The organism is Pseudomonas sp. CFBP 13719, assembly GCF_014842095.1.
In the GTDB taxonomy this organism is placed as follows: domain Bacteria; phylum Pseudomonadota; class Gammaproteobacteria; order Pseudomonadales; family Pseudomonadaceae; genus Aquipseudomonas.
In genome coordinates, this window is the sequence record NZ_JACYVB010000002.1 from 336053 (window position 1) to 562425 (window position 226373).

At 53.5% G+C, this 226373-nt stretch carries 243 protein-coding genes (2 of these 243 running past the window's edge); 144 read left to right on the top strand and 99 right to left on the bottom strand.

Annotated features, from left to right (window positions below; genetic code table 11):
* Positions 1–179 carry the beginning of an AAA family ATPase gene (locus IFT57_RS06960; RefSeq protein WP_122531190.1) on the bottom strand. It extends 1441 nt beyond the left edge of the window, so the window shows 179 of its 1620 coding nt (coding positions 1–179); the start codon lies at positions 177–179; its stop codon lies beyond the left edge, outside the window.
* 257 nt (positions 180–436) lie between these two features.
* Between IFT57_RS06960 and IFT57_RS06965 the strand changes: the two genes are divergently transcribed.
* Entirely contained in the window at positions 437–1210 is a 774-nt protein-coding gene (locus tag IFT57_RS06965; RefSeq protein ID WP_122531189.1) for an ATPase, T2SS/T4P/T4SS family, read from the top strand.
* A gap of 46 nt (positions 1211–1256) precedes the next feature.
* Here the strand turns inward: IFT57_RS06965 and IFT57_RS06970 are convergent, their stop codons facing one another.
* A complete protein-coding gene (locus IFT57_RS06970) occupies positions 1257–1538 on the bottom strand; it encodes a hypothetical protein (RefSeq protein ID WP_163020489.1) in 282 nt (93 codons plus the stop codon).
* Positions 1539–1605: 67 nt separating this feature from the next.
* Between IFT57_RS06970 and IFT57_RS06975 the strand changes: the two genes are divergently transcribed.
* From IFT57_RS06975 to IFT57_RS07015, 9 genes are all read left to right on the top strand, one after another.
* Positions 1606–2385, top strand: a complete 780-nt coding sequence (locus IFT57_RS06975) for a hypothetical protein (RefSeq protein WP_122531187.1) — start codon at positions 1606–1608, stop codon at positions 2383–2385.
* 257 nt (positions 2386–2642) lie between these two features.
* A complete protein-coding gene (locus IFT57_RS06980; RefSeq protein WP_122531186.1) occupies positions 2643–4010 on the top strand; it encodes a hypothetical protein in 1368 nt (455 codons plus the stop codon).
* Positions 4007–5050: a hypothetical protein gene (locus tag IFT57_RS06985; RefSeq protein WP_122531185.1), complete on the top strand. Its 1044-nt coding sequence runs from the start codon at positions 4007–4009 to the stop codon at positions 5048–5050. Before IFT57_RS06980 ends, IFT57_RS06985 begins: the two co-directional genes overlap by 4 nt.
* On the top strand, positions 5047–6249 hold the full coding sequence (locus IFT57_RS06990; protein WP_122531184.1) for a type I-F CRISPR-associated protein Cas7f/Csy3: 1203 nt from the start codon (positions 5047–5049) through the stop codon (positions 6247–6249). The genes IFT57_RS06985 and IFT57_RS06990 overlap by 4 nt, the downstream gene beginning before the upstream one ends.
* On the top strand, positions 6246–6839 hold the full coding sequence (gene cas6f / locus IFT57_RS06995; protein ID WP_122531183.1) for a type I-F CRISPR-associated endoribonuclease Cas6/Csy4: 594 nt from the start codon (positions 6246–6248) through the stop codon (positions 6837–6839). The genes IFT57_RS06990 and cas6f overlap by 4 nt, the downstream gene beginning before the upstream one ends.
* A 74-nt stretch (positions 6840–6913) precedes the next feature.
* Positions 6914–10291: a CRISPR-associated protein Cas3 gene (locus IFT57_RS07000; RefSeq protein ID WP_192151017.1), complete on the top strand. Its 3378-nt coding sequence runs from the start codon at positions 6914–6916 to the stop codon at positions 10289–10291.
* 92 nt (positions 10292–10383) lie between these two features.
* Positions 10384–11127, top strand: a complete 744-nt coding sequence (locus IFT57_RS07005) for a DUF262 domain-containing protein (protein WP_122531181.1) — start codon at positions 10384–10386, stop codon at positions 11125–11127.
* 9 nt (positions 11128–11136) lie between these two features.
* On the top strand, positions 11137–11874 hold the full coding sequence (locus IFT57_RS07010) for a hypothetical protein (RefSeq protein WP_122531180.1): 738 nt from the start codon (positions 11137–11139) through the stop codon (positions 11872–11874).
* 128 nt (positions 11875–12002) lie between these two features.
* A complete protein-coding gene (locus IFT57_RS07015) occupies positions 12003–12476 on the top strand; it encodes a hypothetical protein (protein WP_192092561.1) in 474 nt (157 codons plus the stop codon).
* A gap of 158 nt (positions 12477–12634) precedes the next feature.
* Here IFT57_RS07015 and IFT57_RS07020 read toward each other — a convergent pair whose 3' ends face one another.
* A complete protein-coding gene (locus tag IFT57_RS07020) occupies positions 12635–13501 on the bottom strand; it encodes an NYN domain-containing protein (protein ID WP_122531179.1) in 867 nt (288 codons plus the stop codon).
* A gap of 250 nt (positions 13502–13751) precedes the next feature.
* Entirely contained in the window at positions 13752–14543 is a 792-nt protein-coding gene (locus IFT57_RS07025; protein ID WP_122531178.1) for a hypothetical protein, read from the bottom strand.
* 157 nt (positions 14544–14700) lie between these two features.
* Between IFT57_RS07025 and IFT57_RS07030 the strand changes: the two genes are divergently transcribed.
* From IFT57_RS07030 to dcd, 12 genes are all read left to right on the top strand, one after another.
* Positions 14701–15570, top strand: a complete 870-nt coding sequence (locus tag IFT57_RS07030) for a hypothetical protein (protein ID WP_122531177.1) — start codon at positions 14701–14703, stop codon at positions 15568–15570.
* Between the two features lie 13 nt (positions 15571–15583).
* Positions 15584–16651 carry a cysteine protease StiP domain-containing protein gene (locus IFT57_RS07035; RefSeq protein WP_122531176.1) on the top strand — a complete coding sequence of 356 codons (1068 nt, stop codon included), beginning with the start codon at positions 15584–15586 and terminating at the stop codon, positions 16649–16651.
* A 59-nt stretch (positions 16652–16710) separates the two neighbouring features.
* Positions 16711–17460 carry a metallophosphoesterase gene (locus IFT57_RS07040; RefSeq protein ID WP_122531702.1) on the top strand — a complete coding sequence of 250 codons (750 nt, stop codon included), beginning with the start codon at positions 16711–16713 and terminating at the stop codon, positions 17458–17460.
* A gap of 11 nt (positions 17461–17471) precedes the next feature.
* Positions 17472–17978 carry a hypothetical protein gene (locus IFT57_RS07045; protein WP_122531175.1) on the top strand — a complete coding sequence of 169 codons (507 nt, stop codon included), beginning with the start codon at positions 17472–17474 and terminating at the stop codon, positions 17976–17978.
* Between the two features lie 57 nt (positions 17979–18035).
* Positions 18036–18788, top strand: coding sequence for a peptidyl-tRNA hydrolase (locus IFT57_RS07050; protein WP_192092559.1), 753 nt, complete (start codon positions 18036–18038; stop codon positions 18786–18788).
* A gap of 169 nt (positions 18789–18957) precedes the next feature.
* Complete coding sequence (locus IFT57_RS07055; protein ID WP_241032700.1) at positions 18958–20142, top strand: hypothetical protein; 1185 nt, start codon at positions 18958–18960, stop codon at positions 20140–20142.
* 60 nt (positions 20143–20202) lie between these two features.
* Positions 20203–21681, top strand: a complete 1479-nt coding sequence (locus IFT57_RS07060) for a DUF6384 family protein (protein WP_122531172.1) — start codon at positions 20203–20205, stop codon at positions 21679–21681.
* A gap of 2 nt (positions 21682–21683) precedes the next feature.
* The gene (locus IFT57_RS07065; RefSeq protein ID WP_197982706.1) at positions 21684–23084 is read left to right on the top strand and encodes a hypothetical protein; all 1401 of its coding nucleotides are present in this window, start codon (positions 21684–21686) and stop codon (positions 23082–23084) included.
* Positions 23085–23148: 64 nt separating this feature from the next.
* Positions 23149–23811: a hypothetical protein gene (locus tag IFT57_RS07070; protein ID WP_122531171.1), complete on the top strand. Its 663-nt coding sequence runs from the start codon at positions 23149–23151 to the stop codon at positions 23809–23811.
* A complete protein-coding gene (locus IFT57_RS07075) occupies positions 23808–24185 on the top strand; it encodes a hypothetical protein (RefSeq protein ID WP_122531170.1) in 378 nt (125 codons plus the stop codon). The genes IFT57_RS07070 and IFT57_RS07075 overlap by 4 nt, the downstream gene beginning before the upstream one ends.
* A 167-nt stretch (positions 24186–24352) precedes the next feature.
* The gene (locus IFT57_RS07080) at positions 24353–26017 is read left to right on the top strand and encodes a hypothetical protein (RefSeq protein ID WP_122531169.1); all 1665 of its coding nucleotides are present in this window, start codon (positions 24353–24355) and stop codon (positions 26015–26017) included.
* Positions 26018–26106: 89 nt separating this feature from the next.
* On the top strand, positions 26107–26667 hold the full coding sequence (gene dcd, locus IFT57_RS07085; RefSeq protein WP_122531168.1) for a dCTP deaminase: 561 nt from the start codon (positions 26107–26109) through the stop codon (positions 26665–26667).
* A gap of 59 nt (positions 26668–26726) precedes the next feature.
* On the opposite strand, the gene IFT57_RS07090 is transcribed toward dcd, so the two are convergent.
* Both IFT57_RS07090 and IFT57_RS07095 read right to left on the bottom strand, forming a co-directional pair.
* The gene (locus IFT57_RS07090; protein ID WP_122531167.1) at positions 26727–28280 is read right to left on the bottom strand and encodes a hypothetical protein; all 1554 of its coding nucleotides are present in this window, start codon (positions 28278–28280) and stop codon (positions 26727–26729) included.
* A gap of 138 nt (positions 28281–28418) precedes the next feature.
* The gene (locus IFT57_RS07095; RefSeq protein ID WP_122531166.1) at positions 28419–29975 is read right to left on the bottom strand and encodes a hypothetical protein; all 1557 of its coding nucleotides are present in this window, start codon (positions 29973–29975) and stop codon (positions 28419–28421) included.
* 148 nt (positions 29976–30123) lie between these two features.
* Between IFT57_RS07095 and IFT57_RS07100 the strand changes: the two genes are divergently transcribed.
* The 3 genes from IFT57_RS07100 (at position 30124) to IFT57_RS07110 (ending at position 32814) form a co-directional block, all read left to right on the top strand.
* A complete protein-coding gene (locus IFT57_RS07100; protein ID WP_192092555.1) occupies positions 30124–31032 on the top strand; it encodes a hypothetical protein in 909 nt (302 codons plus the stop codon).
* Between the two features lie 2 nt (positions 31033–31034).
* Positions 31035–32243, top strand: coding sequence for a hypothetical protein (locus tag IFT57_RS07105; RefSeq protein WP_163020488.1), 1209 nt, complete (start codon positions 31035–31037; stop codon positions 32241–32243).
* A 91-nt stretch (positions 32244–32334) separates the two neighbouring features.
* Positions 32335–32814 carry a hypothetical protein gene (locus IFT57_RS07110; protein ID WP_122531163.1) on the top strand — a complete coding sequence of 160 codons (480 nt, stop codon included), beginning with the start codon at positions 32335–32337 and terminating at the stop codon, positions 32812–32814.
* Between the two features lie 46 nt (positions 32815–32860).
* On the opposite strand, the gene IFT57_RS07115 is transcribed toward IFT57_RS07110, so the two are convergent.
* The 4 genes from IFT57_RS07115 to IFT57_RS07130 form a co-directional block, all read right to left on the bottom strand.
* Positions 32861–33400 (bottom strand): hypothetical protein, encoded by a 540-nt coding sequence (locus IFT57_RS07115; RefSeq protein WP_122531162.1) that lies wholly within the window; start codon positions 33398–33400, stop codon positions 32861–32863.
* Between the two features lie 543 nt (positions 33401–33943).
* The gene (locus tag IFT57_RS07120; RefSeq protein WP_244657266.1) at positions 33944–34975 is read right to left on the bottom strand and encodes an RNA ligase family protein; all 1032 of its coding nucleotides are present in this window, start codon (positions 34973–34975) and stop codon (positions 33944–33946) included.
* Positions 34976–35213: 238 nt separating this feature from the next.
* Entirely contained in the window at positions 35214–35480 is a 267-nt protein-coding gene (locus IFT57_RS07125) for a hypothetical protein (protein WP_163020487.1), read from the bottom strand.
* A complete protein-coding gene (locus tag IFT57_RS07130; protein WP_122531160.1) occupies positions 35477–35833 on the bottom strand; it encodes a hypothetical protein in 357 nt (118 codons plus the stop codon). Before IFT57_RS07130 ends, IFT57_RS07125 begins: the two co-directional genes overlap by 4 nt.
* A gap of 47 nt (positions 35834–35880) precedes the next feature.
* On the opposite strand from IFT57_RS07130, the gene IFT57_RS07135 reads away from it, so the two are divergent.
* From IFT57_RS07135 to IFT57_RS07215, 17 genes are all read left to right on the top strand, one after another.
* On the top strand, positions 35881–36537 hold the full coding sequence (locus IFT57_RS07135; protein ID WP_122531159.1) for a hypothetical protein: 657 nt from the start codon (positions 35881–35883) through the stop codon (positions 36535–36537).
* Positions 36538–36610: 73 nt separating this feature from the next.
* On the top strand, positions 36611–37741 hold the full coding sequence (locus tag IFT57_RS07140; RefSeq protein ID WP_122531158.1) for a hypothetical protein: 1131 nt from the start codon (positions 36611–36613) through the stop codon (positions 37739–37741).
* A 3-nt stretch (positions 37742–37744) separates the two neighbouring features.
* Positions 37745–39379 carry a hypothetical protein gene (locus IFT57_RS07145; protein ID WP_244657267.1) on the top strand — a complete coding sequence of 545 codons (1635 nt, stop codon included), beginning with the start codon at positions 37745–37747 and terminating at the stop codon, positions 39377–39379.
* A 2-nt stretch (positions 39380–39381) separates the two neighbouring features.
* Positions 39382–40455 (top strand): hypothetical protein, encoded by a 1074-nt coding sequence (locus tag IFT57_RS07150; protein WP_342030334.1) that lies wholly within the window; start codon positions 39382–39384, stop codon positions 40453–40455.
* A 2-nt stretch (positions 40456–40457) separates the two neighbouring features.
* Positions 40458–41807 (top strand): hypothetical protein, encoded by a 1350-nt coding sequence (locus IFT57_RS07155; protein WP_122531156.1) that lies wholly within the window; start codon positions 40458–40460, stop codon positions 41805–41807.
* A 40-nt stretch (positions 41808–41847) separates the two neighbouring features.
* Positions 41848–42669 carry a hypothetical protein gene (locus IFT57_RS07160; protein WP_122531155.1) on the top strand — a complete coding sequence of 274 codons (822 nt, stop codon included), beginning with the start codon at positions 41848–41850 and terminating at the stop codon, positions 42667–42669.
* 2 nt (positions 42670–42671) lie between these two features.
* On the top strand, positions 42672–43814 hold the full coding sequence (locus IFT57_RS07165; protein WP_192092551.1) for a hypothetical protein: 1143 nt from the start codon (positions 42672–42674) through the stop codon (positions 43812–43814).
* Positions 43815–43967: 153 nt separating this feature from the next.
* Positions 43968–45227, top strand: coding sequence for a hypothetical protein (locus tag IFT57_RS07170; protein WP_192092549.1), 1260 nt, complete (start codon positions 43968–43970; stop codon positions 45225–45227).
* Positions 45228–45231: 4 nt separating this feature from the next.
* Positions 45232–46113, top strand: a complete 882-nt coding sequence (locus tag IFT57_RS07175) for a radical SAM protein (RefSeq protein ID WP_192092547.1) — start codon at positions 45232–45234, stop codon at positions 46111–46113.
* A complete protein-coding gene (locus tag IFT57_RS07180) occupies positions 46110–47216 on the top strand; it encodes a hypothetical protein (RefSeq protein ID WP_192092545.1) in 1107 nt (368 codons plus the stop codon). Before IFT57_RS07175 ends, IFT57_RS07180 begins: the two co-directional genes overlap by 4 nt.
* 52 nt (positions 47217–47268) lie before the next feature.
* Positions 47269–48351: a hypothetical protein gene (locus tag IFT57_RS07185; protein ID WP_192092543.1), complete on the top strand. Its 1083-nt coding sequence runs from the start codon at positions 47269–47271 to the stop codon at positions 48349–48351.
* A complete protein-coding gene (locus tag IFT57_RS07190; protein WP_192092541.1) occupies positions 48348–49547 on the top strand; it encodes a hypothetical protein in 1200 nt (399 codons plus the stop codon). The genes IFT57_RS07185 and IFT57_RS07190 overlap by 4 nt, the downstream gene beginning before the upstream one ends.
* Positions 49548–49549: 2 nt before the next feature.
* Positions 49550–50662 carry a hypothetical protein gene (locus IFT57_RS07195; RefSeq protein WP_192092539.1) on the top strand — a complete coding sequence of 371 codons (1113 nt, stop codon included), beginning with the start codon at positions 49550–49552 and terminating at the stop codon, positions 50660–50662.
* 83 nt (positions 50663–50745) lie between these two features.
* Entirely contained in the window at positions 50746–51477 is a 732-nt protein-coding gene (locus IFT57_RS07200; protein WP_244656711.1) for a fibrinogen-like YCDxxxxGGGW domain-containing protein, read from the top strand.
* 82 nt (positions 51478–51559) lie between these two features.
* Positions 51560–52570, top strand: a complete 1011-nt coding sequence (locus IFT57_RS07205) for a hypothetical protein (RefSeq protein WP_192092537.1) — start codon at positions 51560–51562, stop codon at positions 52568–52570.
* On the top strand, positions 52567–52818 hold the full coding sequence (locus IFT57_RS07210; protein ID WP_192092535.1) for a hypothetical protein: 252 nt from the start codon (positions 52567–52569) through the stop codon (positions 52816–52818). Before IFT57_RS07205 ends, IFT57_RS07210 begins: the two co-directional genes overlap by 4 nt.
* Before the next feature lie 77 nt (positions 52819–52895).
* Positions 52896–53411 carry a DUF4262 domain-containing protein gene (locus tag IFT57_RS07215; protein ID WP_192092533.1) on the top strand — a complete coding sequence of 172 codons (516 nt, stop codon included), beginning with the start codon at positions 52896–52898 and terminating at the stop codon, positions 53409–53411.
* 33 nt (positions 53412–53444) lie between these two features.
* Here IFT57_RS07215 and IFT57_RS07220 read toward each other — a convergent pair whose 3' ends face one another.
* The 4 genes from IFT57_RS07220 to IFT57_RS07235 form a co-directional block, all read right to left on the bottom strand.
* A complete protein-coding gene (locus tag IFT57_RS07220; protein WP_192092532.1) occupies positions 53445–54686 on the bottom strand; it encodes a hypothetical protein in 1242 nt (413 codons plus the stop codon).
* 88 nt (positions 54687–54774) lie between these two features.
* On the bottom strand, positions 54775–55215 hold the full coding sequence (locus IFT57_RS07225; protein ID WP_122531143.1) for a hypothetical protein: 441 nt from the start codon (positions 55213–55215) through the stop codon (positions 54775–54777).
* A 92-nt stretch (positions 55216–55307) separates the two neighbouring features.
* Entirely contained in the window at positions 55308–55721 is a 414-nt protein-coding gene (locus IFT57_RS07230) for a hypothetical protein (RefSeq protein WP_192092530.1), read from the bottom strand.
* Positions 55722–55919: 198 nt separating this feature from the next.
* A complete protein-coding gene (locus IFT57_RS07235) occupies positions 55920–56333 on the bottom strand; it encodes a hypothetical protein (RefSeq protein ID WP_192151019.1) in 414 nt (137 codons plus the stop codon).
* Between the two features lie 86 nt (positions 56334–56419).
* Here IFT57_RS07235 and IFT57_RS07240 point away from each other — a divergent pair, with 86 nt between their 5' ends.
* The 4 genes from IFT57_RS07240 to IFT57_RS07255 all read left to right on the top strand — a co-directional run bounded on the left by IFT57_RS07240 (position 56420) and on the right by IFT57_RS07255 (position 60315).
* Positions 56420–57952: a hypothetical protein gene (locus IFT57_RS07240; RefSeq protein ID WP_244656710.1), complete on the top strand. Its 1533-nt coding sequence runs from the start codon at positions 56420–56422 to the stop codon at positions 57950–57952.
* On the top strand, positions 57949–59310 hold the full coding sequence (locus IFT57_RS07245) for a hypothetical protein (RefSeq protein ID WP_192092526.1): 1362 nt from the start codon (positions 57949–57951) through the stop codon (positions 59308–59310). The genes IFT57_RS07240 and IFT57_RS07245 overlap by 4 nt, the downstream gene beginning before the upstream one ends.
* A gap of 88 nt (positions 59311–59398) precedes the next feature.
* Positions 59399–60070, top strand: a complete 672-nt coding sequence (locus tag IFT57_RS07250; RefSeq protein WP_192092524.1) for a hypothetical protein — start codon at positions 59399–59401, stop codon at positions 60068–60070.
* Positions 60067–60315 carry a hypothetical protein gene (locus IFT57_RS07255; RefSeq protein WP_192092522.1) on the top strand — a complete coding sequence of 83 codons (249 nt, stop codon included), beginning with the start codon at positions 60067–60069 and terminating at the stop codon, positions 60313–60315. The genes IFT57_RS07250 and IFT57_RS07255 overlap by 4 nt, the downstream gene beginning before the upstream one ends.
* Here the strand turns inward: IFT57_RS07255 and IFT57_RS07260 are convergent.
* A complete protein-coding gene (locus tag IFT57_RS07260; protein WP_192092520.1) occupies positions 60312–60614 on the bottom strand; it encodes a hypothetical protein in 303 nt (100 codons plus the stop codon). The genes IFT57_RS07255 and IFT57_RS07260 overlap by 4 nt on opposite strands.
* 632 nt (positions 60615–61246) lie before the next feature.
* Between IFT57_RS07260 and IFT57_RS07265 the strand changes: the two genes are divergently transcribed.
* The 3 genes from IFT57_RS07265 to IFT57_RS07275 all read left to right on the top strand — a co-directional run bounded on the left by IFT57_RS07265 (position 61247) and on the right by IFT57_RS07275 (position 64687).
* Positions 61247–62020 (top strand): hypothetical protein, encoded by a 774-nt coding sequence (locus IFT57_RS07265; RefSeq protein WP_192092518.1) that lies wholly within the window; start codon positions 61247–61249, stop codon positions 62018–62020.
* An 8-nt stretch (positions 62021–62028) separates the two neighbouring features.
* A complete protein-coding gene (locus IFT57_RS07270) occupies positions 62029–63027 on the top strand; it encodes a hypothetical protein (RefSeq protein ID WP_192092516.1) in 999 nt (332 codons plus the stop codon).
* A 394-nt stretch (positions 63028–63421) separates the two neighbouring features.
* The gene (locus IFT57_RS07275; RefSeq protein WP_192092514.1) at positions 63422–64687 is read left to right on the top strand and encodes a hypothetical protein; all 1266 of its coding nucleotides are present in this window, start codon (positions 63422–63424) and stop codon (positions 64685–64687) included.
* A 656-nt stretch (positions 64688–65343) separates the two neighbouring features.
* Here the strand turns inward: IFT57_RS07275 and IFT57_RS27095 are convergent.
* The 3 genes from IFT57_RS27095 to IFT57_RS07295 all read right to left on the bottom strand — a co-directional run bounded on the left by IFT57_RS27095 (position 65344) and on the right by IFT57_RS07295 (position 68876).
* Positions 65344–68016 carry a two-partner secretion domain-containing protein gene (locus IFT57_RS27095; RefSeq protein WP_274605028.1) on the bottom strand — a complete coding sequence of 891 codons (2673 nt, stop codon included), beginning with the start codon at positions 68014–68016 and terminating at the stop codon, positions 65344–65346.
* Between the two features lie 151 nt (positions 68017–68167).
* Positions 68168–68578 (bottom strand): hypothetical protein, encoded by a 411-nt coding sequence (locus tag IFT57_RS07290; protein ID WP_122531131.1) that lies wholly within the window; start codon positions 68576–68578, stop codon positions 68168–68170.
* Entirely contained in the window at positions 68553–68876 is a 324-nt protein-coding gene (locus IFT57_RS07295; RefSeq protein ID WP_163020484.1) for a hypothetical protein, read from the bottom strand. The genes IFT57_RS07290 and IFT57_RS07295 overlap by 26 nt, the downstream gene beginning before the upstream one ends.
* 140 nt (positions 68877–69016) lie before the next feature.
* On the opposite strand from IFT57_RS07295, the gene IFT57_RS07300 reads away from it, so the two are divergent.
* Together IFT57_RS07300 and IFT57_RS07305 are read left to right on the top strand one after the other, a co-directional pair.
* On the top strand, positions 69017–69763 hold the full coding sequence (locus tag IFT57_RS07300) for a prepilin peptidase (protein ID WP_241032693.1): 747 nt from the start codon (positions 69017–69019) through the stop codon (positions 69761–69763).
* A gap of 20 nt (positions 69764–69783) precedes the next feature.
* Positions 69784–70455, top strand: a complete 672-nt coding sequence (locus IFT57_RS07305; protein ID WP_122531128.1) for a hypothetical protein — start codon at positions 69784–69786, stop codon at positions 70453–70455.
* Positions 70456–70483: 28 nt separating this feature from the next.
* On the opposite strand, the gene IFT57_RS07310 is transcribed toward IFT57_RS07305, so the two are convergent.
* Entirely contained in the window at positions 70484–72013 is a 1530-nt protein-coding gene (locus tag IFT57_RS07310) for a hypothetical protein (RefSeq protein WP_122531127.1), read from the bottom strand.
* A 148-nt stretch (positions 72014–72161) separates the two neighbouring features.
* Between IFT57_RS07310 and IFT57_RS07315 the strand changes: the two genes are divergently transcribed.
* The 11 genes from IFT57_RS07315 to IFT57_RS07365 all read left to right on the top strand — a co-directional run bounded on the left by IFT57_RS07315 (position 72162) and on the right by IFT57_RS07365 (position 79408).
* On the top strand, positions 72162–72572 hold the full coding sequence (locus IFT57_RS07315) for a type IV pilin protein (RefSeq protein ID WP_192092510.1): 411 nt from the start codon (positions 72162–72164) through the stop codon (positions 72570–72572).
* Positions 72569–73039 carry a pilus assembly FimT family protein gene (locus tag IFT57_RS27100; RefSeq protein ID WP_274605027.1) on the top strand — a complete coding sequence of 157 codons (471 nt, stop codon included), beginning with the start codon at positions 72569–72571 and terminating at the stop codon, positions 73037–73039. Before IFT57_RS07315 ends, IFT57_RS27100 begins: the two co-directional genes overlap by 4 nt.
* Before the next feature lie 19 nt (positions 73040–73058).
* Positions 73059–73412 carry a hypothetical protein gene (locus IFT57_RS07325; protein WP_122531124.1) on the top strand — a complete coding sequence of 118 codons (354 nt, stop codon included), beginning with the start codon at positions 73059–73061 and terminating at the stop codon, positions 73410–73412.
* Positions 73409–74050 (top strand): PilW family protein, encoded by a 642-nt coding sequence (locus IFT57_RS07330; protein ID WP_192092508.1) that lies wholly within the window; start codon positions 73409–73411, stop codon positions 74048–74050. Before IFT57_RS07325 ends, IFT57_RS07330 begins: the two co-directional genes overlap by 4 nt.
* 8 nt (positions 74051–74058) lie before the next feature.
* Positions 74059–76041: a hypothetical protein gene (locus IFT57_RS07335; protein ID WP_192151021.1), complete on the top strand. Its 1983-nt coding sequence runs from the start codon at positions 74059–74061 to the stop codon at positions 76039–76041.
* A 50-nt stretch (positions 76042–76091) separates the two neighbouring features.
* Positions 76092–76400, top strand: a complete 309-nt coding sequence (locus IFT57_RS07340) for a hypothetical protein (protein ID WP_163020481.1) — start codon at positions 76092–76094, stop codon at positions 76398–76400.
* The gene (locus IFT57_RS07345; protein ID WP_163020480.1) at positions 76397–76786 is read left to right on the top strand and encodes a DoxX-like family protein; all 390 of its coding nucleotides are present in this window, start codon (positions 76397–76399) and stop codon (positions 76784–76786) included. The genes IFT57_RS07340 and IFT57_RS07345 overlap by 4 nt, the downstream gene beginning before the upstream one ends.
* Positions 76783–77250, top strand: a complete 468-nt coding sequence (locus tag IFT57_RS07350; RefSeq protein ID WP_192092504.1) for a DUF2269 family protein — start codon at positions 76783–76785, stop codon at positions 77248–77250. Before IFT57_RS07345 ends, IFT57_RS07350 begins: the two co-directional genes overlap by 4 nt.
* A 206-nt stretch (positions 77251–77456) precedes the next feature.
* A complete protein-coding gene (locus tag IFT57_RS07355) occupies positions 77457–78449 on the top strand; it encodes a hypothetical protein (RefSeq protein ID WP_192092502.1) in 993 nt (330 codons plus the stop codon).
* A 177-nt stretch (positions 78450–78626) separates the two neighbouring features.
* On the top strand, positions 78627–79103 hold the full coding sequence (locus IFT57_RS07360; RefSeq protein ID WP_122531118.1) for a hypothetical protein: 477 nt from the start codon (positions 78627–78629) through the stop codon (positions 79101–79103).
* Positions 79100–79408 (top strand): hypothetical protein, encoded by a 309-nt coding sequence (locus tag IFT57_RS07365; protein ID WP_122531117.1) that lies wholly within the window; start codon positions 79100–79102, stop codon positions 79406–79408. The genes IFT57_RS07360 and IFT57_RS07365 overlap by 4 nt, the downstream gene beginning before the upstream one ends.
* Here the strand turns inward: IFT57_RS07365 and IFT57_RS07370 are convergent.
* Together IFT57_RS07370 and IFT57_RS07375 are read right to left on the bottom strand one after the other, a co-directional pair.
* Complete coding sequence (locus tag IFT57_RS07370; RefSeq protein WP_192092500.1) at positions 79405–81003, bottom strand: hypothetical protein; 1599 nt, start codon at positions 81001–81003, stop codon at positions 79405–79407. The genes IFT57_RS07365 and IFT57_RS07370 overlap by 4 nt on opposite strands.
* A complete protein-coding gene (locus IFT57_RS07375; protein ID WP_122531115.1) occupies positions 81000–82535 on the bottom strand; it encodes a hypothetical protein in 1536 nt (511 codons plus the stop codon). Before IFT57_RS07375 ends, IFT57_RS07370 begins: the two co-directional genes overlap by 4 nt.
* A gap of 136 nt (positions 82536–82671) precedes the next feature.
* On the opposite strand from IFT57_RS07375, the gene IFT57_RS07380 reads away from it, so the two are divergent.
* Positions 82672–83922: a hypothetical protein gene (locus IFT57_RS07380; protein ID WP_122531114.1), complete on the top strand. Its 1251-nt coding sequence runs from the start codon at positions 82672–82674 to the stop codon at positions 83920–83922.
* Positions 83923–84032: 110 nt separating this feature from the next.
* Positions 84033–85289, top strand: coding sequence for a hypothetical protein (locus IFT57_RS07385; RefSeq protein WP_122531113.1), 1257 nt, complete (start codon positions 84033–84035; stop codon positions 85287–85289).
* Positions 85290–85340: 51 nt separating this feature from the next.
* On the opposite strand, the gene IFT57_RS07390 is transcribed toward IFT57_RS07385, so the two are convergent.
* Positions 85341–86831, bottom strand: coding sequence for a hypothetical protein (locus IFT57_RS07390; protein ID WP_241032691.1), 1491 nt, complete (start codon positions 86829–86831; stop codon positions 85341–85343).
* Between the two features lie 92 nt (positions 86832–86923).
* On the opposite strand from IFT57_RS07390, the gene IFT57_RS07395 reads away from it, so the two are divergent.
* The 3 genes from IFT57_RS07395 (at position 86924) to IFT57_RS07405 (ending at position 88695) form a co-directional block, all read left to right on the top strand.
* Complete coding sequence (locus IFT57_RS07395; protein ID WP_122531112.1) at positions 86924–87484, top strand: hypothetical protein; 561 nt, start codon at positions 86924–86926, stop codon at positions 87482–87484.
* 8 nt (positions 87485–87492) lie between these two features.
* Positions 87493–88134 carry a hypothetical protein gene (locus IFT57_RS07400; protein ID WP_122531111.1) on the top strand — a complete coding sequence of 214 codons (642 nt, stop codon included), beginning with the start codon at positions 87493–87495 and terminating at the stop codon, positions 88132–88134.
* Between the two features lie 99 nt (positions 88135–88233).
* On the top strand, positions 88234–88695 hold the full coding sequence (locus tag IFT57_RS07405) for a hypothetical protein (protein ID WP_122531110.1): 462 nt from the start codon (positions 88234–88236) through the stop codon (positions 88693–88695).
* A gap of 199 nt (positions 88696–88894) precedes the next feature.
* Here the strand turns inward: IFT57_RS07405 and IFT57_RS07410 are convergent, their stop codons facing one another.
* Both IFT57_RS07410 and IFT57_RS07415 read right to left on the bottom strand, forming a co-directional pair.
* On the bottom strand, positions 88895–89350 hold the full coding sequence (locus IFT57_RS07410; RefSeq protein WP_192092496.1) for a hypothetical protein: 456 nt from the start codon (positions 89348–89350) through the stop codon (positions 88895–88897).
* Positions 89351–89483: 133 nt separating this feature from the next.
* A complete protein-coding gene (locus IFT57_RS07415) occupies positions 89484–89855 on the bottom strand; it encodes a hypothetical protein (protein ID WP_192092493.1) in 372 nt (123 codons plus the stop codon).
* A 171-nt stretch (positions 89856–90026) separates the two neighbouring features.
* Here IFT57_RS07415 and IFT57_RS07420 point away from each other — a divergent pair, with 171 nt between their 5' ends.
* The 3 genes from IFT57_RS07420 (at position 90027) to IFT57_RS07430 (ending at position 93529) form a co-directional block, all read left to right on the top strand.
* Positions 90027–91283: a mechanosensitive ion channel family protein gene (locus tag IFT57_RS07420; RefSeq protein WP_122531107.1), complete on the top strand. Its 1257-nt coding sequence runs from the start codon at positions 90027–90029 to the stop codon at positions 91281–91283.
* A gap of 65 nt (positions 91284–91348) precedes the next feature.
* Positions 91349–92245, top strand: a complete 897-nt coding sequence (locus tag IFT57_RS07425; RefSeq protein WP_192092491.1) for a hypothetical protein — start codon at positions 91349–91351, stop codon at positions 92243–92245.
* A gap of 189 nt (positions 92246–92434) precedes the next feature.
* A complete protein-coding gene (locus IFT57_RS07430; RefSeq protein ID WP_192151023.1) occupies positions 92435–93529 on the top strand; it encodes an RNA-guided endonuclease InsQ/TnpB family protein in 1095 nt (364 codons plus the stop codon).
* Here IFT57_RS07430 and IFT57_RS07435 read toward each other — a convergent pair.
* The 7 genes from IFT57_RS07435 to IFT57_RS07465 form a co-directional block, all read right to left on the bottom strand.
* Positions 93526–94074 (bottom strand): hypothetical protein, encoded by a 549-nt coding sequence (locus tag IFT57_RS07435; RefSeq protein ID WP_241032689.1) that lies wholly within the window; start codon positions 94072–94074, stop codon positions 93526–93528. The genes IFT57_RS07430 and IFT57_RS07435 overlap by 4 nt on opposite strands.
* Before the next feature lie 104 nt (positions 94075–94178).
* Positions 94179–94436 (bottom strand): hypothetical protein, encoded by a 258-nt coding sequence (locus IFT57_RS07440; RefSeq protein ID WP_197982704.1) that lies wholly within the window; start codon positions 94434–94436, stop codon positions 94179–94181.
* Between the two features lie 57 nt (positions 94437–94493).
* On the bottom strand, positions 94494–94892 hold the full coding sequence (locus tag IFT57_RS07445) for a hypothetical protein (RefSeq protein WP_192092487.1): 399 nt from the start codon (positions 94890–94892) through the stop codon (positions 94494–94496).
* Between the two features lie 23 nt (positions 94893–94915).
* Complete coding sequence (locus IFT57_RS07450; RefSeq protein ID WP_192092485.1) at positions 94916–95350, bottom strand: hypothetical protein; 435 nt, start codon at positions 95348–95350, stop codon at positions 94916–94918.
* A gap of 31 nt (positions 95351–95381) precedes the next feature.
* Complete coding sequence (locus tag IFT57_RS07455; protein WP_122531102.1) at positions 95382–95996, bottom strand: hypothetical protein; 615 nt, start codon at positions 95994–95996, stop codon at positions 95382–95384.
* 3 nt (positions 95997–95999) lie between these two features.
* On the bottom strand, positions 96000–96374 hold the full coding sequence (locus IFT57_RS07460; RefSeq protein WP_122531101.1) for a ProQ/FINO family protein: 375 nt from the start codon (positions 96372–96374) through the stop codon (positions 96000–96002).
* Between the two features lie 67 nt (positions 96375–96441).
* On the bottom strand, positions 96442–98232 hold the full coding sequence (locus tag IFT57_RS07465; protein WP_192092483.1) for an ATP-binding protein: 1791 nt from the start codon (positions 98230–98232) through the stop codon (positions 96442–96444).
* A gap of 152 nt (positions 98233–98384) precedes the next feature.
* Between IFT57_RS07465 and IFT57_RS07470 the strand changes: the two genes are divergently transcribed.
* Together IFT57_RS07470 and IFT57_RS07475 are read left to right on the top strand one after the other, a co-directional pair.
* Positions 98385–99455: a hypothetical protein gene (locus tag IFT57_RS07470; RefSeq protein ID WP_122531099.1), complete on the top strand. Its 1071-nt coding sequence runs from the start codon at positions 98385–98387 to the stop codon at positions 99453–99455.
* Positions 99456–99630: 175 nt separating this feature from the next.
* Positions 99631–100404 carry an OfxX fusion product gene (locus IFT57_RS07475; protein WP_122531098.1) on the top strand — a complete coding sequence of 258 codons (774 nt, stop codon included), beginning with the start codon at positions 99631–99633 and terminating at the stop codon, positions 100402–100404.
* Positions 100405–100471: 67 nt separating this feature from the next.
* Here IFT57_RS07475 and IFT57_RS07480 read toward each other — a convergent pair whose 3' ends face one another.
* The 6 genes from IFT57_RS07480 to IFT57_RS07505 all read right to left on the bottom strand — a co-directional run bounded on the left by IFT57_RS07480 (position 100472) and on the right by IFT57_RS07505 (position 106015).
* Positions 100472–100936 (bottom strand): hypothetical protein, encoded by a 465-nt coding sequence (locus tag IFT57_RS07480; RefSeq protein WP_241032688.1) that lies wholly within the window; start codon positions 100934–100936, stop codon positions 100472–100474.
* 152 nt (positions 100937–101088) lie between these two features.
* Positions 101089–103266 (bottom strand): hypothetical protein, encoded by a 2178-nt coding sequence (locus IFT57_RS07485; protein WP_122531096.1) that lies wholly within the window; start codon positions 103264–103266, stop codon positions 101089–101091.
* A 154-nt stretch (positions 103267–103420) separates the two neighbouring features.
* Positions 103421–103984 (bottom strand): hypothetical protein, encoded by a 564-nt coding sequence (locus IFT57_RS07490; RefSeq protein WP_241032687.1) that lies wholly within the window; start codon positions 103982–103984, stop codon positions 103421–103423.
* Positions 103985–104095: 111 nt separating this feature from the next.
* Entirely contained in the window at positions 104096–104914 is an 819-nt protein-coding gene (locus tag IFT57_RS07495) for a hypothetical protein (RefSeq protein ID WP_122531095.1), read from the bottom strand.
* A 64-nt stretch (positions 104915–104978) separates the two neighbouring features.
* The gene (locus IFT57_RS07500) at positions 104979–105749 is read right to left on the bottom strand and encodes a molybdopterin-dependent oxidoreductase (RefSeq protein WP_241032686.1); all 771 of its coding nucleotides are present in this window, start codon (positions 105747–105749) and stop codon (positions 104979–104981) included.
* Positions 105749–106015 carry a hypothetical protein gene (locus IFT57_RS07505; protein ID WP_122531094.1) on the bottom strand — a complete coding sequence of 89 codons (267 nt, stop codon included), beginning with the start codon at positions 106013–106015 and terminating at the stop codon, positions 105749–105751. Before IFT57_RS07505 ends, IFT57_RS07500 begins: the two co-directional genes overlap by 1 nt.
* A 137-nt stretch (positions 106016–106152) precedes the next feature.
* On the opposite strand from IFT57_RS07505, the gene IFT57_RS07510 reads away from it, so the two are divergent.
* Entirely contained in the window at positions 106153–106506 is a 354-nt protein-coding gene (locus IFT57_RS07510; protein WP_192092481.1) for a DUF4031 domain-containing protein, read from the top strand.
* 300 nt (positions 106507–106806) lie between these two features.
* Here the strand turns inward: IFT57_RS07510 and IFT57_RS07515 are convergent, their stop codons facing one another.
* Positions 106807–107379 carry a non-canonical purine NTP pyrophosphatase gene (locus IFT57_RS07515; protein ID WP_122531092.1) on the bottom strand — a complete coding sequence of 191 codons (573 nt, stop codon included), beginning with the start codon at positions 107377–107379 and terminating at the stop codon, positions 106807–106809.
* A 180-nt stretch (positions 107380–107559) separates the two neighbouring features.
* On the opposite strand from IFT57_RS07515, the gene IFT57_RS07520 reads away from it, so the two are divergent.
* Both IFT57_RS07520 and IFT57_RS07525 read left to right on the top strand, forming a co-directional pair.
* Positions 107560–107820, top strand: a complete 261-nt coding sequence (locus IFT57_RS07520) for a hypothetical protein (RefSeq protein WP_122531091.1) — start codon at positions 107560–107562, stop codon at positions 107818–107820.
* Between the two features lie 21 nt (positions 107821–107841).
* A complete protein-coding gene (locus IFT57_RS07525; protein WP_122531090.1) occupies positions 107842–108039 on the top strand; it encodes a hypothetical protein in 198 nt (65 codons plus the stop codon).
* A gap of 20 nt (positions 108040–108059) precedes the next feature.
* Here IFT57_RS07525 and IFT57_RS07530 read toward each other — a convergent pair whose 3' ends face one another.
* Positions 108060–109346 (bottom strand): hypothetical protein, encoded by a 1287-nt coding sequence (locus tag IFT57_RS07530; RefSeq protein WP_122531089.1) that lies wholly within the window; start codon positions 109344–109346, stop codon positions 108060–108062.
* Positions 109347–109550: 204 nt separating this feature from the next.
* On the opposite strand from IFT57_RS07530, the gene IFT57_RS07535 reads away from it, so the two are divergent.
* On the top strand, positions 109551–109988 hold the full coding sequence (locus IFT57_RS07535) for a KfrB domain-containing protein (protein WP_122531088.1): 438 nt from the start codon (positions 109551–109553) through the stop codon (positions 109986–109988).
* Here the strand turns inward: IFT57_RS07535 and IFT57_RS07540 are convergent.
* The 7 genes from IFT57_RS07540 to IFT57_RS07570 form a co-directional block, all read right to left on the bottom strand.
* Positions 109977–110279: a hypothetical protein gene (locus IFT57_RS07540; protein WP_192092479.1), complete on the bottom strand. Its 303-nt coding sequence runs from the start codon at positions 110277–110279 to the stop codon at positions 109977–109979. The genes IFT57_RS07535 and IFT57_RS07540 overlap by 12 nt on opposite strands.
* Before the next feature lie 11 nt (positions 110280–110290).
* Positions 110291–110524, bottom strand: a complete 234-nt coding sequence (locus IFT57_RS07545; protein WP_122531087.1) for a hypothetical protein — start codon at positions 110522–110524, stop codon at positions 110291–110293.
* A gap of 121 nt (positions 110525–110645) precedes the next feature.
* On the bottom strand, positions 110646–110990 hold the full coding sequence (locus tag IFT57_RS07550; RefSeq protein WP_163020479.1) for an MgtC/SapB family protein: 345 nt from the start codon (positions 110988–110990) through the stop codon (positions 110646–110648).
* Positions 110991–111013: 23 nt separating this feature from the next.
* Positions 111014–111556 carry a hypothetical protein gene (locus IFT57_RS07555; RefSeq protein ID WP_122531085.1) on the bottom strand — a complete coding sequence of 181 codons (543 nt, stop codon included), beginning with the start codon at positions 111554–111556 and terminating at the stop codon, positions 111014–111016.
* A gap of 55 nt (positions 111557–111611) precedes the next feature.
* Positions 111612–112181, bottom strand: a complete 570-nt coding sequence (locus tag IFT57_RS07560; RefSeq protein ID WP_122531084.1) for a PH domain-containing protein — start codon at positions 112179–112181, stop codon at positions 111612–111614.
* A gap of 97 nt (positions 112182–112278) precedes the next feature.
* A complete protein-coding gene (locus tag IFT57_RS07565) occupies positions 112279–112737 on the bottom strand; it encodes a DUF3828 domain-containing protein (RefSeq protein WP_122531083.1) in 459 nt (152 codons plus the stop codon).
* Positions 112738–112740: 3 nt separating this feature from the next.
* Complete coding sequence (locus IFT57_RS07570; RefSeq protein WP_192092477.1) at positions 112741–113496, bottom strand: hypothetical protein; 756 nt, start codon at positions 113494–113496, stop codon at positions 112741–112743.
* 303 nt (positions 113497–113799) lie between these two features.
* Between IFT57_RS07570 and IFT57_RS07575 the strand changes: the two genes are divergently transcribed.
* The 5 genes from IFT57_RS07575 (at position 113800) to IFT57_RS07595 (ending at position 122522) form a co-directional block, all read left to right on the top strand.
* Complete coding sequence (locus tag IFT57_RS07575; protein ID WP_122531081.1) at positions 113800–114798, top strand: efflux RND transporter periplasmic adaptor subunit; 999 nt, start codon at positions 113800–113802, stop codon at positions 114796–114798.
* 6 nt (positions 114799–114804) lie between these two features.
* A complete protein-coding gene (locus tag IFT57_RS07580; protein ID WP_192151025.1) occupies positions 114805–117906 on the top strand; it encodes an efflux RND transporter permease subunit in 3102 nt (1033 codons plus the stop codon).
* A gap of 156 nt (positions 117907–118062) precedes the next feature.
* Positions 118063–119136: a hypothetical protein gene (locus tag IFT57_RS07585; RefSeq protein ID WP_122531079.1), complete on the top strand. Its 1074-nt coding sequence runs from the start codon at positions 118063–118065 to the stop codon at positions 119134–119136.
* A gap of 262 nt (positions 119137–119398) precedes the next feature.
* Positions 119399–120808 carry a hypothetical protein gene (locus IFT57_RS07590; RefSeq protein ID WP_122531078.1) on the top strand — a complete coding sequence of 470 codons (1410 nt, stop codon included), beginning with the start codon at positions 119399–119401 and terminating at the stop codon, positions 120806–120808.
* A 190-nt stretch (positions 120809–120998) separates the two neighbouring features.
* Complete coding sequence (locus IFT57_RS07595; RefSeq protein WP_122531077.1) at positions 120999–122522, top strand: hypothetical protein; 1524 nt, start codon at positions 120999–121001, stop codon at positions 122520–122522.
* 437 nt (positions 122523–122959) lie between these two features.
* On the opposite strand, the gene IFT57_RS07600 is transcribed toward IFT57_RS07595, so the two are convergent.
* A complete protein-coding gene (locus IFT57_RS07600) occupies positions 122960–123502 on the bottom strand; it encodes a hypothetical protein (protein WP_122531076.1) in 543 nt (180 codons plus the stop codon).
* A gap of 106 nt (positions 123503–123608) precedes the next feature.
* Here IFT57_RS07600 and IFT57_RS07605 point away from each other — a divergent pair, with 106 nt between their 5' ends.
* From IFT57_RS07605 to IFT57_RS07620, 4 genes are all read left to right on the top strand, one after another.
* Entirely contained in the window at positions 123609–124154 is a 546-nt protein-coding gene (locus tag IFT57_RS07605) for a hypothetical protein (protein WP_244657268.1), read from the top strand.
* Between the two features lie 138 nt (positions 124155–124292).
* Positions 124293–125231: an SPFH domain-containing protein gene (locus IFT57_RS07610; RefSeq protein WP_192151027.1), complete on the top strand. Its 939-nt coding sequence runs from the start codon at positions 124293–124295 to the stop codon at positions 125229–125231.
* A 554-nt stretch (positions 125232–125785) separates the two neighbouring features.
* A complete protein-coding gene (locus tag IFT57_RS07615) occupies positions 125786–126880 on the top strand; it encodes an RNA-guided endonuclease InsQ/TnpB family protein (protein WP_192151029.1) in 1095 nt (364 codons plus the stop codon).
* A gap of 256 nt (positions 126881–127136) precedes the next feature.
* A complete protein-coding gene (locus IFT57_RS07620; protein WP_122531072.1) occupies positions 127137–127409 on the top strand; it encodes a hypothetical protein in 273 nt (90 codons plus the stop codon).
* A gap of 5 nt (positions 127410–127414) precedes the next feature.
* Here IFT57_RS07620 and IFT57_RS07625 read toward each other — a convergent pair whose 3' ends face one another.
* Positions 127415–127789 carry a hypothetical protein gene (locus tag IFT57_RS07625; protein ID WP_122531071.1) on the bottom strand — a complete coding sequence of 125 codons (375 nt, stop codon included), beginning with the start codon at positions 127787–127789 and terminating at the stop codon, positions 127415–127417.
* Between the two features lie 232 nt (positions 127790–128021).
* Between IFT57_RS07625 and IFT57_RS07630 the strand changes: the two genes are divergently transcribed.
* On the top strand, positions 128022–128312 hold the full coding sequence (locus tag IFT57_RS07630) for a hypothetical protein (RefSeq protein ID WP_122531070.1): 291 nt from the start codon (positions 128022–128024) through the stop codon (positions 128310–128312).
* A 454-nt stretch (positions 128313–128766) separates the two neighbouring features.
* Positions 128767–130290, top strand: coding sequence for a hypothetical protein (locus IFT57_RS07635; RefSeq protein ID WP_192151031.1), 1524 nt, complete (start codon positions 128767–128769; stop codon positions 130288–130290).
* Between the two features lie 55 nt (positions 130291–130345).
* On the opposite strand, the gene IFT57_RS07640 is transcribed toward IFT57_RS07635, so the two are convergent.
* Positions 130346–130831 (bottom strand): hypothetical protein, encoded by a 486-nt coding sequence (locus IFT57_RS07640; RefSeq protein WP_192151033.1) that lies wholly within the window; start codon positions 130829–130831, stop codon positions 130346–130348.
* 57 nt (positions 130832–130888) lie between these two features.
* Here IFT57_RS07640 and IFT57_RS07645 point away from each other — a divergent pair, with 57 nt between their 5' ends.
* Both IFT57_RS07645 and IFT57_RS07650 read left to right on the top strand, forming a co-directional pair.
* A complete protein-coding gene (locus tag IFT57_RS07645; RefSeq protein ID WP_192151035.1) occupies positions 130889–131434 on the top strand; it encodes a hypothetical protein in 546 nt (181 codons plus the stop codon).
* A gap of 123 nt (positions 131435–131557) precedes the next feature.
* A complete protein-coding gene (locus IFT57_RS07650; RefSeq protein WP_192092448.1) occupies positions 131558–131881 on the top strand; it encodes a hypothetical protein in 324 nt (107 codons plus the stop codon).
* 54 nt (positions 131882–131935) lie between these two features.
* Here IFT57_RS07650 and IFT57_RS07655 read toward each other — a convergent pair whose 3' ends face one another.
* Both IFT57_RS07655 and IFT57_RS07660 read right to left on the bottom strand, forming a co-directional pair.
* Positions 131936–135997 carry a DUF4165 domain-containing protein gene (locus IFT57_RS07655; RefSeq protein WP_244657269.1) on the bottom strand — a complete coding sequence of 1354 codons (4062 nt, stop codon included), beginning with the start codon at positions 135995–135997 and terminating at the stop codon, positions 131936–131938.
* A gap of 323 nt (positions 135998–136320) precedes the next feature.
* Positions 136321–136659, bottom strand: a complete 339-nt coding sequence (locus IFT57_RS07660; protein WP_122531064.1) for a hypothetical protein — start codon at positions 136657–136659, stop codon at positions 136321–136323.
* A gap of 295 nt (positions 136660–136954) precedes the next feature.
* Here IFT57_RS07660 and IFT57_RS07665 point away from each other — a divergent pair, with 295 nt between their 5' ends.
* From IFT57_RS07665 to IFT57_RS07675, 3 genes are all read left to right on the top strand, one after another.
* Positions 136955–138325: a tryptophan--tRNA ligase gene (locus tag IFT57_RS07665; protein WP_192151037.1), complete on the top strand. Its 1371-nt coding sequence runs from the start codon at positions 136955–136957 to the stop codon at positions 138323–138325.
* A 57-nt stretch (positions 138326–138382) separates the two neighbouring features.
* The gene (locus IFT57_RS07670) at positions 138383–138832 is read left to right on the top strand and encodes a hypothetical protein (protein ID WP_192151039.1); all 450 of its coding nucleotides are present in this window, start codon (positions 138383–138385) and stop codon (positions 138830–138832) included.
* Between the two features lie 61 nt (positions 138833–138893).
* Positions 138894–139328 carry a hypothetical protein gene (locus tag IFT57_RS07675; protein ID WP_192151041.1) on the top strand — a complete coding sequence of 145 codons (435 nt, stop codon included), beginning with the start codon at positions 138894–138896 and terminating at the stop codon, positions 139326–139328.
* Positions 139329–139337: 9 nt separating this feature from the next.
* Here the strand turns inward: IFT57_RS07675 and IFT57_RS07680 are convergent, their stop codons facing one another.
* Together IFT57_RS07680 and IFT57_RS07685 are read right to left on the bottom strand one after the other, a co-directional pair.
* Positions 139338–140339, bottom strand: a complete 1002-nt coding sequence (locus IFT57_RS07680; RefSeq protein WP_192151043.1) for a helix-turn-helix domain-containing protein — start codon at positions 140337–140339, stop codon at positions 139338–139340.
* A gap of 149 nt (positions 140340–140488) precedes the next feature.
* Positions 140489–140794 (bottom strand): hypothetical protein, encoded by a 306-nt coding sequence (locus tag IFT57_RS07685; RefSeq protein ID WP_122531059.1) that lies wholly within the window; start codon positions 140792–140794, stop codon positions 140489–140491.
* A 329-nt stretch (positions 140795–141123) separates the two neighbouring features.
* Between IFT57_RS07685 and IFT57_RS07690 the strand changes: the two genes are divergently transcribed.
* Together IFT57_RS07690 and IFT57_RS07695 are read left to right on the top strand one after the other, a co-directional pair.
* The gene (locus IFT57_RS07690; RefSeq protein WP_192151045.1) at positions 141124–141669 is read left to right on the top strand and encodes a hypothetical protein; all 546 of its coding nucleotides are present in this window, start codon (positions 141124–141126) and stop codon (positions 141667–141669) included.
* Between the two features lie 38 nt (positions 141670–141707).
* Entirely contained in the window at positions 141708–141917 is a 210-nt protein-coding gene (locus IFT57_RS07695) for a hypothetical protein (protein WP_192092436.1), read from the top strand.
* 44 nt (positions 141918–141961) lie between these two features.
* Here the strand turns inward: IFT57_RS07695 and IFT57_RS07700 are convergent, their stop codons facing one another.
* Positions 141962–142189, bottom strand: coding sequence for a hypothetical protein (locus IFT57_RS07700; protein ID WP_192151047.1), 228 nt, complete (start codon positions 142187–142189; stop codon positions 141962–141964).
* Positions 142190–142241: 52 nt separating this feature from the next.
* Here IFT57_RS07700 and IFT57_RS07705 point away from each other — a divergent pair, with 52 nt between their 5' ends.
* On the top strand, positions 142242–142442 hold the full coding sequence (locus IFT57_RS07705; RefSeq protein WP_192151049.1) for a hypothetical protein: 201 nt from the start codon (positions 142242–142244) through the stop codon (positions 142440–142442).
* Between the two features lie 90 nt (positions 142443–142532).
* Here IFT57_RS07705 and IFT57_RS07710 read toward each other — a convergent pair whose 3' ends face one another.
* Positions 142533–142820, bottom strand: a complete 288-nt coding sequence (locus IFT57_RS07710) for a type II toxin-antitoxin system RelB/DinJ family antitoxin (RefSeq protein ID WP_192151051.1) — start codon at positions 142818–142820, stop codon at positions 142533–142535.
* Positions 142821–143036: 216 nt separating this feature from the next.
* Here IFT57_RS07710 and IFT57_RS07715 point away from each other — a divergent pair, with 216 nt between their 5' ends.
* Entirely contained in the window at positions 143037–144632 is a 1596-nt protein-coding gene (locus IFT57_RS07715; RefSeq protein ID WP_192151053.1) for an FMN-binding glutamate synthase family protein, read from the top strand.
* 15 nt (positions 144633–144647) lie between these two features.
* On the opposite strand, the gene IFT57_RS07720 is transcribed toward IFT57_RS07715, so the two are convergent.
* Entirely contained in the window at positions 144648–145355 is a 708-nt protein-coding gene (locus tag IFT57_RS07720) for a hypothetical protein (RefSeq protein WP_192151055.1), read from the bottom strand.
* Positions 145356–145475: 120 nt separating this feature from the next.
* Positions 145476–145955: a regulatory protein RecX gene (locus tag IFT57_RS07725; protein ID WP_192151057.1), complete on the bottom strand. Its 480-nt coding sequence runs from the start codon at positions 145953–145955 to the stop codon at positions 145476–145478.
* Positions 145956–146090: 135 nt separating this feature from the next.
* On the opposite strand from IFT57_RS07725, the gene IFT57_RS07730 reads away from it, so the two are divergent.
* Both IFT57_RS07730 and IFT57_RS07735 read left to right on the top strand, forming a co-directional pair.
* On the top strand, positions 146091–147551 hold the full coding sequence (locus IFT57_RS07730) for a hypothetical protein (protein WP_192151059.1): 1461 nt from the start codon (positions 146091–146093) through the stop codon (positions 147549–147551).
* Positions 147552–147678: 127 nt separating this feature from the next.
* Complete coding sequence (locus IFT57_RS07735) at positions 147679–149064, top strand: hypothetical protein (RefSeq protein ID WP_192151061.1); 1386 nt, start codon at positions 147679–147681, stop codon at positions 149062–149064.
* Positions 149065–149527: 463 nt separating this feature from the next.
* On the opposite strand, the gene IFT57_RS07740 is transcribed toward IFT57_RS07735, so the two are convergent.
* Complete coding sequence (locus IFT57_RS07740; RefSeq protein WP_192151063.1) at positions 149528–150781, bottom strand: hypothetical protein; 1254 nt, start codon at positions 150779–150781, stop codon at positions 149528–149530.
* Positions 150782–150997: 216 nt separating this feature from the next.
* Between IFT57_RS07740 and IFT57_RS07745 the strand changes: the two genes are divergently transcribed.
* The 9 genes from IFT57_RS07745 to IFT57_RS07785 all read left to right on the top strand — a co-directional run bounded on the left by IFT57_RS07745 (position 150998) and on the right by IFT57_RS07785 (position 157759).
* Positions 150998–152353, top strand: a complete 1356-nt coding sequence (locus IFT57_RS07745) for a hypothetical protein (protein WP_342030335.1) — start codon at positions 150998–151000, stop codon at positions 152351–152353.
* A gap of 75 nt (positions 152354–152428) precedes the next feature.
* Positions 152429–153025 (top strand): hypothetical protein, encoded by a 597-nt coding sequence (locus IFT57_RS07750; RefSeq protein ID WP_192151065.1) that lies wholly within the window; start codon positions 152429–152431, stop codon positions 153023–153025.
* A gap of 99 nt (positions 153026–153124) precedes the next feature.
* Positions 153125–153721: a hypothetical protein gene (locus tag IFT57_RS07755; RefSeq protein WP_192151067.1), complete on the top strand. Its 597-nt coding sequence runs from the start codon at positions 153125–153127 to the stop codon at positions 153719–153721.
* Between the two features lie 92 nt (positions 153722–153813).
* Entirely contained in the window at positions 153814–154416 is a 603-nt protein-coding gene (locus IFT57_RS07760; protein ID WP_192151069.1) for a hypothetical protein, read from the top strand.
* A complete protein-coding gene (locus tag IFT57_RS07765) occupies positions 154413–155084 on the top strand; it encodes a hypothetical protein (RefSeq protein WP_192151071.1) in 672 nt (223 codons plus the stop codon). Before IFT57_RS07760 ends, IFT57_RS07765 begins: the two co-directional genes overlap by 4 nt.
* The gene (locus IFT57_RS07770) at positions 155084–155752 is read left to right on the top strand and encodes a hypothetical protein (protein ID WP_192151073.1); all 669 of its coding nucleotides are present in this window, start codon (positions 155084–155086) and stop codon (positions 155750–155752) included. The genes IFT57_RS07765 and IFT57_RS07770 overlap by 1 nt, the downstream gene beginning before the upstream one ends.
* Positions 155749–156417, top strand: coding sequence for a hypothetical protein (locus IFT57_RS07775; RefSeq protein WP_192151075.1), 669 nt, complete (start codon positions 155749–155751; stop codon positions 156415–156417). Before IFT57_RS07770 ends, IFT57_RS07775 begins: the two co-directional genes overlap by 4 nt.
* A 3-nt stretch (positions 156418–156420) precedes the next feature.
* Positions 156421–157086, top strand: a complete 666-nt coding sequence (locus IFT57_RS07780) for a hypothetical protein (RefSeq protein WP_192151077.1) — start codon at positions 156421–156423, stop codon at positions 157084–157086.
* 1 nt (position 157087) lies between these two features.
* On the top strand, positions 157088–157759 hold the full coding sequence (locus tag IFT57_RS07785) for a hypothetical protein (protein ID WP_192151079.1): 672 nt from the start codon (positions 157088–157090) through the stop codon (positions 157757–157759).
* A gap of 119 nt (positions 157760–157878) precedes the next feature.
* Here the strand turns inward: IFT57_RS07785 and IFT57_RS07790 are convergent, their stop codons facing one another.
* Together IFT57_RS07790 and IFT57_RS07795 are read right to left on the bottom strand one after the other, a co-directional pair.
* Positions 157879–158595: a fibrinogen-like YCDxxxxGGGW domain-containing protein gene (locus IFT57_RS07790; protein WP_192151081.1), complete on the bottom strand. Its 717-nt coding sequence runs from the start codon at positions 158593–158595 to the stop codon at positions 157879–157881.
* Between the two features lie 30 nt (positions 158596–158625).
* On the bottom strand, positions 158626–159387 hold the full coding sequence (locus IFT57_RS07795; protein WP_192151083.1) for a hypothetical protein: 762 nt from the start codon (positions 159385–159387) through the stop codon (positions 158626–158628).
* A gap of 133 nt (positions 159388–159520) precedes the next feature.
* Here IFT57_RS07795 and IFT57_RS07800 point away from each other — a divergent pair, with 133 nt between their 5' ends.
* The 5 genes from IFT57_RS07800 to IFT57_RS07820 all read left to right on the top strand — a co-directional run bounded on the left by IFT57_RS07800 (position 159521) and on the right by IFT57_RS07820 (position 164550).
* Entirely contained in the window at positions 159521–159853 is a 333-nt protein-coding gene (locus tag IFT57_RS07800; protein WP_244657270.1) for a hypothetical protein, read from the top strand.
* Between the two features lie 49 nt (positions 159854–159902).
* The gene (locus IFT57_RS07805) at positions 159903–160601 is read left to right on the top strand and encodes a hypothetical protein (RefSeq protein ID WP_192151085.1); all 699 of its coding nucleotides are present in this window, start codon (positions 159903–159905) and stop codon (positions 160599–160601) included.
* Positions 160602–160773: 172 nt separating this feature from the next.
* The gene (locus tag IFT57_RS07810; protein WP_192151087.1) at positions 160774–162042 is read left to right on the top strand and encodes a hypothetical protein; all 1269 of its coding nucleotides are present in this window, start codon (positions 160774–160776) and stop codon (positions 162040–162042) included.
* A 1-nt stretch (position 162043) separates the two neighbouring features.
* Entirely contained in the window at positions 162044–163354 is a 1311-nt protein-coding gene (locus tag IFT57_RS07815; protein WP_244657271.1) for a hypothetical protein, read from the top strand.
* Between the two features lie 23 nt (positions 163355–163377).
* Positions 163378–164550: a hypothetical protein gene (locus IFT57_RS07820; RefSeq protein ID WP_192151089.1), complete on the top strand. Its 1173-nt coding sequence runs from the start codon at positions 163378–163380 to the stop codon at positions 164548–164550.
* On the opposite strand, the gene IFT57_RS07825 is transcribed toward IFT57_RS07820, so the two are convergent.
* The 4 genes from IFT57_RS07825 to IFT57_RS07840 all read right to left on the bottom strand — a co-directional run bounded on the left by IFT57_RS07825 (position 164547) and on the right by IFT57_RS07840 (position 167474).
* A complete protein-coding gene (locus IFT57_RS07825) occupies positions 164547–164747 on the bottom strand; it encodes a co-regulatory protein PtrA N-terminal domain-containing protein (protein ID WP_192151091.1) in 201 nt (66 codons plus the stop codon). The genes IFT57_RS07820 and IFT57_RS07825 overlap by 4 nt on opposite strands.
* Positions 164748–165327: 580 nt before the next feature.
* The gene (locus IFT57_RS07830) at positions 165328–165498 is read right to left on the bottom strand and encodes a hypothetical protein (protein WP_163020470.1); all 171 of its coding nucleotides are present in this window, start codon (positions 165496–165498) and stop codon (positions 165328–165330) included.
* Positions 165499–165506: 8 nt separating this feature from the next.
* Positions 165507–166034, bottom strand: coding sequence for a DUF262 domain-containing protein (locus tag IFT57_RS07835; protein ID WP_122531034.1), 528 nt, complete (start codon positions 166032–166034; stop codon positions 165507–165509).
* 21 nt (positions 166035–166055) lie between these two features.
* On the bottom strand, positions 166056–167474 hold the full coding sequence (locus IFT57_RS07840) for a hypothetical protein (RefSeq protein WP_192151093.1): 1419 nt from the start codon (positions 167472–167474) through the stop codon (positions 166056–166058).
* Between the two features lie 218 nt (positions 167475–167692).
* On the opposite strand from IFT57_RS07840, the gene IFT57_RS07845 reads away from it, so the two are divergent.
* Positions 167693–168997: a hypothetical protein gene (locus IFT57_RS07845; protein ID WP_192151095.1), complete on the top strand. Its 1305-nt coding sequence runs from the start codon at positions 167693–167695 to the stop codon at positions 168995–168997.
* Positions 168987–170321 carry a hypothetical protein gene (locus tag IFT57_RS07850; RefSeq protein ID WP_192151097.1) on the top strand — a complete coding sequence of 445 codons (1335 nt, stop codon included), beginning with the start codon at positions 168987–168989 and terminating at the stop codon, positions 170319–170321. The genes IFT57_RS07845 and IFT57_RS07850 overlap by 11 nt, the downstream gene beginning before the upstream one ends.
* A gap of 52 nt (positions 170322–170373) precedes the next feature.
* Here the strand turns inward: IFT57_RS07850 and IFT57_RS07855 are convergent, their stop codons facing one another.
* Positions 170374–170628: a hypothetical protein gene (locus tag IFT57_RS07855; RefSeq protein ID WP_192151099.1), complete on the bottom strand. Its 255-nt coding sequence runs from the start codon at positions 170626–170628 to the stop codon at positions 170374–170376.
* 67 nt (positions 170629–170695) lie between these two features.
* Here IFT57_RS07855 and IFT57_RS07860 point away from each other — a divergent pair, with 67 nt between their 5' ends.
* Positions 170696–171565: a hypothetical protein gene (locus IFT57_RS07860; protein ID WP_192151101.1), complete on the top strand. Its 870-nt coding sequence runs from the start codon at positions 170696–170698 to the stop codon at positions 171563–171565.
* 126 nt (positions 171566–171691) lie between these two features.
* Positions 171692–172120, top strand: coding sequence for a ProQ/FINO family protein (locus tag IFT57_RS07865; RefSeq protein ID WP_192151103.1), 429 nt, complete (start codon positions 171692–171694; stop codon positions 172118–172120).
* Positions 172121–172204: 84 nt separating this feature from the next.
* On the opposite strand, the gene IFT57_RS07870 is transcribed toward IFT57_RS07865, so the two are convergent.
* Together IFT57_RS07870 and IFT57_RS07875 are read right to left on the bottom strand one after the other, a co-directional pair.
* On the bottom strand, positions 172205–172615 hold the full coding sequence (locus IFT57_RS07870; RefSeq protein WP_192151105.1) for a hypothetical protein: 411 nt from the start codon (positions 172613–172615) through the stop codon (positions 172205–172207).
* Positions 172616–172738: 123 nt separating this feature from the next.
* Positions 172739–173932 carry a hypothetical protein gene (locus IFT57_RS07875; protein WP_192151106.1) on the bottom strand — a complete coding sequence of 398 codons (1194 nt, stop codon included), beginning with the start codon at positions 173930–173932 and terminating at the stop codon, positions 172739–172741.
* A gap of 144 nt (positions 173933–174076) precedes the next feature.
* Here IFT57_RS07875 and IFT57_RS07880 point away from each other — a divergent pair, with 144 nt between their 5' ends.
* The 10 genes from IFT57_RS07880 to IFT57_RS07925 all read left to right on the top strand — a co-directional run bounded on the left by IFT57_RS07880 (position 174077) and on the right by IFT57_RS07925 (position 189483).
* The gene (locus tag IFT57_RS07880) at positions 174077–175384 is read left to right on the top strand and encodes a hypothetical protein (RefSeq protein ID WP_244657272.1); all 1308 of its coding nucleotides are present in this window, start codon (positions 174077–174079) and stop codon (positions 175382–175384) included.
* Positions 175381–175644 carry a hypothetical protein gene (locus tag IFT57_RS07885; protein WP_192151108.1) on the top strand — a complete coding sequence of 88 codons (264 nt, stop codon included), beginning with the start codon at positions 175381–175383 and terminating at the stop codon, positions 175642–175644. Before IFT57_RS07880 ends, IFT57_RS07885 begins: the two co-directional genes overlap by 4 nt.
* Before the next feature lie 53 nt (positions 175645–175697).
* Entirely contained in the window at positions 175698–177014 is a 1317-nt protein-coding gene (locus IFT57_RS07890; RefSeq protein ID WP_192151111.1) for a hypothetical protein, read from the top strand.
* A 96-nt stretch (positions 177015–177110) separates the two neighbouring features.
* On the top strand, positions 177111–178454 hold the full coding sequence (locus IFT57_RS07895; protein ID WP_192151113.1) for a hypothetical protein: 1344 nt from the start codon (positions 177111–177113) through the stop codon (positions 178452–178454).
* Positions 178451–179764, top strand: coding sequence for a hypothetical protein (locus IFT57_RS07900; RefSeq protein WP_192151115.1), 1314 nt, complete (start codon positions 178451–178453; stop codon positions 179762–179764). Before IFT57_RS07895 ends, IFT57_RS07900 begins: the two co-directional genes overlap by 4 nt.
* Positions 179761–181131, top strand: coding sequence for a hypothetical protein (locus IFT57_RS07905; RefSeq protein WP_192151117.1), 1371 nt, complete (start codon positions 179761–179763; stop codon positions 181129–181131). The genes IFT57_RS07900 and IFT57_RS07905 overlap by 4 nt, the downstream gene beginning before the upstream one ends.
* 146 nt (positions 181132–181277) lie before the next feature.
* Entirely contained in the window at positions 181278–186641 is a 5364-nt protein-coding gene (locus tag IFT57_RS07910; protein ID WP_192151119.1) for a hypothetical protein, read from the top strand.
* Between the two features lie 153 nt (positions 186642–186794).
* Positions 186795–187478 carry a hypothetical protein gene (locus IFT57_RS07915; protein WP_192151121.1) on the top strand — a complete coding sequence of 228 codons (684 nt, stop codon included), beginning with the start codon at positions 186795–186797 and terminating at the stop codon, positions 187476–187478.
* Between the two features lie 302 nt (positions 187479–187780).
* Positions 187781–188104: a DUF7740 domain-containing protein gene (locus IFT57_RS07920; protein ID WP_122531019.1), complete on the top strand. Its 324-nt coding sequence runs from the start codon at positions 187781–187783 to the stop codon at positions 188102–188104.
* 212 nt (positions 188105–188316) lie between these two features.
* Entirely contained in the window at positions 188317–189483 is a 1167-nt protein-coding gene (locus IFT57_RS07925; protein ID WP_192151123.1) for a hypothetical protein, read from the top strand.
* 196 nt (positions 189484–189679) lie between these two features.
* Here IFT57_RS07925 and IFT57_RS07930 read toward each other — a convergent pair whose 3' ends face one another.
* From IFT57_RS07930 to IFT57_RS07950, 5 genes are all read right to left on the bottom strand, one after another.
* Positions 189680–190123: a hypothetical protein gene (locus IFT57_RS07930; RefSeq protein WP_122531017.1), complete on the bottom strand. Its 444-nt coding sequence runs from the start codon at positions 190121–190123 to the stop codon at positions 189680–189682.
* Between the two features lie 211 nt (positions 190124–190334).
* Entirely contained in the window at positions 190335–191543 is a 1209-nt protein-coding gene (locus IFT57_RS07935) for a hypothetical protein (protein ID WP_192151125.1), read from the bottom strand.
* Between the two features lie 10 nt (positions 191544–191553).
* Positions 191554–193497, bottom strand: a complete 1944-nt coding sequence (locus tag IFT57_RS07940; RefSeq protein ID WP_192151127.1) for a hypothetical protein — start codon at positions 193495–193497, stop codon at positions 191554–191556.
* 10 nt (positions 193498–193507) lie between these two features.
* Entirely contained in the window at positions 193508–194350 is an 843-nt protein-coding gene (locus tag IFT57_RS07945) for an SH3 domain-containing protein (RefSeq protein ID WP_192151129.1), read from the bottom strand.
* 165 nt (positions 194351–194515) lie between these two features.
* Positions 194516–195907: a hypothetical protein gene (locus tag IFT57_RS07950; RefSeq protein ID WP_192151132.1), complete on the bottom strand. Its 1392-nt coding sequence runs from the start codon at positions 195905–195907 to the stop codon at positions 194516–194518.
* 138 nt (positions 195908–196045) lie between these two features.
* Here IFT57_RS07950 and IFT57_RS07955 point away from each other — a divergent pair, with 138 nt between their 5' ends.
* From IFT57_RS07955 to IFT57_RS07970, 4 genes are all read left to right on the top strand, one after another.
* Positions 196046–196558, top strand: a complete 513-nt coding sequence (locus tag IFT57_RS07955; RefSeq protein WP_192151134.1) for a hypothetical protein — start codon at positions 196046–196048, stop codon at positions 196556–196558.
* A gap of 135 nt (positions 196559–196693) precedes the next feature.
* On the top strand, positions 196694–197158 hold the full coding sequence (locus IFT57_RS07960) for a DUF721 domain-containing protein (RefSeq protein WP_192151136.1): 465 nt from the start codon (positions 196694–196696) through the stop codon (positions 197156–197158).
* Between the two features lie 247 nt (positions 197159–197405).
* Positions 197406–197714, top strand: a complete 309-nt coding sequence (locus IFT57_RS07965; protein ID WP_192151138.1) for a hypothetical protein — start codon at positions 197406–197408, stop codon at positions 197712–197714.
* A 60-nt stretch (positions 197715–197774) separates the two neighbouring features.
* Complete coding sequence (locus IFT57_RS07970) at positions 197775–198380, top strand: hypothetical protein (RefSeq protein ID WP_192151140.1); 606 nt, start codon at positions 197775–197777, stop codon at positions 198378–198380.
* A gap of 48 nt (positions 198381–198428) precedes the next feature.
* Here IFT57_RS07970 and IFT57_RS07975 read toward each other — a convergent pair whose 3' ends face one another.
* The 10 genes from IFT57_RS07975 to IFT57_RS08020 all read right to left on the bottom strand — a co-directional run bounded on the left by IFT57_RS07975 (position 198429) and on the right by IFT57_RS08020 (position 205608).
* Positions 198429–199004 carry a hypothetical protein gene (locus tag IFT57_RS07975; RefSeq protein WP_192151142.1) on the bottom strand — a complete coding sequence of 192 codons (576 nt, stop codon included), beginning with the start codon at positions 199002–199004 and terminating at the stop codon, positions 198429–198431.
* Complete coding sequence (locus IFT57_RS07980) at positions 199004–199366, bottom strand: hypothetical protein (protein ID WP_342030336.1); 363 nt, start codon at positions 199364–199366, stop codon at positions 199004–199006. Before IFT57_RS07980 ends, IFT57_RS07975 begins: the two co-directional genes overlap by 1 nt.
* Positions 199363–199683: a hypothetical protein gene (locus IFT57_RS07985; protein WP_122531008.1), complete on the bottom strand. Its 321-nt coding sequence runs from the start codon at positions 199681–199683 to the stop codon at positions 199363–199365. The genes IFT57_RS07980 and IFT57_RS07985 overlap by 4 nt, the downstream gene beginning before the upstream one ends.
* A 49-nt stretch (positions 199684–199732) precedes the next feature.
* Positions 199733–201991 carry a DNA topoisomerase IV subunit A gene (gene parC, locus IFT57_RS07990; RefSeq protein WP_192151144.1) on the bottom strand — a complete coding sequence of 753 codons (2259 nt, stop codon included), beginning with the start codon at positions 201989–201991 and terminating at the stop codon, positions 199733–199735.
* 12 nt (positions 201992–202003) lie between these two features.
* A complete protein-coding gene (locus IFT57_RS07995) occupies positions 202004–202300 on the bottom strand; it encodes a hypothetical protein (RefSeq protein ID WP_122531006.1) in 297 nt (98 codons plus the stop codon).
* A gap of 46 nt (positions 202301–202346) precedes the next feature.
* On the bottom strand, positions 202347–202520 hold the full coding sequence (locus IFT57_RS08000; RefSeq protein WP_163020469.1) for a hypothetical protein: 174 nt from the start codon (positions 202518–202520) through the stop codon (positions 202347–202349).
* Positions 202513–202788, bottom strand: a complete 276-nt coding sequence (locus IFT57_RS08005; RefSeq protein WP_192151146.1) for a hypothetical protein — start codon at positions 202786–202788, stop codon at positions 202513–202515. The genes IFT57_RS08000 and IFT57_RS08005 overlap by 8 nt, the downstream gene beginning before the upstream one ends.
* Positions 202785–204689: a DNA topoisomerase IV subunit B gene (gene parE / locus IFT57_RS08010; RefSeq protein ID WP_274605181.1), complete on the bottom strand. Its 1905-nt coding sequence runs from the start codon at positions 204687–204689 to the stop codon at positions 202785–202787. Before parE ends, IFT57_RS08005 begins: the two co-directional genes overlap by 4 nt.
* A 61-nt stretch (positions 204690–204750) precedes the next feature.
* Positions 204751–205170: a hypothetical protein gene (locus IFT57_RS08015; protein ID WP_122531004.1), complete on the bottom strand. Its 420-nt coding sequence runs from the start codon at positions 205168–205170 to the stop codon at positions 204751–204753.
* A gap of 78 nt (positions 205171–205248) precedes the next feature.
* Positions 205249–205608 (bottom strand): hypothetical protein, encoded by a 360-nt coding sequence (locus IFT57_RS08020; protein ID WP_122531003.1) that lies wholly within the window; start codon positions 205606–205608, stop codon positions 205249–205251.
* A 158-nt stretch (positions 205609–205766) separates the two neighbouring features.
* Between IFT57_RS08020 and IFT57_RS08025 the strand changes: the two genes are divergently transcribed.
* The 4 genes from IFT57_RS08025 to IFT57_RS08040 all read left to right on the top strand — a co-directional run bounded on the left by IFT57_RS08025 (position 205767) and on the right by IFT57_RS08040 (position 208352).
* Positions 205767–206774 (top strand): hypothetical protein, encoded by a 1008-nt coding sequence (locus IFT57_RS08025; RefSeq protein WP_122531002.1) that lies wholly within the window; start codon positions 205767–205769, stop codon positions 206772–206774.
* A gap of 88 nt (positions 206775–206862) precedes the next feature.
* Positions 206863–207336: a hypothetical protein gene (locus IFT57_RS26970; protein WP_244657273.1), complete on the top strand. Its 474-nt coding sequence runs from the start codon at positions 206863–206865 to the stop codon at positions 207334–207336.
* Between the two features lie 53 nt (positions 207337–207389).
* Complete coding sequence (locus IFT57_RS08035; protein WP_192151148.1) at positions 207390–207866, top strand: hypothetical protein; 477 nt, start codon at positions 207390–207392, stop codon at positions 207864–207866.
* Between the two features lie 60 nt (positions 207867–207926).
* Positions 207927–208352: a hypothetical protein gene (locus tag IFT57_RS08040; RefSeq protein ID WP_122530999.1), complete on the top strand. Its 426-nt coding sequence runs from the start codon at positions 207927–207929 to the stop codon at positions 208350–208352.
* Positions 208353–208396: 44 nt separating this feature from the next.
* On the opposite strand, the gene IFT57_RS08045 is transcribed toward IFT57_RS08040, so the two are convergent.
* The 3 genes from IFT57_RS08045 to IFT57_RS08055 all read right to left on the bottom strand — a co-directional run bounded on the left by IFT57_RS08045 (position 208397) and on the right by IFT57_RS08055 (position 209530).
* Entirely contained in the window at positions 208397–208762 is a 366-nt protein-coding gene (locus IFT57_RS08045) for a hypothetical protein (protein WP_122530998.1), read from the bottom strand.
* Positions 208759–209190 carry a hypothetical protein gene (locus IFT57_RS08050; protein ID WP_122530997.1) on the bottom strand — a complete coding sequence of 144 codons (432 nt, stop codon included), beginning with the start codon at positions 209188–209190 and terminating at the stop codon, positions 208759–208761. The genes IFT57_RS08045 and IFT57_RS08050 overlap by 4 nt, the downstream gene beginning before the upstream one ends.
* 61 nt (positions 209191–209251) lie before the next feature.
* Complete coding sequence (locus IFT57_RS08055) at positions 209252–209530, bottom strand: hypothetical protein (protein ID WP_122530996.1); 279 nt, start codon at positions 209528–209530, stop codon at positions 209252–209254.
* 152 nt (positions 209531–209682) lie between these two features.
* Here IFT57_RS08055 and IFT57_RS08060 point away from each other — a divergent pair, with 152 nt between their 5' ends.
* Both IFT57_RS08060 and IFT57_RS08065 read left to right on the top strand, forming a co-directional pair.
* Positions 209683–210702, top strand: a complete 1020-nt coding sequence (locus tag IFT57_RS08060) for a hypothetical protein (RefSeq protein WP_241032674.1) — start codon at positions 209683–209685, stop codon at positions 210700–210702.
* Positions 210703–210767: 65 nt separating this feature from the next.
* The gene (locus IFT57_RS08065; protein ID WP_122530994.1) at positions 210768–210980 is read left to right on the top strand and encodes a hypothetical protein; all 213 of its coding nucleotides are present in this window, start codon (positions 210768–210770) and stop codon (positions 210978–210980) included.
* Positions 210981–210988: 8 nt separating this feature from the next.
* Here IFT57_RS08065 and IFT57_RS08070 read toward each other — a convergent pair whose 3' ends face one another.
* The 8 genes from IFT57_RS08070 to IFT57_RS08105 all read right to left on the bottom strand — a co-directional run bounded on the left by IFT57_RS08070 (position 210989) and on the right by IFT57_RS08105 (position 214721).
* A complete protein-coding gene (locus IFT57_RS08070) occupies positions 210989–211759 on the bottom strand; it encodes a hypothetical protein (RefSeq protein WP_122530993.1) in 771 nt (256 codons plus the stop codon).
* Positions 211760–211843: 84 nt separating this feature from the next.
* Positions 211844–212053, bottom strand: coding sequence for a hypothetical protein (locus tag IFT57_RS08075; RefSeq protein ID WP_122530992.1), 210 nt, complete (start codon positions 212051–212053; stop codon positions 211844–211846).
* A gap of 28 nt (positions 212054–212081) precedes the next feature.
* Positions 212082–212645 carry a hypothetical protein gene (locus IFT57_RS08080; protein ID WP_122530991.1) on the bottom strand — a complete coding sequence of 188 codons (564 nt, stop codon included), beginning with the start codon at positions 212643–212645 and terminating at the stop codon, positions 212082–212084.
* Between the two features lie 34 nt (positions 212646–212679).
* The gene (locus IFT57_RS08085; protein WP_122530990.1) at positions 212680–213228 is read right to left on the bottom strand and encodes a hypothetical protein; all 549 of its coding nucleotides are present in this window, start codon (positions 213226–213228) and stop codon (positions 212680–212682) included.
* 30 nt (positions 213229–213258) lie between these two features.
* Entirely contained in the window at positions 213259–213495 is a 237-nt protein-coding gene (locus tag IFT57_RS08090) for a hypothetical protein (RefSeq protein WP_122530989.1), read from the bottom strand.
* On the bottom strand, positions 213492–214076 hold the full coding sequence (locus tag IFT57_RS08095; protein WP_122530988.1) for a hypothetical protein: 585 nt from the start codon (positions 214074–214076) through the stop codon (positions 213492–213494). The genes IFT57_RS08090 and IFT57_RS08095 overlap by 4 nt, the downstream gene beginning before the upstream one ends.
* Entirely contained in the window at positions 214069–214380 is a 312-nt protein-coding gene (locus tag IFT57_RS08100; protein ID WP_122530987.1) for a hypothetical protein, read from the bottom strand. Before IFT57_RS08100 ends, IFT57_RS08095 begins: the two co-directional genes overlap by 8 nt.
* A 29-nt stretch (positions 214381–214409) precedes the next feature.
* Positions 214410–214721, bottom strand: a complete 312-nt coding sequence (locus IFT57_RS08105; protein WP_122530986.1) for a hypothetical protein — start codon at positions 214719–214721, stop codon at positions 214410–214412.
* Positions 214722–214810: 89 nt separating this feature from the next.
* On the opposite strand from IFT57_RS08105, the gene IFT57_RS08110 reads away from it, so the two are divergent.
* The 3 genes from IFT57_RS08110 (at position 214811) to IFT57_RS08120 (ending at position 216911) form a co-directional block, all read left to right on the top strand.
* Positions 214811–215161 carry a hypothetical protein gene (locus tag IFT57_RS08110; RefSeq protein ID WP_122530985.1) on the top strand — a complete coding sequence of 117 codons (351 nt, stop codon included), beginning with the start codon at positions 214811–214813 and terminating at the stop codon, positions 215159–215161.
* Between the two features lie 82 nt (positions 215162–215243).
* Positions 215244–216083 (top strand): hypothetical protein, encoded by an 840-nt coding sequence (locus IFT57_RS08115; RefSeq protein WP_122530984.1) that lies wholly within the window; start codon positions 215244–215246, stop codon positions 216081–216083.
* A gap of 93 nt (positions 216084–216176) precedes the next feature.
* Positions 216177–216911, top strand: coding sequence for a hypothetical protein (locus IFT57_RS08120; RefSeq protein WP_163020468.1), 735 nt, complete (start codon positions 216177–216179; stop codon positions 216909–216911).
* Between the two features lie 63 nt (positions 216912–216974).
* Here IFT57_RS08120 and IFT57_RS08125 read toward each other — a convergent pair whose 3' ends face one another.
* From IFT57_RS08125 to IFT57_RS08135, 3 genes are all read right to left on the bottom strand, one after another.
* The gene (locus IFT57_RS08125; protein ID WP_122530982.1) at positions 216975–218048 is read right to left on the bottom strand and encodes a hypothetical protein; all 1074 of its coding nucleotides are present in this window, start codon (positions 218046–218048) and stop codon (positions 216975–216977) included.
* Positions 218049–218177: 129 nt separating this feature from the next.
* The gene (locus IFT57_RS08130; RefSeq protein ID WP_122530981.1) at positions 218178–218603 is read right to left on the bottom strand and encodes a hypothetical protein; all 426 of its coding nucleotides are present in this window, start codon (positions 218601–218603) and stop codon (positions 218178–218180) included.
* A gap of 88 nt (positions 218604–218691) precedes the next feature.
* Positions 218692–219999: a hypothetical protein gene (locus tag IFT57_RS08135; protein ID WP_122530980.1), complete on the bottom strand. Its 1308-nt coding sequence runs from the start codon at positions 219997–219999 to the stop codon at positions 218692–218694.
* 210 nt (positions 220000–220209) lie between these two features.
* On the opposite strand from IFT57_RS08135, the gene IFT57_RS08140 reads away from it, so the two are divergent.
* The 4 genes from IFT57_RS08140 (at position 220210) to IFT57_RS08155 (ending at position 223835) form a co-directional block, all read left to right on the top strand.
* Complete coding sequence (locus IFT57_RS08140) at positions 220210–221574, top strand: efflux transporter outer membrane subunit (protein ID WP_342030337.1); 1365 nt, start codon at positions 220210–220212, stop codon at positions 221572–221574.
* 48 nt (positions 221575–221622) lie between these two features.
* Entirely contained in the window at positions 221623–222438 is an 816-nt protein-coding gene (locus IFT57_RS08145) for a hypothetical protein (RefSeq protein ID WP_122530979.1), read from the top strand.
* A 63-nt stretch (positions 222439–222501) separates the two neighbouring features.
* Positions 222502–223323: a hypothetical protein gene (locus tag IFT57_RS08150; RefSeq protein ID WP_122530978.1), complete on the top strand. Its 822-nt coding sequence runs from the start codon at positions 222502–222504 to the stop codon at positions 223321–223323.
* Positions 223320–223835, top strand: a complete 516-nt coding sequence (locus tag IFT57_RS08155; RefSeq protein WP_122530977.1) for a hypothetical protein — start codon at positions 223320–223322, stop codon at positions 223833–223835. The genes IFT57_RS08150 and IFT57_RS08155 overlap by 4 nt, the downstream gene beginning before the upstream one ends.
* Here IFT57_RS08155 and IFT57_RS08160 read toward each other — a convergent pair.
* The 3 genes from IFT57_RS08160 to IFT57_RS08170 form a co-directional block, all read right to left on the bottom strand.
* Positions 223818–224303, bottom strand: coding sequence for a hypothetical protein (locus IFT57_RS08160; protein WP_122530976.1), 486 nt, complete (start codon positions 224301–224303; stop codon positions 223818–223820). The two genes, IFT57_RS08155 and IFT57_RS08160, sit on opposite strands and share 18 nt — an antisense overlap.
* Positions 224304–224554: 251 nt before the next feature.
* Positions 224555–225469 (bottom strand): hypothetical protein, encoded by a 915-nt coding sequence (locus IFT57_RS08165; protein WP_241032672.1) that lies wholly within the window; start codon positions 225467–225469, stop codon positions 224555–224557.
* An 83-nt stretch (positions 225470–225552) separates the two neighbouring features.
* Positions 225553–226059 carry a hypothetical protein gene (locus IFT57_RS08170; RefSeq protein WP_122530974.1) on the bottom strand — a complete coding sequence of 169 codons (507 nt, stop codon included), beginning with the start codon at positions 226057–226059 and terminating at the stop codon, positions 225553–225555.
* Here IFT57_RS08170 and IFT57_RS08175 point away from each other — a divergent pair.
* Positions 226058–226373 carry the beginning of a hypothetical protein gene (locus IFT57_RS08175; protein WP_192151150.1) on the top strand. The gene runs 932 nt beyond the window's last position, so 316 of the gene's 1248 nt are visible here — the first part of the coding sequence; its start codon is at positions 226058–226060; its stop codon lies beyond the right edge, outside the window. The two genes, IFT57_RS08170 and IFT57_RS08175, sit on opposite strands and share 2 nt — an antisense overlap.

Genomic DNA, 226373 nt, shown 5'->3' on the forward strand with positions numbered 1-226373 from the left:
AACTCTCGCAGGGCTTCCAGAAGCTCCAGCGAAGGTGCTGGAATGCCGATGTTGGCGGTGTTGTCACCCCGTAGCCATTCCTTCCTGCCGGCAATTTGAGTGGCGATGTCCTCACGCTTCTGCTTTTTGAAGAAGGCGTGAAAAACGCTCAGGTTTTTGGCATTGATTTCGATGTGCATGATCGGCATCCGGGAGAGATTATTGGCCAAGTATACTCAGTGAACTAACCGTGTCAAACCTAATGTGTTCGGTTATAGGGTATATTGACGAGTAGCAATTTCGGCAGTACATTAGCGGCTAGGCTGCCCATGGCCCGTCGCTCCCGCCGCATCCGGCATGGTGAATATGGGCTCAGTGATCGACATGTCCGATTCTCGCAGGCAGTCGACAATGGGAGCATCGAACCCTTGTGGGCCTGCTAAAAAGAGAATGACCCATGTCCTTAGAAATGATGAAAAACCGTGCACGAAATCTGCAGGGCGCCCTGAAAACCATGTTTGACATGCCTGTAAAACTAAGCCAGGCCTATGAGCTGATTGCTCAAGAAGAGGGCTTTAAAAACTGGGATGTTGCCTGTGCAAAACTGGAGCCTAAGCCAGTACTGCCGGTAACCCCGCAGGTGCCTAGTCGTTTTATGGATGTGTTCACCTACATCAAGAACCCGCACCACCCAGAAGGCTTTTCCTTGGATCGTATGATTCAGAACCAGCCTTCGTTCGGCTCTTTTCTGGACAAGCTCAGCGCTGCTAAACCCGTATTGACGGTTGTTACTGGCGCGACAGGCTCAGGAAAATCTTCCCTTAGCCAGGCAATCCTGGCCTACGTCAGTGACGTAGGTGAAAACAGTACATTGGTGGAAGATAACGGAACGCCCAAATCAAGCGTGAAGGTTCGCCAGGTGACGGTAGAGCCTGAGCAGGTGACTAGCTTTGAGCAGGCGATCGCTTCAGCGATGCGCAGTTGCCCGGATGTGGTTTTCATGGGGGAAATCCGCACGGTTCGCCAAATGGAAGTGGCCATCGAAATGGTGATGACAGGCACGTCTGTTATCACCAGCGCGGTTGGCACCCGTGGTCAGACCATCATGCGCACTTTCCTTGAGCGCATCCCTGGTGCCACTGAGTCCAAGATGCTCGGCATAGTGGATGACCTCAATCAACTTCACGTTCACATCGAAACTGGTGCCGAAGAAGGCTGGGCGTACAGCTAAGCTGGATCGCAAGTAGCCCAGGATTCTGGGCTTCCCTGCTGTGGATTTAGGCTTTGTCTGCTTTTAATGCGGAATGTTGCCCCACAATCTCCAGCGCCTTTTTGCCAACGAGCTCCGCTTCGTCCATGGCAGCCTTCACCTTCGTCATGTCTCCAGTTTCCATGGCTTCGCCTACGGCCATAAGGCATAAACCGATGGTTTGAGCCATGGCCAGGGCAACCAGGCGGTCGTCATCGGAGGTAGCAGGATGCTCCATGATAACTTTCAGATCTTCAACTTGAAGCTCAAACAGATCGCAGATGCGCTGAAAAGGATCGCTAGCCGGCATTGTGAAACCCTCATAGTCTCTTTTAATATATATTGACACATCGTAGACGATCATAAGGGCCCAAGCAATGAATTCGCCACTAAAGGAAAAAGACCCAGCAGCGCCTCTGACGCCCGAGGAAAAAGCAGGGGTGTACGAGTTTCTGTTGAAGGTTCCGGTAATGGCCCCTTTGGCACTTGCCTACATTGGACTCCAGGGTTACGCAACTGTCGTGGCGCCCTTTGCTATGGATTACCATTGGAATCAGGCTGCAGCTAGCAAAGAGGTGCTCTTGGGGGTTGGTCTGGCCGCTGTGACATCGGTCGCTTTTGCCGCCATCGGCAACCTTGAAAAGGCCGACCTCAAAAATATTGGGACAATGGCCAAAAACTTTGGCAAAAGCATTGTCGATGGCATGAATGCAACTGGCAGGGCTTTGGGCCTTATCGATGAGAAAGAGACGCCCATTCAGAAGGCTGTTGAGCCCCCTGAAAAGCGCCGCTCCTATTGGGCCAGTACGGCTGTTGATTCCATGCGCTTGGCTGTCCTGGGGCCTATGGTTGCATCTACAGCCTTTGCTGTTTGCATGGCGCCTATGGTGCCCTTCCAATTCTCAAACATGGCAATTCCTTTTCTAGCAACCGCAGCTGTATCAGCCTCCACGATCCTTGCGTTCAGAGGCTTGGATCGTCTTGCCGGCGTCGTAAATCCGAAGGGTGATTTCAGCCCCTTGGCGCTTGATGGCTCTATGTCCGAAGCGATCAAGACCGCACAGAAGGATGATCAGGAAAAATTGGCACTGGCCCAGACTGGGAACGCAAAAATCCCGAAAGCCAAGGATCAAGGCCCAGAGCTCTCCCTGGGCTGATTTTGCTTGTAAGCATCTGGGGAACTTGAAGCCCCCCCCACATGACTGCAGAATAAGCTGCACTGACAATCAGGCAAGGGCTTTGCTCTGATTTTGTCCCAGGCTTGTTTGCACAAGCCATGTGCAAGCAGGCTCGTACCGAGAGCAGCTGCAAACCGCTTTTCCGAGATTCAAATTTACCACCCTAGGGTTCAAAGATAAGCTTGACCGACAATATATATCTAAATGATACTTGCCTCCATCTTATTGGAGACATCATGCGAAGCCAGTCCCTCAACCATTTTTTGCATTTTGAGCCGGTCGAACCCGCTCAAATGGGCGCGGCTTACGAACAGCTCAAAGGCCAGCACGAATTCAATTTCCGTCGAGCAGTGCGCGGAAGGGAAGCTGTGTATGCCGAAATTGAGAATGGGCAGGAGCTAGCCTGCTTGCTCCTACATGCCGTGGGATTTGGTATCACCAAGGAATTCCCAGTCAAGCTTGCTTACGCCGTTGCGGAGCTACAGAAGACCGTCATCTCAAAAACTGTTGGCGACCTGTTGAGCAATGCTCATGCCACTGAATACTTCAGCAAGGCGGTAAGGGCTGACTACGACAACATTCACTTGGCCAAACAGATTCCTGCAGAGCGACCGTATGGCCTGAGTTCAGACCAGATTGACTATCCCCGTGTCAGCCACCATTTTGCGCCGAGCGCGACGAAATACTACCCGTTCTTCTCTACATTGTTCATGCACGCGGGTCGTCTGACCTCCTCTTTTGAAGTGCTGATGGAGGCTGACCTCAAGGGGCTTCGCAGCGAGCTGTTTCAAGCGCTCGGTGAACAAGGCATGTCTGAACTGGTTGAGAACTTAGCCAAATCAATTCTCGTCAGAGCAAATGCGCCTCACCCAGGCGTTGCTCAAGGCAAGCAGATGGCTGTTCCAATTGGCGAGTCGAGCATACGCGATGACAGCTACCTGGTAGTCACCCCGGCCCCAGCTGTGCGGATGATCTACGCTTTAGATCAAGCGATGGAGCGTCATTGGGGCTCGGAGTGGCGCGGCTATCAGCATATGCGCATTGGTGGCAGCAAACCGCACAACATGGGCAGTACGGTCACGAACATGGGTACCAAAGTCGGCGGCGAAGGCAACGTCAACATCAGACCCATGAGAGCCTACGTTCCGGCTTTGCGCGCCAGGCTGTTTGCCAGCGAAGACCAGTTGCGCAATCGCAGCCTGGCCTACTCATCGGCCCTGAACATTAGAGATCTGCAGCTCCTTTCTCATTTTCGAGAGCCCTTCGTTAACATCCACGAATTCAAACGATGGGTCGCCCTGTTGCCGGCAGCGCTGATGACGGTGATTGAGCCATTGGTGCAAGCTGGGTTTCAAACACCAGAGTCTCTGGCCGAGCTTGCTTTCAAGTATGAAATAGAGAAGCAATTTGTGTGCAAAACAAGGCCTGAACATCTATTGGGTCGTCGCACGAACACTCAGAGTTTTGAAGTGCTAGGGCAGCACATTGCCTCGATGATCGAAGCGCGCCTGATGATCTACAAGGAATTCAGTGCTGGCCTTGGGGTTCGCCGCAAGATGGCCATTGCCCGCGCAGCCACCTCACTATCGAGAAGCCTGTTGTGAAGACACTCAAGATTCCCTTCTGCGCAAGCCAGGTAAACATGAGCCCCAACGCCCATGTCTTTGGCACCGTGTCGATGATGGGCCTGGCTTGTTTTGGACACGCAGCTTTGAGGCTGATGAGCACCAGCATTGGTCACAATTTGCTGGATCTTGGCACGGCCCTGGTTGTCTGTGAGCATAACTACTTTACCGGGTATCAAAAGCCTGCCTGGTCGAAGACCGCTGTCATAGAGCGCGCTGTAGGAGGCGCTGCCATACAGGAATACAGAGTCGGAACCATCAAGGGTTATGTAATTCTCAGGCTCAATGGAACAGATGAGGCGATAATCGCCCTTCAGCGCAAGCTGGCTCAAATCTGTTTTGATCTGGCCAAACTGCGTTTCATAGGGGGGCGCTTCTTTCCTGACAGTCACGCTATCGAGTTTTGTGAAAACGACCCTTTGGGGCTCAAAGCACTAGAGAATTTACCCTACGATGCTCGGGTGTACGTGGATAACACGCCCCTAATTGCTCGGTACGCGGCAGCGCACAACCTGGATCACTTGAATGCACTAATCACCCTCACCCGCCTGCATGAGAAAAAGCCAACCACCGGGACGCCAGCATCTATGTCAATTGGCGACTCTCAATCGCCAAGCGAGGTTGATCGGGAGTGGATAGCTCAGGGCGATGAGGCCGTTATCGAGGCTGAGATTGCACAGCTCGAACAAGAGGTCGAAGATGACTTTGATTTCAGTCTACTTGAAGCCGAAGAGTGGGCTGATGCCAGTGAAGCCGACATCATGGCAAGCGAAGGCTGGATCGAGCAGTACTACGGTCGCCTGATCGCTGTGGATGTGGGTTATCGCCTGCTTGAAGACCCTCTTGCACGCCCTCACCGGTTCTCTGACCAGCCTCATTATCTACACGCCTACGCCGAACCAGTGTTAGGCCTGGCCAGACTTCAGATTGTCGCCAGCTGCCGCAAGCATGCAGCCCCTATTTTCTGGCAAAGCCAGCACATACATCCTTATCTTGTTTCCTCGGGAAAACCCCTATGAGCCATATCGCATCCAAGAACAAGATACCGTCCTTGTTCACCTATACAGGAAGCCTCGCGCTATCTGACGCTACCATGTCGATCATTGATGGCCAGGGAGATGAGCATCCTGTTCGTATCTCAAATCAGGGTGTATTGGGCATCAAGGGCTCAGACAACAACGCAACTTCCCTGCGCAATTTCATGGAAGCAAACCCTGGGCAATCCTACGAAGCCCAAATGAACCCGCAACGTGTCGACAAGGCCATTATCGATCAACAGGATGCCACGACCCTGGTGGTTCGCTACCGAATGATCGTCAATGCCAACAGCTTGCGACCACACACCTGTAACAACCTGGAAGTCGCCACCATGGCGATGAGCTTCATCCAGCGCTACTACGAGCTGGGCGGCTCTGAGTACTTGGCCAATCGGTATATCAGCAACATCCTCAAGGGGCTGTGGCTGCACCGCAACCTTGAGTTTCGCCATGAAGGTCAGATCACTGTCAAAGCATGGGCCTTCGGTGTTGAGCCCTTTACCTTCAGCTACGAAGGGATGTCGACATTCACCGATTTCAAACCTGTTGCCGGTGCTGAACCTCTGGTCGACCTGATGAGCCGTGCTCTGGATGGCAACCTTAAGGGGGCCGATGGCGTACCAACGCCGGGGTTCTTCGACATTGAGGCGCGCATCAGCATTTGCCAGGGGATGACGGTGTACCCCAGTCAAATCTTGAACATGGACGAGCAAGGCAAGCGCTTGGCCTATCTCGCCACACGCCAAGGGGAGCGCCAGGCAATCCTGCACTCTCAAAAAGTGGGGAACGCTATACGCAGAATCGACAACTGGTACATCAACCCCCTGCTTGAGCAAGTCAGGGCCGGCAATGAGCATTTCAAGGACTTGCGCAGTCTGCTGCCCAAGATCGCTGATGGCACCTTGGAGCTTGAGGCGCTTCCGGTCGAGCCCCTGGGCATTGAGCGTCGCCTTAACCAAGCCTATCGGTTGGCGTTGGGCACCGATCTGTTCTCGCTCTTGCGCACCCTGATTCATACCACCAGTGTTGAGTTGGCTGGGATCAACGATTTTTCTGCCGTCAAAGACGACATGCATTATCTGGCTGCGTGCTTTATTCGCGGTGGCCTGTTCAACAGCGAGAAAGACGCTGCTGAGGCACCCAAAGACAAAAACAAAACCTCTGGAAAGAAAACAAAATGAGCACTCCTCGCCCACTGCACTATTTCGATTTCTTCATCAAGCGTGAGGAGCCCCAAGATCGCGGTCAATTGGCGCCGCTTACCACTCGGATCGTTATGTCAGGGATTCACCACTTCCTGCGCAACACCAACCGAGCCAATGTTGGAATTTCATTCCCTTCATGGGTCGACTCTAAAGGGGCTGGGCATCTTCCAGGGCTGGGTTCGACGGTGCGCGTCATCTGTGATGACCAGGACGCCTTGTTCGAGATGCGCGGCAACCCATGGTTCACCTGTCAGATACTTGCCGGCGACATCGCAGTATCGAAGATCAAGCCGGTGCCAGAGCACGCTACGCATGTCTGCTACGTTCGCAATCGTGAATCGGAAATGGCGGCGCGAGACCTCAAGCGTTTGACCGAAAAACCTGTCAGCATTTTGGACATCAACCGCCAAAGCGATGATCCCGCTGCTCGTGTGCGTTTCATGACGGCCAATAAGACCGTAAACATGCTGGTCAAGAAGGTGCCGGTATCTGGCCCGATGGAAGGTCAATTCAGCAGCTATGGTTTTTGCTGCAAGGAATTGATGGTGTCTGTACCCGAGTTTTGATATATATTGACGCCTTTCTCGATCTTTGAAGGGGCCTGGTTCCCGCCAGATCCCCAGTAAATCCTGAGCTTGCAATGAATATCTATCTCAAGATAATGTCGCCCATCACGGTGCTTGGTGCCCTGATCCACGACCTGGGCAAGGCGTCAGTTAGCTTTCAGAAAAAATTGGCTCACGAGCTTGATTTTGAGCCGGTTAGACATGAAACGATGTCGTTTCTGATGGCGGCTGAGCTGTTTGGGTCTATTGGACATTTTGAGACCCCTGAGGCCCTGCGTGAATGGTGCAATACGCACCTGCAAAAGCGCCTGGCACAGTTTCTGATGGCCTCCCCGGAACCCGAGATCATCCTTGAGCACATTCGCCTGAGAATCAACGAGCGGCTTTGTAGCCAGCACTGGCGTCTTGAAAATGTGGGTCTAACAAGCGCGCTATGGCTCGCCTTGTGTCACCACCGTCTCCCAGAGGGAGCGGACAACGAAGAGCTCGATGAGGCGCCTTGGGTAACCTTTACCAAGAAAGAAGGCTATTTCATACGGATGCGTGGCACCGGCCAGCCGCCCACCTCGTTTGATGAAGTCCGAGAAAACCTGCAATTTCCGTCCTCTGACCTCAGCCAGAAGGGATTGCCTTGGAACAACCTGCAGTGGTGCAAGGCGGTGCTAGCTCAACACAAGAAAATTCAGCTCGCCACACGCCAGTTGGGCAAACGCTCCATACCATTCGATATTCGCGCAAAAGGAAACCCCTTTACCCAAGTATTGGCGCTGATGGGCCGATCGGCTCTGGTGTTTGCTGATTACCGCGACTCCTATGAAAAGATTGGGCGACATGATTACGCACCTGAGGGTGAAATCTTCGCGAATACTCTGTCTGGCATGTTCGCAGACAGTCTCGATGAGCATTTGCTTCACACGGGCACATATGCCGAGAAGCTGTTCAAGCAGATGTTTCTGAATAAGCGCACCCTGATGGACAAGGCGCCAACACTTTCTCGCACCATTCGGGCCCGCAAAATGAAGGGTTTGAAATTCACCTCTGATGACCCTCGTTACCAGTGGCAAAACCGCATTCATGAGCAGTTGGCGCCACAGGCCTCAGACCAGCCTTTTTTTGGCTGTGTGATTGGCAAAACAGGGTCAGGCAAGACCCGTGGCAATGTGCTGACCATGCATGCGATGAAGAAAACTCTGCGATTTACCTGCGCCATTGGCCTTCGTGCACTTGTCCAGCAGACCTTTGACGCCTATCAGGAAACATTCATCGGCTTGGACAAGACCAACGTGGCGTTGCTTATTGGCGAACGCGGTCAAGCCAAGGCTGATCCCCAGGCAATGCTCGATGCAGAAGCCAAAGGGCATGACCCCCTTATGCCTGAAGGCACCGGCAATGACATCAAGGTGGACAACGCAAGTCTGGGGGACAGCTTTGAGATCCGCAGTGCTTCACGAGCCGAGCATCCGCTTGAGTTCATGTTTGACCCCAAAAAACAGGCCAAGCTCATAACCACTCCCGTCCAGGTGCTGACGATCGACCACCTGATGTCTGGTGCAAGCCTGGACTTGTCTTCGGGCCTCAAGCAGTTGTTTCACTTGATGTCGACGGACATCATTGCCGACGAAATTGATGACTATGATCCAAAAAGCCTGCCGGCGATCAGTCGCATGGCGTTCATCTCGGGGTTCTTTGGTCGATCGTTCATCATCTCTTCTGCCACAGCCAGCCGGGTCATCATCCACGAGCTCTACAACGCCTGGTATCTAGGCGTACAAAAGCGCCAGGCGATCCACTACGGGATAAAGCCGCGTGTGGTGCTGGTAAGTCATGTGCCTGGCTTTGAAACGCTTCTGGTGAAGCCTGAAGACTTCAAGAAGAGCTTGTGGGGTTACCTCAAAGGAGTGGGCGAACACTCGGCCCACGTGAGTGAACGCAAACACGCGGTGAAGATCGCTCAAATCTCGAAGGTGCACGTCACCACTATCCAGAAAGAGATGAAAAAGCAGCCCAAGTTCCTACCTGATAAGCAGTGCTGGGAGATTCTGGACAAAGCTATTCTGGGGATGCACAAAGAACCCCACATTGGAGTGACCGTTGAAGGGGTCAAGCTCAGCACCGGCTTCATTCGATTCACCCACATCAAAAGTGCCCAATACTACGCTGCATGGCTTAACCTGCAGGTGGTCGATGGGACGCTGCTTGTGCCCTTCTGCTATCACTCCAAGCTCTACAGCGCCGAGCGCAAAGCCATCGAAGAGATGCTGCTCTCGATCAACACCCGAAAAGGCAAGGAGGACATCAGTGGGGATGATGTGATCTTCAGCCATCCATTCGTTGCCCAGGTGGTGGCGAAGGCCAGAATGTCCGGTACGCACAACATCGTCTTTGTGTTGTGCACCACCAACATCATCGAAACCGGACGGGATCATGATTATGACTTTTGCCTGCTGGAGCCCAGCTCCACACGCTCCATGGTTCAGGCTGCGGGTCGGGTTTGGCGACACCGCCGAAAACAGCTTCCGGGAAACGCCCACAATGGGTTGATCATGAGCTCGCCGATCCGAAACTTGCTGGACGAGCCTGATTCGCAGGTTTGGCGATACCCCGGTATTGAGGACAGTCAGGAAGAGAAGAACATCCCAGGCGTGCTCCTTTACCGCTTCTGCGATATCGAGTCTCAGAATGACAAGATGAAGCGTATGGGTCACTTGCTCAAGGGGTTGGATGTCACCGTAGGGCGCCCAGCTGCAGCCATGCGCATGGACAACAAGCATCTGATGAACACCAATGACCTTTGGTACCACGATTTCTCAAGACCTCAGAGCAAATACGTGGCGGACGTACATGCAGGCATGTGTTTCGGCATTCCGGACAAAGATGGGAGAATGATCTACGCCAAATCCGTGATGAGTTGGGCTGAGCTGGCCAACCAGGCCATGAATTTGTCAGGCATTCCAAGGCTCAAGGCCCCTCTGCGCTTCAACTGGCCCCATGGCCTGCACTATTCCACCTGCAACATGGCCATGCTCAATGCCAACCACCCCAAAAAGCGCGTGTTGAGGGAAGCAGAGGAAAACGTAACCATCTTTCCCGATAATGCGGACGTTAACACCCAAGGGACACTGGGCTCTTACTGGCGGGTTCGGGTTCAAAATGGCGCCGGCAAACTGCGCAGTCAATCTTCGATTGAAATACCGATTCTGCGCTTCGGCGACGGTAGCTCTCTCTGGCTGCCTGATGATCTTCCTGTGCTGATGGCCCGTTATGGACTTTCGACCACGGAAATGGCGGCGCCTCTTACCATTAGGCAAACAGAGTTCGAGAACATCCTTGTCGCCGAAGAAGGATGCTGCGCCTACGTGCCAGGTCTTGGTCTTGTCTCTCACCCAGAAATCCTCGATTTGGTCATGGCAAGCTCCATGCTGGCACAGGATGAACCTTGCACTGATGCATGAGGCATTGATCGTATGGCAATTAATGGCAAATTGGGTTAGATTCAGGCTCTGAAAGCCTTTTGAACGTTTCCTGATCGCCTCTGGAGCCACCGATGCGCGTACAACAGCACTCCCTGTTCCTGGCCAGCCTGCTTGTCGGTGTAATCGAAGGTCAGGTTTTGCCCGCAGGCATGCAGAGACCCTATGTGTGGGTGAAGTCGGATGTCGAGGCCTTCTTTGATTCGATCCTTCAAGGCTTTCCGGTAGGAGCCTTTCTCTATTGGCAACCTGATCAGCAGGCTAACCTGTCAGCACTTGGTAAAAAGCGCCTAGGGCCGATTGTTTCGGCGCAAGCCTGTGAGTTCTGGAATCCCCGCATGCTTCTGCTTGATGGGCAAAATCGCTTGGCGACAGTTGCCTGGTCGTTGTTGAATGAAGAGGCTCCAGATCTTGACTACAGTGACGCTGAACGAGCCACCTGGCTTAGCGGTCAAGCCTTGGTGGTCGACGGTGCCACCCAGTCGATCGTTTTTGTACCCAAAAATGAGGCTGATAAAGGCCTTCGCCTGCCCGCCTGGACGATCACAGGCGCTAGTGATGCTGTGCATGGTCGGGCCATGCGTATGATGCGCGAGCGCCAGACTGGGGCCTGGAAGGATTTCAGTGAGGATGAAATCAGCTCATTTATCGATTTCTGGGACACTGCCAGCCGGGCTTTCCAGGGCGCCAGGGTTGTTGTCACCGTGATCGAAGACGCCACTCCAGAGCAGGCCCGGCACGCTTTCATGCGAATTTGCCGGGTAGGTGTAGCGATGTCCCCTGAAGATTTTGACAAAGCCCTCCAATGGGCAGTTTGAGGAGCCATCATGGCTGATTGTGTCCCATATGCTATTCACGTGGTGACTGGCATCGAGATGAATCGAGTGTTGATCATGGCTTCAGAGGTTGGCCACGACGCACAGAAAGGAATGAGTCCGGTGGCTGGGTGGTCATTGCTGCAGAGATTGGGGTGCGTTGTCACTCCCATGAAGCCGCCTGAAGGGCCTAGAGCTCTGAGCCAGGTACTTGGGTCTCTCGATGGGAGCAAGACCTACATTCTGTCTACCAAGGATCATTGGCTGGCCGTGGTCAAGGGCAAGAAGCATGACAAGGCCATGACACATGGAAGGACAAACATCAGCCACGTTTTTGAGGTGATCAGCGTTCCAGAATTCAAAATAGAGCCGCCTCCAAAGCCCATCCCTCTCACAGTCAGCCAACTGGCGAAGAATCTGAGTGAAGCTTCTCGTCAGGGGATGGGGCACCGGAAAGTACGTCTAAAAATAGATCGTGGCACTGTAGCTATTGGCGGTGGCCACAGCGTGGACGTCGTCGGGGTAAGCGCAGGCTTTGACTGGAACAGCGGCACGGTCTTTCTTGAGCCAAGCGAAGAACTGTCGGTGGCCGATGACAAGCTGGCCAAGCTGCGCGATACCCTGCACCGGAGCAGCGATCTGATCTATCGACTGACCTCCATCATTGAAGATTCTCGGCACACACCAGAAAAGAAGGTTGAATTGATGGCCGGCTGGCTGGTCAAGCACGCCAAAAAGGACAGTGACTGACCTCAAGATATGGCATTTCAACATTATTCATTCGACGATTATCCAATCAATTGACGAGAGGTGTATTCGAGCGCAAAATTGCAGTATGACAGCCCCTGCGTTGGGGCTTACCTGCAGAGTATTTCATCGTGACAACACTGACCAAGGAAGATGTGATCGAGGCCATTTTCAGCGATCTTTCGTTGCGTGAGGCGGTTGAACGGTACGACATCCATGCCGAACCCCTCCTGCTTCGCGCATCTCCCAGAATGCAGGCTCCAGGGCAATCCTGGGCTTCTCATGCTGCGCTGATGAAGAGCGATGAGCAGGTTCGCTACCCTTTCCAGGTGGTGGGCTGCCATCAGAACCTCGGCGGACGATCAGGCTACGGATCATTTGACTATTGGTCGGTCGGTTTCACGAATCTGGAATTGGCTGCTCAAGCGTTTTGCGACATCCAGAACATGCAGACACCCTACCTTGAAGAGGTTCGATTCGACACGAGCAAGGAAAAATTCCTCCATGAGCCCCATTTGGGTCGGGTAGAATTCGAACGCACGCTCTCAGCCATTCCCGTGCCGCCTCGACGCCATTCTCCCATGGAAGATGCAATGGCACCCTGACCGCTCGTCCTGTGCGCCCATACAGTTACTCGCAGAGAGCTGAGCCCGGTGACAAATCAAGACGACCTTGAAACGAAAAATCCCGCTTTAGCGGGTTCTGATCGGGCCCAATGAGGCCCTCTAACCGTTACCGAGCGCCCATCAGGGCGCTTTGCATTTCAGCTTGCAGCCTTTAGCGAAGGTGGTGCACTGAGGCGCTCTTTCACACTCACCCGATAGTGATTGTCCTTGTCTAGCTGCAGCTCGAACAGGTCGATGACTTTGAGCAGGTCTGATAGCTTGGTGTAGCCGTAATTGCCAGGCAGCAGGCTCCTTTCCTTCTTGAGCCAGGCCGCTATGGTGGTCACGCTGGCGGTACCGTCAGGTTTTTTGAATTGGTTGATAGCTTCCCGAATCCAGGTGATCAGGGTGCTGTCATTCTTCATGTCAACGCTTTGGGACTTGCCTTTGGGCCTGACGCTGGCTGAGGCAGTCAACAGGGGCGGCTCTGGGGCTGGCTTGGGTGCCACCGCTTTTTCCAGGTTATCAATCATGACCTGGGTGTCGTAACTGTCAGCCGCGATGTCATCAAGATAGATGAAAAATGTGCAGGCATCCACAAAAGGTGATGCTGCCTTGCGCTCACCTACGCCGATCACCTGCTTGCCTTCGGATCGCAGCTTCATAACCAGAGGGGTGAAGTCGCTATCTGACGATACCAAGCAGAACACATCGACCGGCTTGTTGTAGAGCACGTCCATCGCATCGCACACCATGGCGATGTCGCTAGCGTTCTTGCCCTTAATCAGATCGAACACTTGAACAGGCTGAATGGCGTGTTGGTGCAAAACAGGTACCCAGGAATCGAGCGCCTGCTTTTTCCAGTTGCCGAATGCCCGGCGAATCGAAACCATGCCGTGATTGCATAGCTCATCCAAAACTTCACCGATGTGGCCCTTGGGGGCGTTGTCCGCGTCAATGAACATCGCGATGTTCATCGCGGGCTGCTCAGCGGTGTGCAACGAAAAAACCTTCGATTGTTCCATGACTGCGCTCGCACGACACGGCTTCCAACCAGAAGCGAGAGGGCTTGATAGCGGGCTCGCGGCTTGCTGTCTGCCTTCCATTTACACGTATATTGCCAGATAATCAATACGATAACCGGCAAAGGTTAGGTGGATCATACCACCACAAATGCACCGTGCCCACGGATGTTCGAGGGTTTTTTGCAGTAGCCCGAAGAACGGGCCCTTCTATGGCTTTGGTGCTTATTGCTTTCGCTAAGACTGCAGGATATTAAGGTGAAGGGTCATCATTCTTTGGGTTGCTCTCGCTATTTTTGAGCTTCCAAAGAGACGAAACTGCTTTCTTGAAGCATGACGCAATGCCGCACAAAGTAGCGGGTTTGCTAGCGCTTTTGCTGCCCGCCAGGATAGAAAGATCGACCGCTTTAGCCGCTGGATTCACTGAATTTTTTGTAGAGTTTGCGGCTTGTGTCTGAGCGATGGGAACAGTAGGAGCCGGGGAGGCAGATGCTGGGGTTGGTGTAAACACAATCCCAGTCACCAGATCTTTGCAATATGTGACCGTGAGATGGCTTTCAGGGTCTACAACGACCACTTCGTCCTTACCGCCATTTGTACCTATTATCAGGTCGTACCCTTTGAGCTTGGCCCATTCAATCATCGCCCGCTTGGTGAGCTCATGAGCCCCAACCTTGAGAGGGTGATTCGAGAAGTGATTTTTCGTAATGTTGGCAAATGAGTTTTGATTGAAATCAACTACATTAAGGCTGGATTTTGTCAGGAACATCTCGGTGTAATAAGGATTTGGGTTAGGGTGGTTAGCCATTGTTAAAGAGGTTAGTTTCAGCGCTGCGAGCTGGTGGAAGTCATTGAGGGATTGCCCTGTATACGTCTGAGCATTAGCCAAGCCTTGACTCACCCATACTCCCTCACCAGGCTTGAAGTCTGAGTCCTGTCTTAGTGAGCCGCTGTGATACAGCGGCTGCCGATTATTGAAGGGAATCGTCCCAAGGGTGCCAAGCGCGTCAAATTCGGCAATGATTTGGGGGGTTAGTAGGCTCATATTTTGGGTTCCTATAGGATTACGATCAGTTTAGAGGTTGTACGTCATTGATTCAACGTTGGTGACTTAGCGGGCAAGAAAACAGCTATTTAGCTCTTAATTGACAGCTCTTCATTAGGGTGGAATACTGTCGGCTTCTAAAGCCGGAGTCCAAGCCATGCGTGACGTACTGTTCCTGTCGGATCTCGACCATTGCCTGTTCCAGAGCAAGCGTGTCGAGCCGAACGGCAAGCACCCGATGACGGTCAAGGCAGACGGCACGCCGCATTGCTTTGCAACCGATGCACAAGCGACGCTGTTTAGCATGATTGCCAATCGGGCCATGTGTGTGGCCGTGACTGCGCGCACGCCCGACCAAATGCAAAGAGCCATCGGTTGGAAGCCTGATCATCCCCATCAGCTTGCCCTGGTCAACCACGGCGCCACCCTTCTCTACCGTGAAGACACTGAGTACGACTGGCGCGAGATCAAGGCATGGAGCGAGATTTACGTTACCCAAGCCCGCGAAGGTGAGCAGGCCTTGCTGGCGGATGTGGACGCGCTGAAAAAGGGCCTTGCCCATCTGCCGTTGCCCGTTGGCAGCCACATGGCCGTCTCAGTAAACACCTTGGCCGATAACGTGCCGTTCTACTTCAATCTGCAGCTCAAGGATGCTCGTCATTACGGTACCGAGGAGACTATGCGCCGGATTCGCGAAAGCCGCGAAATGTCCTGGATCGTCGAGAATCTCGAACATCGCTATGTTCACCACCTCAACGACACCACCATGGGCTTCTGGCCCGCCTACGTTGGCAAGCGTGGGGCGGTGACTCGTCTCGTCGAAGCCCTGCGCGATGGCTTGGATGATGTGGATTTCGAGCGTGCACGTGCCCAAATTCCTCTGGTTGCCCTGACGCTGACTGCCGGTGATTCGCACAGCGATCTGCCCTTCATGCTCGAAGGCGACTTCATGTTGACCCCGACCCATTCACCGATTGCTCGTGGCGCCCAGCAGACCTGCGCCCGCGAGCTCGACCCATTTTCTTAAGGTATCGAAAATCATGTTTCCGCACACATTTGAGCCCTCGGATGTCACTGTCCTGCTCGACCCGATTACCCCTGAATACCTGACCGCCGAGGAGCGGGCACAGCGTATCGCTTCGGGCGTGCATTACAACGAACTGATCAGTCGCGAAGCAGAACCCGATGCGTTTTATTTCGACCTGTTTCGTGAGCAAGCGGTTCGCCTGGCTGAGCCTATGGCGGTATTGTTCGATACCCTGGCCGACCTTGTGATCGCTGATTGCGAAAGCCGGGGCGTGAGCCCCGTCCTGGTTTCACTGGTGCGCGCTGGAACCCCTACCGGGGTAGTGCTCAAACGCACCCTGGCCTGCAAAGGCTTTGAAGCGCCCCACTACACCGTCTCCATCGTTCAAGGGAAAGGTTTCGACGTTGCAGCCATCAAGCACATCCTCGCTGACGGACACGTCGCTGAGCAGCTTATCTTTGTGGATGGATGGACAGGCAAGGGCGTAGTGCGTCGCGAGCTCTCTCAGGCGCTCAAGCAGCTTGAGCCTGCCTGTGGCAAATTTAACGATGCCCTGTTCGTTTTGAGCGACATTGCAGGCGTTGCCGAGTTTGCTGCCACTCGCGAAGACGTGCTGATTCCAAGTGCATTGCTCAGCGGGCCTGTTTCAGGTTTGATCTCGCGCACAATCTACCGGGGTGAAGACGAGCAGGTTTTTCATGGCGCTGCTGTTCTTGATTACCTGGCACCTTTTGACCTGAGCCGCTGGTTTGTCGAGGTCATGATGGAGGCTGTTCGGCTTTTGCATTCAAAACCACGCGCTGTCCCCCGCATCATCAAGCCTGAAAAAAAGGCCGTTCATGACATGGTTGTGTTCATGACAATGCTCGCCTACCGCACCGGCATCAGCGATCCAGTTCGGGTGAAGCCAGGTGTGGGTGAAGCAAGCCGCTTATTCCTGCGCAAAAAACCGACCTCTTTGATCGTGAAGTCTCTGGAAAATCCAGATGTGGCGCACCTTCTGGCGCTTGCTGAAAAGAACAGCGTTCCAGTCGTGGTGTGGGATGACATTACAATTGAGGCCTGCGCGATCATGCCCTGAGCTGTCATTTAGGCGTGCTCCAGGCCTAGAATAATGAAACCACGGCGGATATGTCGAGCATGAAAAACCAGCTGATCAGTGACATCCATCTGGACGTCCACCCTATGGAGGCACCCATCGGGGGTGATGCTGATGCATGCCTGATTGCTGGCGACCTGCACGAGCTTGATCAGGGCATTGATTTTATCGAACGCATTCTGAAGGTTAGGCCCGTGCTGCACTTATTAGGCAACCACGACGCCTACACCAGCAGCATTGATCGGGTAGCGAAACTGTTCAGCCAGCACGTCAATCGACTGAAAGATTTCTATTTCATGGATCGCCACACCGCAGTTCTCGAAGACGTGCGCTATATCGGCGCCACCCTATGGACTGATTTCAATCGTGGCAATCCGCTGTCGATTATGCAGGCTACGGGCATGGTCAAAGATTACCTGTACATCAACAATGCCGCAGAGGACGATCGGATCAGGCCAGAGGAAATTCTACGCCGGCACCAACTGGATTTGGCCTACATTCGCCATGAATTGGAAAAGCCCTGGCCAGGGAAGACCGTAGTGATGACTCACCATTCACCCTCTTACCAGAGCTGCCAGGGTCGATTCGCCCATTCGCCCTCCAACTTCCTTTACGCCTCAAACCTTGACGACATCATCAAGGGTTATGCGCCCGATGTCTGGGTGCATGGCCACATCCACAGTCGCTTGGACTACCACATTGGCGCTACCCGCATCCTTTGCAACCCAAGGGGCAGTCGTGCAATGGAAGGCCAAGATTTTGATCCCTACTTTACCTTCACGCTGCCCTGAGAATAATCACAATGAGCATTGCAAAACGCCCTACCCGCCACGATGAAGCCACTTACGAGCGTGCGGCAAAAAATTTCCTGGCTTTGTTGGCCCAGCCAGAGGAGAGTTCTGACTCCATGGTCAAAATCGGCAGCGCCTTGAGCGAGCGCGACACCTTCAGTCGGGCCAGAGAGCTCGCCGACGAAGGTTTTGATATCTCTGATGATGTGATGCAGATCTTGCTGGACAACGATTTCTGCGGGGACGCCCAGGCGGAACTCGTCGCGCAGTGGGTTACGGGCTCAAACGTCAAGCCGCGTCGAAAAGAAGGCGATCAGGTCTCGATCAGCCACAAGGGCGAGAAGGTAAAGGGCGAGATCACGCAGATCCAGTCCAAGTCAGCGACCTACGTTGTATTCGTGCCTTCTCTGGGCCACGTTAAGACGGGCATTGGAACGCACGGTCTGATTATCCCCTTCGAGGAGGTTCATGCGCTGCCTCGCCCGGCAGAGGATTTCGTGCTCGAACCTTCGATGTAGCCATTCACTGTCAATTATGGCATTATCCGGCTTCAATTGATTTGTTGGTACGCCTAAATGGAACGCACACTCAAGCTGTATGCTCGCCAAGATCTTTCGATGCGCAAGGGTAAGTTGGCAGCACAGCAAGGTCACTCGGCCTGTGCTCAGTTGCTCAACGCCATGGAAGATCATGGCGCCAGCCGCTATTTGAATCCGGAGCGCAGTGGCCACTTCCTGGACTTCCTGGATAACCCTCTTCTGGATTTCAACCTGGTGGATGGAATCGAAGGACTCCAGGCTGCATTGACCGACCCGCAGAATGCGAGCCAGATCATTGATCGCGGCTTGACCGAGTTCGGCGGCGTGCCCACTTTGACCTGCGCTGCGGAAGGGCTGTTTCCTCTGGATCCTCATCGTTTCGTGCCGACAGCTGTAAATCTTATCCAAGCCAGACAATGGCTTGTGTTTTCCAAGGAGCAGCCCCTTCGTAAGGACGATGCCGCCGTTCTCGCAGCCCTTGGCTGCCTGGTGCAGTTGCGCGACCTGATGGTGGGTGACCGCGAAACCGGCCTGATCCTTTCTCTGGAAAACCCGGCGCTCAAGGCCTGGCTGACGGATGGCTTTGGCAAGATTGGTATGGGTATCAAGACAGACAAGGATCTGGACGAGCTCCAGGCTGATCTGACCGATGCATCGGTGCAGACCAATCGCTTGGTAATGGGTAAGAACACCTTGCTGGTCATCGGGCCTGCGTTTGCAGAAGATGTGGCCACGGTAATGGGCCCTGAGTCCGATCGTTACACTACTCGACTGCTCAGTCTTCTGTAGCTAGATGGTTTAAAAGAGCCCGGCTTTGGCCGGGTTTTTTGTTGTCAAAGCCAGTAAGGAGCGGCAATCAATTTACATCTAAATGCTTTTTCGGTCGTTGACGTTTAGGCAATAATTGATATACTGCGTACATATCCCTCCGCCAAGGTACACCCAAATGACGTATGCCATGACGCAAACCGCCCCAGTTGGCGTTGCAGTTACAAACGCGCTGAGCTTCCTGAACAAGGCGGTTAGCAAGGTTTCCGACTTGGGCTTGTCCCTGCGCAAGGAAGATGAAGCCCCAGTCGACAAACTGCTGGCGCGAATCAGCCAGTTTGGCACTGATGAAGCGATGATCATCTCGTCTGTATTGCAGCATCAAAGTGCTTTTAGCACCATGGTTCGCGAGCAGATCTCCAGTATGGAAATCGCCAGCCGCCAGGAAGAAATCGTGGCGCTCTTCACCAGTGTTCGTACCGATGCCAACAAGCAATTGACCATCATCGACGGTGGCAAAGTCGGTTTCGTGGGGAAAACTCAATTGTGGTGGATGGACACCACTCGCGGCAAGATTCCGGCTCGTTTCGAGAAGATTCGAAATACCTACAAAGCAGTGGCTACCGATCTTGGTGATCAGGTTGAGCGCGAAGGCAAGGTTGTCGACGCCTACACCGATTTTCGCTTCGCGCTCAAAGAAGCAGAAGTCCAGGCCTACACCATTCTGGAAACCGCTACCAAGCGCCTGGATGAAACCAAGCAAGAGTTGCTGAGCGCACAAGCGGCGGTCGAAGCACTCCCTGCTGAATCCAGCCACGTTGAAAAGGCCCGACTGGAACAAGCCCGAGAAATCGCTCGCTCACGATTCGAAAAGATGGACGAGGATTATCAGATCTCAAAGGATATCGCCGATCAGCTGCGTGTATCTTATGGCGCCTCGGAATTTATCTTCAAATCGATTGATGACACTCGCAAGGTCAAAAATCGTCTGTACAACCAGTCGACCACCTTTTTCAGCACAGGCGAAAGCATGTTGACTGGTTTGGCTGTGAAGTACACCCAGAACGCCGGCATGCATGAGGCGACCGAGGTCGGCAAGGCCATGGCCAACGGCATCAATGACATGCTGACTGATCTGTCGAACCACGGCTCCAAGAATCTCAAGGATGCGTTGAGCGTTGGGTACGGCCCGATGGTTCGCGCTGACAGCCTGCGTAAGTTCATCGACTCGGTCGTTGAATACCAGGAAAGCAGCATTCAGCTGGTTGCCGAGGCTCGCCGCCTCTCCACTGACGAGGCAAACAAAATCGCCGAGATCAGCGAAGAAGGTAAGCGTCGCTACATCGCCGCCGTCAATCGCGCTGCAGCAGCCTAATTTCGAATGGGGTGGGCAACCGCCCCTGCCGAATCACTATTTTTAGGGACTTGATCAATCATGTCTGACAGCGTACTGAACAGCGCCAGCGCCATGCGCATTTCTTCGAAGATCAACGAGCTTCGGCAGAACCGCCAGTCGCTCGACCGCCACCTGAACCTCTCGCAAGAGCGTCGGGAGCTGGAAACAGCATTCACCGAGTTCTATGCGCGCCAGGGCGTTCAGGACGTTACTCAGGAAATGATCCAGCAGGCGATCGAGAGCTACAAGGAAAATCGCTTCACCTTCCCAGGTTGGTCGGGCAGCAGCCTTGGCCGCATGGTTGCTGGCAGCTACATCTGGTTTCAGCCTCGCACCCTGCCGGTCGTTGTCTTTGCTGCTGTGCTAGCTGCCGGTTCGTATGGCACCTTTAAGGCTGTAGACTACACCAGCCAACAGATGCATCAGTCAGCACTCAATACTGCTCGAACCACGGTGATTGGCAGAGTTGGCGATTTCAAAATCAGCATGAATAAGCTGGAGACCCAGATCAACGATAACACGGCCTGGATTGCCAAGCAGCAGGCTGGCAAAGGTCGCTCGCTGTCTACGGTGGCAGTCAATGGCTTGATTGATGACATCACCCGTAGCAATGCAGAGTTGTCGCAGATGCGTGATGACCTGAGTTCCTGGGGCAAGACAAATGTTGAGGTGCCTGATGCCCAACTCAACGAAGATCCAGCTTCAGTGCTTAGCAAATTTGAATCAACCGTTTATCCGCATATTGAGACTGTTGGTCTGCGCCTGAAGAATCTGCGCGACAGCATCACCGATAAGCGCGCCCGCGTGGAACGCCTGACGCAGATCGACACTGAGTTGCAGCGAAAGAAAACCCAGCTGCCAACTTCGTATTCAACCGAAGTTGCACTGAAGATCGTCAGCGTCGAACGTTTGCTGGCCGAGGGTAATGACCTTGAGGCAAAGTCAGCGCTGGATGAACTGAGCAAGGCAGTTGTTCGGTCGGCAGCTGTAGGTGTGCTGACTCAATCCATTCAAACCCTGGAAGCGCGCCTCGCTTCCAACTTTAAGGATGATGAGGGTCGCAAGCGTTTTGCCGACCTGGTGGCTCAGGCAAAGGCCCAAGCTGCCCGTGGTGATCAGGCGGCTTACCAAGCCACGGCGCAGGCAATCGAGTCGATGGCTCTTTACGTCAGCACCTCCCTGCATTACCAGTTTGTAAACCGTAGTGGTGTTCAGACAGGCTTTGCTCGTACCAATGACAGCACTGGCAACAAGCGCTGGTACCTGGTTGTTGAGGCCGTCGACGCCACTGGCTCACCCTACAAGATGGACATTTACAACTCCGAAACCCGACAGACCGACAAAGTCACTCTTTGGGGCCAGGAAGTACCGAAAAGCGTTTTCGACAAGGTACGTGACGACAAGAAATCCGACGGCATTCTGGACGACGCGGATCTTGGCGACAAGGCAGCAGGCAACTACACCGTCGACTATCGCAAGTCGGTACTGAAAACCCAAGTCACCCGTTGGAGTAACTGATCATGGGCAAACGTGGAAGCAAAGTGGTCGACGACATCCAGCGCGTGGTTGATGACGAAGACAGCAAAAAATCGGTCATCTCACGGCAGATTCGCCGTAACGAGCAGGCCCAGGAAGAGCAGCGCCGGATCAAGTTCGATTCGCTGGCTCGCATTTCCGAGTTGTACCTTGAAAGCATGCTCGACAAGAAAGCCGGCAGTGACGTGCGCATGGTCTCAGCTGACATCGAGCACCTGATCAATCAGCGTGAGAAACACTATGCTGAAATTGAATCCACCGTCGAGGGTGATCGCGAAGAGCTCAAGGTTGCTCAGGATGGGTACGCCCAAGCCAAAACGAACCTTGAAGAGCTTAAAACCACGATCTATACCGTGATTGCCAATGACACGGATATCCAGTCGTTGCGCAAGCGTGTTGAGTACGCACGAGACATTGCTGAAAATGCTGAGGCACTGACCGAGTCGATTACTCGCGAAGTTAGCCATAAGCTTGTAGCGTACCAGAGCGATGTTGTGTTTCAGCACCTCAAGCGTCGTGGTTTTGACACTGATGCTTACCAGGGTTCCGGCCTCTATGCGCGCCTGGATAGCTGGTTGAGTAATGCCATCAGCTACCGCCAGGCACGGCATGACTTCGACATGATGCGGGCACTGCCTGCGGCTGCCAAGGCCCGTGAAACTGATGTTGAGAAGACCTATGACCAACTCAACAGCGAGCTGGATGCGGCCATCAACCTGGTGCGTAGCACCCACAATCTGGAAGGCTGTGAGCGCAAACTACACGCGGCTTCTGAAAAGTTGAGACTGTGCCAGGAGCACATCAACCGGGATCAGGATGCGATCAACTCCTTCCTGAACAAAACTGATGACATGATGCGCCGGGTTCGCGACCGCGTGAAGGAAGTGATGGGTAACTTCTCACTTCCCACCCTTGAGCGTCTGGTAAGCAGTACCGATAGCTCGGCAGATGACCAGGCACTTGAGAACTATCAGCAGGCTGTACGCCGTGAGAAACAGCTGTCCGATGAAGAAGTCCAGCTGCGCTCGCAACTGAGCGATGCAGAAGAGCGATTCCGACGGGCCAAGCGCGCCCGTGATCAGTTCAAACAGTCTGGGTATGATCGTCGTGATCGGGAGTTCGATAGCGGTTTCGACATGGGTTCGCTGATGCTGGGCTACATGGCGGGCTCAATGAGCCTCAATGACCTCAGCAATCGCTGCGCACGTGACTCGGAAATCATCCGTGAATCCTCGTCATCCAGCAGCTCCAGCAGTTCTGGCAGCTTTTCAAGCTCCAACAGCTTTGGCGGCAGCTCTTCGAACAGCGGCTTTAGCAGCTCGAACAGTTTCGGTGGTGACAGTAGTAGCAGCAGCGGCAGCTTCAGCAGCAGCGACAGCTTCTAACTCGTGATCGAGCGGGGAGATTTCAAACCCCCGCTTTCAAAGAATGATTGTTTGGAGTCAAACCATGCGCTTCTCCCTGCCCCCGCTGACCCTTGAAGACCTGGCCAGCGTGACCTTCAGTGATCTTGATTCGTTCATGATTGAGCAACGCTGGCGCACCCAGCGAAATTATGACCAGCGCCGCATCACCCCTCGGCAAGACAAGGGCAAGGTGGATATCAAGGGCTGGCGGGTTTCCCATGAAAAGGGGACTGGCGATAACCGCGAGCGCATCCAGCAGAGCTTCTACTTCACCACTTACAATGGTTTCTCAGCAGCTACCGCTGAGGCTCAAAGCTACCGAGATAATCTTGAGCGTGAAAATGGCTTGGTTGCTTGGCGCTTGAAGCCCGTGGAAAACCTGGAGAACGCTTTTTGCGTGGCTGGGATTACTCTGCAGACAGGTAAGGGTCGATCGCCTTTCTGGCTATACCGCCAAGGGGATGTCCGGGTCACTTCCAGTATTGCCTCCCATGGTCTTCGCGGTGCTTACTTTGAGGTAGCCCGCACCATTGCTCCCGTCGACGATGACGCTCCTCTGCCTTTGCTAACTGCCGAGGAAGCAGAGCCGTTGATCAGTACGGGCTTGCTTACTCAGGAAGCGCTTGAAGCTGAAGAACTGGCCACCCGGATGTGGGTGCGCAATTACCTGCTGAGCATCCGAAGCAAGCCTAGGAAGGCGGCATGATCAAACGATTTGCGAGCCTTGTGATTCTAGCTTTACCGCTTCTGGTTGCGGCAAATACCTGCAGCGCCACTGAACAATTGTTGTATCGAGCCTTGAAATCAGACACCCAGATCAGTCACCAGCTTTTGGATTGGCAGCTGGATGTGGATTTTGCATTGCACGGGGATGAGGCTCAAAAAATTCAAGTTCGGTACCGAGGCCAGACCGCTAAAATGGCCGCAGCACTGATCGAGCTAACCCGCACTGCTGGGCAGCTCACCAGCATCGAGCCAGATGATATGCCTGTTGCTATATTCTGCAGAAATGAGGTGGTTGTAGTCGCACGCCAAGTGCAGATCAGCCATTATCTGTCACAGGGGTGCATCACCCCCTGACTGCAAACGTTTTCAGCTGCGAATTGTCACTGCTGCCCTGTCCTTTTGCTACGTGAAGGTCTACTTGGCTGCCAGGGCTGCGATTAAAGCTGATCAAGTCAATTGTTCTCAATACTCTGGGGCTGGTACCGTAAGGTAACAGTCCTTTTTTATCTGCGAGCCATTTCATGAGTTTTGAATCTGATCTTGAAGCCTTGGGCAAAGTTGACCACAACCTGGCCCGCAACATTCGGGGTTTCATGACACAGGCTAAAAACCGCGCCAATGACGCCCTCACCTTCAACGACCATCTGGCTCGGCTTGCTCCGCTGATTGCCGACCACAAAGAAGACAATCCTTTTTACCTCTCAGCCATGCTGGTGCCTGTCCACGCTTCAAAGACCGCGCTGCCCATGATCAAATTTCTTCAGGCACACGGCCCTGTCCTGCTCGATAGCATGGGAATCTTCCTGAGCAATCGCGTTGGCAAAAGTCAGCTTGAGCTGCTATCGCATCCGCCCGTGCTCCTTGAAGTACTCGATATTCAACCTCAAGACCACCAGGTGGCCATGCAGTGGTTTGGTCAGTACGCCAGCGTGGCAACACGTCGCCTGTCCAATGAGATCGCAGACAAGCTTCAGGAAGGGGTCTCGGTCAAGGACAGCCAGTGCCTTGTCAGGATGTACGATATGGCAATGCGTCACCAAGATGCGCTGGATACACCAGGCAATGATCGCAAGCAGCCAGTAATTGATCCTCGCGCCATGGCTAGACTCCTTCAAATGCATAGCGCTGTTCGATTGAGTGGGATGACTGCTTTTTGGGATATGCCTGTTCGAGGCGCGGTCATCACTTCGCCGTTCCAGCAAATGGCTAAAGGTCTTTATGGCCTGGATCACCAATTTCAGATCAGCCTCAAGGCCTGGCAAGGGATGGGTGCAGAATCTTTGGAGGCCCTCCTCTCGAAGGTGTTGGCAGACTCCTCTCGTAAAGGTCTCAATGCTAGCGGCACGCTGAGCGCAGGTTTTGGCGATTTCGAGCGACCCGACATCGCCGATGTCATGCGCGACCTTACCAACACTGCTCAGCTGATGATCGTAAAGGGCGATGACACAAGGTCTGTGATCCAGGAGCTCACTGCCCGTGGTATGGCGCTGGAGGCAGTTGCACCGACCGATGCGCCCTTGCGTCGGACGCTAAGCCAAAACCTTTTGCTGGCCACCCTATTCCCCTTCAAGCACTTATGGGATGAATATGGTATTGCCCTCAAAGACTATCAGGGCAGTCCGGTCTATTTGGATTATCCTGAAGACCACGCGCACGCGATCGTGGGCCGCTATACCGGCGATCATGGCATTCCAGGATTGATCCGGGTTCCTGCGCAGGAGCAGCTGGAGAAGAACTTCCCCGGCGCCGTGCCCAGCTACCATTTTTCTGAAGATATCCCTGAATCAGAGCATGACCGGATCATCCAGGGATTGCGTGCAGACATTGAATCGTCTGACATTTTCAAAAGGGCTCGCATTGACTCTTCGCTTCTGAATCCGAAAATCGCTGCGAAGCTGGGTGATGATCTTTTGCTTAAACTGCTCACAGACCTCACAGCATACGACACAGACAGTCACGTGGAGCATGGGCAGATCTTCCACCTCCCGGCTAGCGAAATCATGGGGGATTGGCTGCCTCATCTCTCCAAGGCAAGCTATGAAGCTTGGCTGGAAAGCATGCATGAACATGGGTCACAGGAGTGGGTAGCTGTTATTGCAAATCATCGACGACCGTCAACTCAGCTGCTGTCACGAATGGGAGGTCGAATTATCGACAGCTGCCTATCACAGGATCTGGGGCTCTAAGATCGGTTTAGACATAAATTGCCAGAAGCTATGGTGCGTGATAGGATTCGCGAGTCCTTTCAATCACCTATGCTTCAGGAATAATTTGCATGATCAAGTCTGACAAGTGGATTCGAGAAATGGCCCTCAAAGGCATGATCGAACCGTTCACCGATGCCCAGGTTCGCGAGCGCGATGGTGGGCGCGTAATCAGCTACGGGGTTTCATCCTACGGTTACGATGTGCGATGCGCAGACGAGTTCAAGATCTTCACAAACATCAATTCCGCGACCGTTGACCCAAAAGATTTCGATGAAAAAAGCTTTGTCGACGTCAAAAGCGATGTGTGCATCATCCCGCCGAACTCTTTCGCGCTGGCTCGAACTGTCGAGTACTTCAAGATCCCTCGTGATTGCCTGACAATCTGCCTGGGCAAAAGCACCTACGCCCGCTGTGGCATCATCGTCAATGTCACGCCGCTTGAGCCGGAGTGGGAGGGCCATGTAACACTGGAGTTCTCCAATACTACCAGCTTGCCGGCAAAAATCTACGCCAACGAAGGCGTGGCGCAGTTCCTGTTCCTGCAGTCCGACGAGGAATGTGAGATCTCCTACAAAGATCGTGGGGGCAAATATCAGGGCCAGCGCGGAGTCACCCTGCCCCGCACCTGAATCGCTCCTCTGTCGCCCTGACATTTCTCCATAGAGCCTTCAGGGCGCGTCATCTTGCCTCAGAGACCGAGATCAGAACCCAGCGAGCTATCCAGCCACTTACCTTTGTAGCGGCTGGAAGCCTTCAGTAGCGCTGGGCTGATCCCCATGGAAACCAGCTTTTCCACACGCTTGTCGGTCTTCATGACCTCATCAGGCTCAACAACCCGTGTCTTGAGCACCGCCTCGATAAATGCCTTTTTCAGTGGTTCGCTTTGGAGTCGGACATCCCCGTTTGACTTGGACAGCATCTCGTCGAGGGTGTAGCGGATATGGTCGCCGGCATTCACATCGCGGCAAAGCTCGACAAATGCCTCGACGTCCTCCGGCGTTTTAAACAATGTGACATTCCAGTCCTCAGTGCGCTTGCAGAAACGCTCGTGATAAAAATAAGGCTTCTTGGCCAGGCTTGGAAAATCTACCAGCCCTTTCTGGGCCAGCATCTGGGTCGAGTGCAAGTTGGTTGTGAGCCGATCGAGCGTATCAGTGGTGAAAACCGTTCCAAATCCATTGTTTTTGAACCACCTATCATACTCATTGAGCACGGCGAGCTGCTCATCAGCTGAGAGGGAAACCAAGGAGCGTGCTGCTGTCACGCTAAACAGCGTGCGTGCCAAGCCCAAATCCATGCTTGAGGCCAATGTCATGAATCGTTCTGGCGAATTGAATTCAGCCAGGGCCACAGAAGCCGTGATTTCGTTGATTCCCGTCTTTCCCAGTTCTGCACTGATCCTGACAAAATCCACATCTTCGCCGAAGCGTGCTCGAACGTAAGTCCCGACAAACGAGGAAGCTGAAAACTCATCCAGCTGATCGAGGGGTTGGATCCTTTTGGTCGCATAAGTAAGGACGCTTTCGAACAAGGGGCCTTGGTCTTTGGGCGCCAGTACATTATCCACCGGCTGGTTCAGGTCGAAGCCAACCTCAGCGATGGCATCAAAGAGCCGGCCAAGCAATTCGCTCTTTTCCTTATCGGGTGCGTAATCCAGGATGTCATCAACATGCGTCAAACAGAACAGTTTGGCGTGCCTCGAATGAATCAGAAAGGTCTGGAGCTTGGCCATTCCATAGCCAACGTCGCGGGCCATCAAGTGAATCCATTGGCGGTTCAGGTCTGCAGGCTTGTACCGAGCGAACCATGTGCTGTCTTCGTAGGGAGACTTGAAGTCCAACGCCGACTCCAGGATCGTGTCTAGCCTTTGGCAAAGCTTGCCCTTATCAGCATGATCTTTTGCTCCATCCTTGAAGATAATCAGATTGGGCCGGGCCGCATTTCGACCCAAGATCTCGCCATGGTCAAGAGAATGGGTAATGTGAAGTGGGTTGACCTTCTGATCAAGGCAAGCAAGCCAGAGATCTGCGTGAGAAAAGTCCTTGTCGTAGAACTTGGAGTCGATCGCCTGGATAAATCTGTCCCAAAGATATTCAGCTTCCAGTTCGTCCAACTGAGTCAGAAACTCACCCAGCTTCAAGGATTTATTGAAATCGAGCCGGCAAGACTTGGTCGCTTCTCTGTAGGCGTTGAGTAAGACCGTTTCTGGTCTTGCAATGGGAGTGGGGGCTTTGCGGCTCACGGGCAGAATCCTATTGGACATTCAGGCCTCGGATAGCACCGAAAGCCTCGATGGGTATAGGATCATTCTGGCTGGCGCACAGAGCCGAGGTCAAACAAGAGGCAGGGTTATCTGCGCCTGTTCCACCTCAGCATCGTCTCAGAGCCCAAGATCTGAGCCAAACGAGCGCTCCTGCCACTTGCCTGAATATTTCTTCGAAGCCTGGAGCGCGTGGGGCGAAACGCCGAGTGCAATCAACTTTTCGATCCGCTTCGGGGTCTTGAGCAGTTCATCCGGATCAACCGCTTTTGTCTCCAAAAGCACCTCAAAATAGTCTTTGTACAGCTTTTCGTCAGCCAGGCGCTTATCAGGTTTGTTCTTTACAAAGTACTCATCCACAAAGTGGGTCAGATGCTCCTGAGCGCCAACCTGGACGCATAGCTCCACCCAGCGCTCAATGTCTGCTCGGTCTTTCAAAAACTCCTTGGTCATGTTGTTTTTGCGATCGCAGAAATCTTCGGTATTGAAGCCCTCAACCTGAGCAAGAGCCGAGTAGTCCACAAGGCCGCGTTGGTGCAGTTGCTCAGTGACATCAAGATTTCGGGTCAGCGTCCACAAACCATCGGCTTTGAGAAGCGTGTCCAAGCCCATGTTCTTGAACCAGCGGTCGTACTCATCGACAAGCACGAGGGCTTCCTCCCCCTTGATCTCTGACACGTAATGGGCACTTTGGGCAAACAGGCGCCTGGCATCATCTTTGCCCATTGCTATCGCAAGAGGCATGAAACGACCAGGATCTCTGAAGACATCTTGCCCAAGTGAGCGGGTCATCCCATTGACGCCTGTCTTGCCAAGCAGTTGAGCAACCCTTTCGTATTCAACGGGGTCTTGGTAGGTCTGGTTGATGAATTTTCCAATGTAGTAGCCGTAGCCATACCTCTCGTGCTCAGCTGCCGGGATTGCTTTCTCACTAGCCCTAGCGAGGCAGGCCTCGAACATGTCGCGGATGTCAGTGCCGTTGAGCTTCAGTTGATGATTCTCATCATGACTCAGAGCCACATTGGTGATGGAGTCCATCAGCTTGGTCAGAAATTCTGCTTGTTCTTTGCCGGTAGAGTGCTCAATGATGTTATCGATCTGTTGCAAGCAGAAGGACTTGGCATTGCATGAGTGGGCGATGAATTTTTCGAACGCTTTGTCGGTTGTTCCAACGTGGGAAGCCAGGGTTAGATGGTGAATCTCAGCCAGACTCCCAATTTTTTGGATGGGGAACCAGGCTGATTGCTCGTAGGGGGCTTTGAAAGACGTGGTAATGCTCAGCAGTTTGTCGAGCTTTCTGAAAGCATCCAGGTTATCTGCCAGGTCATGCTTGGCATCCAGGTAGACGCAGAAATCTACAACAGGAGGTGCTTTGCCTCGACCCTTGCGCAGATTTTCGATGCCCTTGATGACATGCAAGGGGTTAACATTTTGCTTGAGGCACGATATCCACAGAATTGAGCGGGAAAAATCTTTATCGCTGAATTTCTCAGCAACACTTGCGACAAACTGCGTCCAGGTAATCGTGGCTTCAGTGTCACCCAGCCCAGCCAAATGATCGCCAATCTTGGTGTCTTTTGTCAGCTCGACCGTCCGGTCACTCGCAGCGCTTTTGTAGGCATTGAGCAACACGGTAGCTGGCTTGGCAATGTGAATCAGTTGCTGGCGGCGACTCATGAGGGTGTCCTGTGAAGACGGGTGCTGATCATCATGCAGCCCATCAAATGGCTATACCCCCATTCTGAAGCTCGCGGTGCACACGGGTCAAACATGCAGGCTGACAAACCAGGGGTTCCGGTGAAATACTGGAACCAAGGAGATCCCCATGCACACTAATCCACACCTAAATTACCCTTTAAGCCGAATATTCTTCGATCGGGCTCTGCTGATGCAATATGGCATCGACAGCTCGCCCTACGCCAAAGCCGTTAATCAGTGGCTTGAGGTGGACTCACCCCTCTGCCAAAAGGTTCGGCAATGCCTGCGGATCTCGAAGTATCACGTAGATCACATGCGTGCAGACATTGAGTGCAAACACCTGAGATCAGTCATGAGCTCCTTGGGCTGCAGGTTCGATCTCAAGCCATCGCAGGATGGGAGCATCATCCGTTTTGACCGCCTGGCCTACCTCTATGAGCATGTCTCGCATAAGGAGCGGCTAGAGCTGGACAGGCTGTTTCTTTGCATGCTGGGAAGCATCACCCTGCCTAACCTTCTCGGAACGCCGGTAGAAGCACCGGATGATGATATGAGTGACCTTTCTCAGCATTTCGTGGACGTAGGTTTTGGTGATGAGCAACAGTTCTTCTGCGAGTACGAAAACCAGTGGATCGCGGCTCATTTGATGCCCTACCGCTTCGCGCTATATCGCAACGTTGAAACGTTTGAGGATCATGAAGATCCTACTCCCTCCTACAAAGACCACCTTCTTGCCCATGGTCACTCGCTTGAGCATGTCCTGTCCTGTGCTGTTGAAATCGTATCGGGCGACAGAACGAGCAAGGACAGCATCCATATAGAATATTACGGAAATGATATTCTAATGGCCTATCATTTGTCAGGGACGCTCCAGTGGGTGCATCCGAACGCCGACCTGGAAGAATGCCCGGCCTACTGGCGCGACGAGTACCCTCTCAATCTGGATGACTTGATGAGAAGGCTCATGGTGCTAGAGAACAAGTGTGGCAGCACCAGGGTGCAAGAAAATAAATTCTGCATGGATCTGGGACTCTGATGATGAGCAAAGCAATTGAGTACCTGGCAAAAAGACTGGGTGAAACCCCCGAGGGGTTCGATCCTGGGGCTTACCTGCGCGAATGCCTCAGAGGTGTCGACGCAACGCCAGAGCCCATCTTCGCGGGGTTAGAGCTTGCTATCGGTGAAAGAAAAGACATCTCCAAAACGAAGATGCTCACCGACCTGATCGAATTGTGCTTTGAACGAAAGGTTGTAGGCGACCTGCCCCTGCTGACGCTCATGGAGAAGGCTGGAGGTGAAAATGACCATACAATTTCCATTGTGGCCAAGTCATTCAAGAACATCGAGAACGCCTTGCGACTGGGGGGTAAAAGCCTGCTGTCCCAGATCCCCCCAGATCCTGCTGAAATGCTGGCTTACTCCAGGTTGAGCAAATTAGGCAGCAGCGCCATTGTCCAGGTTATCAATGAGAACCTGACTGAGCATGCACAGGCACTGATGACTGGGTGGAACGCCAAGAGCCCTCGTGACTACCGATCTGTGTTGGTTGACCGTGAGTCCATCTACCCCATGGTGCGAAAGGCCCTGTACGCCTTGCCACTGGGCAGCAGTCACCAGGCGATCCGAGAGCTTTTTATCGGGCATAACAAGCCAGGCCACGAAGAAATGCTCTCAAGAGCAACCGCCATTCTTGATTACAAAGGCGGCACTTTCGCTTCCGACCTTCCTGATCTTGCTCCCCTTACCGAAGACTTCCTTGTTCGCTATGAATCGCTGATTTTGTCCAGAATCTTCGCCAAAGTGGTGGAGATGGATGGATACGAGATGGACAGCGCCTACGAGGAGTTTTTCATTGCGGGACTGCGCAAATTGAGCCAGGCTGGCCTCAATATCCTCAACGGTGTTTACACCCAAACCAACTATGGTTACGGCATTGGGTATTTGGATGACATGGGGGAGATGCGCGACCCACATGAGGAGACTCGAAATGCTTTGCGGATCATGCAATTTGGTACCACAGGCCTAAGAAACCGTGAACGGGGCTACTGGGAAATCAAATTCAAGATGCGCGATACGGTGTGCAACCACTTGCTGGATCTTTTGCCAAACGATCAGGGCCGAGCTCTCCTCGACAACGACGCCTACAAACTGGAGCGTTCGCGTTTCACGAAAGACCGGACATGCCTGAATGGACTGAACAATAAAGCCCTTATAGACCGAGAATTTGCCACTGATCTGGGACTTTGAAAAATCGGTTTAGACGCTTATTGACATTCCAGCTGGGGATGGTAGATTTCTCCCCATAGCCACCCCGGCATCTGTGTTATAGGAATGCGTCATGGAACTGGAACAAGAAGTCGTCGAGCAGTACATCACCCTCAACGTAAACGATCCTTTCCGTGAGGGGCGCATCCTTCAGATCCTCGTGCGCACCAATGACGAAGAAAGCCGTTACCATGGCAAGGTTGCCCGGTATATGGCGGCTCAAGACACCCTTCTCGGCCATTTTTATCAGCACGTCGATCAGATGAGCAAACCCAAGCTGCAAAGTGTGATCATGCGCGCCAAGCAGACCCTGGGTGAAAGCGAGCAGGCAGTCCTCAAGGATTACATGGGTAAATCCATGCCTGCCGTTCTTGCCGCCCTTCACATGCGCAAGCTGATCATCACTGGCACCCACGTCCAGGCATTTTTCTATCTGGATGGCATCGCAAGCCACATGGAGACGGATGAGCTGATGGTGCCCTTCACCAACCTCAAGATCGCCCAAGACATCGAAGCCATCGACATCCAGGAGCCGCTTCAACAAGCAGCTTGACCGATCGGGGTGGAATCAAAACCAGCCTCAGGGCTGGTTTTTTGTTTCAGATCAAGCCTAGAGCTTCAGGCTCTGCCGGGCGACGTTTATGGCCTGCCGTATAGCCCTGGTAATCGTGAATCACGGCCACCATGTTCAAAATCGCCTCGCTGACATTCTCGCGCAACTTGGCGAAACCTTCAGGGCTGGTGTTTGGGCCTGGATTGAAACCGGGCGTGGTCAGATCAAGCCTGATCGTGCGGGCTGCCAGCGGCAATGGGATTACATCGTTGCTTTGAGCACCTTGATGGCTCATGGCGATAACAATGCTGCTTTTGTCGGGCAGTGGCACACCCGCTATCCGTCGACTGCTGACGATATCGAGAAGCGGCAACATGTACGGGGCTGGATCAACATCTGACACGTCGATCAGCATGGTGAGTGGCTTGCCCTCACTCGCCTTGATCTTGTCCTCAATCTGCTGACCAAAATCCATCGGCGCCTCCCTGCCCAGGTTCAGGCTCAGATAAGAGCCATGTTTAGCGAGCGCCTCGCTTGTAGAGGTAATGACGCCATGCCCCAGTTTTTTGATTACCAGAAAGTCCATTGCCATGCCTTATTATGTTGACTATACAACCAAGATAGCTACTGCGGACACGTTGTAACAATGGCAGAGCCCTTTGAAATGCAGAAAGACTGCGACCCATAACTCCGCTGGCCTAATCAATCTCCTTGTCGCGGCGGACTAAGAGGGATGAAGCCAAGTTCTTTGCGTCTCGCTTCAAACATCCGAGCTCTACGCCGGCAAAGCAAGGCTGCAGCCACCAGGAAGGGAAAAGGGATCATGATCCATGCCTTGGACGTATAGATCATGCTTTGCAGAAAGCTCACCATCGAAATAAGCCCTGCGACCCACAGAATCCGCACTGTGTAGGTCTGCCAGGCAACTATCCGACCCAGCAGTTTGTTATCTAGAACCATTCGCTCGTGATCTGTCACACAATGTCCTCATCCGAACGGCAATTGTGAGGGGGCCAGGCTTTCAAGGCAAGGAAGTCGTTGTTTCGCCTGGCCCGCCAGGCGTCTGCCCTCTCACCTATCCATTCAAGAGCAGTCGCGCTGCACGCGAAGGCCGACCTCTCTCTATGCCTCAGATGTTTGGCACGATCTCGCTGTGCATCCAGTGCTTGTCGGTCTGCACATGATTCTTGCGAACGTACTTGCACACCGATTGGCGGAACTGACTGTAGTGAAAGCCTTCGGCCAGGCGGATCACGTAACCCTCGGACTTATCATAGTCGCGCTTGGGGTCGTAGAGCTTTTTGATCACATCCTCGTCGAAGATGCCACGGTACAGCACCGGTACAGGCTTGATGCCCAGCAATTCGAAATAGAGCATTGTCTCGTCCCATGACAGACAACGGTTGGTGTCATCCCACATGGAGAAACCTTCGAAAAAGACGCCATCTTTACCAAAGCTGTAAGGGATGGAGTGCCGGGCCCATAGCCCTTCGCCACAGATGCGGTAGCCCTGAGGTATATCGTAGCGGAACGAATTCCAGAAATTTTTCAACCAGTCGCGGGACGGGTGATGCCTACCTGAGATTGACCTTGCATGCAGCATCTCTCGATAAAGGGTGTTGTTTTCCCCATCACGCTTCTCCGAGGCAATAACCTCCTTGCCGATGAAGTTCGCCAGATCCTGCCTGCGCATCTGCTTGTCATCGCGTTGGACGCCTTCAGACCAAGGCAGGTGCGGTGTGCTTGGGCAGCTAACCGCCAGGCTGAAGTCGCCAAGGAAACCACCCTCTCCCAGGTGCATCTGAACGTCCGGGCGCTCGAAAAAATCACCGCGAAGCCTTTGCCCGTTAGCAATAAACTGGTTTCCGTAACAGTCGTACTTGTGGTCGACGCTCAGGTGCTCAGGCAGCAGCACGGTGGAGATACCTGCGGCCTTGCGAACCTCTTCAACGCTCAGGGTGGTTCGCTTGAAGGCCAGGTCATGCTCAAGGCAGACCGTGGCGCCATTCTCGCGGTAGAAGCCGCCATCAGACCACAAGGCCTTGTCCAACAGGTGGACTACCTTGGCTCCCGGCTGTTTGCAGATCACGCAGGTGCAGTTGTCCCGTACCAGGACGGCATCCTGAAATTGGCTTGGGGTCAGCAGAATTGAAATCGACATGATTCTTTGCATCCAAAAAGGCTATCGCCTTCCGGATCATGAAGGAGGCGTCAGCGAACAGAACAGAGGTTTGTCAGGGTCATGAATAGGTTCGGCGATTGAAAGGGGCTGGTGACAGCAATGCGCGGAATAATGACATATTGAGCAAACACTTGCCAGCACTTTTGCGTTCGTTTCTCGACAGCCGCTCCTCTGCGCAAAACCATTGTAGAGACAGAGAAGCTGGGCTGCCAAGGCCTCAGCACACGTGTCGTCGGCTCAAGCTCAAGCAGCCCATAACAAAGAAGGCACAAGCAAAAGGTAAGCCTACTTCAAGCCAGAAGGGAAGTGAGTGGCTCAAGGCAGACTCGCAGAAGGCCAGATGGCCACCAATGACTCCGGCGACCACAGCGTGCATGATGGAGCATGCCAGATATGGATTTCGATTGCGCAGCAGGAACAGGTCGATTGAGACGACAACCAGAGCAGCAGCGACCCAATACAGCGCCAATAAGCCAAGAGTCATGAGTGGTACTCGAAGTCGGCCTGCGCCGCTGCATCGGTACTGACGAAGAAACGTAGCTTCTTCTTGAGCTTTGCGCCATCGATGCTGTGGACGACAAAGGTGATGGAATCAAACTCACCCGCGCCTTGGCGGATGTAGTATCGGGCGATGCTTACCACGGTGCCGGCCTTCAGTGTATGATCTGAATAGGCGTAGACAGGCTGCCAAAAGTTGTTCCTTACGTATTCGCACGGGATGAGCTCTTTACCATCGTGAGCAACGATCGATTTGTTTCGATCTTCATGCATTACGGGGAAAGACCAATCCTGCTTCAGTACCAAAAGGTCACCTAAGCGAGGGATAATCAGTTTCATAGTTGGAGCCCTTCTTTTTTCTTCGATTATCTCATATATTGCACTGCATGACAGCACTAAACCATTTTCGCCACGCTGAAACTGATGCCTGGGAGCGACTGCTCCCCGAGGATAATTCCATCATTGCTCAGGGCCTTCTGAAAAAAAGCCCTTTCCCGATCATAGACCTAGTCCGTTCGAGAAAATATGATGAGTTATTACTTAAACTGTGCCTGGGATCCGACCTGCGTATACAGCGCAAAGCGTGGTCTGAAGTAGCTATTGCAGCCACGCACCTCAGCACACCTCCGCACTGGCTGGCATCAGGCTTTGATGAGGTGATCACCAAGCTGTGCTTCCCAAATCTTCGTTTTGCGCTGGTGCAGAATGACCTCAAATGCCGAGTGAAATATGGGCGGTCGATCACTTGCGACCAGGTGTTGCAGGCCTGGAGCAGGATTCCGGATTACCAGCCCCAATCATCTGGGTCAAAAACTCATGAGGGCGTCTGGGACAATCAAACCAAGTCCATGAGGACGCTGCAGCAGATAGCCCTTCATCACCTGTGGCTTGAGTCTCATCCCCAGCGTGACATTTTCACACCCGACCTGCTGGGTGAGGGTCAAATCGTCATGATGGCATTTTCAGAGCCCTCTTCGTTTTGGAGGCAGCAATTGCCGCAAAAAGCCCGTGACATTCTCTTGGCGGTCGACCTGGGACTCTAAAATAAATTACGATTATGGTAATAATTGATTCGGATCTGGTACACTGGATTCATACCCTTTTGGTGGATACCCCATGCCCCCCGCCTCTACTCCGGACATTGCCGAACCCACAGATGCACCAGAGGTTCCCACACACCCTATTGAACAGATCAGGGCTCTGATTACGCAGGCCAAAAGCGCTATTTGGAAGTGTGAAGCGCCAGAGGTGCTGGAGCCTATGCTGAAAGCCATCACGCTCAGAATTGCTGAATTGCCGGCACTTGGTAACCCTCAAGCCATTGCCCCCCTAACTCAGCAATTTCTGTCGTTGATTGAGACCAAGCCTGAAGGTACTCCAAACGGGCAAAGCGTATTGGTGATGGTCAGATTGCTGGGGTACACCCCAGAATTCGTCAAGATCTACTCGCGTGACCTTGCCCCTGACGTGCTTAACGAGATCATCGGCCTCATGGCCCGTGACCCTCTTATGGTTTCAGACTTAAAGTCGACTCGCATGCTGTGTCAATTAGCTCGGCGTGGAGCCAATCCCTCCCTTGGATTGCTTTTTGACCGCATGCTCTCGCTCAAGACTGAAGCGGGTGGCCCGAACATCCTGGAGGCCTTGAACCACTACATGGCTGAGGATAATTGTGACATTGCAGTGGTGTGTGATCTGATCTACAGGCACAGGGACTATCTTTGGTCGATTCCAGACTTCAAGGCCAAAACAGTGGGGGTTACGGGTGTAGGCTTTTTGAGTCCAAAAGCTGCCTTGTTGCTCTACCGTCACGGTGAGGTAGAGCTCGCAAAGGATCTGGTGAAAGTCATGTGCCGGGAGGCCGTCGACCCCAACCACTATTATTATTTGGCTGAGATGGGCGAGGCGCCAAACCCGGAATACTTCAACGCTCGGTTTGCAAAACAGCATATCTTCTGTGAAGACGTTCTGTACTCCATTCAGAATTGTGAGCTGGAACTGCCCCACAACGGCCTGAAGGTTAAGCAGGGTGACAATAATCTGATGCGCAAGCTCATCGACCGGTTGCCCAAGCTGCACCTTGACTCAGATGTAGAGCAAGACCGCATGATAGAGGTCATGGAGGCTTTGTCTGCTGACCATCCTCTGAACAAGCAATTGCTGGCAAAAAGTGGTGTTTCCAAGGAGCTTTTGATGCGCGTTCAGCCCTTGAGAGACATCGTATTCGCCGCCGACCTGGGTCTATAGTCCATGCAAAACCTGTTTCGCAATCTTCCCAATGAGTGGATGGCTCCTGGTCTACGCAAGCACGCAGATCTGCTGTGTGAGCACATCAACCTCTTCCTTACCTCCATGGGCAAAAATCCTGACCGTACGATTTGTCTGGTGGATTTCATGAAGAAGAAGGAATTGGCGCGTGAGTATTGCGAGATTGCCGGGGAAAAGGGCTGGCCAGTTTTTGACATCGATCATTTCATCGCAGATGACTGGCTGGCAGGTTACTGGGCCTGGATCGAAGACGGCGGTACCAACGCCATGCTCAGAGCCGTTGAGATGGATGCCCCACGCCGCACGGTACTGCTTCGCGATTTGATCAATCTGGGTGTGGGTGGGATCTATCGCTCCATGGGGCTGCTTCGCTCTCGGGAAGCTTTCCAATACACGGTAGGTTTCTGCAGGCACTTGTTCAGCGCAGCGACCAAAGATGATATTGAGGATGCGATCGGCCAAGGCAATCCCGTCGGCAGGATGGCGGTGGTTAGTCTGAGTAAATATCTCCAGACAAAGCAGTTCAAGGCTGACCGCCCTATTCTGAATTATAACCTGGAGTCAATATCAGTCCTGGTGGGCAGCGATGAGGTGCTTTTCAGTCGCGAATTCTTCAATGCAAAAGAAGACGTCTATCGTCGAATGGATGCCGGTCTAGCCAAGATTCAGTACCCTGACAAGGATCTTCGAGGTGGGCTGAATCTGGTCGAAAGACTAAGTGAAGAGTACAGGGTCGTCACTGCTGCCGACAGTGATGCGTATGGCAGGTTGGCCAGGCCACGACAAACCGGCAAGTGCCTGCATCCTGTGATCATGCCCAGGCTCTATGAGTGCGTTGAAACCGGCAACATTGATGATCTTTGGCGCATTACACTTGGCCGCTGCTCTCTTATCACACCCTATTTCCCTACCAAGGGCCAGCCTACCGATGATTACGTGAAAGCGGCGCTTTCATTGATGGTCATCCGGGATGTCGAGGCCACGATGGGCATTCAATACCCGCGTCAGGAAATGCTGAACGCCCTGGATGAGAAGCTGGCCGGGCTTTGGAAGGGTTACGAGAGTGATGAGCGAGAAACCATCATGGCAGTGCTGTGCACCATCGGTTACGGGGCAAACATCGACGTCTACAAGCCCACCACAGGTCTTGGTCGGGCGCTCGTGATGTTCGACATCCTTGTTGACACTGATGCGCAGGTAGACGTGAGGGAGCAGGCGCTTAAAAGCTTTGCCCAAAGCCACTTGCGAGCAGATTATCGGCTGCAGCTTTGGCCAGTCCTCATCGCTAATGCCAAGGCCGTGTCCCATGACCCCCTTCTTCGCTCCTTGCAGCCACATTTGGCTTTGGCCTGGCACTGGGGGCAGTCGTTTCATTACGCCGGCAACCGCACGCAGTTGTACGGCCCGATGATCATTAAGCATGATGGTTGGAAGAACAGTCTGGCAAAAGATGCAGGCATGACGGCAAAGGCACTGACCCTGGCGAATGGGGAAAAGATGCTGGATCCGAAGTTTGCCGCTTCCCTTGAGGTGAGCGGTGAAGTGCTACGTATGCTGGACTTCAAACTGCCGCCAGGTCTTTCTGACCGGGCCATGGCAATCGACCTGGGGCTGTGATCGTGAGTTGGAATGAACGTAAAATTTTGATGGAGCAAATGGTTGGCTGGGTGGGGGCTCGGGCAAAGGCTGGGCTGTACGCGGACGCTCTGCGCGAGATGAAGAATCTTGCTCAGCACAGAGACAAGATGGCTGGAACCAATGGCAGGAATTTTACACAGGAAAGAAAGCTCATCCCGGAACTGACCGCGAAGGTCGGAGAGCACCTACTCAAAATTGATACGAAAGATCCTGCCGGTCTTACCTTGATCAAGGATTACCTGCATCTGTTTGGCTGTTCCGTCAGGCTGGCTGCCACTTACTGGGGTGATCAAGGACTCAACGATCAGATCCTCGATGCGCTGAGCAGGCAAAGACTAGCGCCCACTGACCTGGTCAACATGGTGCCCATGTTCAAGGAAGACTCCACGCCTGAGCATTACCTGCGCCTTGCGCTATTCAGCATCGAGCGCAGGGCAGAACTGGGCAGTCTCTCCATGGTGTTCGCTCGGGTGATTGCACCCACAGTCTCTCGCGAGAAGCTGGGTGAATATGCTCCTGAGCTTGATGAGGCATTGCTCAGGCATCGTGGCGAGTGCAATCGACGCTATCGTTGGAACGAGCTTCTGGCCTGCCACCGCGCAGGCCTTGTGGGGTTTGCGACCAGTGCCGTCCAGGAAAACACCAGTAACCAGGCTAAGGGTAATGATCTTGTTGATGCCAGAAAAGAGCTGGGTCGTGTGCTGACGCAAGAGGAGCACAACCGCTTCTGGGATTGCATGACCAAGGACGCCATTCATGCGATCGGGCTTTACATGGTCGAGTACGGTAGTGAGCTTGTGTGCGCTGAGCCTGAACACCGAAATTCAGCTACAGAGTACCAACCCTTCAAGGACGCTATCGCTGAGGTATTGGCTGTTGTGGCCCGGCAACAGCCAGAAAAACTCAAAACGCCTGAGATTGCGTGGATGATCGATCAGTTTTGCTCCTACTGGTCGCCCAGGGATGCGGCTCAGATGAAGTTTCTTGAGCGCGACGTGCTCATGCAGTCCTCTCGTTATCGCGACATTCACATGGCAGTCGATCTGGGGCTTTGATTTTGAGCATCTACAAACTGATTGACCGTTTATTTGAAAGCCAGCAGCGCGATGAGGCGCTGAGTCTGGCAGAGCAAGTGTCCGACCAGATCGATGAGTTGGCCAAAGCGAGAGATTTTCTGATGGTCAACCATCTCTTCTCGCACATCGATGAATACCTGACCGGTATGCCACATCGCGAGCCCCTACTCGCTTGCAGCCTTCAATTTCCCCTCTCTGCGCAAGTGCTTGAGAATGTGGTGCCTAAGCTCAGAGAGGATCAGGAGGTCTTTGACGCGGTCATTAGCAATCTAGTTGCCAATCGAACGTGGCGATTTGAACCCTCCGCCATGGAAAACGTGATCAAGGATATGGCGTGGGCGGATCAGCATGAGGCCGTAATCTCGATCCTGGAGGGCATTATTCAGGAAGGCAACGTCAAGGGTGCAGGGCTCGATCTGATAGCTATCGCTACTGAATTCACCCTTGAGCGCAAGGATGATGTGATGGCTAGCTGGGTAGCCAGAAACGAACAAAAACTGCTGGCGCTTGATTGTCAGGGTGGCATCACGGTGAACAGTTTCCCTGGAGAGGGCATCGGCTGGTACAACAAGGGCGTATGCGAATTTGGCCTGAAAATGGCCAACCGCAACGTAGAGAATGCTACCGGCATCGATCTGATCAATCTTGAGCGCATTCAGGGAAAAGCTTTGGACTACGAGAAGAATCCGACCAATTACGTTGATGACTGGGCCTGCTACCTGTATCTGACGCCCTACCCCATCGAGCGCTACATCTCAGAGGAGAAAACCTTTTGCCATTCGAAACTGATTGGCGTGCTAAAGGATATCAAGGACAGCGAGTGGGCATCCAAACTCAAGACTGAGCGGATCTACGATATTGCTAGGGCAGACGTCAGACACGGTGCGGGAAAAGATCCATCGAAACTCTTTGCGCAGTTCTTACAGGACTACAGGGAGGCAGGCTACCCTTTGCCCAAGCCATGGGTGAGTAGCGCCCTTAACGAAATCGCGATCGATGTGCACGAAGACATGGGGCGTTTTTCTCAGATCTTGAAGATTTCCAAATCACATCGAGTCAGAATCAATTTTGACCCCTTTGAGGCCTCGTTCAAGCGCAGCCTCAGCGCTTCGAGCCGCAAGCTGCCTTTTGTTGCTGGTATGGGGCTGCTCGCAGGACTCAAGGATGGTTACCCCATTCCCCCCAAATTCTTCGGTACCTGGTTTAAGTACTGCGCCGAGAAATGGGATCAGAAACAGCGAGAGAATTTTATCCAGGCGATTACCATGGAAGTGCTGCAGGCCTGTCCTAACCTTCGGGATCAGCGCATGGGTGCCGACCTAGGTTTGTAGGCTGCTCCATGGGTAAGCTTAAAATAAAACGGATCAAGTCATGTACCAGGCATACCTCAGTGAGTTGGCGCAGGCGCACTGCTCTGAAAACCCCACCAAAACCCACCATGGTGTCAGGCAGCGCTTTGCTGCCGATCTGGCCAACCTTTTCAGGATGGTTCTGGATGACAAAAGTGATGCCCCGTATGTGGCGGTTGCCCAGAAGACTGTTGCCGCCGATTTTCAGCTCTATACGCATCAGCTGACCGAGCTTGGCTCAGCTGAATCTCAGCGATTGTTCAGCCAACACAAGGCTGCCATCAGGGGCTTGTGCAAGCCCAACTTTGTAGATCCATACTGGCTGGTCGCCCTTAACGATCTGGACATCCCCGAGTTAGTCACCCATCTCGCCGAGCATTGCCAGCTGCGTACTGTCTATGACAGCGGCCTTTTCGAAGACCTTGAGTCACTCCCAGTTGGCCCGCGTCGCAAGCTGGCGCGAGTGGGGATGTCTGAAATCAACCAGGGATACACCCTTAACTTCCTTGAGTTTGCTGCGGGCGTAGCACTCGAAACGGGCGTGACAGGTACCCAGTTCAAACGCTATTTGGCTGTGGGCATGAACAAGGATCGCAACCATTTCGCCAGAGCACTGATCAAGGCCATTGCAGTACAGCATGAAGGATTGAAACCAACCCAAGTCAAATACGCCGTCGATACCGTTTGGAAATTCACCAGAAGCCTAAATTCCCCGAAAGACTTTGAGCCAGCCTTCAAGGCAGAGCTGACGTCCTTCTTCAGGGAGCTCGATGTCCCGGTGGGCGTGTTTGCGCATTCCTCTGCTGAGAAAGACCGCCTTCTCGGGCAAGACCTGGGGCTTTGATCATGAATCACCTGGAAGAACAGCGGGACATGAAGCTCACCTTGGATCACCTGGTCGATTCCATCAAGGCGGGGGATGAGCGTTCGGTTGAATCTTTCCTGGGTACCTACCAGCTTTACCGAAGCGTTCTGGCGCAAGACGGTCGGTTTGACTTGCTTCAGGAAGGAGAGCTTGGGCCCGACAGAATACGAGGTGCCTGCAGCCGAGCCTTGCACACGGGCATCAAGAACGGACGCCTCATGCCTGAAGGCATTCTTAGGGCCTGTATGCGTGCGACTACCTTCCTCCCCGGCGTCCTGCGCTTGGTCTTTGAGCATTACCCTGCCCTTCAGGGAGAGATCCTTGAGCACTTCCGAAATAGGCCGCTTGAAGTACTGCAATTGCTCAAGCCCCATTACGCCGATAACGGCACTTGGCTGTTCAACCACCTCAAGGAGAAGGATCCGCAGCTGCTGACCCATCTGATCCAATTCAATCTGCCCTTCATACGCGAGTTGGACTACAAGGGGTTTGATCAAATTGTGCCTGTGCTTTACGCCCTGGATGACGAGCCCACGGTCAGCCATTTCCTTAAGCATTGGGAGGCCGGCATCCTTGAATCCTGGAAAATACACGCGGACACAGATGGCAAGGTGCTTGATACGCGCACCATCAACGTGATCTCGCGGCTGGGTACTCCGACCCTGCAGCGCAAGATGTGGTATTCGCTGCATCACACCGGGACGTATCAGGATTATGCGCCGATCCGAGACATCAAGCTGACCCTCAACGAGAAAGATATTACTCAGTGGTTCCAGACCGGCTACCAACATGCAACCTTCATTTTTTGCCTGGCCTTGGAAAACAAGCTCTTTGATCTCAAAGACCTTGCCGCTGGCTTGGCGAAAGGCTACAGCAAGAAATATGACTGGGGCGTGAAGGGCCTCAATCATGCGGTGGAGATCGTGAAATACAAAGGTGGCTCAGTGAGTGATGCACGCTTGATGGAAGTCCTGGGAGCCACCACGGAAAGCCTGCGCGATCACCCGATGGCTGAAGAAGGGTTGTACGTGCTGGCCGAGCATTTTGGTAAGCAGGCAGTCATGAAGACCAGTTTTGGCATGGAGCGATCTGACCTTTTCTTTGGCCAAGATCTGGGATTATAGCCTGGGATAATGATTTGCCCCGCCAAGGTGGCTTGCCCTTGGCAGTGACTCTTCGATGCAAGGGGAAAACCGATCAAGCCTAGCTACTAAAAATTTGCTAATGACCTGCTCTGCAAGCAATACTAGGGTAAATCGCTTCTACGGAATTTTTTTATGTCTGACATCCAGGCGCGGCATCGTTTTCGGCAAGATTACATCTCCCTCATTAACCTGTTGGAGCAGATGGCCTGTGACGGAAAGCGTTTCGATCGGGGTGATTTCGAGACGATCCATCCAATGCTCTGCGACTTGTGCGCGACTGCAGAGGCTCTGCCTGAGTTAGCTCGCAGCATTGCCGGTGAGGAAGGCAAGTCACTGGTTCGCTGGTACGTGGGTCAATGGCCCAAACGTGACTTGGACATTGACGGATCTGCTTCACAGAACGCATTGGCTGAAGACTATGCCACCCTGGCTATCCGCGTGGTTGACTCCCTGAGAGTCGACCTTGGCTGGGAGACCAAGAACCTCATCGGGATCGATCCCGTGTTTGACCGATACCTGGTTGATCGAATTCTGAATCAAGAGATGGGCTTGTTTTCCTACGACCTTCGACGTCAAGACCGTTATGACAGCGATTATTACACTGACGCTCAAAACAAAGGCTCGGCTTTGGAAGAGGTCATCAGCAACCTTGCCAGTTCCGGCAGGCAGCAATTGCTCAATGACCTGGTGTCAGGCGTCAACGAGCTATTGAAGGTTGCTCCCGAGTCGATCGATTCTCAGTCGAGAGCCCAGCTGTTCATGAGCTGCTTCCATCAACCAATTGAAAAGGTTGGCCCAGAGCTGAAGGCCTCCTTGGCAGCCCTTCTGTCTCAATCACAAGCGGCTGATGTCAAACACCTGTTTGAGTATCAAACCGATACGTTTTACGAAGTGATGCTCAATGCTGCAGGTTCTGGTATGCGTGAGGAGGTTGAGCCGCTCATCCAATTGGCGTTGGATCATAATTGCTGCCCACGGCAGTACAAGCAGCTGCTGACAGGTCTAGAGCAACATACCCATCTTGATGTTGCAAAGGTGGCCGTGTCCTTCGCTCATAAGATCCTCGCCAAAGATCCTGAGAGCGATGGGTACCGGTATGCCCTAATGTCATACTATCTGGTCAACAACACCCCTGTCGTTGCCGATCAGATCGAATTCGTCGCCGATGACATGCACGTATTCGCCGGCATGATCAGGAACCAGTACAGCAGTTGGTACAGCGCGGAGCGCCAGACCTTGAACATGAAAAACTTCAAGGCTTTGCTGTGTGAGTACCTGGGTCAGCATCCAGGCCAGTTGCAAAAGCTCGAAAGAATTCCAGAAATCTCTCACATCGTAAAAACCCTGCCCTACTGGCATGATCACAGCTTCGCGGCTGACTTAGGACTCTGACACCATGAACAGACCCGTCACTATTCTCAAAAGTCAGATCGATCAGTCGGTCAACTTTACCTACCCCTCGAAAACCGTAGGCACCCTTGAGGCCAGGTTCGTGCGGCGCCAAGAGGACTACTTCATTACCTATCTGTCCAGCCAGTCAGGTTGTGACCAAAGTTGCCGATTTTGTCATCTTACGACTACTGGCCAGGTGAAGTTAGATAACGCGACCCTGGAAGATTTTTTAGAACAAGCAAAGCTTGTGCTTGATTACTACGACAGTCAGAAGCCCGCGAAGCTTGTTCACTACAATTTTATGGCCAGAGGCGAGCCACTGAATAATCCGCTAGTGCGATATGACAGCGCCACCCTTCTAAATGCGTTGCGAGGCCTTGCTGATCAACGAGAACTTGAAACCAAGTTTCTGATCTCATCGATCTTCCCCAAGGCATTGGATAACTTGAGCCTGCCCGAGATGTTCCCAGAGGTGCATCCGGAGATCTACTATTCCATCTACAGCATGAAGCCCGAGTTTCGGCGCCGCTGGTTGGCCAAGGCGCATTCTGCTGAGCGTGGTCTGGAGATGCTCAAGGAGTGGCAGGAATTCAGTGGCAAGGTGCCCAAGATCCACTTCGCGTTCATCGAAGGCCAGAACGACTCCGAAGAGGATATGCACCTGATCGCCGATGCTGTAAATGCCCTGGATCTCAAGGTCAGCCTCAACATTGTGCGCTACAACCCCTACGATCACCGTTATGGCAAAGAGCCTGACGAGAGCGTGGTGATTCGAAACGCCGACCTGCTGAGCTCGCTGATCAAAGCGCCAGCGATGAAGGTCGTTTCAAAGGTCGGAATGGACGTAAAGGCTAGCTGCGGCATGTTTGTGGGGCCGCAGGCATGAGCCGTGTCGCCCGACCTACTGACATCGTTGAGCTGATTGTCGCCGACCTCAAGTGTAACGATTGCCCTGCGCTACAAGCCCATCTGGATGATTTTCAAGAGTCACTGGTTGAACGGGTGATGGCTGGGGATCTTGAGCAGCAGGGTGTTGCCATGGCCAGACTGCGAGAAGCCCTTGCACTTGAGCAAGACTTGGGTGTTGAGGCACTGCGGGGATTGCTCAATCGCTTGTCAATCGGCAACCAAAGCGCGTATGACATCATCAGCAAGCATGATTCGGGCGGCTTGAATCGTGCGGTATGCCACAACCTCATGCATTTTTGCCCAGAGCGCCCGCCCGGCTGCAAGGTCAGTAGTTTCTTGCTCGCCTGTTATTGGCTGAACAGTGGCGACCACGATATCTTCGACCGTTTTGCAACGCATCTGATTGAGCAACGCCCTCGTGACCTTTCGCTGCAATATGAAATCCTTGAAGCGATGACGTTGCCACTGCAAAACGGCAATCAAGACAATGCAGATGCCCTCTACACCTGGCTTGCGCGCAATCAGGACAGAATCATTGCCATGGGGGGTAGCGATCTTTCAGGCTTTGGCAGTCGCCCGCTGGAGGTGGCCGTCTCACTGGCTCAGAATCACGTTCTCAAGTTGGCCAAGTTGATCGCCGAGAAAAGCTTCCAAAGCCCCAAGTTTGCCGACCTCTATCACACCAGAACTCTGCTCGACGTCATCCCGACTGATGCGCGCCTCGCAAAGGAATGGGCTGGCGTGGGCACGCAGATGGGGTGGGATGAAATTGGAGTGCTGGCGGCGCTCATGACCTATCACCTCGCGTTCGATGACTCCCCCTCTCCGTCTGCTATAGGCGGTCAGGAACTGAATCAGGCACATGCGCTGATCAACTCGCTTAAGTTTCTTGATGAGCGCCATGTGGTGCCTGCGCCAGATAGGGTTAACTACCTGGTTGATAAAATCATTGGCGACACTCAAGACCAAGCCTGCCGCCGAGAAATCATGGAATTGTTCTCCGAGTCCAGGTTTCACCGGCAACTGATGTCCAGCTCGCAATACCGCGACCACTCATTTGGCGCCGACCTGGGCATCTGAAAATGTCAAAAACTACCTTTTTAGGCTGTAACTTCTGCAGCGGATTTTGATTATGCTCAAGACGCCCTTCGAAATTGTGGACGACATCCTGGATGCTCTTCAGGCCAATGATTGTCCTGCCGTTAACCAGCACATCGATGACTTCCAGGAAGCCCTGGTAGCCCGTTTGATGGCCGGTGATTTTGCAAGCCAGTCCTCTGCGTATACCAAAATTCTTACTCTGGTTCGCGAACAAAAAAACCTGGGTGCAGATGCGCTCAGCGCCTTTCTGGCCCGAGTGGGTGTCGACAATCGGACGGCATTCAGAATCATTGATGCCCACGACGAGCCGCTGGTAAACGAAGCGGTGTGCGACAACCTGATTAAGCACAAGCCGCCCAGTGTAGAGGGTCACGTCAGAGATATGGGCTTGGCCATGTTCTGGCTCGCCAGTGGCGACTATGAGATTTTCAATCGGTTCGCAACTTCGCTATTGGATAAACCCTGCGACAAGCCAGACTTGCAACATACCATTGTCAACGAGCTCTTTGGGCGTCTTGGCGATCACCAGGAAATTTATCAGAATTGGGTGGCGCGCAATCAGGACAGGATCATCGCACTGAGTCAGGGTGGCGTCGAAAACTTTAAATCCATCGCGCTTCATCGCGGGATCAAACTTTTCGATGACCATCTTCAAAAGTTGGCCATGCTTGTCGTTACTCATAGTGATCAAAGCCCCAACCGTTCAGATTTGTACGACATGCGCACTAAACTAGGTGTAGTCATGCCACCTGAACGTCTACAGCAGGTATGGGCCGGCAATTGGAAATCCCCCGGCTGGAGTGAGTCTTCGCTGCAAGCCGTAATAAGCTACCATCTTGCTTTTGCTGACTCCCCTCAGCCCTTGGCAATGGGGGGGCAGGACACTGAAGCTACGAGTGCACTTGTACAGGCCATGTATTTCTTGAAAGAGCAAAACATTGATCCAATTCCAGAACATATGGGCCAAATTCTGGATGTCCTCCTGACTAACCTTGAAAATGAGGACGTCCTGGAGGATGGGTTGAAAATCCTCAAGCGCTCCGAATTCAGACGCCATTTCATGGTAAATACGCTTTTCCGAGACAATAATTTTGGTGCAGACCTGGGATTATGAAACAGATGTCCGAAGCGCTATCAGTTATCCATGAATTGGAAAGCTTGCTGGGGGAGATTCATGACGAAATCATGCCGCCTCCAATGATCACAGGGGAGGAGAAAAATTGGGACTGCGTCCCCTTCGATAATTTTGATGCCTACCTGCCGATGATAGCGGGACTTATTGATGAGGCCTATTCCTATGGGCTTTCCTATGTTGAGAAAGCCATCAGTCTCTTGTGGGATTTCATCGACGAAAACACGTATCACATGATGAAGCCAGAGGTTTGGATTCGAAGAACAACTGATTTGGCCACGCCCCCTTTAGAGTTCTTTCTTAAGAATACGCGCTATTATAGCGAAAAGGATGCCTTGTGGTTCGTCAAGGGATTGCCGCGCAAATCTGACCCAGAGTTGATCGATAAATATGCACATGTGGTGGGAACAACCCTTCAGTGGCAAAGGTATGAGGCGGCTCAGTTTGCACTGGATCAGTGGCGCAATCTTACCTACGAGAACAAGCAATGGACGCGAGATTACGCCAATATAGTCTTAGCTCCGATCATTGACGGCATGGATTTTACCAATGTTTTGCCAGGAGCTGGCCTTAAGTCCTTCATGACCCACAATCAAAGCGATCTGCTGCATTGCATACACCAGAGCCGGTTCGGCCTGAGCGCCGCCCCTGTTGCGCCTGTGAGGCTTCTGAGCGCACTCAAGAATGCAGGGCTGGATGGAATATTCCATCCCTGGGGCGAATATACCTTTGCAAAAGAACGCAACCCAGAAGCACAGCTCTACACAGACCTTGACCGTCTGGGAGTCGTCATTTCCCGTGATGAGCTTCTGGCGCACATGAGCTATTCCTCGACGGGGAGCCAATGGCTGGAAGCATTTCGCTTGTTGATGATGCGTGGAGAGCTGATCGAGCTTCATGAGGTGTGCACTCCGACCATCAATGGCCTCAAGCGCAAGCCGGGAGCCCCTTCCAGTGTTCCTGGCCCAAACCTTCAGATGGGTATATTTATAAAACTGCTGGAGCAATTGTGCGAGAAGGGAGATTCTCCACGTGCTGCAGCGCTACACTACATCAGTGAGCTCGTTCAAACTGACGAGCAGATGCCCAATCGGCTAATTGAAGCCGGGCTGCCTCGTGATTTTCTTGAAATCGCGGCGGTCAGGGACAAAAACTTCATGATGGATTTGGGGCTTTGAACATGAGCATTGCAGCAGTGAAAGAGCTTCAGGGCTTATTTGGCAGATTCGACCACGCCTACCACAGGACTCCGGAAGATGTGGATGTAGTGCTGGATCGCGTGATGAGCGTGGCTACCTGCCTTGAGCGGTTGCGGACGGATGGCCAGATCGGCGCCTACTTGGGCGGCATGGACAGCATTGATCGGTTTTATCGAGATTCCTCCGAGTCCACTCTGATGGAAGATCCCCGTGACCCGGCGATCATGCAGGCCATCGCCGAGCACTTCCCAATTCACACCCTGTCAGGCCTGAATTTCTTCACAGGGTCGCAGGATGAGATTATGCAGGCTGCGATTCGCTCCTACGCAGCTCACATGCAGGTGCGATCGGCATTCACCCTTAAAAACGATGCTGTCTCAGTTGTACGCGAAATGGCCAAACAGGGCCTGAAAAACTCGGTCGATGACTTCCTCGTCCTGCTTGAAGAAATCAGTCAGCACGATCCCATGATCATGGGCAAGGCAGACTTCAGAGTGACCCTGTGCTGTACCTTTGAGGGCGTGATGTCTGCCAACGCCCCATTTTCTGTGAGCCCTAAACTCCACAGCCTGGTTGAGTCCTATTTGATCAACAGCCGGCTGGAATTCCAGATTGCGTGGCCCAACATCGAGTCCGCCATGGGCCTGGCCAAGTGCGGATACCCGGAGCTTGCCGGCAATTTGGCGACTACGGTTTTCCCCCGCTGCAGAACCTTGAATGAGCGCCAGCTTCTGGGCATGAAGGCATTGGGCATTGATGTCGACCCGGTAATGCAAAAGATCGCGCAGAACCCTTCCCCTGGCTGGGCGCAGGCTTATTTTGCCTACCTTTTGCTGACCCCTGATACCCATCTTGAAATTCCAGGCCTTAGCCTCGCTGACCAGGGCAACAAAGCTGCCGCTAAGCTGATGATTCAGAAGCTACACGCGGAAGAAGGCTTCAACATGACAAATGCCAGGTTACTCCTGGGTGAATACGGGCGCTTGTACCCCACTGAGGGCCGGGACTTTTTCGAGATACCCAAACTCAAGCCCCTGGCGCTCACAGTTGACCGGTACCGAGAGGCATCCATCGGTGCAGATCTGGGCCTCTAACTGAAGAAAGAAGCCATGCAGACGGGTTGCCAAAAGAAAAGCTGTTGAACAATATATGTCTAAACTAACGTTGAGGCATTGTGATGCACTTTCTAAGGCAATTTGGGCTTTTACTCGCGGTGGCTACTCTGGCCACCCCCTACGCAGTGGCCGACAACATCGTGCGCACAATGGCACCCATTGCACTGTCTGGACACACAGCGCCTGCTGGGCCACCCAAGTTCGACTCTTGTCTGAAGATCAAGACCAAGGAGCCTGCCAGTCCAAGCGGCATCTATGAACTCACCCTCTCGGGAAATCAAGTCCAAGCTTTCTGCGACATGGGCACTGACGGTGGAGGATGGACACTGATTGGCCGAGGGGCTTCTGATCAAGTCGGCGGATGGTCGTCGTCCAGCGGGATGTACAACTGGCCTGCCGCGCCGAACCCAAACCTCGCCTCCACATTCAAGATGGGGGACGCCGAGATCAATGCCATTCCCAAAAGCGCCTACAAGGTTAACTCCACCGGCTATGTCAACACTCGATACTGGAAAGGCTCGTGCGTCTATCAGCATACCGCCTCAGCTTCAGGTGACTGCACGATCAGCTACTCCAGCGAATCGTGGCTGGCCAGCAGCGCAAAGGGGGATGGCGGAACAATTAGCGGCTTGTCCGGTATCCATGACATAGTGCCCAACACTGGTTTTTACATCTACACCTCGACTCAGCAAAATCCGAGCTACGGTTGGGGCGCGGGCAATGGACTGAACCCGGCCTATTCGGGGGCAGGCGCTGCAGGCACCCGAATCAATCTTCAGATCTGGGTCAGGTAGCGGTTGTCGACTACCCATATCGACGGTTAATTGGTATATTGCATTCCATCAAGACAGAGCTATCTGCCACAGGGAATGCATCATGGAAAGCTGGAAAAATGGTTTCACAACGGCCATCTGCGCATTGCTGGCCGTCTTTGTACCTTTGATATTCGCCATCAAGATTCTGGAGCTTCCCAATCTTGAGCAGCGGTTGATTGCAGGGATTTTCCTGGTACCGCTTTGTGCGGTCTATTTTCGATGGATATCAAGTAACAAACATGACCTCTGGCTTCCTATCAACCTGGTCGTCGGCACAGTAACAGCCGCGTTTGCTTACAGTTGGGCCCAAGACAATCCTCAGACTGTTAGCCAAATCTCAGAGTACATCCAGCAGAACCAACAGACTGCAGTGCTTTGCCTCGTGGCCCTGGGGATCACGAATATGCTTCTCACCCTGGTGGTGAGTCTGTCTAACCGGTTGACCCATACCGCTGTTACTTTGACAGGAAAAGTTGCTACCAAGGGTGAATCGGCAAACGTAACAACGATGGACAAGCGCACCATCGCCGTTCATGAGGCTGGCCACGCAGTCCTCTTAGGGTTGCACAAGGAACTCCCCGAAAGCTCTGAGCTGGTCATGCGAAAAACAGCGACAGACGCCGGATCATTGGGGCATTGCACCGGGGTTTCCTGGGATCACCAGATCAGCAACAAAATATTTGTCGAGTGGAACATGCTTTTTTGCCTGGCGGGTGTAGAAGCAGAGCGCTTGGTGCTCGGAGAAGTCAGCCTTGGCGGCAGCAGTGATTATCGCAACTGGCAGAGTCTGGCGGATCTTTACCTTTCCGGGCATGACAGCATGGTCTATTTCCATGAAATCAAAGCCCCCTGGCACGAAGAGTACAATGCCAAGGTAATCTACGATTTGAAGGAGAGCCAGAAACAGATCGTGCGCGAGATGTTGCTGGAAAATGAGGAGGTTCTGATCATGCTTCGAGATGCTCTGATCGAGCGCGGGGGCATCAGCGGCAAGGAGTTCCTCGACGTATTGAGTCAGGTCGTACCTACCGCCAGTACACCAAGATCATCCCTGTTCAAGGTGCTGTCATGAGCTACGCCGATCGCATCAGCCTGATAAGCCACTACGTAATTTTTCTGTTGGCTATTTATCTGACCGTTAAAGCGTTTGGGCCAGCCAAGCGCCACGACCTGTCCTGGCACCTTGAAAAGAATCACCTTGAGCTTGTTGGCGGTCTTAACGATGCCGAGTTTGTCATCAAAACGAGCCGGCCTCTGACTGATAAGGCCTTTCGCGCCTTGATCAAAGACAGAGGGCAATATTTCTCAACAATAGGGTGACTGTACCGCTCGGTAGCGCCCTTGGTAAACTGAGGGTCTCAGCTTCAAATACACTCTAACCTACAAGGTCATACACGATGCCCAATCCTATTCAACGCATGATCCAGGACAACGTCAACGAACACGGCCTGGCCATTCAATTCGTTTTCCCAACCCAAGAGCATCCTGGGCCCAGCTTTGCCTATACCATCGGCATGACTGATATCGGTCAGCCCGAATTGCTGATGTTTGGCCTGCCCCACAACCTTGCCGGGATGGTCTTCAACCAGATCCATGCCCAGATCAAGGCTGGATCAATGACAGGCGAGGAAGACTCAATCGATGAGCTGCTATCAGTTCCTCTGCTCGTCCACAGCGCCGATGATACTCAGGCCGCTCAATACACCGTCCAGTGCCATCAATACTACTTGGGCACCGACAAAAAACCTGTATTCAAACAGCTGTTGTGGCCCGACACGAACGGTGTGTACCCGCATCAGGTGGGTTACGAAGAGAAATTCAAGGAGATTCAGCCCTACGTGTGCCTCGATCGCAACCCTACCGCAGAGCAGAACAAGGCCCCAGGTGGTGAACCCGATAGTTTCGATCTTTAGGGTTTTGAGGAAAATGGGCCGCAAGGCCCTTTTTCAATCCTGGGCGAAAGCTAGAAGTGCCTGAATCGCCATTGAGTGGCAGACTCGGTTATCAACATGGCTGCAGACAAGGCTGAGGGGGCTGCTTTGAGCACGAGGAGACTTGTCCTCTACTTCAATCACCCAGTCCTCGCTGCGCGTGTACCTCGACACGAGCGTCAGGAATGGCCGGGAAGACTGCAACTGCTGGAAAATCTCTTGAAGCCTGCGATAAAGCACAAGTTCAGCGACCCCAGACGACTTACTCAGCTTGTACTGGGCAACAGTCCCCAGACCGATCGCTCCCCAGTTGATTTCGTGGAGTGCCATAGGGTGCAGGACATCACCACTGTGCAAGCGCACATGGACTAGAGCTTCTTCCTCAAGCTCGGAAAGGTCAGGCTCGTCACCAGGCGTAGCCGCAACCCAATCGACAGCCCCTGCCTGATGGATACTCATCTGATCTTTCATAACCAGCCTGTAGCCCGTCACCTCTGAAAGCAGATAAGGTTCTGAAAGCAACTCATGATTTTCCCACTGCTGGGTCGCAGTGCAGACATAGCGGCCCGGAGCAAGACCTTCCAAAGCATCAAAGACCTCCATGTATCCATCTTCACGGATGGAGTGACCCAGCATTGCTTCAGCCCATACAATTTTCAATGATCCGTAAAGACCAACCTCAACGACTGCAGCAGCCCCTTCGGGAAGAACGACCTCTCTCTGATCAAACCCCTCAACACCCTTTCGATGGCCGTATACCGCCAACAGGATAGCGCTCTGAAGCATTTGAGGTATCTGGTGAGCCTGGTTGAGACTTAGTGTGCAGTCGCCCACCTGAGCTCGCCAGAGCCTGTCTCTGCCACCTATAAGCAATCCCTGGGCAATCTCAACCTGAACAGCTTTGATAAGCCCTGTAGCGTCGTACGCGATCTCAGCAAGAGAGCAGCCACCATCAATGCGTACGAGCTTGTCCTCCCCATCGCCCGCTGCCAGCAATTTGAAAGCGCCCAGGGTAATGGGGTCGAGAAAAGAGGAATCATTCAGGATCGATTCGATCCACACGCTGAGGGATTGGGCGGTTTCTGCAGGCAAATCACAAGCGAGAACCTTCCCTTGAGCGCATTGATCAGCCACAAAACCGGTGACCAGGTGGTTTTCAGCGCTAAGGAAATGGGGTGAACCACCCTCCTCCTTTTGAATCTGCATGCCCTTGTTTATCCAGGATAGGATAAAGCCGGCGCTGTGATTTGCAAACATGGATCAACCCTTCGCGAGATTGATGAGCAGCCTTGTTGCAGAAATGGAATCGCCCCATGATCAGGGGCGATTTTCAATTGTGCTTAAATCAGGATGCAAGTTTCTGGCTTACCGCCTCTGACTGCACTTGCAGGACTTTGGCCATCAGATGCTCGAACTGAGAAATTTGCAGCGCAGCTTCGTTGCCCGCAGTCGGAGTGATCATCGCCTGGATGTCCGCCAAAGTGGCTTCGAGCAGAGAGTCGACAGCGTTAAGGCCTGCAGAGGTACCGACTTCTGCCGGACTGAAGATCGCCTTGGCAGCGGCTTTCTTGAAATTGTCGTCGAAGACTTCTCGGCAAGCATGGGCGCCTTGCGAGAATCCTGAAATGTGGCCCCAGACAAAGCCTACGAACAGCGCTCGAACTACTGGATCGACGTATTCTTGCTTGTCATTCTTGGCCGGAGACCCGTTCATGCCCTGGATCATCAATTTTTCGAAAAAGGCGTGCTCTACGCCATTGACCAGAACGGATTGTGCAGTTGTCATGGGAGACGCCCTCAGTGAATGTTGGGGGCGATTATTGGCATCTTGAAATGGATTGTCAACATCAATAAGCGATAAATTGACAGCTTGAGGAATCAGGGGTTGATGGTCGCATCATCGGGCTGAGCCTCATCGGCTTCGTTGAGCCTTTGTAGCTCATAACGCTTGGCCAGCTCTTTCTGGATGTCGCCCACAGTGAACGTCTTGTTGGACATGTACCGCGAGAGCTCACAGTGGGAGTACGCCTCCTGTGCGACATCCTCGCCGAACCTGTGCTTGATCAGATTGAGTGTCTGGCGACCTGTCAGGATGGGGACAACTGCTAGCACTGAAAGGCCGATCACAACCGACAGAACCGTCAGCCAGAGCGACCCCACCGACATCATGCCGGGCAACACAAAACCCATGAGGCAGATGAACTTGGTTTTGCCATCAAAACGAAAAGCCAGGCGTCTTAGCTTGAACCAGTGGCAGAGCCGGTCGACATTTTCTTTAGCAAGTAGGGCCATACAATCAGCACCAGAAAGCATCCAAGGCACTTAGCCTTGAAGGAGGTTGATTTGTCGCGTATCCAAAAGATGCGCATCATGAGAGTCGTACAGCCAAACCAGAACGTCAGAGCGTAGGTTAGGCCCAATAAATAAGGATCCATATTGTCCATGCGGATTTGAAATACACGGACAATATAGAGCTAAATACACACGAACTCAAGCGGATTGGTGGATCTCGTTGTAGCGGGCCTCAAGGGCGGCGATCATCTCTTTGACGCCAGGTGCACCGGGGCGAGTGACTTGGAGATTTTTGTAGGCCCGTAAACGGTTGTCCACCATCTCCGGAACCGCGTCGTCACGGCTTTTTTGCAACCAATCCGGAAGTCCTGTTGGCAAGCCAGCCACCATGATTGGGTGGGCCCAGAGTTGAGTGTATTCGCAGTGGGGGCAAACCCAACCTGACACTGTCGCAATCAAAACGCCAGTATCTCCACCCTCGTCTCCATGAAATCCATCGCCTCGATTGGCGCAGGTGTAAGGGTGAACGACCATTCCCTTGCTGACGCCAACCTGGGACTGGTTCAGGGCATTGGCAATGGGATGTGAAAAAGGGGCTTCCAGCTTGTCCATGATGCACTTGTACTCGTTAATCAAACACATCCCATCGTATACTGGATCAATCACATAGACCACCCGCAGGATCTGCCGGACGCCTCATGAAATCCCTTTTCGCCCCCGCAATCGAGTTGCAGATGGATCCCGACCAGCGCGATCGAGCGGCGAAGATCTGTCTTGCAATCAACCGCCATCTGGTTTCTTCGGGTTTGAGCCCTGAGGCTTTCCCTTCGCTTGGCAGTTTTGTGCGTTCCGATGAATGGGAGGACTACCTTCACCTCAATGGCCAGGATTCAGAGCAATATCCGTTCTTTGAGGTCGATGATCGGGGCTTCTACGCTAAGGACATCGACTTCATTCATGCCTACTGCATGGACGGCAATCATCTGAGTTCATTTGTTAACTCGGTAGATCGAGACACAGTCACTGCTGAAGACATCATCGGCCAAGTGTTCTATTACGGCCTGCCTTCTATAGCCACCTGGTTCAATCGGCACTCACCAAGACTGGCTCACGTCAAAGCGTTCGAGCTGATCCTGGCTAACCTGCTGGAAGCCGACAAGACGATTGAAGGCTATTTCAAGGAAGAGATTCCACTGTCGAGTCCGTTTATTACGCCACGTCGAGCGGTAGCGGAGCTTCACTTGCAGTCTCTCTACAGCGGTATTTACGGCAAATACCGAGAGCGGGAACAACAAATGCTATCACCGGCTTCGCTGGACATCCTGCTGAACCCTGCGAGTCAAGAGCAGTCCGCCAGCTACAGGCGTGAACTCAACAAGCTGAGTGCACTCATTTCCAAGGACGGCGGTGCTTGTGAAGACGCCCGCGTTGAAATAGCCCAGAATCTCCTGGTTGGCACCATCATCAATCCCGGTTTTTTCTTGATGATCTCTGGCGAACCCCTTGAGGTTATCCGGGAAAGTATCCAGGTCAAGACTCATGCCTGGGCGCAACTGAATGGCTTTGACCCGGCCTTGGCGGTTGAGTCCATCGAGTTTCTGCTTCTATCGATCGATCCTCAGCTGCTTGAGCGCGCCCAACTGGGAAATAGGCACTGGTATCGACCAAAAATCTCCGGTATTCCACAGCTTGAGGGCACCCTTACAGGTATGGGCGGGTATGAATCGGTACCCTTCTCCCAGTCCTACAAATTCTATACCACCCACTATGGAGATGAGCTGACCGTCCCAATCGTCAAAATGCTCGAAGCCGATCACCATCACTTCAAGAACGTCCTCTCGGATGATCGCGGATACCACCCGGTCGTTGACCAGCTGCTCCAGCGCACTGAGCTGACCCTGGGGGCGATTCGCACTGTAGGCACTCAGATGATGCAGTTTAGGGACTGCCTGAGGCGCTACAGTCCTGAGGGGCTCTCGTATGCAGCCTTGAGGATCTACCAGACCCCGGAGAGTGATCGCTACAGCATTGACGCAGGCCTTCTACAGTTCATCGTTTCAGGCTGTGCCCATGCGCGAAAAGCGATCATTGCGCAGCTGGATGAAAAGGCTGTGATCACATTGGAAGATCTTGAGAGTAATGGTCTGTGTCCTGCTGATTCACCAGCATTGATGAAAAAATTCAGAATTGAAGACGCGGACGATCTATTTGCACGGGAGTTGGGATTGTGAAAAAGAACAAGAAAACGGGCATCTCTTTGACCTTTGAAGCTGATCAAGTCGGCACTGTGCTTCAATTGCTCCGCCAACCAGTAGAAGCACTGGTTGATCTGGTGCAGTTGCGCGAGCATTTTGACTACAAAGCCATTACAGACGCACTGACCCAAGCTATGGCGCATCCTGACATTCAGGCCCGCTATCTGGGTCTGTCCTGGGATGATGAGATAGAAACCTTGGGCCATATCCCTCAGCAAGCCCTGGCCTTATTGATCATGCCGGCGATCCTGAACAATCAGGTTGGTCTGCTGCGCCCGTTGTCAGAGAAGCTGTTCAACAATTACGTCGCCAAGGATCCCTTGGAACACATCGACACCTACCTGTTCCGCGACATTGACGTTTACCGTACAAACGACGTCTTGACTGACCCGCGCAAGGACATCTACCTGCAGAGACTACTGGGCTGTCGCCAGGCCTCCCTGCGAATAACGGCAGAGCGGCTTAAAGATTGCCTGAAGACACCCAATGGCTGCCTGTTCCACGACGCCTGGACAAACTATGCCATTTCATCGAACTGGTACCGTAAATCGGTCTGGCTCAAATTTGGCAACAATCCGGTCGAGAACACCATCACTCACCATTTGCTCAAAAGCGGCCCTGGTGGTAAGCATGCCTGGGCCTACCCGGCTGCGCTGGAGAAAATGGCGAACCCTTCGATGGGTATCAAGAACAGGGACTACCTCATCAGCCTGGATGGCTTTCTCTCTTGCAAAGACCCTCGCCAGCTCGACGACCCTGCCTTTGCCGATGCACTGGACAAAGTCTACAAACAGCTTTACGGCAGGCTCGACTCCCTCAAATCTACCAAGGAAGGGTTGAGTGACAATGAGTGGATTACCATGGGCATCAAGGAATTTCACAGGATCTTTTTTGTACCAGAGAACGGTTTTGTTCAACAGATGCGAGCTGATCCGTTAAAGTATCAGGCCACCCTCAGCATTGTTCTCAATATGCTGAAACAGCCAAAAAGCGCCCAGAATCTTGGCATCATGGCTGAGTACGTTTCGGCGATGACGGGGAGCGGCCCATTGTTCAAGACCGGGCACGGAACGATGGCGCACTCACTGGTTCAATTTGGCAACCTTCCCGTTCACTTGCTCAAGACACCTGAAAAGACCTGCGGGCAAATCAAGGATTATCTGGACAAGCTCTTCAATGGCACCCGCAACATGGACAAGGTGTCGCAAGCCCTGGATTTGATCAGTAATGCTCAACAGGCCAGTCTTTTTGGCAGGATTTGGCCTGAGGCCGTCAAGGGGCGCAAAAACCAGTGGCTCCAAGATCAGAGAATGCAACAAGACCTTGGCCTCTGACGACTTAACCAAATATTGATGAGCCTTGTGCCAATTTCTGCTAACATGAATGTCTAGATTTCACCCCCAATGCGCCGAGGAGCGGGTCATGAACACCACTGGATATCGCAAGCTTCTGAATCAGGTCAGAACCCAATTCGCGGCTCTTTCCAAGGAAGATGATCGCTACAACGATTGTTTGAGAATGCTTGAGTTTGCCCGCAAAGTGCATACCGGTGTTCGCAAGGATGGGGTTACCAAAGAGTTTTACCACCAGCTCAGCATTGTCGGCGTGCTGCTGACTCAGCATCGCAACCTGCAGAATCCACACCTGGTGTATCAGGCGGCGCTGGGTCATGACGTCATTGAAGACTACCCGGAGCATAAAGCCTACATGCAGCAGCATTTCGCTGTAGCATTCCCTTACTGCTGGACTCTTTCCAAGAAGCGCAACGGCCTGGATGTCCCCTACCCTCAATACTTTGGTGAAATGGCTGCCTGCCCGGTGGCTTCTGCTGTCAAACTCATCGACCGCCTGCACAACCTGTCGACCATGCTGAAGGTTTTCAAGCCAGAGAAGCAGGTGAGCTACGTAGAAGAAGTCGATACCTGGTTCTTGCCCATGGCCAAGACCGCACGTGAAAATTTCCCACGGCAGCGAGACTTCTACGAGTTGGCCAAGTGCCTGCTCAATGACCAATGTTCAATGCTCCGGCATTTCCTTGGTATGGAAAAAGTATCCCAGCTGGACGACTTGGAAGAAGGCGCCATGACGCCATGAAACTCAAGGGCTACTTCCCTCTCAAGGAAAGTGATCTGGCGGTCATGATTGGGATGGGGTTCTTCCTCTCATCCCTTTTCAGCGTGCTTTGGGGCTGGGCATTTGAAACGCCCACCCCACACCTTCCATCGTTAATGATTGCAGCTCTCGGTTTCGCAGGGGGTCGGTTGTTGCGCATGCGCCTTGAGCGCCAGGACGCTGAGCGAATTCAGGTTAAAACTGGCACTCAGGATCCGACCTGCTAAGACGGGGCAGTCTCCTTCTCCTCGACCATCTCGGGCACTGCCAACAACAGTGCCATGCCGAAAGCGGCCAGAACCATGACGTTAACCAGTCCGATGGCCATCATGGATACCAGCCATGTGAAGACCATTGCCATGCCGCCTACTGCCGAGCTTGGAGATTGCTCATACAAAGCTTGCGCGTTATTTCCAATCAATCCAAAGATCTCGCCAACGAAAACTAGCTCAAGGACAAAGAAAATAAGGACGAGCAAGGCCACCAATAGCAGCATCTTGTTCAAAGGTTTGTTCGCCATCGCCATCGCTATCGCGTCCTAGTGTTTAGTGCTGAGGGCACGAAATAGCGCCTCGCGCATAGCTTCTGGGTCTACCGGGGGGCGCGGGTCGGGATTGGCTTGACACCAAGCGTGCCAATCATCTTTCGTGAATCCCAAATTTCGAAGGCTTCCTGAAATATTGCAGCACCCCATGCATCCACACATGCCGGCTTCGCACCAGTTGTAACGCCACCCCTCAGGCATCGTGTTCAAGACCTCGCTCAAGATGCCAGGCCGATCCCCCAGAACTGGCTCAACCTTAATATGTTCAGATTTGTGTTGTGCCCAGAACCGCTCTTGAGAAAGCCGCAGCCTCAGAGAGGCCTCATCGTCGGCCAGAAAGAAATACTGCGAGCTCTGGGAAAGGCTTACGCGAAACGTGATTTGAGTCATGATTGATTCCTTTGAGATGCACTCAGCATATCAGTCGAAGGCTTGACCTTCAACGCTTTAGCCGTATATTGCAGGACTTTAGCTTTCAAGTCAGACCTATACCTTTGGTATTCGGTTTTGCAAAACAACTGATTGAAGGTATGAAACTCATACTTGGTTGTACCTAAAACCAGCCCTGGCTATAGTTATAAAACAATAACAATAATAACAATGAAGACATTCAAATGACTGCCAGTTTTCTCCGAGGGTTAGGGAGATTCGTAGGCCTGCTGCCCGACCACAGGACTCACGACCCCGACCATGACCGTCTTGGCCACCTGATCGTAAATGAGGCGTATTTTGTACAGGCTTACCAGCATCTGGGTCGCCGACAGCTTCGCAAGCTGTTCAAGGAATATGGTCTTGAGACCTACAACCGGGTTTATCCTGAAGTACTGACCTGCTTTCTTGAGGCCTTGATGGGTATGGATCCGAAGTCCAAGGCCGCAGAAAGAACTCGTGTTCTGCTTGAAACGGTCATACGAATACTGATTTTCCAGCGGGACAAGCAAGGTAGCCCTTTCAGCCTCTACAGGCTCATCCATCAATTAAGCCTCGGGTGCCTGGTAAAGCTGGCCAGCGATACGAGCGTACCGCGCAATCTACGCGACACCTTGAACAGCTATCTGGAAAGCTTGCCTGGACTGAGAGATGCGATGTTTTTCAATGAAAACATCCCTGTCGCTTGCTATGCCCACCATCAGATCCAGCTCAAAGCCATCCAGGGTGTGTCATACGTACTCGATAAGCGCGCACTTGCCTGGTTCAAGCGAGAGTTGGACGTAGCCAGTGATCTTGCAAGGCAGCCTGACACGCGTGATGAAGCCTATCGCAAAGCCCGACACCTGATCGACCTCAATCGCACCTATTGGGTAATGGATGAAGAGGATTTTATCGCCCAGTTGCTCATTCGTGGCTGCATCACCACTCTCAACACCGATTTGAAATCTAGGGCCTGAGGCACTCCATGGAATACACGACAAAAACACATTGGCGTTTCAAGACCTGCGAAGGAGTGAAGGCCGAGTTGCAGATGGTGGGCGCAAGCAATCAGGGCCCCGAACAAGGGTTGATTGCCTGGCACGTTCAAGTCGGCACCAAGAGCTACAAGGCCCTTGTGCCTGCGGCTGACTACAGCACTAAACTGCTGGCAAAGTTCATCCTGCATTTCAGATACTGCCCGGCATGGCGCGAGCACTTCAGACAGGAAACCCCGCAATACGAGAAAGTTGAAGTTACCCTCATCACAGGCAATAGCTTCCAGGTGGATCGCGGCATCGCTACTTACGTCAGTGCGCTGTGCGACCAGGGCTACCCGGTGATCGAATCGCGCCAGGGGGATGACCTTCCGTACGGGCGTACTGCAATGATCAAATTCGGAAATCTAATACCCGAGCCGATCGAGCAGGCAGCGCGAGCCTTGGGTTGGCTCAATCTTGATCTCTCGATCGAGCCCGTCTGCCCCAGGGGATGGGTGCATGAATATAACCAGAGGGTTCATCTTCTGCTCGACGACTGGCTGCACTCAGACGTGGATGCATCAGGAGAGCGATATGCCCTTCACAGAGAGCCACTGGCGTTCATTCAGGATTGGCCTAAATTGCCAGAGCAAGCCATGGTTGAGCATGAGCGCAAGGTCAGAAAGGATGTTGACCGCATCAACAAGTTGGACACCCGAGCCACCTTTCAGGATCTTGTGGGGCTGACCAGTGGGCGGGATCGCTACAGCCGCTTGAATCTTGAAAAGCTCAAGGCTTTGATGGTGGATGACGTTTTCCTCGGCTTTCTTGAGCACAAGCTGCCAGATCCCGCAGCCTTGGCCAGAGGCATCCGCTGGCACCTGCGGGGACTAGAGGTGGACTTGATCATTCGAAAAGCTCACATTGAGGCAATGCTGAATCTTCGCGACGAAAGAAAACGAGAAGAATATCGCCAGCAAAAAGCCATGGAGCCCATTCTCTGCTGATCTCGAATGACCTGCATATGAGTCATATACCCCTTTTATGCTCCATATGCGGGTCAATTCTTCAACTGCCTGACTTGGTGCTGCCGAACGCTTGGCAGGTGTTAGAAAAGGATTGGGGCAGCGATGGAGCTTCCAGAAGGGTACGCATAACTGCTTACTGAGAATCAATATCAGCAATATTCATTCATTTGTTACCAATGCCAACCGTGTATCGAAACAAAAACAATTCTTCAGGAAACATTGCAATTTGCAGCTAACCAGCTATGATGCATGCCAATTTAGAGCATAAGTGTAAGGCATGGATCGCGAAATATAGGCAGGTAGCCACCCAAGGTTTCTTTTGTCAGCAAATTGTCCGGCTGGCAAACCTGCAAGGTTTGTGGAATTTCGAACTATGTCCAGCTCCAAAGTAGTCATTGTTGACGAGTACAGCTTGCTACTCGCCGAGCAGAATCAAAAAGACCGAGTGCGCCACGTTCTGCGCGCTACTGCCGGTATCCCTAACGCAGCCTATCTGGTGTCAAAGACCCGCGTGTTCGTCTTTGAAAAGCTGGTCAAGCTCGTAATGGACTCAGGCCTTGATCCTGCAAAAGAAACGATTGGAGTTTTGAATCTGGTTCCATTGGCCTGGGTATGTCCGGAGGAAGCGGTGCGCCAGTGGGCTGTCCAGCCTGTGGGCTATCGATTGGAAACCATCGGGCAATCCAAGGCTTGGCAAATTCGCCATGAGGCCTTTGGCGCCATCATTCCGCAGTCTTACCTCTCAATCCATAGCGCCCGTACGGCCATGGCTCAGGTGCTGATGGGTGAGGTGGTAAGTGAAGGCGGTAATCTGGATTACGCGGGCCAGCCGCTGCTCATGCAACCAGCACACCTTCCCTTGTTGACTGAAAAGCCAGATTTGCATTTGCCAGCAACGACCGGGACTCCTGTGCACAAAGCTTCGCGCCGAGAAAAATGGTCGCCCGGACACTCTTTGATTGATCAGGCCACCTTTGATGAAACACAGGCCCTGGATATCTCATGGCGCAAGCAAATGGGTCGGTTCGAGGCATTCGTGCAGGCGAATTATGTCCGCCTGCAGAGCATTGTTTCGACTCTTAGCCTGCACGTCGACCGTGACATGCCACACCCTCTCGATGCCGATGAGGTCAAGGAGGCTCAGACCCTGGTGGGCATGTATCCAGAGCTCAAGGGCCTTTCACCCTCATGGCTTTGGCACAAGTTTGGCGATTTCTGCGAGACGATAGGCTTCAGATCCATGGTGCTGATTCACGATGATCGATTCATTGCTTACCTGCTGGGGCGTATTGGCGCGCCTGAATGTGGGCAATACGCTGCCGAAGAAGTGGGCCTGAGTGTCGCGTACTATTTGCTGCAAGGCTGCGACCTGGCAAAGGCCTGCGAGCAGGCCAAAGTCATTCATGACTACAGCATAGCGCTCTCGGCACGCACAATGTACATTCAGCGTGTCATGGCGCACCTGGTTCACGAGCAAGATCGAGAGTTACGACGCCAAGCCATACAGGCAGGACGACCCATTCACGAGATCGGTAAGGAAATTTACACCTTGCACGACTTACTGAGCGTTGGCAGAAAAATCGGCACCACGAGCTTAAGGGTCACCCAGAAACCATTCAGCAGAGCCTCAGTTGGCTAGGAGTTGCCTTGAAGAAGCAGCATCAAACTCCCTGCAAGGCATGCCCTTGGCGCAAAGACTCCGCAAGAGGGTGGTTGGGTAACTCGACGGCTGTTGAGTTCCTTCAGACCTCGGAGGCGGAGCATAAGATGCCTTGCCACCTCCACGTGGATTACGAAGCTGCACAATGGCGTCAAAAGGCTGAAATGGCTCCTCAGTGTGCTGGTCGCGCAGTGCATTTTGCCAACAGGTGCAAGCAGCCTCGCAACCCTGACCTGATTCGCTTGCCAGCCGACCGTGAAGAGGTCTTCTCCAGCCCTCAAGAGTTCATCGATCATCACTCCCTTGGTGGCTGTACTCCAGCCATACAACTGGCAGGCCCAAGAGTGATTGTGCTCGACTGAAGCGCCGATTATCATCGGCGATCGCCAGCCCAAAACACAGCCAAACCTCACGCGCCATGTGATGCCGGCATTTTAGGCATCGCTGCAAGGGCTGCCCTTTCTAACGGAAATCGAAACGCCTTAAGCCGATTGCCCTGGTTTGCTTGAACCCTTTCGCTAAAATCATAGGTTTGCCGTAATAGGCAACGCCAGGGGGCAAAGCGACTCGAAAAAAAACGCCAGGGCTGAGAGTCAAATCAGCTGCCTGGCGCTTGGTGTCATGGATGAATCGTATTACTCAGATTCAACCTTGATGCGGCTTTCCAGTTTTTCAGGCTCAGAAACAAGGCCGAAGAAGGCGCCGATTTTGCGGACAAAGCCGTCCTTGCTTGGCTCGCGCTCCAGAACAATTACATCAGGAGTCAGAACCGTGTGAGCGCTCTGAGCCTTGATCAGCGCATCCGTTGTGATCTGCTGAGGTGTTTTCACCGGTTTAGTCGGTGTAACCACAGGCGGCTCGACAACTGGTGGAACAACGACCGGCACTTCAGGGGTTGTTGGTACCTCTGGAATCACTGGGGTTTCAGGCTCGGCGGGCGCCTCAGGGATGACCGGCGTTTCCGGTTCTGCAGGCACTTCAGGGATGACCGGAGTCTCAGGCTCAACTGGCAATTCAGGAATCACCGGGGTTTCCGGCTCAGCTGGCACCTGGGGAATTACCGGGGTCTCAGGTTCAGCCGGGACTTCCGGGATCACTGGAGTTTCTGGCTCGACTGGCACTTGAGGAATCACCGGGGTCTCAGGCTCAGCTGGCACCTCGGGAATCACCGGGGTCTCAGGTTCAGCCGGGACTTCCGGGATCACTGGAGTTTCTGGCTCAGCCGGCACCTCAGGAACTTCTGGCTCCACAGGCACAATGACCTCATCCTCACCGATGATGAACGCGGAGTTCGACAATTTCATTGCCCCGCCCTTGCTGGTGAAGAGGATGCCTGAGAAAGGCTGGGTGTTGTCGGTCTTGAGGTTTGCCTCGGCTACGCCGGTTTCGTCATCTTTGTAGGTGGTCAGCTCGCCCGTAGTGGAGGTCACACAGTTGACCCCTGGACACTGGGGAGCGGCAATGGTGGTCTCCAGATCGCTCCAGACAGTGCCATTCTTGTTGACATAGCGGATGTCGCCCGGATTCGAATCATCGATCTCGTAGGCAGTGGTCGTATAGATGTCACCGGTAGCAGCCTGGAAAGTGCTGTTCTTGATGGAGGACTCATGGCCATCGATTGGCACCTGAACAAGACCGATAAAACCACCATCGGTCTTCATGTTGACGCCATCAAGCTCCATGCCGCCCTGGATCACCATGCTACCGCCCGAGGTGAAGTCGGAGTTGTTAATCCGCAATGCCGAGTTCTGCTGTACGGAGTTGGAGCCCAGGATGGCATTTCCCAAGCCCGAAACGTACTTCAGATCGTTGATGGTCATACCTTGGGAATCAGCATTCGTGGTGACTTGCAGGCTTGCCACGTCCCCTGAGACCGTGAAATTGTTCATTTCTGCGCGGCCATTGGGGGTGAACTGGCTGACGCTCACGTTATCAACGTCAGTGAAGGTCTGATCCTTCATCTTGAGCACGTAATTGACCAAAGATCCATCAATGCCAGACCCAGAATCAACCGGAATGGGTGCGTCGCTCTCGCCTGATTCCACTGGTGTCGAATCCGTTTCATCGAAAGATGCAACACTCATGAGTGTCGGAACCCCGCAATCCAGGCATCCGCCACCGCCATCGAAGGGCTGTTGCTCTCGAAGGTTGATGTCGACGTAGGAGAGATTGCCGAAGGTGTTGTTCGACATATCAAAATTCATGTACCGATAGTCTGTCGTCATGAAGCTCAGGTACACGGCATCAGCGTCGGTCAGACCGACGAAGTGGTTGTTGGTGAATACGAAGTCGTCCGTGTCATAGCGACCAGCGTATCCGAGGTTGTAATCGTGGGTACCCTTGAGGTTGTTGTTGTCGAATACCAGGCTTGCAGCGTCGAATGAGAAATTGCCGGCCAGCAAGGAGTTGGTGACCTTGATCTGGCGGTAGCTGCCTGAGTTCCAGCGGGTGTTGACGATCTGAGAGTTGTCGATCTGGATGCCACGGTCATAGGCATTGGTCACGAGAGTGCTGGAGTAACCGTCGGTGTAGCCGGTATCCAGGTAGCTATCGCTGATTTTGATTTCGCGCTCGTTGCCCCCGTAAAAATTGGAATCCACAGGGTCAACGCTCATGTAGAGGTTGTTGGTGAAAATCCGGCTGTGCTGAATGTCCAGGACAGACTTGTAGGAGACTTCGTCAGCAAAGCCATACAGGCCAAGGCTGCTGGCATTGCTATGAACCTGCAATACACCGTTGGACTGGATATTGAGGTTTTCTGAGTCGTAGGTGGGCAGCATACCTTCGATGTTGGACTTGATTACAGCACCAGGGTTGTCGAAGTACACTTCGATGCGAGCTGGCGATTTATCCAGACCGAAATTGACATTGCCTGGCTCTGCAGCGAGCAGTGTGAGGCGCGCATTACCACTACCGGTGTGCTCGATGCCGTTGGGGTTTACAATGACGACGTTGCCCTGATTTGCGTTGATATTGCCGTCGATGGTCGACAGCTTACCGGAGACATCGTAGTTGAGCAGGATCGATGCATTGTTTTGTGCGCTGAAGTCAACACTGGCATCGCGGCCCACATTGAAGCCATTACCACCCCACTCGATCAGAGTATTGCCGTTCACCCCCGATGAATTAGTGGCGTCAACGGCCACATGATTCACCCCAGAGGTGATATCTGCAGACCCGTAGGTGACCGAAGCATTTCCAACATCCGGCAAAGCGCCTGCTTCAATAGCGTAGGCCTGACCAGAAATGGACATGTAGGACATGACGGCTGTTGCGATTGCAACGGCCAGGGGACTGCGTTTGATCATGATTGCACCTAACGGATTGTTGTTATTTCGGGATAGTACCAGGGAGCCTGTGTGGCCAACAGGTAAATGTCATGTTTGGCCATATATTGACACAGGGAACCCAGGGATTTTCAACGCCAGTTTTGCCGGGATTCGATATGCAGATTGCTGATCAGATCGGCAGTGGCACCAGTTTTTTACGGTATTGAATCATCTCGCTGACCAGGGAGTTTGAGGGCGCCGTTTTGAGAAAAATCTCAGCGTCTTCGACCGTAAGGTAAGCCACTCGAATGCGTAGATGCTCACGAGCACTCAGCAGGGCTTTACTGGCACTGGGCATGTAGTACCAGCCCACGAAGAACAGCCAACCCACTGTTGTCAGCGCAGCGATGGTTTCCTGCGTCTTCCAGGCTATGAAAATCATGATCAGCCATGTGATCAGGGATTCGAGAACCACCCGCTTGTGATTGCGGATGCACTCTCGCACCTGGGTTTCAGCTACGCTGACCTGTTCCAAGCGCTGCCCATAGGTCTCACCAGGCGTTAGCAGAAGCGAATCACTTGCGAGGGATTCCGGCGTCATGGAAAACCGCTCCTATGTTCTGTTTGTACCCATTCACCTCAGCCAGCAAGATGGTGTTGGTGATGCAATTGGATTCTACCTCTTCATCATCCAGCATGCATTTCGCAAAATTATTGAGGATCATCTGGTGCGCTTCGCTTTTGCTTTCGAGCGCCTGAAGCTTGTCGAAAAAAGCCGCATCCTGGTGAGCGCGAATCATGTGGGCACCGATCTGAAAACCGATCGCTGCGATCAGAACAAGAAAGGTGATTGCTGAGAGTCGGTGTTCGTACCACAGAATTTTGTAGGCTTTGGTCATGAACGTAACCTCGTTATGGATAACGAAATTATGCCTCCAAGTAACGTTATCGTCAATATACAGCTAAACACATGACCAATATTTGACATAACCGATCATCGACCATAAGCTTTTCACTCCTTCATGCCGCCTGGAATTTTATGATGTGGCTTTTCACCTTGATAGCATCCCTCGCTCTCGGCGCGCTCGTTGGCCGCTTCCTCAATTGGCTCTCTGGGGCCATGATCCGGGGGATGGAGATTCAATGGGAAGCTGAAAAGAACGCGGTTGAAATCCTTGACCGTCCAGCTGGTCTCCCGCGCCTGATTTGGAATCAAAAGCCCCCCGTCTCCCAGTGGCTGACTCAATGGAAGCGAACTCCAGCATCCGTGGCTATGAGCATTGCTGGTGCGGTTCTTATGGCTGCACCAGTCTTTTTCGAGGCCGCCCTCCTTCAGTCAGTCTTTGCCCTCGTCGGCCTCTTGATGCTCTTGATGCTACGCATCGATGCTGAGCACTTCATTTTGCCAGATGTGCTGGTGTTTACTTTGCTCTGGTCTGGGCTTATCTGGGCTGCCACATTCGATCCTGATCCACAAAGGGCAATCATTGCGGCCTTTGCAGCCTATGTCGGTCTGTACGTATTGTCCGAAGGCTACAGCGCCCTGCGCGGGCTGCAGATGATGGGCCATGGAGACTACAAGCTGTTCTCAGCCTTGGCCGTCTGGTTGCCCTATCCAATGATTCCCCTGCTCCTGCTCGGCGCATCGATCACCATGATCGTGCTGTGGCTTGTTTATTACCGCCACAAGAAGCAGGTGGAAATGCCATTCGGGCCTGCGCTCATAGTTGCAGGAGCCCTACTCATCCTCACCGAAAGCCAACCGTGGCTATCGATTGCAAGCTAGCAACGCACCTAAGGACGACCATGAACCCTGACATCTACCTGCATGCCTACCAATTCTTTGGCGTGTTTTTCTTCGCCGGCATCGCTTTGGGTATTCTGACCTCTTCGGACACCACAGCCGGACTGTTGAGTTTCTTGTCGCTCTTCGGATTGCTGGTGACAGCCATACACCAGATGTTCGGCATCATGGCTTTCATTGCCATACCTGCTGGACTGATTGTCTTGAGTTTTATAGGCAATGGATATGGATTGATCCTCGATAAGAGGAACGACATCTTAAGAAAGAGAGCCGAGAGGATGTTCCCTCTCGCTAGCCATTTTGAACTGAACTGGATCGCTGCCAGGCTGAAAAAAGGGCAAGACGTCTCCGAGCTGCGCTGGGATGGGTACAGAGTCATCAGGGGCCAGGGTGACTCTGTTGAAAAACTCACTCGCCGTGGCTGGGGGCCTCTCATCGACCCTGCTGCGCCCTACCCCTACCTTGAAGAACAAAAGATTTTGGAAGCGGCCCTGTCTCCACTGGGCGTTCTCCTGGCCCCTGAGATGAACCACTTCCTCTGCAGCATGCTGTATTTCAACTGGAATATCGGCAATCTTGTTGTTGAAGATAATCTCCTGCTCGTTACGATGAAAAGGCGAGAGGAAACCCGTATCGATCGAATCCCGTTTTCATCCCAATCTATTGCGCTCTAGCCAACCACAATCGATACGACCGGGGCTTTCAAAGCCCCAGATCCTGTCCCATCAGCGCCTCATGAAAGACGTGGTGCTTGCCAATTCCCGGCTTTTTCAGCAGCTGTGCATCAAGCACCCCCATCGCCTGGGCGCATCGAGTCACCCTTTCGGTGGGAACACCCTTATCAAGCAGCAAGACCATGTACTCCCCCAAATTTTGAAGCAGATGGGGCTGGTCTTTGACCATCTTCACGGCAATGTGCAGCGCCTTATCGTCTACTCGATCGCGCTGAATCCAAAAGTCTAGCTCACCTTTAAACAGCTCCCATTGGGCTTGATGAGTCATCTGACTTGCTAAGGGAGCCATTGATTTCAGTGCATAGTGGATTGTCTCGTTCGCCATTCTTCCTCGGGCCAGCAGGTAATCCAGGGTGGCGAGGTCTTCTGTGTGCTCTAGAAGCGTCACACTTGAGACCACAGGGGTTCGGGAAAGATGAGAGTCAACAATCCCCAAAAGTGTGTGAATACCTTCATTCTTGAGCCGCTGTACGTGCAAGCCATCAGGCACATCCATGGCCAAGTCATTGGCAAATGCCCCCAGGGGGCCTGCAAGAATGCGCGTCAGGGCCGTCAAAGACTGCGCATCGCGCAGCCCAGGGTGGTCGCCGAACTGAAAGCGAAGGTCGGCGCCGATAGACAATGTGGCGAGACGGTCGGGATACAGCGAAAAGATGTTGTATAGCATCTGATCGAATAAAATCTGTTTCTGAGAGGGCTCAGGATCAAGGCGCTCCACCAGAAGATCGAACGCAGGCTTGATTCTCCTGATGACATTGCTCGTTGAGAGGCCCTGGGCGCACATGTAGACCACCGGATCATAGAGCAGATGGGGCACAAGGTTATTCAGGGTGATGGGGAGTGGCTGCCCGTCGATCACCTGGCTCAGCGCTCCACGGTATGCCATCTCATCGAACTCAAGACCCTCGTTTCCCACCACTCGGTCAAACAGATCAGTTACCGGGGCCTTGCGGAGCAGGATCGAGGGCGCGGGATTTGTAACCGGATCCATAGTAACAAATCGCGTGGCGATGCCTACGTGGAGCATGCCGATGAGCTTGCCTGGGTCTAGATCATCCACGACTTGGTGTGAGCTGTTACTCCACTCAACCAGCGCCATAAAGGCGGCAAACCGGACGTCCTCCCCAGCTAGAGAAATCCTGCTGAGCACGCTGGCCAGCCCTCCCTTGGATCGCTCAAGCCCAAGCTCGGTACTGAAGCTGTTTCCAGTGTCCTCAGCAAAGATGACGAAGGGATCCCAGCCGTTGGCCTGGTCGCAGTCCCTGAGGTAGGCAGCCATGAACTCGGCCTTGTCGTAAGAAAAAAGGCTCACGAAGGGTTCATCAAACATCAGGTTGGCGTCAAACATCTCGTTATGGGCGAAATGACTGAACGGCAGATTCGGATCAACGTTATCTCCGGCTTGCGTCATATCAGCACGCACCGACTGGTCAAGTTGAGTCAGGATGGCCTGGACTTCAGGCCTGAAAGCGCTAAGGGGTGTCGATCGGAATAGCATGGGCTTACCTGTGAAAGCGAGTCATCAATTTAATGCTATCTCGTGCGAGCATCGAATTGCCATTGAAGTCGGTTTAGCCTAATATTGCTCATCTTTGCAGGGTCGGCAAGCCCTGCACCCAAATTCCATCACTTCGGGCTACTTTCGAATGACGTTCTCTGTTCGAGGCTTCACCTTAATCGAGCTGTTGGTCACAGTGGCCATCGTCGGCATTCTCGCGAGCATCGCCTTTCCTGCTTACAACAGCTACATCGACCGCTCAGAAGCCAAGGGCGCCCAGATGGATCTGCTGGCGCTGGGACTGATGATCGACAGCGACTATCAGCGCAACATGGCTTATCCAGTACAAACCCTGACCGCCACTAGCCAGGTGCAGGCAAAATACCCTTCGTGGAGCCCATCCCAGAGGAATTTTGACTACGCCCTAAGCTCCACAGCCTCAGGTTACACCCTCACAGCCAATGGCAAGAAGGGGGGTAATAAGAACTGCGTGGCGACGATCAAAGAAAACTCAGTCAGAACCAATACCTGTGCCGGCAGCAATGGGGATTGGCAGTGAACAATCAACAAGGCTTCACGCTAATCGAGTTGATGGTGACGGTCACCATCCTCGGAATACTCTGCGCAATGGCCGCGCCCTTCACGGGTCAGTGGGTCGACAAGAATCATGTCAGCCAAGCCAGTAGTCAGCTCAGTGAAGCTTATGGTCGTGCCAAAGCTGCAGCGCTTCGCAACCGCCAGGCCGTACTGCAAGGCAACGCGGCTTCTCTAGTCTGCATCGATACAGCAAAACTCTCTATCCACGAAGGCGTGGAAGGCGTTACGTCAGCCAAATGCACAACCACGGCAACCTGGGCAGCCGCCATTCCCAAAAACGTTTCAATCCGTGACGCCACCGGCCCTGTGTCTTGCATCGCCTTTGATAATCGAGGCTTGCAGATCAAGCCTGACGACAGTGCCTGTTCGGATCAGACCCTATTAACGCTTTCAAGAGGGTCGGCCAATGACCAGATTTCACTCAACTAAGCGCAGCCAACGTGGTGACATGCTTATCGAAGCCATGATTGGTCTGTTGCTCATGAGCATCATAGGACTGGCCTTGTCCATGGCAGCGGGTCGCGCCAGCAACGCCCAGAAAGACATGAGCGTACGCAACATTGCTGTCACTCAGATGCGAGACCTGCTTCAACGGAACGGCAGCGGGACTTTGGATCTTTGTTCTCAAAGCACCACCATCAACTTGCCTGGCAGTCTAAGCCTACCGGTGACCGTCTCTGGATGTGCCACTACCTCAGTCACGGTCGGTGGGCTTGTCATCGCTGACGTTGCCTTGCCCCTGAGGCTCTCGATCACGCACAAAGTATTGGGCGGAACACTCAACGTCGGGGGTGGGGCTTGAAAAGGCAGCGCGGCGTTACCCTCATCAGCTTGATGATAGGCGTGGCCATCTCCATGACTGTTATCTTAACCATGCTCGGCCTGTTTCAGAGCTTGATGGTGATCTCTCTAAAGTCCAATCAAGACTCGGCACAGGATGGCGAAGTGTCTACCGGCCTCACAACACTTCAGACGCTGGTGCAGAGTGCAGGTTACGGCCTGGCTCCCGCAGCCAACCCGCATGTTCAATTAGCCGCCACTAATGTGGCGCAAGGGGCGACTGCCCTGCTCTGGAGATTTCAGGACACAGGCGTTCTTCGCTGTCAGGGTGTTGTGGAGCTTCCAGGTGTAGACCCACGTACCAAGAAAGACATGCGCGTGCTGACTTTGCTCACGGCCAAAGCCTGCTCTGGCTCTGCCAGCCTGGCTTCACTGACCTGGTCAACCACAGATGCACTGACCCGATTCAAGAACACCACGACGCAACAGACCCGGCTCACGCTGGAAACACAGCTATGTGCGCCCTTCGGTGTTGCTTCGCTCAAGGCTTCGCACTACGCGGTAGGCATGTATGCCCCAAGCAGCGCTGTCAGGGCTGGCGTTGTCGGGGTTGAGCCTATTCATTACAGCGTTTGTCTGACCAACCTGTCGACCAACTGAGGAACCTCATGAAACGTTCAAGACGAGAATTCTCACGACGCCGCCAGAACGGCATGGCCACGATTGCCTCGGTGCTGTTGATTGGCTTGGCCATCACCGTCAGCACCCTCTCCATGATCTATGGGGTTCGAAGCGCCAGCCAAAAACAGATGGCAGTCCATTCCAGCACCCATAGCCAATCCGGCGCCTGGGCGGCGTTGGATGTCGTACGCAAGTTTCTAGAGCAGCAAGCCGCTACTGATGCAGGCGTTACCGCCCTTAAGCCGCTGAATTTCAGCATGGGCACCAATACCATTTCGGTAACTTGGGGAAGTGTGGTGCCGGCTGCCGACGGGACGACTCAAGTGATCGGCATTTTGACAAGCAAGAACGAGCCCGCCCGCTCGGCCAGCGTATTGCAGGCCACCTTCACCGTTGTAAAGGGTTCCGCAGGCTCTGCACCTGCCGTTGACCTTCCGGCTGCGGTCACGATTCATAATGACTTGGACATGAGCGGTGGTATCGACTTCAAGGGTGGCGACAATGCCCGACTGGTGGTCGAGGGCAATGCCAAGCTTGGCAGCGCATCCATCGTAGGCTTGCAATCGATCAAGGCGACAAAGGGCATCTCGATCGGCAGTGGTATTTCGGTTCAAGATGTCTTCGCCAATGGCAAGCTTAGCCTGACCGGCAGTGGCAACGTCATGACAGGTTCGGCATTGGGCGATATCACCGTGGACAGCGGAGGCAGCCAAGGCACCCTCAAGACTAATGGCAATCTCACCATCAGCAATGGATCTGTGGCCAAGGGAGACGCCCTGGGGTGGATCAAAGCCTCTTCTGGCGGTACTCACGGAACGTTGACAGCAGGTGGTGACCTCACGGTGAGCAACGGCACAATCGGGCAAGCGAATGCCGTCGGGTACGTGATGATCACATCCTGGCCAACCACCAAGATCGTCAACAGCCAGGCGACCGTGACATGCCCCAGTCAGTATTGGTCAAACTACCAGAGCATCAAGGCCAAAAGCACCATCAATTGTCCAACGGCTAACGTGACAGCTCCCGCAGCGGTCTCGATCAGCCTCATGCAGCGACTGACCGCATTTTCGGTGGATCCACAGCGCGTTGATGCCTACCCACTCAAGGATGCAGCCAACTATGCATTCGAATACGAGAATAATCGTATAAAGGTGACAGTGCAGAATGTGAATGGGTTGGCCGATGGTGCCTACTGGCTTGGCAACTATGGCTACCAGAGTAACCGGGGCTGGCAGAACTTCCTGTGTCAGCAGGTTGACACCAACAACAACTGCACCCTGCCGTCAAAGCCCACTACAAGCTTGAGGACGCTATGCCAGGGATTTTCCAACTCCAATGGCTGCGTGACCTACAGCAAGGGTGTGTGGTCAATCTCAGGCAAGAATCTGGCACCTGGTGTCATGTGGTTCCAGGGTGACGTCAATGCCTCCAACGGCACCTACTACAATACCTTTCTGGCCACCGGAAACATCAGCACCAGCGGTTCTCACAAGACCTATGGGATGAATTATGCTGGGTACGGCGTGGTTTGCCAGAACCAGTACCCGGTCAACAAGACTGCTGACTTCGAGGGCATGTACCCAACCAACTACTGCGACATGGCATCAGGCACTCTGAAGGCCAATGCAATTGGTAACGCGGCATTTCTGGCGGGTGGATATGTAGGTACCATTTTCTCTGGTGGCAGCATCACCCTGGGAGCATCCACTGAGGTGTTTGGCAGCGTTATCGCAGGTGATCTGCTGGGCACTGGCGGCAACTCCATTGTGCATGGCTACATCAACGCAGCAGGCCAAGGTACGGGTACCGTGAATGCCTGGGGCGGCAGCACAACCATTGACCTTCGAGACCTCCCCCCCGGCTTCATGCCCGGCAAGCTGCCAAGCATGGATGGCGGTGGATCTGGTTCTGGATCTGGAGGCGCGGCCACCGAGGCTTCGGCCAGCATACGGTGGGCTAGATACCTTTGATGAAACAAAAATAGCTGTAATGTCTTTTTCTCGCACCTTCAAGGACTATCATGGATATTGTACTCCTCATCGTTTTGTGGATTTGCAGTTTGCTCTCTGCAAAATTTTGCAGTGAAAATCCACCGAAAACGCTATTCCAAAGCCTCCTGCATTACGCGTTCACCGTCATTTCATTCGGAATCAGTTTCATTGCGAGCTTGTACCTTTTCTTTGGGTTCACCAATTGGGTGCCTGAATGGTGGATGGTTTTGGTGTTAAGTCTGGTGCCCGTAGTAATCGGCGTGCTTCTGGGTCACCTTTCCAAGAAGAAAAGAGAAGGCTCAACCCCTGCTCCGCACAAAGTTCCACAGCAGCAATGATTTCGAAAGCGCAGAGTGGCTTGGATATTCGACCATGGATGGTGGGCGCCTTGGTCTTCCTTTGGGTTTGGACTGCATTCGTCAGCCTGGGGCCAGGCCATGCATGGGGCATGAGCTTGATGAATGAAATTGGCGCCAGCACCGAGCATGCAAAGCTGGCAATCCTGGGTGGCGCTGTCAGTGACGCAATCTTGGGCTTTGGGCTGCTCATTGGCCGTTGGCGAAGACACGTTCTGAAAGCTCAGCTTGCCTTGATGTTCTGCTACACCCTGATCATTACCGTGATGCTTCCCCACTACTGGTTCGACCCGTACGCCAGCGTCGCCAAAAACGCGGTGTTGATGGTCGCCACCCTCTGGTTAATCCGCACTGAGCCACAACAATGAACGCCTATCTGCTGATCAAGACTCTTCACATCCTCTCATCAACCATCTTGTTTGGTCTGGGTGCTGGCTCCGCCTACTATGCCCTGCGTGCCTGGCGCTCTGGACGGCTGGAGGTGATCGCTACCACCTTCAAGCATCTGGTCTTCGCTGACTGGGCCTTCACGACAACCACGGCGATCGTACAGCCTCTGAGCGGCATTGCCTTGATGCACCTCGCGGGATGGTCTCTGAGCATGGCCTGGATTCAATGGAGCATCGGACTTTACGTGTTCGCAGGCATTTGCTGGCTTCCTGTCGTGTGGCTGCAGATCAAAGTGCACAAGATGGCGGTTGCGGCACTGGCGAGCGGTACTGAAATGCCTATGAAAAGCCGGCAATACATGAAGTGGTGGTTCGCGTTGGGCTGGCCAGCCTTTCTGTCCTTCATCGTAATTTTCTACCTGATGGTAGCCAAGCCCATGTAGACAGCTTGCACGATTCGACCCTGGAAAGGGGGTTTACAAGAGTCGGTTTTATGATAAATTGGCTGCAGGTTGTCTCCGCCCGCAGCTTGCCCCAACTGGGATGGCAAAGGAGATTGCATCATCCTCAATCGAACTCGGTATTCCTGCCAGCGATTGGGTAACGCAAGCGCCCCATCTGAAGTTGCTGGCTCCTGGAGAATCCGAACATGCAATCTGAAAACCTCAGTGCAATAAAGTCGCACGCCTCGATTTTAATCGAACACCTACAGCGCTATGGCATTACCTTGAAAAAGACCCAAGCGCTTGAAGTCGTCTCTAATCTGCACGCCCAGACCGACTGGAACCGTGTCAGCGCCAAGCTCAAAACTCTCGGCAAGTCGAGCGCAAGCCTCCAGAGCAAGCCCTCCGAACCCCTCCCCACCTGCTTTCTTATCGGGCGACCAGGGGTCGGAAAAACCGAAGTTCTCAAGACCATTGTTCAGCTGGAATCAGCTGATAAGTCGGCCTTGCCAGTGCTTGTGTGCTTGTCGGGGTCGGCTCACATCGACGGCCACAGCATCGACAGCAGATTGCCGGCTCTGAATCGCTGGACTGTCCATTACGATGAGCAGGGCCTCACTCACGTAGAGAGCCCAGATGCGCTGTCTGACTCTGGCCAGATGATCAATTTTGTATCCTTGGTCAGGGGTGGAAGGTCAGGGCTCAAAGAAGCCTTCGTGCAATTTATGCGTGAGTACGCCGAGCAAATACCGCACGGCCAGATCGGAAGCTTCATAATCGATGAATTCGCCCGGCTCCCCAAAGAAGACGAGCTCGACGTCATCAATGCCGCTGTGCGATTTTGTGCAGGCCAGGCGCTACCTGTCAGGCAATTGCTGATCGCCTCACAAACACCGCCTATCCTTGCATCGAGAGCGCCAGGCATAACCCCAAGGTTTGTGGTTGAGTTGCACTACCCAGTCGCCATGCCTGCAGATATTCCGGTCGAAACTGTCATGCACTTCAACACCAGAAATTTCGAACCCGAGTGGCTTTCGGAATCTGCATCAGACCCACGACTTGTTTCTGACATCTATGCGCGAGTGCTGAAGGAGATTTTCAGCGAAGACCGCATGGATGGAGGAAGCAAAGGATCAAGGATGAGTCGCATCCTGGGCAACTCACTATGGTTTCGCGATTTACGCAATTCCCTGATCTGAAGCCCAGTCTCACTCCAGAGTGACCGAAACCTGGTCTGGGCATAAAGGGCTGTTTTGGGGTCAAACCTGAAACAGCCTTTCAAGATCCAACCTCACACCCTCGCCAAGCGACCTAACTCGCCAATTAGTACCTAATTCATGTTACCATTATGGTAATTTCAAGCTCAGGCAAATGTAATGACCGAACCCGATATTTTGCTGAACGATCTGCTCTCCGAGCTTGCGGTCGCGCTTGGGCAGGACAGCGGCCTGGATATCTCAAGCAAGAAGCTCAAGGCCTTACTGCTGGAAGAGGCGCAGTGCGAAGTGGTTGTCCTTGCCGATGCAGATATCATCACCATCGAGCAGATGTGGCTGCTTTTTTCTGGCTGGAAGCTCAGGATTGGCCAGGCCTATGGTCTTCTGTCGGGTGACCCTGCTATGCAGGATTTTTGGGAACAACACATGCCTGAGACCAGAGCAGCTTTCTCAGGGTTGTCCAGGAAAGTAGTTCACGGCATCACCCGCTCACTTCGACAGCACGAGCGAGAAACCGGGGTAAGTATCTCAAAGGTGATGCTCAGCTCTGTTGAGCGTGATGAGCCACTGCAACAGAGCTACACCCGAGCCGCATTCCAAGTTCAAGGCCTCAGAGCAATAGGGAACCACCCGTGAACGATACATCCACATTGCGCATACCCAAGGCGCACCCTGCCCGCTTCTTCCTGGCCGCTGGCGCTATCGACGCCCTGGACAAGCCAACCGGGAAGGCGATCGCCCAGCTCACCGGCCTTCAGGAGAGCAAGGTGAAGCTTTACATTCGGCAGCTGGTCACTGATTACGGCATGAATATCGAGATGGTGGGGCACACCTACAAGATCCACAGCTGGGGAAGGCTGCTCAAGCAGGCCGGTGTCCGGGCCTATCTTCGCGATTACCTGGTGGGCAACCTGGACTTTGAGATCAGCGCCAGCTTCTAGAGCCCCAGATCCTGGGCAATGAACTCATCGCGGATTCTGCGAGGAGCTTCTGGGCTGAGTATTTTCAGCACTGAGCTGTCGAAGCCGGCCCACGTCATCATGTGGTAGGAATACATCCCCTTCTGCTCAAACACCTTGAGAACGATGGGCATCGCCCTGTCCCAGTCAGTCACAATCTTTCGGGGGCTTCTGAACGTCAGGGTCACTAGATTGTTTCTTTTGAGACCCCTTTCTGATCTTGATGCCTGCACATCGATTGCCCTGTGAACCAGCATGAGGGCCATGTTCAGTCGAGAGAGCTCGCTGTAGGCCGGAAGGTGCAGATTATCGATGATTGCCCGCATTTGAGGGTGTTCCTGGCTGGAAACCTCTCCTGGATCGACGCCCTCAAAGAACGCCTCCAACACTTTGAGCTTTATCTGTGCCGACACGGCTTTGAGCAACACTGTAGGCTTGACTCGGCTTTGCAGTGCGGCGACTGCGCTGAGATTCATGTCAGGCGCTAGCCCGCGTTCTTCAAGTCGATCCAGTGTTCTGATAGCCAGCCATCGCTCACAAGCATTGAGCTGAAATGCATCCACTGGCGAGCATGTCAGCCTGTTGGTGGCTGCCAGGGATCGATTGATTTCGACTGCGCTGATGTGGCCCCCTGCAATTTCATGGGCTTGAACACCAATCTCCCTAAGGCGCTCGGGAAACAGGCAAAGTGCATTTACTATGCCCTGCCTCACGCACAGGGTCGCGGTACCTGCGGACTCCCTTCTTGCCTCCTGATCGCGAAGCAAGATGGAGATAAGCGGGCTAATCCGCTCGACGATCAGGCTTGTAGGCATGCCCTTTAGACAGCAGGCAAGCGCAGGGTTGTAGACCAACATGTCAATGAGATAGTCCTCCCTGAGCCAGTTCTCAAAGCCGCCTTGGTCATAGGTGCTGAAATCCGCCCCGGCCTGGAGCACAAGGCTCTGAGCAATCTCGGCTATTTCTTCTGGCTCAATGCCGTCGTCCATGAAGTAGGAAACGTAGGTGTTATGGATGGGGGTAGTGGCGCGCATGCCGGTTTTTGCTTCAAAAATGGCCCATGACATCAAGCCAAGTCCTGGAACGACCTTTTTATTGCTTACTGCATCATGGAGGCAGTATCGAATCCAGGTGCGCAAACCTTGAAGAGCGATGTCGGGGTCTAGGATATTTTGCTCAATCAAAATCTTGCTCGCAGATCCCTGAAATTCATTGGCAAGAAGGGTCTGGGCCTTCACTCCACACACGCCACTCATGTAAGGCTCAAGAATCGTGTAAAGGAATACGGGGTCACCCCCGTCAAGATGGAAACCGGTGAGCAGATCAAATGATTCGCGCACAGGCTCAGAGCTCTCTCCGTTGCCAAGAGCCTCATCCAGGCCTGGTATCACCTGGCTTTGGAACTCGTCAGGATGGTGCATCAGCAGCGCTCGCAGCGAGCCGTAAGCAGGCTCGTTTTCGCCATACCGGCTAGCCAGGTAGGAGTTAAGCACCAGAAGTATGCGCTCAATCTTGATTTGCGAATCCATTGCGTAGGCATCCGCCCTGGCCACTGAGAAAAGCGCGTTCAGTTTCATAGCCCGAGATCCGCCCCAAATTGTCGATCGATCAATTGACTGCTGGCCTTGTTGCCGGCGATCTTGAGCTCATGGCGATCAAATCCAAAAGCATCGAAAAACTGCAGATTCACCTTGTCTTGCTGCATCAACATATCGAGGGCAGGCGCAACCAATTGAGGGCGAGCCCTGAAAATGGCTGTCAGGTCGCCAGACAGGTCATGAGTGATAGCCGACTCAACCACCGAAAGCAACACGACGTCAGGATAATGAACGACACTCGCAGGTGTGAAGATGCGTTTCAACCAGTCTTTGCTGAGAGCGACAGACTTCAGCATTCCGCCAAGCTCGATAAACCAATCCAGGCCTTGCTCCTGAATGACAGGGGATGGGTGCTCAAGCCCGTCGAAAACCTCGGGCATCTTGAGCATCAGCAACGCGCTCCTGGCATCCTTAAGGTATTCGATTTTGAAGCCAAGGCCTCTCTCGTTGAGCGACCTGGCAATCTGGGCTCTGCAATCATCTTGAACGTTTGCCAGGCGAAAGGTAAATGCCTGCAAGGGGCCACCGAACACCTCCATTGTTTGATCGAGGTGAGAGCCGATGTGAATTTGACCTTTGTTGCAACCATACAGCTCGCCGGGGCTCGCATCGATGAGCTTCAAGCCCTCAGGGAATGCGCTACAGAAGTTTACCAGCGCCTGGCGCCTGATGGCCGAGCAGAGTGTCGGATTCGATTTGATGGTAGTGGTGCACTTGGCGATGAGCTTTTCCATGCGACCCACGACTACGGCGATGTCTGCCCCGGACGCTGCCATTCGATAACCCATGTTGTACGCAATCGGCAAGTGTTCTCGACACACCATCGACAGGTGTTGAGACCAATGCGCCGCTGTGTTGGGTACGAGCACATTGACCCGCAGCTCAACCATTTTGTTGATGATCTTGTTGAAGCTTGCAACCGACCACTTCTCTTCTGAGTCATCCAGCCAAAACCCTTTTGCGATCTGGCCAAGGGTGAATCCCTGAACATCGCTGGGCTCATCCCGAAACTGAAGCAAGTCGCTGTCGTCGAATCGGAAGGCTGATAGCTCGGTGATCGTGAGCGATTCCACGCTGGAGTTTACTTCGCCCACGTTAGCGGAATCGCAGACCTGCAAAGTGGCTGCGACTTGGTCTGCGTGATTGGGCATTGCCATTCTGAAATGGGCCAGGTGAATCCCGCCCTTGCTGACTTCTTCCTTCCACTCAGCCATCTCGAAGGGGTAATAGTAGTGAACGTCCATGAGCAGGTCGACCCCCTCATCCAAGAGCAAAGGCATCAGATCGACTCGCGGGTCTTCCAAATCATGAAGTCCGGTCTTTTTCAGTTCATCGAGCAGGAAATAGTGATCTGGCTGCAGGCTATGCAGGATGGAGACGACGTCCGAATCAACATAGCCGTATGAACTGGCAAGAGGGCCGAAGTGATTGGCAAAATCCTGCAGCTGTTTTTGCCTATGAGCTGAAAGCACTGAGGGATCTGCATCCTTGAAGAAGGTGTACCTGGCCACATTGACTCCCGCTTTGAGCGTTTCCTTGCTATTTTCTCATTATATGGCTAAAGCGACGACCAGACCAAGGAGTTAAAGCGTTGAGCCCAGGCGCCCCAGCGGGTTAGCATGGAAAAAAGATTCCAAAGGATTCTCCATGAGCCGGGCCATCAGCATCGACGACTTCAAGCCCCTGTGTGATGAACTTCTCCTGCAGGTGATCCAACGAGACTGGCCCATAGCTTCGAGCCTGGCAGTTGATTGCCAGCGCTTCATTACAGCGGCGCATCAACAAGGCCAGGATGAGGTTGCCAACCAGGCCAGAGGGCTCTTGGATCAACTGGTGCCGGCTGATGACAGTCAAGTTCAGGATCAATCTCATAGTCTCAGCGACCTCTTGCAACTCCCAGCAATGAGATCGCTCATCTTCAAGCATCTGGAGCTGGCCCCAGCTCAAACCCTGATGCTGGTCGATCATCTCACGCACGCTACAGGGTCAGTGGTCATTGGCGGGTTGATCCGCCGAGGCGTGCTTGAGCCCCCGAATGGAAACGACTTCTCTCAACCCAAGCCTCAACCTAGCGTCCAATTGATCCATTCGCTGTTGGACGGGGGTCTTAATGAGCCGGCTGCTGAGCTGATCAAAGCGTTGTCGAATGCCAAGGAATTGGAATCCAGCAATTTCTTTGTGGACAGCCAATTTGTTCAGGCCTTGTTGCGCGTTGGTCGAACAAGTGTAGGGCGTGAGGTGTTGGGGGGCATAGAGGAGCCGCTGGGAAAACTTGCCGCAATGATGCGCACCACTCCCAAAAAAGGCCCCGCACGGTTCACTCCCGCTCCTTTGGACGATCTGTATGACCTATCTGCACTTGGCGCGAACGATCTTGCCCGAATGCTCTTCATCACAGGGGACTACATCAGCCATCCCGTGAAATTGACCGAAGTGGCAGCGGCCCTCGGAGGCCCTTTCAGTCGCGAAGAGCTGATAGATATGGGCAACTATCGTGTCAACTACGAGGGGGACACCACCGTCTGGTTCAGCAATGCGCTGTCTTACTGGATCGAAAACCCAGAAACTCCCTGGCCTTTCCTCAATAAGCTGGATGGGGGTGACAGTGCTCAGCAGCGGCTGACCAAGTCAATTCTTGCCTATTCCAGGAACACAACACTTGGGATGGAAAATCACGTCCATGCACTCTCGCACGCCTACAGATGTCACCCTTTCAAGAACAACGCTGAGCGAGAACGCATTATGCGCCAGGCGGCGGTGCTTTACGCAGAGGGTTATTCAGGAACCGATGAAACAAGAAAATGCATGACGGTTATGCGAGAAGGCTTGCCAAGAAATTTGCAGGTAGCCGTATTTCCGGACAAAGATCTCGAAATGGCGATCGATTTAGGTCTGTAGCTAGGCTAAATCCAGCAGTGCACTGCAATTATGTGGGAAGTCGAAGGATCCCCTTGAGCCTCGATCCAAATGGACGTTAGGATGGGACTTCGAACAGCCAGAGCCGAGCCATGAGCACCCCCTACACCCGCAAAGCCTTTCAGGCTCTTTATGATGAGCTGTTCACGCAGCTCGTTCAGCGCGACTGGGTAATTGCTGCCAGTCTTGCCGTCGAATGCCACGGCTTCATCGATCAAGCCTTCGGCAGAGGCTACCGAGCAGTCGCAAACGCATGCCTGAAGCAGCTGGATGATTTGGTGAGTCCCGTAGCCACCCATCAGTACAAAAGAACCTATGGATACAATGGCCTCTGGGCGCTGCCAGAAATGAAGACTTTTGTGCTGAAAAATCTTGAATACTCGGCTGAGCAAGCTCTAGCCTTGTCACAGGGTATCACGGCGGAAAATGTCGACCTGGTTGTTCAAGGGCTTGTGCGCCGGGGCGTTCTTGAACCAATGGGCGATGAAGATGATGAAGAAATCTTCCTCACAGGACGCTACTGCGTTGAGTTGGTCGCCGTTCTGCTTGATCAAAAGCACCACGATGCAGCTGTAGTGCTGATAATGGCTCTGGCCACTGCTGAGCTGGTTGAAAAGAGTGATTTTTACGTCGATCATGATTTTGCTCGATGCCTGGCGAGATTGGATGAGACTGGCCTGAATATTCAGCAAATCATGAAGTCTATCGAAGCGCCGCTGCTCGATCTGTCCACAATGAATCGACCCTGTGGTAACAGCTACGACCTTGCATCCCTTGCCGACCTGAAGGCAATAGCTGAGCTTGGAGCTCCACAACTGGCCAAGCGTCTTCTGCTGGATGGGGACTATTGCGCAGAGCCAATTGACCTTTGTGCCTTTGCAGAAGCGATAGGAACCCCGTTCACCCGGCATGAACTCATTACCATCGGACAGTACAGAGATGGCAATGTAAATGCTTCGGGCATTTGGCTTGGCAGCGTACTCAAATACTGGCTTCATCATCAAGACGTGGGTTGGCCGTATGCGTGCGGGCAAGATGAAAGCCATCGAGTCGATAGCAGGTTGATCAAGTCTGCTACTGCCTGCTCCACCGTTGACGAAATCCCTGATGAGGTCGCCAATCATGGGGTCGTGATGGCAGCTGTCTTCGATGATCACTCCTTCGCTTCAGCAACCGAAAAAGATCGCCTCCTCGAAAAGGTGGTTCGGCTGCATCTTGCGGGGCACAACGATGAAGAGTCAGCGGCTTGTATTGAAGGTTTCTTTCGGAGCCCTCTTAAGGCCATCGCAATGAGGACACTCAGTCATGAAGCCCGCGATCATGAATTTGGTACAGACCTGGGTCTTTGAGAGCAAAGCACCGCCCTTCTCGCTGTCGGCGGGGCTTTGGCCCTCTTGGTTTTAATGCAGCCCAGGTGTCGAGGTTTCCCTAAGGGTCACTTTCGCAGAGGGGTTCGAGGCTGCTGAAACCACGCCAGTGCGCAGAGAAGCAAGCTTGTGTTGAATGCTTTGGGCCACTGCGTCACGCACGCTGTCCTGAGCGGGATCGACGCCAGGTGCTGTTGCTTGAGCAACAAGGGTGCTCAAAGAGTCACTGAGCAAAGATGCAGAAAGCTCGTTGCTGACCTGGCCTTTCCAAGTCGAGACAATGGAAACCTGCCGATCAAGACTCGCTGAATCGCTGAGTGTCTTGCTCATCTCATTGTAGAACACCCTGGATTCCTGTTGTCGGTAAGCTGTCCCCCGACTGATGCTGGTCAGTACCCAGCCAGAGGCCTTGTCGGTCAGCTCAGTGTTCTCAGCAAGAACCTGCTGGCTCTGAGCATCAACGATTTGCATGGCGGTCAGCAGGGCAAAATCTGTCGCGTTACCCAGCTTTTCTCCGTAAAGCTGGCGAGTGAATCCACGCATCACATTCGCTTTGTTCACCATCTTTATGGCGTCATCTTTGTCCACGCCTTTCAATCGGGCATACAGGCGTAGGCGCTCCCCCAGAAACTCCATCTCTTGAGCAATACGCCGGGCTCCGACACTGTTGAGATCGATTTGGTGGTCTGCGTTCATGAAATTGGCCTGAAACAAATCATTGACCAGGACATTCACTTCGCTGAAGTTCATGCCTTTGACCATGCGTGGATCGACCTTGCTGATGATTGAGGATAAGGCATTCAACGTCATATGGGTCGTGTCTGGAAGGCCGGCACGGTAGGGCATAACTCCATCGGTAAAGACAGTCCAGTCGCCAGTCTTGCTGGCGCCCAGCATCACAGCAGAAAGATCTGCATAGGTTTCTCGCATGCTGATTTCCATCATGCCAATGGGCTCGGCGTAGCCACTGTAGGCATTGATATTTTGAATCTTGATCAGCTGGTCGACCGATTGGGTGGTGCTGTTGTTGAAGCAGTGGGAGAGCTCATGCGCCGCCAGGTAGAACTGGTTTACATTGGCTTGTACGAAGGTGTTTTCAGAATCCTCGTTGCTGTTCATCATGAAGTGGCGATTCACCATACCCTCGCCCTTGTTGTCCTGCACGATGACCGCGCAGTAGGACTGATCACCCACCTTGAATTTCATGGCGCCACCACCGGACTGGCTCAATAGGGCCAAGCGGTATTTGGAAGGCATCTGTTCATAATCAACGAATCGAACCGATTTTCCTTCTGCATCTACACCACTGAGATAAGGGGTCTTGGAAAAATCCATGGAGGTGATTGCTGCGTCAGGATCGAGTTTGTGTTCGATCGAGACATCAGCAGACGCATGGGTGGACATGGAGGCGCAAACGACCATTGCTGCGGTGGCCAGGAACCTCCTGACGTTGTTGATGAGCATGAAATCACCGGTCTTGTTGTTGTATTTACCAGTGTATTGCCAGGCGATGGCTTGAGGCAACGCCAAGACCTAAAAATGGCCGTACGGAGGGTTGCGTAGGCATGCCTTTGTCTATATATTGCAGTGACCTTACTCACCGCGAGTGCTCTATCATGCACATGCTGTTCGATGATCAAGTCAATGCCTTCTCCAGTGTTCTGACCGACCTGAAGTCCGGGCGTCATGTGCAGGTTTTCATCCCAACCACAGAGCCTGCTCAAGATTTCTCCTCCTGTTACGATCGTTTCCGCCGCTTGGACGATGCTGCCGACTACTTGTTCGAAATGCTCGGCAGTGGGGCTGAAAACATCACAAGCGAGCCTGTCATGCGCGCAGTCAGCTTGCTCTCGGACACCCTGATCGAAAGCCGCTACCGCTTCGGACAAGAGCGCGACAGCATGGGCGAAGCCCAAGTGCGCGAGTACGAAGTCTGGATGGAGAGCTTCTCCAAAATGGTGGCTGACCTCAAAGCCATGGCGCCCAGCGAAGTCCTCAAGCAGATGTACTGTCACCACCTTGTGGTCGGTGATGACGTTCAGTGCTTCTACCGCTTTGAGGGGTTTGAAGGCGACGTGATGATGACCAACATGCCCATGAACTTCCTGGATTCGGTGATCAGTCGATTGGTGATCCTGCCAAGCCGGCAGTCCAGCCTTGGCACCTCTCTTCACTAAGGCCTTCCATGATCCGCTACCACCAGCAGCTTGGCGTCGTAGAAGCTGAGCTGTTAGGGCGGGTGCTTGCCAATCCCGCTGGTGCACCCGAAGCCGACCTGCATCGGGTGGCCGATACACTAACCGCCTACCTGGTGCGCACAACCCTAAACTTTCACCCCTCTCACTTTTCAGTGCTTGCCGCTGATGCCGATGGGCTAGGGAAAAGAATCCTTGCCCAAAGCCATCCTGACCATCAGATGGGCCTCTACGTTGATTGGCTCAAGACCCAACAGGTAGGCGGCGGCTTGAACGTCTCGATCATAGGGCCTAAATTTCGCGAGCTGCACGCCAACGCACTAACGGCTCTCGCCATCGTTGACCCGCTCCCCTTCGATTATGAGCCCCTGGTTCGGAGATTGCTCGAACACGTTGAAAAGCCTGAGCTTGAGCGAATATTGAGCGTAGCGGGCGTTATTTCCGAGGAATGGGTCGAGCAATTGGAGCTGGATCTCAATCTGGATGTTTCGATCTCCTTGCAAGCCTTTGCCATTGTCCCAGAAGGCTTTGATCTTGCCCCTTTCAGGTCAACCTTGGAGCCCTACCTGCGCGAACCCATGATCAACACGTTTCCACGTATCGTCAGGGACATACTCGACGCGTTACCCTGACCGTGAGCTCTGGCTGATCTCTGAAGCTTCACACATCATCGATTTACCTCTAAAAATCATCATGCTAGTGTTGTTTGAGAATAAATTGAGGAATCTGCCATGACCCCTTCCCTGCTGAACTACGGCCCAGACCGCATCGTCGGCCCGCTCACGCAAGACCAGATCTACTACATCCATCAGCACCAGTTGTGGATCAAGGACGGTTTGGCCGATCTCAAGTTCACATGCCGCCAACGCCACGACAGTTACCACGGGGAAGAAGGGGGCGACATGGGTCTGCTGCTGGCCGACGAACAAGGTCTGGCCTGCCCCTACTGTGACTTCCGTCAACCCGAATTCCATTCTGCATTGGCAAGCCTACCCAGCATTACCTACGCCGCGATCAGCATTGAAGACATCGACCATCTACTGGGTCGAGCCAGGCACCATCATGGCGAATACAGCGCCCTGAATGATCAGCAAGGTGGCTCAGCGCTCATCCAGGGAGTTCTTTATTCCCTGGAAGCACGGATCGCCGAACTGGAGTTGCGTAAGCAGTCTGCCGGTGTAGCGACTGCATAAGGGCCTCGGGAACCAAGTCGCTGTCCTGTTTGAGAAGCCCGGATTTGAGGTGGCCGCAGAATGAATGGGAAAGGCATCGGGGGGAGTCGCCTTTCGACCATGGTCGGCTGCGGTTGATCCAGGGCTTTTTTGCAAGCAAACCATATATCCTGGTTTGCCGGCTGTCGCTATGCCTGAGAGGGGCATAGCAGGGACTCCATTACATTGGGTATCCCAGAGTGTCGTCCCGGTCAATGCGCGCCTTGGGCATGCGCACAGCGTCAGGGTGACGATCAAGCACGACATCTGTCTTGGTTTTCTCGCCAGGCAGGCCCAAAAGGTCAGCGGCAGGTGTTTCGCTCAAGGGTAGGTTGATGGCATCAGGGTTTGCCCCACTGATGGTTTGGCTTTTAGGCAGAAGATCAAAGACGTCTTCAGCAACGAAGTACTGCTGGTTCTCAGTTCCTGGCTCACCATACAGGTGCGTGAGATCCATTTTGGCGTTTGTGCCCATGATCTGTTGAAAGCCGGTCTCAAGCCTGGCGAAGAGGCTGTCAGAGGCTTCAGGGCTCAGTGATGGAAAACCCTTGTAGTCTTCCGGAGTGGTCGGCTCGATGCTCATTGCAGACATCGGTTTGATGTCGTCCAGCGAGTAGGTTTTCTTGTCAGTAGGCATTGGAAGGATCCTTGGGTTTTTTCTTGATAATGCGTGTGGAGCGCTGCTTGCGTCAAAATTCAGCTGCCCACTGCATCAACCGAAAAGTCTCAACCAAAAATGCAGTCTGCTACGCAGAATCAGCGACCTCCCCCTACTCTTCCTCGTCGCTCTCTTCCCGCTCCCGGCGAAGCTGGTATTTTGAATTGCTCATTCGAGCCTGGGCGATGAAGGAGTTAACATCAGCATGAGTGAGTTGGCTGCCTCTAGCGCTGGAGGCGAGAATGTCGCCGACGGTTCGAATGATAGAGCCAAAATCTAAACCCAAAACGTCAAAATCAAGCCACTGATCACACGCCAGGGCAACAGGCACGCCTTTGCGATCTGCTGCAAGCCAGAAGGCGTCGATCTGGTGCAGAACATAATTGCAGTCAGCCCATGAACAGTCGATTTTTTCCATAGCAAGGCTATATTTGTACCCAAACTCAGAACCTAAACGCTGTATTTCGAAGAATCGCTTGTCCATGATGGCAAACCATTGTTGTGTTGCGGCGGATTGAAGCATAGATCGTCATGACATGGAATGATGGTTTACGATAATATTGCATCACCCTGGTCAAATGCGCGTGCAGTGACCCAGTGGCCCTATGCATACCAGGTTGGTATGCGGCCCAATGCCTACGGAAAATAACTAGAAATGACCCTGCTTGCTGATTTGCTTGCCTTTTCTCCCATCGACACCGCCAATGACTGGCTCAAGCACTATCCCACCGCCTACACCGCCTGCATGTGTTTGCTACTGCTGGCCGGGGCTTGGCTTGCACATACCGCACTCAGGGGGGTGATCATGCGCGGTATCAGCTACGTGCTGAGTCGCACCCTTTTCACCCAAAACCAATCGCTTCCAGGCAGGGCCATAGCGCCACTGGCAAATGCAGCACCTGCATTCATTATCTCTGCGGGTACAACTTTCATACCAGGCCTTCAGCCGGCATTTGTTGCTGTGCTTGGCAATGTATGCACCGCCTTCATTATTCTCAGCTGCTCGCTATTTTTGTCAGGTCTGCTGGACTTGGGAAGTGCACTCTACAACAAGAATCCCACCAATCGCCTGCGCCCAATAAAAGGCTATCTGCAAGTGGTGAAGATTATACTTTATCTCATCACGACAATACTTTGCATTGCAGCTTTAGTTGATAAAAGCCCCCTAATTCTGCTGTCTGGCCTAGGCGCCATGGCTGCAGTGCTGATGCTTGTGATGCAGGACTCAATTCAGAGCTTCTCCGCTTCTATGCAGATAACATCAGGGGATATTCTTCGCATAGGTGACTGGATTGAGATGCCGCAAGTTAATGCCAACGGCGAGGTGGTAGACATTGCCCTGCACTCAGTAACCGTAAAACAATTCGATCACACTTTAATTAGTATACCCACCAAGCTGTTTATAACTACGCCATTTAAAAACAACCGACAGATGTATATTGAGGGTGGCAGAAGGGTCAAGCGCTCAATATTTATAGACCAAACTAGTATTCATCACCTTAATGCAGAAGAAAAAAAGCACCTGCATCGTTTCGCTTTGCTGAAACAATACTTCAAGGAAAAGGAAAATGAAGTGGCAGGCTGGAACAACAGACTCCACGACCGGGGCCGTGATCCACTCAACACTCGAAGGCTGACGAACCTGGGCACCTTTCGAGCCTACGTCGAGAATTATCTGCGTAACCACCCCAAGGTTCGCCAGGACATGACGCTCTTGGTTCGCCAGCTTGATCCAACGCCTACTGGCATTCCGCTTGAGATCTACTGCTTCAGCGGCGACACGGCATTCGTGGAATTTGAGGCCGTGCAGAGCGATATCTTCGATGCCATTCTCGCAATCCTTCCGGAATTTGGCTTGCGCGTGCATCAGCACCCTACAGGTAACGACTTTCGGAGCCTGAGCCAACGATAAGAGGTTGTGGGCAAAGCTCGGTTTTGGTATAAATTGCTGAAACAATAAAAATAAGAGCTCTGCCCATGCCAAAAGATCATCTGCGCCTCAAAGCTGTTAACTCCCTTTCAAGTTTTTTCCGCAAAGCTGCGACCGCCCTGGATGCGCTGACCTCGGTTCAGGCTGAGTGGGAAGGCATTTTCCCTCATCCGCTGCAATTTGAGGAATTCACAGAGAGCGGCCATACGGAATTGCGCTACCGCCTTGGCGACAAGCTTTCCGTTGAAGAGCTCGCTCTCAAGCATAATGCGCACGGTGTTTTCTTGAGCGTTAACCCGATTTGCCGCGAGTACGTGATTCCCAATTTTGAAACGCTTCGCGATTTTTCGGGGGCTGTAGCAAGCAGCGACATCCTTGAAAAATACTCAGGGCTTCGTTGGGACACCGCCAGTGCCGACGAAATGAAGGACTTCTTCTTGGAATTGTTCGGCCACAGAACCTCCGACACCGACTTCTGGGCCATCAGAGCCGGCAAGCTTTTTGGCTTGGTGTTCGCGATCGCAAAGGATCAGGCCACACATGAAGGCAAGGTGCTTACCGCCATGGCTGTGCGCGACCTGCTACCGCTTGATCGCCTGCTTGAAGTCAAGCACTCCCGCCAGATCATCGCCCCAGAGTTGGCAGAAGAGCTCGCTCGCTATCTTTTTGATCTTCCTGGCTACAGCGAAGACGACGCCATAAATGGCTCTGTATCTACCATGGTCTATCAGCACCACGGGTATTTGACGATGCAGGTGACCCAGCTTTTCTCGGCGTCGGGTGCTCATGCCTTCACGCGTGATTACCGTTTGCGTGCTACAGAGATCGATTACCATGCCGATGTTCCAATCAGCAGCGTTTCGGCCAAGGTCGAAGACAATGTGCTGGTGGTGTCCGTCAAGTATGTCGACACCAGAGACAAAAAGGTCGTAATCGCAGTTTGATCAGCTTGCTAAACAGAAACCGCACCTTGGGGGCGGTTTTTTGTGCCTGATCTTCAATCACCAGTCGTGTGGGAAGCCCCGGAGTTCAGTCCGGGGTCAAGAGCACGGACGCCGAAAGGCGTCATCAGTCTTATTGTTGAGTTTGGTGTGTAGCAGAAGGGTTTCAATAAATGGTAATCTTCTCCCTGCATGGAAATCACCAAGACCCTAAAGCTTAGAATCAAGGACAAGCATGCCAAGACGATGCTTGCGATGGCTCGCGACGTCAATCAGGTCTGGAATTTCTGTAACGAGACACAGTTCAGAAGCCTGAAGCGATACTGCAACAAACCCAAGGTGTGGCTCTCGGGGTTCGACCTGCAGAAACTCACCAACGGCTACAGCAAATGCGAAGGCGTATCCATTGGTTCGGCCACCCAGCAGCAGGTCTGCGAAGAGTTCGCTTCCAGGCTCAGGCAGTTCAAACGCCAGCGCCTCAATTGGCGGGTGAGTGATCGAAAATCGCCTAAATACTCCTTGGGCTGGGTGCCGTTCAAAGCACGCGCCCTGACCTATAAAAATGGCCAGGTACGGTTCAACGGTATCAATATTGGCCTGTGGGATTCCTACGGGCTGTCGAAATACACCTTCAGGGCTGGCAGCTTCAACGAGGATTCTAGGGGTCGCTGGTATTTGAATATTGCCGTGAAGATCGAGGTCGTGGATAAGCGGGTTCCTGCCGGCTCCTCGGTCGTGGGCATCGACCTAGGCCTCAAGACTTTGGCCACCTATTGCAGCGGCGATAGATTCGAGCCTGCTCGCTGGTACCGAGAGTCACAAGCAGCCCTTGGGATCGCTCAAAGGGCCAGAAAAACGCGGCGCATAAAGGCGATCCACGCCCGCATCGCCAACCAGCGCAAGAACACACTCCATTGTGAAACTTCAGCGCTGGTAAAGAGACACGCAGCCATCTTCGTTGGCAACGTGAACGCCAAGGCCCTGGCAAAAACCAGCATGGCGAAATCCGTGCTTGATGCCGCCTGGTCGACGTTCAGAACACAACTCCAGTACAAGGCCATCAGGCATGGAGTGGTGTTTGCAGTGGTCAACGAAGCGTTTTCAACCCAAACCTGCTCGTGCTGTGGTGTTAATCCGCCCAGCAGTCCGAAAGGTAGAGCCGGACTTGGAATAAGGCAGTGGACGTGCAGTGATTGCGGTTCGATTCATGATCGAGACGTCAACGCCGCACGGAACATTGCCCGCCTGGGACTTCAGGCGCTTGCAGAAGGAATCCCCGCTCTTTAGGGCGGGGAGGAAGTCAAAGCCGACTGATGGGAAACCATCGCGCAAGGAAGAAATGGAAGGCCAAAGAACCTTTCCAGTTCCTGTCTTATGCTTAAGCTCATACCCTTCTTTTTCTGGAAGTCCCCGCAGGCGCTTTGTAGGGTATGTATCCAAATGCCCATGTTGATGATACTTGCCGCAGAGGCCTCCAGGAAAACAACCTTGGGAGGAGCGCACATTGACCTGTCTGGCAGCAAAGGCCCCGCTGCCCAAGCCTTGGACACATCAATAACGCCGGGATGGCCTTTCTTTGGTGGGGATGCCATCACTGATTTTGCACAGTAATCCAAGAGGCCGTGGATGCCTACTTTCGTTGTTTTCGAGACTTCCAGGCTGGCCCAGTCAAGGTAATCATCGGTCATCCTCAGATCTACCTTGAAACCAGCTTGCACCTCATCGTCGAAAAACGCTTTCAATTCTGCAAATTTGAGGTCTGGTACGCACACCCGGTAAGGCTCTACTTCCCCGCTCTCAACTTTGGAAAGATCGGGTTCGAGCGCCAGCATTATGATTGACTTTATCCGCCCCATTTTTGAGATCCCCCTTAAATAGAGTTGAGAATCCTACGCCTGGCATCAAGGCGGGTCAAAGGGCGACTACTGACTGCATCTCAGTCGAGGTACATCGACTCTTGGTAGGACTCAGGATCTAGGTTGCGATCGTGTTTGAACGTCACCTTGCCATCCTTAGCCAGCTGGATGCCGTACTGAGTCGCTTCACTGGGGGTTGGCCAGCTTTTCCTCGACGCCAGAGTGTACTCACGCAGAGTGTGCGAGTCTGAATCATAAAGCTCCATGACCTCAATCGTGTTTTCCTCGGGGCTTCGAATCAGGTAGTAGGTCGGTGGATTGGAGTCTTCGCACATCATGATTCTCTTTCCTGCAAATTGGTGGGGAGCCAGGTAAGGTCGACTCCTAAAAATGTTTTATTTAGGCTCAGTAACTGAAGCGGCCTGGCGCGGGCGCAACATCCACAGTGCTCCTACCACCAGGATCGGGATGCTGGCCCATGAAAACATACGCATCGACAACCACATCCACGACTCAATAGCCTTGGATTCCGGTAGGCTCTGGATGACATCGAGAAAAAAAGCGCCAAAACACATCATAGGGGGCCAGAGAAAAACCGTCTGAAGGGATTTCAAGGCCTTACCGCTTTCAGCGTTTCTGCTTGATGCCCACAGCAGTAGTACGATTGTCAGTGCGAAAATTTGCCAGAACCAATCACCGATTGCAATCAACTCGGAGCCTTTTATCAGTACGCCGGTTAGGCTTCCAACGAGCATAGTGCCCACGAAAACAGCCGACCAGGTTGGTTTGCTCATGACGTTGCCATTGCCAAGGTCTATTACTGCGCCGTGAGGGGTTCGCGAGGCCACCCAGCGTCAAATCCAGACCAGACCAGACGCTTTACTACGACGCCGGACAAACGTGCGGCTAGCAATGGAATAGCAAATCCAAGAAACAAAAAGACGAAGCTTTCGAAGGTGCTTGGCTTCCCCATGTCGGGCGTCACATGAAATGCCCCGAGCATGAAAACCAGCCACACCAAGGCCCCAAACAGAAAGCTTGGCGCAGGCTTTGGATTGCCAGTTGCATGCTTCATCGTCCGGGAGAAGATGGTGGTGATGACAATCCAGATGATGAGGCTGCACCAAGCGGACAGAAACGCAAGGTGGGTCACCGATGCAACAGCGGCCAACGATAGCGTGCAAAGAATTACGGCGAAGACAATGACTGCGCGAATCGATCGATTTTGGCCTGGTTTGGCTAGACTGATCATCTGAAACTCCTAAGCCCAGTATGAGGGCAATCTATTTCCCAGCAGCCTTGACTCTGACCTTGGGGTAGGTTCGCAAGCTATGTGTGTGTTTTGCTCTGTGAAGAGCACCTGTGACTGCTTCACCTTGCGCCATAAGCACCGTAAGTCCGTTGGCCGGATCAATCTTGGAAAGGCCGGGCGCGTCTTTGGCTATCTCGTAGGCATATCGGCGAACGAGCTCTTCGCTGACCAGCTTTGCCGCAGGCTGCTTGAAGACGGATTCGACGATCAGCGCCAGCTCTGCATCAGAAACTGCCGGCAGATGTTTTTGGAATACCTGAGCCAGCCATTCCCGCTCCTGGTGGGCCAGCTTGCCGGTCTTGGATTGGCTGAGCATGGCGTCGATGCATCCCGAGCAGATCCTTGCCAATTGCTGGGTGTCCAGCACCACGTCTGGCAACGTAGGAGCCCCCTCCTCGATCACCAGGAGACATTCCGTGGCAGAGGCGTGGGCTTGCTCGATCAAAGCCCGCACGCGCACCTGAGTGGCTACAGGGCTCTGGTAGAGAGCCGTGCCCACTTTTCGCCCCTGAAGCACTGACATGGCAAAAAATTCAATCAATGGGGCTTTTCTGGCACTGCGGCCAGCGATACCTGGAATGTGCATGGCTTACTCGTTTATCTGACGCTGGGAAACGATGCTTTGTTTTCGAGAAAGGGCTTTTTCCCGGTCGACTTCATCCAATGTGCCTGCCGGATGCCCAGCCAGGTCGATGCGATGGGTCGCAGTCTCGAAGGATTTCAAATAGAACTTGCGGCCTTCCCAATACTCCACCGCCTGGCCGACCTCATAAAGGGTTATGGTGGGGTCAGTGGATTTTAGAGATTCGTAGGCATGAGTGACAATATCTGCAGCCAACGGCTGCACGGGATGGGTATTTTTAGGAGCGAATGCCAGCGGGTGCCTGGCCTGAAGCGCAGCGATCAAATCGAGTGTGCGCTCCAGCCGTTTTCTTTTGCGGTTTGCTGTAATTGATCCGGACATGGAGAGTTCCCTAGAAGACGAACTCAATATACATCAAAATCGCTTTGCAGACAAAAAGAGGGCCTCATCAGCTCCGACGCAGAGTTTTGCGTGGCGGTTTAGCGCCATCATGGGCATCAAACTCTTTCCACTTCTCCAAAACAGCGATCAGGTGATCGATCGATGGAGTGACCTGGCGGTGGGTTGCCAACGCCAATGCAGTGGAGCATGTGTTTTTGATTTCGCGGCCATTGACCTTGTAGGACAGCAATGTGTCCATATGCGGCTCCAACAGAGCCTGGTCGAAACCTGCGCGCTTGAGCAGCGTGCGCCAAATCGAATTCATCTTTGCCGTCGTCGGCTCCGGGAAGTGCACGGCCATGGTGATTCGCGACTTGAACGCAGGATCGATGTTGGCGATCAGGTTGGTCGTGAGCATCAGAGTGCCGGAGTAGTACTCCAGGTGTTTCAAGGCTGTGGCCACCAGGGCGTTGCGACCCAGGTCTTCGCCTCTGCGCGACATCAGTACATCTGCTTCGTCCAGAAGGAGTATCGCGCTCCAGCGTTCAGCAAGTCGGAGGATGCGCTGCAGGTTGCTATCAAGTTTTGGTGCGTCCGTGCCCAGCTCCCCCATGCCGACTTTGTACAGGGGCTTGGCGAGCAGCTCGGCAACGGATTCAGCGCACAGGGTCTTACCGGTACCGGGCGCGCCGCTTAGCAAAAACAGCGCTCCGGTATCTTTATTTGCGATCGCATCTAGCTTGGCAGTACGGTGTACCACGCAAGCGTGGATGAGCTCCTTGACGTCATCTTCGAGCACCAGCTCGTCAAAGGCATTTTCACTGAAAAAGATCACACTGGTGCGTGCAGGGTGGCCACAAAACCAGCGAGAGGTCTTGAGGTCATAGGACATCACCATCGAGACCACATTCAGGCGGTTTTCAAGGTTGTCGACACTGACCAGCGTGGGCTCGCGACCATGAGTGTTCACCCGGTAGTCCAGCGCCGCATACATGCTTGCAAAGAACTCAGGCTCAACCTGGTGGCAGCCCTGGGGATCCATAATGACTCGCGAATTCACGCCAATCTCGCGGACACTGTTTTGTGGGCCAGGAATAAAGCCAACGCCATTGTAATCGACGTGAAATCCAGCCTTGGCCTTGCTGATGATGCCAGCGAAGTCAGCATTGCCGCGCAGGGTGATTCTGGTCTCATCGGTGAGTGGCACGAAACGCAGTTGCTCAAGGGTCTGCTTCTCGAATTCATAGATCGTGCTGTTCTGAAGGCTGGCCAGCATTTTCTCGCCATAGGCGATGAGCACATTGCCCACCACTACAATCATCAAGGATCCTTGGGACTCACGCAGGTAAACCCCCGTGATCTGAGTGCCGCTGGTGTTGAGCTGGTCATAGACAGTTTTGCCAATCATGCCCTTGAGCAGCGCGTAGTACTCGAAAAACTTCACCTCCTTGGCATTATCTTCAGGCCAGGCAAGGTCGGCGTCGTTCTGCTTGAGCATGAAATCAACCAGCGCATCGGTCTCATCCTCTCCCTGTTCACTGGCTTTGAGCACCAGGATGGATGAGTGAGGCTTGAGCATCGAGACTCGCAAATAGCGCGGCTGATTTTCTTTGAAGATGCAATGCGAACTGCTGACGATTGGCAGGCGTACTTCTTTCAGCGTGTTGAGAATCGCCAATTGCGCGTAGTAGCCATCAATATCCAGCCAGATGTTGCCTTCATGCTGGAAGAAGGCCACGCCATCAGCCAGCGGCTCGGAGTTTTGAGCAGAGACGATCAAGGATTCTGTCAGCTTGGCACCCGCCTCTCCCATCAGGATGGAGACCATGTCTGGATTGCGGGTGCGAGCTGAGGACATTTCGAAGCGCCTTGATTTCGGGGATTCAAAGATAATAACCCGCCCCGCGAAATTGTCAATATAGGTTTAATCCGACCTTTTCAATTTATGCTTTTCTCGACCTCATAGAAATGGTACCGTGCCGGACAACCAAATGTGCGGTGAGATTCTCTATGCCCGAGCTTCCTTATGACAAGTTCAACAACGACACGTACGTGGAACTGCTGAGTCGTGACCCCGCCTCGGACGTCGAAGCCCATATGTTTCGCAACCCCAGTGGCGGCGTATTGGGGCCGGGCAACATTCGCGGTAATTTCTCCACAGAGTCCAGACTCAAGGCTGCCAATGCTGTTCTGCAGTTTGCGAGTGCCGGCGAAAGCGGACTGGTGTCGCTGAAAAAGACCATCACCGCCACGCTGCCAATGCCAATGTCATTGGTGCGACGCTACTCTCTCAAGCCAGAGCGTCTCAGCCATAACCAGCGCGTACCCATTTTCTTTGATAGCAAACTCGAAAAGTTTGTGATCTTGATGGATAAACGGTTTCTGCGGGACATCAAGGGGTCGGAGCTTGATCTGTCCAATCGTGAGCATAAGCACAGGTTCAAACGCTACGATCACATCGGAAAAACCGCCGCCGACGCCTCGCCTTACCTGGGTCTGATCTATGACAGCATCTCCGCCATTCGCGAAGATGCAGATGGGTCTCCCTTGAAAGTACTGGCTGACCTCTACATGGCCTACAACCTTCGCATTGAGGATGGGGAAAAGGTCATCTTGCTCAAGGTTGCTCAGGATGAGCAGAAAGGCTCACTGTTGGTCGGCTACAAATTCAACGCCGGACTTCTTGAAAGCTTGGTCAGGCATCATTTCGAATTCGAGTTCACCACTGCCTATCGCTTCGGTGATATCTGCTATCTGGCCTCGGCGGACGGATCGATCGAACGCGAGAGCAGCTTTCACCTGAACAAGCGCCGTGATCAGGACGACACCCTGGTGGGGCTGGATGCCATTGGAAAAGATCAGGGCAACTTCGCTTTGCTGGTAATTCCGTACAGCCAGGATCAGTACGACCTTCTGGCCAGGCTGCATGCTCGAATGCATGAGCTGAGCGCAGACATCATGAGCCTGGTACGCATGCATCAGAACCCAAAGGCACCATTGGACGCCGCCATCATTCCGTCAGCAGGCGCTTTGCCATGGATCAAGCCCCTATTGATCGACCATGAGCCTGGTGAACAGTAAACTGGGCTATGGCATTATGTGCACATCGTTACACCAGTGGTGTGGCTGAATACTGGCGAACAATCAGTATTGATCGACTATTGCCGCTTCAGGCCCAAAGAATTCTGAGTGGGGATTTGATCAGCGGGCAAAACTCTGACAGATCGCCACTTAATACAGCATTAGGAGTATCAGAGTGAGACTGAGGATCAAGGGTGAAATCACTCCAGAACGGCTCGTTGAGGCCTATGCAAAGGCGTTGGAAAAAATTCACGCAGTAAGGCCCGGAGCCAAGATATATGGCGCCAACCTGTATCTGACGCCCTTTGATGCGGATGGGATGGCGTTTGATCTGGCGGATGATCGGGGCAACTCATTGATAATGAATATTTCCGCCCCGCCAGGAACGGTGGTCAAACCCGCCCTTTCCGCAGAGGCTGAGCAGCGCCGCGAAGCTGCTCGCGAGGATGAGCGTCAGCGCGATGCCCGTGCAAATGAACTTCAGCGCCAGCATGAGGCTGAAATGGATCGCAGGTATCAACTCAGAGCAGCCCTGGAAGCCAAAGCCAAAAAATCCCACCTGGCCCTGAATTCAGTAACAGATGATCTACTGGCTTCAGCGCCAGAACGGCTGGCTGAAGAGCTTAACAAGGTAATCCGCTTCAACTGGGAGAGCTTTCAGCCGACCGAGCCCAACGGCCCGAACAAGGGTGAGCCCAAACCAATGCCTGTATTCTCGCTGCTTGAGGGCAGGCTGCAGCTTTCCACAAAGTCCTGGAAGCAGCCCAAGATAGTGCCTAACCCCGTTGGCAGCCTCAAAGGGTCACTGATAGCCCCGATGTGGACATACGGGGCCTGGGTCGCCTCCACGGTCGCCTTTGTGAAGGTGTTGGAGCAGCTCAGTGGATCACTGCCCGACGACATTCCGGGCGATCACTTGCCCGTGTTGAAGTCGGTGGGTTCGGACTGATACCTGAGCGTCGTTTCTCACCGGGTACGAAAAAGGGCAGCCTCAGCTGCCCTTTCTACTTGATCGATCAATTCAGGTTGGCTGTCCCCTGTCCAGGGTGTTCACAATCCAGAGGGATGGTCATCCACTTCTTCTGGTCTCTGTCGAAAATCTGGGTTTCGTACCTTCCGCCAGCATTGGTCAACAGGTTATACGCCTCGCTTCCACAGAGTCCTCTGGCGCCGGACGAGAAAATGTTCACCATCTGGGTTTCGCGTGTGGCGCTTTCATCAGAAAACGCTTTGCGTTCGAACTCAACCCCCACCCGAATCACAAACACTTCGCCCTCGGCGACAGCCCGATCGAAACCAAGCTTGCCTTCACGCTTGGTGACGCCTTTGTTGTAGCCGTCAGCTTGGTACTGGGCCATCTCGCATGCCTGCTCCTTTCCAGCAGGGCATGGCACTGAATCGGCAAAAGCGTGCAAAGCCATCAGCAACAATACGCCAACCCCAGGGGATGTGGCCAACTTCATCTTCCAGCTCATGCTCATGCTCAACTCCAAACTTTAGGGCGACTGCCGAGCAGCCGTAGATGTCGACATAAGGGAGTCAACACGATGGCTGAATATTCGCAAACAATTGCCAAACTGTCAATTTCCAATAAAAGGTTTAACAGCTCACCCACTTCAAATTCTCAAAACGCTCAGCCGACGGCCCTTGCTGGGATTCTGGGCAGGAAAAGAACCTGGGAGATAACAAAGCAAAAATCATCATTGCTGTGAGGTGATGTTTTGCTCAAGGCCTTGAAGAAGAAAGCCCCATCCTCACTACGAAGATCACTTGGGATTCGATGGTTCTCCAGGCTTTCCTGGATAGACTGTTCGAATGCTGGGGTTTCTCGGGTGCTCAAGCCGAATGCTGCGAAAACCGGCGCATAAGACATGATGTCTCTGATGCGATCATCCATCTTTGCCGTTGTTGCACTGAGCGAGACCCCGTGCATTCTGGCCGATCTGAAATCGCCTCGAATTGCCACGAAGAGTTGCTCATGTGCCAGAACCTTGTCCAGGCCAAAATAACTCACCTTTCGAGTCAGCTGCATCAGTCCGAGGGCTTGTTCGTGATGACTTTTGAAGGCACCTTCGCACTCCGGCACAAAAGATTCAAACATCCCTTCGGTTGCAACCTTGCGAGCGACCAGGTATTGAATGGCCTCGGCTGCAGACAGCGATAGCCCATTCACGCTCAAGGAAGATCCCACAAGAATTGTTGTAGGCTCTGACGAACTCACCCGCAGTTGTGTGGGCAACCCAAAGCAGGGTTTGTCGGCTAAAAGGCTTTCCAAATTCCTGAGTAGTCGCTCACCGCCATCGGGCAGTAGGTTCCTGTGATTCAGGCTGCCTGAACGCATCACCTGCACGATATCATGCAAGCTGGGCAGAGCTCTGGCATGGGCTTTCAATGCTTCTGCCACAAAGCCCAGGTTCATCAGCTGCTCAGACACCTCCCACCAGGTTGCAGGGTGGTCATCGCCCAGCAGGTCAATGGACGAATCCACCAGCGAGTCTGCGCCTGGGAAATACGCATTGGGATAAGCGCTGAGCGAGCGCCGGTCGAAAGCCTGCTTGGCCAGGTCGCAGCTCAGGTTGTACCAGCCCAGAGAAGGCATGGAATGACCACCTAGCAGCTCCAGCAAGCACGCCAGATCCTCGATAACGCGCTGCGTGGGGGTTCTGACACCCAGCGGTGTGTCGAGCAGGTTCACCGCCTGCTCCGTGGCCAGATCAAGCTTGATGATCTTTCCGGCCCATGGATTGTGAAGATGCTCCTCTCGTGCCCGGTACTCATCCTCAAAATCAATGGCAACCAAGCGCTCAGGTGGCACGCCAGAAGCACACAGAGCGTGATTGACCAGGACATGATAACCCTGCGATTGCTTACCCACCGCATCGTAGACCAGTTCACACTGAGATGGCAGGAGGCTGGAACCTGGCTCAAAGGAGAAGATGGATCCTGATGCGCCAATAAACGGGACGCTGTTCGCGCCCATCTTCCAGGGCGATCCCAAATGGTAAACGGGCATCAGCAAAGCAGCTTGGGCAATGCTTATGACCTTGGAATGAGCAATTGAAGCTGCCGGGGTATTCGACAAGTGTGAATCAATGATGGTCGCGTTCTTGAGTGACTCGCCCCTGTTGCTACCCCATGTGCTAAGCGAGAAAGTGTGGTGCGCAAGTTGGTTCTGGTCGCCAAAAGGTACTTCATCCCACAATTGCTGGGTGTGGTCATCCAATCCACGCAAACCTGTAGACGCCCGCAACCATCGCATAAATCGAGTTGAGCGTCTCAGAGTCTTGAGTGCATCGTCAGCGCCTGAGTGGATTTTAAGATTCATGCTCCATGGTAGGCAAACGCCCAGCCCTTGGGCCATGTCTTCAAACTGGACACCGCCTGCGCACCCGTCGGTGTTGAGTTCAACGTTCTGCCGCTCAACCTGATCTTCAACCCCCTTCTGTTCAAGCACCTCATCCGACAAGATGACTTGGTGGCCCAGTGCGTCCCTAAATCTTGCCAAAAACTCATTGTGGCGCTCATCGATCTGGGTAGTTAGAAGACCCACGCCCACTTGCGTTGTGAGCTTGACGGTGGCGTGAACGTGGTTGTGAGGGATAATCATCGGCGCTTCAAAGTCGACGCCCCATGTGAGTGTCGAAGGGCTGCGAGTGAACTCGAATTCCAGGGTGTGTCCCGGCTTGTGCAGGAGCACGCCAAGGCCGCGAACCAGTGACTCAGCGAAGTCTATTCGCTGGGAATCACGCATAGGATAGGCAATACCCAGTATCTGCAGGACTGTTGTGCGGGACGTTGAGTTCGAAGACATGAGGACGCCTAGGCAAGTGCGCAGGCTAGAACCTGCATTTGTTAATTTTTGCCAATATAACACTTATTCGAGGCGCACTTCTAAAATAGGCCGTACAGAAGTCCAGGATTCATCAATATCCGGATATGCACCCAACAGCCGATCGTTTGACCGCTTACGGCGCAGGTGAGTATCCAAAGTCGTTGCCAAGATGCATCGCAGGTGCTTTTGGTTTTGCATCCAAAACCTCAAGACCTTTGTCTTTGGCATATTGAAGCAGAGCCAGACCAGGCTCTTGGCCAACCACCAGGCAGACCAGTCGAGATGGAGCCACCCATTGGCCGTTGGCCCCAGTTACGCCCACATGGCCATTGAGATCCTGAATCAGGTCGGACAAGCTTGTCCAGGTGCGAGGCGTGGACTTGGAGCCGCCTAGCGTGTTGGCAGCGTTCTGCCCCAGATATCTAGGGTTGTCCCGCAGAAAATCGGAAATGACAGGCTCAACACCTGAAGGCATTGTTTCGTGAAAACAAAGCCACATCTTGAAAATTTCGGCATCCGAATAGACAGGGGTTGCAATATTGACTGCAAAGCTGAAGGGCTCTGGGGGCTCATCCACCAGCACGCCCTCGCTGGCACGCACGTTAAATGGACTGGCGGTGAGATGGTGGGGGCTGAACACGAACAGGCTTGGTGGCTTGATGTCATCCATCGTTGATGTTGTTGTGCGGGTCATCATTGCTTCTCCAGGGGCATTCCCTATTTTAGAAGTTGAGGCTGACCCGCTTCAAGTTGATCATGGGCAAAAAGCAGGCCCGCAAGCGGGAAAGGACGACCCCTCTCCTCTGCCTCATGCCGACTGGGCTTGATCAGAAGTGCCTACTTTGAAGTGTCCGTAGAATGCATCGGCTCCATAGGAGCTGGCGCGTACCTTATCCAGGGCCCTTCCAAGCTCAATCTTGTCTGGCTCCACAAGTTGGGAGATGAAAGGCGCAAAGCGCCCGAAGGCGAGGACAGCCAAGCCCTCATCAACCGTCAGCTTGGCCCGCTTTAGAAGGCTGGTACCAGAGGGATTTCGTTGGGATTCGCGCAGGCAGAAGGTATGGAAAAGCAAGTGGTTGAGCACCGCAGGGATTTTGATGGCATCCAGCAGTTTGGCTTTCATCACCACCTGCTCAGCTTTTGGCAGGCCATGGATCAAATCCATGAATGGGCTTTCAGGGGCCGGCATCCAACCACCCACCACATAGCTGGACACTTCGCCATGGGTCACAGCCACATCGTAGACTTTTTGGACGAGAAGGCGCACTTCCTCAGAATCCAGGGCCTGATGGATGCTCCACTGAACCTCCCGCTTCAGGCGAGTGGGCTGATCACTTTGGATTTGCTCGCGCATCGCCGGGGAAAAGGATTCCTCGCAGGCCTTCAGCATCTCGTCATAGGCGCCCTGTAAGCCGCGCTGTGGATGTCTGCCGATGACATTCAACAAGCAATCCTCTATCGAGAGGCGCTCGCTCGACACATCATCCGTAGACTGGACGTGAGCGCGAAGAAATTGGGCGCATTTTGAATAAAAGTCCGCGCCAGGCCCCAAATCACCACAGTCGAGGGCGTCAAAAAAATAGTCGTAAAAGCTGGCTTCAGCTTCGGAGGGTTCGCGCAACTGCATGTATTCTTCCTCTGCTGTTTTTTCGAGAATGCGATGTTCCGGTTCATCAAGAACTGACCGCTGATCAGCCTAGATGTTCGGCATACCAGCGTTTGAATCGCTCCCAGCCTTTAGGTGGTGGAAGTACAGCCTTGATCAAGATCGTTTCTGGGCGGATGGGCTTGGTCGCTTGTTTGGGCCCATACCGTTCCTGACGCCAGGGGTTGCCCCGATTGTGGTAGCCGCGCTGCTCCCAAAACCCCGGTTGATCCCCAGACAGGAACTCGATACGAGTTACCCACTTAGGTGATTTCCAAAAATAGAGATGGGGAATTACGAGCCGCAGCGGCCCGCCATGTGACACTGTCAGCGGCTCCCCATTGAGATGCGTAGCCAATAGGGCCCCCGCAGCCAGGAAATCAGCAAGCGTAAGGTTTGCACTGTAACCATCAGCGCCATGCACCAGAACGTGGGTCACATCGTCGCCCACGGGCAAGCGCTTAAGCAATTCTCGCGTTCCCACCCCTTGAAAATTTGCATCAAAGACCGACCACGCCGTAACGCAGTGGATGTCATGAGTGTAATGGGCTGTAGGCAGGGTGCCCCACCCTTTCCAGTCGTAAGAAAAATCAGGTTGCCCAGGAATGGAAATCACCAGCGACCACGCGTCAAGCTCAAGAACCGGGTGCACACCCAGATCCAGCACAGGAAAGCCCTGCTTTACCAAGGACTGCCCAGGCGGGAGGCGGTCATACGACTCCTCGGGATCTCCTATCAAGCCGGATTCCCTGTCAGCCCGGCGCTGCATGTTGTCGATTCGTTTGCGGGAGGCAGAATGCATTTCTGGGGGTTGCATTACAGGACTTTTCCCTGGGCATCGATCTCGCCGGCAGCCTGGCGCGTGATGAAAGTGACCAGTAGTCGCTCAGCGATCTGGTAATGGTCATCGATGGTCGTTGCGGGCTCACAGATCTTGGCAAGCTGATGATACAGCGCACCCTCAACCAATTTGCCATTGCGCTGCCAGCTCAGCAGGTCTTTGGCCAACTGCAGGCTGTTGACGGAAATGAACGCATTGGCGATCGAGCGATAATCCTGAATCGGGTCTTTATCTGCACTCATGACGAAGGCTCCGCAGTGTAGGGATGTAGTCACGATTGTATTGAATTGGATCATTGATTGCCAGCGTCACGGCAACCCGGAGGTCTCTTAAAGACCAGATTCTGGTATATTGCAGGCTCACACTGGAGGGCCACTGGATGACGATCTACGTAGACGATATGAAGGCAGCATTCGGCGGCATGGTCATGTGTCACATGATTTCAGACTCTGAAGAAGAGTTGCACCAGATGGCCGACAAGCTTGGCATCAGCCGCAGTCATCACCAGGCGCCACCCAAGCACCACAGTCACTATGACATCGCTCAGAGCAAGCGAGCCTTAGCCATCAAGCTTGGGGCCGTTCAAATCAGCCAGAAGGCGCTGGCCTGCATGTGCATGCACCGAAAGCTGTTTGCAAGACTTGGATCGCCAGAAGAGGCAGTTCGCTGGCGCATGGGTAATGAAGCAGCCGATGAGATGACGCGGGGACAAACGCCGGATCTGTTTGGCTGATTTGCTTGCTGGCCAACCTCGTAGGGTCTGAGCCAGGCATCTGAACCGCCTTTTTTGCTTTCAACTGAATCTGTTATGCACAAACCTCAAGGCGCATAGTCAATTTATGACAAATGCGAAAACGAGGTGTGTTATGGACGCGGTTATCATGGCTGTAATTGTCGTGGGCACACTAGGCTCTTTTGGGTGCGTGATGTACCTGATTCACGCCGAGGGCAAAGATGCGCAAGCCGACAAAGAGGCCAAGTAGCCCCTGCGCCAGTTAACCTGGCCTGGATGTTTGACTCCAGGCTGAGACGACTACTCGTTTTGAAACGGGCCCGTCCAAGCAGGCAAGTCGTTGCTTTGCACCACCAGGTGCGGCTCGTTGGCCAGCAGCGCACTGAACGCCCGAGCGCGTGCTGAATACTGGTCTTTGAGGCCTCGGTTTTCCAGCTGAGCCAGGCTCTGGCCGACCCCGTAGACGTTGAAAATCGGGTCATAGCCAGATCCTGCCACATCCCACGGGCGCAGGCGCCCCTCCAATGTCCCCTTGAATACTTTGACGATGCCATCTTTCACATAGGCAAGCCGCACTTCCCAGATGAGTGTTGCAGTTTCGTGCTTGGCACGCTCCATCAAATCCTTGAGTCGCCACTTGATGTCGATCACCGGCTCATCGTCGACGACCAAAATAGAATCCTCGACAATCAGGCCCTCGCCACCCTCCAGAGCCTTGTACAGCGCAATCTGGTCAGGGGTGCCAAAGATTTCCTTGAGGTCGGTACCGGTAATGACCGGAATCAAACCTTGGCTGAGTCGCGTGTATTCGGCGATCTTGGTTTTGTTGGAGCTGGCCAGGGAAAGGCCTTCCAGGTGTGGGGCAGAGTGCATGTGGATTCTCCGGAAGCAGTCATCCCAATTTAACCGAAGATGGGCGGGTAATAAAGCCTCAATTTACAGATAAACCGAGGAGCCCGCACACCTGTCTCACGACCTATTGAGTCTTGTCTATCAGCAGATCGTCAGGACGGGTAGAATAGGCAACACCAACGGCTCAATGGAATTCACTGCATGCAGCACTTCAAAGTGGTCTCGATCAGCAAAGACGCTGCGATGAACAGCCCTCGGCACCAGTACTTCAACGATAAGGGCATTTCAGCCTATTCCTGCCTGATCCCTCAGACTCACGACACGGCACACGTGGTGCATTTCGTGAGCGGTGCAGACGGGCAAGAGTACGGGCAGTTTGATGATGATAAAAAAGCCAGGCAGTGCGCCATCGAGGCAGTACGTGCTCAGCGCATCAAACCAGTTGACAGCCCATCTCCATAAATCCTTGAAGCAAGGTGGCTCATGAGCCTCAAAGACGAGACATTCAGAACACACTGCCAGTGCGGCCACTTGCTCGACAACCCAGCTGATCACTTGGGCAACTGGGGCAACTGGCGTTGCCGCAAATGTGGTTGGGCCTATTGCCAGGACTGCGGATCAATCCTGGATTTCAACGACGAATGCATGTCGTATCGCGAGATGCAGGACGAAGAAGCTTAAAGCGCCCTGCCCTGATCCTTCTAAAACCCTGCCAAGTGCCTGATCGACCCGACATGGTCACTGATATCATGCCGGTTCCAACGGATGAACTTCGCCATCTTGCTTCCAGGCTTGGGAAGATAATCAGGCGTCATAGATGAACCGCTGGTGAGGTGCGTTTCGTAGGCTGTGACCAGGTTTTCAGTCAAACCCTCTGGCTGCACCAGCCCTTTGTCCAACAAGCGCTGGACGATTGTCCAGGCCTGGTCGTTATGACGATCCAATGGCTCGACGATGATCGCTGTCAGCATCTTCGCGAGCAGTCGAGGCTCAAGGTACAGGTTGCTCACCCACGCATGGGCAAGTTCCGGAAGCCTCTTGCCGGCGTCAGCCTTGATTGCCTGTTCTGCGCTCAGAGCCAGCGTAACCTGGAACACAAGATCATCCTGGACATCCCGCAACTTAGACTCTTGCAGCCGATTCAAGAAGACAGCCATGGCAGTTGAGCGGTTGTCGGTAGATACTCCCCAGATCAAACCCTTCAGCACTTCACGAGCCCCCTGCTCATCCTCAAGCGGAGCCACATGCAGAAGAAAGTGAAGAAAGGCATCCGCGACCGGGGAGATTCCTTCGCTAGGGTGAAGCTGCTCAAACATTGCAGCCCAGAACTCGAAACGTTGAGGGTTGTGTGGCTCCAGAAGCTGCATTTGGCGAACGACGTCAGCCACCTTCGAATAGCAAAGATGCTCCATCTTTCGCATCACCAAAGGTGCACGGCTCATCAGGGTCTCACGCAGTTCAACGCGGTCGTCACCATCCTTGAGTCCGGATAACACGGCATCAAGGGTAATGTCGGGGTCACTCAGGCACACTGCAGCGCAGAATGCTTCAGGGCTTGCCTGATCACGAATGTGCTTGATCAATCCAGCCCGTCGAAACTTGAGTTCGATTTCAACCCTTTTGACGACAGCCAGGGTTCGGTCAAGCCTCACCTTTCCAAAATGCTTGAACGTCTTGTCGTTGCAAGGGAGACCCAGCTTGCGATGAAAACCTTCTGGGAGATCAGGGGCGTTGATATCGCCAGGGATGTCGATGGGAATTGCGATGTCCTTGATCAGCTTGTTCAGTGCTGTATCCGATCGGGCATGGGAAACAGCGATCTGATACATCGCGTGCTTGAGGGGAAAACTCAAGCCGGTGCGCGTGGAGTGGATCGACAGCGGAATCAGGGTCGAGTCGCCCAAATCATCGATTATCTTGCGAAGCGCCTCTAGGTCGTTAAAGACAACCGCCGAGGTGATGCTGTACAGCGTTAATTCGTCGAGCATGGCTTTGGCCTCATTGTTCTTTCACTCCACAAAAATTTCAGGCGGCTGTCTTTCGCTGCCCAGATCAAGCTCGGCCACTGCTAAAACTTGTGAGAACAGTTCTTGAAAATCCACTCTGAGCTCACCACTTTGCAATGACGGTTTATGGATATATTGCCACAATCAGCGCTATAATGGGATAAACCACAAAAAAGAGGACTTAACATGGCTGGATATTTCCCACCTGTGCTGATGAAGCCAGAGGGCTCGCTCAAGCTCTGCCATATGAACGGATCCATACAGATTGATAAAGTTGTTGAAAATCAATGGCTTACTGTCAGACTGCTGCCGACCAATGCCGGCATCCCCACGGGCATTCATCAGCTGGCTGATGCCAAGCCCGCTTCAGGCGGCATGGGTCACCAGGTGTTCTCTCAGAACATCCTGTATGCCGATAACCGGCACGTCTATCAGTTCAGTGATAACGGGATCGTCAAACACGATCGATCACTGTTCAAGGGCGAGCCTAAATTAGGCGTGGCTTACACCGTTGAGTACGAAAATGGTCGTGGTATTGCGATCGACGTTGCTGCTCAAGAAAAGGGTGACAAGCCTGCCATCGACAAGCCCAGGCACGAGCATGGTTCGAGCTTAAGCCGCTAGGCGGATGGCCTTGGAGGGGTGGAACTGATCGATGCCATGACAGTTTTCGTCCCTTGGAGACAAATTGGTGTGTGCCACGGTGCGCACCTGCTTGACCCATTCCTCACGAACCCACAAAGCAAATTCGATTCTGATTCGGGTCTTGCCTGTCCAAAGGACGACGGCTGGGATTTTCTTGGGGGTGTAGGCCTTGCAGGATGCGTAATGCCACCAGACCTTGTCCTCTGCCAAATAGGTTTGAGTGCCGTCTTCATTGACGGCACTTTGACCTTTGGCGAGTGGGCTGGTCATCGCAACGCTCCTCAGCAGACCTGGAAGTCACGAAGATCCACCGAGCCTTGCTCGCCGGGGCGATGAATCAGAGCCGAAAGCTCAACCTCGCGATGTTCGAACAGCCAGCGACGGCCCTTCTGACGAGCCAGCTCGACACGGGCGCGACGTTCGAAAACCTCACGGACGATGCCAGGGATCTGGGAATTGGTGTTGATGCATTGCAGGTAGATAGGGTCAGTGACCTTGATTTCTGGCGTCGACATGAGGGTTATCCTTATGAGTTTCGAAACTTCAATGTAAATTGGTCGGAAAGCCCGACCTCTTCAGTAAGATTCGAATTCTATGGACACATTGCCACCTTGTCAATATATCACTTACCCATTCTTATACTTTTTTTGCGACATCGTATTCCCTTAGTGCATCCACCATGGTTTCAGCGACACTGCGAGTGGCGGGCGCTTTAGGGCAATGCAGACCACGCTCGACAAAAGCCTGCTGGATCTGGGCGCAAGCATCAGGGCTTACATGGGTTTGGCGAAGTGCCCAAAAGCTGATCAGTGCAACCAATACAGCGCTAAATGCGAAGCTGAGAAAACCCAATCCAGCCGCGATGCCAAGCGCAATACAGGCGCCGAAGACCCACAGTGACTTGGGGCTAATAGCACCCTCATCTTTTGGCGGGGTTGAGTTGATTAACAAATTCAAGCTGTTTGGGGTGATGATGTTCATCTGGAAAAGCAAAGCTCCTGGGCTTAAAGGATTGAGTCAGACCATAGGTTTTTGACGCGGGGTACGTGGCTGAACTTGAAAGGCAAGCCCGCCACGCTATCCTCCGTGAAGAAAATGCTGCGGTTTGGTTTTGAGATATCGGATTCAAGTGCCCCCATCAGATCGAGAAGATGTCGGCGCAAATCACTCAGTGTCAGTGGTGAGCGTACGTTGCGCAAGTCTTCTAAATCTGGGTTCTTTACGCTCATTTCGGTCAAGACTTTGTACAGGTAGTTGGACACCTCGTGGCTGGCCTTGATGGTGTCCAGAATGCCCCAGGTCACCAACCCAGCCGTCCCCGCCACAAGGGCGAAAAAGCCCAAAGCTGAAAGCAACATGCCATGGTTGTCGACCATGAAAGCCATGCCGGCAAACGAAAAGATGGCCACAAGAGCTGCGACGAAGCTGGCCCTGACAGGAATGAAGTGCTCGCGCTGTTCGTCACGTATGACCAGTAAAAGGTTAAGGCAATCTGCGTGCAGGTGCCGGCAGTAGTACTCACCAACTTTGATCGCTTTTGTAGTCATGTTGCCTCTCGCTATTCAGGCTCGCCTGGCATAGTGGCGAGTATTAAAGGAAATTTTACATGTCCAGTTCGCGGACGCCGCGAGCATTGCGGCGAAGCTCACCATGCTGACGTAAAAGACCCTGCAAAAAATCTGGATCCTTGATGCCGTCGATACGAACGATGGGATGACTGCGATCGGAAGTTTCAACCGAAACGCAACCAAGGCCCGCCAGGCGCATCACAAAGGGTTTGTACTGGGAGTAATCTTTGACTCGATAGAGCTCAAGCTCATCGATCTGCTTGTTGAGGACGCCGCTGTAGGTAAACAGGCGTTCAGTGGTCAGCACGAACCGCGTGGTTTTTACCTTGAGGTAGCTCCAGAGCGAATTACCAGCGGCCATAAGCAGTGCGCCAGCAACAAAGCCCGTTCCAAGGGGGATCGGAGAGAAATTTGCGTCCCTGAGTGCCTGCAGGGAATGAGCCCAGTCGGTAAAGGCGTACTCGTTCAGATGCAGCGCCAACAAAAGCGCGAGCCAAAACAAGGCCCATACAAACCATTTGGCATAAATGCCGAAATTCACCCACTGTGAAGGGGTACTCTCCCATACAACGTTTTCGTAGGGATTCAACTGACGTTGGGACACGGTTGCGCCTCCTGGAATTTAGAGGCAGTATGCCGCCACCATGCCCTCATGTCAATTTATAGCTAAACCGTCGCTTCTAAAATTACGAGCCTTTCTGCTAGTCAGCGCTCGCCTGAAGATCCGTTACGGCCACAATTCGCCAGCCATCGACCTCTTTCTCCAGTGCCACCTGAACTTCCTTCTTGTCCAGATAGTTCAGGCCGACAACCACCTTCTCGAAGGCCGTAGTGTCGGTCGCCGATTGTTCAGTCACGGTGACGTTGCCCTTCCAGGATTCGCCATTGTCATTGGACTTGAGGAAGTAGTCCTCTGTCTGACCTTGCGGGCGCTGCATCAAGACTGTGAGGTTGCCAAGGGCCTTCTCAGATACGTAGCGCATAAGGTCAGGGGCGTTATCCTCAACCGGCGTATGATCCGCAAGGTACTGATCTACATACCAGCCGTAGAAGGTCGACGTGACCTCTTTTGGGGTCAGGGCATCGCCCGCCACGGCTTGGCCCTGATGAAGCGCCAATACCAGCAAGGGCAGTGCCAGGTATTTCCTTAAAGCATTCATGCGTTATTCCTCGGCCTTTTGGGGCGGTACTGGCAGGGTGAGAATTTCTTCGATCTTGCGGATCAAGACGGTCACCGAATCCAGTTCAGAACCTGTTCTGGTTTCGTGCCCATCGAATTTCCAAATGGTTGCGCTCGGCAGCCGCTGCGCAAATAGAGCCTTGATGGCGTCGCGGGTCTGCTGGCAGTCCTCAACTCGTTTTTCGCGACCCTCTTGCTTGATGACAAAGCCGCGCTCACGCAATGACTCAAGCCACAATCTTTTACGCTCTTTGTCTGAAACGGGCGTTTCTGAATTGAGAAGCGCAAAATCCCCGAACAGGTGGCAGGAGAAGGTGACTTTAAGATTGTACTCGCCAAAAGCGAATTCACTGGTGAGGCCAAACCCTTCAAGCCTCCACCACTCACTTAGCTGGTCATGGAGAACCTTGATGCCCATCTGCGTTGCTTCGGGGCTTTGAGCTTTACCCAGCATGGTCTCAAGCTCACGCACTCGCAGGTTAGCCCGGCGAATGTCTCTGCTGCGCTTTTCAATGCGTTCATCAGCCTCGGTTGGCACATTCAGTAGCTGGCCGATTTCCTGACAGCGGTGCTCTGCAACCCCCATGATATCGCGGGCGGCACCATGGGGCAGTCCATCTTCGGTACCCAAGAAGTAAAGCAAGCTTGACAGCGCCTGAGAGACTTCCTTGATCTGCTGGGTAAGAACGGCAGTTTTGTCCGCATTCAGCTTGATGTTTTGATCTTGGTTTTCGGACATTAGGGCCTCCAAATAGCATTCTTTGCTCACAGTGGTGCCAGTTTAGTCAAATATTGAAAAAGCCGCCAGACGGATGGTGTGCCATTTACGTTGGGAATCACACTTAACTGTCAATATATTGATTATTCGTTGATTTGGGTAACCGTAAACGGCAAAATTGATTGCATTGCTAACGATCCTTGCCAAAAAGAGAGCCCCATGAGACTCCAACGAACTGCTATAGCCCTCGCCCTCGCCGCTTCTGCGTTACTTGCAGGGTGCGATTCCACTCCCGATACACCTCAAGGCCGTGGACAGCCTGCGATGAAAGTGTCGACTGAGCAGGTCAAGCTATCTGACCAGCGACCTCAAAAAACCCTTCTGGCCAAAGCCATCTCCCCTGCCGACGTCGTTCTCAAGTCCAAGACCACGGGCCTTGTAGAGCAGATCCACCATGTTGATGGCAGCTATGTGAAAGCCGGCGAGATGCTGTTCACTGTCGAGGGAGAGAATCTCAAGCTCTCCATGGATAAGGCTGAGGCCGAACTGCAGACGCAGAAAGCCCGACTGGTTCAGCTCAGCCGAGAAGCCAGCCGCCAGGGCAATTTGTTGACAAACAAAGCCGCCAGCCAGCAGGAATATGACGACGCCCTGAGTGCCAAGAACGTCCAGCAAGCTACCGTCAATGCAGCCATTGCGAGCGTGAAGCTTGCTCGCAAAGAATACAGCGACTCCCTGATCAAGGCACCTTTCTCCGGCATACTGGGTGAAGCGAGCATTTCCCAGGGCGACTACGTGTCACCCGGCGCCAGCCTAAACACCCTGACCTCCATTGACCCAGTCTGGGTATCGGTGGGCATTGCCCAGACCGACTACGACAAGTTGTACCCCAAAGGCTCCAATGGCGCTGATGTCGAGGTCGTGCTGGAGAATGGCAAGGTTGTTCAGGGTGGAAAGCTCGACTATGTAGCTCCTCTGGTTGATGCCGCGTATGGCTCGCTGACCGTGCGCGCTACGGTGCCCAACCCTGATGGCCTGATCAAGCCTGGTCAGTTCGTCACAGCTCGCCTGATTGGAGCGCCTCTGGCGGGTGTTGCGAGGGTCGCCCAGAAGGCCGTTCAGGTCGCCGAATCCGGGCCCTATGTCTACGTGGCCAAGGATGGGAAAGCCCAGATGCGTCCCGTGGATGCCCAGAACTGGGATGGCACCTACTGGACGATCAACAAGGGCCTGTCTGAAGGTGATGCTGTTATCACTGACAACCTGCTCAACATGCACCCCGGCGCCGACGTCGAACCTAACGCCCAGAAAGCGGCGGAGTAATCCCTGATGACCAGCTTTTTCATTCGCAGACCCATCTTTTCGACGGTGCTCTCGATCGTTATTGTCCTGGCAGGCCTTCTGGCCTCTCTGGGCTTGCCGATCATGCAGTACCCCCAGATCACGCCACCGACGGTGAGCATCTCAGCTACCTACTCGGGCGCCAACGCAGAGACACTGGCCAAGGTTGTAGCAGCGCCCATTGAGGATGAGCTCAGCGGGATCGAAGGTCTTCTGTACTTCACCAGCAACTCATCTTCAGATGGCCAGGTGAGCATCACCGCCACGTTCGATATCGGCACTGATATCGACATGGCTATGGTGGATACCAACAACAGGGTTAAGGCAGTCGAAGCCCGTCTGCCTGAAGATGTTCGCCGCAACGGGATCAACGTGCGCAAGCGCAGCAATGACATGCTGCTGGTGCTCGCGCTGACCAGTCCTCAACAGACCCACGACACCTTGTTCCTCAGCAATTACGCCAAGCTCAACATGGTGGACTCGCTCAAGCGCGTGCCCGGCGTTGGCGATGCCCAGGTGTTCGGTGCCCGTGACTACTCCATGCGCGTCAACCTTCAGATGCCAAAGCTGACTTCTCTGGGCTTGACCGTCACTGACGTATCCAATGCCATAAGCGCTCAGAACAGCCAGTACGCCGTGGGCAAGGTGGGCGACGAACCAATGCCCTCGGATCAGCAACTGACCTATTCGGTGACCGGCAAAGGTCGCCTGCTCACTGCCGAAGATTTCTCCAACATCATCCTCAAGCAGGACGCCGGCAAAGGTGTCGTAAAGCTGGGCGATGTGGCCAAGGTAGAGTTGGGTGCGCAGACCTACAGCATGGCAACATTCATGAATGGCTCGCCAGCGCTGGGTATCGGCATCAACCTGCAGTCGGGCGCCAACGCGCTGGACGTGGCAGAAGCTGTCAAAGCAGAGCTGGGCCGCATGGAGAAGAGCTTTCCTGAGGACGTTTCCTTCCAGATCGCCTACGACACCACCACCTTCATCCAGGTCAGTATCGACCAGGTTGTAAAAACCTTGGTGGAGGCAATGATCTTGGTCATTCTGGTGGTCTTCCTGTTTTTGCAGAACTGGCGCGCCACCCTCATCCCACTGCTGGCGGTACCGGTCTCTCTGATCGGCACCCTGGCAGGCTTGTGGGCTTTTGGTTTCTCGATCAATACCCTGACACTGTTTGCCATGGTGCTTGCCATTGGCATCGTGGTCGATGATGCCATCGTGGTGCTGGAGAACGTCGAACGACTGATGCATGAGAAAGGGCTCAATGCCAAAGATGCGGCCATTGAAGCCATGCAGGAAGTCTCAGGCGCCCTGATCGCGATCGTCTTGGTACTGTGTGCGGTGTTCATCCCGGTTTCCTTCCTGGGTGGCATCGCAGGCAAGCTGTATCAGCAGTTTGCGGTCACCGTTGCCATTGCCATTTTCCTTTCTGGCATTGTGGCGTTGACCCTTACCCCTGCCCTGTGCGCCCTGCTGCTTAAACCCTCGCACAAACAGGGTCTCTTCTTCACCTGGTTCAACCGCCAGTTCGAGAACCTGACCAAGTTCTACCTGTTCCTGGTCAACAAGACCTTGCGCCACCGCGCTATCAGTGTTGGCTTGTTCCTGGCAGTGTGCGTCAGTGCCGCCGTACTGGCGGTCAAGCTTCCGACCTCCTTCGTACCAGCTGAGGATCAGGGCATGCTGATGGGCTCCATCCAGCTGCCTGACAATGCGAGCCTTTCTCGCACCAATGAGTTTGGTGAGAAGTATCGTCAGATCCTGGCGCACGATCCTAACGTCAGCGATGCCTTTGTGATTTCCGGCTTAGACTTCATCGGCGGGGGCAACAAAAGCAACGCAGGCGCCATGTTCGTGAAACTCAAACCTTGGGATGAGCGCGAAACAACGGCAATGGATTTGGCTGGCAAATTCATGGGCATCGGCCTGGGTCAAGCGGATGGGCGTGCAATGGTCTTCAACCCACCCGCCATCATGGGTCTGGGCAGCACGGGTGGCTTTGAGTTCTTCCTGGAAAACCGCGATGACGGCGACCCGCAGGCGCTCTCTGATGCCATGAACACCCTGATTGGCGCACTGCAGAAAGATCCTCGCATGGCCTCGGTGAGTTCCTTCTACCGTGCCGGCGTACCGCAGCTCTACGTCGACGTTGACGAGCAAAAGGCAATCTCCCTGGGCGTCGCCATTCCGGACGTTTATGCAACGCTTCAGGGCGTTCTGAGCTCGGTCTATGTGAACGACTTCAACAAGTCGGGCAAGACTTACCGGGTGCAGATGCAGGCCGACCAGCAGTACCGCAACGATCCTGAAGATATCCGTTCGTTGTATGTGCGCAACGCTCAAGGCGATCTGATTCCAATGGCAAGCTTTGTCGACGTGTCGTTCAAGAATGGCCCCGAGATGATTCAGCGCTACAATGGCTACGTCGCCACCAAGATCAGCGGTAGCGCTGCCACCGGCATCAGCTCCGGGGATGCGATCAAAGCTGTCGATGAGGTAGCCGCCAAGGTGCTTCCAGAAGGCTACGTGATCGAGTGGACAGGCCAGGCTTATCAGGAGCAGGCAGGTGGGTCGACCACCTATCTGGCCTTTGGCTTTGCGGTGCTGATGGTCTTCCTGATCCTGGCGGCGCAATACGAGAAGTGGTCACTCCCAGTCGCGGTCATCCTGGCTATTCCGTTTGCTCTGCTCGGTGCCTACGGCGCGCTGCTGATTCGCGGCATGCCCAACGACATCTACTTCCAAATTGGCCTGGTGGTGCTGGTTGGTTTGGCAGCAAAGAACGCCATTCTGATCGTGGAGTTCGCTCAGCAGAAGGTGGAGGAAGGATTCGAGCTGGCCGATGCTGCTGTTGAGGCTGCCAAGCTTCGCTTCCGTCCGATTGTGATGACCTCCCTGGCCTTCACCCTGGGTGTGTACCCGCTTATGGTGTCCACGGGGGCAGGTTCTGCCTCGCGCCAGTCCATGGGTACCGGTGTGTTCGGCGGCATGATCCTGGCGACCTTCCTCGCCACGGTGTTTGTGCCACTGTTCTTCCTTCTGCTATCGCGCAAGGCGCCGCTCGGACAGAAGGTCAAGCAGGACTGATTCATCAGGGCATGGACGCCCTAACTGTCTCGGTCGGAGTCCCCACCTGCGGGCTTCAGGCCATAAAATACCGCGCTATCAATTATGCCGGAAACCGTCTTTTTCTTTTGCTTCAGTAACTTCACCGAGGTTAAAATAAAAGAAAAAGGAGCGGTCATGTCTTCCAACATCTTCATCAGCCCACGTGTCTACGGTGGTGATCATCCAGCCCCTCAGGGCGCGCACCCGCTTTCTGATATCGCAGAGACATATCAGCGCTCCTCTCAAGCCAACGGCAAAGCTCTGCAGGACATGCAAGCCGATAAACAGGGTCGCAACCTGTTTGGAAAAGTGGTCGACTTTCTGACTCAGACGCCAGCAGAAGAAATGGCTCAATACGCCCAAGCCGTGCACGACCGCGTCGAGCGTGAGGCGGGTTCGCGCATTGGCGCCTGGGTCGACAACAACACCATCCGTGCTCTGGATGCCTTTCCTGAAGATCGTGCCAAGTGGCAGGGTCTGGCTGATCAGCGCATGATCGTTGACAACCTGCAGCTGGGCGCCAAGAAAGCTACGATTCTTGGCGTGGATGCGGTTGAAGCCCTTGAGGATGCTCTGGATGAAATCACCAGTGCTATTACAGGTGAAATGGTTGACGTCGTGTCATCAAACAAATTGGTGTCGGTCGCGTCTAGTGGCATGACCAGCGCGGCGAAAGACATGACCTCAGAGGCGATGAAGAAAGCCAACCAGTTCTTCAGAACCTACAACAACACGTTTGTTGAATCGCCTCACCTGAATTTTGGTGGCCTGGATCTGGTAGTTGACCTGACGGCAAACCTGCCGATCGATTTGCTCTCGCTGTCGGACATTGGCAACCTCACCAGAATGGAAACCAGGGTCATGGACGCCCTTGAGGCAATCAAAGCGCCGCTCAAGCAGGCGTCAGAGCTCAAAGAGGGGCTGGAAGGTGCGTCGCAGAACTACGCCAAGCAAATGGACGCCATCGTTGAGCCCCTGCGCACGGGACTTGAAGCGACAATCCCTGAAGACCTCAAACCCCTGGTCAACCCGGCAAGGCCTCTGAACTATCAGGTTTTCTCCACCCTGAAATCTGAGATGGTGGTTGACTGGAAAGCAGCGCGTGAGGCGACCAAACCGATCCTGGATGCAGAGGTCTCAGCTGACCGTGATCCAAAGCAGTCGATCAGTACTCGCAATCGACCTGGCGACGAGCTTTCGTTGGGCTGAGTCGCCGCATTCGGCAACCATGCAGAAGCTGTGAACTCCAACAAAACCGGGCAAGGATGCCCGCTTTCCCTTTGGTAGGCCCTCTTGGTCTGATGTGGCCAACCGATCGAAATCATGCTCGGGAAAGGGTTTTCAAAGATCTGTTTTCACCTTAATTGACCCAAGGTCATATCACCTTGAAGCATTAGCTTGGCAGTATGCATTGCCTGGGTTGACCCCTATGCTAAAACGTATCCATACTGGCACAAATGGAGGCTTCATCATGGCTAGCGACATCAAGTTCACATACCGCAACAAGGCGTACATCACCCAGCTCGTCAATGCGCTTGCCGAGGGCGATGTCACGACCCTGGCCAATAGGTTTTCTCAGCACGCTGATCCTTTGGTGTACAAGCAAACCAAGGACTCCTTGAAGCCTACCGACTATGCTCTGCTCCTTGAGATTCGGGAAAACTTCACTGCCTTCACAGAGCTTGATGTGCATGCCCTCTTGCTGGCGCTTTCGTCTGAGGAACCCTTGTCGACAAAAACACGGGTCGCTCTGTACATGGTCTCCTATCCTCACCTGTCCACTGATGACCGGGATTGTCTGTTCGGTGATTCCGGGCCGCTTGCCATTACCTCTGAAGACCTGGCTAACCTAAAAGCCACCCAAGAACAGCCCGGCTCCGATTTAGACAGCTGGGAGAAGTCGAGGCTCAGGTCTTTCTATGAGCAATCGGTTGTCGTTAATCAAAGCCCAGAAGACTTCGTTGCGAAATTCAAAATATGTGAGGCCATTGGGCTGCCGCTTTATGTGGAGATCAATCGTCTCGCTTACCAGGATCAGCCGGGTGGCCCTTCAGCCCTTGATCGCTATAAGCAAATTTTTGCAGAGGTTGGCGAAGAAAATACCCAGTCTTTTGTGTGGAACATGCGCAAGCCAGCCATCAGCTACGAATTGCTCAAGGAATACGGCTTCAAGGCTTTCCATGATGCACAGCATGACAGGGGTTTCCAGCTCAAATTCATCCCTGATGCCTTTGATCACGACGAACCAGAAATCTTCCAGCAGTTGACCGAGCGCAATATTCCTCACATTTCTGTTTCACAGGTATTGGAGATCACCAAAGAAATGGTCTCCAGACTGGGCGAAGTAGAACCGAGCAAGGCTCAGTCCGAGATGCTTGCCTTCATGGACGAACATCTCTCTAAAATTGATATCGAGAGGATTCAAGATCGGGTTGCATCTCACGCCCAATCGAGTCGTTTTGGTCGACTCGACCCCATTCTGGATATCGTGGCAAGCGGTAATGAGCGGATGCTCGATGCATTCATTCGGCACGTCGGAGAAGACCGGGTAGCCCCACACCTCTCCGCCATGATGCCTCTGCTTGAAAAATATCTGCCTAGAATGGCTCGCGGCAATGACATCAGTGAATCGCAGAAGCGGATGGCCTTGCGGCTTCACGAGATGGCCAGCGTGCACACCGCAGAGATTGGGGACGTGCTACAAGGCATTGACACCTCGAAGGCCTACCGACTGCGCGAAGAAAATGGTGTCGATGTAAAACTTGCCTTCTCCGAGATGAGTGGCGAGCAGCGGGCGCAATGGGCCCATGAGATCGTTACGGCTGCACCTGAAGAATCCAAGCGCTCGTACCGAGGAGGTCGGTTTTTCGACCCGTTCTAGTCACTAGAAAAATTTTGGATCATGGCATATACGCAGCGCCTGGAAAAAACAGCAGGATGCAGCATGGAGCGTTGGGCTTGATCACTGAGGATGCGCGTGCATAACCTGCTCCCAAGTGAGAAAGGCCCAAAACGTGAGTTGACCGGCTCCAGGCAGCATCCACATACTGATTGAAATTGAGGATTTACCGATGTCCAACCCTATCCAGTACAGCAGCAGGAACAAGGCGTTTGTCACGCAGGCCGTCAAGGTTTTTCGTGATCGCAACGCCATCCTGTTCAAGGACATGTTTTCCAAGCACAGTCTGGCAAACCTGTACAAAGCGCCAAAGGAAGGGGGGCTCTCATCGGACTTCTGGATGCTCAATGACATTTTCGTCAATCGTGAATCCGATATAGTGGGTGAAGAGGTCAGGCTGATGCTCGACACTCTTGTGCAAATCCCAGGCCTTTCGGCTGAAACAAAACTGAGCCTTTACCTGTGGAGCTTTCCTCACATCGACGTGAAGGAGCGTGAGGCAGTGTTTGGTGAGGCTGGGCCTTTGCAGTTTGCCCGCGACCTGACTGAGCTTAAAGAGCGCCTCAATGCGAAGAATGACGGCTATTTGAGCTCGATGCTCACCAAACTTGGCACTTACTTCAAAGCTTCAGTGGTTAAAGACCAGGCGCCTGAAGACTTTGTGGCGAACTACAAACTGTGCCAGGCATTTGGTGGGAATTACCACGACTCCCTGAGGGGTCTTCAGTACCAGAATGAGCAAGACTCAAGCAGCTTTGATCGTTACAGCACGATCCTTGATGCCCTGGACGAAGACACTGTGAACCACATGATTTGGAATGCGGGAAAACTGCTTTATTCCTACGATATGCTTAAGGCAAAAGGGCCAAAGTCCTTTAGCTTTGACATTGAATACAAAGACCGCCTGGCAGCTTTTGAAAGAGCGTTCGTTGAGAATGACGATGAGTTTTTCGAAAGCCTGGGCAACTCCTGGCTGGTAAAGGAAAATTCGAGCTCCTTTGAGCGTCTCGACGCTGCCCTGAAAGCCCAGCTTGGCACAGATCAGCCCACCCAGACTCAAATCGAGATCTTCGACTACATTGAGAAGACAAAACAAGACAGCCTAAAAAAGATGTTCTTGAGATCTATCGAGAACAATGTCTGGGATGAAGCTTGCAAGGTCATTATGGACTGCTTCCAGGCTGGAGATATGCCAAAACTCCAGAACCTGATGGGCGATCAACCTGCTGAAAAATTTGCACCTCTTTTTGGGGCTGTAGTGCAGCAGATTGTGCATCTTGTGCCCCAGATGGTCAGCAGCGGTGTTATGGGCGAACGCCAGAAGGCATTTGCCCTCTACCTGCATGAGCAGTCGACCATGGGACTGGAAGCAATCGCCGAGCGCTTGAAGGAAATGCCCACCGCCAAATCGAGGGATACTGGACGTCGACGCATGCCGGATGATGACATGATTGTTGGCGTGCCCTTCTCGGTTCTAACCGAAGATCAACGAGAAGCGATTGTGGATATTGATATGTCCCCAATCCACCCGGCAATGATGCATCCTGGCATGCTGCGTGGTATGCCGCCTGGGATGTTGAGGCACATGGGCCCATACGGCATGGAACCGTATGGCCTTGAAGATGAGGCATCCCAAATTCGTGGCGCCAAACCGCGTCGGCGCGGATCACCTGACGACAGCGGCTTTGATCGATAAATAGACCATGCCCACTCCAATGCATACATGGCCAGTACGCCTGGCCTCATCTCAGGACATCGCCGCACATGTCTCCGGGCTGTCTCCCTATGAAATCTGTGAGGAACAGATAGAGGAGTTGTACTGGGGTTGTCACGCCAAGCTTAGATGGACACCCATTGCCGAGCTTCGCTTGGGCCCGGATGATGCCAATTTACCCAGCAAGAAACGCCAAAAAGCCTGCGACTCCCAGCCGGTCGAAACCATGCCTCCACTGCTCGCAGATGAGGGCATGGTCATGGATGGTGCCCACCGGTACCGCACGCTTCTCAACAAGGGCTGTACGCATTGTTGGGTGTACCACATTGAAGAAGCGCCAGATCCGGAGCCGGGCCGCAGGCCAAATGGCAGGCAAGAGATGGAAAGTCCGTCCCCATAGCTTGCTAGGCATACTCTGCCTATTGTTCAAAATCTTTGGCAAGCTTCATCTTCTCCGCAATAGGCTCGATAGATTCCCATCCGAAAGCGGTTATGCGTAAAAGAGACGTCCTGAGCTTAGTCGTTGTTTCTGTGCCATGACCTATTTGAAAGATTTCATCCCGTCCGCCATAGCCTATGGCCAGTCCGCGCTTCTCAAGGTAAGTTGAGCGAAACCAGAATTCGATTTCAGGCATACCCTTTGGTATATCAAGGATGCCTGGTTTATCGAGAAGCTTAAGCAGAATATCTACATCTACAATATCAAGGTTTAGATCCGAGGCGTTATCTTTGCCTACCAATGCCTTCCAGCCTCTATAAGTGATGGATTCAACCTTTCTATAGTAGCCAGTCCGCTGATTACCTGAAGTGTTTGGAATTGCATATCGAAGCTTATTGCATAATGTGTAGGCGGTCAGCTCAAACTGATCTGAGGTGAATCCATCAATTTCAGTGACAGTGGAACCAGGGTTGTCCAGGAGCTTGCGGAGGATCGCTGATTGAGAGGTAGTTAGAGTGGTCATTTTTAGACTCTTATTATGGATTGAGCTTTGAATATATCATGCTCAAATGGCAATATGTGAAGATATCAAATATAAATGTTGGCTTTTTGGTGATTAAGTGATAGGCATGAATATATTGACTGGAAAAACCAGGCACTCCCCTTGGATCCGCCCTCTGGATGAGATCAGGGATCTTCTTTGCCTCGAATGGGCACACTACAAGCGCGACCTGCCTCATGATGACTGCCCATCACAAGACATGTGCCTACTCTCGACGACCTACCTTTACTGGCTTTTCAAGCATGCTGGTTTGAAGGGCTGGGAGCCCGCCGAAGGCGTTGGCATGGATGATCAGGGGGAAAGCAATCCTGGCGGCATGAAAGCGGTTAATGATCGCTGGTACTCGCACAACTGGTTGGTTCACACGTCTGGAGTGATACTGGATTTGACAGGAGATCAGTTCGGTCATGAAGAAATCATTCTGGCCACCAAGGACGATCCACGCTACAACGCCAACAGGTCTAGTGAGTACGCAAAGCAGCGAGTGTCCAGCTGCAGGCTTGGGAAAGAATGGCTGAAATTTCAGCTTGAAGACCCGGATAGCAGTAAGCTCCTAAGCTCAATTCTGAGGAGCCTTGGGCCCGGTCACGGCCAAGATCTATCCTGTCCGTAATGCTGCAACGGATTATGGATCAATTGCAATAACCCGCCACATATCCTGCTTTGCACCCAAACCAAAGCATTGATTTGCGGTCAATATATCGCTAACCTGTGCGTAGTCAAATCAACTGTATTTACCAAGGATTGCGCAATGTATGACGATGTAGCGACTCCCTCTCCAAAACCTCAGGTTCTCCTGCTGCCAGGCTCCATTGGCATTTTGATGATCCTGGCCATCCTGGCATTTGCTGCTTTCTGTCCGTTTCTGATCACGGGCGAAAGCTACAGCACTGGCAGGCAGACCATCTTCAACGGCGACCTTATGGACTGGCTGGCAGTTCCGATCGCCATCTTCGGTCTGATCCTGACGGGTGGTTTCTGCGTCATCGAGCCCAGGCAGGCCAAGGTGCTGGTGTTCTTTGGTAAAACTCGTGGCGTGTTGATGGATAACGGCTTTTTCTGGCTTAACCCACTTGTGTCCAAAAACAACGTCAGCCTCAAGATCGAAAACTTCGAATCCACACCCGTGAAGGTGAACGATAAAACAGGTTCGCCAATCATGGCTGCCGCAGTTGTGTCCTGCCAGGTAGTTGATCCAGAGGCCTATGCGTTCAACGCTGATGACCCCGACAACCTGATCATGAACGCCATTGACCGGGTGTTGCGCAAAACGGTGTCCAAGTTCGCCTATGACCTGGCCACCAACGCTGATGGCGAAGATTCAAAAGAAACCTGCCTGCGCGATGATTCGGAGGAAGTCTCGAACCTCTTCAAAGCCGAAATCCAGGCAATCCTGACTCAGATCGGCATGAAGGTGCTGGACGCCAACTTCACGAACCTTTCCTATGCTCCGGAGATTGCTTCGGTCATGCTTCAGCGCCAGCAGGCCAGCGCCATGATGGATGCTCGCAAAATGCTGGTGACCGGCGCGGTGACCGTCGTGCGCGACGCAATCGAGCAAATGGAAAAGTCCGATGATAAGTCGCCAGAGGTTCCCATGACCTCTGAGCAAAAGGGCCAGCTCGCCTCGAATCTTTTGACAGTGCTGGTCAGCGAGCGTGGCGCTCAGGTCACAATTCCACTGCCCTAAGCGGGTGAAGCCAAGATGATCATGATGCCCATAAACAACATTGATGGCCTTAATCGTGCCTCCCTGCAGATCATGATGGCTGATCAACGCCACTGTGATCGTGTAAAGGCCGAACAAGCGATGGCTAATGCATCGCCGGCTCTGCCCTATGTCAATGTCGGGTACATTGCCACCTGCGAAGACATGACCCAAAGGGGTCGCCTGCCTTCAAGGCTTACACACGCCATCAGGTCTGCTGGCCTGTAGGCATTGCAGCAAAACAAGCCCTGCCAGATTTTTCTCGCCGGGCTTTTTCAATTCTGGGAGACGTCAATTGAGCCCTAAATTGCACTCAGACCCCCGCTTGCGTCAAACTGTGAGCATCTAAGGGGATTTTGTGCAACGCGGCTCACCATCAACTCGCAAAGATCAGAGTCGCGACTACTCACCAGTAGTGCGGGAAGCCCCGGAGTTCAGTCCGAGGTCAAGAGCACGGACGCCGAAAGGCGTCATCAGCCTTTATTGTTGAGTTGCGTGTGTAGCAGAAGGGTTTCAATAAATGGTAATCTCCCTGCATGGAAATCACCAAGACCCTGAAGCTTCGAATCAAGGACAAGCATGCCAAGGCGATGCTTGCGATGGCTCGCGACGTCAATCAGGTCTGGAATTTCTGTAACGAGACACAGTTCAGAAGCCTGAAGCGATACTGCAACAAACCCAAGGTGTGGCTCTCGGGGTTCGACCTGCAGAAACTCACCAACGGCTACAGCAAATGCGAAGGCGTCTCCATTGGTTCGGCCACCCAGCAGCAGGTCTGCGAGGAGTTCGCTTCCAGGCTCAGGCAGTTCAAACGCCAGCGCCTCAATTGGCGAGTGAGTGATCGAAAATCGCCTAGATACTCCTTGGGCTGGGTGCCGTTTAAAGCCCGCGCCCTGACCTATAAAAATGGCCAGGTACGGTTCAACGGTATCAATATTGGCCTGTGGGATTCCTACGGGCTGTCGAAATACACCTTCAGGGCTGGCAGCTTCAACGAGGATTCTAGGGGTCGCTGGTATTTGAATATTGCCGTGAAGATCGAGGTCGTGGATAAGCGGGTTCCTGCCGGCTCCTCGGTCGTGGGCATCGACCTCGGCCTCAAGACTTTGGCCACCTATTGCAGCGGCGAGAGATTCGAGCCTGCTCGCTGGTACCGAGAATCACAAGCAGCCCTGGGGATCGCTCAAAGGGCCAGAAAAAAGCGGCGCATAAAGGCGATTCACGCCCGCATCGCCAACCAGCGCAAGAACGCACTCCATTGTGAAACTTCAACGCTGGTAAAGAGACACGCAGCCATCTTCGTTGGCAACGTGAACGCCAAGGCCCTGGCAAAAACCAGCATGGCGAAATCCGTGCTTGATGCCGCCTGGTCGACGTTCAGAACACAACTCCAGTACAAGGCCATCAGGCATGGAGTGGTGTTTGCAGTGGTCAACGAAGCGTTTTCAACCCAAACCTGCTCGTGCTGTGGTGTTAATCCGCCCAGCAGTCCGAAAGGTAGAGCCGGACTTGGAATAAGGCAGTGGACGTGCAGTGATTGCGGTTCGATTCATGATCGAGACGTCAACGCCGCACGGAACATTGCCCGCCTGGGACTTCAGGCGCTTGCAGAAGGAATCCCCGCTCTTTAGGGCGGGGAGGAAGTCAAAACGCGCCGTTGACTATGCAAGAAAATGGGGTTGTGAGTATAAGACCCTGAGCTTCAGGGATTCACATCAGCCCAACCGGGGCAGCCACTCTGACAAAGCAATGCACTGGACGACTTGGCGCCCTAAGTTAAGCGCCATCGTTTTTAGCAGCGAAATGAACTTTTTGATCAGCCTGCTGTATTGAACCTGTCACATAGTTTGGATAGCATGGCATGACTGGACTCTGGAGATTGGCAAGATGGACGAAGTCATGGATAAGCCGCACCGCGTATCGAACGCAGGCTACCTCGCCTTGATGGGCATTTCGGCAATCGTTTGTGGTCTTGTCGCTAGCCATGCTGCCCTGGATGCTCTTGTCCTTCTCAATGATGCCCTCTCATCCAAGTTGTTAGATAAGACAAAGTCATGGGAAGGCGCTCTCACGCTCGTGGCTGCCGGCATCTTCGGATGTATCGGCACGACCAGCCTGAAAGATTTGGTGCAGGCATTGCGGCACCCACCCCAGGCTTGAGCAGGCTACTCTAGGTCGCACTTTTTGCAGAGCGCTTCGCCTGCGAATACCCCGATTGCACCGCCAATAATTCCACCCACCGCCATACCCGCTGGGCCTGCAATTGCTCCCATGGCGACACCAGCCTGAGCCATGCCCCAACCAGCACCCGCTTTCACGCAATCACCTGCAGCATTTTTTGCGGTGAGTTCACCTTTCACGGCTTTGGTGGTAATGGCCGTGGCCAAGCCAATAATGGCGCCCACCGGATTGCGCTTCATGAGTCCTGGCGCTAGTCGGCCAAGCCCCTTCTCAACCGCTACCGTGGCTACAGAGGTAACGGTATTGGCGGCTACTCCTGTGGCCTTCTTTTTTGCCATGTCGCAGACGGCTTTAAACATCGAATACCTCTCCAATGGGATGGCGGATTAGGGCGAAGACGGCAGCAACCTAACTCTCAATTGAACATCAAGTCGATCACCAGCAGTCATATCCATACCCCGATCTCAATGCAAGTATTTTAGCAGAAATTGACAAATTGAGATGGAATATTGTCATCGGACAGGGTAGATTCCCCAAGCCATAGGCCTTCTGTGAATTTGAAGCCTTAACGCCCACTTCGGAGCTTCTGCGATGAGTCATTTCCACGGTATCACCACCGCATTCTCGATGTTTCGCGAAGAGCTTGAAGTAGAAATCACGCGCAATCAGGTTCCTGACAGTGACGGCGAATGCCCTTGCCTCTCGCCGGAAGCTGTCAATCGTGCCAAGCAGCTTCTGGCTATCAGTGATTCCATCGGCGAGTTGATCAAGGCCGCAGACAAGCGCTACAGCGGCGACCATGGAGACGACAGTTACGTCGAAATACATGATGCCCAGATCATCAAGCTTCGCAATGCACTGGGGCTCATGGCCAGACCATGACGTTTCAGTGGAATCGAGCTAAGCAAGGCCAGTTCGAGCCTTGCCACCGACAGAATCGACACCGACACCCTATTTGCCAAAGATTTGGGGCTTTAGCATGTACCTACACACTCCCACCCAAGTTATCGCTCTAAGGACGTTGTTCTCCCGCTACAAGGAGCTTGTGCAGTCACATGCCCCTGTCCTGGCCAACCTTCCCATTAGATGCCGCCCTGAGGGCCTCCTGGGGCTCTGCAGCGAAGTGATTGAGCATCATGACCGCTACCCCTTCGACAAGCTCAACCGATGGCTGGGATTTTTGCAGGGGGTGCTTGCGGCAGTGGGTATTATCGACGTGGATGAGGAGCGTGAGTTCAGCCGTCCCTTTCTGCATGCTTTCCACGACCAGGCGCCACCAACCTTCGCAAGTTGAAAAGCGTGGTTTTGGCTGCAAACAACAAATCAGGAACACTCCATGACCACCCAGCCCAGCTTTTCAGAGATGCGCGCTGATTTTGCCCAATTCGGATCCAGAGCTATCGAAGGCTGTGGTGTCTTGAAGCGAACCAGTGCCAAACCTGCCTTTATGCAATTCGAAGCCGCTCGAATAGAAACCGGCTTGCTTCCATTGGTAGCAGCTCACTTTGAGGGGCTGGGAAGCCTTCAAATGGCTCAGATCGTGATCAACTGCGGCATCACGATCGAAGAATTTCTGAATGGGGTCGATTATGGCACAGGGGCGGTACTGGAGCTTGATGGCGAAAGTGCGGACTTTGATGAGTTTCTCTTGAAATCCCTTAAAGCCATTTTGATTGCTGGCAATCTTTGGTCACGAGACAGTGTTTTGCCTGAACACACAGTTGTCATGATCAGAAATTGCCTGGATAAGAGCCCAAGATTCGCTTTGGCGGTGACTCTGCTTGGCAGAGAAGCCCTGTCCTTTAGCGAATACCAACATGATCTTGTGGCAAGACTTGCCGAAGAAGAGGTTGGCCAGGAGGGGGTTGTGTTGCACTCCAGTCTCTTGACCGCCTTTTCCACACATCTGATGGTTGATGCATGGATCGTGGACGGTGCTTATAGCAAGGGGCAGCTGTGCGACTTCCTCTATGGAAGCGGCGCTCTTGACGACCTCACCGTGCGCAACATTACCGGACAATCAGCATTCTGGACAAATGTCGTTTATAGCCTGTCTGAAAATGAGCTGTGCGAGCCTCTGATTGATCTTGTCTTGAGCACTCATCCTCATCTGGCACTGCCGATCGTGCGTTCATTCGACATGGAAGCTGCGCTCCGGCTGGAGGGCACCCTGCGCATGTGTGACCTTGATACGCTTGCAAACTCGCTCGATTGCTTGATGAAATGCTTGGAGCGAGCCGATATGGGTCATGTGCTCAAATCCGTGGACATCATGTTGAATTTCGCAAGGGCTGGAGCCAATGTGCACGAGTCAGAGGATCCTGATGAAAACGACTTCATCAAGATCATGGCTGGCTTCAGAAAGGCCGGAACACCAGAAAGAATCTTCGATCACATTTACACCGGCAGAGTGGGCATCAAGGACAAGGTTTCTTTCCTTGCCCTGAAAGTGGATCTCACAGGCGACCTCATGAATGCCCAGCTGAAAACACCCCTTGGTGAGGTTTCGCTCTCACAGTTCATGCATTGGGGGTTCATGGCTCGGTACGGTCTTATCGGCGGTGCTCGAAAGCGCAAACTGGTAACCAACCACCTGATTCACATGGCCCAAGCTGCGTGCCTATTCAAACTGCAGGGCCATGAGAAGCTTCTGGTGTTACGCCAGACCTACGAGCAGCTTGATCGGTGTATGCGCGACCTTGTGCAAGCAGCTGGAGCGTCTCTGGACATGAAGTCTTTGCAAGCTGAGCCAGCCCATGTACGTGACATGCTTTCGATTTGGGGAATTGACCCACGAGTACTGGGCATCAACAGCGGAAAAGCGGTCGATCGCTGGATTGCCGGGGATCTGGGTCTGTGAGGCAGACAGCTATCTGATATCGGGGGCGGGTCAGCCATTCAACCACCCCGCCTGCTCAATCGCCGTACCAGCAGAAAAAACCATATTCCAGCGTTACGAAATCATCCCCGTAATTTTTCTTGAGGAACTCGAAGATTGCGGCGATATCAGGGTGCGCCAGTACAATCTTGCGCTGATCCTCAATCACTGTAGGGACAATCTTTCGCACTGCGGGGTGGTCGACGTCGTTGATGTCAAGGCCATTGACGTCGGGGATCGCGTAGTTGATCAGCCAGGTTTGCTCATCTTCTTCTTCGTGAGTGTAAACGGAGCCTGAAAGAGCACCAGGGAGTACAACCTCGGGATCCAAAGGTTCTTTCAGCTCCAGATAGAAGCCGGCATAAGTCTGCATGAGCGCACCAGTGTTTGATTGATAGAGGGAAGGATCAGGCGACCGAGAAATGAAGCTCGGCATCTCTTTTCCGCAAAGAATATTATTGATTTTGTCATATATTGTCAACGAGCCAGCTGGGACGACACCCCCGAAAAAGCTGTCATTCATTTAACTTTCGGCACTATATTGCAATATGCCAGTAAGTCAATTTACGAGAACCTTCCAGTGAAAAACACGACTTCTAAATTGCTGCTTTCCGTTGCCCTTTCATTGTCCTTGAACGCATGGGCTGCTGATCCCAACATCATCCGCATTCAAGCGCCGATTAGCCAGGGATCAGCAGCTGCTGAGCCCGCAGAACCCTCCGAGCAATTTCGGGATTTCAGCATCACGGTGGGCTACCACCCCAATCCCAATTGCGCCTACAAAATGCGAGGGTATGGGGTAACCTCCATATGCACCGGCAAAAGCGGCTCTTTCGGAGCAATCTCTAATAATCAGGCGACCATCGGGGGTAATCAGTACACCGTTCCGCAAATTATTGGCTGGAAAAATGGTTCTGCCTGCATGTATTCCTTCATGGTATCGAGTGCTGCCTACGACGCGGTACCTGCCACCATCCAAACTACTTGGAACGGCATTGAGCTAATGCAAACCAAGAGCACCCGTGGCCTTCCTGGGGTGATCACTTGGGATACTGCGGCCTCGTGCGATTTGTATGACAGCCTGATGGTCGGAGATGCACTCAGAGTCGTACTCAAGGAAAGTTGATTCCTCTCAACCTAAAGCAGACCTCGGGGGTGAATCTCCCGAGGAAGTGCCGACTCTCTCTGCTCGCCTTGCCCCTCAATATCCTGTAAATTCTGCCCTCTACACATTCTTGAGGGTCACAACATGTCCGCAACGGGTAGATTTCACGATTTGGACGAAGGCGAGGCCATCAGTCAGGCAGTTATCCGGGAAAACGGCGACGAGATTGCCTTCGACATGCGCCATTCGGACGGCTACCTCTATTCGGTTTTGCTCAAGCGAAACAATGGCCACATCTTCACCGGCAAGGCCGTGTCCCAACCTGGAAGCGAAATCGCCGAGGTAACGTGCCGGGTTTATGTCGATCGAGAGGCCGGCATCACCCTCATTTCTGGCTCGAAATGGGTACAGGCTGGAGAATCAACCAATTATCGTTGGCTGGCGGAGCTTCAAGACGACCAGCAATAAACAAAGGGGCTGAGTTCGCTCGGCCCCTTCTTGCATCAACCTAGCCCAACTGCCCTACTTCTCTTTGGCCTGGGAGATAGGTGCCGACATCCTGATTCTGTTCTGACCGCGAGGTTGCGGGATCAGCCTGATGGCCAGGGTTTGCTCAATGAAGAGCCCATCCTGGTCAGTAGCGCGGACAACCACTTGAGTGTCATCCGTACCTACGGTTTCAAACAGCATTCTTCGACCATCGAAACTCACCGTACCCAGATCAGGCTGGTGCACCACAGTCAGGGTGTGAGTATCCCTTGGGTTTGGATCGCTCACTGTGAGCGTCACTGAACCACCCATGTGGGCGTACATCACGATTTCCTCTGGGGAGATGCGCGTAGGGGCCATGTTGAACTGATCAACCGTAACATCCCCTCGCCCCTCCACACCCATGCCAGCCTGATCAACAGCACTGAACTCGAACGAGTCCTGGCCAAAGAAACCCGGATTGGGCTCATAGGCCATGCTTGAACCATCGATCAAGACAGTGCCGTTGGTGGGCTCCTTGGTAAGGATGAAGGTGTGGCTATCCCACAAGTTCTTATCATCGACGTGAGGAGCAGCCGAGTCACTGACCTTCCCCTCCCTGGTGTGCAACTCAACGCTGGCGGCAGTAGGGCCGTAATTGAATTTCACAACGTCGACAGCCGCGATTCCATTGGCTGTCATGCCGGATGCATCCGTCACTCGATAGGTGAATGTGTCGCTACCCACATACCCTGGAGTCGGCGTGTAGGTGAACCCGGTCGCTGAAGGTACGACAAGGCCATGTTGCGGGGCAGCTACGATGGAGAACGCTTTGGTTGTCCAGGCCTCGGGGAAATCCTCAATCGAGGTTGCTGGGGCGGTATCACTCTCATTGACCGAGAACTCCAGTGTTGTCGTGGCTTGGGGATGCACGACCTGAACCGTCGACTGACCTTGTTCAAGAATGATCTTTTGCCCTGTGGTGTCGAAGATGCTAGCTGTCCAGCGGATAGGGTTTTGCCCAACCGTGGTGAGGATGCCGGTCAGCTCCAATGGATCCAGCGACTTGGTGGTCAAACCAGGCGGGGCCTGGGTGAACTGAATCAGGCAGGTCAAAGCGCCCCCATCAGCACCAGCGCGCCGTGCAACTGCTTCGTCACCCGTGATAGCGCAGTTGGTACCGCTGAGCTGCTCCATCTTCAAGGAGACCTGCTGCACCGCCCTTATCGAGCTCTTGTCGCGCAGGGAGTGACCGAAGACAGCTGAGGCATTGGCCGATTGAACACTCAGCATCTGCTCACCACTGGTCAGCAGTACCTTCTCGCCACCGGTATTGTAGATCGACAGCTTGTAGCCGATATTCTGTTGACCAACGTCCAGTGCTCGACCCGCCAATTCGGTGATGGGGTACTGGCTTCCAGTCCCTTCCACTTGCTGCAGACCCCGAGGAACACTTGTCCACTCGACAAGACACACCGGGGACAAGATTGGATCAGAGGCTTGTGCGATCGCGACCGAGTTCGTCAGCTGGCAGAGGGTGCTACCTCCCGCCACAAGCTTCACACGAGTTTGCGTCATGGCCTGGACGGGCTTCTCGTCGTTGATGTCCAGAGTCATCTGGGGCATCCAGGTGTTGATGTTCGCGTACACCACAGGCGAGTTTGGCGCAGAGGTAGAGATGATCACCCCGTTAGTGCCAGCAGCACCGCGCACCATGGGCACGACTGGCAGCGAAATCTTGCCGTTTGTACTGGTGAAGTCCAGCTGACCCAGTTTTACCGTCGCGCCTGGCTTAACCTCCGAACCTGAGATTCTGAGTGAAGTCACAGCATCTGAGCGCACCGTGGCCAGCAGGTCGTAGACCCCCGATACAGGAGTGCCGTCTGCCAGCTTGAGCTGCTCACTGTTGATGATCACCGAACCATCCTTGCGCCTGAAGTCGGTGGGCACGGCGGGCACATTTACCAAGCCTGCTGTGTGGCCGATGATGCCAGCCATGGCAGGGCCATACAGGAAGGTCGTCGAACCCACACCCACGTTCTGTTGCGTGTCCTGGGCGCTCACGGTCAGCGTGTAGTTCTCGCCGGCAGTCAAGGACGGAAACAGGATAGGGTATTCCAAGCCGTAAGTTGTGGCACTTAGCTTGCGGTAGGACAGCGCGATCGACTCTTTTGCAGGGCCTCCCGTGAGGCTTACAGACAGAATTTTTGGCGCAGTGTCCCTGTTGTCGGTGACTGAGAAGCTGAGCTTGTCCAAGGTATCTACGGTTTCGCTGCTTCCCTTGTTGACTGTCACCACCGGCTTGGTGCGGTCGCTCTGGAACTGGAACAGGGGAAGCTTGGTCACCGCTCCCAGGTTCTCACTCGCACCTGCCACAAGGTTGTGAGTTCCCTCTGGAAGAGTTTTGAGATCAAACTCGTATTCAAAATACTCCCCTGCCGACGAAGTGAGTGTCTTGGTTACCGAAAGTCGCGTCCCGGCTGTGTTCTCTATCCAGGCGCCTGTGTGGCCAATGTTGTTAAGGTAACCGCCCTGCTGAGGTTGATGCACCTTGAGTGTGAGGATCATCGTCGTCGCGTTATAGGCGTAGGTGATCTCTGGTTTCCAGACGTCGTTCCAGAAGATGTTTGCCCACTGTCCGGAAGCCGTCAAAGCACCATCGGCGCTGAGAAGCTGAGCTTGATCGTGTAAATAACCGGTAGTGCCTTTAGCCAGGTCGCGAGTTACGGAGATTTCACACTGGGTTTGGCCTGCTGGAATGGTACAGGTACCCATGTGAGATGCCAGCTGGTCGAAATTTCGGGGCTCCACCGTGTAGCGAACCTTGGTGATCTTCACAGGTAGTTGCTGAGGTGAAACCGCTCTCCAGGCATAGCTCGACCAGCCAATGTCACTGAAAAGGTACTCAACGTTCTGGATGACTGGCGTTTTGGGGGCGATAGGATCGAGCACGAGGTTGTAACTGATGGTGCCCTGGGAACCCCACTCGCCGTAGTTGTAGAACCGGATGTAATTGCCATCCTCAGCCCGATACGGCAGGGCTGCAACGAGGTAGACGTAGGTAGCGTCCTCCCCAAGAACCTTGTTTTCTCCGAAGGCGTTGTAAAACATCAGCCCGCCCTGGCGGTAAGTTGACCAGTTGGTTTTCGGAATTCTCCAGGCAAGGCGGATAGGGTTGGTTTTGACCGAAGCGCCAGCGACATAAGGCACGAAGCCCTTGAGGCCCGGCGCCAGGGTGGTAGTCACCGTAGGGTCGTAGACACCAAAGGGCTCTGTTGGCGTGTTACCAACGTTGTCGAACATGACCTTTTGACGGTTGGTAACCGTCGTGTTTCCTGCTCTGTCGGTGACCCTAAATTCAACGCCGAACACCTCGTCCAGGTCAGAGCGTGGAAAGAAATTATCACGATAAGGAATGGAGGCGGTCTTGGTCTCTTCTGAGAACAGGACATCATATTCCTTATAGAGCTCACCATTCGCCCGGTACACCCTGGCTGCGACTCTGGAGATACCTGCTGCGTCCGAGAAACCGCTCAGCACGAAGCTTGAATAAGTCTGTGCGTCCAGTGCGGCTACACCCAGCTTCCAGAGGTCACCAGTCAGCACAGGCTCCCCCCACGAATAATAGGTAGGAGCGAAGGTGCCTGCCACGGGAGCGGCGGTATCCACGAGAAGGGTATGATTTTCAGCTTGGACGATCGCGCCAGTGCTCGAAAGAATCTGAGAGGTTACGGTGTAACTACCATCCGCCAGCTTGGGGCTGACAAACTCCTCGGCGTAGTAGCTGTTCCCTTTGTAGACCAAGACATCATCAGCACCCAGCACCTTCGTGCTTTCTTTGGTGAACACGGGCGATGAAGCGCCGCTGGCCGTGACGATGACACGCAGCTTGCGGTCGATACCACCGCTGATCATGAACGAGATGCTGCCATTGGGATTGATGAAGCCTTGGCCGGGCTCAGCTGTGACTTGGTCACCTGCTTTGGTGGCATAGCTGTACTTGACCAGATCGGCATGCGCCGAGAGAGGTAGCAGCAACAGAACGGAGGCTGCGATTGCCGCCCTGCTCATATTCTGCAGTGCTGAAAACCATTTTGGCCAAGTTGTTGCATTCATCTCGTTCCCCAGGGATTGATGTCTATGGGGATATCCCCATCTGAATTTTTGCTTGTCGCAAGAGACCTAGCCTGACGTTTATAAATTCTGGCCTGGGCGAAAGGTTCTCTTTATGCATATATTGCATGCTGGCACAGATCATTAGCCATGTCCAACTGATGATTTATCCGTGTTTGCAGGGGAGATTGGGGGCACAAGCGGATAAATAAGACAATTTGCATGACATTTAGGAATGGAAAAAGATGATGTGTGGCATCCACGATGCCACTTGATGCTGATTTTTCCTGAGAAGCAGGGCGAAACCATGCTCAGATGCTTGAGGATCAAGACTGGACAATCTTGCCCTTTTTTGCTTTGAGCCATTCGGCCAGCTCGTCTTTGAGTTCGTGCGGGATCTCAACAACGTAGTTGCCATGGGTTTGAAGCTTGCGCCATTTGCGCATGACTCCCGCGAAATCCTTGTCGCCCTCGTTATAGAAGATGGCGCCACTGATAACGACGATGTCGTCATCTTTGATATTGCTGATGTCGAAATTTTCATGCTCGGCGCCATTGATGTTCCATGCCATGTCGTCAACGTAGGCATCGTCAGGCCAGAAAGCCGCGTCTTTGCAGTTCCAGAAGCGCTGCAACTCAGCGCCGGTTGTCTTGATGGTGGCCATGCCAATTCCCCTTGTTTTGAATTTGCACTGTATTGGGCGGATGCAAGATTACCTATCGATGATCGTACGTTGCAGATCAATGGTCTCGCGAGAACGTCTTGTTGATGGATCGAGGGTTGATCAACCCTCTCTCGGATCAAAATGTGACTACAAATATACATGCCAACAATAGCAATGTATACCTCAATAAAATCTTTCTCTAAACCCCTAAATTATCGAGTTTTGTGGCTGAATTTCGTTTGCTGCTAACGACCATTTTCAGTAATATTGCACGACGATTTGATGAGGTGACATCATGAAACGGCGAGTTCTGACCGGTATTACTACAACCGGAACCCCACACTTGGGCAACTATGCGGGCGCCATTCGCCCAGCCGTAGCCGCCAGCAAAAACGAGAATGTCGATGCGTTCTTTTTCCTGGCTGACTACCACGCCCTTATCAAGTGTGATGACGCTGAGCGGATCGAGCGCTCCCGCCTGGAAGTTGCTGCGACCTGGTTGGCGGCGGGCCTTGATCCAAATGTCGCCACCTTCTATCGACAGTCCGACATCCCTGAAATCACCGAACTCACCTGGTTGCTAACCTGTGTCTCGGCCAAGGGGCTGCTCAACCGTGCTCACGCCTTCAAGGCTTCAGTCGATAAAAACATGGCTGACGGCAATGATCCTGAGGCCGGCATCACGATGGGGTTGTTTTCTTACCCTGTGCTGATGGCGGCTGACATCTTGCTGTTCAACGCCCATGACATCCCTGTGGGTCGCGATCAGGTGCAGCACGTTGAGCTCGCCAAGGACATTGGTCAGCGCTTCAACCACATCTTTGGCAAGGGTGAGCGCAACTTCTTTCTGATGCCCAATGCCGTGGTCGATCAGAATGTGGCCACCCTGCCTGGCCTGGATGGTCGCAAGATGTCCAAGAGCTACGACAACACCATTCCATTGTTCGGTACCAGTCAGGAGCTCAAGAAGGCGGTCATGTCGATCGTGACCGACTCCAAAGTGCCGGGCGAGCCTAAAGACCCACACAGCAATGCCCTGCTCGACCTCTACCGCGCCTTTACCGTCCCTGGGCCAGCGCTTGAGTACGAAGATGCCCTGAACAAGGGCATGGGCTGGGGTGAGGCCAAGGAGCACCTGTACAACCTGTTGGAAGCCCGGCTGGCCCCAATGCGTGATGCCTACCACCGCCACATTGCCAACCCTGGTCTGATCGAAGACATCCTTCAGCATGGTGCGGAAAAAGCACGCGCAGTAGCCAACCCATTCTTACAAGAATTAAGAGAGGCTGTGGGGTTGCGAAGCCTCAAGACAGTTCCGATGGCAACCATTGCGCCTCCCCCGGTCAAAAAGCGCGACTCAGTGAGCTTCATCAATTACCGAGAAACCGATCTGAAGTTCTATTTCAAATGCCAGGACGTCGACGGCAACGTGCTTTTGGTCTCAAAAGGCTTTGAAACCGGTAAAGAAATGGGCGCTCTGATGAAGTTCTTGCGCAATGGCAACCTCGATGGGCTGATTGCTGTGGGCGACAAGCTTCAGGTGATCGTGAACAACGAAGTGGTGGCGAGCCGGACATTTGCCAATCAAAGCTCTGCCAGTGAAGCGTTCGAGCTGCTGCACGAAGTGCTAGTCCCGGACAGCCCCGAGCCGGATCTGGTGCCCTAGATTCCCACAATTTAACGAGCAGACCCTGTTGATCAGGGTTTGACTCAGGAGTGCCTTATGTCCCAACTCACCACCCCCTCCTACGATGCACTGATTGATGGCATCAGCCTCAAGGATCCAGACGGATGCCGCGAGTTTTTGGCTCGGGTATTCAAGCAACGCCTCCAGCGTCAGGACTTCACCCGGTACATCACCGATGATCTGGCAGGCGACTTTGCCGGCACGCTGGCGGCCTACCTGGCGCCAATGATCAAGGCTGCAGATGAGCCTATGGGGGTTGTGCTGGTGCCGTTCCAGGTGGGCAATACCTACCAGACCCTGGAAGGCAAGCTTGTTCGCTTCGTCAAAGTTCACAATGAAGGCAACAGCTACGAGTCTATGGAGGATGAGTCTGGGGTCAATCGCTACACCCGTCGCGATTTCGGGCGCGTGTGCGGCACTGACCACAACAACCCAGATCCACGCAATGTGCTGCCGTTGTACCAGGTGCCTGGCTGCAAGGGATGAGGGAGATTCTGGTATATTGGGGCCCGCCAGCCCTGACCCACTGTTTGTGAAGGAGAGCATCATGGAAACCCAAGAAAACAAAGACCGCGTTGCTCTGAGCTTTGATGAGGTCGAGGCCAAGCTCTACTCTGCTGAGTACGTACGGCGCTTGGGAAAACCCTTCTCGGACGATGGGATCGTCTCATTGATGCGAACTGTCGCAGACTGCGACGACCATGAAGGTGTCGACAATGTGTTGCTGACGCTGTATTTGGGCAAGAATGGCGAAGGGGTGGATGCCCAAATTCAATTCCAGTCCTGGGCTGACGGTGCCCAGATGGATCTGAAAACCACCCACTTGTACGGCCTGGGGGTAGGTGCTGAGGAAGCCTTCACTTTGCTGGCGAAAGTGTGCCAGCCCTATGTTGCGGGCTGGCCGGGGATCATTCAGGTTGCCAATTCTGAGCTGCGACTACTCATTGATGTTGCAAGCGACTTTGTGCCTGAATACCGCTGAATACAAAGCTCATGACGCAGCTGGGTTTTTCGCCCCGATCCCGTCAATCGCCTGCTCAATGTGTTTCAGCATGCCCTTCTTGTAGGCGTGATTTGGGCAAGATACGAAATCGAAGCCGGTGTGAGAAATCAGGTAGATGTTGTTGCCCCAGGTGTTGTCGAAAATCACCCTGCCCGATTCAATAAAATCGTCGACCTCCCCCTCATTGTCAGCCGCTTCCAGGTAGGGGCTGAAGCACTGATAGACATCAGTCTCGTTGGCGACGAAGGTTCGTTGGTCACCGTTTGACGCCTGGATCACAGTGAGATTGGCGGTGTCGAAAAACTTCTGGCGTGAACTCTGCGAAAGCTCTACAGAATTGTCATCTGGCAGGGGGAGTACCAGAGGCTCAGGCGCTTTTGTAAGTAACGTCAAAGGATCTCCACCAAACACCCGGATGAGTTTGACGGCACTTTCCAGGTCAAGGTTGCCCAGGTCATCAATGTCACCATCGTGTATTTGCTCGATCAGAAACCAATCGTCATCGGTCGGCCCAAAACACCCATCCATGACGTAGCCCTTCTGTTCGAGAAGCTCGACTCGCTCATCAGAAAGACACACATCCATCAAGGAGCCTCTTGATACAAGATACAACCGATTGCTCATGCCTCTGACCGGAATAATCGGCAGGTCGCTCTCCAGGAAGTGATCCAGAAACTGATTGTGCTCAGCGTCGTTAATGGGGATGAGCAGGGATTTGCCGCTTTTGAAGTGAAGCATCAAACTGCCCGAGCGCTCATAATCCTCACGCATCGCACCTGGCTGCAGGAAATAGTCGTAGTGAGGATCTTTGCCATTCAGAAAGCTCTCATCCACCTGAAGCACCTGCGCAAGCTTGGCAAGCTTGTCATCTGGGACTTCCAAGGCTCCGGACTCCCAGCGCTGATAGGTCGACTGATTGATGCGCATGGCTTTGGCAACAAAAACCTGGGACATCTGACCAGCAAGGCGGGCTTTTTTGAAGGGGGTCATGGCGGGCTCCTGAATTTATGCGCATAGTATGCGCATAATCTGAGCAAGGCCACTTTTTTATGCGATAGCTCGCCAGAAGACTTGGCTCATCGGGGTCAAGCCACGGTGGTGGGCCTTGACTCGGGCAGAGCCAAGGCAGGGAATGGAAGTCAGTGCCGAGTTTGAGTCGAGGGGTGATTTGAGAGGATTGACGCAAACGCCCTCTGCTCTTTTTTGATATCGCTCATGGCAGAGGCCACTTTCGGCTCAAGCGCTTTAAGCCTCGCTTCAGCCTCGGGCGTCATGCCATTGTCGGCAATAAGCGCCAGCTGGATCATGTTCGTGGCTTCCAAGAATGCGGAATCAACATCGAACTCATCCTCTTGGCTAAGGGCTTTGCCTGAGAATGCCTGCAGTTGGCGCAGCGAGCATTCCGCCAAATCAATGATCACGCTTTCAAGCCTGGTGATTGCCATATCGGGGGTCTCCCTATCGTTAGGCCCCTATCTTACCTGCTTATTGAGAAAAGCGGCCACGAGATTTCCACATTGAGCACTGCTATGTAGGGTCAACTGCGCAGGTTGTTGGTCAAAGCAGCATTCAGCGGTTCCCCCGTTTTAAATCTGTGCCTCGTCGTTTTCAAAGCCCTATAGGCTTGCAGCAGCCAGGTGGAACGGGCTGGGATAAGGTGCTTCTTCTGGCTTGGGAACATCTCGAAAAAAAATGCAATTGATTTAGCCAATTATTGAGGTTTTTGACCATATTTGATAGGATCCAGCACCTAAACATCCGCTGGATTAAGACAATGCTCAGTCAGCAAATCAATCTATCGCTCGCTCTCGATGATCAACAGATCAGGGATTTGCAGGTCATTCAGAAAGCGGATGGCGGATGCCATGGCGTTTGCCTTGAGCACCTTGAGCACCTTGAGTTCTTGGAAAATGAAGGCTTGATTCGGCGAATTGGTAGCCAAGGCTTCAGTCTGACTGGCGTTGGAGTATCAGTGTTGGTCGCAACCGATCGATCCTCCGAGAACCAGTCTCTGGACACACGACTGCAAGCGGCGGGCATGATGTCCGTGGCCGAACTCCTGCGCGGCGCACCGCTTGATGGTTTCATAACCCACGCAGGGGTTCACGACCTGGCAACATTTGGCCAGTGGCTTGAAATGAGGCGTGGCGAAATGGTGCGGTTGCAGGCTCGGTACGATCTGGGTGATAAGACAATGGATGACGGCATGTACGAGTGGATTACCTCGCACTCCGCCGTGTTGAGCGAGGTACACGTAAACTTTAAGGCTGTCATGGTAAATGCATCTCAGGAAGGCAGTACGATGCAAAAGCAGATCTAACAACTCCAGCAAATCCACCCAAGACCCAAGGCCACACCATGACCCTCTCGACTTTACCCGCAGCGCCTGAAGGTTTCCAGATCGTGACACAAGGCAACCTGCGCCCCGGTGATCTTGTCTGGAATCCCTACGACGAAAGCTGGGGCGGGCCGATGAAAGTCGATATCGAAGCCCTGGGTCGTCACATTCCCTTCTACTACGCCGCAGCGCGAAAACCGAAGGTATCTTCCCAAGGATCGCACGTATAACGCAAAAAAAGGGCGCCCAGGCCCTTTTCTGCCAAATGCTAAAATCAGAGATCAACATCCAATGAGAGATCGATTCTGAAAACATCGGCATCACCGCTACTGGTTTGCTGGCTATGTTTTCGAACTCCGCTCAAGGTTGCTGAGTCGGCAATGTCGCTTGCAAAAAGGGGATGCTTTGGCTTACTTTCATCGAAAATCCTGAACACAATAACGTCTTCATCTGGAATGTTTTCCAGAAGCTTTTTCAGGTCTTTTGCTCGCACAATGCTCATGTCGTTCACCTATTTTATCTAGTGTTTACTGGTGGTGGGCAAGGTTCATGGAATGGATCACCCTCTCGAACGCCGGCAGCTGACCTACCGCCTCGAACCTTACGAGATAATTGCCCCCGTCGACATGATGATCAATGCGCCCCACCCGGCCCCGGAGCTGATTCTTAGCGTTCCTGATGAAAGAGCGGAGACGATCTTTCGGAACGACTACCGATTCACCGGTTTGGAAAAAACCCTGAGCGTACAGCGATAGCATGTACGAATTCACCGAACCTGTCCTGATCGCCTCTTCGAGCGTGCTGGGTGCGTGAATTGTCTGCATGGGGTCTCTCCGGATTGAGGGTTAGGGCTGCTTAGTCTTCGCAATGCCTAGGGATTCGAAGAGCGCGGCTGAGCTCTCGTGTTTGGTGACTTGGTCGGGATGTAGGTCGTGGTGTTTCATCATGGCCAAAGTTCGCGCATTCGGTACTGGGGCGCCCTCGACTCTAAATGGAAGCTTGCCTTCAGCTACTGTCTGCCTGAGCATCAAAATGATGGCTTGGGACATGGTTATGCCCAATTGATTAAGGATTTTCTCGGCTTGATCTTTGAGCTCCCGGTCTACCCTGGCGCGCACATAGGTGTCTTTCACAGCAATGACCTCTGGAATGAAACGTGACTACATTGTAGTCACAATTCGATTATTGGGTCAATTGAACAAGTGGATTTAAGCTCTGGTGCAGCTCCCCCTATGCCAGAAGATACGGTTATCGCGTATATTGTAAGGACGTCCCGAAGAGTGCATGACCGCCGATCCTTATCTACGGCCAAAGATTCCAGAGGACTCCCCTCAATCAGGAATAAATCCATGTTCAATGCTATTCAGCGCCAGTGGGCCCTCATTTTGAGTGTGGCCCTTTTGTTTATCAGTCTGTACGCCATATGCCTGCACCAAGTAACTCCCTGGCTAGCCCTGCCGTGGGCGGCGCTGGTCTTTATCGGGGCCCTGGATTTATCCCAAAAAGAACATGCTGTCAGACGCAACTATCCCATCATCGGCAACATGCGGTACCTGCTGGAGGCTGTGCGACCCGAGCTTCGCCAGTATTTTTTTGAAGGCGACCACGAGGAGCTTCCTTTCTCGCGTTCTGAGCGCTCCATGGTTTATCGCCGGGCCAGAAATATCCCAGCAGAGAAATCATTCGGCACCCTGGATAACCTCTATAGCGCGCAGCATGAGTTCATCAGTCACTCGATGATGCCTATCCATGTCGACCCCAAAGCTTTGAGGGTGACCATCGGCGGGCCAGATTGCCTCCAGCCTTACTCCGCATCCCTGATGAATGTCAGTGCCATGTCTTTTGGCAGCCTTTCTGCAAATGCGGTCATGGCATTGGGCCGGGGCGCAAAGCGAGGTGGTTTCGCGATCGATACCGGTGAAGGGGGATGCTCCAAGTATCACCTGTCAGAGGGTGCTGACGTTATTTGGGAGATCGGCAGTGGTTACTTTGGGTGCCGAAATGATGATGGTAGCTTCAACCCCGATCGGTTCGCGTCCACCGCAAAAAACAAAGCTGTAGTAGCCACACTTTTGAAGCAAAGTCAAGGGGCAAAAGCGGGAAAAGGCGGTATTTTGCCAGGTCACAAGGTCAGCATGGAGATCGCAATCGCTCGCGGCGTGCGGCAAGGAGAGGACTGCATATCGCCGGCAGCTCACACTGCTTTCAGCGGGCCGATTGGCATGATGAACTTCATTAAGCAGATGCGGGATCTCTCCGGAGGCAAGCCAGTTGGCGTCAAACTGTGTATCGGGCGACCCTCTGAAGCAGCCACCATGGTCAAGGCCATGTTGTTCACCAACATCTATCCCGACTTCATCGTTATCGACGGTTCTGAGGGCGGTACCGGTGCTGCTCCGGAAGAGTTTTCCGATCATATCGGCATGCCCATGCGGGATGGCCTTGTGTTGATGCACAATTTGTTGCGGGGCGCAGGCATTCGGGATCGCATCAAGATCGGTTGCAGCGGCAAGATCATCAGTGGATTCGACATTCTCAGGGCGCTTGCCTTAGGGGCAGACTATTGCAACCTGGCACGTGGCTTCATGTTTTCGCTCGGCTGCATTCAAAGCCAATCATGCGGCTCGAACAAGTGCCCTACCGGCGTGGCCACTCAGGATCCTTCGCGTCAACGTGCCTTGGATGTTGAAGAGCGCAGCCATCGGGTCACCAACTACCACAAAAACACGATGAGCTCTGTTGCCGATATCCTGGGGGCAGCGGGCATCAACTCCTCCGACAAGCTCACCGCTGAACGCATTCAAAAACGGGTGTCCGACAGCAAGATCGTCAGCTACGCCAACCTCTACCCTTTCCTGCACCACGGCGAGCTGTTGGAGGGTCATTCGGCGCACACTGAATACCGTGAATTGTGGGCCAACGCACGGCACGACAGCTTCAACTGATTGCTCTCTGCAGGTTTAAAGGCCCAGATCCTGGCCAAACGAGGCATCCCGCCCCTTCTGGGGTGCCTTGATCCGAAGCTCATTCCAGCCAAAGCGCAGCAGCGCCCTGGTGACATCAGATGGCTTGAGCAGATCCAGCCCTTTCTCGAAGATCCCGTGCTCCTCCATGGCTTTGCGCAAGGTGCCGGGATAATCGAGGGTCTTTCCCATATCCTCGTCCTCGCCAGCAGTCGCCAGGAGCGGAGAGAGATCGCCTGTTCGCTGGAACAGCGCCTTCGCCAAATCACCCATGAATCGATCGGCTTGGGGAGGGTCTGCAAGCTTCAGGAAGTCGTGAAACTCCAGAAGTGAGTTTGTCAGATATTTTCGAATACCCTTATGGGTCAGGAGGTGGCCCACGATCAGCACAAACTCTTGTGCCGTCTTGAGTTTCTGCACCTGGGCCCCTTCAGGCGGCTCTGTCATGGCATACAGCACAGGGGCGCCATCCATGCCTTTCCCGTCCTTCATGGGGATCAATCCCATGCACCCGGCGATGTAGAACAGGGCGGCGTGTGATTCCAGTGGGCCCTCGAATAACTGCCTTTCGGCGTAGTGCTTTTCCCCGTGCCGCTCCCGCTGCATGAGGTACGTCGCCACTCTCGACCAATACGCTTGGGAATCCTTGGACGTGTAAGAGAGAACGTTTGAGTTCAATGTGTTCGGGTTATGGGAGTAATGCATGGCTTCGCCTCTTGTAGTACCTCCAGAATGCCATTGGCAATGAGCTACGATCCAGAATGCGAAAGCCCCCTAAGTCACGGAGGATTGACCGGTGGAGATAAATGCGACCCTGTCCTCGACTCAGTCGTACACCTCTTCTGCAGGTTTGAACGCCTGCTTGATCTGATCGAAGCTGTATCCTCTGCCTGCCAGGAAGCGAATTTGGCGGTTTTTCTCATCCATCTCGGTCGGTGCATCGCCAAAGCGCCGTTCGCGCATCTCACGGGCTTTCAGGGCCCAACTATCATCCTTGTCATCCAGAAACTCTTGGATCAGGTTGTCTGAGATGCCCTTCTCCTTGAGCTTGCCTTTAATCTTGATGGGGCCGTATCCGCGAGTCTCTCGGCACGAGCGGATGTAGACTTCGGCAAAGCGCCGGTCATCCAGATAGCCCAGCTCCTCCATGCGATCAAGCACTGGTTCTGCATCGGCCCGGTCTTGTGCGTAACCCAGCAGCTTTTGCTTGACCGTATGACGCGTCATGTCTCGTTGGGCCAACATCCACAGCGCGTAGCCCTCAAGGCCGGCACGGTCTTTGAGCTTCTTGGCTTTAAAGCGCATAAGTTAGTCCTCAGGAAAGATCGTCCAATATTACCTTATTTCGATCATACCATCTCGTCTAATCAGCCAGGCCCTTGAGGCCGTCACCCCGCGCTGCCTACAATCAAGGTATGCATTCTCCTGATTGAGCACCCCATGAACCAGATCGAAACCCTAGAAGAAGCCATCGCCTACTTTCAAAAGCACGGCACCCTGGCCATTGACAGCTACCCCTACGCACCTTGTGATCCCAACTTGGACACAACCGTATGGGGGATGGATGCCACCGTTGGGGTAACAAGGGCCATGCTTCCTGTGTATGTAGCCTGCCTGTTCGGCTACTCCACCCCTTTGGTGGCCAAGGCTATGTTGGGCGCTGAAATCGACATCAAGAAAATCGGAAGGTACGTGGACATCAACGGGGTCGATACTTACATCCTTGATGAAAACCGCAAGCTCGACCCGGTTGAGTTCGGCAAGCAGGTCATGCAGGCCTACGCTTACACACATTGCGAACAGGGTTGGTTCAAAGACGATTTGATCAAAACGCTGGATACTCAGCATTCCCTGTTTTCGCTGGGCATCATGAACCTCGGCGTGCCTGGTGTTGATTACGCCGAAATCATCAAGCGTGAGCGGCTGTACGCTCAAAACTACCAGCCCAACAAGCCGAATCTTCCGCACCCTGATTTTGAATGCCGTACCCATGACTTGCGCGATGTGCTCTACAACATCGAGCATTACAAGCACCTGCCCAACAACAGCCCGGTCGATTTCATCGGGCAGATGGGTGCTCTCGACCCCTTCGTCACCCGCAAAGCCTACGGCGTCGGATTCTGGGAGTCGGTCATCTATCAAGACTCCAAAACCGATCGATCGAAGGTCTTCGAAAACATACTCGAAAGCCTTGTGGCAGATTTCCCCCAGGAAGCCCGAAACATCCTCAAGTCACTGGATTTCCATACAACCGATACCACACCCAGCATCGATATGGTGTCCACCACATTCGAAATCCTTGAGGCGAACATGCAGGCCAACGGCCTGGCGGACGTCATCGAGGACATTTCTTACCAGATCGGCACGATCACCAGTCAGATCAATGAAGAGGTCGATCTCGACTTCACGGATCATGAGGGTCGCGTTCATGGGCTTTTGGGGGCCGAGTTTATCGCTGACCGATTCTTTGCGATGCGTGACCTTGGGCCCAAGCTTTATGAGGCGGTCATGGCCAGCCACATGAAAGTCCCTGCAGACCAGATCAGCCTGTCCCACCTGCAAGTCTGGAGCATTCTCGCCCGCTTCAAGCCAGAGCCCCAGGTTGTAAGCCCGAAGAAGATCGGTTTGTACCTGGCTCACATGGCCTCGGGCATGAAAAGCCTGGCGCCGAAGGGTCATGAACACATCCCTGACTACAAAGCCTGCATCAACGACCAAATTGGGGCATCGATCAGCAGTTTGATTGCAAAGCTCTCAGGCAAAATCGACTACGTCCCACTCCGAGCGCTCGATGAGGATGACAAAGTCGTGTTGAGCCAGTGGGGTCTGAGCTTGAAGGAGCTTGGGGTCAAGCGTGCCAAAACGATTGAAGATCGTATAGGTTCAGATCTGGGGCTGTAAGGCTGCTGGAGATAAGTATAGCCAGGTGCTGCAGGGGTGCCTGAATAGCGCGTGATTGGAGGTTCAGTTGGTAGCCAAGAGGGTACAGAAGGGAATTGATCACTTCGTGGAGTTTGGCGAGGACGGTGTGGGCACCTACGACTTCATTGCCGGCGATCCAGCAACGGGTGGCATGAACAGCTTATCTCAGAAAGACTACGTCACCGATTCCGCAATTCCTGTGTTTGCGGCTTGCATGATGAATTTTTCGCCAGTGATTGTGGGCGAAATTATCAAGCGCTGTGGAATAAATATTTGTGAGCTTGGCGAGCACTTTGAGCTAAATACGCCAGGCGTGGTTTACAGCGCTAATAATGTGAATAATTTGGATGTAGTCGAGTTCACTAAGAGGTTGTTCAGGGGGGTGGCTGTTGCTTACGGCGACGATGAGCCATTTGTGAACACCATTGCTCTGCAGATGACCGAAAATATGGCTTTTAGCCTGGCGATCATGGATCTGGGAATTCCGGGGATAAACCCTATCACCATGCTTGAGGATGATCTTAATCTTTTGAGGGTCTATCCGGAGCCAGGATATATCGAATCAGGTCTGTCGGGCGTGGGTGAGAATCTTAGCAAGATTCTCAACTACATCAGCAAGCCGGAGCATCTGCCCAACAGTAGCCCTGCAGATTTCCTCATCCAGTCTGGGGCTTTGCATCCAGCCATCGTGCGAAAGTCGTTTGGTCGTGGCTTCTGGGAGGCTGTTATGTTTGGGGATATGAGTGCTCACACCCTGGCGTTCGGTTCGTTGCTGCACGAACTCATCACGCAGCACCCTCACGAGGCTGTTATAGTTCTGAAGTCTCTAGACTTCGACAGCCAGGAGCATAAAACAAACACTGGGCTCGCGCCCTGGGCGATTGACCTTGTTGAGCAATTGCTTGAGGAGAAAGGCTTGGGGTCAGTTGCGTCAGATATCTCTTGCAAGCTGGGATTTTTGACCAGCAAGTTGCCAAGCGATAAGAGCTTGGCGTTGGATTCCGAGGAAATACTCGTCCGGGAAGCGTTAGCAGATGACAAGCTTATTGGGTACTTCAAGGAATTGCAGGACGCGGGGCCTTCGCTTTTCTCTGAAGTGATGGAAAGCCATATGGGCCTAGAACCCGTCAAAGTCAGCCTCTCGCACTTCGACGTGTGGGCGTTTATCTCTCGCCTAAAGCCTGGCCCTCAGAGGGTGCAGCCTGAGATGCTTAGCAAATACCTCGCGCATATGGCGCAGGCGGCTACTACGCTATTCCCTGAGGGCCACCATAAAATCGAACTTTATGGGCCCTTCATAATTGATCAAGTAACAGCCGAAATTACGGAAATGCTGGATCACGTGGGCACCGAAATAGACTACTCAAACCTGCGGAATTTGGATGAAGACAGCAAAGCAATCCTTGCTCAGTGGGGCTTGAGCCTTAGAGAGCTGGGGGTGAAGAGATCAAGAACGATCGATCTTCGGATAGGGGTTGATCTTGGACTGTGATCGACCTAGAAATTCCCCTGCTACGCTCTCAATTGTTGCATTTTTACAAGAACCGACCCAAGGGATGCGAATTAATATACATTTATTGTTACATTTTTTTTATTGACATTCTATACGAGTGCAACATTTGCAGTGATTGAAGCAGTATAATTTAATCAGAGGCCAACAGATTTGGCCCCTAAGATAACTCTCACGCACCCAATAACAATAAAAGCGCCAAATGCTGCGCAATAAATAGGGAAATGCAATGGAACACTCATTAATTGCCTCAAACATAATTTGTTTGGCCATAAATTTATTTATTGATTTTTCGATCTGCCACTGCCGAGCAAAACTGGATCCACACAAGGAAAGAGCATGGGCATCAATGCTAACTGTGACTTTAGATAACATTACAAGTGATAATGCCAAGCAATTTAGATTGGCCGCAATGCAGTTAATTGTTAGTCATTTATTCAATTTCCTATAGCCCCATCATCACGTCCAGCACCCTGTCCAGCTTAGGATCAGGCTCGGGCTTCTGCAATGGGCCGGGCTTAGAACCAACGAGCTCATCAAGCTCTTCAAGCCCGTAACGCTTCACAAAGGCGCCGTAGACATTTTCAGGTACACCCTTGTGAATTTCCGGAACCAAATGGGAAAAAGCCTCATGGTTTTGACGTACTGCCATTAAGGCATCTTTGCCAAGTGCCTTACCCTTTGGGCCAAGCTCCCCGATGGAGCCCAATTTCATCCCGTCCCACCTCTGGTAGTCCTTCAGCTCCTGGCGGGCTGCAAACTCCCACGCCATGGCTTTCATGGGAGCTGATGCATTAGGGCTGTCGAGCTCAAGCAGGAAACCTTTCCCGTTTTCAAAGTGCTTGACCATGAGATTTTCTACCTCTGCTGGAATGAGCGAGGGATCCATACCCTTGTACTTTTCGGGCTTAAGGCATTTCAATATGGCTTGCAACGAAGAAACAGAGGTGTGCCCCATGTCCAGCGGATTTGACAGGCGCATAGGCTTGATCAGGAGGTCATTTATAGCAAAGCTTCCGGTTTCGGTGGCATAGCGCAGTGTTGCAGCCAAGTCAGCAGATGTCTCCCTAACGGACGACCTGTAGTTTTCGTGAGCTTCATTTTCACCATTGTGAAAATACTTTTCAACGATGGATAGATTACTGGGTTCGGTCGCTGGCCTGTAGAGACAGTGCTCACTCTCATGTGCCTCCATCATGAAATTCGTCATATGTCGGGGATAGAGGATAGGGTTTTCGCCGTTCGTGTAGAGATGAAGAGAACTGTCGCTATCAATGTTGACTGTAACCCCACACGTCTCCACGCCGTTGCCGTCTTGTCTCTGAGCTGTCCAAGCCTGGCCCGTAAGCCGCCTGGGGTTATTGATATCAGCGATCGCCTTTTTGTCGATCCATTCGCCATATCTTTCAACATAGCTTTCTGGCCCTAGTGACTCCGTGATTGTCCCATGGCGCACAATCCTGGTCTGCAGCGTCTTGTCGCCATCCTTCGCTGTGAATATCGGCAGGTTTCTTTCTGGAATGAATGCCTGATGCCCGCGCAGGTAGATGCCTTGGAGCGCTCGATCAAGCCTCTCCTTCTGACCTTGGCTTTGGCCTGAAGCATTCGCCTGGCGATTGAATTCCTCTAGAAAATTGTTCTCCCGAGGCGCAGCTGGTTGCAAGTAAGTATGATTGACTTCAGGAACAGCATCCAACATTTCAGGCATCCTTGTTAGGCGCACACCCGTATTCTTGGTGGCGTACCAGATCATCCATCATCGCGTAACCACAACTGGCAATGCAATAACACGAGTAATCCTCATAAAAAGCGGAAGTCGAGCCTATGGCCCGAACGCCGACCTCCCCCAGCCCTCTCCACTTTCACCCTTTGGCCCTCACCCGCTACACTGTGAAAAACACTCAGGAAATCAACCGTGACGACCCAAATCCAGCCAGCAGCACTCGCCGAAATGGACAGGGTCGAAGCGCTCGACTATCTCAAGAAACGCATCCTCAAAATCGATTCAATTTGCAATGAGCTCAGACGCTTCGAGGCGGTGACAGGCACGACGCAGGAAGATGAAGTTTGGGATCAAAACAACATCCTGGCTGGCCGCTGCCAGGTAGTTCTCACCCAGGCCATGGCGCTGTTTGAGGACTTTGAAGATTTCCGCACCTGGTGTACCCAGGAAAACGTTGATGCGCCAGTTCGCCGGCACATCCTTCCCTACTCGATCGTGTTTGAAACCACCGAACAAAAGCGCTACACCGCCGTTTTCAACTGGGTGGGAAGAGGTCTTGAGCGCCTGCCTGGCCAAGACAGAAACAACCCTCCTGACGAAATCGAGGCTATCCGCAAGCTACAAGACAAGATCTACCCAAAGTTTCAAAACTCGATCAGCCACCCAAAGCTGTATCCAGCCTTCTTCGATGGCGGGCGGTTCAGGAACTTCTACCTGTTCAACCGGGTTCTGGAGCAGCGGCTCAAAGACCAGGCCGGCACCATCATTCATGAATGCTTGCTCAATGGCGCAAGTGAGGACTGGGTGAATACGCTCTCACAGTACAAGAAAGCCCGCCCAGCCTACGCTGCAGCTTTCGGGGCAATGATGCAGAAGGAGCTGGGTGAGTTTCCGTACGACGGTAGTCAGGCTCTGCGCGAGCATTACTACGGCAGTGCGATCCCGCCTGAAAACGAATGCATCTACCGATCCTGGGAAATCCTGACCTCTCTGGGGAAAGGCCAGCAGGTATCATGGGACTCCCTGGACAAAACGTTGCGCACCATCAAGCACAACGAAGATTTCTTTCGGCGGAAATTTCCCGGCCTGGTGGTTCAGTCTCTTCAGGATTTCGGTACGGACGACCCAGCCAATACTGACATGACGGCCATCAATCCGGAGGCACTCAACCAGTACATTGAAATCATAGCTGAGGCGGGCATTGGCCCTAGTGATATGGTTCATTTAGCGATGACAACGGTGGCTAAGTTCAGTCGTGACGACTTGCAGCAGTTAGGGAATCTTTCCGATGCGCAGAAGATGTCCCTGGTCATGAACGAGTACGAAAAGGCAGCCCAAAAGCACTTTAGCCCTGATGAAGAGCAGAAGGACGCCATGCTCTATCTGATTCTGAAGTCTGTGCCTAAAAATGTGTTGGATGCAGTGGCCAAGACCAATGATGCTGGTGCGGTGATTGCCTACTCGATGACGGGCGATGCCAAGGATCTCAGGGGGTTGAAAGATATTTCCAGGGCTGACAGGGTTTTTGGATCTGACTTGGGCCTTTGAGGTCAGCCATGTGGCTGGGATGGAAAGTCTAGCTCCTCCCTGCCTACCATGGAATATCACTAGGAGCCTATGCAGATGCTTACCCCTCAACAGATTGCGACCCGCCTGCTGGAAGGCACCCTTAGCGCCGCGAAAGCGTATGAGTCCTTGTACAGTGCCAGTGTGGACGAACGTCAGCAATTCATCGCAAATATCATTGACCGCAGTGATTTACTTTCCGACAAGGATCCTGAGCCTGGTTCGGCAACAACCCACTATGATCGCGGAATGGAAGTCCTGGTCGAGCTATTCTCGATACCCAAAATCAAGGGTGTGTCACGCCTGATCAATCCCTTGCACGACAAGATATTCGATCACATCCCTCACAGCGGCCAGCCAAAAAACATCCTGACAGAGCCTTTCAGGATGGGCATGATCAGAATGTATGTCGGGTTGCAGGAGAGAAGCCCTACTGCAGCACTGAGGTTTTTGACTGGAGGGCTTGGGGGCCCACGGACAAGACGCATGTTCAGTGAGCTTGCGCCCTACATCGACAAGCCCCTGATCATTGATACAGCGATTGGCTTAGAAACCGTCGATCACTTGTTCAAGAAAAGCAATTGGGATGATTGCCTTCCTCATCTCTCAGGGACTGGGCGCGACGCCTATATCGGTCGCGACCTGGGGCTATAAGGTTGAACGGGGGGGTGGCTTGCCGGCATTGCTCTGGCAGGCTTATGGAAACGCTAAGCTCTCATTGGCTACCATGGGGTAATACGAGGATCATTCGCCATGCTAAGCCCGCAACAGATTTCCCGGCAATTGCTTGATCGCACCATCTCAGCCCAGGAAGCTTTGGATCACCGCAACAGGATCAAGGATGCCGATAAGCATCAGTTCCTCGATGACATCATATTTGTGAGTGGATTGCTCAACCCTATCGAGCCAAAGGCAGATGAGGTGGCTACTCGGTATAGTCGAGGCATCGATGTTTTGGTTGAGCTGCTGGACATTGCCCCGTCGCCAGTGAGGACAAAAATGGTCAACAACCTGCACTGGGCTTTGTTTAGTGATGTCCGCAGCGGCGCCCTGGCAAGCGATAACATGCCTGCAGGACAGAAGCTTGCGATGCAGCAGGTCTATCTCGCCCTTCAGGCGCGAAGCGCCAAGGCAGCACTGCACTTTCTTTCTCGCGGGATGGACAGAGGCCGCAACGACCGGATTTTCAGCTACTTGGATGCTTGTATCGACAAGCAATCAATCGTCGCAGCGGCAGTCCAGGTCAAGCGGGTAGAAGTCCTCTATCACCGGGCTCGCTGGGCTGAATGCCTTCCCCATTTAGACAGCAAAAACCGAGACGCACACTTTGCGGGTGACCTTGGATTGTGATCAGCCCCAAGAACAGGCAAATGCTGGCTAGCGAGCTGGAAAAAGAGTGATCTCAGTGCCTACCATGGGTCATGACAAGGAATCTTGCGACCATGATCTCTGCAAAGCAAATTGCCACCCATTACCTTAGCGGCGCCCTACCCTTACCCGAGGCAATGGCTCAACTGCGTGCTGTGCCAAGCACTGAGCGTCAGGATTTCATGAGAGAGATCCTCTTCACCAAATCCCTTCTTCTTCCAAGCCAGTCCATCTATGAGGGGCTTGCCAGAAGTTTTGATCAAGGCAGCAATTCTTTGGTGGAGATTTTTGCCGGGAATACGACTGCCACGGCAAAGGAAGTCGCACAGCTGGTCAACGATGTGCAGGCGATCATCTTCTGGGACGACTTAAAGCGCCAGCCACGCGGCGAATTGAGTGATGTTCGAACCCAAGGGTTTGTCCAGATTTATCTGAGTCTGCAGAGCAAAAGCCCTGCGGCAGCACTCGCATTGCTGACCCAGGGCGCATCCGAGCCTAGAACGGGTCGAATCTTCAATGTCTTGTCCAAATACATCGACAAGCCCCTGATCATCGACGCGGCGATCGAGACGAAGAAGGCTGACCGGCTCTACAAGGCCAGCAGCTGGGACGATTGTCTTCCCTACCTGTCACCGAAGAAACGTGACGCTTACATTGGTCGGGATTTAGGGCTATGAGGGACTATCTGGATATAGTCGAGACGGCCAAAAACCCTAAGGGATTCGACGACAACTCAGGCTGGGCATCTGAACGTTACGACAAAGCCCTGAACGAGGCGTTTTTGCCCTATGTTGAGGGCGACGACCGTCCGGGTGCTATATCTCGCCTGCAAAATCTTAAACTCGGGTTACGAGTCTACCCAACCCTACACCTATTGGCTCTGATCAAGCGTGATGGATACAGCTACTCGCCCAGCGTGGTGTATGAGCTTGCCCAAGGGACGGTGGATTTCTTAGATCAGTACTGGAAAGACGGCAACGACCTGGCCAGAGAGATGACCCGCCTTGTCGCGGCGCTGCACGACGCGGGCTTGAGCCCGATTGATCCGGCTGATTTCGTGCTCTTGATGACCGCGAGCATGGAGGGGCACAGGATGGGTCGTGTCGCGTTGCGCGAGATGATGGTACCTATGCAATGGGATGAGGAAGCTACTGAAGACCCAGCCACCTTCCATCTTGGCCAGGCGCTCATCAGGAGCCCGGAGCTACAGGAGAAGGTGCTGACTAAAATCAAGGACAACCGCTTCACCCCTGCTCTCAAGCACTATCCTGTCGAAGCGCTCAAGGTCGCTATGGATCGCCCCTCTCGTGACGACATGCGCTTGAGCAAGGATCTGGGGCTGTAATGAGGAATTATGGGGATTTGATAGCCCTGGCCAAAGAGCCGCATCAGTTCGATAACGTCAAATACGCCACTCCTGACCTCATAGACCTTGTTGAAAACGTTCTTCTACCCTACGTCAATGGGCAGGACACTATCCGCTGCCTGGCTCGCCTGATGGAATCCAAGGTAGAGCCCTCGGAGCTTGCTGTCATCTTTATGCTCAGCTTGATGAAGCGTGACAGCTATACCTACTCCCCTGAGCTTATTGGAGAATACAGTGAGGGTATTGCTGAGTTCGCAGGTTTACGCTCAGGGAGTCCAAATGCCCTGGCTCGTGAATCCACCCGACTGGTCGCCGCTTTGTACAACGAAGCCCTGACAACGATACAGCCACATGAGTTTGTGCTGATGCTGGTTAGCAACCTGCAAAAGCAATTTGTCGGCTCAGCCAAGTACAAAAACCTGTTTCTTCCTCAAGTTTGGGCGCCTGACGCCCTGGATGACCCAGCCACCCAGCACCTTGGCCGAGCCTTGGAAGAGATCTTGCTGTGCTATCCTGAGCTCATTGAAGAAGTTGAGGATGATCGGCTCTCAAAAGCCCTGAAGCACTATCCTACTAAAACATTGAAGCCGCTCATCAAGCACCCCAAACATCAAGATCAAATGCTTTCTGTGGACTTAGGACTTTGAGCCGATACAGCCTGATATTTCGCTTGATCAACAAGCCATTCGTGTTCGATGCCGGTGGCCACCTGGATGATCGCGATACTCAGGCTTTGCGCACCATCTTTGAGCCCTACGCCAAGGGCAAAGACCGTCCGGGCTGCATGGATCTTCTCCATGGCACCAGGGTGGGCATCCCCAAGTGGCCCGTGCTGCACTTGCTGGCCATGATGAAGATCAATAACAACCGCTACGATCCCTCCATGGTGGGTGAGATGGTGACGGGTGTGACAGATTTTCTGGAGCACGACTGGATCCACGGCAACAAGCTGATGCGCGAAACCTCCCGCTTGGTTGAAGCTCTGTTCGTGGGTGGGCACTCTCTGGTTGAGCCCGGCGAGTTTGTAGCGCTCGTCAGCAAGGACATGGATCGCCACGTCATGAGGTTGCCGGCGCTCCGGGAGATCTTCATTCCAGATGAGTGGCTGGACGATGCTGACAATGACCCCAGCAACCATCACCTGGCACACGTGTTGATCCAGAATCAGGATCTGCAGAAGGAGCTGCTCACCGACATGCCAGAAAGGCGATTCAAGTCAGCGCTACTGCACTACCCTCGCGCCGCTCTTGATGTCGCCCTGGATCGTGGTGCACGCTGGGATCAGATGTTTGCAAAAGACCTGGGGTTGTAGTCCATGCGTATTGATCACCAAAATTCCTACAGACCGAAATCTACCAGTGAGTCTGACCTTTACAGGGCTATGACGGAAGAGCGGGTTATGCAGGGTGTCGCTATTCAGCACCACGGGGACTTCGGGTCTGATGAGATTGTTCGCGATTTCAAAAAGAACAAGACCTATCTGGGTTTCTGGCCCATGTTCTATGCCGAAGTCATGATGCTTCACAACCCGAATGATGACCTGGATAACCGGGTGGGTGAGTTCGCCCAAGGCCTTGTGTTCGGGATCGCAAACAGCAAGCGCGAACACAGGCACATCGTGTTTCAGGAGGCGGTTCTGTTTTGGGATTACCTGCGTAACTCCAGCCAGGTTAGCCAGACCACGACTATCGACCTGATCCATGCGGTCACAGAAGAGTTTTCCAGGCGCCCGCAATTTCAGCGCACGCTGTCCGATTTGTTTTGCCTGAACGGCGACAATCGCGTTGAGGATCATGCCAAAGCTTTGACTGCCTTGAATGCTTACCTGTTGGCGCACCAGGACGTCGCTGAGGCCATGTTCAAGCCGCTTAAGGGAGAATTCCTCAGGGCAATGAACACCTACGCCCCAGAGGTCTGGAAACCTCACTGCAAGACCTCTGCGCGGATCGACATGCAGATGGGTCGAGATCTTGGCTTATAGGATGGCGATCGATTACAAAATCCCACTCGACAGCAGGGTATCCACGCTCAAGGATCTTTTAGACTCCAAGGCCAGCGCTGGAGAGAAACGAATGCTGGTACTGGCTGTTCAACACAATGGCGAAAACCACGCTTATGGAGTGGGCGCGGAAATCAGGCGCTTAACCACAAACCTTGGCTATTGGCCCAGGCTATATGTGGACGCCATGCTTCTGAATCGACCCTGCGAATCGATGGACAATCGCGTGCTTGAGTACATTCAGGGGATTGTGCTGGTGATCGATAACTGCAAGCGCAACCAGCGGCACATCCCTTTTCACGCAGCCATTTTGATGTGGGAATCTCTGCAAGAATCAGGGCATGTTTTGCAGGTGACAACTGGCGCTATGCTCGGCGCCTTGATCGATGAATTTGCGAGACGCCCTCATTTCCAGGCAACCCTGACCGACCTGTTGTGCCTGCACGAAAAAAACAAGGTGAAAGGCAGTATCAGGGCCATGCCCGCAATCAATGCCTACCTCTTGGAAAATCCGGATCTGACCGCTGCAATGCTCAAACCCCTCAAGGCATCCTTCCTAAAAGCCATGAACACCTTTTCTCCCGAAGTATGGATGCCACATTGCCAAGGGCCTGAGCGAGTCGACATGAGGCTGGGTCGAGATCTTGGCTTATAGCCCTCTCTGAGCTGATCCGCACACAATCAAATTTGAGAAACGGTTGCCGCTTTTACTATCTATTGATCAAAATCCAGAGCCATCCCATCGGACGTCATTCAAAAGTCGAAAGTGTTTCCTCAGCGCACCCATACTGTCCATGCATTGCTGTCGGCAGCACCGTATCGGTACCCGTTGAGTGAGTAACCGCGTCCTGCTGGAGATGTAAAATTGGGTGCGAAAGCCCAGTTATAAAGCGCTGAATCTCTGTCAAAGGTCAGGGTGTTGTTCCAGAAAGCAGCAGAGCCGCCGCTTGATGAGAGGTGATGTGAGTTGAAGAAATAATTCTTGTCTCTGTGGATGTGATAAGCAATCCCGCTTTTTTTGCCAATCACTGGAGCTGCAGCCAGATCGCCCGTTGAATAAATGTAATCCACAAAATCGCTTGCCGTGGCATCCAAATCTGAGCCGAAGGCGGTTTGCGTATGCACAGGAAGCTGGGAGCTATTGAGCGTAAAGCTCTTTCTTGATCCAAGGCTCGGATCGTAATCGGGCTGTACACCCTCATCCCAAGACGTGGGGTCGTTTTCGAACTGAGCGGCCACCAACGTCCAACCGCCACCCTGACTGGTCATGTCGCAGAATACCGGAAATGTCTGCCCGTTGACGGTGACATCATACACCTTGCTGCCAGTGCTCTTTCCGGCTGCAAGGATGTTCTGGCAGGCGCCATAACCACCAGGGGCGGTCGCCGCCTTCCCTTCTTTGATAGGGGCATTCATACGGATGATATTGTCGGCGCAGGCCTGTCCCGCCATAACCCCCAGCAGCAAGGCGATCAGTGTGTTGGTTTTCATGCTCAGGTCTCTTGTTTTTTGGATTAGGGATTAACGTCCCTTCAGGAAATAGAACTTGTTTGAGGTGAAGTCAAAATGGCTGGCGCTACCGCTACCCTGATAGCCAGGACAGATCTTGTTGTAGCCAGCGATTCCAGCACCCCCGCACTCGCCTGTGTTGTTGGGCTTTGTGAACAAACCAAAACCAGATGTCCCGAAGGTCGCATCGCTCCAGCCGTTCATAGGCAGCCACATATCGATGGTGCCACCCGGCGTTTGCACTGCCACGGGATTGGCAGCATTGACGACACGGGTAGCCTCTTGAATTCGAAAACTCTGCCAGGCGCCATAGGAGGTTGACCAGGTAGGGTTGGTGTTGATGATCATCCCTTCCTTGGACACATTGACAACGCCACTGGGGATGACCGGGTAACTGCCCTGATCTGCGCTCCAAGTTTTAAGGGGATTGCCGGCTACCCCAAGGTCTTTCATTTGAGAGGCTGCTGTCATGGGGTTCGTCCAATACAGGGCTAGCACCCAATAGCCCCCGTTGGTGGTCATGTCCACATAAGCCGAGAAGGTCTGATTGTCGACCTCCACTTGATAAATTCCATTCTGTCCTTTGATGGCGTTGACCACTTTGAACCCAGGAGTCGCGGGCGCGGGCTCCGGAGTTTCTGGGGCTGGCTCTTGTGCTGGCACGTCCGTATGAACAGCCGATTGAGCGATTGGCGCGTAGGTGCGCATGATGTTCGAAGCCCAGCTGGTGCAGGACAATGTCATCATTAAGGCGAAAAGGGGCAACATTTTCATGGGGAAACCTTAATTCGAGTAATTACAAAGAGCTTTAAAATCAATATTGCCATTATTCGCCGGAGATAGACCCTTGACTAGGGGTATATTGAGCTCTATCTTCACTTCTATTTCCAAATCCAGGGGGCTCGATATGCGGTCGTTAAAGAATCTTTTTGCCAGATCCAAGGCAGTCGCTACCGCGAAGATGGCGACCTCCCCCTTCGAGGCGACCATTGCGCGAGCTCTGGCAGAGCGTGGTCAGCACTCCGACGACATGAAGCTTGATCCAACCTTCCGTCAGCCAAACTACGTGGTGAGGATGTGCCAGGCGTTGCACGAGCAGGTACAGGCCATGGGTCAGCAGGCTGTGACACTTCCTCAGGTGGTGATGCTGGAGCGCACTGCGTGCGGTCATGTTGACTATGCCCACAAGCTCGCGCTTCGCCTTGGGCAACTCGCCCAGAGCGAGCACTCACCTGCCTGACCATGTGCCGGATGACGAAGGATGTGGCAGCCAGTGAGATTATTTTTCCATGAGCCTTAACGACTCGATGTTCGAAATCCCCAACTACACCACCCGTAGCGCCCAGAAGGTGCTAGACCACTTGAGCCGCCCCGTCAACATGCTCAGACTTAGGGCCGAGGTGGTGCACAACGAAACTCGCGAAGCCCTATTGTTCGGGGACATGTGGGATCTGACACCCAGGCACCATTTTCAGTACACCGTGGGCTTGCAGCCTCAGCCGATGGAAGAAAGCCTTAACTGGACTCCGCATTTCAGCCTTGATTTCACCCTGACGGACTTCCAAACCCTGCATACCCTGTTGATGAAAATCAAACAGGAGCATCTACAGCTACTGGCCGGAAAGATTCAAGATGAAGGGGAAGCAGAGTACACCAGCGAGTCCGATCGGTTTTGCTTTCAGGCCCTTTATCGGCGCAGCAAAAGCCTACACTGGGGTGATGACGCCCCCAAGGGCCATCGCCTGGTACCGATCTGCAACAGCATCGATGTCTATCTGAAAACAGCAGCAGGTCGATTAGATATCGGCCATTATTCGCTGTATTCAGGCATGCACTGCATGACCGGGTTGATTCTTGAGGCTGAACGAATCCACGCCATCATCAACGGCGCCGAGCCTGAAGAAGTCGCCAGCATTGAGCAGATGCCAGCCGGGCCAAGGTCTCCTCTGGAACGCCCCTCCCTTGTGTTGATAAAATCCGGACGTTGAATTATCAGATCTTCGCCTTAAAGCCTTCGAGGAGGGTTAAGCGCTCAAGCCGATAGGCCTGTACGGCTGTTTTACGCAGAATTGCAATGATCGTGCGTTGATGGGTACTGACTGCGACCCGTAAGATAGAAACATAGGTCTTTGACCCGCCCAATTTTCTGGAAAGCTTCTGATGCCTTACGACTACCAGCCCAATGAGCCACAGATCGATTTCATCTACGATCTAATTCAGCACCGCCAGGATCGCAATGGCGTCGTCGACGAGGCTGCCGAAGTGGTCATGGCCCGCAGTACCCAGATGTTCGACAACTACCTCGATCTGGTCATTTCCCTACATCACGTGTTTCGCACAGCCCAGGGCCTAACGGAAGAGGAGCGCAACAACGATTATCAGGTGCTGGATTACTGGCTTCATTGCTTCAGCAAGCAGGCCTCCACCAATAGTCCGGACACCATCGAGCACCTGATCAAGATGGATCGCTTGATTCATGAGGCCAGAACCAGCGGTAGCGCCGGATGGTTTTTTGACAAGATGGATCTGCAAGATCGTTTCAATACATACGATCGGCTGTACCTCGATGCGCACGAAGTGACCCACCCCGATCTTCAATTCAAGATTTTTGACGAACAAGGCCATCCCACGGGAGACCTCACCTTCATCGTAAGCACTGTACCCAGTCGCATCATGCACAATGAGCTTCATGCGATGGCGGTTAACAATGAGTCGGGCGCAGCGCGAGCCTTTGATCACCTGTACCGCAATGCACCTGATGCTGCGTACAGCATGACCTCAACAGTGGCTGCCAAATGCGTAGAGAGCTTCAAAAGCACAAAAAGCCCGCTCTACAATGCGGTGGTATTGCGCAAGTATCGCTGGCCAGGACAATACCTGGGAGGATGCCTGGAGATTGCCTTCGGTAAGGCTTCATCTGAAAAGCTGTCTTACGAATCAGCAGATGACGCCGGCAACCTGGCCAGACTCATGTTCGAAAATCCTGCATACGTGAAGACGGGACTGCCTGAAGACCTGTTTCGGCTTTTGATGTCAAAAAAAGGCACTGACGATTACAAGAATCCTCGCCTATTGATCCCTATGATCCAGCAAGCGGTACAGATGGAAATGCCGCTGCTAAAACTGGCATCGGCCTGCATTGCCAATTCATGGGCAGGGTTTGACGTGGATGAGCAGTACCAGAGCGAAGCGGCCATCCAGATCCTTGAGGCTGCGCACAATGCCCAAAGCCTGTCTCAGCCCAAGCGCCAGGCCCTTCTGGGTCTGTGGTACATCAAGACGGCCTCTGAGAAAGAGCTCAGGGCTCAACCCCTGACCGACAAGCTTCGTGTCTTCCTGTACGAAATGACGCGCTCCAGCGGGTTTTTGCAGGACATCAAGGACACCAAGATGCGCGACCGAGTGATCGGCGCTGACCTGGGGCTTTGACATGAGAAAGCGCGGCCACCCTTTCTCCACATCACCACCGACCCTGGATTTGGAGAGTCCTGGTAAATCATCTGTCGAGACCAAGCTGCCATTTGAGGAAGAGATGCAGCTTCGCTCGGGCAAACCACAGCGCCAGGCGCTCGGCTTTATCAACACTCTGCTGCAGGCCGGCAAGCCTCTGTCTGACCTGAAAGAATATTACATGCAGTCGCTGGGCTACGATGCCAGGTACCCTGACCATGTAATGCGCTTTGAGGATTTGCTGGTTGACAAGTTTGCGATGGCGCTGAGCTTTGAGCACGAGGATGTGCCGCAGATCCTGAGTTTCATGGAAGAAAACGAAGCCGAGATCTTCCCCGACGGGCTTGAGAACTACGAGATCTTCAAGCGCGCTGATTCCTTCTATGAGAAAGGCCAGCACAGCGCCGGGTATGCGCCACTTGATACCACCCACAGCGCCGATGGAAGCCTGCGAGATCTGGTGCTCATCGATAAGTACCTAAAGCCACTGTGGGATGAACACGTTCCCTTCATCATTCACGATGGGAGATACGACGTTGTCGCTCAGCTGGCCGAGAAAAAACTGGTCAGTACCGATACGCTCATTTACAACCTCTTGCCCTTCTCAGGCGAGATGGCTACCAAAATGCGCCTGGCCATTCTGGGGTCGGACACCGTTACTGCCTTTGAAGCCGATGAGCGCTTGAGTCAGGTCATGATTCTGGCCTTCCCTCCCTTGGTTCAAAAGATGCACCTTGTAGGCTCGATCGAAAATTCCAGGCACCTGCTTGATATTCACTTGCCTGAGCTTGCCAAGGCCGAGAGTTATCTGTCGACCTGGGCAATCCACCAGGTGGCCAAGATCGTATCGACCCTCAAGGGGCTTGAGCAAGACTGGACATCCACAAGAAAGGAAGGGGCTCAGGCCAAGGCAGTATTTGAGTTTCTCAGGCAGTTCATTCCCAGCTTTCACAAGCACATGGGCCACCTGCTCTGCGAACGTGACGTCGGTATTGTCGCGCAGGATCAGTACACCGAAGCGAGCTTCGCTGCAGATTTTTTCAAGCAGATCTGCAAGCGTTGCAAGCAGAACAAGGATGGCGCCTATCAGACTGGAAATGGAACGGGACATTTCCATAACTACGTGGCCATACTGGAAACGGTGGACAAGGGCTCACTGGATAATCTCCATGAGCGCCTGTCTGCAGACGAGCTTTTGCTCGCGTATCAGTTAACTCGCCACAATCCCCTGCTCAAGCACCTCAGTGCCGCGCAACGTGATGTGGCTTTTGGTGGGGAGTTGGGATTGTGAATGCAGCGCAGACTGTAAAGTTGATGGAAAAGCTCAAGGCGAGCAGCAAAGTAGGCCTGGAGCATCCGGATCGTGCCGTTCTGGCCGTTGAGGCGATGGACATTGTTCATTCGTCCAAGGTAACGGCTGAGCAGCTGGGAATTCTGTTTGATCTGGAAGCAAAATCGAGCGGACTGACCTCAGCTCAGGATTTTGGCATCATGATGCTTTGGTCAATGACCAAGAACTCCCCAAACTTCGGGGAGAACCTGGCTTTCGCCTATGCCGACGCCCAGCGAGAAGAGCCGCTGTTTCTGAATGGGCCGATCGAGCAGATATCAACCTTCTTCTGCCACAACATGGCAAAGGAAGCCTGCAAAAACAAGCCAGAGATGCTCCCGCTCAGCCTCATCGACGGCGCCGGCACTCTCAGGTTTGATGCCCAGGCCTACATGCGATTTCATGGAGGCTCGCTGAGCAACGAAATCACCGAGGCCCTGAGCGACGATATAGAGCGATTCGCTGTTATGGTCAAGGCCATCAAGGGTTCACCTGACGCACAGTGCTTTGAAGAGACGCTGCGAAAGCTCAAGACCCATCCGCACATGAAAGCCTTGCCCATCGACTCTCCGGCAAAGCGGATTCTTATGGGTGACAACATCAGCCCAGAGGACATTTTCACTTACATAGATCACCTGGGCAGCACCATCACCCTGGGCAACCTGCCGTTGGAGAGCAAAAAGGCCATTCTGGACGAGGCTCACGAAGGCGTTCGCCTGTTCAGGGCGCTGGATGAGGAAGCTGTGGCCCAGCACCTGGATCGCAAGCTGGATCTAACAAGCAACGAGGACATGAAGTGGGAGTTGCACGATCCCCACAAATCGACTGCTATGCTGCTCAAAGCTATCGATCCAACCGGTGTTCTGGTGGCGCGCTCCTATGCAACCTACAAAGACCAGGCTTTTGATAGCATTGAGCGGGTGCTGGAATCCATGGTGAATGAGCTTTCAGACAAGCTCCCAACACAATATCTGGGCAACCGGGACGTGTGGCTTTCCGGCGCCATACTGAGCCACCCCATGGAGTGCCTGACGAAGCTGCGGCTCAAAGATGATGGCTGGTACAAGCTGTACCAGCTCACTGAAAGTCCGGTCTTTAAAGAAAAAGTCCGGGGCCAGCACCTTGATCGTGTGATGGGGCAAGATCTTGGGCTTTAGCCCTTTTGCGGGGAATTTTGGCTGACATCAGGCGTAGCAACTTGTGCATCCTTGACGTGATCAGCCTTGTATTGGCTCATTACACGCTCTGTGGCCTGTCGCATGGCGTCATCACGAATGTCGGCTCCGCCTTCAGCAAAAGCTGATTGGGCAAAAACAGCAGTAACGAGGGCGATGATGGGGGCGTACGATTTCATGGTCTTGTCCTTGTTGTTGGTAGCTCAACAGTAGACCACTCTCAATACATCTTGAAATCGAATCTGTAGATAGTCTAAATCGACGATCCGAGTGGCTACCCCACTAGGCCGCATAGGCGGTATGGATCGTTGGTTAAGATGGGTTCGAGGCCCTAATTCTAAGCCACGCAAGGCGGTATGAATCCGAACGAAAAAAAGACATCGAGACCTTATATCTAAGCCGCACAAGGCGGAATGTAGCCGAGAGTTCAGGATTTGATCCCTAATTCTAAGCCTGACGAGCAGGTTGCGAAGCAGGAGTACCTTACTGGGCCGCATGAAGCGGTGAATTTCTAGAGTCTCGGGCAGATTCTCGTTGTTTTGCTAAGCCAGACAGGCTTTACCGGCCTACTGGAATCCTCGCAGAAGCAATAGGCCGCAGGTGCGGAGCGCTACTGAAGGCGGAATATCTCGGTTTTCCTTTCACTAAGCCACACAGGGTGCAGGCACCAGGTGGTAGCTCATGTGCAGACTGGATGGGTGCCAAGTCGTCGCAGGATGAGTTGTAAATATACCATTAATTCGAGTTGGAGCAACAATATCAGTGAGAGCTTCCGCACTGCCCGCAATTTCCGGCGCAGGTGTCGCACCCGGTTTTTCTGGTAGGCCCTTTTACCAAAACAGCCTTCTGGGTGCTGGGACGCTCTTTCTTGTCGCGGGTCAGCCAGATGGCAAAACCAATTGCGAAGGCTAGGATGATGATGAATTCCATGGTTTCGCTCACTTTTCGTTCAGCCGTTCGAAATCTGACTGGGTATGGGCTACGCCCCCAAAATTCAGTCGCTTGTAAAGCTCCTTGAGCTTTTCTTCGTCAGCCTGGTATTCGAGCTCGAAGCATGGGAACGGTTGATTCAGTATGCGGCGGCGCTGCTCGGCAACCGAGAGCTGGCTGTAGTAAACACTTCCGAATACCGGAAATGCATCCTCCAGAAACAGGCCCAGGCTGGTTAAGCGCTGCTGGCCATCGATCACCCATCCGGACATGAACCGCTCTTCGCCGGCAAGCTCGTAGTCGGAACCGTTGACGCAATAGCTGCCCGTCCCAAGCCCGAGGCAGATTCCCTCAACGAAGGCGATCTGGCGCTCACGCTCCCATACGAACGGACGCTGCCAGGGCGGCAATACGCGGTTCATCACCACACGCTCAGAGGGGATTGTGGGCGATACCGGCGTACCATGCAGCAGATGGCTGATGGTGTAGGAGCGGGTTGAGCCGTTGAGGATCTTCTCCGGGAGCAGATTATCCATGATGAAATTCCTCTTGCAGCTTCAGTTCACAAGGCGCCCGATGAAGGGCTCGACTTGAAGAATCCAGGTGGCGACATAGTAACGCAATGGCGAGATCTGCGACATGCCTACGGTGATCATCTCATACCACTTCGACTGGCTGATCGCATTGCTCATGAACAGCGGGCCAACAGCAGCCAACCCTACCAGCGATACCTTGACCCCCAGCTTGTACCAGCGTCCCGGCAGCCTGATCGTGATCCATGAGGCCAGCAGGCTGATGATGTTCAAGGTGGCAAAGAACAGCGAGAGAAACAGCGCCACTGGCGGAATAATCATGCTGCGATAGATCTGCTCGGCCTGATAGCCATCCAGGTCAATGGCCAGCAGGTTTTGGGTGAGCCCTGCAATAGCCCGAGGCTTGTCAGCATAGTAGCCCCAGAAGTACTCGGACATGCCCATGCCCTTGAAGTGATAAGGGAAGCCGATGACCGACAGCCAGCGTGAAACATCGGGGGAATTGGCAAACTCCTGACGGGCCATAGGGTACTCGACATCCTTGGCTTGACCCTTGGCCTTGGCAGCCTTGGCAGCCTTGATGGCGCTGAACAGCATGGCGCGACGAAAGCTCTCACGGTCGGTCAGCCAATAATCCTCGACAACAGTAAGCCCAGAATCCTTCTTGATCTTTTTGTTGACCTCCTTCTTCACGTAATCAGAATTCAGGAAGTCAGGGGTGTTGCAGTCCTTGCGCGCCCGGTACCGGATACACTTGTCTTGTTGCCGGCGGACATCGGCAAGGACGAGCTCGTGGCTTGGGATGCTGATCTTTTCCTGATAGCGGTCGAGGTAGTCGTTGTATTTGTCGTCAAAAGGCCTCCAAAGCGCATGGCTCAGCTCACCCTTGAGGTCATCGCGGTTCATCTCGGCGGTAAAGATCACCTTGGCATAGGTAGGTTTCTTGCTGGTGATGGCCTCCCCCAGCACGCTGCCTGGGAACACATACAGGCCCATGCTGCCCAGTAGTGCTTTGCCCTCAGAATCATAACGGTCGGCGACCAGTGCCGCTGAATGCTCGATACCGCCATTGGTCATGCCCATTCGGTAGATGTAAGCCATAACGCCTGCGTCACGTTCGGCCCGTGTGGAGTTGCCCACGATGCCATCCACCATCAGCTGCACTGCAAGGTAGGTAAAGGGCCCCATGAAGCCTGCGATGAGCACCAGGGCTTGTACACGGTGACGGGTCTTGCGAAAGAGCGGCAAGATCAGGTTGGACAGGAGGATGACCGCACCACACCCAGAGAGCACGCGCATCAACTTCTCCATGTGCTCGACCGCTTCATGGCTAACGTGATGACTGCCCACAACCGTCAGTAGGTTGGCATTGGCAATAATCTCGGCGATTACGTAGATCACCCCAGCGAGCACCAGCAATTTGGTGATCCAGTCCTTGCTCATACCCAATCCTCAAAAATGGCGACCCAAAACGTGACTACAAATGGGCTAAGGGGGCCATTATGCAGGATCAGTCATAACAGTCAATAACGATCCAAATACTCGGCCAGCTTCTGACAATATCTGTCATGAATTCCTGGGCGCCCTTGCTCAAAACACATCAATATTTGACTAAACCGCCGTCAATCCCTACCCTTGCTGGCATTGCTCAGGAGCCCAACATGACCTTCACCCCCGCACAGACCAAGGTGCTAGAAAATCTCTACAAGCACGCCGAGCGAAAAGTCTACGGTACCCCTGAGTATCTGGCCGTTTGCTTTGAGCATGCCTTGAGCATTTACTTGGAGTTTGGGTCTTTTCGGGGCTTCCATAATTCGATCGACGCCTACAACGGCACGCCCATCGGGGCTTTCCATGATTTCAGTGCTCAAATGTTCATGCTTGGCATCTCGCACGATGACTTCAGAATGCCCGAGCTGCTGGCGGTCATGGCGAATGAGCTCAAGGCCAACCCTACCGGCCCTTTGAATACCATGCTGCAACGGGCCAAGGGCAAGTTCCAGGATTGCGAGCCACCACGGCTGCTCGATGACGAGAAAAAGCTGCGTTTCAATTTGGACAACTACCTGGCCGTCTACGCTGCCTGCCTTGAAAGATCGCTGCCCAAAGCAGTCGAAGATCCATCTCAGCACGAATCCCTGGCTTGCCTGCTGAGGGCGATTAAGACGCAGAGTGAGCATCACTTCCAAGGCCTTGTCGAAGGACTCAGATACAGCATCTACAAACACGATTTGGCTTATGACAACGCTGTGCGTCAGGCAGCCTTAGGCCCGAACGTAGACACTGAAGAAGTGATGGGTCGACTCAGGTACATCGTCACGCAGCCAGCTGGCGCTGAAAATGGCGACCTCTCTCTGAGGCAGGCTGAAACTTTCATTGAAATCATCGACAATCAAATCCGTCTTCATGGGCTGGTTCAGGAGCAATTCATAGGACAATGCGACTTTCTGTTCACCTCATCCGCCAACAGTGGCATAAGCCTTAGGTATTACTGGAGGCGGCTCTCGACCCTCATGATTTATCTGGTGGAAGAGCTGGGCACTCGCGGCTTTTCTTTTGAGAAGGAGCTGATCGCACGTTGCATGGGCCACGTCCACTCCCTGTCGGTGATGGCCAGCAAGATGACCAAATTCGACGGCCCACATCGATCCATGAGTGAGGATGACCATAAAGAGCTTCAGGCGTTGTGCGTTGGCGCCATGAGTTACGTGGCCCTGGATACACCGTCGGGTCGCCTGCGGTGTCTGGTCGGTGCTCTGGTGTGCGCAGACAACACCTCGCCTTGGCTCGGGAGTCTTCTGGGCAAGTTGATTGATCGAGTTGATCCCCAAGTGATTCAAGATGCACACCTGACAGACCTTGAGGCCATGGGTCTTTATCGCCACACTCGACTTGTACGTGATCTGCAGCGCATCCAATCCGGTGAGGTGCGCGATCGCATTTTTGGAGCTGATCTTGGAATCTGAAAACAGTTACAAGCAGCTTCAGATGCTGAAAATGATCAGTGAGATGCAGGAATACGAGTTCTGCAGCCCCATCTCGAATCAAAAACAAGCTGGATATGTGAAGCTAGGCCTGGAATTGATTGATGCCTTTGGCTCGATCCTTGGGGCACTGGATGCAGGCAGCGAGTATTCAAAAAGCAACAAAGGCCAGGGCGGTAACCACTGGCGGTGGCTGGTGAGTGCAGCCTTACTCACTGACGGTGATCATCTGCCCGGACTCATGGCAGCCTTTGCCAAGGAAATGAAAAACACAACAAGAGACCATCCGCTCTCAAGTCTGCGTTACGGACTTCATTCAATCATGGAGTCGCTGACCTATGATCCCGATGAGGCAGCTGCAGCACTGGAGAATCAGTTTTACGCCCCCCGCTACCCAAGCCTCTATGACGATAGGGGTGAGGTGCGTTTCAATTTGGACGACTACCTGGCTGTCTTTGAGCACGTCCTCGGGTTGCACGCCTATTTTTGCCTGGGTGACCTCGCTGACCTTGAAGACTACCGGCGTTTGATGGCGATCTTTGCCTCCAAACTTCCCGATAAACATGAAAAAATGCGCTATGACCACATGGAGACGTTGTTCATGCGCCAGGTGGATGTCGACGACCCCAGGCGTTTGGAATTGGTGCCGGCAGCACCTTGCCACGTGGAGATGGACACACGCTTCACATCGCTGTTAGGCCATATCCTCGTTTTCGCCACCCGCAGTAGTGAAGTGGTAGCGCTGGGCGACTCCCTTGAAGGCAGGCTTGAGGGGGTAGAGCTATTCCATCAGGCGATGATGGCGTTCCCAAAGGATCAGCACCAGAAGCTGCAGGAAGTCTTGGCGGTTCGCTTTTCTCTCTACCTGCGACCTGAGCCTTACAGCGGCTTTCAGATGATCGGCGAATCGTTTTTCGATCTGGAAGATCGGCTCGCTCCTATTCGGCTCTTGTTTTCATGCATGGAGCAGGCTGGCTTTGGCCTGGATGACCTTCTATTGCGCCAAATGAGGAGCAGCAAGGATCAGGACTTCCCCATCCAACATAATAGCCCAATGGATGTTCATGACCGCGCCCGGTGCCTGGGGTACATGCATATGAACCCCAAGTACGAAGAAAACTTCTTCAGGGAAATTCTCAATAGCCTCATGCTTGAGCGCATCGACCTGTCGCAGGTGCGCTGGGATGATCTGACAACCCAAGAGGCCCGCCAGCTTTATCATCTGGCGCCCTGCCCTGCGGTGATAAGACGGGTGAAGTCCTCTGCGATTCGAGACAGTATCTTTGAGTCTGACCTGGGCCTCTAAAGCCGATCAGAAGCCCCCGGCTGAGCTCTGATTCAGCTTTCTTGCAGGAAGCTCAGGAAATGGCCTCAACTGTCTGGGAAAACGTCAGGATCAAACCGCCAATGCGTTCTATTTCCTCTGCGTTAGCATCTGGATCAGTATGCAGTGCTGCCAGATCGGTTACGGCCAGCTCAATCTGAGACTGCATTTTTTGAAGGGCGCGAAGATCATCAACATCCAGGTTGGGACGATGGATTGAGCCCAGGTGCTCAAGCGTCTGAGTGGCGACGTTGACCAGATCTTCAAGGGTGTTTTTTTCGATAGACATTGCAGTACTCCACGCTCATCAATATATGATTAAATAATAGCAGCATTTTGGCGCCAAGGACTTCTATATGAGCAGCATTCAGGCAGCAGCCGCAAAATTCGATACGTCGATTAACCAATACGCAGAAGAAAAGCGTAAATCGGCCCAGGCCTACCGTCGCAGTGACTACGGTCGCGCTGAATCTCGCGCCATCGGCGCCATTGGCATGGGGGTTACACTGGTCAGCTCCATCGCGATCGCCATGAACTCCGGCGCTCTGATGCAGGCAACTCCGGGCGATGTCGCCAATGCCTTCATGGTGGCCCCAGTTGTTGCAGGGTTTCTGACCTACGCGGCCTCCCAGGCAGCGCCATTTCGCCAGGAGATCGGCGAGAAGCTCAAAAGCATGTCAGGTATCGTTCCTGCCATCGGCTCAGGTATCGGCAAGGCGTTCGCAGGATTTGGCCAAGCGCTCTCAAGCCTGGGCGACAAGCTCAACATGAGCGACAACGCCCGCGCACTGCGCAACGACGCCAAGTACATCAAGCAGTTGATGGGTGTGGACAGCATGAAGGCTGTCAAAGGCACTGCGGACTGGGTGTACGGCTCCAACAGAGCGCAATCAGTGGTTCACAAGGCCACATGGCTGCGCGAAGGGATTGATCAGGCCGTGAAAGACAAGCTGTCAGGTGGTGACAAAACCCCGCTGTCGTACAACGATATCGAAACCGGCATCCTCAAACGTATGGACAAGGCCAATGTTCTTGGCCAGAGCGTCGAAGAGTCACGCGGCAAGATCAATGTGATGGAGAGCGTTCGATTGATGCTGGATAACCCAAGCTCAGGCAACATGGATTTGCCAAAAGGCGATTTCAGCAGCCTCAAGGATGACCGCGTCCTCAACAAGCTCCATGCTCGCGACAAGTTCAAGGATGGTGGAGAAAACGCTCCGTCCTGAAAGAAGGCCCGCAGGGCCTTTTTTGTGCCCAGGCAGTTTGATGACAATCGATTATGAGATATATTGATAGCACCCCTGATGACCGGGCTGTCATCCGTATTTGCACTATCCAAGTGAGATAATTGAATGAAAAAGCTGCCTCTGGAACCCGAAAAATTCAAATCCATGATCGCCAATCTGGAGAAGCTCCAGGAGCTTTTTCCCAAAGCCTTTCCTCGTAAAAACGAGGGTCGGGTTCAGCCGCTCAAACAGCAAATTCATAAGGACATTTTGGCCAAGTCCCGTGAGCTTGATCTGGGTATCAGCCAGGAAGATGTTCGCCATGTCCTGGGCTACTGGGTATCGCGTCCTTTCTACCTGCGCGCCTTCAAGCAGGCGACCAGTCGGATCGATCTGGACGGTAACGTGGTCAACCACATCACCGATGAGCATAAGGCCTATGCCAAGGAGCTCAAGCACAAGCTGTGGAAGTGTGCGATTCCTGTGAACATCTCCGCCCTGGTGCCAGAGGCGGGTGCTTCAACCGAAGCCGCTTCGCAACCCGCCTGCGCCTAACAAGGCTTGGGGCTTTTGCGGCTCCTGACCATCACCCACAAAAAGCCCGAACGCATCACCTCATGGGAATGCACTCGGGCTTTTTCATTCGCCCTGGGTAATGTCACCCGATACTGATTCGGCGTTTCCACGAACGCTTTTGGCTTCGATGTCACCTGACATGGTGTTGGCGCTGCCCAGGATGTCACCCTTGGTGCGCACATCCCCGCTCATGGTCTTGACTCGACCCACGGTGCCCGTCACCTGTACGTTGCCGGCGCTGGTCGTTACCGAGTCGACATTGCCGTTCACAATCACGCTGATGGGCCCGGACAGACTGCCTTCCTGGCGCTTGCCGTCGACGATGACGTTATTGCCGTTGACCGTGATGTTGCTACCCGAATAGGTTTTGCCGTTGATGACGACGGTCGAGTCGCCGGAGACGACTACAGAGTTAGAGGCAGCCATGGCTGTGAGGGGCAAAAGGGCCATCAGGCCAATGAGCAGTCGCTTCATGTCAGTTCCTTGGTGTTCGCAATGGTTAAAAATGCCAGCAATCAATTGGGCGCGATATTGTCACATATTGAACAGCTTGGATAGAGGTGGATCCATTTTATGGGAGGCCGACCAGGCCTGATCCTAGGCAGTGAAAACGTTTGGCTTGCCCAAAGCAATGAGTGGCTCCAGTTCCATTTGAAGCTGCCGGCTGAGCATCCCAGATGCTTTCTGCCCAATAATAGGGTGCTGTTCTACGATCGATCCATCGATTGCAAGGCCCCTCTTGCGCTTATCAAATGCAAGGTTGAGCTTGCGGTGGTTCGCGATTATCCAGGTGGCATCGGTCTTGGCTTTCAACAATTCGCTCAGAACGGAAAGCGCAGGCATCATTGAAGGGACGAGCTTGCCTATTTCCTCATAATTATTGCAGGCCTTGATTACTATCGACTCTGCCCACGCAACCTGCTTGAACGACCCTTGCAATCCAGATCGATTGTTTCTCATGATCCTGTTTGTAATGGAGTGCTGTTCAAGCCATGGGAGCTCAACTGGCGATATCACAAAGGTTGTTCCATTATTCTCCATTTTGAACACAAATGCGTAGTTGAATTTCATCTCCCCCGGAACCCAGAACACAGCAGGGTTATCCCGCAGCTCACCACTGCCGCAGATTTTCTCCGCCATGGCCTTGGCTGATGCCCACTCCTGGCTGAAATCGGCTGAGGAGTAAGGCAAATCCCCAAGTTCCAAAGCGAAACCGCTTTCATAGGCTTCATGGGCGGCTTCTGCTTCATCCTTCAGAAAGACCCGCAAGGTTTCCTCAACTGTGCTGAGGTGCTCCCAGCCAAAATCAATAGGGCTGAGGGTGTATGGCACCCAACGGTAATCGAGCCTGGAGTTTGATTTTGCTCGGTAGTCTTGCAAGGTGTCATTGACCTTGCCGGTAGCTTGGGAATGCTCATACCCATCAGCTGAGCGTATGAGCCTAAGGAGATCGCATTCCTTCCTCTCCAGGATGTCGAATGTGTACGTGTGCCCTCCTTTCTCAGCAGCCGCATGCAATTGAGATGTTAGGTCAAAATTCACACCCTTTTTTTTGTTTAATCCGATGTTTGTGTTGGATATAAGTCTGATAGTGGAAGGTGAGTCCAATCGTCCGACTAAATCGATCATGCCCTGGATGATGCAGCGATTGGAGGTCGTATCCTCCAATGAGCCCGTAGCGTAGACCTTGCCAGACCCATCGGAAATGCAGGCTTCGTAGCGGCCCTTTCGGGTTGATGAATCACAACTACTTACGCAATGAATTTCTACGCTTCGTTCTGGGATGGTCATAGCAAGGGGCCTTTTGCAGCAGGGAAGATGGGGATGCGGTAGCCCAAAGATTGGCCACCGAGATCTCAAGGGTCAATATACCCCAAAAAGACTATAGGGTCGGAAGGCTCATGTCACCGAATGTGGGCGTGAAACCCAAAGAGATTGGTCACCAAGCTCTCTGGGATCGATGTTTCAGAAATGCAAGGTGGTGCTACCTTTTGGCACATATTGCCAAATAAATCTCTTATCTCTATAATTGTCGGCTTTCCCCACTTCGCCTGTGCTTTTGAAAGCAAAGAGAGCCACATGATCGCCCAAACCGCAGAGCCAAAGACGTCCTTCCCCTACCCTATCTACCTGAATGGGATGCACATCGAGGAAGATCGCACCTTGGCCTCTCGACGCCGCCAGGATTATCAGAACGGCAATGCCTTCAACCTGATCCTGTCCGACATCGGCTGGATGGTGGATCTCGAAGCGACTCTGGAGCGCATGCAGCGTGACATTCCCCAGTACCCAGAGTCGTTCTACCTACTTCACCTTGCCGAAAGCGTGGCTTTCGCTTTGTGCGTAGAGCACGAGAAGGCCCAGGTTTGCTTGGAGCTCTTGATGAGTCAGCAATGTACGCCAAAAATGCTTCTGGAAGTCGCCAGCGTTGCTCAGCGTATGCAACGCCGCGATACGCCCGATGGCCACCAGTGGATTCGACCGGCAGACGTAGCAGGCAAGCTTCGTGACGTGCGCCAGCTGATCGAACTGCGGCTTGTAAATGAGTCAGACCTGGTTGACCGGGCTTTCGAGCACCCTGATGCGCCCAAGGTTGTTCAGGATATGATTAACGCTGTAGACAAGACCTCAGCCGATCGCATGCGGCAAAAGCTGGTGCGCCACCTATTGGAAAGTGACCAGGACGAGGCGCCCAAGCTTCGTGAAATGCTGGGTCTCCAGGCGCACATGAGCCTGTGGGAAGCATCGCGCCGCTTTACCTTGATGTTCGAGTACGCAGCGTTTGGGCTGGTCGATGAACACCAACTGCTGCCTACCCAGCTCAGCGCCCACCCCGACCAGGGCATTGCCCTGCAAATCCGCATGCTGATGGACGAGCGACCCTACCTGAACGACATGGCTCAGAAAGACCTGCCTCGGATGCTGGAGCGCATTCTGCTTGAGGCTGTTCGCTTCCCCCACATTGCTGACGTCAACCAACCCCCTTTGCATCATGTGCTGATCGCACAAGCGATCGAGTTCAGCCTGAACCATGTGCGGGATGGGGAGAACTTGATCATGCATGCGTTGCTACCCAACAAGTCCATGGGCGAGATGTACTGCCCTACCCCCTGGGAGCAAACAGCCCGTGCGGCCCTCAAAGACCTTCTGTCCAGCATCGAGCCAGGACTCAAGGATGAGGGTCAGCACATGCGAGTATTGCATCAAATCGGCAGGCTGATTATCCCGGAAGGCTCGCTATGAAGAAGATTTTTGGGTCTCTTCGGGCCGTCCTGAAAAAGCCTGCTAACGATTTCGTATTGATGACCCTGATGACGCCATTGCCCTGCATCTTGCTGGCCCCAGAAAGCCGGTGGGTGTCTGTAGCTGTCTTGGCCTACGCGATCTTAATGGGGCGCGTTTATGGGGCCGATCGATGGCTGTCTGGGTTCGTGAAAGGTCGCGAGATCATCTCCCAGCACTCGCAGGAAGAGGCTGATCCTGCAAACAACACGATCCCCTGATGCTAGCGCCAGCAGCGTCTTAACCCCTATCATGGGGCATACAGGGGGATAGTATGCGCAACTCGGCTGAAAAAGATGCATTGATGGGCGATTTTTCCGCAATCGTCCAGGCCTGGCAGGCTGTAGTGGACAACACACGCCCAAACCCCTTCGATCAGGTTTTTGATAGCATCCAGGGGCTTGAGCCCACCATCTTCGAGCCTCTGCAACAACTCTCAGCGCAAGCCCAGAAATTGCTACTGCGCTACAAGGTCATGCATGGCAGTTTGTTCGACATTAACTTGGACTTTGGCCATGTCGGGTTCGAGAGCGTTGCGGCGATTGCTTTGCTATGCGATACCCCTTTGCTAGGTGAAGTCGTTGAGTACCTGTACGAGGATTTGAGCTCAGAAGACCTGCGCGAAGTGAAGCGTGAATTTCGAGACAATTGCTTCTACCCGGTCTACATGGCCAACAAGGACTTCATCCCTCCACTGCCAGTGCATTACATCCAGTTCGGTGGCGCCACCGCCTACTGTTTTCTGTACCCCACAACCAGCGAGCGGGTTGGGGCTCGCATGTGTGAGTTGGTCAAAAGCGGCCTGCTGCGTGCCGATGCGGTCAGTTCAATGGTTGACCTGCTTTCCGAATCCGAGATTGAAACTGAATACCTGACACCGGAAGATTTTCGGGATTTCATGGAGGTTCATCTCAACGAGGTGCCTCGTGAGCCATTTTCGCAGCTGCGCCAGCACATTTTCGGAACGGATGACGTTACAGCCACCGAAAGCTCGTATCGCCTGCACCGCGCCCTGAAAGGCATTTTCATGCCCAATTTCAAGCTCAAGGCAAACAATGGATCCCTGGAGGATTTCGCCCAGCTGATTCGAACGAATAAAGAATATTCAGACCGGTTCTTGATGCAAGAAATGGTGTCGGCCTTGAGGGTTCATATTGCTGAGTTCGATTCAGGGCAAGCTCTGGAGCATGATAACGGTGTTGAGATTGCCGGCCAGCTCGCGCAATTATTCAAAGGCCTGGCCTTCACGGACTCAGATACCTCGCTGATCATTCTCATGGCGGTCAAAAACTCATACGCGGGTGCTGCCTATGACGCTGTGACCAAAGACTCAGCGGTTGGGGCTGTCGAGATGGCCCGAGAACTCTTTCGTCACCGAGCCTTGCTGCCAGGTAAGATCAATGGTCGGGTCGATCTTGCGGTGTCCTATGGGCTTTGGCAATCCATGTCCCCTGAAGCCCTGGATCACTCGCTCAAGCAGGACAGTGGCAAAATTGTGATGTACAAAATGAGCGGGGATCGCAAGTTTCTGAATGGGATCGAGGATAGGCGATTGCTCGACGATACCCTCGGGGCAGATCTTGGGTTATGATTTGGGAATGCGCGGCACAAACCGCCCACCCCTCCTTTTGCCTAGAATTGCCCAGCCCGCACACCCTAAACTAGAGTCATATCGTTAGGGGGAAGCATGCACAACAGTGAAGAACACAGAAATCTGATGTGCGAGTTCGAGTGCATGGGCAAGGCCCGCATTGATGAGCTCGCCCAGCTGGATAGAAATGCAAATGTCGGTAAAGCCGGCACTATTCAGGGGCTGAACCCTGAAAACTATGACCGACTGAAGGCCGTGGCCGAGCGCGCCCAAAACCTGATCCTTGAATACCGAGCCTTGCATGGCAGCGTGGAGGGCCTTCGCAAGCATGTGATCGATCACATGCGCCTGAATCTCTACCAAGATCAAGACGTCATGCCCAGGGTGGCTGCGTATGCGCTGAGCGCAGGAACTACCAATCTTGCAGCGGTGATCGAGCTTCTGAACGAAGACTTGTCTATCTACGAAGTTTTCGACATCCGCATGGCCTACCAGGAACGATGCCACGACAAGATTGAAAAAGATCATAGCTCGTTATTTCATCCGCCCTTGCCTGCACAATTCATTCTTAATGGCGGTCATGAAGCCTACAAGGCGCTCTACCCGGCATTGTTGCCCTCGGCCTGCTTTCAGATTATTGACGCTGCCAAGTCTGGCGAGCTTCTTGGCAACCGTTTTCATGACCTGGTTGCTTTGCTCAAAAACGAGAATGACGTCGGAGAGGAATGGGCGAAGAAGGTCACTGATGACGTCGCCTACCTGATCGGTCAACGCCCAGTGGATCCGCTGATGGATCTGCGCCTAGAGATCACCGGATCTAAAATCCCTTCGAACCGCGAGTGCTCCCAACGGTTGCACCATGCCATCGCCAGCATAATGTCCCCCAATGGCTTGCCAGCGCATGAGGGTACGATGGAGGACTATGCCAAGATTATCCGTGACAATGAATTCTACTACGACAAGCTGCTGGTTCAGGATCTGACCGAGCAGATCAAAAGAGAGGTTGATGAAAACGAGGACAACCCCTCCCAGGACTTTGATTATGGGGTCGAGTCTTTCATGCGCCTTTCTGCATTCCTGAAAGCCCTGCGGCTCAGCGATGCCGAGCTCTCAGTGGTCGCGCTCATGGCAGTTCAGGAAATTAGCCTGGGTAGTGCGTATGACCTAGCCCTTGAGAATCCGGCTGTTGGGGCTATCTCCATGTCGAAGTTGCTGTTCAAAAGGCACTCGCAAGTCAAGGAGGGGATCGAAACGGACGTCAAGAAAAGCATCGCATTCGGGTTATGGCAAGCCATGAGCCAGTTTGCCATGGGTCAGGCTCTTCAGCATGACGCCGGCAAATACGTGATGTACAAAATCACCAACAACCCGCAGCTCTTGAATGGCCTCAAGAACAAAAAGCTGCTGGACGAAGCTTTCGGGGCGGATCTCGGGTTATGAATAGCGACACAATGCATCAAGACATCGAGCTTGAGAAAACCCGTATGGGTCTGATCAGTACCAGTCACCAGGTCATGGCCTGGCTAGCAGAGACCAAGGGTAAGACGTTGCCAGAATTGGCCATCACTAAGATGATCAGCCACGCACAGGCTTGCGCAAACTGGCTGATCGATTCTGTGGGCTTTGCTGATTTTGACGATTGGCTGGATGCCCTATCTGAAGACGATCGGGACGAATTCGAATCAGCCATACTCCCGTTCGTTCTGCTGATCGATCATGCTCGCACTTACGGGGTCTATGAGATGGTGGGCGAGTCGCTCAAGGGTAAGTCTTTTTGTGACAAATTCCCGATGAGTCTGACCGAGGAGCTACGCAGCATCCTCAAGTTGACAGCCATGCGCTATCAAGACCTTGAGGGAGTGACTGGCTCAGCTGCTGAGATCCTGCTGCCCAAGCTGATCGATGAAGACAGCCGAATCATGCTTCACCCCGAGCTGCACGTGGACATCAACGGCCTCGCGAAGCTGGAGTTGTACCGCCAGATCATCACCTGCACCTTTACAGGCTGGATCCCTGAAGAACGCGGAGTGCGCGCATTGAACGCGCTGGGCAGCAAAGTTGATGAAGGCCTTGCTGCCAGGCTCATTGAGAGGGTCGCCAATCACGTGATCTTCACCTCCCCCTCCAAGTGCCCCAGCATGCGCCTGAAGCTTACAGGCTCAATGAAAGTCACTCAGGACGAATGCAGCCAGCGAATGGCCATTGTGATGGGCGCTATCGCTGGCAACCTCGAAAACCCCCAGATCCCATTTTTGGTCGAAGCAGTCGACCTGTGCCCCGAGTACCGTCAGCACGTCATGCGAGACGATATGTTCGACGCGATCAAACAGATGATCAACAACCACAAGCCCGAAGTGACTGTCACTTCGGTATGTAAAGGTTTGGCCCAAGCCTGTCAAGCTTTGAAGCTTGACCAGTACGACATCAACTACCTGCTCTTCAAAGCCATGGGCAGTCACACCAACGGCAAAATCCGCGATCTTGAGAAAGTGCCTGCCGCTGTAGGTCTTCGCCCCCTACTTGCGCTTGCTACCAGTCGCAATTACAACACCATCGTTGCGGATGTCCTTCCCCGGCTGACCTGCGAATTGCTCAAGATCAGTGATCGAACGATTGTGATGGAGGCGGCTGGAGCCGATGACAAGATCAAAGGGTTTATGTATAAATTGACTCAGGATCTTCAATTCTTGAAGGATGTGAAGGACAGCAAGACCCTCGACAACTGTTTTGGCGGCGATCTAGGCTTATGAATACTCTCCACACCCTGAATAAATTGTCACAGGCAGCGCCTTCTGCTGGCTGGTCAGCCCCTGTCACGCTGACCAAAAACATGATCGATCGTTATCGCCAAAAGCAATTGGTGATCGATCAGGCAAGTCGCAGAATCGACATCAATAATCCAGATTTCCCTGACTCTTCGCTGGCATTTCTCCTCAAAGCCCAGGACGAAGGCTGGCTCAACCGGCAAGATCTGAAAGAAAGGCTCATCGAGAGGTTCTATCCGGGCCTGGAGCAGTTGGAAGAAGCCCAGCGTCAGGCTGAAACCGAGGAGTTCGACACCCCAGACTACCGGGACGACGTGGCTAAGCTTGCCTATGGCAAGATCCTGGCAGGGGCCGCTTGCTCCAGTGAGTCGGACAAAAGCAAGATTCTGAGCTTGATTAAGGAAGCCGTGGGCGGCAGTCACATCGATATCATCAATCTGCAGTCTGCCCTCGTTGATCTACGTGGGACTGATCACACTCCGCTGTCTTTGCTCGATCTGCCATTGGCCGAGCAAGCCTACCGAGATTACAGAGAGCTTTTTGAAATCAAAGAGCCCGTCCTGCGCGAGATCATTGCAGCAGATAGAGCGCCTGAATTCAAAATGGTGCTGGAAATGCTTGAGAGCGCACAATTGCGCGATCAGGTGAACAACCTCATCGACAACGTCGGTGAAAGGCCGCTTGCTGACAGCAAGGCCATTCGCCAATACCTCTATGACCGAGGGCACAGCACGCTTGATGAGGACGTCTACTCTCGCCTTCTGGGTGCTGTGGAGAAGATGGATGAGGATTACCCCTTCACGGTAGATGAGCAAGACATTCCTGAGGGCTTCTTTGATCGCTATGGCGATCAGATTTGGTACGAGACTATTGAGGCCCTCCAGAAATCCAACTTCACCATGAATCGCCTGGGCGAGGCAGACAGGCAGGCTGCGATCAGGGCATTAAGCAATAGCCTGGTAATCTTGTTCAAGCATCACAGCTTCTACCCAGCGTTGATGGCTAAGACCCTGGGCCGTAACCTCGCCTCGCTTAACCGGTACCGCCAGCAAGAGCAGCCAGACCTTCGCACCGCTCTGTCGGCAATGGTCGACTTCCTCGGATGCCAATGCTACTCGGTGACTGGCGATGACCTGGTAGACTCTGGCATCGGCGTAATGGGGAAACTCAAACCCTTTCTGGCCATCAGAGCAATGCACCGAACCTTCAATATCAAGGATATTGAGCGTGCTCTGAAAGACGATGGTCAGCGCATTCTGTTTTATCGTGCAGCATCCAACACCCTCTACCTGCGCCAGCTTGAAAACAAGCGTTTCGGTGACCAATTAATGGGGCAAGACCTGGGCCTGTAAAGCGGATGCGTCGTTCGCGGCGCCCGAAATTCGAGTTGTACGTCAATTGTTACAAAAGTCGTTAATTCGTTGACCCTGCCACCGCATGACGTCAATATATGACTAATCTCATGTTATACCTTTGACCTTACAATTCGGAACATCTCATGAAAAAGCTACTGCCCTTTGCTGGGCTCTGCCTGCTCGCCTTCATGTCCTCCAGCGAAGCTGGCATCAGGTTGCAGCACTATGTTCCAGAGCTCAAAGGCATGGCGAAGCCAGTCTCAGACCCTGCTGAGAAGCTTGATGCCTTCATTTTCACGCCCAATGGGTTGACCTGCAACCTGCCCTCTCGTGACGGCTATTGCAGAGTCCCCATGCTCTGGATGACCACCAAGAGCCAGCAGGTTTCCTTGTGGCGCCAGGATGGCGATCAGAATATTCGTGTGGCCTACGCCTACGATGGCCAGAATGACGCGTATCTGACGTTGGGCAAGTCGCTCACCTACCGCTTGCATGATGGCCCTACTGCCAGTCAAAGGTTGCTTGATTCGGTCAGTCTTACCGCTCTTTGGGATGACGCATGGGTCAATAACCCACCCCCGGCAGGAGAGCTAACCGCTGCGAATTCCGGGGCTTGCGACCTGTATTCTGGCGAACCATCCTGCGATGTGGTTTTGAATTGGTCTGCCACCAATGTAACTTCTGCCTCCGTGTGGCAGCGTACCTCCAGCGGCTTGACCCCCATGATCAAGAATGTGAAAGCAGGCTCGGTCACCGGTTACGGTTATGAATTCCCAGCTATCTACGAATTGCGCGAAGGTGGCGAGTCAACCGGCACCTTGCTTTCCTCGGTCATGACGCAAGGCAAGCGACCTGTGAGCGCCGGAACCCTGAGCTTGCCAGATGGCGACACCTGCCTGGCCATGGGCAAGAATACAACGTGCCAAATTCGCGTACAGTGGAGTACTAACGACATCAGCCGCCTATGGATCAGGGACAAGCCCTATTCCAATGCACGTCTGAGCGGTCAGTCCATGGTAACTATCGCGCCTGGAAGTTCAATCGTCGACCTGCGCGCAAGCAGCAGTGGGGCCGGAAAGATTCTTTACCGAAAGTCCATCAAGGCAGTCCAGTCCGACTATTCCGCCAGCTTTAACCTTGTAGACCCGACTGCATGCGCCATTCTTTACTCCAAAGACACCTGCACGCAATCCATCTACTTCAAGACCGATGCGCCCACCAGCACGGTTTGGGACGAAAACGGCCAAGCTGTTTCCACGAACAAAGAGGGCACCTTTCCATCATCGGCTACAGAGTATGGTGTGGCTTACACCCTGCGCGAAGGGAATGACTTCAGCAACCCACCCCTGGCTTCGTTCATCTCTCAAGGCATTAAACAAACCTTTACCGGATCTTTGGTCACAAACGGCCCTACCCAGTGCACATTCAACTACCAACGCGGCACTTGCAGCCTGAAGCTTGATTACACGGCAACCGATGGCGCATCAATCTGGAACTCCCATACCTCAAACCTTGAGGGCGGAGGTTCGACAGGGGGTGTGGTGACGGTGGGGGTGAGCAACTACGATGGGGCTGCACAAACCAAGAACAGCTTCGATCTGCGCTTTCATGGCGCTCAGACGCCACAGCTATCAAACCCATGGCTAGATACCAAAGAGCTGACGGGGGTGCGTCCTGCACACACTGGATCGCTCAAGGCGAGCGCCACAACCTGCAACATGATCTATTCGAGAAACGATTGCGGTCTGCCTGTTACCCCTACATCAACCTCACCCTTGGTGACGTTGTGGCGCGATGATAATGGCCAGAAAGTCTGGTCTGGGGCTCCAGGCAGTTTGATCTCACTAATCATCCCATCAGGCACCCGGAACTACTCGCTGCGTGAAGGCGATGATGTGCGCAATGATGCGTTGGCAGCCGTTACCTTAACCGCCAATCGACCTACCTACTTCCAGCGACTCGCCGCGCCCACTGGTGAATGCACCACCAGCATCTATAACGGCACCTGCAATGTAACAGTCAATTCTGCCGGCAATACTTCTGCCAGGATTTGGTACAAGGCCAGCAATTCTTCATCCCTTATTGCCTCGGCTACGGGCAGTACTTCATTCACAGCTTCACTGCCTCTTTCAGCCAACAAACGCCAAGATCAAATCTGGGATGTTCAAGTCCGCATGGGCGCCACGGTTTCTGGCGAGCTTCTTGATGAAATGCAGGTCGTAGCCCACCCCAACGCGCCACACACCTTTAAGCTGGTACAGTCCATTACTGGAAGTCCGGAGGCCGGGTTCTGCCAGGCCTATGAAAGCTCTGATTCGTGCGTTGGCATCTGGGCACCTAAATGGGAGTCCTCAGCCGCTACCGTTACCGCCTGCCTGTACGATAAGGCGACAGGTGCCTTGAAAGCATCTAAAGTCACCACAGACAAGACCTTCAGCGTCAACGTGACTCACCCAAAAGCTTCTCGCTTCGAACAGCACTTCTATGAAGGCAACACGGCGTGCGGTACCGATGAGGCCCTGCTAAAGGTCGTTGACCTGCCGTGGGTCAAGGTGATTGATGCTGACAAGTACCCTTTCAGCTTTGAAAATCCAACCTACAGCTGTGAGATTTACTACACCGGGATTGGCTCTTGCTCCCTGACCGCCGCCATCATTACCGACAGCGTCCCTTCCGGGCAGACCACTTACCCAGTCGTCTATCTGAAGTACACCAATGGGGGTACAAACTCTGGGGTCTTCTCCCTCAGCGCCGCACGTACCAACTACACCGTTGTGGCCAAGGAGGGAATCAAAGACCAAGTCGTGGAACTGCGTGTGCGCAAAGGCGGTGTGATTGCCGAGGATGACCCGGTGCTGGACACCATGGTGCTCAACCACACCAATGCCAATGTCGTGGGTAATGCATTCGCGGCAACCACCAGGCCACCCTCTTCGGTCTACTACAACACCAGCTATGTCGATGGGGCATTATCAAATACTGTCTACCTCAAGCGGCTTGCCAATGGTAACAAATGGGCAGCACCTGAACCTTGCCTTGTAAACGCAGAAAGCACTGCCTGCACCCTTTACTTCTGGCTCAATTCAGGCCCTACCGGTAGCTCGGTCGTTTCTCTGTTCATTGATGGTGTCTACAAAACCCGATCCAATAGCAACTCCACGACAACAGGTTATTCCCTGTCCCTGGGCGACCATTCCATCGAGCTTCGTGAGGGTTCTGGGGAAGAGAGCAAAGCCAACAAGCTTCTTGATGGCTACACACTGAAGGTCAAGCGGCCAGATTCAAGCTATTTTGGCTCAATGACCCTGCCGTCACCTATCCCCTCACCTACTTTCTACAACAATACGACTCAGTTTGACTTTGCATTCACCGCCAACAGCTCAGGCTACGTTTACAACCGCAACACCGGAGCGCTGATTTGCATTAACACGAGCCCGGTCGCCCCCTCGGAGAGTGCTACCGTATCGAGAAGCTGTGCGATTGATCTGCGAGAGGGTAATTACATTTTTGATCTTTACTCTGAGAGGACAACATCTAGCCCCACGAACGTGCTCATGGACAGCAAATCCTTCACCATCGCGCGCAGGCAAAATGGTGCTGAGATCACACCATCGCCCAGCTATGCCAGTACATATGACACATGCAAACTCCCCTTCAATCAGAATTACGATAGCTGCCGGTTGTTTTTCATGCAAAAACTTCAGAACGGTGATCTGAACAAGACCTCAGCCATGGCCTGCGCTTACGACGCGGACAAGCAGCTAACAGGGCAAACGGCGCTTCCTTACCAGTCTGCTAGTACCCTTAGCTCCATTTTGGTGAAGCGCGGCAGTATCGCTGTAATGGTCATCGACGGAGCGGCATGCCCGGCAACGGTGATCTCAGACCCATCGTTGATCCTGGCTTCCTGGCCTGTCAGGCTTGCCGAAACCGTCCCGAATGGCACGATCGACATCACTGGGGCCCAAGTGCAAGCAACGAGCGGGAACCAGTACACCTGCACGCGCCGCTATTTCAATGATACCTGCGCCTTCAATGTGAACTATGAGACGTTCCCAAAGGCTGATGCTGGTGCCTCTTACCTGCCAACCAACACCGTTCTTTACCGCAACAGCGTTTTGTTGGGCGTGAGCACTTTGAGTTCTGAGTCCTATACCGTCTCTTCAACCCTCGCAGTCTCTGAAAAGCAGCACGCTTTCCAGAGTGTTGCCTGCAAGATTTCGAGCAGCAAATCCACTGCCAATTGCCCTGTTACCGCAGAAACATTGATGGGCTCGGTTTCAATTCAGGAAAAAGTCCCTGATTACACTGGAACCATCGAATTGCCTGCTGGGGACTTCTGCGAGGCCCAGTACTCAGCGACCGACTGCCCGCTTGCAATCAACGTCTCCAGTGATAGCGGTTACGTCAGCCTCTACCGGGACGGCGTCCGGGTCGGCGTTGGGGCAGTGAATACTATCGCCAAAAGCCTGGCGCTACCCGTCAAGGCGGATGGGATCAAAACCAAGCTTTCTCTGTACGACGGCACAAACAATTCCGATGGTCGTTTGCTGAAAGAGGTAGAGGTCTGGGCCAAGCAGCAAGATCCGAATGAATTCCGGTTCGGCAGGATTATCGCTGAGGGCTATAGCCAAACCAACGATTCGATATGCTATATCTCGTCGCTCATTGTTGGGGAAACAAGCCGCAACTGTGAGTTCCAGATGACCTACTCAGGAGATGCTTCTCGTAAGAGCATCAAGGCCAATACTCCGTCTAAAGATTCCTTGGAGCAAACCACCGTGTCGGGCAGCGGTACCCTGACAGGATCTCATGTGGCGTCACGAATCATTGATTCTAGCCAGCGCCACTTGAGCGGTCTGGGCGGAACTACCCTTCGGGCTGATCGTGAGGGACAGACGTTTTACCTGCACGTATCAGAAGCAATAAAGCATGGCCAAACTGCTTTTGGTGGATTGTATGCAACCAAGCCCACCGGGCAGGGTTTCACACCTGGCTTTTCAATAGGCAGCTATAGCCGCCTTCAACAATGCTCAGGCCTGTATAATCAAAACTGCACGTACTATGACAGTGGATCAAACTATCTGAATGTCTACAGTGCGCCTATGGCCATCGATGGTATCAGCCTGAGCGCCCCAACCTATTGCGGCGGAAGTAACACCAGCGGTTACAATTGTGGACGCATCCCCTTCAACACTCTGTCGGCGACCATCCCACAGAGCGGCCAGCGTGTATTCGGCTTCAAGACAGATGCCGAGGCCTTAACCCGGAAGGTTTTCTACCGGGTCACAGGCTTTACGGAGTCTCAAAAGGTGCAGCTCATCGATCCCTCTATCAGCACTGTAGGTATCTCAAGGACGTTAAACCTTGATGGCCAGTGGCATGTTATGGATATGACCAACAACCGCTTGGCGGGTGGCTCCGAGGTGTTGTTTACCTTCACCAACCAGGGTGCTGCGGCTACTGCCAGTGTTGCCTTTTTCTTGGAAACCGAACCAAAGCCCTAAACTTCAGGGTCAGCCCTCTCGCTGGAGGGGGTACAGCAATCCTCGCTACCCATTTTATGGCGGGGATCACCGTCCCGGCGCTAAGGCTTTTGCGCGGTTGAAAAAAGCCTGGCTCCAGCCCTACGATGAAAGAAAAGAGATTGGATTAACAACATGAGAAAGCTGACTGAACGCAGGATGGCCCTGCTGCTCAAGGACACCCACGTTCTGGATGAATCGGGATCTCCGCTGATGGTTTACCGTGGTGAACACGGGGCTATCAACGAGAAGAAACCAGGCTTCCAGAGCATCCTGGGGTCACTGTCCTTTGGGAGTCAGAACGCTGCCTGCATGTACGCAGAACACCCTAACGATAGCCGTATAGTGCCGGAATCGCCCAGGGTGTATCCCGCCTACCTGATCATCAAAAAACCCTTTGTGACAGATGCAGATGACCCATTCGTGGATTTCAGCCACCTTGAGAAACAGCTGGGTGTAGACGTGGCCATCAAATTTTTCACCAAGTTTGCGGGCCATGCCGAGAATACCAATAATTGGGCGGATGAGATCAATGAGTCCAATGAGTTCAGTGGGGTTGGTGATTTCCTCAGGCAGCATCCCGAGCGTGGCGGCGAACTTTACGCCAACCTGTGGCCTTTCCTGGATGATCAGGAATTCATCGAACTGCTGAAAGCCAAGGGCTTTGACGGCGCCATCTATGCAGGTAGCGGCGAAACTATGCTGGAGGCCGAATACCGGGTCTTTGATGAGTCCAGCGTCATCTACGCCCTGTCCCGAGAGATCTCGCTCGATCCAGCCCTTCAGCGCCAACACGAGTCTGAAGGACTAGCCGCCTGATCGGCGAAGTAGCGACTCCCCCCCTCCTCCACAAACAACAAGGGCTACCTCTTGGGCAGCCCCATTCCAACCTTCTTTGCCCCTGGATCTTCAGTGGTGCTCTTAACCTGCTGACGATTTGGCCCAGGCGCCTACATACCTATCGTATTCTCTGCCGACCCCTGAAGTCCAATAAACCACTCAGAACTAGCTTGGGCGGTACCATTCCTGGCTATTGAAGCAAAGGCGCCGTCGTCGATTGAGCTTTCTCGCCAAGGGGTGGAGGGTTATCATCCCGGCTCCCATGATTCGGATGTACCGAAATGCGCTTTCTCGATGCCACCCTCTGCATAGCCCTGGCTTCCCAGATCCACGGCACAGACGAGGCTATCAGGAGGACAGCACGCTCATGCGCAGCGAAGATGACCAGCCAACGGGACAGAAGGTTGATCATGGGCATCGTCAACAGCAAAAAACCCACCCTGCACGTCGCTGTGATGCTCCAGCAGATGCCCGACTACATCTTACAGATGAATCTGAATGGCAAGCCGCCGATGGCCTTCAAAACTTCCAAATCCCTGACCATGAGTGATCCCGAGCCTTCGGTATCGGCAATGTCTCCTCTGGCTGCATTTCTCAAGCGGTAGACAAGGCGAAGCATCAATCTTGGGCCTCAGCCCATCATGAGTCTAGCTGGGGTGGCAAGGCGACTATTTGCTCGGATCGGTGAGCAAATGGTGGTGGCGCAGACTATCCTTCAGGCCGGCAAAACAACACGCCTAAATGGCGACACTGCCGTATAGAAGCGTTACGATGCAGGCATTTGATTGCCCTCTCACCATTGAATCAAGAGGTCTCTATGTACGCCACCGATCGCCTGAAATTCTCGCCCTATGCCCCTGTGCGCAACCAGAAAGAGTTCTGGTGGAAATATTCAACGGACGCGGCTCGCGCAGGCATGGTTTTGAAGGATGGGCGGGTTGCGGACAATCTTATGGTCAGAATTCAAGAAGATCTGGTTGATTCAACCATAGCCCCATTGTTGAGGCAGCTTAAGCAGGAATTCCCGGATCCAGCAGAATGCGGTCACATTGCTGGCAAGGTTTTTGCCAAGTTGGCAGAAATGCGCCATTGGGTACCCCTAGCGGCGCAGTTTATCAATTGCGGTCGGCAGATCTTCGATCTCACGGATGAGGTTGTCGAGATGCTGGAGCACACCGATTTTGGCGATTGCACACTCGAAGGTTTGAACCTGCCCTACGAGGCGTTCTTCGTTCGTTTTGGAAAGCGTGAGGCTATTCACCTTCCTTTCGATGATGAGCAGGGCGATGAATACCTAGATGGTGCATTCATTGCTAAAACACCGTATGACGAGCAAGGTAATCTGCGCTTGAAATTCGGTTTCTCGACATGCAAGAAAGGCGGTGAAGGCGTCATGCTGCCTGGTTACTTTCTCGATTTCACGCCACAGGAACAGGCTATGCCAGTAGCGTTGGCCATTGAACATGCTATCGCACGTCGATCCAGTAGCTTTATGGATAAACCTGATGATGACGATATAGCGAAGGCGATCAACTCTCATCGACGTGGTGAAATTGAAGATGGCGGCGAAATTCTGAAGCAGGCTTCCAGTCTGATCGTGAATGCCTTGTTCTACCTGGAGTCGCTGGGTACTCAGCGCAGTCCTGAGCCAAGCCGAGATGCCCCTACGCAGTACACGGTGCGATGGGAACAAGCCAACCCTGTGCAGCGGGAGAAGTTGAAGTCACGATTGCTGTCAGAGGGCTATACAACCGTATACCTGCTTGGTCGAGAATTCTCCTCCTCCAGCTCGGCTGCCCAGGGAGGCGTGCGCCGAACCCATTGGCGCCGGGGCCACTGGCGACGCCAACATCACGGTGCCGGGAACAGTCTTATCAGACGCAAATGGATTAAGCCGCAAATAATTGGTGCCGGCTCCGAAGATGAAATAAAAGGCCACATCTATGCTGTGGGAAACACTGAATCCCCCGACACACGGCACTGATTTTATAGGGATTGCTGCCATTGCTCGCCTGTAGCTGCAGTCCCATCGCTACCTGATCCAAGGCGAGCATCACCCTACCATGAGCGACCCTAGCAACCCTAGCAACCCTCAAGTGCTCCCTGTCGAGGCAACGATGATATGAGCTACAAAAAGGGCATTTCGACAGGCTTGCGCATCAATTTCCAGACATCAGCAATCACGGCGATGGGCTGTCATCCACAGCAGGTTTTTTGTCTTGGGAAACTGTTGCTTCGTATAGGCGAGCAGCAATCTCGTAGTTTGTAAGCTCCTCCCCCCACAACACGTGGTGAGCCAACCAGCCATCGCCCGCTTCGAGACCGCCTTCATACGCTTTTTTGAGAGCAACACTGCCGTGTTCGACTTTGACGAAATCGGAGGCTTGGAAATCTGAATCATCATCACCGAAGGCGATCATCGAATAGGATGCATCGGGAGGTGTATCTCCCAGCTCGTAAGCCTCGACACCCTCGATTGCCCCAACCCCTTCCAGGAAGGACTGCAGCTCATCCTGTGTCTGGAATTCCACTCCAACGGTCGATGCCATGACTGCTGGCGTGAAGCCTGCCCCATGGTATTGATTGACCGCTTCCTGAGAAAAGACAATAGCAGCTGCTTGCATGTTATCGAGACCTTCGTGTTGAGCTTCAGACAATTCTAAGCATGTTTTCAGCTTATGTCCGGAGCACAGGGGGGTTCAATTGTTAGTCAAACCAGCGCCAGGTCAGCCCATCACTCTCGACACCTATCACGCTCAAAAGGCGTTGCATGGGCACCAGAAACAAAAAACCCCGCAATAGCGGGGCTCTCTTGCAGACTACTGTCGGGTCAGATCAATTCACATCGACCTTGTAGTTCTCGTTGACCATCATCTCGCTGAAGGCGGTCTTGTCTTCGTTGAAGGTGTAGGACTCGGTGTATTTGCCGTTCTTGGCCAAGCTCACCGCGATGGCGCAATTTGAATCGTCGATCTTAACCTTCGCCTTATTGGCCTGGGTCAGTGGGTGTGAAGAAATGCTCAAGGCGCCGCAGCTGGCCGACACCTTGTTCGCATCTTTGGAGTCGGCCCCCACCAGGCGGTCTTCCAGATCTTCATAGCCCTTGTAGGACAGGTTGTAGCTTTCAAGCTTGCTGTCACGCAGCAGCTTCTCGCCCGCTGTGCCCGCTGCCAGTGTCCCCACGCGCCCTGCCCCTGCCGCCGACAGCGCATAGCCCTTGATGTAGGCCATGGCCACCGTCTGCAACTCTTCCAGATCAGGCATGGTTGCAAAGACAGCCTTGCGCTCGATTCGGCCCACTTCCGAGCCGTCCACTCGGTGGATCATGGTCACAACGATCTCGCCTTCGCTGTCGCTGGAGCGATTCAGATCAACCTTGGCATCAAGGGTCGCACCGTAAAGACCCAAGCTGTCGATGATGAAGCTTCCCGTACCAGGTATCTTGTTGGTGACGTTCGCGTACCAGCGATGGTTGCCCTGCACAGCACTACCGGAGTTCAAGCCCGGCAGTGGAGACAGTTCATCTGGGTTGTCCAAAGGCCCAACCAGCTCGTTGGCAATGGTGGTCACAAAGGGGCGGCTCAAGTTAATCCCGTTGATTTCAACGGACAGCTCGCCGTCCTTGTCATCACCGGAACGCTTGATGCGCATTTCTTTGGCTTCAAACGAAAGGGCTGTGCGCTCCCGGACATTCAAGGCATCCAGGGCGCGAGCAAAGCTGTTGCCCATTACCGATTCCTGACGACCCATTCCGGCATCAACCAGGCCCATCAAGCCGCGCATCATGTCGGCATTGCTGCCCCCGACCATTTCCTGAGTCAGCTTGATGCTTGGATTTTCCACCACCAGCGTGCGGCTCAAGAGGCTGTAACTGACATCGTCTTCCTGAAGGTAGTCGGTCAGGCCCAGCTGCGACTTGAAGTTGTCGTATTGCTCACGGGTTTGCTTTTCGGTGCTTCCCGCAAAGAACACCACCAAAACGATGATGGCGAGCACGATCGCTGCGATAACGCCGATGTGCATGGGTTTGAGCTTAATATTCATGCTGGCGTCCTCAGTTGGCGGCTTGCTGTTGTTTCATGGCGTGGTAGGCGTCGATGACCTTCTGGCTCGCCTCAGGCGTCCAGTTGCTCAGGTCGACGTTGGTGTTCCAGCGTCCTACATCAGCGGCCACCGCGTGAGCCAGGCTCAGCACGTCAGCGCATTTTTCCTGCTCACAGGCGCCGAACTCTGGGTAGCCCTGCAGGGCAACGACAGCACGTCCCTTCTCGAAAGGTGTAACAAATGACTTGCTGACCACGGGCATGATGTACCAGCCGGGCTCCAGGTCGCGTTCGCTGTAAAGGCGCGCTACGCCCGGCTGGGTCACCGGATAGTAGTCATCCTTGCGGTCTTCAACCTTGATCAGCATCTTGGATGGAGACCTGGCCATGGCCGGGTTCATAAGGGCGCTGAAGTCTGGAAACCGGGTAGCAATCTTTTCCATCTGAGCCACGTAGTCAACTTCGCTCATACCGCCACTGATCTTCTCACGGGCGGTGTTGTAGCGATCCATCAGCTGGCTGTGAAGCTGGAAATCCTGCTCAAGCTTTTGCTGAGCCACGCGATCGAGCTGCTGTTTGCGGCGAACGGCATAGTTGTCCACCCGGCGCAGGTCGGTCACCATCGCCCCATCGTTTTCGGTCATCGTGGTTTGCACGATCCAGTTCGCCGCATTACCCTGCTGGCCGCGATTTGGGTAGACCGTTTTGAAGTCTTTGGCGATGTAGGTGTAGACCCCGTCCAGACGACCTTTGTAGTTTTCACGCACAGTGGCGTGAATGGCACGAAGAGTGTCCAGAAGCTGGCGGTCATCGAAGGCGAAGGATTCGTCCTGAGTGATGGCCACAAACGATGGGGATGAGCTGAATTCACCGAACAGGTTGTTGTTGCTGCCACGGTTGAAAGCCAGGTACACCTTCATGTCTTTGCCAGGCACCGTACCCACTTCCATCAAGACCTTGTCTTTGCGGTCATTGATGAAGGTCACTGGAAGGTTCTTCACCGATTCCCCCATTTGTGGGCTGAAAGCCAAACCACTTGGAAGAATCATGAAGTTGTAGTTGCTTGAGCGGTTGGAGCCATCGACGTGGTTGAGCTCACCGCGCTTGAACACGCCCAAGGCGTTGCCGTTGGCACAGCTGCCCCCAGTACTCTTGACGCTGTACATGTCGGCCTGACTGCCCATCTGATTGTTGTCACCCAGCCATTTGCAACCATTCTGGTCGGTGATTTCAGTGAAGTATCCGGTCGAGAGCAGATAGCTGCGGCCCAGGTCGCTGGAGACAAAAGCGGGTGCAGCAGGCTTAGCCACCTCAACAGGAGCCGGTGCAGGTGCAGGTGTTGCAACCTGAGTAACCGGTTGCTGAACCACCACAGGAGCAGGAGCAGGCGCGGCTGGCTCAGGGGCTGGAGTGGGTGCGGTTGCCGCTACTGCCGGGGCAGGCGCTTGCTCTACTGCAGTCACCGCTGGCGTGGAAGTCTGAGCCGCCGCCGCAGCAGGGGCCTCCACAGGTGCCGGAGCCACTGTAGCAGCCACTGGCGCAACGACAGGTGCCACAGCCACTAAGGGCGCAACAGGCGCTGGGGCGGGAGCTGGCTGAGGGGCTTGAGCGATGGCTTGCTTGAGGTTAACCAGGCCGAGGTTCTCAGCGTTGCCGCTGCCATTGGCATATACGACGCCCGCCTTATCGGTGGCTGTCCAGGTGATCTGTGCCTTGGGGCATTCCTGACCGAGAATAAAAGGGATTTTGGGCAGCAAGCGATCCAGCGGCCCCGTATCCGTCCATGAATCGCGCTCGAAGCTGAGCGCTACGTTGTCCTTACACCAGTTGTTGGCTTCGCCTGGAACCGAGACCCTAACGTGCTCGGTTTTAGAGTACGCCAGTTCGTGGGCCATCGATTGTTGGGCTACGGCTGCAACACCGAGCGCCAGCACACACATGAATCGCTTGCTCATAGATAGTCCCTTAAATCAGTTCCCAGGAGCCATTGGCTTTCTTGCAGTAGGTGCTGTCCTGCTTTTCAGACTTGCCCTCTGCAGAGGTCACGCTCACCGAAACCGGCTTGCAAGTTGTGGAGGCGGCAATGCTGGCGCTGGTGGTGGGTACCGAGTCCAGATCGAAGCCACGGGTTTCCGCACTGGCAACGCTGATGTCATCCAGGTTCACAGCGGGTTTGACCTTAGCCACAGCTTCGGCTTTCGGTGCTACCAGCGACTTGCTGATGTAGCCCACGGTCACGCCCTTACGACCCACCAGGATCCAGTCGCCTGTGCTGCCCACCGCGTTGAACTCGGTACCGGCTTGCAGACCGCCGACCTTGTCGGAGCTCGCGCTTGGAGCGGCACGCACGTTGGAGCTTTTGAGGGTGACGTATTGAGCCTGGATCAGCTTGAGCGATGGCGCGGCCTGAACCTTGGCGATGCGCTTGACCTCGACGACCTCGGCTTTTTCGTAAGCCTGGCCTTGGGTGATATTGGCGGTGGCGCCGGTATGGTCGGATTTCCAGGTGCTGTGAGCGCCGGCAGAAACAACAGGGCTTTCCAGGACGTCCTGAGTGCGCAAAGCCAGAGCTTGCTGGTCACGCTCATCGAGCATGCTGCCAATCTTGTTGCCCAGGTAGGCGCCTGCGCCAGCGCCAATCAGTGCTGCGATGATTTTGCCCGAGCCGCCGCCGATCTGACTGCCGATCAACACGCCACCAAGACCGCCGAGAATGGTGCCCTGGGTGGATTTGTCGATCCCCAGATTCGAGCAGCCTGCCAAACCGATACTTGCCGACAACAGACTGACCATGAGTACTTTACGCATTGCTTTGCTCCTCGCATGACGGGCTTATCCCTGAGCGAAACTTAACTAGCTATTGCCATAATGTCAATAAATTGATTATCAGGCTATAAGCATGATCACATTTTGGCAGCGACTGTAATCAACTCAATTTGCCACAAACTCAGTGCTTGCAATGTGTTTCCGGGATCAAATGCCAAGATCAGATGAGAAAACGTCATCACGAAAATTAGCTGGGAGCTGCTGAAGCATTCCAGAAGGTAATCTTGCGCTTACGCAGAGAGTTCGCCCAGCTTTGCACTTTAAGAGGCCTTTGACCTGTTTGACGTTCAATACGGCATTGTCCAGCAGTTCTTGAAAGGTGGCCTGGTCGATGGTTCTCTCTTTGTCTTTCTGAATGAGCTGGCATGCCAGATCACCGATCAAAGCATCGATCTCGGGCGAAACACCCAGTTGCGTACTGTAGAACGGCTCCTCATCCCACTCGAACATCAGCTTGCTCAACACCGAACACTTGGCTCTCACCACGCCGGGTTCGCGGACTTTGACAGCTAATTCGCCCAGCACTGAATTAATCATGTCCTCAGATTCAGCCGCGCAGGTCAGCAGCACACGCGCTAGGCTGGCGTAGTGGACGGTTGTTGTTTGCGGGTCTGGGCGATTGCCCATTATCACATCGCGAATAAGCGCGAGGGCCTGATCACTTCCTTCGGCGTGGGCGTTCACGATCTTGAGGATCGCTCTGGTCTTGAAATCCTCTGACTTGTCGAGGGTGCTTGGTTGGGTGATCAGCACCGTATCCTTGAGAACTTCTGGAAGTGCAATGGCCGCAAAGTCAGCGTCATACACCGCTCTGACCAGGTCTGTAGCGGTATTGGCGAAACGCGGTCGATCTTTTATCGCGGCGATCACCTTGTCTGGGTCGATAAGGCGAGCTCGCTCAAGCTGTTCAAGACCAATCAGCAACTCCGACCATTCCGTAGTGCCGGCAGAGGGAGACAGGGATGGGTATCGGCTCAGATCGACATCCTTGATGAGGGTCAGCAGACGCGCCTGGGTTCGGCTAGGTGGTCGCGCTCCAAAATAAGTGTTGATGGCGGCGATCTCACCCTCGCCTTTGGCACTGAGGATAACCCGCAGAATCAGGGGGTTGATTACAGGCTCTTTGACTCCCTCAAGACTGGCTTGGCTGAAGATGTTGCTGGTGAAAATCTTCTGCGGCATCACGGTGTTCTCGTGATCGTGCTGATCCATGTTGGCCTTGAGCACCAAAATATTGTCTTTCATGAGCTGGGTGGAGGGGCTTACGTTGTAGATGTGGGACAGCGCCCACGAAAACCTGAACCCAAGCCGTGTAAAGCTATCATTCACAAAAGCTTGAGCAATAGCAGGATCCTCCACGCACATATCGCTCACTGCCTGGCAGAGGGCCTGACGCTGCTCGCCCGCAGCCAGGGCAAGCCCTACATCCATGAATTTTTGAAGAAGATCGTCGAGATCGAACCTGTCCCAAACCGGGTTTCTGGATTTCATGAAGTTTGAGCAGTGGCGCTGCAAGTGTGGGATGTACTGGTCTTTCATAATTAAGCCCTCCGTATACCTCAGCTTAGCAGTGCCTGGAGGTGGGTTGAAACCTGACGGATGAGAACTTAAGTTTCAATGCCTTATAATCCAGCGTAAGATCTGCAATATATTGATAAAGAGCCGGAAAGACCGGTCATGAAATTTAAATCGCTAATGCTAGCCGCCCTGCTGACCATGCCGCTGATGGCGCATGCTGAGAATATCATCAAGGTTTTCGCGCCAATCAATCCAAGCCCAGGACGCTGGCTTGCCGCAGAACCTACGTATGGTGAATGGGGATCGATTGGCGCTCAGTATGGCTGTTCGACGTGGGCACCCTCAGTCGAAAGTGCTCTCTATGGCACCACTTTCACCCATACATCTTCTTGCTCGCAGGATTACCAGCGGACATCTCAGGCCCGTGAAGTCAACGACATTACCGGGGCTTACCGGGTTGTCGGCAATGCCGCGACCGAAAGCAAAACCTCTGCGGTGACCAACAGCAGCAAGCCACTGGGGTTTCTGAGTGTGGATTCAGCATGTCGGCTCCTGCCACCTACTGGTATGTCTATACCTACACCATCCCCTATTCTAAGGATATCCGACTCAATGGCACTACCGTCTGGTAGGGCACTGAACGCGCAACGACCATTACAGCCAAGGGTGTAACGTACCGCCGTGGCGCATTGATGCTCTCCCAAAATGTTTCGGACTACAACAACGGTTATTACCAGGTCTGCGTTAGCAAGTAGCTCTAACTCGACATCTGCTATGATCAGGCGACTTCACCCTGGCGCACTGATCATGGCCTTCAGACCTTCTCCAGCAAAGCAACCCGGCGCCCTTCTCAGGGAAGCCAAGCCGCTCAAGGGAATTTTCCAGCATGCTGCGCGCCTGTCCCACCTCCAGCGCCTGCTTGAAAGCCAGTTGCAGCCGGCAGCCCGCCCTCATTGCAAAGTAGCCTCGTGGCGTGAGGGGACGTTGTTGCTGGTGATCACCGATGGGCAGTGGGCTACGCGACTGCGCTATCAGCAAAAACGCCTGCATCGCGACTTGCAAGCCTTGGAAGTTTTTCACAACCTGGCCCGCATCCATTTCAAGGTTCAGCCCTCATACACGAGCGAGAAGCCGAAGAAGATCATCGAGCTTTCGCATGTCGCTGCAGCAACTATCCAGGCCACAGCCGATGGCATCACAGACCCCGGCCTGAGATCGGCGCTTGAGCGACTTGCCAGTCATGCCAAAGACAAAGACAAGCCCGCCCAATAGCACCGCTTCAACCTTTCCCATGGGTATGGTGAATTCAGTGGCGCAGCGCAACTTGGCTACATGGTAAGGCTAGCCAGCTCCGCGAGCTTGTGGCAATAAGTGCGCAAACATTACTATAGATGGAGTACGCAGGAAGACAGCCTTGTTTGAGCCCAAAAGCTAAGCCGCTGTTCTTCGGCAATTTTCGCTTTGCTCCCATGCCATTTCGGGTTGAGTGAGGCCTTTCCATCATTCACTTGAGGTCACCATGAACATCCAGGAAGCACTGGCGCAGAAAAATCTAACAGTCATGGACGGTGCACGGCGTCTGGCGATCCTGGCTGAACATGGCGGGATAGTCGTTCTTCGAAACGAGAAGGGAAAAAACTGGCACCTGACAGTTGAAAACGGGTCAGCAGTCATCGTTGATGCGATCGCAGATCCCGAACTCGCAGATTTTAAACCCCTTTGGGTCGAGATCGGCAGACGAGCCCCCTTCAACTCCCCGGAAAGCTTGAGAAAGAATCCAGAAAACATTCGCGCTGCCCGGCCTGAAGATGATTCGCCTAGCCCGTGAGGCTCAACACAAAAAACGCTAGGCATTGGGTGCCCAGCCGCCAACGATAAGGAAATACCCGTGGATTTGAAACCGATCAACCGCCTGCTCAACATCTTTAAGCGCGAGCCCGGCCTGGTCATGCCTCCCGTCGCGGTCTACGCCGCACAGTTCATCTTGAATTCGCCGCACTACAACACGGGGTTGTTCATCAACCTGCATGGCAGACCGGTCGCCTATCTTGATCAATTGGCCCAGAAGTGCGCAGATGCCGCCTCGAAGGCTGGCATGACGGTTTTCCACGTCTTCACTCAGAATGTCAGCAATATCCCGGTCGATGCACCTCAGGTCGCCAGCCTGATGGCCAGTGCCTTGGGTGAGATGACCATGCGTTATGGCTCCGCACACAAAGAGAACATCGATCAATGGGTGCATGAATCTTTCGACGACCTTTTGCCACCCCTAAAACCTGCACATCGTAGCCAGGCGGTAGAGCTATTCAAGGAGCTCAGCCAGAACCGCGCTTATCGTGAGAACGACAAGTACCGGGAGATGATCGACAAACAGGCTGAAAGCCTTTTATCTACTGATCTTGTGACAGCCAGCGACTTGCTGATCCTTCGCGTTTCGCATCTCAAGAAAGCAAGTGAAGTGCAGCTCAAGATCGATTCCAGCTTCGAGCCATGATGTTTTAGGCGCCATGAACACGGCCCCGCAGGGGCTTTGTTAGCTGATTCAGCCTACAACCTCAAGAAAGTTGCCTTCAGCATCCACTGATGCCACAACCCGTACATCAACCTCTTCATCCAGAGCGGCCACAAAGGCGCGATGGAAGGTGATGTAGCTGATCACACCTTTTTTGACCACTGATCCCTGGGTGGTGATCAAGAAGAAATGCCCCTGGTCGTTGGCAAAGCTTTCGATCTCATCGAAATCACCGAGGAAATGTGTAGCTGCCTTGAAGAAACCTTCGGCCTGCTCCTCATTCGGGAAATGGAATACCTCAATCGCAACTTCGGCATCTCGCCCCAGGCAACCAACCTCTACGCAAGGCGCTTGGGCGATGCCCATCAACTCAGCGTTGGCGGAGCCTATCTCCGTCGAAAGCTGGTAGTGAGGCACATGAGTGCCATCGAAGACGACGGCGTCTCCCTTGGCAACCCCTTGTGGCAACTGGAAGCACTGAATTGGTGGAAAAACCACGCCCGTTTTTGAGCAGGTGTAGCCCACGCCCTGACGACGCTCACAGCTCTGGGCAGCCGCTAGCTGCTTGCGCCGGATCAATTCAGAAATGTCGAAAACGTTTTCCATCAGGGTCGATCCATCTGAGCGCACTGCAATTCTTGGGGCGGAAAATTCCTAACCCTCTGCTTGAGTAGATCCAGCACGGCGCAGGCGAACGCTGGAGCAGCCTCTCGGGCCTTTGCAGCAGACTTGAACCCATCCGCCTGGTAATTCATGTAAAGAAGCGCATACGAGTCCTGCCGAGCCACCAGGTGAAGTGTGGAGCCTGCAAGGTTCACGGTCGCAAACTCCCTGCCCCCTTCGTACCAGCGCTCAGACGCATCGAAGAAAAGGTGCTTGCCAACAGGATTGAGCGTGATCTCAAAAACAGGACGCTGCTCTATCTCGAAAGAAGATCTGCGCAGCCAGCCAAACAGCCTTCCAATCACGGCCCTACTCCCTTGTTATCGGCCAGCCAGCTCGGCTCATGAGGCTCTTTGGGTGGAAAGTCCAGCACTCGCTGCCTAACCAGATCCAATACCTGAAGAGCAAATTCAACAGCCGATTTGCGCGCCTGCTCCATCGATTCAAAGCCTGAGGACTCGTAACCCATGTAGGCCAGTGTGATGCGACCGCCTTCGTACTCAGCCGCCCTGATCCGCTGACCTGCCAGAGTGGTTTCGTGATAACCGTCCCCGGCAAGTTGCCAGCGAAGACTTCTGTCGGTGTATTGATAGGCGCCAGCCTTGCTCAGTTTGATTTCCATCCTGCCAAACCTCCGGTGCAGCCTGGGGCGAACCCCAGGCGAAGCTGGGTTAATCGCCGACCGCGATCTCTTCGACCTTCTGGTAGCCGCGTGGGAGCATGCTGCCGCGTTTGCCGCGCATGCTCTTGTAGGCTTCCAGGTCAGCAGGTTTGAGGGTCATGGTGCGCTTACCAGCGGTGATCAAGAGGCTTTTACCATCACCCAGCACAACCAGCTGGGTCATCAGCTCTTCACGGGCCTCAGCTTTGTCTGTTGGCACACTGATGATCTTGTTCCCCTTGCCTTTGCCCAACTGAGGCAGCTCGCTGGCGCGGAAGACAAGCAGGCGACCCTCGCTGGTCACAGCCGCAATCAACTGATCATCAACATTGCCCACCGGAACCGGCGCCAGCACTTTGCTGTTTTTGGAAAGATTGATCAGGGCTTTGCCATTCTTGTTCTTGGCCTGCAGCTCTTCGCCCTTGACCAGGAAGCCATAGCCGGCATCGGAAGCCAGGACGTACAAAGCATCGTCGTCAGGCATCATTACCCACTCATAGCTGGCGCCTGGCTGACCCGAGAGCCGACCCGACAACGGTTCGCCCTGGCCACGTGCCGAAGGCAACGAGTGAGCAGGCAAGGAGAAGCTGCGGCCTGTACTGTCGATGAATACTGCAAACTGATTGGAGCGACCGGTGGCGGAAGCCTTGAAGGTATCGCCAGATTTGTAGGACAAGGTGCTGCCATCCAGATCAGTGCCCTTGCCCGCACGCGCCCAGCCCTTCTCGGACAGCACGACAGTGACAGGTTCAGATGGCATCAGCTCGGCTTCACTCAGCGCCTTGGCTTCTGCGCGCTCAACCAGCGGGGAGCGGCGGTCGTCACCATAGAAATCGGCGTCAGCGATGATCTCTTCGCGTACCAGGCCCTTGAGTTGGGTTTCGCTGCCCAGGTAGCCCATCAGGGTGTCGCGCTCACGCAGCAACTCATCCTGCTCGCCACGAATCTTCATTTCTTCGAGGCGGGCCAGTTGGCGCAGGCGGGTTTCCAGAATGTAGTCAGCCTGAACCTCAGTGAGGTCAAAGCGAGCCATCAGCGCCTGACGAGGGTGTTCCTCGGTGCGGATGATATGGATCACTTCATCCATGTTCAGGAACGCGACCAGCAAACCTTCCAGCAGGTGCAGACGCTTGTCGACCTTGTCCAGACGGTATTGAAGGCGACGACGCACCGTAGTGATACGGTACTGCAGCCACTCGGACAGCATGGTGCGAAGGTCTTTGACCTGCGGGCGACCATCCAGGCCGATCACGTTCATGTTGACCCGGTAAGTGGTCTCAAGCTCGGTGGTGGCGAAGAGGTGATCCATCAAGGCGTCAGCGTCGACCCGGTTGGAGCGCAGCGTGATCACAATGCGGCATGGGTTTTCGTGGTCGGATTCATCACGCAGATCCACCACTTGTGGCAGCTTGCAGGGCTTGGCCTGCATCATTGCCGCAAGCTGTTCCAGCACCTTGGAGCCGGAAACCTGGTGAGGAAGGCTGGTGATTACGATATCACCGTCTTCCATCGTGTAGACCGCACGCATGCGGATAGAGCCACGGCCAGTCGAGTAGACCTTGTACAGATCGGCAGCCGAGCTGATGATTTCAGCGTTGGTCGGATAGTCAGGGGCCTTGATGTGTTCCAGCAGATTCTCAAGGCTCGCCGTCGGCTGATCCAGCAGTCGGATACAGGCCGAAGCCACTTCGCGCAGGTTGTGGGGCGGAACGTCCGTGGCCATACCTACCGCGATACCGCTGGTGCCATTGAGCAGGATGTTGGGCAAGCGGGCCGGCAGGGTCAAAGGCTCCTGCATGGTGCCGTCAAAGTTGGGGCCAAAATCCACAGTCCCCTGCCCCAGCTCATCAAGCATGGTTTCAGCGTATCGCGACAGGCGGGCTTCGGTGTAACGCATCGCAGCGAAGGATTTCGGATCATCCGGGGCGCCCCAGTTGCCCTGACCGTCCACCAGCGTGTAGCGGTAGCTGAAAGGCTGCGCCATGAGCACCATGGCTTCATAGCAGGCCGAGTCGCCGTGAGGATGGTACTTACCCAGTACGTCACCCACTGTACGAGCAGACTTCTTGTGCTTGGAATCAGCATCCAGGCCCAGCTCGCTCATCGCATAGACGATACGACGCTGTACCGGCTTGAGACCGTCACCGATGTGCGGCAATGCGCGATCGAGGATCACGTACATGGAGTAGTTCAGGTAAGCCTGTTCGGTGAAGTCGGCCAGCGAGCGGCGCTCCACACCATCCATGCTCATTTGGGTTGTATCGGACATCGAATGGGTTCCTTACAGACTTGGGGTGTCGTCGGCAGTGGTGCGGACGCTTGATGGATTGAGGCGAATATTGCGAGGGTTGAGCCCAAGCACTTCGGAAGGTGAAGCAAATTTGGCCAAGTGTGGCCTGTCGGCTTGATGGTCATCAGTGATCGTTACCTGACCATCGTCTACCTTGATTTTCCAATATTGACCCAGCAGAGGGGCATAGACCTGGGCGTGACCAGAGACGGATAGCTCACTCTTGAGGCGGCGTTCACCCCATACAAGCTTCAGGCCTTTCTCTTTCAAAGCCTCTGAAATGTTCACGTAAAACCCTCCAGTCACGATGGTGCTTAATCGTTTTCGCCCAGCACTACCACTGGACGATGTATTCGTTGTGCACTGAGTTGAAGACCAGTTTGAAATGGCGCCCATCGCGCCGCTGACCTTCGCTTCTGCCGGTGGTGGATGCCTGTTCAAGCATCCGGTCGGCCACCACTGGCTCACAAACCTTGTGCAGCCAGCCGTGCATTTGTTCCTTATTCATCGACACAAGCCGATGCCGCGAGGGGTTGAGCAACGAATCCCTCGGGCAATGTGGGCTCAGGGATCGGGCCGGCAAACCAGTTACCGTCGGCCAGCTCGTAGTCGTGGCGATCATAATTTTGATCAAGACTATGAACGAGGCCATCCTCGACGCTCAGGTGTTCCATCATGGGGCTATAATCAAACGAGAACAGCACCCAGTAAAAACCTGACACGGTGGGCAGCTCCTGGGTATAAACCAGCGCTGCCGGTGCCGGAGTCTGACTCACGACAGCACCTCCGCCAGGTTGCCCTTGTCTTCGAGCCAGTTCTTGCGATCCGGAGCCCGCTTTTTGGCCAGCAACATGTCCATTACCCCATGGGCAATCGCAAAATCATCCATGGTCAGCTGAACCAGGCGGCGCGTGTTGGGATCCATCGTGGTTTCACGCAGCTGGCCAGGGTTCATTTCGCCCAGACCCTTGAATCGTGTTACTTGCGGGGTGCCGCGCTTCTTGCCGCTGGTCATGCGCTCGATGATTGCATCGCGCTCACCTTCATCCAGGGCGTAGAAGATTTCCTTGCCCAGGTCGACACGGTACAGTGGTGGCATTGCCACGTAGATGTGCCCGGCCTCGATCAATGGGCGGAAATGACGGACGAACAAAGCGCACAGCAGCGTTGCGATGTGAAGACCGTCAGAGTCGGCGTCGGCCAGGATGCAGATCTTGTTGTAGCGCAGCTCCCCAAGATCAGCAGATCCAGGGTCTACACCGATCGCAACGGCAATGTTATGCACTTCCTGACTGGCCAATACTTCGTTGCCATCCACTTCCCAGGTGTTCAGGATCTTGCCGCGAAGTGGCAGGATGGCTTGAAATTCCTTGTCGCGAGCCTGCTTGGCGCTACCGCCTGCAGAGTCACCCTCCACCAGGAACAATTCAGAACGTGTGGTATCCTGGCCTGCACAATCGGCCAGCTTGCCGGGCAGCGCGGGGCCTTGGGTGATGCGCTTGCGCTCGACCTTCTTCACGGCCTTGAGGCGGTGAGAGGCGTTGTCAATGAACCGCTGAGCCAGCGCCAGACCCTTTTCAGGATTGGAGTTGAGCCAGAGGCTGAAAGCATCCTTGACCACGCCAGCGATGTAAGGCGAGGCTTCCCGTGAGGAAAGGCGCTCTTTGGTCTGGCCAGAGAACTGCGCCTCGGACATCTTGAGCGACAGCACATAGCTGATCTTGTCCCACACATCATCCGGCGCCAACTTCACACCGCGTGGCAACAGGTTGCGGTATTCGCAAAACTCGCGCATCGCATCGAGCAAGCCCTGACGCAGACCATTGACATGGGTGCCGCCTTGGGCGGTCGGGATCAGGTTGACGTAACTTTCCTGGAGCAGATTCTCGCCACCTTCGTCCAGCCAGGTCAGCGCCCACTCCACAGCGAGCTGCTCACTGGCCAGCGAGCCCACGAACGGCTCCTCCGGCAAACGCTCAATCTCACCGCACGCATCGTTCAGATACGAGCGAAGGCCGTCTTCGTAGTGCCATTCGATCTTCTCGTTAGTCGACTTGTCTTCGAACGAGACGGAAAGCCCAGGGCAAAGAACAGCCTTGGCCTTGAGAATGTGCTTCATGCGGGTAGTTGAGAACTTCGGAGTGTCGAAGTACTTGGCATCAGCCCAGAACCGAACACTGGTACCGGTGTTGCGCTTGGGCGCTGAACCGATAATCTTGAGATCGGAAGACTTGAAGCCATCAGCAAAACCGATGTGGTGCACATTGCCGCCACGGGTGACTTCAACATCAACGCGGGTCGACAAGGCGTTCACCACCGATATACCCACGCCGTGCAGACCACCGGAGAACTGGTAGTTCTTGTTGGAGAACTTGCCGCCAGCGTGCAGCTTGGTCAGGATCAGCTCGACGCCTGGAATACCCTCTTCAGGGTGGATGTCTACCGGCATACCCCGGCCATCGTCGATAACTTCCAGAGAATTATCTTCGTGCAGAACGACAGTAATGGACTTCGCGTGCCCAGCCATGGCTTCGTCGACGCTGTTGTCGATGACTTCCTGAGCCAAGTGGTTGGGGCGCGTGGTGTCGGTGTACATCCCAGGACGCTTGCGCACCGGATCCAGCCCAGAGAGGACTTCGATCGCGTCAGCGTTGTAGGTGTTGTTCATCTGGGCCATTAGCTACATCTCGAAAATATTGGGTGAAGATTACCAGTTTGTGCGGCGTTACCGGCACATTTCAGGGCGTTCCATACAAACTGACGTCGGAGACCACACCTTTGGCTGTCTTGAATTCCACGCCTTTGATGCCGTGGCGCGGCCAGTTGGGGCCGTCTCCTGGGTAGAAATAGTCGAATGCGTAGCCGGTCTGGTAGTGCAGCGCCCCTTGAAGATCCGGAACCGCCGAGATCCCGTAAGCTCTGAGGGCTTCTGCTTTTTTGCCAACAAACTGGGCTTCTAACGCTTTCTGGTCGCTGTCGATTACAGCAGTGCGCAACTGGAGGGCCGAGAACGGCTCTTGGGTCACACTGGAGGGCTGTGGAGCGACATAGGCGGCATAGGCTTGCGTGGCGCACCCGTAGACGCTGGTGGCGACAAGGCAGGCCTGTAGGAAGTAACGTGTTTTCACGATTCCTTTATGAATCCGCTCTAGCGACATCTCGTTTTGCTCCTCCAGTAAAGAACGTCAATTTATTGATTAATAGCACATACTGCAAGTTATTTTCAGCAACCTAAATCAATTTACTGCAAAAGCCTCGTCAATGATCGAGAGCACTCGCTTGAGCTGTTCAAGGGCAGTCACGGTGCGGCCTTGGTGGGATTCACTGGTGCCGTTGTCCAGAATTGAGATAGTGGATTCAGTGTAAACGAGAATGCCGTAGGCCATTGCTGCAAAGGTCTGCAGGCCCTGAGTTGTCTTGGTATTCCTGGACAGTTCACCTGTGGATTGAACGGCCTGATCGATTGCTGCAATAGCCGACTGTGCCTGTTCGGTGTCTAACACCAGCCATTCTTTTTCAGGGCCTGCTTTGGCCGAACTGAGCACGTCGATGGAAGCCTGAATAGCTTGCTGGATCTGGGCTTTATGGTCGGTCATGGCAGAGCTCCTGAGAAGATTTTTGGCACGCATTCACGGCAGAATCGCCAAGTCGTTGCGCCAGTATAGGCTGACAGCAAATTCTGTAAACCATTTTTTTGACTTGTTAACCAGCCTGCTTTACAGTCAAGTCATCTTGTCAGGTGAGCAGCACCCGCATGTCGATACTCCTGAATGAAACGCAGAGCTACATAAATCGCACGCTGGATGTGCAGACCTTCGCAGAGCCGATGGATCTTCGTGTGCCTCATGTTATCAAGGACATCTTCGATATCTTTGAACTGACAGTGCCCATGGAGCACAGCCCGAACTTTTCGGTCATCCTGCTGATTGAGGTTGGCCAGGAATATGCCGGCATCGTACGGCTTGCGAAAATGATTGCCCTTGCCCGCCAGGTCGCACAGCAGCCTGTGGTGTACGTGTGCAGTTCACTGACACCAGTTGAACGCCGCAGCTTGATTGATCATGGCGTGAACTTCATTCAAATTGGGTATCAGATGTTCCTTCCTGAGTTGGGGATGGATCTTCGCCAGCACTATCGGACACGCAAACCTCTAAGTGCATCCAAGCCCTTCACCCCGGCAGCCCAGGCAACGTTACTTCAAAGCCTGTATCGAGGCTGGATGCCCGGTCAGATGCACACCTCCGGCGTTCTGAAAGGCGATCAGGACTACAGCCGCGTTACGTTATCGAAGGTGATTGAGCAGTTCCAAGGTGCCGGGCTTATCGAGCTTGCTGAAGGGGAAGGTCACACCAATCAATGGGTTTTCAAGGGAGACTCGAAAGCCATTTTTGAACGAGCCCTACCCAGCCTCTGCAGCCCTGTAAAGCAAAAACTGGGGATCACCACCCCTCTGGGCTCCGAATACGCAGTACTGGCTGGTGAAAGCGCGCTGGATGCCTACACCATGCTCTGCGCACCCAGTCACCCTGTGTACGCTATGACCCGCCAGCAGTTGGATGTTTTCATTCGTCTGGGTGCTTTTGAGGTTGTGGAGGATATCGATGCGATCAAAGCCTGGGTTGAGGTCTGGTCGTACGACCCCCTTCAGCAGGCGAAGGGTCGGGTTGATTGCGCATCCCTGCTGCTGAGCTTGATGGACGTGCCAGATGAGCGAGTGCAGATTGCTTTAGACGATCTTCGGGCTCAAGTTGAATGGCTCTGATTGCATCTCGCTGTTCGGCTAAGAAACAATAGAAATCAATCTATGCTCAGGCATTTCAAGCTGAGCCCACCGGCAGGACGGAAAGCACGTGAAATCAGCGATGAACGTAAGCTTTGGCTTCGATCACACCCCGGACATGAACCAGCAGATGGGGATGGTCTATTACATCCTTAGGCTCAAAGCCCCTGTAAATATTGACTATGCCAATCTTCTCAAGGGTGAAGGAGATCTGAACGATCGGCTGGAGGATTGCCTGGACGAGCTCGACGTTGCGGTGTGTGATGCGAGCAGCTTTCCGGAAGCCTGCAACCTTGGCTGGACAACCTATAGCCAGGAAAAACATGGGGAGGCTCTTGATCAGATGGAGCTTTTGCGCGACTTTTTCCTGCGAGAAGGGTGTGAGGGTGGGGAAATTGTTGAGATGAGCGAGCATGAGTACGTGGCTTTTTACACCAGTGACAAGACGGGCTTGAAGTATCAGCGAGCGCTGGATGCCCTGTATCCCTCTTTAGAGCCACGAGCTGAGGATGGCCGCTGCGACCCCGGAATCATGATCGCCTGAACGGGAAAATCCCATACCGGAATGAGCTCTACAGACACCAGAGGATTATGGGCATGATGGGTAGATTTAGAAAAAGGAAGTCTGAAATCAAGAAAATCGATCTCCGGAAGCTGGAAAAAGCCCTAGTCGACAGGAACTGGTATGTGCAGGCGTGCGCCACGCCGATCGCCAACTTGCCGGGTATACGGGATATGTTCCAGCAGATCGAGAAGGAAAATCCTGCTGCCTTCTTTGGCTTGTACAGCAACCATCTCGATGCTTACGCCGATCTTTGGGGCAAACACAATTTCAGCTATAAAAGCGAATATCTCTGGAAAGTCTGGGCCATCAAGCTTACCGAAGAGGAGAATCTACTCTTGCTTACCGCAAAGGGTGGAGGCTCCTGCTTTGAGGTCAGTGGGCCACAGTGCCAAAAATGGCCTCCAGTGATTTCTGAGCCTGCCCTTGAAAAGCTCAAGCAAGTCATGGTCACAATCAATCATGACATGGGCAAATCCAAACGAGCGCAGTTCGAAAATAACGTGGGTTGAGTTGCTGCCGTCAGGCGACTTCAGCAATGATGGGAAATACACACAGTTTCGGAGCAACGCATGACAAATCACATAGACCTTAGAAGCCTGGAACAGCTTAGGGTAGACATCTCTTGGCTCGATACAGCGCGAACGGATCCGCTGATCATGGTGGACATGTTCAACGAATTTGTCGGCGACATGATGAAAACAGACCTTCAGGGCTACTATCGCCTAGGAGTCAGCCATACCAGCTCCTACAAGAAGCTTTGGGGAGAGCCCACCTTTGTTTTCAACGGGAAGTATCCGTGGCAGACCTGGATCTTCAAGTTGACTGAGGATGAAAATTTGGTTCTCTTCAGCGACCCTGAGGGCGGAACCTCTTTCGAATACGACGGCTACGGTGCGCCAACGCCAGAGGCATTTTTGAAAGGATCGGCTATCATCGATACCATCAAAGACATGGTGCACAAGACGAAAGTGCCGGAGACGGGCCTAGAGCCGTAATCACGCTGGCGCTGAACCGGCATAGCCAGCTGCAAGACTTCTTTTCAAGGCGATGGGTCGCAATCATCGCTGCGATGCACGCGCCTGGATTTGGAAGGCGGGCGCAACACCTCGAAATCACGAAGATCCTCATGACAAACGACGCCTTCCAGATTCTCTAGGGAGAATACCAGGTCGCGTGGATCCACCTCTTCGTCCAAATCACCATTCTCGTAGAGCGCATTGGCGACCAGCATATTGGCTTCCAGATCGCCCTCATCGATATCCGCCACTAGCACTACGCCCTGATCCCCAAAGGAATCTGCGTAACCCTGGGCGGTTGCTTCAGATGCCCAGTAGGATGGTGCTCGCAAACCATCTTCAAGGATAGAAGCCAGATTTTCCTTTGTAGTACCGTGATAGAGTTTCATGGGCTCGGGCTCTCATCAATCGAGGTCTTACGCTCGAACCGCCTGACTTTTACTGCCGGCATGATCGAAGGAGTGAAGACCAGGCGCTCTGGATCGATGGTTTTCATAACCTCCAGCAGCTTCACAGCATCGTGCCCATCAGAAATCAGGGCAGACACACTGCGCCGAAGTTCGTCCTCGCTCAACTCAAAAAACCTGGCCTGCTCGAAGACTTCGGTCAGTTTGGTGTGCATGTCTTCCTCCGTGCTGACGGGGTACAGGTACACCTGTCGCTTAGGGTCGACGCTGCGCATGAGCGCATAGACCTGTGCGGAATCATTGGTCAGCGCCCACTCACTGACGCGATGATCGATCTCTTCCCGAGACAGAGAAAAGACTTTTGAATGGTCAAATAGCACCTGAATCTGCTGAGCAAGCGTTGTGGACACGGGTTTTTCCTATGGCAAATCTGATAAGCCATTTTGAAGGGTGCCGATAACCGGGCGCAAATCAGATTTTAACCGTCTCGCAAAGAGCACCATCCGGGGTATTGGTATCGGCTGCCGACGCATCGACAATGCCCACACTGGCCTGATTGATAATTTTCATGCTGAACAGACCCGTCACCAAGAAGGTAAGCATCATGAAGGTGTCTTCCCAGAGTCCTGGGGGAATGCCGAACCAGATCAGCCCGCGATCCAGGTTGTAAGCAAATAGCGCTCCCAGGCACATGGCTGTGAAGCCATTGATGATGGCAAGCGTTGTTTCGTGTGATTTACTGTTTTCCACGGGGCTGTCCTCGGCAAATGGGTAAGAGCGCCGGATGAGCGCCAGCTGTGTGCAATATATCTGATAACCAACAATGTAGGCCAGTATCGTTGTGGCCCAAACCCTCGCTGTGAGAAAGTAGGTGAACAGCCTACGAATTTGAGATCGGCGCCGTGATTGAGCCCAATACGATTATCCCCCTGTACAACCATTCTCCGATGACCTACGCATTGAAAATCGGCTGCAGAGACGTTTATCGAATCAACCGCTGGGCAATGGGTCGCGAAGAACGCAAGCTTGGGATGACCTGCACCTCTCAGATGGACGAGGGGATCCTGAAAGCCTGCGTAGGGTTCTTGACCCACGATAAGCTCGACTATTTCAGCTTGGTTGATAGACCAGCGCCTCGTAAATGGTACACCCCAAAAACCTCAACCAGAACACATGACAACGCGATCATGGCATTGCGCTTTGAGATTGCAAAATACCAGCATGTTCCATACGACGAGGAAAAAATCCACTTCTGGAGCGATTTCGCCCTTCTCTATCAGCACCTCGATGATACCGATCGCTTGCAGGTTGATGCATTTTTTGAGCTATTGATGGGTAAAAGCTTCAAGGCGCTCTTTGACGAGCATGCCATCAAGTCCCTCAGTGCCTTTGAGCCTCAACAGGGCCATGCCTACCAGGCTTGTGAGCACTTAGAGACCCTGGTTAGGTCGGACGTAGCCCGCCACCAGTTCAGCATCACCATTGGGTCTGAGACTCTCGATCAGAAGATCGAGATTTGCCAGGACGGCGAGGAGTACTGGAACGATGTCTACGACTTCGATTACCACAATCCCGGCCCTAAAGTCACACCGCCAGAATACAAACATCCTGCACTGGAGGATTTCGATTTCTACAACCCTGGCGCCCCGTACGCAGAGCTTCGTGATTGCATCATGGCAGCTTTTGAAAGGCAGACTGATAAGGGCTACAGACGGCATATCACCATCCGCTTTCGAAATGCTGAGATCTTAAGGGGCAAGCTGACTCACAGCGGCTTTATTCCAGAGAACATCTACCCACAGCAGGGGCTGGGGTTGTGTCTGACACGCCAGAATGTTCTTGATGCGCTGAGTGAATGCCAAAAGGCTAGCCGCGTTCGGGTCAAGTTCGACGATATGTTTGGCGCCGACCTGGGCCTTTGATTACTCAGCAAAATACAGCCAATATATACGTTAAAGCATCATCAGCGATTCAGAAGGAGAATCAAATGGTTATTCCATGCGCAACATGTGGCGTTATTGAAATCGTCGAGGCCTTCCACCAGCCCCAAGATCTGACCGAAACCCACCAGTCCATTGCACTGGGCTTCGGAATGACCCTTTGTCTTGCCCTGGCTGTTTCGCTGACCGCTCTTATCAGCCAATACATGCTGAGAAAGTCAAATCCAAAGAATCAGCAGCCGACTGCATCGGCTAAGTAGCGACTTCTCTACAATGCCTGCACATCTCGGATTGGTGCGCCGAGCCCACGCAACACGCTTAGATTGGCCGGAATCTCGCCGCTGGTGCTGTGAGGCGTGAAGGGATAGTCGATGTCTGGATTGAGCGTCATCGAGGTTGAGGTGTAGGCAAGCTCTGAGAAGGTGATTCGCACAAACAGCCGGTCGTTGACGTCCTCCTGAGCAACCTGAGCTCTGTGCACCTGGTAGCAGGACATCAGGTAAAGATGTTCCGGAATCGATTCGGTGACCGCATCTTCAAACACCTGCGTGGCCAGAGAGTCAAAGATGTGATGCTGACCCACATCAAGCCCGGCAAGACTAAAACTCTGATCGCTGATCAAGAAAGGCAGTTTGTTTGTCCACAAAAAGCTGTAGCAGCCAGGCTGCTTGAGCATCACCTCATTGCCCTGAAGCCCGTCGAAATGCCACCCTGGGTTGCGTTGGGTGCTCCCCTTTTTGAATGGTCGGGTATCGTAGGTCAGGTAGACAAAGCGGTTTCGAACAGGCAAGCCGCTGTCCTGGGCATCAGTGATGCACCGAGTGACCAGATCTCGCACGGACTGAGGAAGGTTGGCCGGGAAGACGGGCGCGAGGGTTTGCTTGAGCTTGACCAACAGATTGTTCACGGACAGATCTGCTTCGCGATCCAGCGGGTAATGTCCTAGCTCGATGGGCTGTCTGCTGCGCTCAAGACGGCGCAGTGAAAAGTTCGAGGTGACTTCGTTGCGAAACTGTTCGCCTAAAAATAACATGGTCATGGCTTAATACTCCCTTTCATGACTAAATAGTACACCGAGTGTACTAATATCATCAAGCGGGGATTTTCGAAGGCGTCGATAGGCTCAAGCAATGATCTTCTGCAATCCGTCAGCACACCCTTCCCAGGTGTCGACCAATCCCTTGGTTACGACCGATACAATTTTTGTGTCGGGGTCGAGGTGATACACCTTTCCTCTGGCGCCATGGGCATTATGGCCATAGTCGTGTATGAACACTTCATCGTCCAGAGCGAGATCTTCGAAGATGACGCTGATGGCTTGCGACCTAATCATGAGAGGCTCCTGGAGCTAAGATGCATCATTAAAAATCACCGATGCTTTCAACCCTGCATTTTTTTCCAAGGGCTTTCATGGCGGCAGCCAGCGTAGGTTGCATAACCCCGTCCATGATGTCGTAAAAGGCGGCGCCTTCATCCGAAACGAAGTCAGCATCCAGAATCAAGGTTCCAGATTTCAGATCATTCGTCATCATGTACTGGGTCATCATGGAGGCGGCCATGATGCCGGCAGCTTCGGCCAATGCTCGCCCGTACCCGTAGCCGCGATGACTTCGTCTGATGATCACATCCGCAAGATCTATGACAAAAACAGACGGGGCGGTAACTTCGGAATCATCCAGATCATCTTCGGTCATCGGTGAGACGCTTGCAGCCCCGATGAGTGTCTTGTTCATCCAAATTTCGACGTCTTGTTGACCTTCTGGGAATTTGATTAGATTGTCATGCTTGCCCAGTACCTTGTTCTTCTGCTCAGCGCTAGCCAAGCCCCATGACTGAAATATCGTGCATGGTTTGTTCTTGAAATCATCGTCCCAGGGTGCGACCAGTATCGCCGGGGGTAAGATCAGGGATTGGAATTGCTTCATAGGTGAGCGACCGATTGATTCAAGAGAGCCAAAGCTACTGGGAGAAACAGAACAACACCCGTACTTTGTCCGGATCACCCAGCTTGATCAACTGCTGCAAGTGATTCCAGTAAAGTGAGCCCAAGGCGTCTCTGAGTGTCGTGGTCTCAAAGGGCGGGTTCATGTCAGTGACAGGCACCCCATAGTCCACCGCCATCAGCTCGTCAGCGCCTACCCAGGAAAGTCCGAAGATCTCACTGTCATTGCGACTGGCCACCTTCTCAGCAACCGTCTCCGGATCAGGGCTGTCATCCATCCAATGCTTGTCATTGCCCCAGCCGCCAAGCAATTGAATCAACGATTCGTCACAAGCGTCGTCCGGAAAGCCGCGATTGGGCGCCAGGGGGACAATGCCATGCTCCCTGACCCTTACGCCGGCAAAAAGGGAGTACATCGTGCAGCTCTGCCAGAAGAACCCTTTTGAGGTGAATTTGGCATCCGTATGCCCAGGCCAGCTCGGCATGTTGGTGAAAACGGCCTTCTTGTTCTCGACCCACCCATTGGCCTTGCGTACTTCAATGGAAGTTGTGATGTAGTCGCCCATGAGAGCCGCCTAGCTGTTCTGACGCATCGGTCAGTAGATTTGATGAAATGTTCTGCCGATCGCGTTAATCGACACGTTGCGACGAAATTCTGAATGCTTATCCTGTTTACGATCTTCCGGGGCGTCCTTGCGGGTCATCCAGAAGCCGAGGTTGCTTTCCCAGGAATCGCAATAATATACATGCCCATCATGGGCTTTGAAATCTTGCCCGACGATTTCGTGATCAGGGTCGGTTAGAGGGGTCTTGATGACTTTCTCGTAGCTCACTGTGCGCGCTCACGTGGATGGCCAATGGGGAAATAGCGAAATTCGTAGCCACCTGTTGCAGAGGTTACTTCGGCGCGAAGCACCAGGCCCTTTTGAAGCATGTCCTTAAGGCGGGTGCTGGCGTTGGCTACCGACATATCGTAAGTCTCGGCGATGTCGCGTGAATTATCCAGGCCCTTGTCGTACAGGGCTTCCACCAGCATTGCGTCAGCGGCGCGCAGATCCCGGCCAGCAATTCGGTAGCCTTGATCTTCTTCAACGATCAAATAGCGCCCTAAGGCACGGGCGGTGAGCTCACAGGTGAGGGCCACATCGGGTGACTCAATGCCGGAGACGTAGATCGCAGATCCTACTGTGAGGCCGTGGATGTGTTTGTGCACCGCCTGCTCGAAGAACGCGCAATCGATGGCTGTAATGCCAGCCAGGGATAGCTCGACCACATGAGGGCCCCGAGAACTGTAAACCAGCCCTGAGAGCTCAATGCCCAACTTGAGGCCTTCGTCTGCACCCAGCGCCAGCGGTGTGCCGATACGTTCAAGAAGCACGACCTTGGTGTGTTGGATAGCAATTCGCTTAGACAAGGCCCAGCACCTCTTTCTCTTCCTTGGTCAATTTGGCAAGCGCAGCCTTTCGCAAGGCAGCCTCCTCAACAGCCCAGGGCTCGTCCGGCGTTTCGAAAATGTGCAGCTTGGCCCTGTGAACGTTGTTCTTTACGCAGGAGGCCGGATTGTGTACGCCCATAACACAGTGCCGGGCAAAACGAGGATCGCTGACAATTGCGTCTGCTACAGCCTTGTCGCGGGCATAACCCAGTGTCACCTCATGACCCCGGCCTTCAGTGCCGTCACTGTTGTAGGTGATGGCGTACAATTCGAGTGTGCTCATGGCATGCTCCTGCTGTTGAGAGGGTGTGTTCAAGCAAGGCCCAATGCCTGGCGCTCTTCTTTGCTCAGCTTGGCCAGGGCGCGGTCGCGCAGCTTTTGCTTTTCAAGGTTGTACGGGTCGTCGATGGCCTCAAAGATCAGCACCGACTTGGGTCGCACGTTGTATTTGATGCAGTCTGCCGGGTTGTGAAAACCCATCACGCAGTAGCGCTTGAAGCGTGGATCGGCAACGATCGCCTCGGCTAACTCTTGGGTCTTGGTATAACCAAGAGTAATTTCGTGGCCGCGACCTTCAGTTTGGTCGGCGTTATAGGTGATGGCGAACATTTCTTGAGCGATCATGGCCCTTCTCCTCTTTGCAGCATTGCTTCTTGACCCAATAGTACACTCAGTATACTTTATGTCAACGCAAACATTTGGAGGGCTTGGGCATGTCGAACGAACGAGGTAATTGCATTGAGTGCGGTAACGAATTGACGGTCGTGGATGATGACCCCAACCGCACCTGTGGCGCCACGTGCAAGCGCTGTCTGGCTGAGCAAAACCATGACTTCGATGCTGAGCCTGATGTGCAATTCAGCAGGTCGGGCGAACGCATGGGTGCCCCATCATTGCAGGACTCAGGCGCGCCAAAATACATCCGCGATGCCTTGAAGCGCTTCAAGCCCCTGCCCCAGCGTCAGGACGGCGTAAACGACCAGCTGCAAGACCTGCGGATCATCGCCAACCATTTCGGCCTGTACGACGCAGCTGATGCAATCAAGGCATTGCTCAATAAATAGGGAAGCCGACTGCCCTGCGATGCGCCCGGCCACTTGAGCCGGGCATTCCAGCACGCTAGGATAGAAAGAAAAGGCCATTCCAATGAAAAAGTCAGCATTGGCGCTCTTGGCGCTCCTTGCAAGCCAGTCTGCATTCTCCGACAACATCATCAAAACATATGCGCCGATCAAGGGTGCCAGCAGTCATGCCGGGCAATGGGCGGCAACTGACGCGATGTTGAGCGATTGGGCAAAGTCGGGAGATCTATACGACTGTTCAGCCGCCACGCCTGCTACTGACGCTTATGTGAAGGGCGTATCGTTCCAGCAAACCCTCAGCAATTGCTCTCAAGACTACACGCGTAGCGTCCAGCCCCGTGAAATCAATAGCGTTACGGGCATGTACCGAAATGTGGGCAATCCCACTGAGGAAGACAAGACCGAGTCGGGGCTCGGCCTCACCCAACAAGCTGTGGGCACTCGTGAAGAAAAAGACATTCTCTTTGGTGGTCGTGAAGGCAGGGCTTATCTGACTTCAACCAACACCAGCTACGTGGGCATGTACAGCCGAGCAACTCCTGCTCCAGCCGCCTCCATCGGTGATGTTCAATACACCAAAGAAGGCGACAGGATTCAAATGTACTTCACCATGGCAGGCAAGCCTTCGGCCTCCTCGGGCACCTGTTATGTGAAGGTTGGGGCGACGGGTGTGAATGGGTGGGATGCGAATCTTACGCCCACCTCCTCGGCAAAAGCCTACGTCACTGCAATCACAAAAGTTACCACGAACTACGCGGACGGCAGTACCAGAATCTACACGCTAGGCGGCATGACCACGGGCGAAGGTGGCGCCATCCGCCAGACGACAGCCTCGTGCAGCGACGTCTTGGCTTTCTACAACAGCCCCGGCCTCATCACAAAGGCATCTTTGATCTCCAATTGATCATGTAGAGGGATGGGCTATGCAAATAGCCTATTTGAGGGGCGAGCCGCGCCCCTGGTAGAATCATGATTATCTCATCAATTGGAAATAATCGTGAGCAACCACTTGAAGGCCGTAAAGGACAGTATTTCTCGGGGCGTTCTCGACCAACAATTGGTCGGCACCTTGAAGCGTTGGCCAGTGATCCATTTCACTGAGCACGCAGAGGCTATACTCAAGGACGGCTTCACCTATGGCGAAGAAGATCCTGGCAATCTTGACCTGACCTACGATCTGGGTGGCAAGCCAAAGCAGCATCCTGGGCCCGGCTACAACTTCGCCTTCAACGCCCTGCACTGGGATGTCGAAAACGACATGCACGAGTTCCTTGCGGCAGCACCTGATTCGGGAAGAGGCTTGATGGGCATGTATGCTCCTTCCGCGATTCTGTTTCTCGCCGACGGCCTGCACACTCGACACTACGATGAGTTTCACCAGGTCATCTTCTGGGGGTCTGATGCTGATCTGGGTCAGGCATTGCACCTCAAGCAGCTAGGTGAGCAGATTCAAGACGGTGAAGTTGTCTGTGATGTCAATGGCAACCCGGTCGACTGCTGGACAATCCTCGATGGCGCCGGCAAGCCCATCATCGGGCCTGAGGACTACCTCACTCTTCAGGATTGCGTGGTCACCGCCCTGCACCACTATCACGGCGAGGGCATCTTGAGCGCCAAGGCCTCAAGGGGTTTGGCAGATGTCTACGAGCCGGAGTTGGCGGAGCTGGAGCTTGTAGTTACCCAGTCCGCACTCAAGGCTCGACCCGCAACTGAGGCTGGCATAGAGCCTTAAGCCTTTATTGGCCAAATGGCCGCTGCCAGGCGGCTGTGTCTCACAAGGTATAAGGACTGAAGATTATGGCTCAAGTCCAACACTGTGCTTCGGCTTGGCGCGTAGGGACTTAGGTTTCAGGTATCTTTCGACGACTGGATCTTTGAAGGGCAGCGGGAATCTGGCTTTCAGGTCATCGATGTAAAACTGATAGCGCTGTTCACTGGCTGAATCCATCAGCTGCCGACCCCGTTTTGACTCGGCGGGACTCAGGCTGTTACCTCCTTCAATCTTCACAAGGAGCGGCGCGATCAGAGTGTTCGCTTTCATGGATACTGCTCGATGGTGCTCAATATTGGCGACAACCGCATCTGGGAGAGCATCTCGTTTGTTTGAGATCAGCGATTTCGCAACCTGGGCGATCTTGAGGTTTAGTTTATGCGCTCGAAGTACTATATCTGCATCCTCAGTTAACTCCGCATCCATCCCAAGCACGACTTTCCGAGGCTCTACAACACGCTTTGCGTTGAATTCCCACCATTCATTCAAGATCGACTTTCCAGGTCGCCCCATATTACCCGGAGTGGTAGATCTCTTCGCAAAATCCATCTTTAGGCGAGAAAACATGTCGCCGATCTCCTTCTCGACGCGCTCGACCCGGTTTTTGCGGGGCTGGCCCACTTTGGTCGGGGCAGGCATCATAGTGAAAGAGGTCGGCTCCAACTCCTGATCACGCTCATGGGCATTCAAGACCTCAATCAAATCAGCGTATTCGATCAGCTGCTTTGCATATGCTTCTTCGAGGGACTGTCCTGGTTTGGCGGGAACGTTGGAGCGAGGCGCATTCAGAAGATCACTGACAACCTTGACGTTCGAGCCAAACACAACTTCTTCTGGCTTGAGTCCATTGGCAATCTTCCAGGTTTTCGCGGTAGCCAGGCTGCTTTCAGATTTCAGGTTCGCATACTTGGCCAAGCCCTTAGACTGCCGAATACCCTGAGCCTCCAGAAGTCTGTGACCAATAAGCGTCATCAGCATCAATGCTTGATTGGGATCAAGCGATTGAGCCTGAGCAACCAGGATGGAGGCCTTTTCATCAATATTCCGTTTCAGCCATGCTGCCCGCGTTTTCGCAGTCTGATATTCTTTCTCGTCCATCGTCATCTGATCCTGTTCAAAAATGGGTCGCCCACCACAACCCAGTAGCTCTGGTTAAAAACACCCAGTGCCTCTCTGCATGATACCTATTGAGCCTGGTGTGAGGCACACCAAACCGACTCCTTGGGGTTAAACCTGAGGGCCCTGCAGGCTCGACAGCTCGATGTCGTACCGAATCAGGAGCTGCTTCTCCCGCTCGCTCAGGCGGTGAGCGGCAATTGCCTCTGGGCCGTAGCTGAGCATCACAGTGTCCTGGATCCCTTCATTCCAAACAATAACGCGGTCGTTATCGATCGCAACAATCTCTTTGTCCAGGTACATAATTGCCCTTTCATCCACGGCCATGGCCACGAATGCCGCATCAGCCGGCAATGTCCAGTCACAGTCCTCAAGGCTTGCGCCGCTGTTGTGAATGACCTCGCGAATTTTCTCTCCACAATCGCCCACGGCCAGGTAGATGCTCTCCTCCGACTGAGCGGCTACCCAGAGAATCAGGTCGTCAGTCATGTCGTTTCCGCCATAGTACCCCTTGAGGGTCACTTCAAATGCTTTCACTGCTTGCTCCTTGAGATTGTGTTCAGTGTAGGGTGCCGCTGTGAGCGCCAGGCTAGGTCGCCTGTTGATTTGTGCGTCCGGTCTTTCTCTAAAGCCCCATATCCATCGCAAATGCCGCATCCCTGGCCTTTCCCGGTAATTTCTGCAGGAACTGCGCATGGCCCGTCGCTTCGTACAGCGTCTTCATCTGGCGCTCATTGGCAGGGTCGCAGTGCTTGAATACCTCAGGAATGGGAAATGTCTGTACGGCTGCCATCAAGGCACCTTTGACCAGGTTATTGGCTGGGGATCCCAGGCCTTTAAGTATATTTGGTAGCAAACCACTGCCCTGGTTTTTCATGTCCTTTGCCTTACAAAAGTCCACGCGCTCCTTGGCCATGATGGCAGTGGTGTCAATCTCAAGCCCATGGGCAGCAAGTGCTGCGAAAGCTTGGCTGTACACCTGTGGGGCAGCAGGGTCAGACAGCGACACAGGCTTTCTTGAATACTCCTGCATGATGGCGTCGATCGTGTGCTGAAGCCCCTGTTGAAGGAACGTGGGACTGAACTCGAACGCCTTGATGCCATTGAGGGTCGGGGCGACATCCTGGTTGTTGCCAAAATTTCCTAAGTTGCGAAAGGCCGACTCAAGACGGATCCTGGATTCAGTCATGGTCATCTCGCCGCTGCCTAGCAGGCGCTTGCGGGCATCCAGGGAGGCCAGGTAGTCAAAGCTCTGCATCTGATCTTGCACAAGGGCTTGAATCGATGCGGGGATATCTTTGAAAGCAGCCAGCTTCTCCAGTGCGTCATAGTCCTTGGCGTAGGTAAGATCGGCCAGCTGCTGGCGCGTCATGCAGATGTCGGAGGAAAAAATAGCATCGTAGAGCTTGGGTGGTCGCACCTGGCATTTGCCAAACGAATGAGAGGTATAGAGCCTGGGTACCGGCAGATGTCGATTGATGTGCGTGTCGTATTCTGAGAGAGCGTGTTGGAATCGATCACCCTCATGGCTCTCCATGTCATCAGATTTAATCAGGAACGGTGGCTGGTAGGTCAGGGCTTTAAAGCCAGTAGCGCGTGCCTCACGAAAGCCTCTGTTTACGGCAGCGAGCATCCTTTCGTCGAGCTCGTTGTCTTTGGACGGATCCCGGAATCCTGACTGGTCACTGTCGATGTAGTCGAGGATCATATCCACGTCAGGAGACTCTACAGCCAGGGCCATCCCCAATGATTTGAGCGCTGTAGCGGCATCCAGGCGCTCAAGTGTTGCCACGTCGAAAGACATAAGCCCCTGTTTTATATGACTTTTCCACGATTCGCGCAATGCTGAGACGTCAGCCTGCAAAATGGGCAATACCTTTTTTTTGTCTTCGACATGCCCAAATTGGGCAAGCACCTGGGCAATTCCGCTCATGGCCCCAACGCTCCCGCTTTATTTTTATTTTGAATGGAAAGGCCATATTCAATATATGCCTAACTCGACTATACATTGACCGTCGCAGTGTATGCATCTTGATGGACAAGCGGCGCATAGGATTTCTGCATAGTCGGTTTAGCAATATATTGCTGGAAATTGTTCTACGTGAGAGAATTTTGGTAATAGAACAACAACAGGACAATCCTCGTGCTCTCTACCCGATTGCTGACTCCACTTGCCTTTGCCGTATTTGTCAGCGGCTGTGCGCTCCAACCACCCAAGGCGCCAGCGCCTGTTCAGCTTCCCGCCCAGTACCTTGCGGCCCAGCAACAAGCCGAGCAGACCAAGCCTGATCTTCATGCCTGGTGGGAGCGCTATCAGGATGCTGAGCTGACGCGCATAACCCGACTGTCTGCTGACAACAACCAGGATATCGCGGTATCGCTTGCGCAGTACGAGAAGGCCATGGCGGTTCTAGGTCAGACCCAATCTGCCGAAGCGCCTTCGCTGTCGGCCAGCGGCACAGGCAGCAAATCATCGGCCAACACGGGTGGTGAGCGCACTCACAGTTCAACCCATCAGCTGGCAGGTCTTGCCTCGTTTGAGTTGGACATGTGGGGACGCCTTAGTAACGCGACCAAGGCAGATGAGAAGTCAGCTGAGTCGGCTTTTCAGAACACGCTCTACACCCAAAACCTGATCCGCAACCAGGTGGTTACTCAGTTCTGGACGATCCGTCAGTTGGATGCTGAGCTATCGGTGCTGGACGAACAGATCGATTCACGCCAGAAAGAGCTGAAGATTTCTCAGAGTCGCCTTACCTATGGTGTCACGTCTGAACTGGATGTGGAGCAGTCCAAGGCAGACCTTGCCAGCCTTGAACGCACCCGGATTACCACACGCACCAATCGCGACGTCTACGTGCAGAGCCTTGCCATCCTGGTCGGCAAGCCTGACCTGACAATTGCAAGCTCGACCAACATCCCTGACACGATCGCATCTCCGGCTCTGGGCCTGCCTTCCTCACTGTTGCAACAGCGGCCCGATTTGATTGTGGCCGAAAAGAACCTGGATGCAGCAGGATTTGATGTGGCGGTAGCTCGCGCAGCCCTCTTCCCCTCCATCAGCCTGACGGCGCAAGGGGGTGGCCGCAGCGGCGCGTTCTCCTCTCTGATTGGCTCGGGAAGCTCGTTCTGGACGCTGGGATACACGCTGGATCTGCCTATCTTCGACGGTGGCCTGCGTCTGTCCCAGATCGATCAGGCCAAAGCCTCTCAGCGTGAACAGGCAGCTCAATACCAGAAAGCGGTCATCACGGCCTTCTCTGACGTGAACAAGGCCCTGATCAACCTCGACGGCTACCAGAAGCAGAGCCCTTGGATGAAAGACGAGCTTGCAGCTGCTCAGAAGGCCATGGACTTTGCCCAGCGTAAATACCAGGTCGGCACCATTGACTACTCCACGGTGCTGGACACTCAGCGCTCGCTGCTCGATGCCAAGAAGGCTGATGTGGATCTGCGCTACGGCAAGCTGATCAGCCAAGCCAACCTCTTCTATGCCCTGGGCAACTAAAGCCCTCATCGAGTCCCCGAGGCACTCGGGGATAATCAAGGAATTACTATGAAATTCAGAACAATGTCGCACCGCCTGCTGTCTTTTTCAGCTGACCCGTCACTGCGAAAACCAGCTCGCGTGGAAAAGGTGGAAGAGTTTCTCAAACTGGCTCGGGAAGTGTCATCGACTGACTCACGCGGTATCGAGATGATGCTGTCAGGATCGAGTCTTTTTATCCATGACCTGGACGAGCCAAGGCTCATTGAGCTGCTTACTTTCCTTTCCATGAAGCTCGATCGCTTTGATTTCGAGCAGTGGATATCCAGAGGATACGATTGGGCACTCCGGGATCGTGCCTTTGAGGCAATTCCTACCATCCACAAATTCACGAACCAAGTCCTGGTATTCGAAGCTGACAGCTTCAAGGGATCCATTACCCCGGAGTTGATCGATTTTCTGGAGACCAACAGGGAAATCTGTGCCATTAGGCCTTTCATTCAACTGCGCGACTGGTGCCAAAATCCTGCAGGTATAGAAGGGTTCGTTCGCTTGATCAAGCTGGTCAACCTTGATGAGCTTGTCAGGCACTTCACTAATGGGCATGAGGAATACGAAGATTACGGCGCCCTGTCTCTTCTTTGCGAGGAAGGGGCTTTCGACGGCTACTTCGATCAGCAAACCATCAACGTGCTGATCGCAAGGGGTCTGATTGCAGGCTTAAGCAAAGCGGCAACTGGCGCTGCCGTCGATCACATTCTGAAACGCTTTGAGCCTTCGCAGGTGCTGACCCTGCTGGCAGCCGAAGCCAAAAAACCGATTTGCGCATCCGGACTCACCCAGGCTCTCGCCAAGGTTTATGAATGGGCTCAGTCAAAAAACTGAGCTCTGCCGATTGCATCACCTAAAGCCCGGCGACGCCGGGCAATCCAAGAACAAGAGAACATCATGCCTTCAAACAACATTTCGCTCCCCAAGATCAACGCCTTCTCGTCCAACCAGCAAACTCGCGATCATGCGCGCATTCAGATGATCCAGTCTTTTCAGGCTAAAGCGCCTGAGCGCGGGGCGCCATATGTTGTCGACACCCTGATCAATGGCAGGCTATTCCCCCATGTGCTTGAAAAAGACGCACTGCCTGATTTCTTGGCGTTTGTTGGAAACGCTTTGAGCGCAGCCGACAAGCAATGGTGGATTCATCGCCATGTCATGCTCGCACTCAATGATCATGCCTTTGACCAGGCAAAAATCATGATGGCTTTCAACGTGGGCGAAGTCCTGTTGGAGGTTGATCACTTTCCAAGATTTACTCCTGAAATCCTTGAGTTCCTTGAGTCTGAATCAGCTTCAGGTCTGTTCAGTATCAAGCCATTTCTCAATATGCAGTGGGAAAACAGAGCGGGCCACGAAGGCTTCCTGATCCTCCTCAGAATTGTTGGTGCGCCAGCGCTCAAGAAGCTCATCCTGCAAGACAAGCATTATGACCCTAAAGGCGATGAGTATTCAGCTTTGGGGTTGATGGCTCGACTCGGTCTACTCGATGATTTCCTAGACAGAGATACTGTCAATCTATTGATTGCGCGAGGATTTATCTGCTTTCTTAACGAGTGCCGCGTTGAATCGATCATCAGCGACCTAATCAACGAGTTCGAAAGCGGTCGGTTGCTTGAAATCTTGGCCACCGAAGCCAAATACGGCAACGCCAGCAACGTTACTGAAGCGATGAAGACTGTGCTGCCGTACCTCACGACAGCGGGCGCTGATCATTGAAAGAGCGCGCCTATAAGTCTGCCCTGCTATACACCACCAACGCCACCCGAATGGCCTTTACAGGGTTGGCGGCGACGTTTGCGCTGCAGGTATGGCTGATCGCGCAGGCATGGGTAGTATTGTCAGGATTCACAAACCTGATTTGGCTTTCGGTGCTGATCTTGCTCGTTTTGCTTTCAAACATAGCCACAGGCTTTGTCTTCGTGGAAATGCTCAAGGATAGTGACCAGTACCGCCCCAGGTTTGCCAGGGCTGGATGGCTCCACGTATTGTTGAACGCGGGTGTGTGCGCTTCAATGCTGATCCAGATGCTTGTCGAAGCTAACTTGAACCTGATGCCGGCAATCCTTGAGTCAGCCCTTTGGCTGAAGTTGACGATCTCTCTAACACCCCTGCTCCTGGCATCCCACGCAGGCACCTACGTGTTGATTCACACGCGGCCCAACCAGCCGTACTACACCTACAAATATGGATATCCGGCCCGAGTGAAACGCTCAAAGCGCAAGGGCTGAAAAACTCTGTGCATGACAGATTGTCTTGATCCGCAGGCGGTCTTGCGCGTTACCGGGTATGAAAAGATCAATCGGAGCGAAGAAATTTGCGGTATGTCGACCTTTAGCCTCAAGTCCGCATGTCGTACACACATAGTCCATGCCAATCAGGCTGGCAGTTTGTTTGGCAAAGACATGGGCGTTTGCAGGGCCAAGATCCACTACGCGCTGCAGGGATCTGGGCAGAGTGTACCTTGGCAGCAGAACGTTGAAATGCGCGATGGCGCGCTCTCCCCATTGCCGGATGTCGGTGAGCGCATCCACCAGGTGGAAAGACACACTGTCGAACTCCATATGCTCGCCACTTTCAAGCTCGATCGCCTCATCAATGACCAGTGCGACCTGTCTAGCAAACCCTGAGGGCGCCACAATTGCACTGGGCCATTTTGCTGTCTTGGCCATCTGCCTGATTTCGTGATCCTTCATCATCCGCCACTGCCTTGAAAGTCCGTTTCTAGCGCCGAAGAACTTAGGCTTGTAGCCCCATTTCGTCAACAAAATTTTGCAGAAATGCGACCTTGTAGTAACACATGACCGGTTTATCTGAGTTTTCTTGCAATGGGGGAATGTGCAATTGAGCCTAAAGTTGTACGACAGTGACCGAGATATTGAGCTGACAACCAAGTGAAAATGAGCCCGCACCGGGCTCAGCGCTCTAGCGTGGTGCTTTCGGCGTATACCTACAGCGCCATGCCTACTGCAGACATATAGTCCTCACGTCCTTTTCTGGCGGTATTGCCGATCTCGGAGAACACCGAATTGGCAATTTCCACACGCCTTTTGAGGTCACCCGTGGCGCCCCTGAAGTCCTTGCCGAGCAGGACGCACATGACCTGGGCGGTCGAGTGTTGCATGTAGTGAGTGCTTTCGGCGCGTGACCATCCTGAAACGGTCTCCAGGGTGGCTTGAAAGAGGGCTTCATCTGGAGTGCGTAGGCCAGCACTTAGCACCCGGAAATTCTCACTGGACTTGTAGGCTTTGTGAGCGACAACATGAGCCAACACTCTGGGGTCTTCAAGCACCTGGGTCTTGAGCGTCAGACGCCTGGCCATGTGAGCAAAGGGTTCATGCGCCAGCAGCTCGCCTACAATGGCTGAGCTCTCGCACCGACCCACTTGCCGGGATAGGTGATCTTCGAGGGCATACCAGCCCCACAGGCGCTTACAGAGGTAGCCAATCGACTGCGCATTGACTTGGTGGCGCACGTTAAGATTCAGAGATAATGCGGGATGCTGGTAAACCCCCTCAAAGGACTGATTCAAATCATCCACGTCAACCTTGAGCACCCCATCATCACCCATCAGCTTGTCGAGCTGCTCGGGCTTGAGTACCGGGCCATAGGCTAGCAGCAAGCGTAGAAACAAGGGCTTGGCAACGCGCTGCTTCTGGTGACGCAAAGCGATGACCTCGAACATGCGCTCGGTTAGCTGCACGCGATCGACTTGAGGGAGAATGTTGGCGGCGTGCATGACGTTCTTGACGGTCTCGTAGAGCGAGTCCGAATGGTTCTGAGCAAGCAGATCCAAGCTATTTTGTGCATCAAATTGTGCGTCTAGCATCGATCGCTCGAATGCCTTGTAGGTGTCGTAGCTCACGCCCCTGCCCCCAGTCTGCTTTTGTCAATATATTGATCATAGCAGTACAGCCTGCGTACGTAGAAGTGGCTATTGCCACACGATCAACGCCAATAGGTAATGGCATGCGATCCAGACTTCTTGCATGTAGTGAGCAATGCCAAGCCGTCCTGTACTTTGCCATCCACTTGGTACGAAAACCCGGCCATGCTCAGCTTTTCCAGGGTTTTCATGCAGTCATCAACGCTCAGAGGACTGAACCAGGTTTTCGCAGATCCACTGGAGACTTGCGTATAAGCACTTGCCCAACTCGCTACACGCTCATCCGCACGCTTGGAATTTTGGTACCCCACATAAATCAGGCCCAAGCCTACCGACCATACCAGCACGGCGAGCAACGCCAGCAAAAAAACCTGCATAAGCGGTGGTTTGGTTTCTGCTGCAACACTCTTTGCCACGGACATTGAAAATCTTCTCCATTTACTAGTTGACCAATCGGCTGGCGAGCTTTTTATCATATATTGGTAAGCATTGCCAATAGATGCCCCTTGGGTCACAGGGCCCTCATCCACTAGAATGGAATTGACCTCGAACCAGGACATCCACTTCATGCACTACGAACTTTCATGCTTTCCCCTGAGTAATACTCGCCCCGTTACCTTCGGTGGCCAGGAGTATCCAAGCCTCTCAGAGTGTCCGGATTGGGTGGATGGGGTGATTGCCAGAACGGCTTACGCTTATCTGTCGGATGCCGCAAGGCACCAGACCCCGGTCGAGGTTGCCGCCAGAAAGCTTCATGACATTACCGGACAAGCCGAGGCTTTCTCGTGTTACCTGGCCCTAACGCTGATTGAAGCCGGGGATGAGCAGGATCTGATCGACTACGCCCTCACTGCCATCAACGATCTCGATCTCAAGCACGACG

Coding starts and splice junctions, on each gene's coding strand:
- IFT57_RS07550 (WP_163020479.1), bottom strand. CDS start 110,990: ATGAACATCATCACCCCAAACAGCTTGAATTTGTTAATCAACTCAACC.
- IFT57_RS07960 (WP_192151136.1), top strand. CDS start 196,694: ATGGCCTTCAGACCTTCTCCAGCAAAGCAACCCGGCGCCCTTCTCAGG.
- IFT57_RS07670 (WP_192151039.1), top strand. CDS start 138,383: ATGTCCCAACTCACCACCCCCTCCTACGATGCACTGATTGATGGCATC.
- IFT57_RS07095 (WP_122531166.1), bottom strand. CDS start 29,975: ATGAGTCGCCGCCAGCAACTGATTCACATTGCCAAGCCAGCTACCGTG.
- IFT57_RS07430 (WP_192151023.1), top strand. CDS start 92,435: ATGGAAATCACCAAGACCCTAAAGCTTAGAATCAAGGACAAGCATGCC.
- IFT57_RS07410 (WP_192092496.1), bottom strand. CDS start 89,350: ATGCCTACTGACAAGAAAACCTACTCGCTGGACGACATCAAACCGATG.
- IFT57_RS07050 (WP_192092559.1), top strand. CDS start 18,036: ATGGAACGCACACTCAAGCTGTATGCTCGCCAAGATCTTTCGATGCGC.
- IFT57_RS07265 (WP_192092518.1), top strand. CDS start 61,247: ATGACTGCCAGTTTTCTCCGAGGGTTAGGGAGATTCGTAGGCCTGCTG.
- IFT57_RS07355 (WP_192092502.1), top strand. CDS start 77,457: ATGCAATCTGAAAACCTCAGTGCAATAAAGTCGCACGCCTCGATTTTA.
- IFT57_RS07220 (WP_192092532.1), bottom strand. CDS start 54,686: ATGTTTGCAAATCACAGCGCCGGCTTTATCCTATCCTGGATAAACAAG.
- IFT57_RS07760 (WP_192151069.1), top strand. CDS start 153,814: ATGATCTCTGCAAAGCAAATTGCCACCCATTACCTTAGCGGCGCCCTA.
- IFT57_RS07030 (WP_122531177.1), top strand. CDS start 14,701: ATGCGTGACGTACTGTTCCTGTCGGATCTCGACCATTGCCTGTTCCAG.
- IFT57_RS07625 (WP_122531071.1), bottom strand. CDS start 127,789: ATGTTTAAAGCCGTCTGCGACATGGCAAAAAAGAAGGCCACAGGAGTA.
- IFT57_RS07215 (WP_192092533.1), top strand. CDS start 52,896: ATGCCCAATCCTATTCAACGCATGATCCAGGACAACGTCAACGAACAC.
- IFT57_RS07795 (WP_192151083.1), bottom strand. CDS start 159,387: ATGAAAATGTTGCCCCTTTTCGCCTTAATGATGACATTGTCCTGCACC.
- IFT57_RS06965 (WP_122531189.1), top strand. CDS start 437: ATGTCCTTAGAAATGATGAAAAACCGTGCACGAAATCTGCAGGGCGCC.
- IFT57_RS07595 (WP_122531077.1), top strand. CDS start 120,999: ATGTCCAACCCTATCCAGTACAGCAGCAGGAACAAGGCGTTTGTCACG.
- IFT57_RS07225 (WP_122531143.1), bottom strand. CDS start 55,215: ATGACAACTGCACAATCCGTTCTGGTCAATGGCGTAGAGCACGCCTTT.
- IFT57_RS07350 (WP_192092504.1), top strand. CDS start 76,783: ATGAACGCCTATCTGCTGATCAAGACTCTTCACATCCTCTCATCAACC.
- IFT57_RS07440 (WP_197982704.1), bottom strand. CDS start 94,436: ATGATGTGCGAAGACTCCAATCCACCGACCTACTACCTGATTCGAAGC.
- IFT57_RS07400 (WP_122531111.1), top strand. CDS start 87,493: ATGATCCGCTACCACCAGCAGCTTGGCGTCGTAGAAGCTGAGCTGTTA.
- IFT57_RS07270 (WP_192092516.1), top strand. CDS start 62,029: ATGGAATACACGACAAAAACACATTGGCGTTTCAAGACCTGCGAAGGA.
- IFT57_RS07275 (WP_192092514.1), top strand. CDS start 63,422: ATGTCCAGCTCCAAAGTAGTCATTGTTGACGAGTACAGCTTGCTACTC.
- IFT57_RS07080 (WP_122531169.1), top strand. CDS start 24,353: ATGAGTTTTGAATCTGATCTTGAAGCCTTGGGCAAAGTTGACCACAAC.
- parC (WP_192151144.1), bottom strand. CDS start 201,991: ATGTCCGATACAACCCAAATGAGCATGGATGGTGTGGAGCGCCGCTCG.
- IFT57_RS08015 (WP_122531004.1), bottom strand. CDS start 205,170: ATGTCGCTAGAGCGGATTCATAAAGGAATCGTGAAAACACGTTACTTC.
- IFT57_RS07345 (WP_163020480.1), top strand. CDS start 76,397: ATGATTTCGAAAGCGCAGAGTGGCTTGGATATTCGACCATGGATGGTG.
- IFT57_RS07935 (WP_192151125.1), bottom strand. CDS start 191,543: ATGAATATTAAGCTCAAACCCATGCACATCGGCGTTATCGCAGCGATC.
- IFT57_RS07500 (WP_241032686.1), bottom strand. CDS start 105,749: ATGCAACCCCCAGAAATGCATTCTGCCTCCCGCAAACGAATCGACAAC.
- IFT57_RS07840 (WP_192151093.1), bottom strand. CDS start 167,474: ATGAGCAAGGACTGGATCACCAAATTGCTGGTGCTCGCTGGGGTGATC.
- parE (WP_274605181.1), bottom strand. CDS start 204,689: ATGGCCCAGATGAACAACACCTACAACGCTGACGCGATCGAAGTCCTC.
- IFT57_RS07505 (WP_122531094.1), bottom strand. CDS start 106,015: ATGAGTGCAGATAAAGACCCGATTCAGGATTATCGCTCGATCGCCAAT.
- IFT57_RS07900 (WP_192151115.1), top strand. CDS start 178,451: ATGAATAGCGACACAATGCATCAAGACATCGAGCTTGAGAAAACCCGT.
- IFT57_RS07790 (WP_192151081.1), bottom strand. CDS start 158,595: ATGAAAACCAACACACTGATCGCCTTGCTGCTGGGGGTTATGGCGGGA.
- dcd (WP_122531168.1), top strand. CDS start 26,107: ATGATCAAGTCTGACAAGTGGATTCGAGAAATGGCCCTCAAAGGCATG.
- IFT57_RS07520 (WP_122531091.1), top strand. CDS start 107,560: ATGCAGCACTTCAAAGTGGTCTCGATCAGCAAAGACGCTGCGATGAAC.
- IFT57_RS07905 (WP_192151117.1), top strand. CDS start 179,761: ATGAATACTCTCCACACCCTGAATAAATTGTCACAGGCAGCGCCTTCT.
- IFT57_RS07965 (WP_192151138.1), top strand. CDS start 197,406: ATGAACATCCAGGAAGCACTGGCGCAGAAAAATCTAACAGTCATGGAC.
- IFT57_RS07020 (WP_122531179.1), bottom strand. CDS start 13,501: ATGGAACAATCGAAGGTTTTTTCGTTGCACACCGCTGAGCAGCCCGCG.
- IFT57_RS07175 (WP_192092547.1), top strand. CDS start 45,232: ATGAACAGACCCGTCACTATTCTCAAAAGTCAGATCGATCAGTCGGTC.
- IFT57_RS07695 (WP_192092436.1), top strand. CDS start 141,708: ATGACCCTCTCGACTTTACCCGCAGCGCCTGAAGGTTTCCAGATCGTG.
- IFT57_RS07580 (WP_192151025.1), top strand. CDS start 114,805: ATGACCAGCTTTTTCATTCGCAGACCCATCTTTTCGACGGTGCTCTCG.
- IFT57_RS07115 (WP_122531162.1), bottom strand. CDS start 33,400: ATGGACTTTCTGGTAATCAAAAAACTGGGGCATGGCGTCATTACCTCT.
- IFT57_RS06980 (WP_122531186.1), top strand. CDS start 2,643: ATGCGAAGCCAGTCCCTCAACCATTTTTTGCATTTTGAGCCGGTCGAA.
- IFT57_RS07650 (WP_192092448.1), top strand. CDS start 131,558: ATGTCCGCAACGGGTAGATTTCACGATTTGGACGAAGGCGAGGCCATC.
- IFT57_RS07300 (WP_241032693.1), top strand. CDS start 69,017: ATGATGTGGCTTTTCACCTTGATAGCATCCCTCGCTCTCGGCGCGCTC.
- IFT57_RS08000 (WP_163020469.1), bottom strand. CDS start 202,520: ATGAATAAGGAACAAATGCACGGCTGGCTGCACAAGGTTTGTGAGCCA.
- IFT57_RS07815 (WP_244657271.1), top strand. CDS start 162,044: ATGAGAAAGCGCGGCCACCCTTTCTCCACATCACCACCGACCCTGGAT.
- IFT57_RS07100 (WP_192092555.1), top strand. CDS start 30,124: ATGCACACTAATCCACACCTAAATTACCCTTTAAGCCGAATATTCTTC.
- IFT57_RS07770 (WP_192151073.1), top strand. CDS start 155,084: ATGAGGAATTATGGGGATTTGATAGCCCTGGCCAAAGAGCCGCATCAG.
- IFT57_RS07045 (WP_122531175.1), top strand. CDS start 17,472: ATGAGCATTGCAAAACGCCCTACCCGCCACGATGAAGCCACTTACGAG.
- IFT57_RS07680 (WP_192151043.1), bottom strand. CDS start 140,339: ATGACCCCCTTCAAAAAAGCCCGCCTTGCTGGTCAGATGTCCCAGGTT.
- IFT57_RS07340 (WP_163020481.1), top strand. CDS start 76,092: ATGGATATTGTACTCCTCATCGTTTTGTGGATTTGCAGTTTGCTCTCT.
- IFT57_RS08170 (WP_122530974.1), bottom strand. CDS start 226,059: ATGAAGTGGATGTCCTGGTTCGAGGTCAATTCCATTCTAGTGGATGAG.
- IFT57_RS07845 (WP_192151095.1), top strand. CDS start 167,693: ATGACCTTCACCCCCGCACAGACCAAGGTGCTAGAAAATCTCTACAAG.
- IFT57_RS07465 (WP_192092483.1), bottom strand. CDS start 98,232: ATGTCCTCAGCTCGCACCCGCAATCCAGACATGGTCTCCATCCTGATG.
- IFT57_RS07010 (WP_122531180.1), top strand. CDS start 11,137: ATGGCTGATTGTGTCCCATATGCTATTCACGTGGTGACTGGCATCGAG.
- IFT57_RS08065 (WP_122530994.1), top strand. CDS start 210,768: ATGGTTATTCCATGCGCAACATGTGGCGTTATTGAAATCGTCGAGGCC.
- IFT57_RS07415 (WP_192092493.1), bottom strand. CDS start 89,855: ATGGACAAGCGATTCTTCGAAATACAGCGTTTAGGTTCTGAGTTTGGG.
- IFT57_RS07510 (WP_192092481.1), top strand. CDS start 106,153: ATGACGATCTACGTAGACGATATGAAGGCAGCATTCGGCGGCATGGTC.
- IFT57_RS07335 (WP_192151021.1), top strand. CDS start 74,059: ATGAAACGTTCAAGACGAGAATTCTCACGACGCCGCCAGAACGGCATG.
- IFT57_RS07635 (WP_192151031.1), top strand. CDS start 128,767: ATGACCACCCAGCCCAGCTTTTCAGAGATGCGCGCTGATTTTGCCCAA.
- IFT57_RS07985 (WP_122531008.1), bottom strand. CDS start 199,683: ATGGAAATCAAACTGAGCAAGGCTGGCGCCTATCAATACACCGACAGA.
- IFT57_RS07525 (WP_122531090.1), top strand. CDS start 107,842: ATGAGCCTCAAAGACGAGACATTCAGAACACACTGCCAGTGCGGCCAC.
- IFT57_RS07765 (WP_192151071.1), top strand. CDS start 154,413: ATGAGGGACTATCTGGATATAGTCGAGACGGCCAAAAACCCTAAGGGA.
- IFT57_RS07075 (WP_122531170.1), top strand. CDS start 23,808: ATGATCAAACGATTTGCGAGCCTTGTGATTCTAGCTTTACCGCTTCTG.
- IFT57_RS07930 (WP_122531017.1), bottom strand. CDS start 190,123: ATGCAAGCAGCTGCTATTGTCTTTTCTCAGGAAGCGGTCAATCAATAC.
- IFT57_RS07570 (WP_192092477.1), bottom strand. CDS start 113,496: ATGTCCGAAAACCAAGATCAAAACATCAAGCTGAATGCGGACAAAACT.
- IFT57_RS07420 (WP_122531107.1), top strand. CDS start 90,027: ATGACCCTGCTTGCTGATTTGCTTGCCTTTTCTCCCATCGACACCGCC.
- IFT57_RS07000 (WP_192151017.1), top strand. CDS start 6,914: ATGAATATCTATCTCAAGATAATGTCGCCCATCACGGTGCTTGGTGCC.
- IFT57_RS07005 (WP_122531181.1), top strand. CDS start 10,384: ATGCGCGTACAACAGCACTCCCTGTTCCTGGCCAGCCTGCTTGTCGGT.
- IFT57_RS08025 (WP_122531002.1), top strand. CDS start 205,767: ATGTCGATACTCCTGAATGAAACGCAGAGCTACATAAATCGCACGCTG.
- IFT57_RS07605 (WP_244657268.1), top strand. CDS start 123,609: ATGAATATATTGACTGGAAAAACCAGGCACTCCCCTTGGATCCGCCCT.
- IFT57_RS07065 (WP_197982706.1), top strand. CDS start 21,684: ATGGGCAAACGTGGAAGCAAAGTGGTCGACGACATCCAGCGCGTGGTT.
- IFT57_RS08080 (WP_122530991.1), bottom strand. CDS start 212,645: ATGAAGCAATTCCAATCCCTGATCTTACCCCCGGCGATACTGGTCGCA.
- IFT57_RS07950 (WP_192151132.1), bottom strand. CDS start 195,907: ATGAAAGACCAGTACATCCCACACTTGCAGCGCCACTGCTCAAACTTC.
- cas6f (WP_122531183.1), top strand. CDS start 6,246: ATGAGCACTCCTCGCCCACTGCACTATTTCGATTTCTTCATCAAGCGT.
- IFT57_RS07955 (WP_192151134.1), top strand. CDS start 196,046: ATGAAATTTAAATCGCTAATGCTAGCCGCCCTGCTGACCATGCCGCTG.
- IFT57_RS07305 (WP_122531128.1), top strand. CDS start 69,784: ATGAACCCTGACATCTACCTGCATGCCTACCAATTCTTTGGCGTGTTT.
- IFT57_RS07895 (WP_192151113.1), top strand. CDS start 177,111: ATGCACAACAGTGAAGAACACAGAAATCTGATGTGCGAGTTCGAGTGC.
- IFT57_RS07535 (WP_122531088.1), top strand. CDS start 109,551: ATGGCTGGATATTTCCCACCTGTGCTGATGAAGCCAGAGGGCTCGCTC.
- IFT57_RS07450 (WP_192092485.1), bottom strand. CDS start 95,350: ATGATCAGTCTAGCCAAACCAGGCCAAAATCGATCGATTCGCGCAGTC.
- IFT57_RS07630 (WP_122531070.1), top strand. CDS start 128,022: ATGAGTCATTTCCACGGTATCACCACCGCATTCTCGATGTTTCGCGAA.
- IFT57_RS08075 (WP_122530992.1), bottom strand. CDS start 212,053: ATGATTAGGTCGCAAGCCATCAGCGTCATCTTCGAAGATCTCGCTCTG.
- IFT57_RS07385 (WP_122531113.1), top strand. CDS start 84,033: ATGAGCACCCCCTACACCCGCAAAGCCTTTCAGGCTCTTTATGATGAG.
- IFT57_RS07070 (WP_122531171.1), top strand. CDS start 23,149: ATGCGCTTCTCCCTGCCCCCGCTGACCCTTGAAGACCTGGCCAGCGTG.
- IFT57_RS07485 (WP_122531096.1), bottom strand. CDS start 103,266: ATGTCTTCGAACTCAACGTCCCGCACAACAGTCCTGCAGATACTGGGT.
- IFT57_RS07210 (WP_192092535.1), top strand. CDS start 52,567: ATGAGCTACGCCGATCGCATCAGCCTGATAAGCCACTACGTAATTTTT.
- IFT57_RS07130 (WP_122531160.1), bottom strand. CDS start 35,833: ATGAAACTGATTATCCCTCGCTTAGGTGACCTTTTGGTACTGAAGCAG.
- IFT57_RS07445 (WP_192092487.1), bottom strand. CDS start 94,892: ATGAGCAAACCAACCTGGTCGGCTGTTTTCGTGGGCACTATGCTCGTT.
- IFT57_RS07660 (WP_122531064.1), bottom strand. CDS start 136,659: ATGGCCACCATCAAGACAACCGGCGCTGAGTTGCAGCGCTTCTGGAAC.
- IFT57_RS07915 (WP_192151121.1), top strand. CDS start 186,795: ATGAGAAAGCTGACTGAACGCAGGATGGCCCTGCTGCTCAAGGACACC.
- IFT57_RS07600 (WP_122531076.1), bottom strand. CDS start 123,502: ATGACCACTCTAACTACCTCTCAATCAGCGATCCTCCGCAAGCTCCTG.
- IFT57_RS07145 (WP_244657267.1), top strand. CDS start 37,745: ATGCAAAACCTGTTTCGCAATCTTCCCAATGAGTGGATGGCTCCTGGT.
- IFT57_RS08040 (WP_122530999.1), top strand. CDS start 207,927: ATGACAAATCACATAGACCTTAGAAGCCTGGAACAGCTTAGGGTAGAC.
- IFT57_RS07875 (WP_192151106.1), bottom strand. CDS start 173,932: ATGACCATCCCAGAACGAAGCGTAGAAATTCATTGCGTAAGTAGTTGT.
- IFT57_RS07740 (WP_192151063.1), bottom strand. CDS start 150,781: ATGTTGGATGCTGTTCCTGAAGTCAATCATACTTACTTGCAACCAGCT.
- IFT57_RS07470 (WP_122531099.1), top strand. CDS start 98,385: ATGCCCGAGCTTCCTTATGACAAGTTCAACAACGACACGTACGTGGAA.
- IFT57_RS08115 (WP_122530984.1), top strand. CDS start 215,244: ATGAAAAAGTCAGCATTGGCGCTCTTGGCGCTCCTTGCAAGCCAGTCT.
- IFT57_RS08100 (WP_122530987.1), bottom strand. CDS start 214,380: ATGAGCACACTCGAATTGTACGCCATCACCTACAACAGTGACGGCACT.
- IFT57_RS07260 (WP_192092520.1), bottom strand. CDS start 60,614: ATGGCGATGGCGAACAAACCTTTGAACAAGATGCTGCTATTGGTGGCC.
- IFT57_RS07865 (WP_192151103.1), top strand. CDS start 171,692: ATGAAAAAGCTGCCTCTGGAACCCGAAAAATTCAAATCCATGATCGCC.
- IFT57_RS07675 (WP_192151041.1), top strand. CDS start 138,894: ATGGAAACCCAAGAAAACAAAGACCGCGTTGCTCTGAGCTTTGATGAG.
- IFT57_RS07125 (WP_163020487.1), bottom strand. CDS start 35,480: ATGACTCTTGGCTTATTGGCGCTGTATTGGGTCGCTGCTGCTCTGGTT.
- IFT57_RS07920 (WP_122531019.1), top strand. CDS start 187,781: ATGCGCTTTCTCGATGCCACCCTCTGCATAGCCCTGGCTTCCCAGATC.
- IFT57_RS07120 (WP_244657266.1), bottom strand. CDS start 34,975: ATGTCGATTTCAATTCTGCTGACCCCAAGCCAATTTCAGGATGCCGTC.
- IFT57_RS07720 (WP_192151055.1), bottom strand. CDS start 145,355: ATGCATTACTCCCATAACCCGAACACATTGAACTCAAACGTTCTCTCT.
- IFT57_RS07780 (WP_192151077.1), top strand. CDS start 156,421: ATGCGTATTGATCACCAAAATTCCTACAGACCGAAATCTACCAGTGAG.
- IFT57_RS07640 (WP_192151033.1), bottom strand. CDS start 130,831: ATGAATGACAGCTTTTTCGGGGGTGTCGTCCCAGCTGGCTCGTTGACA.
- IFT57_RS08105 (WP_122530986.1), bottom strand. CDS start 214,721: ATGATCGCTCAAGAAATGTTCGCCATCACCTATAACGCCGACCAAACT.
- IFT57_RS07025 (WP_122531178.1), bottom strand. CDS start 14,543: ATGAGCCTACTAACCCCCCAAATCATTGCCGAATTTGACGCGCTTGGC.
- IFT57_RS07110 (WP_122531163.1), top strand. CDS start 32,335: ATGGAACTGGAACAAGAAGTCGTCGAGCAGTACATCACCCTCAACGTA.
- IFT57_RS06975 (WP_122531187.1), top strand. CDS start 1,606: ATGAATTCGCCACTAAAGGAAAAAGACCCAGCAGCGCCTCTGACGCCC.
- IFT57_RS08145 (WP_122530979.1), top strand. CDS start 221,623: ATGAAATTCAGAACAATGTCGCACCGCCTGCTGTCTTTTTCAGCTGAC.
- IFT57_RS07940 (WP_192151127.1), bottom strand. CDS start 193,497: ATGAGCAAGCGATTCATGTGTGTGCTGGCGCTCGGTGTTGCAGCCGTA.
- IFT57_RS07610 (WP_192151027.1), top strand. CDS start 124,293: ATGTATGACGATGTAGCGACTCCCTCTCCAAAACCTCAGGTTCTCCTG.
- IFT57_RS07395 (WP_122531112.1), top strand. CDS start 86,924: ATGCACATGCTGTTCGATGATCAAGTCAATGCCTTCTCCAGTGTTCTG.
- IFT57_RS08135 (WP_122530980.1), bottom strand. CDS start 219,999: ATGAGCGGAATTGCCCAGGTGCTTGCCCAATTTGGGCATGTCGAAGAC.
- IFT57_RS07705 (WP_192151049.1), top strand. CDS start 142,242: ATGGATCACCCTCTCGAACGCCGGCAGCTGACCTACCGCCTCGAACCT.
- IFT57_RS07870 (WP_192151105.1), bottom strand. CDS start 172,615: ATGAAGCGACTGCTCATTGGCCTGATGGCCCTTTTGCCCCTCACAGCC.
- IFT57_RS07890 (WP_192151111.1), top strand. CDS start 175,698: ATGCGCAACTCGGCTGAAAAAGATGCATTGATGGGCGATTTTTCCGCA.
- IFT57_RS07255 (WP_192092522.1), top strand. CDS start 60,067: ATGAAACTCAAGGGCTACTTCCCTCTCAAGGAAAGTGATCTGGCGGTC.
- IFT57_RS07370 (WP_192092500.1), bottom strand. CDS start 81,003: ATGAAACTGAACGCGCTTTTCTCAGTGGCCAGGGCGGATGCCTACGCA.
- IFT57_RS07055 (WP_241032700.1), top strand. CDS start 18,958: ATGACGCAAACCGCCCCAGTTGGCGTTGCAGTTACAAACGCGCTGAGC.
- IFT57_RS07590 (WP_122531078.1), top strand. CDS start 119,399: ATGGCTAGCGACATCAAGTTCACATACCGCAACAAGGCGTACATCACC.
- IFT57_RS07160 (WP_122531155.1), top strand. CDS start 41,848: ATGTACCAGGCATACCTCAGTGAGTTGGCGCAGGCGCACTGCTCTGAA.
- IFT57_RS07810 (WP_192151087.1), top strand. CDS start 160,774: ATGCCTTACGACTACCAGCCCAATGAGCCACAGATCGATTTCATCTAC.
- IFT57_RS07235 (WP_192151019.1), bottom strand. CDS start 56,333: ATGGACAAGCTGGAAGCCCCTTTTTCACATCCCATTGCCAATGCCCTG.
- IFT57_RS07455 (WP_122531102.1), bottom strand. CDS start 95,996: ATGCACATTCCAGGTATCGCTGGCCGCAGTGCCAGAAAAGCCCCATTG.
- IFT57_RS07205 (WP_192092537.1), top strand. CDS start 51,560: ATGGAAAGCTGGAAAAATGGTTTCACAACGGCCATCTGCGCATTGCTG.
- IFT57_RS07665 (WP_192151037.1), top strand. CDS start 136,955: ATGAAACGGCGAGTTCTGACCGGTATTACTACAACCGGAACCCCACAC.
- IFT57_RS07855 (WP_192151099.1), bottom strand. CDS start 170,628: ATGTCTATCGAAAAAAACACCCTTGAAGATCTGGTCAACGTCGCCACT.
- IFT57_RS08070 (WP_122530993.1), bottom strand. CDS start 211,759: ATGACCATGTTATTTTTAGGCGAACAGTTTCGCAACGAAGTCACCTCG.
- IFT57_RS07515 (WP_122531092.1), bottom strand. CDS start 107,379: ATGCACTCTGCCCCACACCTGGAAGGCCTTTCCCTGGCCAGCTCCAAC.
- IFT57_RS07380 (WP_122531114.1), top strand. CDS start 82,672: ATGAGCCGGGCCATCAGCATCGACGACTTCAAGCCCCTGTGTGATGAA.
- IFT57_RS07200 (WP_244656711.1), top strand. CDS start 50,746: ATGCACTTTCTAAGGCAATTTGGGCTTTTACTCGCGGTGGCTACTCTG.
- IFT57_RS07730 (WP_192151059.1), top strand. CDS start 146,091: ATGAACCAGATCGAAACCCTAGAAGAAGCCATCGCCTACTTTCAAAAG.
- IFT57_RS07545 (WP_122531087.1), bottom strand. CDS start 110,524: ATGTCGACGCCAGAAATCAAGGTCACTGACCCTATCTACCTGCAATGC.
- IFT57_RS07620 (WP_122531072.1), top strand. CDS start 127,137: ATGGACGAAGTCATGGATAAGCCGCACCGCGTATCGAACGCAGGCTAC.
- IFT57_RS07165 (WP_192092551.1), top strand. CDS start 42,672: ATGAATCACCTGGAAGAACAGCGGGACATGAAGCTCACCTTGGATCAC.
- IFT57_RS07250 (WP_192092524.1), top strand. CDS start 59,399: ATGAACACCACTGGATATCGCAAGCTTCTGAATCAGGTCAGAACCCAA.
- IFT57_RS07715 (WP_192151053.1), top strand. CDS start 143,037: ATGTTCAATGCTATTCAGCGCCAGTGGGCCCTCATTTTGAGTGTGGCC.
- IFT57_RS07325 (WP_122531124.1), top strand. CDS start 73,059: ATGCTTATCGAAGCCATGATTGGTCTGTTGCTCATGAGCATCATAGGA.
- IFT57_RS08020 (WP_122531003.1), bottom strand. CDS start 205,608: ATGACCGACCATAAAGCCCAGATCCAGCAAGCTATTCAGGCTTCCATC.
- IFT57_RS07195 (WP_192092539.1), top strand. CDS start 49,550: ATGAGCATTGCAGCAGTGAAAGAGCTTCAGGGCTTATTTGGCAGATTC.
- IFT57_RS07180 (WP_192092545.1), top strand. CDS start 46,110: ATGAGCCGTGTCGCCCGACCTACTGACATCGTTGAGCTGATTGTCGCC.
- IFT57_RS07615 (WP_192151029.1), top strand. CDS start 125,786: ATGGAAATCACCAAGACCCTGAAGCTTCGAATCAAGGACAAGCATGCC.
- IFT57_RS06990 (WP_122531184.1), top strand. CDS start 5,047: ATGAGCCATATCGCATCCAAGAACAAGATACCGTCCTTGTTCACCTAT.
- IFT57_RS07750 (WP_192151065.1), top strand. CDS start 152,429: ATGCTTACCCCTCAACAGATTGCGACCCGCCTGCTGGAAGGCACCCTT.
- IFT57_RS27095 (WP_274605028.1), bottom strand. CDS start 68,016: ATGATCAAACGCAGTCCCCTGGCCGTTGCAATCGCAACAGCCGTCATG.
- IFT57_RS08150 (WP_122530978.1), top strand. CDS start 222,502: ATGCCTTCAAACAACATTTCGCTCCCCAAGATCAACGCCTTCTCGTCC.
- IFT57_RS07655 (WP_244657269.1), bottom strand. CDS start 135,997: ATGAATGCAACAACTTGGCCAAAATGGTTTTCAGCACTGCAGAATATG.
- IFT57_RS07725 (WP_192151057.1), bottom strand. CDS start 145,955: ATGCGCTTTAAAGCCAAGAAGCTCAAAGACCGTGCCGGCCTTGAGGGC.
- IFT57_RS07295 (WP_163020484.1), bottom strand. CDS start 68,876: ATGACCAAAGCCTACAAAATTCTGTGGTACGAACACCGACTCTCAGCA.
- IFT57_RS07925 (WP_192151123.1), top strand. CDS start 188,317: ATGTACGCCACCGATCGCCTGAAATTCTCGCCCTATGCCCCTGTGCGC.
- IFT57_RS07565 (WP_122531083.1), bottom strand. CDS start 112,737: ATGAATGCTTTAAGGAAATACCTGGCACTGCCCTTGCTGGTATTGGCG.
- IFT57_RS07860 (WP_192151101.1), top strand. CDS start 170,696: ATGAGCAGCATTCAGGCAGCAGCCGCAAAATTCGATACGTCGATTAAC.
- IFT57_RS07425 (WP_192092491.1), top strand. CDS start 91,349: ATGCCAAAAGATCATCTGCGCCTCAAAGCTGTTAACTCCCTTTCAAGT.
- IFT57_RS07835 (WP_122531034.1), bottom strand. CDS start 166,034: ATGGATAATCTGCTCCCGGAGAAGATCCTCAACGGCTCAACCCGCTCC.
- IFT57_RS07135 (WP_122531159.1), top strand. CDS start 35,881: ATGACAGCACTAAACCATTTTCGCCACGCTGAAACTGATGCCTGGGAG.
- IFT57_RS07540 (WP_192092479.1), bottom strand. CDS start 110,279: ATGACCAGCCCACTCGCCAAAGGTCAAAGTGCCGTCAATGAAGACGGC.
- IFT57_RS07685 (WP_122531059.1), bottom strand. CDS start 140,794: ATGGCAATCACCAGGCTTGAAAGCGTGATCATTGATTTGGCGGAATGC.
- IFT57_RS07555 (WP_122531085.1), bottom strand. CDS start 111,556: ATGACTACAAAAGCGATCAAAGTTGGTGAGTACTACTGCCGGCACCTG.
- IFT57_RS07700 (WP_192151047.1), bottom strand. CDS start 142,189: ATGAGCATTGTGCGAGCAAAAGACCTGAAAAAGCTTCTGGAAAACATT.
- IFT57_RS07910 (WP_192151119.1), top strand. CDS start 181,278: ATGAAAAAGCTACTGCCCTTTGCTGGGCTCTGCCTGCTCGCCTTCATG.
- IFT57_RS08085 (WP_122530990.1), bottom strand. CDS start 213,228: ATGGGCGACTACATCACAACTTCCATTGAAGTACGCAAGGCCAATGGG.
- IFT57_RS07530 (WP_122531089.1), bottom strand. CDS start 109,346: ATGCTCGACGAATTAACGCTGTACAGCATCACCTCGGCGGTTGTCTTT.
- IFT57_RS07830 (WP_163020470.1), bottom strand. CDS start 165,498: ATGGAATTCATCATCATCCTAGCCTTCGCAATTGGTTTTGCCATCTGG.
- IFT57_RS07885 (WP_192151108.1), top strand. CDS start 175,381: ATGAAGAAGATTTTTGGGTCTCTTCGGGCCGTCCTGAAAAAGCCTGCT.
- IFT57_RS07315 (WP_192092510.1), top strand. CDS start 72,162: ATGACGTTCTCTGTTCGAGGCTTCACCTTAATCGAGCTGTTGGTCACA.
- IFT57_RS08035 (WP_192151148.1), top strand. CDS start 207,390: ATGATGGGTAGATTTAGAAAAAGGAAGTCTGAAATCAAGAAAATCGAT.
- IFT57_RS07585 (WP_122531079.1), top strand. CDS start 118,063: ATGTCTTCCAACATCTTCATCAGCCCACGTGTCTACGGTGGTGATCAT.
- IFT57_RS07495 (WP_122531095.1), bottom strand. CDS start 104,914: ATGCAGTTGCGCGAACCCTCCGAAGCTGAAGCCAGCTTTTACGACTAT.
- IFT57_RS06970 (WP_163020489.1), bottom strand. CDS start 1,538: ATGCCGGCTAGCGATCCTTTTCAGCGCATCTGCGATCTGTTTGAGCTT.
- IFT57_RS07755 (WP_192151067.1), top strand. CDS start 153,125: ATGCTAAGCCCGCAACAGATTTCCCGGCAATTGCTTGATCGCACCATC.
- IFT57_RS07800 (WP_244657270.1), top strand. CDS start 159,521: ATGCGGTCGTTAAAGAATCTTTTTGCCAGATCCAAGGCAGTCGCTACC.
- IFT57_RS08125 (WP_122530982.1), bottom strand. CDS start 218,048: ATGGACGAGAAAGAATATCAGACTGCGAAAACGCGGGCAGCATGGCTG.
- IFT57_RS07230 (WP_192092530.1), bottom strand. CDS start 55,721: ATGGCCCTACTTGCTAAAGAAAATGTCGACCGGCTCTGCCACTGGTTC.
- IFT57_RS07040 (WP_122531702.1), top strand. CDS start 16,711: ATGAAAAACCAGCTGATCAGTGACATCCATCTGGACGTCCACCCTATG.
- IFT57_RS07190 (WP_192092541.1), top strand. CDS start 48,348: ATGAAACAGATGTCCGAAGCGCTATCAGTTATCCATGAATTGGAAAGC.
- IFT57_RS07785 (WP_192151079.1), top strand. CDS start 157,088: ATGGCGATCGATTACAAAATCCCACTCGACAGCAGGGTATCCACGCTC.
- IFT57_RS07140 (WP_122531158.1), top strand. CDS start 36,611: ATGCCCCCCGCCTCTACTCCGGACATTGCCGAACCCACAGATGCACCA.
- IFT57_RS07185 (WP_192092543.1), top strand. CDS start 47,269: ATGCTCAAGACGCCCTTCGAAATTGTGGACGACATCCTGGATGCTCTT.
- IFT57_RS07105 (WP_163020488.1), top strand. CDS start 31,035: ATGAGCAAAGCAATTGAGTACCTGGCAAAAAGACTGGGTGAAACCCCC.
- IFT57_RS07060 (WP_122531172.1), top strand. CDS start 20,203: ATGTCTGACAGCGTACTGAACAGCGCCAGCGCCATGCGCATTTCTTCG.
- IFT57_RS07460 (WP_122531101.1), bottom strand. CDS start 96,374: ATGTCCGGATCAATTACAGCAAACCGCAAAAGAAAACGGCTGGAGCGC.
- IFT57_RS07975 (WP_192151142.1), bottom strand. CDS start 199,004: ATGGAAAACGTTTTCGACATTTCTGAATTGATCCGGCGCAAGCAGCTA.
- IFT57_RS07575 (WP_122531081.1), top strand. CDS start 113,800: ATGAAAGTGTCGACTGAGCAGGTCAAGCTATCTGACCAGCGACCTCAA.
- IFT57_RS07690 (WP_192151045.1), top strand. CDS start 141,124: ATGCTCAGTCAGCAAATCAATCTATCGCTCGCTCTCGATGATCAACAG.
- IFT57_RS07805 (WP_192151085.1), top strand. CDS start 159,903: ATGAGCCTTAACGACTCGATGTTCGAAATCCCCAACTACACCACCCGT.
- IFT57_RS07240 (WP_244656710.1), top strand. CDS start 56,420: ATGAAATCCCTTTTCGCCCCCGCAATCGAGTTGCAGATGGATCCCGAC.
- IFT57_RS07820 (WP_192151089.1), top strand. CDS start 163,378: ATGGAAAAGCTCAAGGCGAGCAGCAAAGTAGGCCTGGAGCATCCGGAT.
- IFT57_RS07825 (WP_192151091.1), bottom strand. CDS start 164,747: ATGAAATCGTACGCCCCCATCATCGCCCTCGTTACTGCTGTTTTTGCC.
- IFT57_RS07945 (WP_192151129.1), bottom strand. CDS start 194,350: ATGCGTAAAGTACTCATGGTCAGTCTGTTGTCGGCAAGTATCGGTTTG.
- IFT57_RS07360 (WP_122531118.1), top strand. CDS start 78,627: ATGACCGAACCCGATATTTTGCTGAACGATCTGCTCTCCGAGCTTGCG.
- IFT57_RS07035 (WP_122531176.1), top strand. CDS start 15,584: ATGTTTCCGCACACATTTGAGCCCTCGGATGTCACTGTCCTGCTCGAC.
- IFT57_RS08045 (WP_122530998.1), bottom strand. CDS start 208,762: ATGAAACTCTATCACGGTACTACAAAGGAAAATCTGGCTTCTATCCTT.
- IFT57_RS08110 (WP_122530985.1), top strand. CDS start 214,811: ATGTCGAACGAACGAGGTAATTGCATTGAGTGCGGTAACGAATTGACG.
- IFT57_RS07310 (WP_122531127.1), bottom strand. CDS start 72,013: ATGCTATTCCGATCGACACCCCTTAGCGCTTTCAGGCCTGAAGTCCAG.
- IFT57_RS07290 (WP_122531131.1), bottom strand. CDS start 68,578: ATGACGCCGGAATCCCTCGCAAGTGATTCGCTTCTGCTAACGCCTGGT.
- IFT57_RS07405 (WP_122531110.1), top strand. CDS start 88,234: ATGACCCCTTCCCTGCTGAACTACGGCCCAGACCGCATCGTCGGCCCG.
- IFT57_RS07480 (WP_241032688.1), bottom strand. CDS start 100,936: ATGAGCATGAGCTGGAAGATGAAGTTGGCCACATCCCCTGGGGTTGGC.
- IFT57_RS08160 (WP_122530976.1), bottom strand. CDS start 224,303: ATGATGAAGGATCACGAAATCAGGCAGATGGCCAAGACAGCAAAATGG.
- IFT57_RS07170 (WP_192092549.1), top strand. CDS start 43,968: ATGTCTGACATCCAGGCGCGGCATCGTTTTCGGCAAGATTACATCTCC.
- IFT57_RS07490 (WP_241032687.1), bottom strand. CDS start 103,984: ATGATGACCCGCACAACAACATCAACGATGGATGACATCAAGCCACCA.
- IFT57_RS07435 (WP_241032689.1), bottom strand. CDS start 94,074: ATGCTGGCGCTCGAACCCGATCTTTCCAAAGTTGAGAGCGGGGAAGTA.